Source organism: Streptomyces sp. NBC_00669 (assembly GCF_036226785.1).
GTDB lineage: Bacteria > Actinomycetota > Actinomycetes > Streptomycetales > Streptomycetaceae > Actinacidiphila.
This window is the reverse complement of sequence record NZ_CP109018.1, coordinates 2,109,214-2,339,899: the sequence shown is the minus strand read 5'-3', so window position 1 is coordinate 2,339,899 and position 230,686 is coordinate 2,109,214. Positions and strand designations below refer to the sequence as shown.

Sequence of the window (230,686 nt, the reverse complement as noted above, 5' to 3'; positions counted from 1 at the left end):
CCGAGCCCGTCGTCGCCGCAGGGCAACGGCGCCCCGACCGGGCAGCCGACCGACACCGGCAGCGCCATCGCCGCGGCCCCGCCCGGGAAGGTCACGGTCAAGGTCACCGCCGAGAGCGGCGCCAGCTGGATTCAGGCCACCGACGGCAACGGCAAGCAGCTCTTCCAGGCGTCCCTCAAGGAGGGCCAGTCCAAGACCTGGACCGACGACAAGAAGATCAAGCTCATCGTCGGCAACGCGGGCGCGGTCCAGCTCTTCGTCAACGGCAAGGACCTCGGACCGGCCGGCGGAAAGGGCCAGGTCGTCCGCCTGACGTACACGCCGGGCGACCCGACACAGGGTTAGCCGCGGGCCGCCGGACCGACGGGGGCGGACGGGCGTTCGGCGCACCGCGCGGCGAAGTCGCGAGAAGGCCACCGGGTAGGCTGGTGCCTATGCCCGAACCCCGTACCGTCGCCCTTGTCACGCTCGGCTGCGCCCGCAATGAGGTGGACTCGGAGGAGCTCGCCGGCCGGCTTGCGGCGGACGGCTGGCAGCTCGTCGAGGACGCCGCCGACGCCGACGTGGCCGTGGTGAACACCTGCGGCTTCGTCGAGGCCGCCAAGAAGGACTCGGTGGACGCCCTGCTGGAGGCGAACGACCTCAAGGCGCAGGGCCGCACCCAGGCGGTCGTCGCGGTGGGCTGCATGGCCGAGCGGTACGGCAAGGACCTGGCCGAGGCGCTCCCGGAAGCCGACGGCGTCCTCGGTTTCGACGACTACGCGGACATCTCCGACCGGCTGCGCACCATCCTGGGCGGCGGCATCCACGCCTCCCACACCCCGCGCGACCGGCGCAAGCTGCTCCCGGTCAGCCCGGTGGAGCGGCAGCGCGCGGTCTCCGGGACCGGTACGGGCGCGCGGAGCGGGGCGGTGGCGCTGCCGGGACACGGGCAGGGCGCGGCGGGCGCCGGGGAGGCGGACGAGGGCAGAGGCACCGGAAGCGACAGCGGTGTGGACGGGGGCGCGTCCGGTGCGGCCCGCGCGGCGGCGCACCCGACCGCTGACCCGGACGTGCCCTGGCAGGTGCCCGATCTGCCGGAGGGTGTCGCTCCCGCTTCGGGGCCGCGCGCTCCGCTGCGCCGGCGGCTCGACTCCGGCCCGGTCGCGTCCGTGAAGCTCGCCTCCGGCTGCGACCGCCGCTGCACCTTCTGCGCGATCCCGTCCTTCCGCGGCTCGTTCATCTCCCGGCGCCCCTCCGACGTGCTGGGCGAGACCCGCTGGCTGGCCGGGCAGGGCGTCAAGGAGGTCATGCTCGTCAGCGAGAACAACACCTCCTACGGCAAGGACCTCGGCGACATCCGCCTGCTGGAGACGCTGCTGCCGGAACTGGCCGCCGTCGACGGTGTCGAGCGGGTCCGGATCAGCTACCTCCAGCCCGCCGAGATGCGGCCCGGCCTCATCGACGTCATGACCGGCACCCCGGGTGTCGTGCCGTACTTCGACCTGTCCTTCCAGCACTCCGCGCCGGGGGTGCTGCGCGCCATGCGCCGCTTCGGCGACACCGAGCGGTTCCTCGAACTGCTGCACACGATCCGGTCGAAGGCGCCGGAGGCCGGCGTCCGGTCCAACTTCATCGTCGGCTTCCCCGGTGAGAGCGAGGAGGACCTCGCCGAACTGGAGCGGTTCCTGAGCGAGGCGCGGCTCGACGTCATCGGCGTGTTCGGCTACTCCGACGAGGAGGGCACCGAGGCCGCGTCCTTCGAGCACAAGCTCGACGAGGACGTGGTCGCCGCCCGGCTCGCGCGGGTCTCCCGGCTGGCCGAGGAACTGACCGCGCAGCGCGCGGAGGAGCGGCTCGGCGCCACCCTGCGGGTGCTGGTCGAGGCGTTCGACGAGGAGACCGGCGAGGTCACCGGCCGCGCCGACCACCAGGCGCCGGAGACCGACGGCCAGGTCGTCCTGCTGCCGCCCGGTGGGAACGCGGCGGGCGCGGCGGCCGTTGGGGCATCCGGCGGGGAGTGGCGGCCGGCGCCCGGGACGTTCGTGACCGCGAAGGTGACGGGCACCGAGGGCGTGGACCTGATCGCCGAAGTGCTGCCCGAGCTGGCCGGTGCGGCCGGCGGCCAGGGCGCGGAGTGTTCCGAGGGAGTGGGCAGATGAGCGGAGGCGCCGAGCCCACACCGCCGCCGGTGCGGGCGGCCACCGCGGCGCGTCCGGCCGAGGCCGGCACCGGTGGGGACGGGAGCGGGCGGGGCGGGGCCTCCGGCGGTTCACGGGGTGCTGGTGCTGAGGGTGTTGGCGTCGCGGGTGCGGGTGCCGGTGCCGGTGTCGGTGCTGCGGACGCAGGTGCCGCTGGTGCTGGTGTCGAGAATGCTGGTGGTGCTGGTGGTGCTGGTGGTGCGCACGAAGCCGGTGCGCAGGCCGGCCGGGGCAGCGGCCAGGCCGGGCTCTGGAACGTCGCGAACCTGCTGACGATGACCCGGCTCGTGCTGGTCCCGGGGTTCGTGCTGCTGCTCGTGCACGACGACGGGAACGACCCGGCCTGGCGCTCCTTCGCCTGGGCCGCCTTCGCGATCGCGATGATCACCGACCTCTTCGACGGCGAACTGGCCCGGCGCTACGGCCTCGTCACGGACTTCGGCAAGATCGCCGACCCGATCGCGGACAAGGCGATCATGGGCGCGGCGCTGGTCGGGCTGTCCGCTCTGGGTGACCTGCCGTGGTGGGTCACCGGGGTCATCCTTTTCCGTGAACTCGGCATCACCCTCATGCGCTTCTGGGTGATCCGGCACGGCGTCATCCCCGCGAGCCGCGGCGGCAAACTCAAGACGCTCACGCAGGGCGTCGCGGTCGGCATGTACATCCTGGTGCTGACCGGTCCGCTGGCCAGTATCCGCGCCTGGATCATGGCGGTCGCGGTCGTGCTGACCGTGGCGAGCGGCGTGGACTACGTACGGCAGGCGGTCGTCCTGCGCCGGGCGGGCCTGGCGGCGCAGGCCGCCGATGATGCTCACGACGAGACGGCGACCACTCCGGCGGCGAGCGCTCCCACGGCGACCGCTCAGGGCGCTCAGGGCGCTCGGGGCGGTGCGCGGGTGTCGGTGACGGCGCCCGGGAGCGCGTCCGGGGCGACGCTCGCGGCGACGAGCGGGCCGGGAACGGGGACGAGGGCCGGGGGAGCGCACCGGGCCGAGCCGGCGGATGAGCCCGTGTCGGGGACCGAGACCGCGCCTGGGGCCGAGGCCGACCCCGCACCCGCGTCCGCCCCCGCGCCTGCCGCCGAGCGCGAGCGTCGGCAGGGCGTATGAGCGCGGAGGGGCCGGTGGGGTCGCAGGCTTCGGGGCAGTCCGAGCCCGCCGGGTCCGCGGAACCGGCTGAGTCCGCGCGTGAGGCCCTGCGGCTGCTCGTGGGTCGCGCGGCGACGCTCGCGGTCGCGGAGTCGCTCACAGGCGGCCTGGTGGCCGCTGAACTGGCTGCCGTTCCCGGCGCCTCGCGGGCCTTCCGTGGTTCGGTCACGGCGTACGCGACCGAGCTGAAGCACGAGATCCTTGGTGTCGACGCCGCTCTGCTCGCCGAGCGGGGTGCGGTGGACCCCGATGTGGCGCGCGGGATGGCCGAGGGCGTACGCCACCGGCTCGGCGCGGACTGGGGCGTCGCGACCACCGGCGTCGCCGGCCCCACCCCCCAGGACGGTCAGCCGGTCGGCACGGTCTTCGTCGCCGTCGCCGGCCCGTCGGGCGCCGTGGTCGTCCCGCTGCGGCTCTCCGGGGACCGCGGCACGATCCGCCGGGCGTCGGTGGCGGCTGTCCTGGAACTGCTCACCGCCGAACTGCGGAGGAGTACGGTTGCGGGTCCGGAGTCCACCACGGCCCAGGCCGAAGGACAGCGGAACGGCAAGGGCCGAACGGCCACACGTAACGGTCCCGGTACGACTACCGGCGGCCAAGGATAGGGAAGAAGACGGGGGGAAGTGATGTTTGCAGCCCTGAGTGAACACGTCTTCGCTCCCCGCACGGGCGGTGCCCGAGGCGGTACGGTGGGGCGAGAAGGATGCGGTTTCGCGGTCCGAGGAGGGAGCCACCGATGATCCTGCTCCGTCGCCTGCTTGGTGACGTGCTGCGTCGGCAGCGCCAGCGCCAGGGCCGCACTCTGCGTGAGGTCTCTTCGTCGGCCCGGGTCTCCCTGGGCTATCTCTCGGAGGTCGAGCGGGGGCAGAAAGAGGCGTCCTCCGAACTGCTCTCGGCGATCTGCGACGCCTTGGACGTGCCGATGTCCGAGGTGATGCGCGAGGTCAGCGACGACCTGTCGCTCGCGGAGCTGGCTCAGTCGTCGGCGGCCGAGACTCCGGCCGCGCCGATGAGGCCCCTGCTGGGCGCGGTCACGTCCGTCACCTCCGTCACGGCCGTACCGTCCGCGCCGGACGAACGGATCACCATCAAGGCGCCCAAGAAGTCCGCGGAAGCCGTGGACGTCGTCGCCGCCTGAACCTGCTCGGTACCGCCGCTGGACGCGTGCGTCAGCGGTTGAGCGCACCCGCCGGCCCCGTCCGGGACGAAACCCGTCCCGTGGCGGGGCCGTCGTGTTTCCTGCGGGGCGCACGCGGCGCGTGCCGAGCTGCCGATCGGGGGTGTGCGCGCGGGCGGGTACCGCGGCCGCTGTCTTTTGCCATGTGTGGTGCGCGAGGGCAGGGTAGGCGCAGAAGGTCAGTACGGGATGAATCAGACCCGAACGCGTCGATCCGCGAGGAGACAAGCGCATGTCTGTCGTGAAGAGCCCCCTGGCCGAGCAGGCCCGCAAGACCGTCGGTGAAGCCCTCCAGGGTGCCCTGGTGGATCTGATCGACCTGTCACTGCTGGCCAAGCAGGTGCACTGGAACGTCATCGGCCCCCGGTTCCGGTCCATCCACCTCCAGCTGGACGAGGTCGTGGACAGTGCTCGCGTCGCCTCCGACACTGTCGCCGAGCGTGCCTCCGCGATCAGCGTGACCCCCGACGGCCGCGCCGGCACCGTCGCCAAGACCAGCGGCATCGACACCGTCACCGACGGGTGGGTCAAGGACAGCGAGGTCGTGGAGATCATGGTCGCCGCCCTCGACGCCTGCATCACCCGGATGCGTGAACGCATCCAGACCACCGACAAGCCCGACCCGGTGACCCAGGACATCCTCATCGGCATCACCGCCGACCTGGAGAAGTTCCACTGGATGTTCCAGGCGGAGAACGTCTGAGGCGCCATGCGCGGCCCTCGAAGGACTCCGACGATACGGACCCGGACAACACGGTCCCGGTCCCGGACCCGGACCTGCTCGCGCACGCGTCCCAGGCCCGCTCCGGCGGCGATACCGGCGGCGATACCGGCGGTGCGGGTGGCGGCGCCCATTTCGCCCGGGGCCGCCGGGACGACCCGGGTCCGGGCCCTGGTCCGGGGCCAGAGTGCGGGTGGCGTGCGCGTGGTGCTGGCCCTGGTCGGCGGCGTGCTGTGGTGGCTGGCGGTCCTGCGGTTCGGTCTGCGGCCCGACACCTCGGGCGGTCCGGCCGGCGGCGTGCACGCCGCGATCGTCGCCGGCGGGTGGAGCCTCGGCCTGATCCCCATGCACGCGGTGCCCGCACGGCGGCGGGAGGCGGCGCGGCGCCGCCGGACGAAGGCGACCGCTCCCGTGCCGGCGGGGTCCGGCCTTCCCGGGGATCAGCTTCTGGCCGAGGACGACGCGGGGCCTGGACCTGGGTCTGGAGCTGGCGCCGGACCTCGCTGGCACCGCGGGCACCAGTAGGCCACCCGATCCTGCTGCCGGGTGTCATCGCCGTGCCGGGCCGACCTGACCGCAGTGCCACACCGCAGGCACGGCTGGTGCTCCCGGCCGTACACCCAGTGGGTGCGCCCGCGACGGGTGTCCCCGGTCGTCACATGGCCGGGGCGCGCCTTGTTCGCCTCCAGCAGTCGTCTGGCCAGCGCCACCAGCCGCTCCGGCGCCGGCACCGCCCCGAACGGTGTCCACGGCGTCACCCCGCGCAGAAAGCACAGCTCGGCGACGTAGACGTTCCCGATCCCGGCCAGATTCCGCTGGTCCAGCAACGCTTCCCCGACCGGTCGGTCCGGGTCCGCGGCCAGCCGGGCGAGCGCTTGCTCCGCGTCCCAGTCCGGCCCGAGCAGGTCGGGCCCGAGGTGGCCGACCGCCTCGCCCTCCTCCTCGGTGCGCAGCAACTCCAGCACCGGCAGCCGGTAGCCGACCGCGACCCGCTCACCCGCCGCCAGTACCGCCCGCACCTGGTGCATCGGGCCGCCCCGCCAGCGTTCCCCGGCCCCGTACAGGTGCCACGCCCCGTCCATCCGCAGATGGCTGTGCAGCGTCATGTCGCCTTCGAGCCGCGCCATCAGATGCTTGCCGCGCGGCACCACCGCCAGCACCTGCCGTCCCACCAGGTCCACGGTCGCCAGCTTCGGCACGCGCAGATCCGCCCGCACCAGCGGCTGCCCGGCCAGCGCCGCGTGCAGTCGATGGGCGGTCAGCCAGACCGTGTCTCCTTCGGGCACCCCTCCATGATGGCGCCTGCGCCGTCCCCACCTCGCATCAGCGGTCCTCCCGCAACCGCAGCCCGCGCGGTGTGGCGTGGAACCCCGCGGCCTCCAGCGCCCGGCCCAGCGGAGAGGTCAGCGCCGACTCGCCGTTGGCACGCTCCACCGTGAGGCGGCCCAGCGCTCCTTCCCGGACCGCCAGCGCGAGGGCGTCCGCCGCGGCCCCGACCCGTATCTCGTCCCGTGGCCAGGCCAGCAGGGTCTTGCCACCCCGCTCCACATACAGGGCGAGCTCGCCGTCGGTCAGCACCACCAGGGCGCCCGCCTTCCGCCCGGGTTTGTGGGAGACCCCCTCGGGCTGCTCCGGCCACGGCAGCGCGGCGCCGTACGGATTGGCCGGGTCCGCGGCGGCCAGCACCACCGTGCGGGACCGGTCGGGGCGTTCCTCCTCCCGCTCCCGCGCTGTGCTGAGGGCCCGCAGCCGGTCCACCGCGCCGTCCATCGCGAACTGCGCCGCGCCCAGGCCCTCCACCACGTAGCCGCGTCTGGCCTGCCCGGTCTCCTCGAACGCCGCCAGCACCCGATATGCCGCCGAGAAGCCGCCCGCCACTCCTTCCGCGGCCACCGCGCCCCGGGTGACCACGCCGTGCCGGTCCAGCAGGGTGTGGGTCAGAGCGTGCGCCCGCAGGGTCGGATCTGCTTCGGGTGCGGGCACCAGGGACCAGCGGCCCGCGGTGGTGGGCGGCCCGGTCCGGGAGGCGGTGGCCCGTGGCGACCTGGCGGAGGCGAGCGAGCTGTACCTGCCGCGCGGCACCGAGCGCGGCGCCCGGTGCGCGGTCGCCCCCGCGGTGCGGCCCGAGCCGAGCAGCGCCCTCAGCGGGGCGAGGGTGTCATTGGTCAGCCGCCCCGACCAGGCCAGGTCCCATACCGCGTCGGCGAGTTCCGGATCGCTCGCCGTCAGCCCGGTCGCCCGCACCTGCTCACCGATCTGCCGGAAGAACAGGCCGTACCCGCCGGACAGCGCGCCGAGCACCGCGGTGTGCAACTCCGTCAGCTCCAACGGCTGCGGACCCGGCAGCAGCAAGGGTGCACTTTCGGACAAATACAGTGACACCCATCCGTCCTTGCCGGGCAGGGCCCCCGCTCCGGCCCACAGCACCTCGCCGGAGGCCGTCAACTCGTCCAGCATCGCCGGGGTGTAGCCGCTCACCCGGGACGGCAGCACCAGCTTCTCCAACGCCGACGCGGGAACCGACGCGCCCTGCAACTGCTCAACCGCCCGTGCCAGGCCGTCCATCCCGCGAAGACCATGCGTGCCGACATGCTGCCACTGCGGCAGGAACACCCCGAGCGTGGCCGGCGGCACCGGCTCCAACTCCTGCCGCAGCGCGGCGAGCGAACGGCGCCGAAGCCGCCGCAGAACCGTGGCGTCGCACCACTCCTGACCGGCCCCGCCCGGACGGAACTCGCCCTGCGCCACCCGGCCCGCCGCCGCCAGCCGGTGCAGCGTGCCGTCCGCCACGGCCCCACCCAGACCGAACCGGGCCGCGGCCTCGCCCGTCGTGAACGGGCCATGCGTCCGCGCGTACCTCGCCAGCAGGTCGCCCAGCGGGTCCTTGACCGGCTCGGTGAACGCCACCGGCACGCCCACCGGCAAGGCCGTGCCCAGCGCGTCGCGCAGCCGACCGGCGTCCTCCACCGCGGCCCAGTGCTCCTCCCCGGCGATCCGCACTCTGATCGCCCGCCTGGCCGCCTCCAACTCCGCGGCCCACCCCGCCTCCGCGCCGCGCACCGCCAACTCGGTGCCGGTCAGCGGGCCGAGCACCCGTAGCAGGTCCGCGACCCCCTCCGCGTCCTTGACCCGGCGATCCTCCGTCAGCCACTGCAACTCGCTGTCCAGATCGGCCAGCACGTCGGGATCGAGCAGCTCCCGCAGCTCCGCCTGCCCCAGCAGTTCCGCCAGCAGCCGCGAATCCAGCGACAGCGCGGCCGCCCTGCGTTCGGCCAGCGGCGAGTCGCCCTCGTAGAGGAACTGCGCCACATAGCCGAACAGCAGCGAACGGGCGAAGGGCGACGGCTCCTGCGTGGTCACCTCCACCAACCGGACCCGCCGCGCCTCGATGTCTCCCATCAACTCCACCAGCCCCGGCACGTCGAACACGTCCTGAAGGCACTCCCGGATCGCCTCCAGCACGATCGGGAACGACCCGAACTCCGACGCCACCTGGAGCAGTTGCGACGCCCGCTGCCGCTGCTGCCACAACGGGGTACGCCGGCCGGGACTGCGGCGCGGCAGCAGCAGTGCCCGCGCCGCGCACTCCCGGAAGCGCGACGCGAACAACGCGGACCCTCCCACCTGCTCCGTCACCAACTGCTCGACCTCGCCCTTGTCGAAGGCCACATCGCCCGCCCCCACCGGCGACTGCTCCGGATCGAACTCGGCCCCCTTCGCCACAGGATCGGCGTCCAGCAGGTCGAGCCCCATCAGGTCCGCGTCCGGCAGGCGCAGCACGATCCCGTCGTCGGCGTGCATGGCCTGGGCGTCCAACCCGTAGCGCTCCTGGAGCCGGGCTCCGAGCGCGAGCGCCCACGGAGCGTGCACCTGGGCGCCGAACGGGGAGTGGATGATCACCCGCCAGTCACCCAGCTCGTCCCTGAAGCGCTCCACCACGATGGTGCGGTCATCCGGGATGTGCCCGCACGCCTGCCGCTGCTCGGCGAGGTACGACAGCACGTTGTCGACCGCCCAGGGGTCCAGGCCGGCCGCGGCCAACCGCTCCCGGGCCGCCTCCGCGGGCAGCGCGCCCACTTCCCGCAGCCACCTGCCCAGCGCTCGGCCCAGTTCGAGCGGGCGTCCCAACTGGTCGCCCTTCCAGAACGGCAGCCGCCCGGGTACGCCCGGCGCGGGGGAGACCAGCACCCGGTCGCGGGTGATGTCCTCGATCCGCCACGAGGTGGTGCCCAGCGTGAACACGTCGCCCACCCGGGACTCGTACACCATCTCCTCGTCCAGCTCCCCGACCCGGCCGCCGCCCTTCTTGGGGTCCGCCCCGGCCAGGAAGACCCCGAACAGCCCGCGGTCCGGGATGGTGCCGCCGGAGGTGACCGCCAGCCGCTGTGCTCCCGGCCGGCCGGTGAGAGTGTTGGCCACCCGGTCCCAGACGAGGCGGGGCCGCAGCTCGGCGAACGCGTCCGACGGATAGCGGCCGGCCAGCATGTCCAGCACCGCGGTGTACGCGGAGTGCGGCAGCGCCGCGAAGGGCGCCGCCTGCCGGACCAGGGCGAGCAGTTCGTCCACGTCCCAGGTGTCCAGGGCGGTCATCGCCACGATCTGCTGCGCCAGCACGTCCAGCGGGTTGGACGGCACCCGCAGCGACTCGATGGCCCCTTCCCGCATCCGCTCGGTGACCACCGCGGACTGCACCAGGTCGCCGCGGTACTTCGGGAAGACCACCCCGGTGGACACCGCCCCCACCTGGTGGCCGGCCCGGCCCACCCGCTGCAGCCCCGACGCGACCGATGGCGGCGACTCCACCTGGACCACGAGGTCGACCGCGCCCATGTCGATACCCAGCTCCAGGCTCGACGTGGCGACCACCGCGGGCAGCCGCCCTGCCTTGAGATCCTCCTCCACCAGCGCGCGCTGCTCCTTGGACACCGAGCCGTGGTGCGCGCGGGCCAGCACCGCGGGAGCCCCCTTGGCAGCGCCCGACTGCGCCATGACCTGTGCCGGGGAGTGCGCTTCGGGCAGCGGCTCGCCCTCGGCACGCTCCTGGCCGATCTCGTTGAGCCGGTTGCACAGGCGCTCGGCGAGCCGCCGGGAGTTGGCGAAGACGATCGTGGAGCGGTGCGCCTGCACCAGGTCGGCGATCCGCTCCTCGACGTGCGGCCAGATCGACGGCCGCTGCGCCGGCCCCGCGGCCGGCCCGCTGTGCTCGGCCGCGTCCATCACCGGCGAACCGCCCAGCTCGCCCAGATCCTCCACCGGCACGACCACCGACAGGTCGAACCGCTTCTGGGACGGCGGCTGCACGATCGCCACCCGCCGCTGCGGGGAAAGGAAGCGGGCCACCTCATCCACCGGCCGGACCGTGGCCGACAGCCCGATCCGGCGGGCCGGCCGATCGAGCAGCCGGTCCAGCCGCTCCAGGGAGAGCGCCAGGTGGGCGCCGCGCTTGGTGCCGGCGACCGCGTGCACCTCGTCGAGGATCACCGTCTCGACCCCGCTCAGAGCCTCCCGCGCGGCGGAGGTGAGCATGAGGAAGAGGGACTCGGGCGTGGTGATGAGGATGTCCGGCGGGCGGGTGGCCATCGAGCGCCGCTCCGCCGCGGGCGTGTCACCCGACCGGATACCGACCCGCACCTCCGGCTCCGGCAGCCCCAGCCGCACGGACTCCTGCCGAATCCCCGCCAGCGGGCTGCGCAGATTGCGCTCGACGTCCACCGCGAGCGCCTTCATCGGCGAGACGTACAGCACCCGGCAGCGGCGACGGGCCTCAGCCGGCGGCGGAGTGGCGGCCAGCCGGTCCAGCGCCGCCAGGAACGCGGCCAGCGTCTTGCCCGACCCGGTGGGCGCCACGACCAGCACGTCGGAGTCCGCGGCGATGGCGGACCACGCGCCGGACTGGGCGGCGGTGGGCTCGCGGAAGGCTCCCGTGAACCACGCGCGGGTCGCGGGCGAGAAGGAGTCGAGGCTGTTGTGCGGATCGGACTGAGGACTGGACGGACCGGACGGACTGGACATGACCCCATCCTGCCTCGCCGGACCGACACCGCGCCGACGACCACTCTTCCGGCTGTGGACAACTCCTGGCGCGGTCACGACACAATGTCCCCATGACCGCGCGTGAGCAGGCACGATTCTGGGAGCACCCGGGCCTGCCCGGGGTTGACCTGCTGCGGGCCCGCTACATCCGGCACACCTTTTCCCGCCATGCCCACGACGGCTACGTGATCGCGGCGGTCACCGGCGGGGTGGAGGGCATCGGCCTGCCCGGCGGTGCCGAGCGGGCCGGCGAGGGCGGCGTCGTCCTGATCAACCCGGAGGTCCCGCACTCGGCGTACGCGGGCGCCGCCGGCGGCTGGAGCTACCGGGTCCTGTATCCGCGGACGGACGTCGTGTCGGCCGTCGCCGCCGAGACCCGCGGGCTGCGCGGCACCCCTTTCTTCACCGGCCCGGTCATAGCCGACCCGACCGCGGCCCGCCTGATCGCGGCCGTCCACGAAGCGGCCGAGCAGGACGACGCGCTCGCCGCCGAGACGTTTCTGCGCCTGACCCTCGCCCGGCTGCTGGCGCGCCACAGCGGGGGCATCGCCCGCGGCGGCCGGCCGCGGGCGGCGGCTCCCGGCGCCGCAGCCCATGCCCGCGAACTGCTCGCCGCCCACCTGGCCGACCCGCCCGGTCTCGACGAACTCGCCGCCGCCACGGCCACCAGCCCCTTCGCGTTGCTGCGCGCCTTCAAGGCCGCCTACGGCCTGCCCCCGCACGCGTGGCTCACCGGTGAGCGCGTCCGGGCCGCCCGCCGCCTCCTGGACACCGGCGTCGCTCCGGCCGAAGCCGCGGTCACCGTCGGCTTCACCGACCAGCCGCACCTCAACCGCCACTTCAGCCGGATCGTCGGGGTCCCGCCCGGCGCGTACCAGCGCGAGCGGAAGATCGTACGAGAGCGCTGACCCGCGGCCGCGTCGTTCGGACGGCCGGCGGGCGGCCCGTATCGCCCGGTATCGCCCCGGTATCGCCGCGGGGCCGCCGCCGCAAGAACGTACAAGACCCGCAGGCGGCGGTCTTCCTAGCCTGATCGAGTGAAAACAGCGCAGACGACGGGGCCGGACACCGTGCGGCAGCCGCCACGGCCCCGAGCAGAAGTGGTCCGAGACGCCCTGGGAGTAGGGGTCGCCGTCGGACTGTCCGGATTCGCCTTCGGAGTGACCTCGGCGGGCGCGGGCCTGTCCGTCCTCCAGAGCTGCGTCCTGTCGCTGCTCGTGTTCACCGGGGCCTCGCAGTTCGCGCTGGTGAGTGCGCTCGGTGCGGGAGGAAGTCCGTTCGCGGCGGCGGCCGGGGCGTTCTTCCTGGGCACCCGCAACGCCTTCTACGGTTTGCGGCTCTCGCAACTCCTGCGCCTGCCGGCGTCCGTACGGCCGCTGGCCGCCCAGTGGGTCATCGACGAGACCTCAGCGGTCGCCCTGGCGCAGCGCGAACGGGCCGCCGCCCGGCTCGGCTTCACCGTCACTGGCGCGAGTCTCTACGTGCTGTGGAACCTCACCACGCTGCTGGGAGCCCTGGGCGCGTCGGCGCTCGGTGATCCGGACGCCTGGGGACTGGACGCCGCAGGGCCGGCCGTCTTCCTGGCCCTGCTGGCACCCATGGTGAAGGGACGCACCGAACGGGCGGTGGCCGCGCTCGCCGTCCTGCTCGCGCTGGTCTGCCTGCCCGTGCTGCCCGCCGGGGTGCCGGTGCTGGTCGCGGCGCTGGCGGCGCCCTTGGTGCTGGCCGTAAAGAAGAGGGCCGCGCGATGACCGGGGAGACGGGCACGTGGATCGCCATCGGCGCCACCGCCCTGGGCTGCTACGGAGTGAAACTGCTCGGCCTGTCCGTGCCCGCGGGGCTGCTGGAGCGCCCGCTCGTCAAGCGACTGGCCGCTCTGCTGCCCATCGCCCTGCTCGCCGCCCTGACCGCGCTGCAGACCTTCGGCACCGCTGCCTTGCGCCTGGCGATCGACGCGCGGACCGCGGGGCTGGCGGCAGCGGCCACCGCGCTGCTCCTGCGCGCGCCCTTCCTCGTGGTGGTCGCCGCCGCGGTACTGGTCACCGCAGCGGTACGGGCGATGTAGGCCGTACGAGGGGCGGCCGGCGACCGGGGGATACTGGCACCCATGCGGCTGACGATGTTCTGGGAGCGGATGCGCGCGCAGTTCGGCGAGACCTACGCCGACTCCTTCGCGCGTGACCACGTGATGTCCGAACTGGGCGGCCGTACGGTCGTCCAGGCGCTGGAGGACGGCTGGGAGGCGAAGGACGTCTGGCGGGCGGTCTGCGTGGCCATGGACGTGCCCGCCGCTCGACGCTGACCATCCGTCCGAAGTGCCGCGAATGCCCTGATATCAGGACTTGATCGGAGGTAGGGCCCAGACTTGGCCTGTGGCAGCACGTGACGAGTCTCCCGACCCGGCGCCCGACGCGCCCGGCGACGGATCGCGCCCGTCACGTGCGCGCATGCCGCGCTGGCTGCCTCGCGCGCTCCTCCTCGCGCTCGCCCTCGTCGCCTGCTACCAGTTCGCGCACTGGGCGTTCGACCGGCTGGTCGGACTCCTCGTCAACGTCCTGGTCGCGTTCTTCTGCGCCCTGGCCATCGAGCCCGCGGTGGACTGGATGGCCAGGCGCCGCATCCGCCGGGGCCTGGCCACCGGAATCGTGATGCTCGTGGTGCTGGTCGCCGCCGCCGGCTTCCTGCTGGCCGTCGGCTCCTTGCTCGTCGACCAGATCGGCACCATCGTGCGCAACCTGCCGCAGTACGTCGACGACGTGGTGAAGTGGATCAACCGGACCTTCCACACGCACATCGACACCGGCGGCAAGCTGCATGACAAGGTGCTGCACTCCAACTGGGTGCGCACCTACCTCACCAGTGGTGCCGCCAGCGTGTGGGGCATCTCGGCCACGGTCATCGGCACGATCTTCCAGGTCTTCACGGTGGTGCTGTTCACTTTCTACCTGGCCGCGGACGGGCCCCGGCTGCGCCGCACGCTGTGCTCCATGCTGCCGCCCGCGCACCAGGCGGAAGTCCTGCGGGCCTGGGACATCGCGGTCGCCAAGACCGGCGGCTACCTCTACTCCCGAGCCCTGATGGCCGTGGTCTCAGGGCTCGCCCACTACATCCTGCTCCAGGTGCTCGGTGTTCCCTACGCCCCCGCGCTCGGGGTCTGGGTGGGGCTGGTCTCGCAGTTCATCCCCACCGTCGGCACCTACCTGGCCGGGGCCCTGCCGATCCTCGTCGCGTTCACCGAGGACCCGTGGGACGCGCTGTGGGTGCTGTGCTTCGTCGTGGTCTACCAGCAGTTCGAGAACTACCTGCTCCAACCGCGGATCACCGCGCGTACGGTGGACATCCATCCGGCGGTCGCCTTCGGCTCGGTGATCGCGGGGACGGCGCTGCTCGGCGCGGTCGGCGCGCTCATCGCCATTCCGGCCACCGCCACGCTCCAGGGCTTCTTCACCGCCTATGTAAGGCGCTACGAGGTCACCGACCCGCGGATGTGACCGACCCGGGCGCGCTCGGCGGGTCGCTTGACATGAAAATCGAACATCCATTCATATGGAGAGGGCCCGGCGGATCTCCCGCCGTGGCGGCGCGAACTCCGGCCGGTGCCGGGCGCACACGTCGGCCGGAGTTATCCACAGGTCCCGGACGACGTGCGGGCGCGTTGTCAGTGCCAGGCGCTAGCGTCATGGACGTGAAGCGATCGAACCAGACATCCCGGGTGGAGTCCATGGCAGGAAACGACCGCGAGAAGGCGCTCGACGCCGCGCTCGCGCAGATTGAACGGCAATTCGGCAAGGGCGCCGTCATGCGGCTCGGCGACCGGCCGAACGAGCCCATCGAGGTCATCCCCACCGGGTCGACCGCGCTGGACGTGGCGCTCGGCGTCGGCGGGCTGCCCCGCGGCCGCGTCGTGGAGGTGTACGGCCCGGAGTCCTCCGGCAAGACCACCCTCACCCTGCACGCGGTGGCCAACGCCCAGCGGGCCGGCGGCACGGTGGCCTTCGTGGACGCCGAGCACGCCCTCGACCCCGAGTACGCCAAGGCCCTGGGCGTCGACATCGAGAACCTGCTGCTGTCCCAGCCGGACACCGGCGAGCAGGCGCTGGAGATCGTGGACATGCTGGTCCGCTCCGGCGCCATCGACCTCATCGTGATCGACTCCGTGGCAGCCCTCGTGCCGCGGGCCGAGATCGAGGGCGAGATGGGCGACTCCCACGTGGGCCTCCAGGCCCGACTGATGAGCCAGGCACTGCGGAAGATCACCAGCGCGCTCAACCAGTCGAAGACCACCGCCATCTTCATCAACCAGCTCCGCGAGAAGATCGGTGTGATGTTCGGCTCGCCGGAGACCACCACCGGTGGCCGCGCCCTGAAGTTCTACGCCTCGGTCCGGCTCGACATCCGCCGGATCGAGACCCTCAAGGACGGCACTGACGCGGTCGGCAACCGCACCCGTGTCAAGGTCGTCAAGAACAAGGTCGCGCCGCCCTTCAAGCAGGCCGAGTTCGACATCCTCTACGGCCACGGCATCAGCCGCGAGGGCGGCCTGATCGACATGGGCGTGGAGCACGGCTTCGTCCGCAAGTCGGGTGCCTGGTACACCTACGAGGGCGACCAGCTCGGCCAGGGCAAGGAGAACGTCCGGAACTTCCTGCGGGACAACCCGGACCTCGCGGACGAGATCGAGAAGCGGATCAAGGAGAAGCTCGGCGTCGGCGTGCCGAAGCCCGAGACCCCGGCCGCCCAGCCGGAGGCCGACGCCGCAGGGTCGGCCGCGTCCGCCAAGGCGGAGCCCGCCAAGGCCGATGTCCCCGCTCCGAAGAAGGCGACCAAGGCCACCGCCGCCAAGGTCTGACGCCATGGAGCGCAAGTCCCAGAAGCGCGGCGGCTCTTCCGAGTCGAGGGCCTCGCGAGAGCCGCCGCTCGATCCTGGTGAGCAGGCGCGGGCGCTGTGTCTGCGCCTGCTCACCGGGACCCCCCGCACCCGTCGGCAGCTCGCCGACGCCATGCGCAAGCGCGAGATCCCCGACGACGTCGCCGAGCACGTCCTGGAGCGCTTCGAGGACGTCGGCCTCATCGACGACCAGGCGTTCGCAAACGCCTGGGTGGAGTCACGACACCGCGGCCGCGGCCTCGCCCGCCGCGCCCTCGCCCGCGAGCTTCGCCACCGTGGTGTGGACGCGGAGCTGGTGACCGAGGCCGTCGAACTGCTCGACTCCGAGCAGGAGGAGGAGACCGCCCGCGAGCTGGTCCGGCGCCGGTTGCCGGCCACCCGTGGCCTGGACCGCGACCGGCGGATCAGACGTCTCGCGGGCATGCTCGCCCGCAAGGGATACCCGGAGGGCATGTCCCTGCGAGTGGTCCGCGACGCACTGGCGGCCGAAGGCGCCGACGGCGAGGAAACGGAAGAGGAGCGGTGGGCATGGCAAGGCGAATAGGCGCGGAGCGGTCATAGTCCGCTCGCCGCTCGCCGCTCGCCGCTCGCCGGGTCAGCCGGTGCGCCCGCTGACCTGGTGACCGGCCGCATCGCCCCCCGGACGCCCGTCCGGGCGGTCGGGTCCACCCTCATCGGGGGTGGCGTCGTCGGCCGGGTCGTCCCGGCTGCCCGCCGGTGCCGGCGGACCTCCCCGGGCCAGGTCCGCGTAGGAATACAACTCGGCGGGCCGGCAGCCCACCATCGCCGCCACCAGGTGCCCGTCGGGCCGGACCAGCAGCACCGTGTGCGCGGTCGCCCCCGGATAGGTCTCGGCGACCAGCAGCTCCGCCCCGGTGGGCAGCGCGGCCACCGCTGACGCCAGCCGCGGCATCAGACCGGCCGTCAGCCAGTGCCGCGACTCCCACACCCCGGTCCCGGGCGCGACGAGCACCACCACCAACCCGCGCCCGAGCCGGTCGCGCAGCCGGCTCACCGTGCCGTCCAGCGCGGTGACGTCCACGTCGGCCACCGCTTCGCCCGGCCGCGTGTCGCACTCGGCCGCCAGCGACGACACCCCGCCCGACCTGGCGGAACTCCGAGGCGCGGGTACCGTCAGCGGTGAGCGGCCGTACACCGTGGAGGCAGCCGTGCCGCCGCGCCCGAGATGGCTGTCGGTCAGCAACTCGACCTGGCCGCGGGCCGAGCCGGACAGCAGGCTGTGGCGGACCGTCTGCCAGGCACCGTTCGCCCGCAGCAGCGGAAGTGCCTGGTCGGTGGCGCGCAGCCGGGTGCCGACCGCGCCCCGCCGCTCCGCCTCGTAGCTGTCGAGCAGGAGATCGGAAGCGCCGTCGTGGACGGCGAGTGCCAACTTCCAGGCGAGGTTCTCGGCGTCGCGCAGCCCTTCCTCGACGCTCTGCGCCCCCAGCGCCCCCATCAGGTGCGCCGCGTCCCCCGCGAGGAAGACCCGATCGGCCCGCCAGGCGCGGGCCAGCCGCTGATGGACGGGATAGTCGGCCGAGCCGACCAGCTCGTACGGCACCACCTTGCCGCACCAGGCGGTCAGGGCGGCCCTGAGACGTTCCACCAGCGCGTCGGAGGTGAGTTGGCGGCCGTGCACCGGCAGCAGCCAGTCCATCCGCCACCGTCCGTCCGGCAGCGGGCGGGCGGTGATCTCCTGCCCGGCCGGGGCTCCCGGCGGATCGCGGTGCAGCAGCGCCACACCGGGTTCGGGCAGTTCGGTCCGCACCGTCACCACCGCGTGCCGGTCCACCGCCGTACGGCCGGGGAAACGTACGCCCAGCAGCTTGCGGACCGTGGAGCGCGGACCGTCGCACCCCACCAGGTAACTGCCGCGCCACCAGGTCTCCTCGGCGCCCTTGGTGTGCACGGTGACCCCGCGCGCGTCCTGCTCCACCGCGTCCACCCGGCAGCCGGACACGACACGCACCGAGCTGCGGGACGAAAGGGCCGTCCGCAACCCCTTCTCCAGCAGGTACTGCGCGACATGGACCGGCGCGCCCGCGGGATCGGCGCCGAAGTCCAGCCGTAACACCTCCGTACGCCGGCGCAGCGTGCGCCAGCCCGTCCAGGTCGCGCCGTCGCCGCGCAGTCCGCCGTAGCCGAGGCGTTCCACGAGCGCTGCGGTCGCCGGACCGAGCACGCAGGTGCGCGCCTGCCGCAGCCCCTCGGCTCCGCCGAGCACCTCCGCCTCGTCCAGCAGGATCACGGGCACATCGCGGTGGGCCAGCGCGAGAGCGAGGGTCAGACCCACTGGGCCGGCCCCCGCGACGATCACGGGGTCCACGCAGCGGCCCCCGGAAGAGTTGCGGTCACAAAGCGTATGCAACTCACTGCGCCTGCCCACGTCAAGCGACAGTCGCACGTCGGCGCGGTGCGGGCGGTTCATCGGGCGCACATCGGCCGCGCACGCGACGCACCCGGGGCGCACACCGCGGCACCGGTCCGCCGCCACGGGAATCGCCGCTGCGTGCCTTCCCCGTCCCCGGAGCGTACCGGCTGGGTAACGGTCCGCTGCGGGAGCCGGTAGCCCCTTGACGTGCGGGTCCCGATCGGCGTGGATTCGATCGACAGGTCCATGACCCATTCCGCGGGCGGAGCGGCGAAGTCCGCGCCAACGCGGGTGTTCCGGCGGATGAGGAGGAGGTGACGCATGCGACTGCTGCTGGTGGAGGATGACGACCGGGTCGCCGCCGCCCTCTCCGCTGTGCTCGGAAAGCACGGCTTCGACGTGCGCCACGCCCGTAGCGGCGAGGAGGCGATCCAGGCGCTGCTTCCCGACGGCGGCCCGGAGTACGACTGCGTGCTGCTCGACCTGGGGCTGCCGGACCAGGACGGCTTCGAGGTGTGCAGCCGCATCAGGCGCCGCAGCGCCACTCCGGTGATCATGGTCACGGCTCGCTCCGACGTCAGGTCCCGCATCCATGGTCTCAACCTGGGCGCGGACGACTACGTCGTGAAGCCGTACGACACCGGCGAACTGCTGGCGCGTATCCACGCGGTGGTACGCCGACCGCCGCTGCGACCCGGGGCCGCCCAGAACGCGGGGCCGGCCACACCGCCGAACGGCAGCCCGGTGGTGACCATGCCGGGCGCCGCCGACGGCACCCCGATGTCGCTCGGCCAGGTGGTGATCGAACCGTCCACCCGGCGGGTCACCGTGGACGGCGATCCGGTGGCGCTGACCCGCAAGGAGTTCGACCTGCTCGCCCTCCTCGCCCAGCGGCCCGGGGTGGTCTTCCGCCGGGAGCAGATCATCAGCGAGGTGTGGCGCACCGCCTGGGAGGGAACCGGCCGCACCCTGGAGGTGCATGTGGCCTCGCTGCGTTCCAAGTTGCGCACCCCGGCCATGATCGAGACGGTGCGCGGGGTCGGCTACCGGCTCGTCGTGCCGGCCGGCTGACCGCAGAAGCCGAGGACCGCCGTGCGCTCACGACTCCTGCCGCTGCTCATCGTGCTGATGGCCGGCGTCCTGCTCGCGCTCGGGTTCCCGCTGGCCGCCAGCCAGGCGGCCGCCCAGCAGCAGCGCGTCGTGGTGGACCGTATCGACGACACCACCCGCTTCGCGGCGCTGGCGCAGTTCGTCACGGCTCGCGACGAGAACACGGTCGTCGACCCGGAGGACGACGAGCGGCTGCACACGCTGGTGACCGAACTCGACCGCTACGAGCAGCTCTACGGCATCAGGGCCGGCGTCTTCTACCGGGACCGCACGTCGATGGCCGCGGCGCCGCACAGCTGGCGGGTCCCGTCCAGCGGGGAGTTGTACGACGCGTACGACTCGGCGCTGCTGGGGCGGCGCGTCCACAATCCGGAGCAGGTGTGGCCGTGGCAGCACCGCATGCTCGCCATCGCCTCGCCGATCGTGCGGGACGGCGACGTGGTCGCGGTGGTCGTCACCGACTCGCCCACCGGCGCGCTGCGTTCGCGCATCCTGCACGGCTGGCTGCTGCTCGCGGCCGGAGAGCTCGCGGCGATGGCCATCGCGGTCCTGCTCGCGGTGCGGCTGACCGCCTGGGTGCTGCTGCCGGTCGCGACGCTGGACCGGGTCACGCACGACATCGCCACCGGCCGGATGAAGTCGCGGGTCGGGGCATCCGGGGGACCCCCGGAACTTCGGCGCCTGGTCCGGTCGTTCAACGAGATGGCGGACAACGTCGAGGCCGTGCTGGAGCAGCAGCGCGCCTTCGTCGCCGACGCCTCGCACCAGTTGCGCAATCCGCTGTCCGCCCTGCTGCTGCGGATCGAGCTGCTCGGCCTCGAGCTGCCCGACGGCCATACCGAGGCCGAATCCGTGAAGGAGGAGGGCCACCGACTCGCCCAGGTGCTCGACGACCTCCTCGGCCTCGCCGTCGCGGAGAGCTCGGGCAGCCACCTGGGCGTCACCGACATCGCGGAACTGGCCAGGACCCGCGCCGACGCCTGGCGGCCCAGCGGCGACCGGGAGGGTGTCGCCGTGCACTTCAGCGCGCCCGCGCACGGAGGGGCCACCGCGTGGGCCGACGCGATCGCGCTGTCCAGCGCTCTGGACGCCGTGATCGACAACGCGATCAAGTTCACCCCCGAGGGCAGCGCGGTCACGGTACGGGTGGCGGTCGACAGCGATCAGGTCGCCATCGAGGTGGCCGACAGCGGACCTGGCCTGAACGACGACGAACTCGACCGGATCGGTGACCGGTTCTGGCGCAGTGCCCGCCACCAGAACGTGCACGGCTCGGGGTTGGGTCTGTCGATCGCGCGGGCGCTGCTCAGCCAGGGCGGTGGCAGCATCAGCTTCGGGCGCCGCGAGCCGCACGGCCTGGAGGTGCGGCTGGCGGTGCCGCGCACCGCGCCGGTGACATCGGCACGGCCCGCCGACTGAGGTGGAGCGGACACCCTCGGACCAGCCGGTGGCGCGGGGCTCGTACGGGCGCGCCGGCTACGGCTTCACGGATCGGTAGTAGCGCTCCGCGCCCACGTGCAGGGGCAGCGGGTCGGTGAAGACAGCGGTGCGCAGGTCGACCAGTTGCGCCGCGTGCACCACCTTGCCGATGGAGTCCCTGCTGTCGATCACCGCCTTGGTCAGCCGCTGCACCAGAGCGGCGTCGGCGTGGTCCGTGGTGACCAGCAGGTTCGCCACCGCGATGGTCGCGACGGACTGACCGCCCTGGGCGCGCGGGTACGCGTCCGGCGGCATCATCGCCTGCCGGTAGTACTGCATCTGCGATCCCATGGAGTGCAGCTTGGCCACCAGGTCGCCGAGTTGGACCAGCCGGATACGGTCGGTCGGGTACGCCATCGCGCTCACCGCCGCGGTCGGCAGCCCCCCGGACCAGAAGAACGCGTCGAGCTTGCCGGAGAGCAGCATCGAGGGCGCCTGGTCGATCCCGACCGGCACCGCGGTGACGTCCTTCGCGATGTCGAGGCCCGCGGCCGTCAGCAGCCGCCTGGTGATCAGGTTGACCCCCGATCCGGCCTGTCCGACGCCCACCCGCAGCCCGCGCAGGTCCCGTGCCGACCGCACGGTGGAGTCACGCGGCACGACGAGCTGCATGTAGTCGTCGTAGAGCCGGGCGCACGCCCGCAGGTCCTTCTTGTTCGGACCGCGGTAGGACGCGACCGCGTCGGCCGCGGCGATCGTGAAGTCGGAGCGCCCGTCGGCCACCTGCTCGATGTTCTCCACGGAGCCCTCGGTGTGCTTGAGGTCGACCTTCACACCGGGCAGGGCGGTCCGCAGGTCGCTCTTGAGCAGCACGCCGTACTTCTCGTAGACCCCGCTCTGCACCCCGGTCGCCAGCGAGATCGGCCCCTTCGGGTACGACGGACCGTCCGTCGGCAGCAGCCACCACAGCAGCAGCGCCAGGGCCGAGGCGGCGGCCAGCACGACCTGGAGGGCACGTCGGGTGCCGAGCCGGCTGCCGAGGCGGGTGAGGTCCATGCCCCGCGATCCTGCCAGCCGTGCCGCCGGGAAGGAAGGCGCGGCCGGGACCGGGCGGCCCCGGCCGGCACCCCGTGCGCTGTCGCTGTCCGCCCGGCGGCAAACCGGGTTCGGGTATGTCGTGGGCACCGCCTACCCTGGGGGCATGACCGCGCAGGACACCGCTCTCCAGCGAAGCTACGAGATCCGCACCTACGGGTGCCAGATGAACGTCCACGACTCCGAGCGTCTGGCCGGCCTCCTGGAGGACGCGGGGTATGTGCGGGCGCCGGAGGGCGCCGACGGCGCGGACGTCGTGGTCTTCAACACCTGTGCGGTGCGGGAGAACGCCGACAACCGGCTCTACGGCAATCTCGGCCAGCTCGTGCCGAAGAAGGCCGCGCGCCCTGGCATGCAGATCGCGGTCGGCGGCTGCCTGGCGCAGAAGGACCGCGACACCATCGTCAAGCGCGCCCCCTGGGTCGATGTCGTCTTCGGCACCCACAACATCGGGCAGCTCCCGGTGCTGCTGGAGCGGTCCAGGATCGCGGACGAGGCGCAGGTCGAGATCGTCGAGTCGCTGGAGACGTTCCCCTCCACGCTCCCCTCACGCCGCGAGTCGGCCTACGCGGCCTGGGTCGCGATCTCGGTCGGCTGCAACAACACCTGCACGTTCTGCATCGTGCCCGCGCTGCGCGGCAAGGAGAAGGACCGGCGGCCCGGCGACGTGCTCGCCGAGGTCGAGGCGCTGGTCGCCGAGGGGGTCGTCGAGGTCACCCTGCTCGGTCAGAACGTCAACGCGTACGGCTCCGACATCGGCGACCGCGAGGCGTTCGGCAAGCTGCTGCGGGCCACCGGCGCCGTCGACGGCTTGGAGCGGGTCCGCTTCACCTCCCCGCACCCGCGCGACTTCACCGACGACGTGATCGCCGCCATGGCCGAGACGCCGAACGTGATGCACCAGCTCCACATGCCGCTCCAGTCGGGCTCCGACCGGCTGCTGAAGTCGATGCGCAGGTCGTACCGGCAGGACCGCTACCTCGGCATCATCGAGAAGGTGCGCGCCGCGATGCCGGACGCCGCCATCACCACCGACATCATCGTGGGCTTCCCCGGCGAGACCGAGGAGGACTTCGAGCAGACCCTGGAGGTCGTGCGCCAGGCGCGCTTCGCGCAGGCGTTCACCTTCCAGTACAGCAAGCGGCCCGGCACCCCGGCGGCCGAGATGGACGGCCAGGTCCCCAAGGCGGTCGTGCAGCAGCGCTACGAGCGGCTGGTAGCGCTCCAGGACGAGATCTCCTGGGAGGAGAACAAGAAGCAGGTCGGCCGCACCCTGGAGGTGCTGGTCGCCGAGGGCGAGGGCCGCAAGGACGACGCCACCCACCGGCTGTCCGGCCGTGCCCCCGACAACCGGCTGGTGCACTTCGCGCGGCCGGAGCAGGAGGTCAGGCCCGGCGACATGGCGACCGTCGAGATCACTTACGGAGCCCCGCACCACCTGCTCGCCGAGCGGCCCCCGCTGTCGGTCCGCCGCACTCGCGCCGGTGACGCCTGGGAGCGGCGCCAGGGCGCTGCGGCCGCCAAGCCCGCAGGCGTGATGCTCGGCCTGCCGACGATCGGTGCTCCGGCTCCCTCGCCCGAGGCGGTGCCGGCGGGCGGCTGCGCGCTCGACTGAGGGCCGCGGACGTCGCGGCCGGGAAGATGGGGCGTGCGGGGCCGGCAGGGGCGGTGAAGGGCCGTCGGCGGCCTTCGTGAGTGCCCTGGGCGGCGACCGGGGGCTGCCATCGGGCGGGGACGCGGTCGGCGTGGGCACGCGGCCGTGGCTCGTCAGCGGGGCCGTATCGGCGTCAGACCGGCATCGGATCGGCGTCAGACCCGGGTTGGACCGGCGTCAGATCGGCATCGGATCGGCGCCAGGCCGGCGTCGGGGACCCGGGCCGGTGGGAGGCCGGGCCGGTAGGGTTCCGATCATGCTGGTCGCCGCTGCCGTCTGCCCCTGCCCGCCGCTGCTCGTACCCGAGGTCGCGGCCGGTGCCGCGCCCGAGCTGGACACCCTGCGGGCGGCCTGCGCGGACGCCGTCGGCGTGCTGGCCGCGGCGCGACCGGAACGGCTGGTCGTCGTCGGTCCGGCCCCGCGACCTGGGCGCGAGGTCTTCCCTCCCGGTGCGGTCGGCTCCTTCCGCGGCTACGGCGTCGCGGTCGAGGTGACGCTGGGACAGCCGCGCGCTGGCGAGCCCGCCGAAGAGCGGACCGCGGAGCCGTCCTCCGACCGTGTGGACGCGGCGCCGCCCGCCTCGCCGGTTCCGCTGCCGTCCTCGCTCGCGGTGGCCGCGTGGCTGCTGCGCGGCTGGCAGGCGTCGCCCGTCGAGGGGCTCGGGGTGGGGGAGGAACTGGAGCAGGAGCGGTGCGCGGTGGCCGGGCAGGCCGTCGCCGATGCGGCGCCGCGGGTCGCGCTGCTGGTCATGGGCGACGGCAGTGCGTGCCGTACGGTCAAGGCACCCGGCTATCTGGACGAGCGGGCGGAACCGTTCGACGCCGCCGTGGCCGCGGCGCTCGGCGCGGCCGACACCGCGGCGCTGGAGGGGCTCGACGCGGCCTTGGCCCAGGCGGTCCAGGCGGCGGGGCGGGCGCCGTGGCAGGTGCTGGCGGGAGCGGCACGCGGCGCCGGGCTGGCGGGTGAGCTGCTGTACGACGCGGCGCCGTACGGGGTCGGCTACTTCGTCGCGACCTGGACGTAGCGGGCCCGCCGGGGCGAGCCGTGGGGCCGCCGTGCGGTGCGGACGCGTACGCGCATCGGCCCGGAACGTGGACTGACCGCGGATGGTGGGGTCCGCGGCCGTCCGGCATCAGGGCGCGCGCTCATACGTCCGCGCGCTGGTCACGGCCCGGGGAGGCACCCGGAACCAGGACCGGTTGGGTCGGTGCTCAGGTGGCGTCGCGGCCCTTGTCGCCATAACCCTTCACGGCGTCCTTCGCCTTGCCCACACCCGAGTTGATCTGGTTGCTGTACTTGCCGCCGGTCTTGGAGTCGACGGTCTTGGCCGCCTTGTCGAGGCCCTGCTGGATCTTGTCGCCGTGCTGCTTGGCGAGGTCTGCGGCCTTGTCCTTCGACACGCCGAGCTTGCCCTTGAGCGAGTCCATGAAGCTCATCTGGCACCTTCCCTGGGATTCCCCTCGAAGTGACGGCCAGGGGGACGGCCGGGATGCGCCGACACCGGCGGTGACCAGGTCGCAAAGCACACCAAAGGGCACATGGCGCCCTCCACTTCTCGACCATACCCGTGCTGCCGGCTTTTCGCGCCGCCGACCGCCACGCCCTGTGGACAACCGGTCGGCCGGCGCCTGCGATCATCACTCGATCGGTACGTCACGGCGGAGTTTGGGAGACTTGCAGGGTGAACAAGCGCGTGATCGCCGTCGTCGGGCCCACCGCGGCCGGCAAGTCCGATCTGGGCGTCGCCCTGGCACGGGAGTTGGGCGGTGAGGTGATCAACGCCGACTCCATGCAGCTCTACCGGGGCATGGACATCGGCACCGCCAAACTCACCGACGAGGAGCGGGGCGGCGTGCCGCACCACCTGCTCGACATCTGGGACGTCACGCAGGCCGCCAACGTCGCCGACTACCAGCGACTGGCCCGTGAGGAGATCGACCGGCTGCACGCCGAGGGCAAGGTGCCGATCCTGGTCGGCGGCTCCGGGCTCTACGTCCGCGCGGCCCTCGACGACCTCCGCTTCCCGGGTACCGATCCCGCCGTCCGCGCCCGTCTGGAGGCCGAACTCGACATGCGGGGGCCGGGTGCCCTGCACGCCCGGCTGGCCGCCGTGGACGCCGAGGCCGCTCGGGCGATCCTGCCGAGCAACGGCCGCCGGATCGTGCGCGCGCTGGAGGTGGTCGAGATCACCGGGCAGCCCTTCACCGCGAACCTGCCCGGCCCCGAGTCCGTCTACGACACCGTGCAGATCGGGGTCGCCGTCCCGCGGCCCGAGCTCGACGAGCGGATCGCGCTGCGCGTGGACCGGATGTGGAAGGCCGGACTCGTCGCGGAGGTGCGCGCCTTGGAGGCGGCCGGGCTGCGCGAGGGCCGTACGGCGTCGCGCGCCCTGGGCTACCAGCAGGTGCTCGCCTGGTTCGCCGGCGACTCCACCGAGGAGCACGCGCACGCGGAGACCGTACGCGCCACCAAGCGCTTCGCCCGGCGTCAGGACTCGTGGTTCCGGCGCGACCCGCGTGTGCACTGGCTCACCACCCAGGGAACGGAACTCGCCGGGCAGGCGCTGGCGTTGGCGCGGGATACTCCAAGAAGCGGTCACAGCCTGATCACGTGATTGCATCGGGACGCCTCGGTGTCCCGGAGGCGCCTCCCGCCCGTGTCATCATCGTGCTTCGAGCTACTGTGTCGACGTACGGGAGGGCGCGTGGCGATGGCAGCCGGCCCACGCGACACCCCACCGGGGCGCGACACATCGACGGACTCCGACCGCTCGGCGAGGAGTCGGAACCGGAACCACCGGCAGGGGCAGATTCCGGACTCCCGTCCACCACTGGACTCCCTGGAGTCGTTGAACTCCGTGGACGCTCCGTTCGATCCGGACGCGCTGATCGGTCCGGACGCGCCCGCCGACCCCGAGCCCGGCCCCGATTCCGCAGCCGACGTCGCCGTCGATCCGGACGACCCCGGCGATCCGCTCGCGTCGGTCGCGTCGCTCGACCGGTACGACAACCTGGAACGGCTCGACCGGCTGGAACCGCTCGGCGTGCTGGACGACCTCGACCCGCTCGAGGCCGGGGAGCCGATGCCGTCGATGGCGGACGGCGAGTCCTTCCGCGAGCTGCGGCCGCAGCGACGGCTGCGGATCTGGCAGATCGCGCCGATCGTCGCCCTGGCCGTCGGCGGCTCGCTGATGTTCGCCTTCCCGCTCGCCTTCGAGTCGGGGGACACCGGCCCGGTGGTCGCGATGCTCGGCCTGCTGCTGTGCTGCTGCGCGGCCGGGTGGGGCCTGGCGGCTGCCCGCCGGATCGGCCAGACCTGGCCGGGACTGCCCGCGCGGGGCTCGGGCGAGCGCGCCGACTGGCGCTACGTCGCCGGCTACGCCGCTCTCATCGTGCTGCTGGCGTTGCTCGCCGTCTGGCGGGTCGCCCGGCTGCGCTGACGGCGTGCCGCCAGGTCAGCGCCGTGCGGGCGGCATACCCGGCACCGACGACGGCCGACCACGTACGATCGGACCTGTGACTGACGCGCCCTCCGCCGACGCCCCCATCGCCTTCCTCAAGGGCCACGGCACCGAGAACGACTTCGTGATCGTCCCCGACCCGGACGGCCGGCTCGAACTGTCGGCGGGCGACGTGGCGCGGCTGTGCGACCGGCGGGCGGGCATCGGCGCCGACGGTCTGCTCAGGGTCGTGCGCTCCGCCGCCCATCCGGAGGCGGCCGCACTCGCCGCCGAGGCCGAGTGGTTCATGGACTACCGCAACAGCGACGGCAGCATCGCCGAGATGTGCGGCAATGGCGTACGGGTCTTCGCCCGCTATCTCCAGCGGACCGGACGCGCCGGCGCCGGGGACCTGGACATCGCCACCCGCGCCGGAGTGCGGCATGTCCACATCGGCAAGGACGGCGCGGACGGCACACCGGGCGACGTCACCGTCGCGATGGGGCCCGCCGAACTGCCCGGCGGCGCCGTCAACATCGGTGTCGACGGCCGCACCTGGCCCGCCGTGCACATCAGCATGGGGAACCCGCACGCGGTGGCCTTCGTCGACGACCTGGACGACGCCGGCGACCTGCTGCGCGCACCCGCCGTCAGTCCCGGCTCGGCCTATCCGAACGGCACCAACGTCGAGTTCGTGGTCGACCGCGGCCCCGCTCATGTCGCCATGCGGGTGCACGAGCGCGGCTCGGGAGAGACCCGTTCCTGCGGCACCGGCGCGTGCGCGGTGATGGTCGCCGCCGCCCGCAGGGACGGTCTGGACCCCACTGCCACCGGCCAGCCGGTCACGTACACCGTCGACGTGCCCGGCGGCCGTCTGGTGATCACCGAGCGCGCCGACGGCGAGATCGAGATGACCGGTCCCGCCGTCATCCTCGCCGAAGGCACCATCGACCCCGCCTGGCTCGCCGGCTCCGGGCGCTGACCCGGCGGCCCCCGGCGGTCCCTTTGCGGGCCGCCTTGGCACCGTCGGCGCCGGCTCGCCCCACCCGAACCGGACGTATCAGGTCACCACACCCGTACGCCTTCCCTCGAACGGGTGATGGGGATCACTCTCGGCGAGAGCGTGGCAGCCGCACGTGGTGGGCTCGATAGCATCAATCACCGGCGCGGCCCCACGGGGCGTGGTGAGTTCCCGCAGCCGGTCCACGCTGCCGGGAGGCCCCGATGAGCGCAGACAACGCGGTGAACGCGGTGAACGCGGAGAGCGCGGAGAACGCCGCCGATGTCGTCCGGCGCGGGCTGCGCCGGATTGATCTGCGCCGGATCGACCTCCGCCGTCTGGGCCGGGTGGCGCTCCTGGGGAGCAACGGCCACAGCAGGGGCCGCCTGCCCGGTGCCATCGAGCATCTGATCAAGGTCCACCGCACCCGCCATCCCGAGGCCGGCCGCGAAGAGGTCGAGACCCTGCGCCGCGCCTATGTGCTCGCCGAATCCTCGCACCGGGGGCAGACCCGCAAGAGCGGCGAGCCATACATCACCCACCCGCTCGCGGTCACCCTCATCCTCGCCGAACTCGGCGCCGAGACCACCACATTGACCGCCTCGCTGCTCCACGACACCGTCGAGGACACCGAGGTGACGCTCGATCAGGTCCGGCGGGGTTTCGGCGAGGAGGTCAGCTATCTCGTCGACGGCGTCACCAAGCTGGAGAAGGTCGACTACGGTGCCGCCGCCGAACCCGAGACCTTCCGCAAGATGCTCGTCGCGACCGGCAACGACGTGCGGGTGATGTCGATCAAACTCGCCGACCGGCTGCACAACATGCGCACCCTCGGGGTGATGCGGCCCGAGAAGCAGGCCCGCATCGCCAAGGTCACCCGCGACGTGCTCATCCCGCTCGCCGAACGGCTCGGCGTGCAGGCGCTCAAGAGCGAACTGGAGGACCTGGTCTTCGCCATCCTCCACCCCGAGGAGCACGCCGGCACCCGCGCGATGATCGAAGCGGCCGGGGCGCGGCCCGACCCCCTTTCCGTCGTCGCCGACGACCTGCGCGGTGTGCTGCGTGACGCGGGCATCGCCGCCGAGGTCGGCATCCGACCCCGCCACACCGTGTCCGTGCACCGCCTGATGCTCAAGCGCGGCGTGACCGAACTGGGCGGCTGCGACTTCGGCCGCCTGCTCGTCCTCGTGGACGAGGACGCCGACTGCTACGCCGTGCTGGGCGAGCTGCATACCTGTTTCACCCCCGTCATCGCCGAGTTCAAGGACTTCATCGCCGCTCCCAAGTTCAACCTCTACCAATCGCTTCACACCGCCGTCGCCGACCGGCACGGCCGGATCGCCGAGGTGCTGGTGCGCACCAAGCGGATGCACCGTGTCGCCGAGGCCGGTGTGATCGCCCTCGGCGACCCCTACGCGGCCGAGGCCGCGCAGGGCCCGGAGGCGGCAGGCGCCGCCGGGGACGGCTGGGCGGACCCCGACCCCACCCAGCCGGGCTGGCTCGCCCGGCTGCTGGAGTGGCAGCGCGCCGCCCCGGACCCGGACACCTTCTGGACGGCACTGCGCGACGACCTCGCCCAGGACCGCGAGATCACCGTCTTCACCAGCCAGGACGGCGACCGCTCCGGCACTCTCCGGCTGCCCGCGGGCGCGAGCTGCGTGGACGCCGCCTACGCCGTCCACGGCGAGGCCGGCCACGCCTGCGTCGGCGCGCGGGTCAACGGCAGGCTGGCGCCGCTCGGCACCCGCCTGCGCGACGGCGACGCTCTCCAGCTCCTGATGGACGACACCGCCGCGTCGGCGCGCGAGCCCGAGGGCCCCGACCCCGAATGGCTGGAGCACGCGACCACTCCGGCCGCCCGGATCGCCATCACCGGCTGGCTGGCGCTGCACCCGACCGCGCCCGGCGGGGCCCGGCCGGCCGCCGCGCCCGCCGCCCGTCCGCTGCCGGCGGTCGACAGCACGCCGGACACCGACCCGGTGGCCGTCACCGACCTGCCCGGTGCCGCGGTGCGGCTGGCGCGCTGCTGTACGCCGGTGCCGCCGGACCGCGTGACCGGGTTCGTGATCCGCGGCGGGACCGTCGCGGTGCACCGGGCCGGGTGTCCGGCCGGCTCCCGGATGGCGGCGGCCGGGCGGACCGCCGTGCCCGTCCGATGGCGCGACGGCACCTCCGCAGGGAACTTCCGGGCCACCGTCCTCGCCGAAGCGCTCAGCCGGCCGAGACTGCTCGCCGACCTCACCGAGGTGATCGCCGCCCAGGGGATCGGCATCGTCTCCGCGGCTGTGGAGCCGCCGCAGGAGCATCGCGTCCGGCACACCTACACCGTGGAACTGCCCGCGCCCGAAGCCCTCGCCGGGCTGATGCGGGCCATGAAGTCGGTGCCGGGCGTGTACGACGTCTACCGCGCCCAGCCTGCTGTCGCTGCTGTCCGTAACTGATCACACTGAGTAAACGTGCGGTCGCTTCCCGCTGTTCCCGGATTTCGTCACTCCTGCGGGTGATCCTGTGCGGATTTCGTTCGGAATACGAACTTCTCGCGGAACCGGCCGCCGGTCGGACCGAAAGTCGCGTGACCCTTCCGCCCCGGCGTGCGACCATCGAAGGTAACGGCGCCACCACGGCTGCCGGCCACTGACCGTACGACCGAAGGACCCGATGACCTCCAACGCTTCCTCCTCTTCTTCGAACAACCGCCAGCGCCTCCCGGAGAGCCTTCGGGCCGACGCCCTGATGGAAGAGGACGCGGCCTGGAGCCACGAGATCGACGAGGATCGGGACGGCGACCAGTTCGACCGCTCCGACCGCGCGTCTCTGCGCCGGGTCGTCGGACTCTCCACCGAGCTGGAGGACGTCACCGAGGTCGAGTACCGGCAGCTCCGTCTGGAGCGCGTGGTGCTCGTCGGGGTGTGGACCTCCGGCACCGTCGACGACGCCGACAACTCGCTGGCCGAACTCGCCGCCCTCGCCGAGACCGCGGGCGCCATCGTGCTGGACGGCGTGGTCCAGCGCCGCGACAAGCCGGACCCGGCCACGTACATCGGCTCCGGCAAGGCGCAGGAGCTGCGGGACATCGTCGTCGAGACCGGCGCCGACACCGTGGTCTGCGACGGTGAGCTGAGCCCCGGCCAGCTGATCCACCTCGAGGACGTCGTCAAGGTCAAGGTGGTCGACCGCACCGCGCTGATCCTGGACATCTTCGCCCAGCACGCCAAGTCCCGTGAGGGCAAGGCGCAGGTCTCGCTCGCGCAGATGCAGTACATGCTGCCGAGGCTGCGCGGCTGGGGCCAGTCGCTGTCCCGGCAGATGGGTGGCGGTGGCTCCGGCTCCTCGGGCGGCGGCATGGCCACCCGCGGACCCGGTGAGACCAAGATCGAGACCGACCGGCGGCGCATCCGCGAGAAGATGGCCAAGATGCGCCGGGAGATCGCGGAGATGAAGACCGGCCGCGACCTCAAGCGCCAGGAGCGGCGGCGCCACAAGGTGCCGTCCGTGGCCATCGCCGGCTACACCAACGCGGGCAAGTCCTCGCTGCTCAACCGGCTCACCGGCGCCGGAGTCCTGGTGGAGAACGCCCTGTTCGCCACCCTGGACCCGACGGTCCGGCGCGCCGAGACGCCCAGTGGGCGGCTCTACACGCTCGCCGACACGGTCGGGTTCGTCCGGCACCTGCCGCACCACCTGGTCGAGGCGTTCCGCTCCACCATGGAGGAGGTCGGCGACGCCGACCTGATCGTGCACGTGGTGGACGGCTCGCATCCGGTGCCCGAGGAGCAACTGGCCGCGGTCCGCGAGGTGTTCCGCGATGTCGGCGCACTCCAGGTGCCGGAGATCGTGGTGGTCAACAAGGCTGACGCGGCCGACCCGCTGGTCCTCCAGCGGCTGTTGCGGGCCGAGAAGCACGCCATCGCGGTGTCCGCGCGCAGCGGGCAGGGCATCGACGAGCTTCTGGAGATCATCGACGACGCGCTGCCGCGCCCGCAGGTGGAGGTCGAGGCCCTGGTGCCTTACACCCACGGCGGGTTGGTCTCCCGGGCGCATGCCAACGGCGAGGTGCTCTCCGAGGAGCACACCGGCGAAGGCACGCTGCTGCGGGTGCGGGTGCACGAGGATCTGGCCGCAGAGCTGGCGCCGTTCACCCTCGCCGCCCAGCACTGACCGGAGTTCGACCGGCCACCGGGCCGAGGTCCGCCTCCTGGGCGCACGACAACGGGTAAGGGTCCGCCTCCTGGAGGCGGACCCTTACCCGTCACTGCGCTGTCACCGTCACCCGGCTCAGCTGAACTTCTTGCTCACTCCGTCGTAGAGCTTCTTCGCGTCCGCGCCCAGCCGGGGCCCCGCCAGCCACGTTGCCGTGACCGGGCCGATCGAGGTGTTGCTGACCAGCCCCTGCTTGCCGTCCGGCATCGTGGCGAACCACCCGCCACCGGAGGCACCGCCGGTCATCGTGCAGCCGAGCCGGTACTCCGTCGGTGCCGAGGCGAGCAGCGACAGCCGGCCCGGCTTGCCCTGGCAGGCGTACATCCGCTGGCCGTCGTAAGGCGCCTCCGCCGGGTAGCCCCATGCGCCGATGGTCTTGATCTGCGTCGTCGAGGGAGCGTCGAACCACACCGGCATCGCCGCCCCGACCGTCTCCTGCAGCGACTTGCCGCCGGAGCCCTTCGCGGGCGTCACATGCAGCACCGCGAAGTCGTACGGCGACCCGCCGCCGCCTTCCTCGGAGCCGGAGTCGATCCACTCGTCCGAGGTGCCGGCCCAGTCCGCCCACCACACGCCGTACGGGGCGAGCTTGTCCACGCCCGCGTTCGCCAGCGCGGCCGCGCTCTGACCGGCGTCGTTGTAGTCGGGCACGAAGGCGATGTTGCGGTACCAACCGCCGCTCTTGCCCGCGTGGACGCAGTGCCCGGCCGTCCACACCAGGTTCGACTTGCCCGGGTGCGCCGGATCGTCGACCACCGTGGCCGAGCAGACCATGGGCCCCTTCGGGCTGTCGAAGAAGAGCTTGCCGACCGCCGGCGCGTTGTCGTGGTACGGCGAGCCGACCTTCCTGGCCGCCTCGGGCGCCGGCACCGGGTCGGTCTTCCCCTGGTCGGCGGGCACATCCGCGGGCACCTGCTTGTCGTCCTGATCGGCGCCCTTCATCCGGTCGTTGCTCCACAGACCGTCGATCACCGGGTTGACGAAGTCCTGGGCCTTGCGCAGCCACGACGACTTGTCCCAGTTCTTCCAGCCGCCGTCCTTGTACGCCTGTTCCCACTTCTTCAGGTCGCTGAGGCTCGTGGGCAGTGACGTAGGCAGCTTGGGCAGTGTCTTCCTGGCCGCCGCGGTGGCACTCGGCGACGTCGTCGCCTTGGCGTCGTCGCTCCCGGACGGCCCGCACGCGGTGGCCGCGCCCGCGAGAAGTGCCGCGGCCGCCACGGCGATCAGCGGCCTGCGTATCGATGGCATGGACGTATGTCCCCCTGATTCGTGCGTTCGTGGCTCGTGTGCTGCCTGATTCATGGACGGCACCGGACCTGTGGGCGGTTCCGCGCGGGAAAGTCGGGCGACGGCCCGTGATCGGTCGGTGACCGCGTCGTTAGTACGGATGGGGGACGGACGGAACGCCGAGCAGGAGGAGAGCACACGTGGCGGCCACTTCGAGCGTGCCGGGACAACTCACGGCACCCGCCGAAGACTTCGGTGCGGGGGAGGCGATCTTGCGCAGACAGGCACAGCGCGAGTCCGCGGCGCGCACGTACGCGCGGTCGCTGCCCGTGGTGCCGGTCCGCGCCCGTGGGATGACCATCGAGGGCGCCGACGGCCGTCGCTATCTGGACTGCCTGTCAGGCGCGGGCACGCTGGCGCTCGGCCACAACCACCCGGTGGTCCTGGAGGCGGTCAGGCGGGTGCTGGACTCCGGCGCGCCCCTGCACGTCCTGGATCTCGCCACGCCAGTGAAGGACGACTTCACCACCGCCCTGTTCGAGACGCTGCCACCCGCGCTCGCCGACCACGGCCGCATCCAGTTCTGCGGCCCGGCCGGCACCGACGCGGTCGAGGCGGCCATCAAGCTCGCCCGGATCGCCACCGGCCGGACCGGCCTGCTCGCCTTCTCCGGCGCCTATCACGGCATGACCGCGGCGGCCCTCGCGGCCACCGGCGACACCGAGGCGCGAGCCACCGCCGAGGCGGACGCGCGCGTCACCCGGCTGCCGTATCCGTACGACTACCGCTGCCCGTTCGGGACCGGGGGCGAGCGCGGTGCGGAGCTGTCCGCGCGGCTGACGGCCAGTCTGCTCGACGACCCCAAGGGAGGCGTGCAGCAGCCCGCGGCGATGCTGCTGGAGCCCGTCCAGGGCGAGGGCGGCGTCATCCCGGCCCCGGATTCCTGGCTGCGCCGGATGCGGGAGATCACCGCGGCCCGCGGCATCCCGCTGATCGCCGACGAGGTGCAGACCGGAGTAGGCCGCACCGGTACGTTCTGGGCGGTCGAGCGCAGCGGCATCGTGCCCGACGTGATGGTGCTGTCCAAAGCCATCGGCGGCAGCCTGCCGCTCGCGGTGATCGTCTACCGCGAGGAACTGGACGCCTGGCACCCAGGTGCCCATGCCGGCACCTTCCGCGGCAACCAACTCGCCATGGCTGCGGGCACCGCCACGATCCGCTACGTGGCGCGGAACGCGCTGCACGAGCGGGCCGAGGAGGTCGGGTCCCGCATCCTGCGCCGGCTGCGCGGCCTGGCCGCCCACCACGCCTGCATCGGCGACGTGCGCGGCCGCGGCCTGATGATCGGCGTCGAACTCGTGGACACCGGCGCCGAGCCCGACGACCGCGGGGCGCTGCCTGCCGCGCCGCGTCTCGCCGCCCGCGTCCAGCAGGAGGCCCTGCGGCGCGGTCTGATCATCGAACTGGGTGGTCGGCACTCCAGCGTCGTACGGCTGCTGCCACCGCTGACGATCACCGACGAGCAGGCCGAAGCCGTACTGGACCGGCTCTCCGACGCCGTCGCCGCCGCCGACGTGCCCGACGCCGGCAGCCGTGGCGGCCCCATCGGCGGGCGGGCCAGGGGGATCGACACCCTGCGAGCGGGCGAGGCACAGCCGGCGGGCACCCCGTGAGGGCGACCACCGCACCGCGGGCACGCCGGTGCGCAGGATGCCGATCCCCGCTCCGCTCGGCCGGCCGGCTCCTGACCGCGTCACGACCCGACTGCAACGGTGGGGCGCGGCAGCCGTGCCCCACCGCGTGCCACGCCGAGCCGTCGCCCCGGCGCACGGCGCCGCCGCCCCGAAGCGCACCGACCCACCAAGGCACATCACCCCCGCCCCCGTACAGCACTGCCGCACCGCCGTACCGCCGTACCGACAAGTGAGGCCCCTGGCATGACCGCACCCGTGGACCCCGCCGGCACCGACCGCCATGACACCGCCACCTCCGTGCCGCCCCAGCGGGCACGCACCCCCCGGATCGTGACCGGTCCCGACCCGCTGGCTCGCGAGGAGCCGTATGCCGTGGCCGACGCGGCCGGCACCGAGGCACTGCTGCGCTGCTGGACCCGCGAGAAGGGCCTGGCGCAGCCGGCCGACGGGCTGCTGCGGGTGCCGCTGCCGGCGGCGGGCACCGCGGCCGGTGCGGTCGTCCACCACTGGTCCGCCACCGGCCACCACCGCTTCGGGCCCGTCCGGCTCACCACGGCCGACCAGCGGCCGCTGACCGCGGTCGAACTCGCCGCGCTGCTGGCCCGGGAGAGCGGCGCGGACCCGGCGGAAGGCGCCGACCTGGTCGCAAGGGTGGCGGACTCGGTACGCCGGACCGCCGTCTTCGTCACCGACCGGCGCGAACGCCCCGGCCACGGTGATCCCGAACTGCCGTTCCTCGACTCCGAGCAGGCGCTGATCCTCGGCCACCCGCTGCACCCGACGCCCAAGAGCCGCGACGGCCTGGGCGACGCCGAGTCGGCGGCCTACTCGCCCGAGCTGCGCGGCGCCTTCCCGCTCCACTGGTTCGCGGTAAACCCCTCGCTGCTCGCCACCGATTCGGCGTGGACTGATCGCGGCCGCCTGGTGTCCGCGCCCGACCTGCTCACGGCACTGGCCGGGCCAAGCCCTGTGCTGCCCGCCGGTACCGCGCCGCTGCCGTTGCACCCGTGGCAGGCACGCGAGGTCCGCCATCGGCCCGCCGTACAGGAGCTGTTCGACGCCGGGCTGCTGCACGACCTGGGCACCCTCGGGGACCCGTGGCACCCCACCTCGTCGGTGCGTACGGTCTACCGGTCGGGCGAACAGGTCATGTTGAAGCTGTCGCTGGCCCTGCGCATCACCAACTCCCGCCGGGAGAACCTCCGCAAGGAGCTGCTGCGCGGCACCGAGGTGCACCGGCTGCTGCGCAGCGGGCTGGCCGCCCGCTGGCACGAGACCTATCCCCGGTTCGACATCGTTCGTGACCCCGCCTGGCTGGGCGTGGACGACAGGGACGGCCGCCCGCTGCCGGGTCTTGACGTCGCCCTGCGGCACAACCCGTTCGGGCCCGGCGCGCAGGCGCACTGCGTGGCCGGACTGACCTCCCCGCGGCCCTGGCCGCGACTGCCCGCACCGGCGCTGGTCTCCCGGCTCGCGGTGCTCGTCGGCCGCCTCTCCGAGCGGAGCGGACGGCCGGGGACCGCGGTCGCCACCGAGTGGTTCCTGCGCTACCTCGACGAGGTGGTCCGGCCGGCGCTGTGGCTGGACGGCGAGGCGGGCATCGCGCTCGAGGCGCACCAGCAGAACACCATCGTGCTGCTCGACGCCGACGGCTGGCCGCGCGGCGGCCGCTACCGCGACAACCAGGGCTACTACTTCCGCGAGTCGCACCGCGACGCCCTGGAACGCCAACTGCCCGGCATCGGCGCCCACAGCGACACCTTCGTCGCCGACGAGGTGGCCGACGAGCGCTTCGCCTACTACCTCGGCATCAACAACGTCCTCGGCCTGATCGGCGCCTTCGGGGCGCAGCGGCTCGCCGACGAGGAAGTGCTGCTCGCCGCCTTCCGCCGCTTCCTCGCGGGCGTGGCGGGCGGCTCCAGCCGCCTCCCCGAGCGACTGCTGCACAGCCCGCAACTGCGCTGCAAGGCCAACCTGCTGACCCGGCTGCACGGAATGGACGAACTCGTCGGGCCGGTCGACACCCAGTCCGTGTACGTCACCCTGCCCAACCCGCTGGCCCGCTGAGCGGCGGCACGCACCACCGCCGACCGGCCTCTACGCCCCGCCCGCGCGGCCCTTCCGCGCCCGACCGGGACAGGAAGGAGTTCCGTTGCCATCCGCCGACTCCAGTACCGAGGACACCCTCGACCTGAAACTGCCACCGGAGGTCCTCGCGCTGTTCTCGGACAGCGCCGTGGGGGAGCCGACGGGCGGCGGGGGCGCGGCGGGAGCAGCCGGTGGGGTCGCGGGCGGGCTGCTCGACGGCATCGCGGCCTGGCCGGCCGCCGAAACACCGGCCGGGCCCTTCCGGCTGGTCCCGGTCGTCCCTGACCGGGACCTCGCGGTCCTCACCCGGTGGATGAACGATCCGGCAGTCGCCGAGTTCTGGGAACTGGCCGGCGAGCAGCGGGTCACCGAGGCCCATGTGCGGGCCCAACTCGACGGCGACGGCCGCAGCGTGCCCTGCCTCGGCGTGCTCGACGGCAGTGCGATGAGCTACTGGGAGGTCTATCGCGCCGACCTCGACCCGATCGCTCGCTACTACCCCGCCCGGCCGCACGACACCGGCGTCCATCTGCTCATCGGCGGTGTCGCCGACCGCGCCCGTGGCCTGGGCGGCACGTTGCTGCGCGCGGTCTCCGACCTGGTCCTGGACCACCGCTCCGCCTGCGGCCGGGTGATCGCCGAACCGGACCTGCGCAACACCCCCTCCGTGGCGGCCTTCCTCGCCGCCGGCTTCCGGCTCTCCGCGGAGGTCGACCTGCCGGGGAAGCGCGCCGCCCTGATGATCCGCGACCGAGCCCTGCGTCACCGCGTCTGACACGGTGCCCGACCGCGTCCGGCGGTGTCCGACCGCATCCGATCGCGACCGGACGCCGCCGAGCACGCCCGACCGCGCCGGTCGTGTCCGACCGGCGGCGGCCGCTTCGCAAAGCAGCCCTTCCGTCCCGTCCGCAGGAGCCCACCGTGACGATGCCATCCCCGACCGAGTCCGGCGCCGCGTGGGAGCGCGCGGCCAGGCGGCTGCTCGCCAAGATGCTCGCCGAGTTCGCCTACGAAGACGTGATCGCGCCGCAGCCCGACCCGGCGTCCGGCCCCGACGCGTACCGGGTCGACGTCGCACCCGACGTCACCTACCGCTTCCGCGCGCGCCGCGGCTCGTACGGGAGTTGGTACGTGGACGCGGGCAGCATCACCCCGACCGGCGACCCGCTGCACTTCCTCGAGCACGGCCACGACAGCGTGCTCGGGCTCAGCGGCGACACCACGGGCCACCTGATCAGGGAACTGCTCGCCACGCTGTGCGCCGATGTGCGACTGGACGCCACCGCGCTGCCGGCCGCCGAGCTCGCCGACCTCGGCTACGCCGAACTCGAAGGGCACCAGACCGGCCACCCATGGCTCGTCGCCAACAAGGGCCGTATCGGGTTCTCGGACGCCGACGCGGCGCACTGGGCGCCCGAAGCCCGCAGACGCCACCGACTGCCGTGGATCGCCGTCCACCGCGACCTCGCCGAATACCGGGGCACCGGCACCCTGAACACCTCCGACCCGCTCTACGCCGAGGAACTCGCCCCCGAGACCCTCGACTCCTTCCACCGCACGATCGCCGACCACGACCGCAATCCCGCCGACTACCTGCTGCTGCCCGTCCACCCCTGGCAGTGGGAACAGGTCGTCGCCCCGCTCTTCGCACCCGCGATCGCCGACGGGTCCATCATCCACCTCACCACTGACAACGACCTGCGGCTGCCGCAGCAGTCGATCCGTACGTTCCTCAACACCAGCCGGCCGCACCGCCGCACCGTCAAGCTCCCGCTGTCGGTGCTCAACACCCTGGTCTGGCGCGGCCTGCCCACCGAGCGCACGCTGGCCGCTCCCGCGGTCACCGGCTGGGTGCACACGCTGCGCGACCACGACCGGTTCCTGCGCGACGAGGCCCGGGTGATCCTGCTCGGCGAGGTGGCGTCCGTCACCGTCGCCCATCCGCAATACGACAAGATGCCCGCAGTGCCCTATCAGTACCGCGAACTGCTCGGCTGTATCTGGCGCGAGCCGCTGACCGCGTACCTCGCTCCCGGCGAGCGCGCACGGACGCTTGCCGCACTGCTGCACACCGACCCGGCGGGCCGCGCCTTCACGGCCGAACTCGTCGCCCGATCCGGGCTTTCCCCGCGAGTGTGGCTGCGACACCTCTTCGCCGCGCTTCTCCCTCCTTTGCTGCACTTCCTCTACCGGTACGGCACGGTGTTCTCCCCGCACGGCGAGAACGCGATCGTCGTCTACGACGAGCACGACATCCCGGTGCGGCTGGCGGTGAAGGATTTCGTCGACGACGTGAACGTCTCCGCCCAGCCGCTGCCGGAACACGACACCATGCCGGCGGACGTCCGCGCCGTGCTGCTCACCGAGTCGCCGGAATTCCTCACCCAGTTCATCCACTCGGGCCTGTTCATCGGAGTGTTCCGCTATCTCGCGCCGTTGTGCGAGCAGCAACTCGGCGTTCCCGAAAACGAGTTCTGGGCGCTGGTACGGGAGGAGATCGTGCGCCACCAGGAGCGCTTCCCCGAACTCAAGGAGCGGTTCGCGCTGTTCGACCTCTTCGCCCCGCGGATCGCCCGGCTGTGCCTCAATCGCAACCGTCTGCACCTCGACGGGTACCGCGACCGGGCCAACCGCCCGCACGCCGCCGTGCACGGGACCGTGGCCAATCCGCTCTGCGGGCCCTGAGCGCGCCGCCTGGCGCCGAGACGCCCCGCCGGGCGCCGCTACGATCGGTCCGACGACGGCTGAGCCGACGAACGGCCCGACGGCGGGAGTGGGATGGGCGAGGAAACCGGCGGCGGGGCATGCCCGGAGTGCGGCAGCGGCGGCGCCCACCCCGGGCAACTGGTCTGCCAGGGCTGCTACGTGCCCTTCGCGCTGATGGCACCCGTCCCCGGCGCGGACCGCACGGACGCGGTGGGCCCCACGGACGCCGTGGGGCCCACCGACTCGGGGGAGACCGCGCAGCCGGCCGACGCGAGGCCCGAACCCGACGCGAGGCCCGAACCCGACGCACGCCCGCAACCCGAGCCGCACCCCGACCACACCCGGGTCATCGGCCGCCTCGCGAACACCGAGGCGGGCAGCGCCAGGACCCGCAGGGACGGCCCGTCGCGCGCCCTGCGGCTGAGCTTCCCTGGCGGTCAGGTCGTCGAGGTCGAACCCGGCCGGCAGGTCCGGCTGGGCCGCGAGCGGCGGCTGTGCCCTGCGGTCGGATTCCTCGCCGCCCACGACAACCTGTCCCGCCTGCACGCCACCGTCAGGGTCGAGCCGGACGGTTCCGCCTCCCTCACCGACGAGGGCTCCACGAACGGCACGTACCTGCACGGCTACCGGCTCCCGCCCCACGAACCTGCCGTGCTGAACCCGGGCGACGCCATACGGCTCGCCGCCGACGTCACCGTTCGGGTGCTGGCCTGACCGCCGCGTAGGAGGCCACACACCGGGCGAGCGGATGCTCGGCACCCAGGGCGGCGGCCGTGTCGCCCGCCAGCTCCGCGAGGCGCCTGGCCACCGAGGACGCGCCGTTGAGTCCCTCCAGCACGCGCGCCCGGCCGAAGAGCGCCGCGAAGGACGCCGGCGCCCTCTCCGCGTCATGCCGCGCCAGCTGCTGGAGCGCCTGCCAGTACCGCTGGTCGGCGTCGGCGAACCGGCCGGACATGAGCAGTCCCTCGCCTTCCTCCAGCAACGCCCACACCACATGCCGCGTCCCGCGGTCCAGCGCTGTCGGCGTGTGCGGCACGCGGCCCGGCTGCCGCAACTCCCTCAGCCGCAGCGCCACCTCGCCCGCGGTCGACGGGCGCTCCGCCGGGTCCTTGGCGAGCAGTTCGTGCACCAGGTGCGCGAGGCCGGCCGGCACCTCGGGCCGGCGTCGCTCGATCCGTTCCGGCGTCTCGTGCACGTGCGCGTACGCGTATCCGACGACGTTGCCCGCGGAGAACGGCGGACCCTCGGCGAGGAGCGCGTACAGCACGCAACCGAGGGAGTACAGGTCCGACTGCGCGGTGACCTCCCGGCCGTGCGCCTGCTCGGGCGACAGGTACGGCGGGGAGCCCATGACGGCCTGCGGGTCCGTGTACCGGGTGCGCTGCGGGTCGCGCTGCGCCACCAGACCGAAGTCGCAGATCTTGACGGCGCCGTCGGGCAGCAGCATCAGGTTCTCCGGCTTGATGTCCCGGTGCACCAGGCCGTGCTCGTGGGCGTGCTGCAGGCCCGCGGCGATCTGGGCGCCGTAGGCGAGGACGTCGGCGACCGGGAGGCCGCCGAGGTCCAGCAGCACCTCGCCGAAGTCCCGCCCTGACAGCAGTTCCATCACCAGGAAGGGACGGCCGTCGTGCTCGCCCGCGTCATGGATGGTCGCCACGTTGGGATGGCTGAGCGCGGCGGCGGCGACGGCCTCCCGGCGGAACCGGCCCTCGCGCGCGTTGCGCTCGCCCTCGGCCCACTCGGCGCGCAAGGTCAGCACCTTTACTGCCACCCGGCGTCCCAAACCCAGATCGACGGCCGCGTACACCTGCCCGAAGCCGCCGCCGCCCAACCGCTCCTCCAGCCGGTAGCGGCCGCTGAGCAGCGTCCCGGCCCCGATCCGGTCCGGCGGTACGCCCGTCCCGCCCACTCCGCCTCCGCTCACTCGCGTGCGCCCCTCACTCCTGTGCCGTTCAGTCGCGCCCAGGTGACCCGTGGGCCGGTGATCCGTGTCCCTGTGCCCCGTGCGCCGGTGACTCGTCCGCCATCCGCCACAGGTCAGACGGCAGGCCCACCATCGTCGGGTCCGCGGCCGCGGCGGCCTGCTGCGGTCCGACCGTACCGTCCGTCGCGTCGTCCTCGAACACGAACTGACGGCCGCTGGGCAGCAGTTCCAGGCGCTCGTGCAGCACGATCGCGTCCCCGCGGCGCAACTGCCAGCGCGTGCCGTGGAACAGCGGCAGCAACTCGTCCCCGGTCGGCCGCCGGCGGCGGACGCGGGTGCCGTTGGCACTGCGCTCGTCGACGACGGTCAGCCCGGTCCCGTCGTACTCCAGCAGCACATGCGTGCGGCTGACGGAATCCACCGCCTTGTCGTCGATCCAGGCGCCGAGGGCGACCCCGCCGCCCGCGGGGGCCCGGCCGACTGCGAGCGGCTCGCCGGCCGTCACCATGAAGCGGCCGCGAACCGTGCCGTCCATGACCACCTTCATCTGCGCGCGGCGCGGCCGCGGCCCGGCGTCGGACAGCGGCAGTCCGTGGGTGGGGCACAGCACCCGCTTGCCCCGGCGGCGGGGAAGCGCGGTGCCCGGATGTTCGCCCGCCCCGAACAGCGGGCAGTCCGCTTGCGGGCAGCGCCAGTCCCGGCTGAGCACATCCCGGTGCGCCGACGGTGCCCAGCGCCTGAGCACCCCTGCCTCCAGCAGCAGGCCCTCCTCCTCCTTACGCGAGATCTGCCACTCCGGGGGCACCGGCATGATCCGCGGGCGCACCACCAGCGCCCCGTCGGGGCCGAGCAGCGGGCGCAGGAAGTGGTCCCGGTCGCCCGGAATCCACGGGTAGGCGCGGTGGAAGTCGAGGAAGTTGTCCGCGCTGACCACTTGCAGTTCAAGCGTGTCCGCGAGCTCCAGGATGCGGTCGTCGGCCCTGGGCAGGACCTCCAGCAGCCGGTCGCGGTACCAGCCCGCCAGGCGCTCGCGCTCCTCAGCTGTCAGGCGGCCGTCGGTCAGCAGCGAGCGGTCCGTGATCGGGTAGACCTGCACCGCGGGGTCGTGGGCGAACTCCGCCAGCGCGTCGAGCAGCGCCTCGAAGCGGCTCAGGTCCGCCGCTCTGTCACCGCCGAGGGCTGGTTCGCGGACGACGTTCGCCACGTCGATCACGTATTCCGCGGCCGAGGCATCAAGCGTCAAGCGGCTCTCGCACTGCATATGACCAGAAGCTAGCACCGCCCGACCGAGGCGGTCCCGGGAATGTCCGGCCGGTGACCGGACCGGCCGGACCCGGACCGCGCTGTCGGTGCGGCGCCGTAGGCTGGCCCTCCTATGACTGCCACCACCCCACCCGCCCTCACCGACCTGCTGCACGCCGCCGTCACCGCCGTCGGCGGGGTGGAGCGGGAAGGCCAGGTCGCCATGGCCGAAGCCGTACAGGCCGCCGTGGAAGACCAGTCCCATCTGCTCGTCCAGGCCGGCACCGGCACCGGGAAGTCGCTCGGCTACCTGGTGCCCGCCCTGGCACACGGCGAGCCCGTGGTGGTGGCCACCGCCACCCTCGCCCTCCAGCGGCAGTTGGTGGAGCGGGACCTGCCGCGCACGGTGCAGGCGCTGAAGCCGCTGCTGCGCCGCGAACCGGCGTACGCGATGCTCAAGGGCCGTTCCAACTACCTGTGCCTTCACCGTCTGCACGAAGGCGTGCCGCAGGACGACGAGGACGGCCTCTTCGACCCCTTCGAGGCCGCCGCGCCGACCAGCAAGCTCGGCAAGGACCTGCTGCGGCTGCGTGACTGGGCCGACGAGACCGAGACCGGTGACCGGGACGGACTCAGCCCGGGGGTCTCGGACCGCGCCTGGAGCCAGGTCTCGGTCACCTCCCGGGAGTGCCTGGGCGCCACCAAGTGCGCCTACGGCGCCGAGTGCTTCGCCGAGGCGGCCCGCGAGCGGGCCAAGCTCGCCGAGGTCATCGTGACCAACCACGCACTGCTGGCCATCGACGCCATCGAGGGCGCCCCGGTGCTGCCGAGCCACGAGGTGCTGATCGTCGACGAGGCGCATGAACTGGTCTCACGCGTCACGGGGGTCGCCACCGGCGAGCTGAGCCCCATCGGGGTCAACCGCGCCGTCAAGCGCGCCGCCAAACTGGTCAACGAGAAGGCCGCGGACGCCCTCCTGAGCGCCGGCGAGGGTTTCGAGCGGGTGATGGAGCTGGCCCTGCCCGGGCGGCTGGAGGAGATCCCCGAGGACCTCGCGTACGTACTTGCCGCGCTCCGCGACGCGTGCCGGCTGGTGATCACCGCGCTCGGCGAGACCCGGGACAAGTCCGTGCAGGACGAGGACGTGATCCGCAAGCAGGCCCTGGCCTCCGTCGAGCACGTGCACGAGGTCGCAGAACGCCTGGTGCAGGGCTCGGAGTACGACGTGGTGTGGTGCGAGCGGCACGACCGGTTCGGCGCGTCGCTGCGGGTGGCGCCGCTGAACGTGTCGGGTCTGCTGCGCGAGAAGCTCTTCAACGACCGCTCCGTGGTGCTCACCTCCGCCACCCTCAAGCTGGGCGGCGACTTCAACGGGGTGGCGGCCTCGCTCGGTCTGTCCCCGGAGGGCGTGAAGGCCCCGGAGGGCGAGGAGGAAGTGCCGCCCTGGAAGGGCATCGACGTCGGCTCGCCCTTCGACTACCGCAGGCAGGGAATCCTCTACGTGGCCCGGCACCTCGCCCAGCCGGGCCGGGACTCCGGCCGCGAGGACATGCTCGACGAACTGGCCGAGCTGATCGAGGCGGCCGGCGGACGCACCCTGGGGCTCTTCTCGTCGATGCGCGGCGCCCAGGCGGCCGCGGAGGCGATGCGCGGGCGGCTGGAACACCCGGTGCTGCTCCAGGGCGAGGAGACGCTGGGCGAGCTGATCCGCACCTTCGCCGAGGACGCCGGCACCTGCCTGTTCGGCACGCTGTCCTTGTGGCAGGGAGTGGATGTGCCGGGCGTGAACTGCCAGTTGGTGGTGATGGACCGGATTCCCTTCCCCCGGCCGGACGATCCGCTGATGAGCGCGCGGCAGAAGTCGGTGGAGGAGCACGGCGGAAACGGCTTCATGGCGGTCGCCGCCACCCACGCGGCGCTGCTGATGGCCCAGGGCGCGGGGCGGTTGATCCGCGCCTCCGGCGACCGCGGTGTGGTGGCCGTGCTCGACCCGCGGCTGGCCACCGCGCGCTACGGGGGCTTCCTGCGCTCCTCGATGCCCGAGTTCTGGTACACCAACGACCGCAACCAGGTGCGGAGGTCGCTGGCGGCGATCGATGCAGCGGCGGCGCGGCCGGCAACCGCCGAGACGGTTGAGGCCGAGGCCTGACAGGGCCGTCGCGGCGGTGTACGGGCCCCTGAGCGGCCCGTGGCGCTCGCGGTGGCCCTTCCGGATACACAGATACGGCGAAGGGCCCGGCAGCCCGCCCACAGCGGCCTGCCGGGCCCTGTCCAGCCGGGTCGAGCCCGGCTCCGACAATCGCCGAGCGCCGGGTCAGATCCGGCGCAGGACTGCCACGACCTTGCCGAGGATCGTGGCCTCGTCACCGGGGATCGGCTGGTACGCCGCGTTGTGCGGCAGCAGCCACACGTGGCCGTTGTCCCGCTTGAAGCGCTTCACGGTCGCCTCGCCGTCCAGCATCGCCGCGACGATGTCGCCGTTCTCGGCGACCGGTTGGCGCCGTACGGTCACCCAGTCGCCGTCGCAGATGGCCGCCTCGATCATCGAGTCGCCGACCACCTTGAGCACGAACAGCTCGCCGTCACCGACGAGCTGGCGCGGCAGGGGGAAGACGTCCTCGACGGACTCCTCGGCCAGGATGGGACCGCCGGCCGCGATCCGGCCGACCAGCGGCACGTACGAGGCCGAGGGCTTGCCGGTGGTGTCGGTGGGCTGCGGGTGGCCAGCGTCCGACGCGCGGACCTCGTACGCGCGCGGGCGGTGCGGGTCGCGGCGCAGGAACCCCTTCCGCTCCAGCGCCATGAGCTGGTGGGCGACCGACGAGGTGCTGGACAGGCCGACGGCCTGGCCGATCTCGCGCATGGACGGCGGATATCCGCGGCGCTGCACCGAGTCCCTGATGACCTCGATGACGCGGCGCTGGCGCTCGGTCAGCCCCGAGCTGTCGGCGCGAATTCCCGGGGGCCGTCCGGGGAGGGCGCGCGCCGGCTTCGGGGTGCTGTCTTCGTTCGTCACGTCCAACGGGCCGATTCCGTCCGGGGAGCGGTCATGCTCGGGCAATGTGCCGGTGGCGCTCTCTGCGGTGGTGGTCACGGCGGCCCCTTTCGAGTTGTTCTCCACCGCATGGACTGCGGTCGGCCCGCCTCCGCGTGCGGGCAGTTAGTACAACGGTAGTGGGTTTCGAAAGGTTGCGCCAAACACACGTTCGAGTGAATTAGCGAAAATCCGCTGACGTGATCAAGGTACCGGGTGTATTGATCGAATGGAAGTTCGATTCCCGCATTGCCTCCGGCGTGGCGGTCGAGGCGCCGCCCAGGGCGCCCGCGGAGAGCGCGGACGGGGTGCGCGCATTTCGGTCGGCTCAGTGTCGCACCGGCTCGCGGAGTGCGCCCCGCGGGCCCGCTCCCATACGCTCCGGCATGTCGCGAACGCCCTCCGTGGCCGTCGCGCGGCCACGACACGCGGATCGCACCCCCTGATGCGCGGGCACCAGATCTAGTGGTTGGATAGGGCCCGGCCACCACAAGTTGTGGTTTCCAAGCGGGCCCAGTGGCTTCAAAGCCGCAGCGATCGCCTATGCTTGAGGCTGCTTCCGGGGTTCTGGCAGGACCTCGCGGAAGCATGTTCGTCGTGCGCTCACCGTGGGTGAGGGAGGGAGTGGGAAGACCGTGCACTGCCCCTTCTGCAGACACCCCGACAGCCGCGTCGTCGACAGCCGGACCACCGACGACGGTGCCGCGATCCGTCGCAGGCGCCAGTGCCCCGACTGCGGGCGGCGCTTCACGACCGTCGAGTCGGCCTCGCTGATGGTGATCAAGCGCAGCGGCGTCACCGAGCCCTTCAGCCGCAACAAGGTGATCGCAGGCGTGCGCAAGGCGTGCCAGGGCCGGCCGGTCACCGAGGACGCCCTCGCGCTGCTCGGGCAGCGGGTCGAGGAGGCCGTCCGCGCCACCGGCAGCGCCGAGCTGTCCACCCATGACGTGGGACTGGCCATACTCGGTCCGCTCCAGGAACTCGACCTCGTCGCCTACCTGCGCTTCGCGAGCGTCTACCGGGCCTTCGACTCGCTCGACGACTTCGAGCGGGCCATCACGGAGCTGCGCGAGCAGCTCCCACCCATGACTCCCGGCGGGCTTGACGAGGACCTCGGGGTCCCCGCGTCCGCGGGCACCGACTGACCGGCGTCGGGACACGGATTTGCCGACGCGCGCCCTAGCGCGCCGAGGCGTCAGACAACACATCGTGCTGCGGGAAGAACCGCGCACATCAGGGCGTTTGCCCGTATTGGGAGGCGGAATGACCGAGACGACGAGCGGCCCGGCACGCGGTTCACGCACCAAGGGGTCGAAGGTGAACAAGGGCCTGCGTATCGAGCGCATCCACACCACCCCCGGCGTGCACCCGTACGACGAGGTGGTCTGGGAGCACCGTGACGTCGTCATGACGAACTGGCGCGACGGGTCGATCAACTTCGAGCAGCGCGGTGTGGAGTTCCCTGACTTCTGGTCGGTGAACGCGACCAACATCGTCACGAGCAAGTACTTCCGTGGTGCGGTCGGCAGCCCCAAGCGCGAGAAGAGCCTCAAGCAGCTCATCGACCGGGTCGTGCTCACGTACCGCAAGGCGGGCGAGAAGCACGGCTACTTCGCGGGCCCCGCGGATGCCGAGATCTTCGAGCACGAACTGACGTACGCCCTGCTGCACCAGGTGTTCAGCTTCAACTCGCCGGTGTGGTTCAACGTCGGCACCGCCCAGCCGCAGCAGGTCTCCGCCTGCTTCATCCTGTCGGTCGACGACTCCATGGACTCGATCCTCGACTGGTACAAGGAAGAGGGGATGATCTTCAAGGGCGGCTCGGGCGCCGGCCTGAACCTCTCCCGCATCCGCTCCTCCAAGGAACTGCTCTCCTCCGGCGGCAACGCCTCGGGCCCGGTCTCCTTCATGCGTGGCGCCGACGCGTCCGCGGGCACCATCAAGTCGGGCGGCGCCACCCGCCGCGCCGCCAAGATGGTGGTCCTGGACGTCGACCACCCCGATGTCGAGGCGTTCATCGAGACCAAGGTCAAGGAAGAGCAGAAGATCCGCGCGCTGCGCGACGCGGGCTTCGACATGGACCTGGGCGGGGACGACATCACGTCCGTCCAGTACCAGAACGCGAACAACTCCGTCCGGGTCAACGACGAGTTCATGAAGGCCGTCGAGGGCGGCCGGCAGTTCGGGCTGCGTGCCCGGATGACCGGCGAGGTCATCGAGCAGGTCGACGCCAAGTCGCTGTTCCGCAAGATGGCCGAGGCGGCCTGGGCCTGTGCCGACCCCGGCATCCAGTACGACGACACCATCAACCACTGGCACACGTCGCCGGAGAGCGGCCGCATCACCGCGTCCAACCCGTGCAGCGAGTACATGCACCTGGACAACTCCAGCTGCAACCTCGCCTCGCTCAACCTGATGAAGTTCCTGCGCCACGACGACGAGGGGCACCAGACCTTCGACGCGGCGCGCTTCGCCAAGGTCGTCGAGCTGGTCATCACCGCGATGGACATCTCCATCTGCTTCGCGGACTTCCCGACCGAGAAGATCGGCGAGACCACCCGCGCCTTCCGCCAGCTGGGCATCGGCTACGCGAACCTGGGCGCGCTGCTGATGGCGACCGGCCACGCGTACGACTCGGACGGCGGCCGCTCGCTGGCCGGCGCCATCACCTCCCTGATGACCGGCACGTCCTACAAGCGGTCGGCCGAACTGGCCGCGGTGGTCGGCGCGTACGACGGCTACGCGCGCAACGCGGACGCGCACAACCGCGTCATGAAGCAGCACTCCGACGCCAATGCGACGGCCAAGCGGGTGGACGACCTCGACACCCCGGTGTGGGCGGCGGCCACCGAGTCGTGGCAGGACGTCATCCGACTCGGCGAGAAGAACGGTTTCCGCAACGCCCAGGCTTCGGTGCTCGCCCCCACCGGCACCATCGGCCTGATGATGGACTGCGACACCACGGGCGTGGAGCCCGACCTGGCGCTGGTCAAGTTCAAGAAGCTGGTCGGCGGCGGCTCGATGCAGATCGTGAACAACACGGTCCCCGTGGCACTCAAGCGCCTCGGCTACCAGGAGGAGCAGGTCGAGGCGATCGTCGCCCACATCGCCGAGCACGGCAATGTGATCGACGCGCCCGGCCTGAAGACCGAGCACTACGAGGTCTTCGACTGCGCCATGGGCGACCGGGCGATCTCCGCCATGGGCCACGTCCGGATGATGGCCGCGGCCCAGCCGTTCCTGTCGGGCGCCATCTCCAAGACGGTCAACCTGCCGGAGTCCGCGACCGTCGAGGAGGTCGAGGAGGTCTACTACGAGGGCTGGAAGCTCGGCCTGAAGGCCCTCGCGATCTACCGCGACAACTGCAAGGTCGGCCAGCCGCTGTCGGCGAAGAAGAAGCAGGACACCAAGGTCGACACCGCCGCGGAGGCGCAGGCTCCCGTCCAGGTCGAGAAGGTCGTCGAGTACCGCCCTGTCCGCAAGCGTCTGCCCAAGGGCCGCCCGGGGATCACCACCTCCTTCACCGTCGGTGGCGCCGAGGGCTACATGACGGCCAACTCCTACCCGGACGACGGCCTCGGCGAGGTCTTCCTGAAGATGTCCAAGCAGGGCTCGACCCTCGCGGGCATGATGGACGCCTTCTCGATCGCCGTCTCCGTCGGCATGCAGTACGGAGTCCCGCTGGAGACCTACGTCTCGAAGTTCACCAACATGCGCTTCGAGCCGGCCGGCCTCACCGACGACCCGGACGTGCGGATGGCGCAGTCCATCGTGGACTACATCTTCCGCCGCCTGGCACTGGACTTCCTGCCGTTCGAGACCCGCTCCGCGCTGGGCATCCACTCCGCCGAGGAGCGCCAGCGGCACCTCGACACCGGTTCCTACGAGGCCGGTGAGGACGACGTCGACGTCGAGGGCCTGGCCCAGTCCGCGCCGCGCCACGTGGAGGTCGCCAAGCCGCTGTCGGCGGCCAAGCCGGCGGCCGCGGTCCCGGCGCCCAAGGAGGCCCACAACTCCACCGAACTGCTGGAGATCCAGCTCGGCCTGAATGCCGACGCCCCGCTGTGCTTCTCCTGCGGCACGAAGATGCGGCGCGCCGGGAGCTGCTACCTCTGCGAGGGCTGCGGTTCGACCAGCGGCTGCAGCTGAGCACGCTGATTCCCGGTTGAGACCGGGTGGCTGACCGGCCGGGTGGCGCCGCGTGACGCGGTGCTGCCCGGCCGGTCGCGTTCTTCCCCGGCCCTGGCAGGCGCGTGCCGGTTGCGACGTTCGGGTGAACATCGGGGAGGCGGTGTTTCGCGCGTCAAGGGGGCGAGGGGAATAGCTCCGGAGGAAGGGCGATTGATTCCGGACGAAGATCGATTCGTGCCCGCGGGAGCCGCGCACGTGCAAGGGGGAAGACCATGTCAGGTGTGGACATTCGTTACGTCGGCGGGCCCACGGCGGTCGTGGAGGTCGGAGGGCTGCGCCTGCTCACCGACCCGACATTCGACGAGCCGGGGGAGTACCCGATCGGCGCGCGGGCGCTGGTGAAGACGGCGGGTCCGGGCGTGGCACCGGCCGAGATCGGGCCGCTCGACGCGGTGCTGCTGTCGCACGACCAGCATCCGGACAACCTCGACCGGGCAGGGCGGGCGCTGCTGGCCGAGGTCCCGCTGGTGCTGAGCACGCGATCCGCGCACGACCGGGTGATCGGCCCGGTGCGCGCCCTGGGCAACTGGGAGCACATCGACCTGCCGCGCCCGGACGGAGGCGTGCTGCGGGTCACCGGCGTGCCGGCGCAGCACGGACCGGACGGCAGCGAGAAGCTGGTCGGTGAGGTCACCGGTTTCGTCCTGTCGGGCAGCGGCTTGCCGACGGTCTACATCAGCGGGGACAACGCTTCGCTCGACGTGGTGCGGGCCATCGCCGACCGCTTCGGTCCCTTCGACGTGGCCCTGCTCTTCGCCGGGGCGGCCCGCACCGCGCTGGTGCCGGACGGCACGCTCACCCTCACGAGCGCGCAGGCGGCGGAGGCGGCCGCGATCCTGGACGCCCGGCAGGTGGTGCCGCTGCACTTCGAGCAGTGGGCGCACTTCACACAGGACGGCGCCAGCGTCGAGGCGGAGTTCGCCGCAGCGGGTCTCGCGGACCGCCTGCACCGGTTGGGACCGGGCGCCTCCGTCGCGCTGTGAGCGCTCCCTCGCGGTGCCGGAATGGATCGGGTGAGGTGCCCGACGCCACTACGATGGCGCGGTGTTGGTCAAGTGGATGCGCTGCGGGGTCGTCGATCGACCGGGGTTCGACCGGGGACAGCGCCGATGGGTGGCGCTGCGCCAGCAGCCGGGGTTCCTCGGCCAGGGCGGAGGGTGGAGCCGAGCCCAGCCGGGAGTCGCGCACCTGTTCGGCTTCTGGGACGACCGGCGCTCGTACGACGCCTTCATGGCCGGTCCGCACGACGGCGTCGCCGCCGCGCAGCAGGGCACGTACGAAATGCTCGCGGTGCGGCTGTTCGAGCACCGGCTGGATGTGAAGGTCGGTTTCGAGCCACTCTTCGCCGACACCGATCTGCTCAGAGTCGCGCTGTGCAAGGTGCGGCCGGAGCGCGTCGACCACTTCACGCAGATGCAGGAGCGGGTGTGGAACCCGGCCATGGCCGGGTCGCCCGGGATGCTGCGCGGGGCCTTCGGCCGGGGCGAGACGGACGACTTCCTGGTGCTGTCGATGTGGGACTCCGCCACGGAGCACGGCAAGTACCGGGAAGGGGCCGTGGAGCGGCTGTCCGAGCGTGCCGGGCTGGACGCCGATGTGCTCTCCGTGGCCGGCGACGTGGTGGACGTGGTGCAGGCATGGACGGTCTGAGCGGGGACGCCGATCCGGTCGGCACCGGCCACGGCGTCCGGGCATCCGGTCGGCGCGGCTCGGTGGCGGAAAGGCGTCGTGGTGGCGAGCGCAATAGGCTGGCCGGTATGGGACGCCCTCACCGCATCGTGCTCATCCGGCACGGCGAGTCCCAGGGCAATGAGGACGACAGCATCTACGAAAGGGTGCCCGACCATGCCCTGGAGTTGACCGCCGACGGCCGAAGGCAGGCCGCGACGGCGGGCGCCCGGCTGCGCGCGGTGTTCGGTGGGGAGCGGGTGCAGGCTTTCGTCTCCCCGTACCGGCGGACCTGGCACACCTACGAGGAGTTGGGCCTGGACCCGGCGCTGGCCACGGCGCGTGAGGAGCCCCGGCTGCGGGAGCAGGACTGGGGCAACTGGCAGGACCAGGAGGACATCCAGCGCCAGCGCAAGGCCCGAGACGCCTATGGCCACTTCTTCTACCGGTTCGCGATGGGGGAGAGCGGCGCCGACGTCCACGACCGGGTGGGCGCGTTCCTGGAGACCCTCTACCGCGCCTTCGACAAGCCGGACTTCCCTCCGAACGTGCTGCTGGTCACGCACGGGCTGACGATGCGGCTGTTCTGCATGCGCTGGTTCCACTGGACGGTCGAGGAGTTCGAGACGCTGTCCAACCCGTCCAACGCCGAGACCCGCATGCTGCTGCTGCAGCCCTCCGGCCGCTACATCCTGGACCGGCCGTTCGAGCGGTGGGGGACCCCCGGCCCGCCTGGCGGCGGGTTGCAGTGAGCGCGGGTTCGGTGCCGCACGGCCGAACCCGGCCGACCTCTCCCGCGCGCATGCCTGGTGCCGTGACCGCGCCCCGTCCCCGTTCGCCGCGACCTCACCCGGAGGCCAGCCGCGCCGCTCCGCCCAGGAAGCACGCGAACGCCGCGGCAGCCGCCCAGGTCCGTACGGTGTCCAGCCGCTCCCACCGGCGGATCACCGCCTGCCAGCCGTGCGGCGGTGCGCCGGCGCTCCATGCGAGGACACCCGCGTTGATCGGCACGGTTCCGGCAGAAGGTGGTCACCGTCCAGAGGAGGAGGGCGGCCATTCCCGCGCACTGGAAGCCGAAGCCGCGGCCTCCGGCGTTCCCCACGGTGGCGGCCATGGCGGTCGCGAGCGTCGGGACGTAGACGGCGGGAACCGCGATGCGCAGGCTCCGGATGAGCGCCTGCCGGAGCTCGATGTGCTGCTGGTCGGCCAGCACGGCGAGCGGCCGCCGCACCCCGCAGCGGACCGCGTACTCGGCTCCGGCCAGCAGGCCGGCGAAGAAAATGCTGACGAACGCGACGACGTTCACGGGGCTCCTCTCGACTTCCCTTCCGCCCCGGCACCCGGAAAGCGGGGCGAGCGGTGGAGCATATTTACTGTGACTAGAAAAATACAGTAACAGAAAAATTCTGGACGCCGGACTATCCTGCCGTCATGAGTGCGCGAACGGTGGACTGGGCGGCGCTGCGCGCGTCGCGGCAGGTGGATGCCGCCGGTACCGAGGGTCTGCGCGAGCGCAAGAAGCGGTTGATGCGGCAGCGGCTCTCGGATGTGGCGACCGAGATGTTCGTCGAGCGGGGCTTCGACGCGGTGCGCGTCTCGGAGATCGCCGATGCGTGCGGAGTGTCCGAGAAGACGGTCTTCAACTACTTCCCGACCAAGGAGTCGCTGGTCCTGGACCTGCCGGATGCCACGATGGCCGCGCTGCGCACCGGCCTGGCCGACCCGGGCGTCCCGGTGGTCGAAGCGATGCTGCGCATCCTGGCCGACGAACTCGGCGCCATGACGGCCTGGTTGGACACGCAGGACGACCCGGCGGGGGCCGTCGCCGCGATGGGGCGGTTCGGCGCCCTGATCCGGGCCACGCCGGCACTGCGTGCCCATCAGCGGGACATGACCGACCAGTTGATCGCCGCGGCCGCCCGGACGCTGGCAGCACGCGCCGGCGCCGGTCGGGACGACCCGGAGCCGTGGATCGCCGCGACCGCCCTCCTCGGCCTGTGGCAGGTCCAGCATCGCGCGCTGCGTACGCACATGGACGCCACCCTCACGCCCGAGTCGATCAGGGCGGCGGTCACCGCCGACGTTCGCCGCGCCGCCCGGCTCCTCGACGCCGGGCTGGCCGGATTCCCGCGGACTCCCGACGCGCGGACGACAGACCCGCGGACGGCAGACCCGCGCCCGATCGACCCGCGCCCGATCGACCCGCGGCCGACCGACGAGCAGCCCCGTACGGAGCCTGCCGACGGCCCTGCTTAGGTCGCGTGCCGCGCCGCCACGAGCCGCGGCCCTGCCCGCCGCCCGCCCGCCGTACGTCCGCCGACGGGCGCCGACCCGTACGTTCCCCTGGCGCCGGGCCGGGCGGTCAGTACGATGCGTCAGATGAAAGCGAAGGTTCCGACGCCATGATTCCCGAGCCTGCCCCTGGTCCCGGCCGGGCCGATTCCGCCGCCGCCCCGACCCCTGACTCCGGCCGCCTGGCGCGTGCCACGGCCAGCCTGCGCGGGCTGGCGGTCGGCGACGCACTCGGGTCGCAGTTCTTCGTGCCGGCCAACTACCCCGCCCTCCAGAGCGGCGAGCTGCCGCCGGGCCCGTGGGCGTGGACGGACGACACGGAGATGGCATGTTCGGTCCTGGCGGTGCTCGCGTCGCACGGCCGGATCGATCAGGACGCGCTCGCGTGGTCCTTCGCGGAGCACCATGACTTCGACCGCGGCTACGGTCCCGCCGTGAACCGGATGCTGCGGCTGGTCCGCCAGGAGGGCGCCGACTGGCGCGAACTCGCCGCCGGGCTGTTCAACGGGCAGGGCTCGTGGGGCAACGGGGCGGCGATGCGGATCGCGCCGCTGGGCGCCTGGTACGCGGGCGACCCCGAGCAGGCCACCCACCAGGCCGAGATCTCCGCCTACACCACCCACCAGCACCGGGAGGCCGTGGCCGGCGCGATGGCGGTCGCCGCCGCTGCCGCGCTCGCCGCCGACCCCGCGGGGCCCGACCCGGACGCGCTCCTGGGCACGGTGCTGGACCTGGTGCCGCGCAGCGCCGTGCACGCCGGCATCCGACGGGCCCGCGACATGCTGGACTACGCCGACGTGGCGACCGTCGCAGCGGTGCTCGGCTGCGGCCGCCGCACCAGCGCCCACGACACGGTGCCCTTCACCCTGTGGGCCGCCGCACGCCACCTGGACGACTACGAGCGGGCGTTCTGGACCACCGCGCGGGCCGGCGGCGACGTGGACACCAACTGCGCGATCGTCGGCGGCATCATCGCCGCCCGCCCCGGCGGCGAACCGCCCGCCACCTGGACACGGCGGACCGAACCGCTGCCGGAGTGGGCCGCAGTGGCCTGATCGCGACGCGCGTGCTGTCTCCAACCGGCGGGCACGTGCCGTCCGTTGGTGCCGCCCGGTGCCGCCGATCACCCCTCTACAGGCGGGCCGTTGCCGAGAGGTAGGCTGAGTGCGTCATGCCGTACGTACCGCCCACCCACACCGTCGAGCGTTCGATGCGCGCCACCCTCGGCGTACGCACCGTCGCTGGTGTGGACGAGGTGGGGCGTGGCGCGTGGGCCGGGCCGGTCACGGTGTGCGCGGCGGTCACCGGACTGCGCCGCCCGCCGGAGGGCCTGACCGACTCCAAACTGATCACTCCCAAGCGGCGGACCAAAATGGCCGCTCTCCTCGCCGACTGGGTGACGTCCTACGCGCTCGGCCACGCCTCGCCCGAGGAGATCGACAGCCTCGGCATGACGGCGGCCCTGCGGCTGGCGGCGGGACGCGCCCTGGAGGCGCTGCCCGAGCGGCCGGACGCGGTCATCCTGGACGGCAAGCACAACTACCTGGGCGGACCCTGGCAGGTGCGGACGGTCATCAAGGGCGACCAGTCATGTGTCGCGGTGGCCGCCGCGTCCGTGATCGCCAAGGTGCGGCGCGATGCCGCGATGGCCGAACTCGGCGCGGAATACGCCCCGTTCGCCTTCGGGGACAACGCCGGGTATCCGTCACCCGTGCACCGTGCGGCACTCGAGGAGCTCGGTCCGACCGCGCAGCACCGGCTGTCCTGGTCGTATCTGGACGCGATGCCGCGGTGGCAGCACCTCAAGAAGGTGCGGGACGACGCAGACACAGGGGAACAACTCGGTTTCGATTTCTGATTGGGGAGCCACCCCCCGCTGCGCATTCACAGCTCGTTTGATAGACATCAACTCATGCCTCTCACCCCCGAGGAGCCTCAGATTCACGAGAGCGTCCCGGGTCCCCGCACTGCTCCGGCCGCCGGCCGGAATGCGTCGACCCCCCGTCCAGTCCCCGGCCCGCCGCGACCTGCGGCACCGCGCCCCGCGCCGTCGAGGGAAGCAGCCGCCGCGGGCGTCGGTCCCGGCCGTCCCGGTCCCAACCGGCCCGCGGGCAAGGCCGGACCAGCGGCTCCGGCCGCGCCGCCCGCCGCCGTGCCCGCGCAGCGTTCCACCGACGGCACGTCCGCCCAGATCCAGCTCATCCCCGCTCCGGAGGCAGGCGCGATCGACGCGGCCGACGAAACGGTTGACCTGCTGCTGGACACCGGCCGTGCCCCCGGCGAGATCCTGGTGCTGACCGCCGGCGAGCAGCATCCCTGGGCCGCCCACGAGCTGTCCTTCGGCGAGGCGTCCTACTGGGCCCAGCACGACGCGGCCGACGACGTGTTCTACGCCGACATCCGCGCCACCCGTGCCACCGGCCGCCCGGTCGTGGTCGTCGCGCTCAACGGCGGTGACGACGAGGGGATGTCGCGCGCGCTGGCGGAGGCGCTGGCCCGCGCCGGTGTGCTGCTGATCGTGTGCGGCGACCCGGCCCGGACCAACGGGTTGCTCGGCGCCACCGCCTGACCGAGGGCCTGGGCGGTTCGCGGCACGGCGGCCGGACATCCGGCCGCCGGGCCTGGCCGCCGCGCTGTCGCGACGCGGCCGCCGGTGACCGCGCGGGCTTGCCGCGAAGGCGGTCACCCGGGCTTGTGCCGCGAAGGCGTTCGCCCGGCCGGGCGGTCAGCGCACGGCGGCCTGGCGCCCGGCCAGCGGCGACCCGTTCGGAAGCGGGGCGTGCGCCGGCGGGTTCGTTCGCAGCGCAGTCGCCGAGCGGGCGTTGGGCGTACGGCCGGCGCGGCTCTCGCCGATGACGTTCCACCCGTCGTCGGTGAGGGTGACGTAGGACCCGCAGCGCAGCCCGTGCAGCGTGCAGGCGTCGCGCAGGCCCCACATCCAGGCGCCGTCCTCCGCGGTCCACTCCGGACCGCCGTCCCGGCAGACCATGAGGACCGCGACCCGCACCGGGTGGCGCAGCCGCAGGTCGTGGGGGATGACCCGGCGCAGATGGGAGAGCAGGGCGTTGCGGCGTTCCCAGCCGTCCAGGACTCCGCCGCGACCGGTGAACGAGGCACTGGCCCTGATCCGTCCGTCCGGGTCGTAGACCGCGACCACGGCGGTCGCCGGCGTGGGCAGATGCCTGGCGTGCAGGTCCTTGATGACGTCGCGCGGGCTGGCCAGCATCGGCACTCCGCTGCCGGCCCACTCGGCCGGCTCGACGCTGCGCGACACCCGGGGGGAACCGGCGGACGAGGTCTCAGGAACGAACCCGATGGTCACGGTCCTCCCTTCACGGATGCACCCGTAGACCGGGCGCGGGCGCACGCCGGTCAAGGGGCTCGGAGAGCCGATCGGGAATCCACCGCCAATTCTTCCTCTCGTACTGCCATGCGGCAACGGGCAATTGGTGGCAACGACCGGTATGGCAGTGTCCGCCGGATAGATCCCATCCGGCCGATCGACCCGGTCCGACACCCGCCGGGACCAGCGCGAACGCGGCGGCGGCCCCGGTGCGCGGCGGCGATCTCCCGCTGTCGGGCCCCGGCGGGTCGGTCGGGGCCGGAGCGCGTCGCCGGGGCGTGGGATTGGGACGTTGTCGGTGTTGTGGGGTTGCATGGGGACATGAGCAACCAGGAGCTGCGTGCGGAAGCCGATGCGATCCTTGCCGAGCTGGTGGGCGGCCCGGAGGGTTCGGCGCGGCTGCGGGAGGACCAGTGGCAGGCGGTGGCGGCGCTGGTGGAGGAGCGCCGGCGTGCGCTGGTGGTGCAGCGCACCGGCTGGGGCAAGTCGGCGGTGTACTTCGTCGCCACGGCGCTGCTGCGCCAGCGCGGGTCCGGCCCCACGGTGATCATCTCGCCGCTGCTGGCGCTGATGCGCAACCAGGTCGAGGCGGCCGCGCGCGCCGGCATCCAGGCGCGGACCATCAACTCGGCCAACCCGGAGGAGTGGGAGACGATCTACGCAGAGGTCGAGCGCGGGGAGACGGACGTCCTCCTGGTGAGTCCCGAGCGGCTGAATTCGGTCGACTTCCGTGATCAGGTGCTGCCCAAGCTCGCGGCCACGACCGGTCTGCTGGTGGTCGACGAGGCGCACTGCATCTCCGACTGGGGCCACGACTTCCGCCCCGACTACCGCCGGTTGCGGGCCATGCTCGCCGAGCTGCCGGCGGGCGTGCCGGTACTGGCGACCACCGCGACCGCCAACGCGCGCGTGACCGCGGACGTGGCCGAGCAGTTGGGCACCGGAGGCGGTGAGGCGCTGGTGCTCCGGGGCACGCTCGAACGCGAGAGCCTGCGGCTGGGCGTCGTCCGGCTGCCGGACGCCGCGCACCGGCTGGCCTGGCTCGCCGAGCACCTGGACGAACTGCCGGGCTCGGGAATCATCTACACGCTCACCGTGGCCGCGGCCGAGGAGGCCACCGCGTTCCTGCGGCAGCGGGGCTTCGAGGTGGCGTCGTACACCGGGAAGACGGAGAACGCCGAACGCTTGCAGGCCGAGGTCGACCTGCAGGAGAACCGGGTCAAGGCCCTGGTCGCGACGTCGGCGCTGGGCATGGGCTACGACAAACCCGACCTGGGTTTCGTGGTCCACCTCGGCTCGCCCTCCTCGCCGATCGCCTACTACCAGCAGGTGGGCCGTGCGGGGCGCGGGGTGGCGCACGCCGACGTGCTGCTGCTGCCAGGCAGGGAGGACGAAGCCATCTGGCGCTACTTCGCCGACACCGCCTTCCCGCCGGAGGCGCAGGTCCGGCAGACCCTCGCGGCCCTCGCCGAGGCGGGGCGTCCGCTGTCCGTGCCGGCCCTGGAAGCCGCGGTGGACCTCCGGCGCGGCCGGCTGGAGACGATGCTGAAGGTGCTGGACGTCGACGGCGCGGTCAAGCGGGTGAAGGGCGGCTGGGCGGCGACGGGCGCGGAGTGGGCGTACGACGAGGAGCGCTACGCGTGGGTTGCCCGGCAGCGTTCGGCCGAGCAGCAGGCCATGCGCGACTACGTGAGCACGCCCCGGTGCCGGATGGAGTTCCTGCGCCGGCAGCTGGACGACGAAGGGGCGGTCCCTTGCGGCCGTTGCGACAACTGCGCGGGGGCGTGGGTCGATTCCTCGGTCTCGGCCGGGGCGTTGACGGGGGCGGCGAAGGAACTGGACCGTCCCGGGGTGGAGATCGAACCCCGCCGGATGTGGCCGACGGGGATGGCCGCGCTCGGCATCGACCTCAAGGGGCGCATTCCGGCCAAGGAGCAGTGCTCGGCCGGGCGCGCGCTGGGCAGGCTGTCGGACATCGGCTGGGGCAACCGGCTGCGGCCGTTGCTGGCCGAGGACGCGCCCGACGGACCCGTGCCCGACGAGGTCCTGCGGGCCGCCGTGGCCGTCCTCGCCGACTGGGCCCGCTCTCCCGGCGGCTGGGCGACGGACGCCCCGGACGCTTCCGCCCGGCCGGTCGGGGTCGTCGCTGTCCCGTCGCTGGCCCGCCCGCAACTGGTCGGCTCCCTTGCCGAGGGGATCGCGAACGTCGGCCGCCTCCCCTTCCTGGGCAGCCTGACGTACACCGGGGCGAGCGGGGCGCACGCGGCACGTCGCAGCAACTCCGCCCAGCGGTTGCGGGCGCTGTCCGGCGCGTTCACCGTCTCCGAGGAGCTGGCCGCTGCCCTGGCGAGCGCTCCGGGGGCCGTTCTGCTGGTGGACGACTCCACCGACTCCGGGTGGACCCTCGCGGTCGCTGCGCGCTTGCTGCGCCAGGCGGGCAGCGGTGAGGTGCTTCCGTTGGTCCTCGCTGCGGCAGGATGACCTGGGGGCTGGGGCTGGGGCTGGGGCTGGTGCCGGGTGCCGGGCGTTCGGGATGAGTGCTGGGGGTCGAGCCCTGAGGGCCGGGCGTTGGGCCTGGTACGTGTCCGGTCGTGGGTGCGTCGGGTCCCGCCTGCGTTGTCCACAGCCGAACGGGTGATCTCCCGCGGGAGAGCCGTTCCATGCGTCATCGTCGAGTCATGACACAGAGCGACGAAATTCAGCACGGACAGTCATCGGATGGGCCGATGGAGGTCAAGGTCACGCTGCGCGGCCCGGGCGAACTCGCGGACGCGCTGCCCTATCTGCTCGGCTTCCAACCGACGGACAGCCTGGTCCTCGTGGCACTGCACGGGGAGCACGGCCGCTTCGGCGGGAGGCTGCGGGTGAGCCTGCCGGAGAATCCGGCGGACTGGTCGGTCAGCGCCGGCCATCTCGCCGAGTGCCTGGTGCGAAACAGCACCCGCCGCGGCGGACACCCCGACGCGGTCGTGGTCTTCCTCTGCCAGGACCCGTCCGAGGGCGAGCGGCCGTCGGACGTGATGGAGCGGCTGCGGCCCCTCGCCCAGCGACTGCGGGTCGCCTGCGGGGAGTTGGACGTGCCGGTGGTGGAGGCGCTGTGCGTGTCGGCCGGGCGCTGGTGGTCCTACTGCCTGCCGCACCGCGCACCGTCACCGGCCGAGGGCACCGCTCTTCCGCCGCCGGGCAGCACCGCCATGGCCGCCACTGCCGCATACGCGGGGCTTCCGACTCCCGGCTCGCTGCGGGACATCGAGGCCCGGCTCAGGCCGGCGGCGGTCCGCGACCACCAGCGGGAGATCGCGCTGGACATCGCCTGCGCCGAGGTGCTGCCGCGGATGCTGGCCGACAACCGCGTCGAGGAGACGCGTCGCCGCACACTCGGGCTGGCCCGCGCGGCGCTGGAGCGGCTCCGGGCCGTGCCGCGGCTCGATGACGCGGTCAGGTCCGACGAGCAGGACGACGCTCTGCTGGCCGACGACGAGGCGGCCACCGTGATCCTCGGCCTCCAGGACAAGGCCGCCCGCGACCGCGCCGCGGAGTGGGCGGAGCCCGGGCAGGCGGACGCGGCCGTCCGGTTGTGGCGGGCGCTGGCTCGCCGCTGCGTCGGTCCGTATCAGGAGCACGCGGTCGCGCCGCTCACCCTCACCGGTTGGGTCGCATGGTCGACGGGGGACGAGGCCGAGGCCCGCGTCGCCCTGCGGATGGCGCTCGACCTCGATCCGAACTACACGTTCGCCCGGCTGTTGCACACCTCCGTCAACGAGGGCTTGGACCCTGAGCTGCTGCGGCGCACCCTGCGCCAGGAACGGCGCAAGCGTGTGCTCGGCAGGGCAGCCACCCGCCGCGGGCCGACCGGCGCTGCGGGCCGAGGCCCCGACCCTCGCGCGCCGAGGGACCGCCGTGCCCGGACCCGCCGGTGACCGCCCTCATGACCCGCGTACCGCTCCGGCGCACGGGACGGGTGGACGCCGAGGGGCGCGCACGAGGGCTTCCGCGGGGTGGTGCGTGTGGCGGTCGGGGAATGTGGGACGCCAGGGGCGGTGGCTGGGAATTGACGCCACCTGATCGTCAAGAGAGTCGATCGGGCTGTTTATCGTCAGGGAGACGACTAAGATCGCGTCATGTCGCCCTACGACCCGTCGGCCTTCCCGCCCTTCGCCGTCACCGTCGACCTGGTGGTGCTCACGGTGCGACATCACGCGCTGTGTGCGCTCTCGGTGCGCAGGGGCGAGCCTCCGTTCCAGGGCCGGTGGGCGCTGCCTGGTGGTTTCGTCCGCGACGACGAGGACCTCTCGCAGGCGGCGGCCCGCGAGTTGGCCGAGGAGACGGGGCTGCGCGCCCAGAACGGCGCCCATCTGGAACAGCTCGCCACCTATGGCGATCCGCAGCGCGATCCGAGGATGAGGGTGGTCAGCGTGGCGCACCTCGTGCTCGCGCCGGACCTGCCGGCGCCTCGCGCCGGCGGCGACGCGCGCAGTGCCCGGTGGGCACCGGTCGGCACGCTGCTGGCGGAGAACGGTCAGGACCACCCGGGCGACGCGGCCCCGCTCGCCTTCGACCACGGGCGCATCCTCGCCGACGGGGTCGAACGGGCCCGGTCGAAGATCGAGTACTCCTCGCTGGCCACGGCCTTCTGCCCACCCGAGTTCACCGTCGGGGAGCTGCGGCGGGTGTACGAAGCGGTGTGGGGGGTGGCGCTCGACCCGCGCAACTTCCATCGCAAGGTGACCGGGACGGTCGGCTTCCTCGTGCCGACCGGAGGCACGACGACCCGTCAGGGCGGGCGCCCGGCACAGTTGTTCAGGGCCGGGGGTGCGGCGCTGCTCAATCCGCCGATGCTCCGACCGGAGGTGTAATTTCGGGGCTTTTGTCCGTTTTGTTGGGTATTTCAGCGCTATGGTGTTGGAGTGATCCAGGCCATCGGACTGACCAGCTTGTCCCGTCGCAACACCCCGCCTGCCGTCGCCGACCTGACCTTCGAGGTGCGGGAGGGCGAGGTGACCGGCCTGCTCGGACCGGCCGGCTCGGGCAAGTCCACCGCGCTGCGCCTGCTGCTGGGGGTGCAGCCGGGCCGCGGCGCCACCCTCGTCGACGGTCGCCCGCTGCACGAACTGGCCCGTCCCGCCCACGAGATCGGTGCCGTGCTCGGCGACGTCCCCGGGCACCCCCGCCGCAGTGCCCGCGGCCACCTGCGCATGCTCTGCTCCGCCTATGGACTGCCGCTCGCGCGCGCCGACGAGGTCCTTGAGGCGGTCGGCCTGGACGCGGTGGCGCGCGAGCGGCTCGACACGCACTCGCTCGGCATGGACCGCCGGCTGGGCTTCGCCGTCGCGCTGCTCACCCGTCCGCGCGCCCTGATCCTGGACGACCCCGCCCACGGTCTGCTGCCGCGCGAGGCCGCCTGGGTCCATGAACTGGTGCGCCGGCACGCGGCGGAAGGCGGCGCCGTCCTGCTCGCCGGCCGGGACGCCGGCGCGCTGGCCCGTACGTCCGACCGCGTGCTCGCGCTGGACGGCGGCCGGCTGGTGGCCGATGAGGCCGCGGCGCAGTTCGCGCGCAGCCGGCTGCGTCCTTACGTGGCGGTGCGGTCGCCCTACGCCCAACGGCTGGCCGAACTGCTCAGCGACGACGGCGCCGAGGTGGTCGCCGCGAGCGGCAGCCGTATCGCGGTGTACGGCACGACGTCCGCGGTGGTGGGGGAGACCGCCTACCGGCACGGCATCCTGCTGCACGAGTTGGCCGACACCAGTGCCGACCGGCTCGACCGGGACCGGGCCGAGGCCGATCCGGAGGAGGCGGCCGTGCCGCGGCAGCGGACCGAGGCCCGGCGGTCGCGACGCATCGGGCGCCGTCCTGGCCCGGTCCGCCCGATCGGGTACGAGGCTCGTCGCGCCTTCGGCGTGCGCACGCCCTGGCCCGCGGTGTTCGGCGCGCTGCTGTGCTCGGCGCTCGGCGCGGTGCTGATCGCCCGGACCGGAGTGGCGCACAGCTCGGCCCTGCACATGCTGTCGGGCTGGGCGCCTGAACTACCGCTGCCCGCGGCGGCGATCGGGGCCGGACTGCTCGGCGCGCTCAGCTACGGCCAGGAGTTCCGCTACCCGGCACTCGGGCCAGGCCATGGCCCCGAGCCCCGCAGCCCCCGCCTGCTCGGCGCCAAACTCGTGGTCGGTGCGGTGACGGCGTTGCTGCTCGCCGCGGCGGCCACCGCCGTCGACGTCGCCACCCTCAGGCTGCTCGTCCCCCGCGGTCATGCACCGGACCCGCTCGCCCACCCCGCCGCGCTGGCCGGCTGCGCCGCGCTCGCGGTCGGGTGCTGCTGGGCCGGGGTGCTGGCGGCGGCGGTCTTCCGCACCACCGCGCTAGGAGTGTCCGCGGTGCTCGCGGTGCCGCTGCTCGCCGTACCAGCCGTGCGTGCGCTGCTCGGTGGGCCGCAGGCAAGGGAACTCGGTGACGCCGGCGAGGCGTTGTGGTCGGTGGTGAGCGGCGTGTCCCAGGGTGGCGGGGGCGTGAGCGGCGCGCTGCGCTTCGTCGGCCAACCCCTTTTCCTGGGGCTGGCGTTGTCACTCACCGTGCTGGTCGGCGCTTTCACGGCAAGCGCGTTGCGCGGGCGGCGGCAGGAGCGGCGGTCAACTGCCGTGTCCACCGGAGCAAGTGCGCCGCTCCCTGGCGAGGATGGGTGAATCCTCCAGAAAAAACGTCAATTATCAGGTGATGAGTGCTCACCCTTTCGTGTGCTTTTCAGCAAAGCCCTCAAGGCCGGGTTCGGCATCGCCGACAAAGGATGCGTGAGTACCCTTGCGCATTCCATGATGACCGCGGCCCGTTCCGCCGACTCCGGTATCGCCGGTTCGGGCGAGCTCGATCGCTATCCGTACACCGATGCCCCCGGCACCGAACGCCCCGGGCTCCACGCCTGGGAAGGCGTGGAGCCTGACATGAGCCGGGTCGGCCGCCGCGCCGGAGGCAGCCGCGGCCGTGGTCTGCACGGCCAACTCGTCCAGCAGCTCGGTCAGATGATCGTCTCGGGCGACCTGGGCGCCGATCGCCCGCTGGTCCCCGAGGAGATCGGCCAGCGCTTCGAGGTCTCCCGCACCGTGGTGCGCGAGTCCCTGCGCGTGCTCGAGGCCAAGGGCCTCGTCAGCGCCCGGCCGAACGTCGGCACCCGGGTCCGCCCGGTCAGCGACTGGAACCTGCTCGACCCCGACATCATCGAGTGGCGCGCCTTCGGTCCGCAGCGCGACGACCAGCGCCGCGAACTGCTCGAACTGCGCGCGACCATCGAGCCGGTCGCCGCCCGGCTGGCGGCCGGCCACGGCCGCGAGGACGTCCAGCAGCGGCTGGCGGACATGGCCGAGATCATGGCCCACGCCAGCGCCCAGGGCGACTCGCTCACCTTCAGCCGGGCGGACGCCGAGTTCCACACCCTGGTGCTCCAGGTCGCGGGCAACCGGATGCTGGAGCACCTGTCCGGCATCGTGTCGGCCGCCCTGCACGTCTCCGGCGGCCTGGCCACCGGCTGCGAGCGTCCGGGGGACACCTCGGTCGGCCTGCACCACCGGATCGTGGAGGCGCTGGCCGAAGGTGACGGCGGCACCGCCGAGGCGGCCATGCGCCAGCTGCTGGCCGCGCCGACCGAGCCGGCAGCGGCGCCCGCCGCCGACCACGTGGTCCCGGCGCCCCGCGAGAAGAACTGATCGCCCCGGGAGCCGCCGCGGACCCCGATCCGGGGGTCGGCGGCGGCCCCATGTGTGCGAGATGCCCGGTTCTGGTATGTATCAGTACGTTATGGGGTGTGACTCGGGCCACGTAAGCTTGGCGTAACGCTTGGCGAGGCAGTGCGATGACTTAAGAGGTGGCCGCCGCACACGCAATGTTCAACCGAATATTCGGCGTCAGGACTGATGCCGAGTCGCTGTGCGGTACCACTCAGTCGTTCCCATCGTTCCGAGAGGTTGTTCGTGTCGGCCAGCACATCCCGTACGCTCCCGTCCGAGATCGCCGAATCCGAGTCTCTGATGGCGCTCATCGAGCAGGGTAAGGCCCAGGGCCAGATCGCCGGCGACGATGTGCGTCGGGCGTTCGAAGCGGACCAGATTCCGGCAACCCAGTGGAAGAACGTTCTGCGCAGCCTCAACCAGGTCCTCGACGAGGAGGGTGTGACGCTGATGGTGACCGCCGCAGAGGCGCCCAAGCGCACCCGTAAGAGCGTCGCAGCCAAGAGCCCGGCGAAACGTACTGCCACCAAGACGGTCGCCACCAAGACGGCGGCCCCAGCCAAGAAGACCGTAGCGCCCAAGGCCCCCGCCCCGGAGGCGGTGACCGAGGCCGAGACCACGGTGGAGCCATCGGTGGAGGCGGAGAACCCAGCCAAGAAGGCGCCCGCGAAGAAGACCGCGGCCAAGAAGACGGCTGCCAAGAAGGCCCCGGCGAAGAAGGCGACGACGAAGAAGTCCTCGGGCGACGACGCCGAGACGGACGAGTCGATCGAGGACGCCGCGCCCGGCAAGGGCGGCGAAGAGGATGCCGAGAAGCCGGAGTCCGAGAGCTTCGTGCTCTCCGACGACGACGAGGACGACGCGCCTGCCCAGCAGGTCGCCGTCGCCGGCGCCACCGCCGACCCGGTCAAGGACTACCTGAAGCAGATCGGCAAGGTCCCGCTGCTCAACGCCGAGCAGGAGGTCGAGCTCGCCAAGCGGATCGAGGCCGGTCTGTTCGCCGAGGACAAGCTCGCGGCGGCCGACAAGCTCGCGCCCAAGCTCAAGCGCGAGCTGGAGATCATCGCCGAGGACGGTCGCTGGGCGAAGAACCACCTGCTGGAGGCCAACCTCCGCCTCGTGGTCTCGCTGGCCAAGCGCTACACCGGCCGCGGCATGCTCTTCCTCGACCTGATCCAGGAGGGCAACCTCGGCCTGATCCGTGCGGTCGAGAAGTTCGACTACACCAAGGGCTTCAAGTTCTCCACCTACGCGACCTGGTGGATTCGTCAGGCGATCACCCGTGCCATGGCCGACCAGGCCCGCACCATCCGTATCCCGGTGCACATGGTCGAGGTCATCAACAAGCTGGCCCGCGTCCAGCGCCAGATGCTCCAGGACCTGGGCCGCGAGCCCACCCCGGAGGAACTGGCCAAGGAACTCGACATGACCCCCGAGAAGGTCATCGAGGTCCAGAAGTACGGCCGTGAGCCCATCTCGCTGCACACCCCGCTCGGCGAGGACGGCGACAGTGAGTTCGGTGACCTGATCGAGGACTCCGAGGCGGTCGTGCCCGCCGACGCGGTGAGCTTCACCCTCCTCCAGGAGCAGCTCCACTCGGTCCTGGACACCCTGTCGGAGCGCGAGGCGGGCGTGGTCTCCATGCGCTTCGGCCTCACCGACGGGCAGCCCAAGACGCTGGACGAGATCGGCAAGGTCTACGGAGTGACGCGCGAGCGCATCCGCCAGATCGAGTCGAAGACGATGTCCAAGCTGCGCCACCCGTCGCGGTCCCAGGTCCTGCGGGACTACCTGGACTGACGCCCCCCGACCCGGCCTGCCCCCGGCGCTGAAGCGGCGCCTGGGGCGGCCCTGGGACGGTTGCCTCTGCGGATGCGGCCTCCTGACCTGTCGATGACTCTGGGTATGCAGAGTGATTCACAGGGTCAGGAGGCCGTATGCGTTTCAGTGTCCGTACCGTCATCGCGGCGATAGTCGCGCTGCTGCCGGCTCTGGTAGTGCCGCTGGCGCTGCCCGCCACCCCGGCAGCGGCCCATGAGGTCGTCGTGGGCGGTACCCCGACCACGACCCAGCAGGAGCCCTGGGTGGTGGCCCTGTCCAGCCGCTCCCGCTTCGGCGACGACCGATCCGGCCAGTTCTGCGGCGGCGTGGCCGTCGGGGCCCGCACGGTGGTCACCGCCGCGCACTGCTTCGGCAAGGAGGCGCTGGGCGTGTCCGACTGGCAGCAGTTGCCGGATCTCAGAGTCATCGCGGACCGCACCGACCTGACCGGTGACAGCGGCGAGGAGCTCCGGCTCTCCAAGGTGTGGGTGAACCCGGACTTCGACCAGACCACCAACGCGAACGACGTCGCGGTGATCACGCTGGCGGAGCCGCTGCCCGACGGCGCGGCAATCCCGATGGCCGAACCCTCGGACACGGATTCCTACCGCCCGGGCACCCAGGCCCAGGTCTACGGCTGGGGGGATACCACCGGCAATGGTGACTACGCGTCCGCGCTGCGTACCGCGAACGTCACGGTCTTCGCCGACTCGGTGTGTGAGCAGGCATACCCGGGCGGTAGCGTCGGCAGCTATGTGCCCGCGTCGATGATGTGCGCGGGCGCGCAGCAGGGCGGGCACGACGCATGCCAGGGCGACAGCGGCGGTCCGCTGGTCGTCGCCGGCCGGCTGGTCGGCCTGGTGTCATGGGGGAACGGCTGCGCGATGGCGGACTACCCAGGTGTGTACACGCGGGTGTCCGCGATGGAGGCGCTGATCGCACAGCACATGTGACGCAGCGCGGCGCAGGGAATCGATGGCCCGTCGCGGCGCGCCACACGGACCGTCGGCGAACCGACGGCCCTGGTGGGCGCCCGATGGGTCCGGGGGTGTACCGGTCGGCCTGAGATGTACCGGCTGGGTCTGGGACCTGACGGCGGCCCGGAAAAACCCGCGGGCGGACACCCCCTCAAGGGGTCCGTCCGCCCGCGGCTCCGAACTCGTCGCTGGTCTGAAGGCTCAGCGCTCGTCGTCTCCCGTCGACGCCGGGGTCTCGTTCAGCCGACCGGTCTCGTCCTGTATCTCGGCTGCGATCTTCTTCAGTTCGGGCTCGAACTTGCGGCCATGGTGCGCGCAGAAGAGCAGCTCTCCGCCGCTGATGAGCACGACACGCAGGTAGGCCTGAGCGCCGCAACGGTCGCAGCGGTCGCCCGCTGTCAGCGGACTCGCGGGGGTCAGAACAGTAGTCACGTCGCCTCTTCTCTAGCTCGACGAGCTGTCGTACCAGGGTCAACATCCAACCAGGCCGAAAACGTTCCCGCTGACGGCTTTTTCTCGGAACCGTCCTCGGTGTGACCGGGTGTTACCGATTGGCGGCGAATAGGAGTCAATTGCGGCGGATGTCGGGTGTGGAGCTGTTGTCCGGATCGCCCCCCGGCTGGCAACCGGGTTGTTGGAGAGGACGTGCCCGGAGCCTAAATGGTTCATGCCTCTTTGGGAACGTGACATGTGTATCACTCGCGCGGGTTATCGAACGCCTGCTCGACGAGGACTAGGATGAACCATCCAGATGCCGGGTCGCGGCAGTGTCCACCTGCCCCGCATCGGTACCCTCTCACCGACACGGCTGAATATCTTGACCGAGGAGCTGCCCGCGTGACCGCCGAAACATCCGTGCCGCCCGCCGCGCTGCTGACGGGCGCAGATCGTGACGGTTCCAATTACACCGCGCGGCACCTCCTCGTCCTCGAAGGTCTCGAGGCCGTCCGCAAGCGACCCGGTATGTACATCGGCTCGACCGACAGTCGCGGACTGATGCACTGCGTCTGGGAGATCATCGACAACTCCGTCGACGAGGCGCTGGGCGGCCACGGCGACAGGATCGAGGTCGTGCTGCACTCCGACGGGTCCATCGAGGTGCGTGACAACGGCCGCGGCATCCCGGTCGACGTCGAGCCCAAGACGGGCCTGTCCGGTGTCGAGGTCGTCATGACCAAGCTGCACGCCGGCGGCAAGTTCGGCGGCGGCTCCTACGCCGCCTCCGGTGGTCTGCACGGCGTCGGCGCCTCGGTGGTCAACGCGCTGTCCGCGCGCCTGGACGTCGAAGTGGACCGCGGCGGCCACACCCACAGCATCAGCTTCCGCCGCGGTGTCCCCGGGATCTTCACCGAGTCCGGCCCCGACGCGCCCTTCGAGCCGGCCAGCGGCGTGACCCGCACCAAGAAGATCCCGCGCACCCGCACCGGCACCAGGGTGCGGTACTGGGCCGACCGGCAGATCTTCCTCAAGGACGCCAAGCTCTCCCTGGACAACCTCCACCAGCGCGCCCGGCAGACCGCGTTCCTCGTCCCCGGCCTGACCATCGTGGTGCGCGACGAGCGCGGCATCGAGGAGGACAAGCCGGTCGAGGACGTCTTCCACTACGACGGCGGCATCAGCGAGTTCTGCGAGTACCTCGCCCCCGACAAGCCGATCTGCGACGTGCAGCGGCTGACCGGCAGCGGCACCTTCAAGGAGACCGTCCCCGTACTCGACGACCGCGGGCACATGACCCCCACCGAGGTCACCCGCGAACTCGGTGTCGACATCGCCCTGCGCTGGGGCACCGGTTACGACACCTCGCTCAAGTCGTTCGTGAACATCATCGCGACGCCCAAGGGCGGCACCCATGTGACCGGATTCGAGCGGTCGGTCGCCAAAACGGTCAACGAGGTGCTGCGCGCCACCAAACTGCTGCGCGTCGCCGAGGACGACATCGTCAAGGACGACGCGATGGAGGGGCTGACGGCGGTGGTCACCGTCCGGCTGGCCGAGCCGCAGTTCGAGGGGCAGACCAAGGAGGTGCTGGGCACCTCGGCGGCGAACCGGATCGTGGCCGCCGTGGTGACCAAGGAGCTCAAGGACTTCCTGACCTCCACCCGGCGCGACACCAAGGGCCAGGCCCGGGCCGTCCTGGAGAAGGCCGTCGCCGCGGCCAGGACCCGGATCGCCGCCCGCCAGCACAAGGAGGCGCAGCGCAGGAAGACCGCGCTGGAGACCTCCTCGCTGCCCGCCAAGCTCGCCGACTGCCGCAGCGACAACGTCGAGCGCAGCGAACTGTTCATCGTCGAGGGCGACTCGGCGCTCGGCACCGCCAAGCTGGCGCGCAACTCCGAGTTCCAGGCGCTCCTGCCGATCCGCGGCAAGATCCTCAACGTTCAGAAGTCCTCCGTCTCGGACATGCTCAAGAACGCCGAGTGCGGGGCGATCATCCAGGTGATAGGAGCCGGCTCCGGGCGCACCTTCGACATCGACCAGGCGCGCTACGGCAAGGTGATCTTCCTGGCCGACGCCGATGTCGACGGCGCCCACATCCGCTGCCTGCTGCTGACCCTCTTCCAGCGCTACATGCGCGCCATGGTCGAGGAGGGCCGGGTCTTCTCCGCCGTCCCCCCGCTGCACCGGATCGAGCTCGTCCAGCCCAAGAAGGGGCAGGACAAGTACCTGTACACCTACTCCGACGCAGAACTGCGCCAGACCCTCCAGGACCTCAACCGGCGCAACGTCCGCTACAAGGACAGCATCCAGCGCTACAAGGGCCTCGGTGAGATGGACGCCAATCAGCTGGCCGAGACCACAATGGACCCGCGCCACCGCACCCTGCGCCGGATCAACATCAGCGATCTCGAAGCCGCGGAGCAGGCGTTCGACCTCCTGATGGGCAACGAGGTCGCGCCGCGCAAGGAGTTCATCTCCAGTTCCGCCTCGACCCTGGACCGCGCGCGGATCGACGTCTGACCCGCGGCCGTACGAGCGTCCCGCCATCCGGCACACGCGCCCGCCCGCTCCCCGTCAACGCGGGAGCGGGCGGGCGCGCGTGGTCGCGGCGAACCACTTGGCGGGGCCTGGTTCTCACTTCCGCACGCGGATCTTGGCGCAGGCGTCGGCGATGACGTCGCGATCGTGGCGTAGGACAGGTCCTTGCCCCAGCAGCCGGGGCCCTCGGCGGCTGTTGCCGAGTTTCGCGCCCAGTGCGGTCAGGACGGCGGCGAACTCCGCGTCCGTCCGCGCCTGGGAGGCGCCCAGTTTCAGGAGCATGGCTGTCATCCTGTCCCGCCGGCGCACCCGCGCGGTGAGGCGCGTGCGAGGCCGCGTCGGACCCGCTCGAACGGCTCGGCCGCCGGCTGGGCTCAACCCGGGCCGGCCCGTTCTCCACCCCCGGGTGGAGAACGTTTTTCAACCCACGGCTTGATCCGCTGACCAGTGGATTTCCGTAGATTCGAGGACATAGCCCATCGTCGAATCGCCCTTCGGAGGCAACTGCCATGTCCGGTCTGGTCAACGCGCTGGTGATCCTCGCGGTCATCGGGGTGGTGCTCGCCCGCCAGCTCAGGCCCCGTGCCGTCGCGGGCGGCCGGTGGTGGCTCATGCCCGCTGTTCTGCTCGTGTTGGCGATACGGGACGGAGGCGGCCTGATCGACGGGCAACATGAGCATGCCGCCGTGACCCTGCTCGCCGCGGAGTTGGTGGTCGGTGCCGTGATGGGGATCGTCTGGGCCACGACCACCCAGCTGTGGACCGAGTCCGACGGCCGGGTGATGGCGAAGGGCACCAAGGCGACCCTGGCGGTATGGGTGCTGGGCATAGCCGTGCGCGTGGGGCTCTACGCGGTCGCGTCCGCGGTGGGCGTGCACCAGAGCTCGTCCTCGGTACTGCTCGCGGTCGCCGCGACACTGCTCATACGCAGCGGGGTGCTCTTCTGGCGAGCCCAGAGCCTGGGGCCGTCGTACCGTACGGTCTCATGAGCACCTGGACGTCCTGGCCCTCTCAGGAGGCGTTGTCCCGTGAGATTCGGCCACGGGCCCGGCGCAGGATCGGGCGGGGCATCCGGCTGGTGCTGACGGCCGCCTCGATGTGGGGGATCATCGCCAGAGGCGAACTGAGCCCTTGGGCGACCCTGGGCGCGTGCCTTGGGGTGCTGGTCCTGTACGGGGTGGTGTGGTGCTACTTCCGGACCACGCTGCGGCACCGGCTGTGGCCGGCGCTGGGCATGCTCGCGCTGCTGGTGGCAGGGGGCGCCATCGCGGCGGGCCTGGACGCGACTCTTCCCGCGGTGATGCTGTGGTGTGGCTGCGCGGTGCTGGCGCTGGAGCGGCTGCCGCTGGCCGTGGGGCTTGCGGTGGCGGCGGTCGCGTTGACGGTCTTCGCGCTGTTCGACAGCGGTGACAACTGGCTGGTGACGACGCTGACCGCGCTCGGACTGTCGCTCGCGGGCTACACCGTGCGGTTGGACGCGGAGGCGCGCGGTAACACCCATCGGCTGCTCGTCCAGGAGCGGGCCGCGCGGAAGGCCGAGGCGGAGACGGCGGCGCTCGCCGAGCGGGCCAGGATCGCCCGGGAGATCCATGACGTGCTCGCGCACAGCCTGTCCGCGCAGGCCGTCCACTTGGAGGCCACCCGGCTGCTGGTCGAGCGGGGGGTGGACCGGGAGGTGGTGCTGGAGCGGGTGGTGGCGGCCCGGCGGATGGCGCGGGAAGGGCTGGCCGAGACGAGGCAGGCGCTGTCCGCGCTGCGCGGGGACATGGCGCCGGTGGAGGAGTTCCTGCGGGAACTGGTGGCGTCGGAGGGAGCACGGTTGGAGGTGGACGGGGAGCCGCGGCAACTGCCGGCGGAGGCCGGGCTCGCGGTGCGGAGAGTCGCGCAGGAGGCGATGACGAACGTGCGCAAGCACGCGCCGGGAGCGGAAGTCGTGCTCCGCCTGGAGTACCGGCCGAAGGAGGTGGAGTTGGAGTTCCGCGACTTCGGCGGCCGATCGCCTGTGGATAACTCTTTGGGGGTCTCCGGATCGGGCTACGGTCTTCGAGGGATGCGGGAGCGCGCCGAACTGCTGGGCGGCGCGTTGGACGCCGGACCGGCAGAGGAGGGCTTCGTGGTGCGCTTGCGGGTGCCCGCGTGACGCGGGTGGTGGTCGCGGACGACCAGACGGTGGTGCGCGAAGGAATCGTGATGTTGCTGGGGCTGCTCCCCGGGATCGACGTGGTGGGAGCGGCAGGAGATGGAGAGGAGGCGGTGCGGCTGGTGGCGGAGCAGCGGCCGGACGTGGTGCTGATGGATCTGCGGATGCCCCGCTGCGACGGGGTGGAGGCGACCCGGCGGATTCGGGCGCAGCACCCGGGCACGCAGGTGGTGGTGCTGACGACGTACGCGGACGACGACTCGTTGTTCCCGGCGCTGCGGGCCGGGGCGCGGGGGTATCTGACGAAGGACGCGGGCGGGGAGGAGATCGCCCGGGCCATCGCCGATGTGACGGCGGGCCGGGCGGGGTTGTCGTCGGCGGTGCAGCGCCGGGTGCTGGATGTGCTGGCGCAGGGTGAGCGCGCGGCGGCGGGCCCGGTGCGGCAGGAGGGAGAGGAGTTGCCCGACGGGCTGACGATACGGGAGGCGGAGGTGTTGGCACTGGTGGCGGAGGGGTTGTCCAACGCGGAGATCACCGAGCGGCTGCACGTGAGCATGGCCACCGTAAAGACGCACATCAACAACCTGTTTGCCAAGACCGGGGCACGCGATCGGGCTCAGGCCGTGGGATACGCCTACCGGCACGGGATCACCTGATGGTGTGAAGGTTTCGGCTTGTTGGACCTGGATCTTCCCGCTCTGTCCATGATTGGCCGCACGGCCGACCGGCCGGTGGATCGAGGAGAGTTCGGTGGACGAGCACGGCGGGGGAGACCCGGGGACGCTGGGGGTGGACAGCCCGTGGCGGCAGACCGCGGTGGCACGGCAGTGGCTGCCGGAGCCGGATGCCGGTCCGGGCGCGGACAGAGAACAAGCCGAGGCGCCCGCGGAGGTGCCACGGGCGCCTCGCGAGGACGAGGCGGCGATCCGGGCGGCGGTGTACGTGGAGGTCCAGCGCAGCGCGACGTTCGGGGAAGTGCGGGACAGCTACCGGGGGTTTGCGTTTCCGGCGGTGGCGGCGTTTGTCACCTGGTACCTGGTCTACGTGGTGGCGGCGACCACCGCGCCGGGGCTGATGGCCCGGCGGGTGGCGGGTGAGCTGAATGTGGCGATGGTCGCGGGGCTGGCGCAGTTCGCGACGACTTTCCTCCTGACGTGGGCGTATGCGCGGCACGCGCGGCTGCGGCGGGACCGGGCGGCACTGGACCTCCGGTGGACGTTGGCCACCAGGACCGGGCAGGAGCGGGTGCGGTGACAGGGCAGTTGACGAGTCGGCCGGCGGGACAGCCGACGGGCGTGGCGTTTCTGGCGGACGGGACCGGGGATCACCAGGGGCTGGCGATCGTCCTGTTCACGGTGTTCGTGTCGGTGACGCTGGCGATCACGGCGTGGGCGGGGCGGCGGCGCACCTCGTCGGAGGAGTTCTTCGCCGGCGGGCGGCTGTTCACCCCGGCGGAGAACGGCTTCGCGATCGCCGGGGACTACATGTCGGCGGCGTCGTTCCTCGGCATCTCCGGGCTGATCGCGCTGTTCGGGTACGACGGGCTGCTGTACTCGGTCGGGTTCTTCGTGGCGTGGCTGATCGTGCTGATGCTCGTCGCCGAGCTGGTGCGGAACGTCGGGCGGTACACGCTGGCGGATGTGCTGTCGGCGCGGATGCGGCACCGGCCGGTGCGGATCGCGGCGGGGACGGCGTCGGTGACGGTGTCGATCCTGTACCTGGTGGCGCAGATGGTCGGCGCGGGCAGTCTGGTCGGGCTGCTGCTCGGCGGCACCGGGGCGGCCAGGACCTGGACGGTGATCGGGGTCGGGGCGCTGATGGTGGTCTATGTGTCGTTCGGCGGGATGCGGGCGACCACGTGGATTCAGATCGTGAAGACCGTGCTGCTGATGGGCGGGACGGTGGCGCTGACGGTGATGGTGCTGGTCAAGTTCCATGGAAACGTGGACTGGTTGCTGCGGTCGGCGGTGACGGGCAGCGGGCAGGGTGACGCGTTTCTCGCGCCGGGGCTGAAGTACGGCGCGAGCGGCACGTCGCGGCTGGACTTCATCAGCCTGGGGCTGGCGCTGGTGCTGGGCACGGCCGGGCTGCCGCACATCCTGTCGCGGTTCTACACGGTGCCGACGGCGCGTTCGGCGCGGCGGTCGGTGGTGTGGGCGATCGGGCTGATCGGGGCGTTCTACCTGATGACGATCGTGCTGGGCTTCGGGGCGGCGGCGATGGTCGGTTCGGACACGGTGCGGACGTCGAACGAGGCGGGCAACACGGCGGTGCCGCTGCTCGCGGAGGCGCTGGGCGGCGGATCGGGCACGACCGGCGGCGCGGTGCTGTTCGCGGTGGTGGGGTCGGTGGCGTTCGCGACGATCCTGGCGGTGGTGGCGGGCATCACGCTGGCGTCGTCGGCGTCGGTGGCGCACGACCTGTATGCGACGGTGCGGCGCAGGCCCCGCCATGCGGCCAGGCGGGACGCGGGCAATCCCGGCGGGCACATGGAGGAGGACGAGGTGCGGGTGGCGCGGTTCGCGGCGGTCGGGATCGGTGCGGTGGCGATCGCGCTGAGCCTGCTGGCGCAGGATCAGAACATCGCGTTCCTGGTCGGGTTGGCGTTCGCGGTGGCGGCGTCGGCGAACCTTCCCTCGTTGCTGTACTCGCTGTTCTGGCGGCGGTTCACCACCAAGGGCGCGGTGTGGTCGATCTACGGCGGACTGGTTCCGGCACTGACCTTGGTGGTGCTGTCTCCGGTGACGTCCGGGCAGGCCGACTCGCTCTTCCCCGGGGTGGACTTCCACGTCTTCCCGTTGGAGAACCCGGGGCTGGTCTCGATCCCGCTGGGCTTCTTCGCCGGCTGGCTGGGCACGGTGCTGACCCGGGAGCCCGCGGATGAGGCGGCGTTCGCGGAGACGGAGGTGCGGTCGCTGACGGGAGCGGGCGCGGTGTAGCCGGCCGGAGGGCTGGTGCAGGGTGCCGCGGGGGCCGGCGTCAGCCTCCGGGTACGGCTACGGCGGGGTCGATCGGTTCGACGGATTCGACGTCCATGCGGGCCGGGGTGCCGAGCGCGGCGCCGCAGCTCTCCGGGCGCGGGGGAGTGGCGGCGTGCTGGGCGACCAGGACCCGCCAGGACCGCCCGTCGGTGTGGTGGACGTGTACGGTCCAGGCGGTTCGTGCGTCGGGGTCGGGGCCGGAGCCGGATACGGGTTCCGGCTCGACGGGGTCGGTGCCGCGCACGGTCAGCGCTGCCGCGCGGTCCTCGTCGATCAGGGCGCGGACCGCCAACTCGGCCGCCTGGCCGGGCCGGGACCAGGTGGAGCGGCCGCGGCAGCCTTCGAGGGCGACCCGGCCGGAGTGCGCGGCGCTGAGCGCGTCCTTGGCGGTGGCGGCGTCGAGCCGGCCGTAGGAGTAGCCGTGCGGGAGGACCAGCATGGTCGGGGCGAAGCGGTGGCCACCGAGGTGCGTGGTCTCCCAGACGTCGAGGCCGCCGTCGGTGGCGAGTTCGGCCGCGAGCGGGCGGCCGTGGAGGGCACAACAGCGGTCGCGGGTGCCGTTGGTGCAGATGAGGGCGATGGGTGGGCCGTCGTAGCGGGTGCCGAAGTCGGCGGGGTGGCCGGCGCCGAGGGCCGGGAAGTCCAGGGTGGCCAGTTCTGCGGGATCGGCGAGGGCGGCGGTGCGAATCCATGAGCGGTCGGGCGCGGTGTGGGCGGCGATCACTCGGCGGCGGTGCGGCTGATGGGTGTCGGCGTGCCGGCCAGGGCGGCGGATGAGGCCGAGCCGGACGCCGGTGCCGTCGGCGAGGCGTTCCAGTTCGCGGCCGAGCGCCGGGTCGAGGTGGCTGGACCGAAGGGCCTTGGCTCCCCACGGACCCGGCTGCTCGATCAGCAGCCAGGTCCGTGCGGTCGCCGCGGTGGCGGCCACCGGTTCGGCGAGTTCGATCGAGGCACGCGTGCAGAGGCTCACCCCGCCGAGCCTAGTGCGCCCGGCGGGGCGGACCCGTACGCGTGCCGCCGGACCCGTAGCCGTAGGTCCGCGCCCGCTTCCGTACCCGTACCCGCACCCGCGCCCGCCCGCTTCCGCACCTGCACCCGCTTCCGCACCCGGGCCTCGTGGGGGCCCGGGCGCGGGACTTCCGTCAGGCCGGGCCCGCGATGGACGTGACCGGCTTCGCCAGCGGGACACCGGAGCCGTCGCGGCGCGGGTCCTTCGGCGGGAGCTCGGCGGGTGCGCCCGTCGAGGTGGCCGCGCGGGCGGGGGCGGGGCCGGCCCAGGCGAGCGACAGCCCGCTCTCGCCCCGCAGGAAGCGCTGGCAGCGCACCCCGCCGGTGGCCCGGCCCTTGCGCGGGTACTGGTCGAACGGCGTCAGCTTCGCGGTGCCCTCGCCGGCGCCGTCCAGGGTGCCCTCGGAACGGGCCACGGTGAAGACCACCGCGTCCACGGCCGGGTCCACCGCGGTGAAGGAGATCACCTGGGCGCCGTCCGCGAGCTTGATGCCGGCCATGCCGCCCGCCGGGCGGCCCTGCGGACGCACCTGGGCGGCCGGGTAGCGCAGCAGTTGGGCGTCGTCGGTGATGAAGACCAGATCCTCCTCGCCGGTGCGCAACTCCACCGCGCCGACGATCACGTCGCCCTCCTTGAGGGTGATGACCTCCAGGTCGTCCTTGTTCGACGGGTAGTCCGGCACGACCCGCTTGACCACCCCCTGCGCGGTGCCGAGCGCCAGCCCGGGCGAGGACTCGTCGAGCGTGGTCAGGCACAGCGCCCGTTCCCCGTCGTCGAGCGCGAGGAACTCCGTCAGCGGCGCCCCGCCGGCCAGCGACGGCGGTCCCGCGGTGTCCGGCAGCATCGGCAGGTCGATGACGGTCAGCCGCAGCAGCCGCCCGGTCGAGGTCACCACGCCGAGGTCGGAGCGCGCGGTGGTCGGCACCGCCGACAGGATCACGTCGTGCTTGGCCCGCTTGCCCGAGCCGTCGGTGAGCGGCTCGCCCACCCCGGTGCGGGCCAGCAGCCCGGTCGAGGAGAGCAGCACCCGGCACGGGTCGTCGGCGACCTCGAGCGGCACCGCGGCGGCCGGCGCGCCCGCCGACTCCAGCAGCACGGTGCGCCGTTCGGTGCCGTACTTCTTCGCGACCGCGGCCAGCTCCGCCGACACCAGCTTGCGCAGTTCCGCGTCCGACTCCAGGATGCGGGTCAGCTCGGCGATCTCCTCGTTGAGCCGGTCGCGTTCGGCCTCCAGCTCGATCCGGTCGAAGCGGGTCAGCCGGCGCAGCGGGGTGTCGAGGATGTACTGGGTCTGGATGTCGGACAGGCCGAACCGGTCCATCAGCCGTTCCTTGGCCTGCGCCGCGTTGTCGCTGGACCGGATGATGGAGATGACCTCGTCGATGTCGACGAGCGCCACCAGCAGGCCGTCCACCAGGTGCAGCCGATCGCGGCGCTTGGTGCGCCGGAACTCGCAGCGCCGCCGCACCACCGTGAAGCGGTGGTCGACGTAGACTTCCAGCAGCTCCTTGAGGCCGAGGGTGAGCGGCTGGCCGTCCACCAGGGCCACGTTGTTGATGCCGAAGGAGTCCTCCATCGGCGTCAGCTTGTAGAGCTGTTCGAGCACGGCCTCGGGGTTGAAGCCGTTCTTGATCTCGATGACCAGCCGCAGGCCGTGCTCGCGGTCGGTGAGGTCCTTGACGTCGGCGATGCCCTGGAGCTTCTTCGCGCCGACCATGTCCTTGATCTTGGCGATGACCTTCTCGGGCCCGACGGTGAAGGGCAGTTCGGTGACGACCAGGCCCTTGCGGCGCGGGGTGACGTCCTCCACCGCCACGGTGGCACGGATCTTGAAGGTGCCGCGGCCGGTCTCGTACGCGTCGCGGATGCCGGACAGCCCGATGATCCGGCCGCCGGTGGGCAGGTCGGGACCGGGGACGTGGCGCATCAGCGCGTCGAGGTCCGCGTTCGGGTACCGGATCAGGTGCCGGGCGGCGGCGACGACCTCGCCCAGGTTGTGCGGCGGCATGTTCGTGGCCATGCCGACCGCGATCCCGGACGAGCCGTTGACCAGCAGGTTCGGGTAGGCGGCCGGCAGGACGTCGGGTTCCTGCTCCTGGCCGTCGTAGTTGGGCGCGAAGTCGACGGTGTCCTCGTCGATCGACTCGACCATGAGCTGGGCCGGGCCCGACATGCGCGCCTCGGTGTAGCGCATCGCGGCCGGCATGTCGTCCAGCGAGCCGAAGTTGCCGTGCCCGTCGACCAGCGGCAGGCGCTGCGAGAAGGGCTGCGCCATCCGGACCATCGCGTCGTAGATCGACGCGTCGCCGTGCGGGTGCAGCTTGCCCATCACCTCGCCGACCACACGGGCGCACTTGACGAAGCCGCGCTCGGGGCGCAGGCCCATCTCGTTCATCTGGTAGACGATGCGGCGGTGCACCGGCTTCATGCCGTCACGGGCGTCGGGCAGCGCGCGGGCGTAGATCACCGAGTAGGCGTACTCAAGGTAGGAGCCCTTCATCTCGTCCACGACGTCGATGTCGAGGATGCGCTCCTCGAAGTCGTCGTCCGGGGGCGGGCTCTTCGTCGTGCGGCGGGCCATCTCGGCGGCGCTCCTTTGCCTTGCGTGGTGCCTTCGGGTGCGTTGCGTGTGCCTTGCGTGCTGCTGCGGTGCTGCGGTTCTGCGTCGGTCGTTCTGCGGTCCCGCGGTGCTGCGGTCCTGTGTCTGTCGTGCCGCGGTGCCGCGTGAGTCGTGCCGCGGTCCCGCTTCGGTGCTGCGTCTGTCGTGCCTCGGTCGTGCCTGGGTCGTGCGTCCGTCCTGCGTGTGCCTGCTCGTCAAACGTCCGCCCGCGTGCCTCGCGGTCGTGCACGGGCGGCGGGCGTACGCCGCGATGCGGCGCGGTCCATTGTGGACCGCGGCACCGACAACACCGACCGCGACCCGGCACGAGCGCGTTCCGGGCGGGAACTTCGCGCGGCGCGGGCACGCTTGCCTAGAGTGGCAGCACTCTACGCAGTCACGCAGCAGCGACCGGAAGGACAGCTTGCCCATGGGTCACACGGCCACGCCGGAGGCACACTCCAGCGGCCTGACAGCCACCGAGCACCGCTTGGCGAACGGCCTGCGAGTGGTGCTCTCCGAGGACCACCTCACGCCGGTCGCCGCGGTATGCCTCTGGTACGACGTCGGTTCACGCCATGAGGTCGAGGGCCGCACCGGTCTCGCCCACCTCTTCGAGCACCTGATGTTCCAGGGCTCCGCCAGCGTCAAGGGCAACGGGCACTTCGAACTCGTCCAGGGCGCGGGCGGTTCGCTCAACGGCACCACCAGCTTCGAGCGCACCAACTACTTCGAGACGATGCCCGCCCACCAGCTCGAACTGGCCCTGTGGCTGGAGGCCGACCGCATGGGCAGCCTGCTGACCGCACTGGACCAGGAGAGCCTGGACAACCAGCGGGACGTGGTGAAGAACGAGCGCCGCCAGCGGTACGACAACGTGCCCTACGGCACTGCCTTCGAACGGCTCAGCGCGCTCGCCTTCCCCGACGGCCACCCGTACCACCACACGCCGATCGGCTCGATGGCCGACCTCGACGCGGCCTCCCTGGAGGACGCCCGCGCCTTCTTCCGCACGTACTACGCGCCGGGCAACGCGGTGCTGTCCGTGGTCGGCGACATCGACCCGGAGCAGACCCTCGGCTGGATCGAGCGGTACTTCGGCACCATCCCCGCGCACAACGGCAAGCCCGAGCCGCGCGACGGCTCGCTGCCCGACGTGGTCGGCGAGAACGTCCGGGAGGTGATCGAGGAGGACGTGCCCTCCCGCGCCCTGATGGCGGCCTACCGGCTGCCCCAGGACGGCACCCGTGAGAGTGATGCTGCCGACCTGGCGTTGACGGTGCTGGGCGGCGGCGAGTCCTCCCGGCTGCACAACCGGCTGGTACGGCGGGACCGTTCCGCCGTCACCGCCGGGTTCGGCCTGCTGCGGCTGGCGGGGGCGCCCTCGCTCGGCTGGCTGGACGTCAAGGCGTCCAGCGGTGTCGAGCTGGCCGCCATCGAGGCGGCCGTCGACGAGGAACTGGCCCGTTTCGCCGAACAGGGCCCCACCGCCGAGGAGATGGAGCGGGCGCAGGCCCAGCTGGAGCGCGAGTGGCTGGACCGGCTCGCCACGGTGGCCGGCCGCGCCGACGAACTGTGCCGCTTCGCCGTGCTGTTCGGCGACCCGCAGCTCGCCCTCACCGCGGTGCAGCGGGTGCTGGACGTGACCGCGGAAGAGGTCAAGGCGGTCGCCGCGGCGCGGCTGCGCCCGGACAACCGGGCCGTCCTCGTCTACGAGCCCACCGCGGCCGCCGAGCAGGACGACGACCAGGACGACGACCAGGACGAGCGGAACCAGCAGGACGAGCAGGGAGAAGGTGCCGAGGCATGAGCGACACCGCCGCCACCATGACGTTCCACCCGCAGCCGCAGGCCGGGGAGCCCAAGCCGTGGGCGTTCCCCGCGCCCGAGCGGGGCACCCTGGCCAACGGCCTGACCCTGCTCACCAGCCACCGCCCCGGCCAGCAGGTCGTCGCGGTCGAGGTGCTGCTCGCGGCCCCGCTGGCCGCTGAGCCGAAGGACCTCGACGGCGTGGCCACCATCATGGCCAGGGCGCTGTCGGAGGGCACCGACCAGCACTCCGCCGAGGAGTTCGCCGCCGAGTTGGAGCGCTGCGGCGCGACGCTCGACGCGCACGCCGACCACCCGGGGGTGCGGGTCTCCCTCGAAGTGCCCGCGTCCCGGCTGGACAAGGCGCTGGACCTGCTCGCCGAGGCGCTGCGGGCGCCGGCCTTCCCGGACGACGAGATCAAGCGGCTGGTCGCCAACCGGCTCGACGAGATCCCGCACGAGCTGGCCAACCCCGGCCGCCGGGCCGCGATGGCGCTGTCGAAGGAGCTGTTCCCGGCCGAGGCGCGCAACTCGCGGCCCCGCCAGGGCACCGAGGAGACCGTGCGGCGGATCGACGCGGCCGCCGTGCGCGCCTTCTACGCCGCGCACGTACGGCCGGCCACGGCCACCGCCGTGGTGGTCGGCGACCTGACCGGCATCGACCTGCCCGCGCTGCTGGACGGCACGCTCGGCCGCTGGACCGGCACCAAGGCCGAGCCGCCGGCCCGCGCGGCGATCACCTCCGACGACACCGCCCGGGTGGTGATCGTGGACCGGCCCGGCTCGGTGCAGACCCAGCTGCTGATCGGCCGGACCGGCCCGGACCGGCAGTCCCGGGTGTGGGCGGCGCAGGTGCTGGGCACCTACTGCCTCGGCGGCACCCTCACCTCCCGGCTGGACCGGGTGCTGCGCGAGGAGAAGGGCTACACCTACGGGGTACGCGCCTTCGGCCAGGTGCTGCTCTCCTCCGCCGACGGCACCGGCGCCGCGCTGCTGGCGATCAGCGGCTCGGTCGCCACCGAGGTGACCGGCCCGGCGCTCGCCGACACCTGGCGGGTGATCCGCGAGCTGGGCGAGGGCGGGCTGACCGACGCCGAGCGCGACGTCGCGGTGCAGAACCTCGTCGGGGTGGCGCCGCTGCGCTACGAGACCGCCGCCGCGGTGGCGGGCACGTTCGCCGACCAGGTCGAGCAGGAGCTGCCCGACGACTTCCAGGCCGCGCTGTACGCCCGGCTCACCGAGACCGGCACGGTGGAGGCGACGGCCGCGGTGGTCAACGCCTTCCCGCTCGACCGCCTGGTGGTGGTCCTGGTCGGCGACGCGGCCGCGATCACCGAGCCGGTACGGGAGCTGGGCATCGGCCCGGTGACCGTCGTCTCCTGACCCACCGGCCCCCGGCCCACCGCACCGACCGGAACCCCGGCCCGCCCGCGCGGCGCGCCGGGGTTCCGGCACTCCCGGGCCCGCACGGCGCGTGCCCGTACCGCCGCACCCCGCCGAACCCCTCCGCGCCCCGCCGCACCCCCCCGCTCCTCCGTAACCCCTCGTACGGGCCCCCGCTTCTCCGTTCCGTGGTCCGCGACCGGCTGTCCAAAAACGATCCAAGAATTCAGGGGCTGCTTTCCCGCCCGCACTCGTGCTGGAATAGAGTCGCGACAGAATGAATTCGGGGACGGAACGGAGTTCTTACGATGCGGAAGCGGATGTGAACGGCACGGAGGGCACCGGTCGGCGTATCTCGGCCCAGGTGGTGTGTACGGCGATCCGCGACGACATCGTGGGCGGTTTCTATCCGCCCGGGAGCCGGCTGACCGAGGAGTTGCTCGCGCAGCGCTACGGGGTGTCGCGGGTGCCGGTGCGCGAGGCGCTGCGCACGCTGGAGTCCGAGGGCTTCGTCCGCACCCGCAGGCACGCCGGCGCCTCGGTGGCCGAGCCGACCGAGCAGGAGGCCGCGGACCTGCTGGAGATCCGCGAGCTGCTGGAGCCGCTGGGCGCGGCCCGGGCCGCGCAGCGGAGGGGCGAGTCGCATCTGAAGGTGCTGCGCGGCCTGGTCCGGCTCGGGCAGGAGCGGGCGGTGCAGGGCCAGTTGTCGGACCTGCCGTCGCTCGGCGGCTGGTTCCACGAGACGCTGGCGCAGGCGTCCGGCAGCCCCACGCTGGCCGCGCTGCTGACCCAGCTGCGGCACAAGATCGCCTGGGTGTACGCCGACGACGGCACCGCCCGGGCCGCGCAGGCGTGGGAGGAGCACGCGGCGATCGTGGACGCGGTGGCCCGCGGTGACGCCGAGCGCGCCCGCCGGCTGGCCGCGCTGCACGTGGAGCGGGCCACCGCGGTGAGAACCCTGAAACACTCCGTACACGCGGGGCGCCGCCGCGCTTAACAATCACACCGTATACAAGAACGTGAATTGTTGTTTCGGGTATTCCGGAATAGCGGGGCCGGGCATTCCGTGGGGGCTGTCCGGGTCCGCCGGGTTCCGCTGCGCGGGATTTCCGTACGGTGGTCGGTATTCCCGCGCGGCGGCCGGCGCGCCGCGGGCGTGAAAAGGCGTGCCCGAAAGAGCCGCGGGAAAGGCGTGCGGGTGAGCCGCGTACGGAAGGGCCGCATACGGAAGAGCCGCGTACCGAAGCCGGCGCGGCCGGGGCGGTCCCGGGTCCAGACCGCCCCGGGTGGGTCCCGGGTCGGACGCTCCCAGGCTCAGACGGTCTCGGGCAGCTCTTCCAGACCCTCGGCGACCAGCTTCGCCAGCCGGTCCAGCGCCGCGTCGGCGCCGTCGGCCTGCGAGGCCAGCACGACCTCCTCGCCGCCCTGCGCGCCCAGGCCGAGCACGGCCAGCATGGAGGCGGCGTTGACCGGGTCGCCGCCGGCCTTGGCGATGGTCAGGGGCACTCCGGCGGCCGTCGCCGCGCGGACGAAGATGGACGCGGGACGGGCGTGCAGGCCCTCAGCCCAGCCGACATTGACGTGCCGCTCAGCCATGGTGAAGTCCTTCGGGTCGGTGCGGTCTGCGCAGGTGGTTCCAGTTGTCTAGACCAGTTAAGCACGCCCGCGGTGCTGCTCCCGCACGTCGGCCCGCGCTTGAACGGGTCCCCCCAGACTGCCCCCTGCGCGTCGGCGGCGCGAGCAGACACCCCACGCTGGTGCGGCCGCATACGCTGGGGCCATGAGCGAGCAGCCGTACCCCGTCCACTGGGAGGCTGACGTCGTCCTGCGCGACGGCGGCATCGCCCGCATCCGGCCGATCGGCCCGGAGGACGCCGGACGGCTGGTCGACTTCTACGAGCAGGTCTCCGACGAGTCGAAGTACTACCGGTTCTTCGCGCCCTACCCGCGGCTGTCCGACCGGGACGTGCACCGCTTCACCCACCACGACTACGACGACCGGGTCGGCCTCGCGGCCACCGTCGGGGGCGAGTTCATCGCCACCGTCCGCTACGACCGCACCGACGAGCAGGGCCGGGCCGCCTCCGGGCCGGCCGGCACCCGCGCCGAGGTCGCCTTCCTCGTCCAGGACGCGCACCAGGGCCGCGGCGTCGCCTCCGCGCTGCTCGAACACATCGCGGCGGTCGCCCGCGAACGCGGCATCCTGCACTTCACCGCCGAAGTCCTGCCCGCCAACCGCAAGATGGTGAAGGTCTTCACCGACGCCGGCTACACCCAGCAGCGCAGCTTCACCGACGGCGTGGTCCACCTCGACCTCGACCTCGAACCCACCGTCGAGTCGGTGCGCGTGATGCGGGCCCGCGAGCACCGCGCCGAGGCCCGCTCCGTCCAGCGGCTGCTGCGCCCGGAGTCCGTGGCGGTGGTGGGCACCGGGCGCCGCCCCGGCGGCCTCGGCCGCACGCTGCTGCGCAACATCGCGGCCGGCGGCTTCACCGGCCGGCTCTACGCGGTCAACCACGCCTTCCCCGAAGGCGGCACCGACGTCGGCGGGGTGCCCGGCCACCGCTCGGTGCGGGAGATCGCCGAGGGCGGCGCGAGCGTGGACCTCGCGGTGATCGCGGTGCCCGCCGAACGGGTGCCCGAGGCGGTGGCCGACTGCGGCGCCGCCGCCGTGCGCGGCCTGGTCGTGGTCAGCGCCGGCTACTCCGAGACCGGCCCCGAGGGCAGGGCCCGCCAGCGCGAACTGGTCCGGCAGGCCCGCGCGCACGGCATGCGGGTGATCGGCCCGAACGCCTTCGGGGTGCTCAACACCGCGCCCGACGCCCGGCTGAACGCCTCGCTGTCGCCGGACATGCCGCGCCGCGGCCGGCTCGGGCTGTTCACCCAGTCCGGCTCCATCGGTATCGCGCTGCTGTCCGGGCTGCACCGCCGGGGCCTGGGCCCGTCCACCTTCGTCTCCGCGGGCAACCGCGCCGACGTCTCCGGCAACGACCTGCTGCAGTACTGGCAGGACGACCCGGACACCGACGCCGTGCTGATGTACCTGGAGTCGTTCGGCAACCCGCGCAAGTTCACCCGGCTCGCCCGCCGCACCGCCGTCGACAAGCCCGTGGTCGTGGTGAAGGGCGCCCTGCACTCCGGGGCGGTGCCGGCCGGCCACGAGGTGCCGGTCACCCGCATCCCCGACTCCACCGTGTCCGCGCTCTTCCGCCAGGCCGGCGTGATGCGGGTCGACACGGTCACCGAACTCCTCGACGCCGGGCTCTTCCTGGCCCTCCAGCCGCTGCCGGCCGGCGACCGCGTCGCCGTCCTCGGCAACTCCGAGTCGCTCGGCCTGCTCACCTACGACGCGGCGCTCACCGCCGGGCTGCGCCCCGCCGCCCCGATCGACCTCACCACCGCCGCCGGCCCCGACGACTTCGCCGCCGCGCTGACCGCCGCGCTCGCCGACCCCGGCAGCGACGCGGTGGTGGTCACCGCCATTCCCCGGGTCGGCACCGACCTGCTGACCGCCGATCCGAGCGATCCCAGCGACGGGAGCACCCGCCCCGCCGCGGCCGATCCGGGCGATCCGGGCGATCCGGGCGACCCCGAGGCCGGCGACGACCCGGCGCTGGCCGCCGCCCTGCGCGCGGCCGCCGCCGGCGCGGACAAGCCCGTCGTCGTGGTCCACCTCGCCCTCGACGCCATGGCCGACCGGCTCGGCGCCCCCGCGGAGGGGCCCGGCGCACCCGTCGGCCGTATCCCCGCCTACCGCGCGCCGGACCGGGCGGTCGGCTCGCTCGCCGAGGCCGCCTCCTACGCCGCGTGGCGGGCGAGCGTCGCGGAGCCCGGCCGGGTGCCTGACCTGGACCGGATCGACGAGGCCGGCGCGGCCGAGGACGTTCGCCGGCTGCTGCCGCCGGGGGCGCCCGCGGGAGAGGGCGTCACCCTCGACGACGCCGACACCGCGACGCTGCTCGGCCGCTACGGCATCGAGGTCCGCCGGGCCCGGCCCGCGCCCGACCCGGACACCGCCGCCGAGGCAGCCGCCGCGCTCGGCTACCCGGTGGCGCTGAAGACCACCGCGCCCCACCTGCGCCACCGCGCCGACCTCGGCGGCGTACGGCTCGACCTCGCCGACGAGGGCGACCTGCGGCGGGCGTACGGCGAGCTGACCGCGCGGCTGGGCGGACCGGCAGAACTGCGCCCGGTGGTGCAGGCGATGGCCCCGCGCGGGGTGGACACGGTGGTACGGGCCGGGGTGGACCCGGCGGCCGGGGCGGTGCTCTCCTTCGGCCTGGCCGGCGCGCCCTCGGAACTGCTCGGCGACATAGCGCACCGGCTGGTTCCGGCCACCGATCGGGATGCCGCAGAGCTGGTGCGCTCCATCAAGTCCGCGCCGATGCTCTTCGGCTGGCGTGGCGCCGAACCGGTGGACACCGCCGCGCTGGAGGAACTGCTGCTGCGGGTGTCGATGCTCGCCGACGACCTGCCGGAGGTGGTCGCGGTGGACCTGGAGCCCGTGGTGGTCTCCGCGCACGGCCTGAGCGTGCTGGGCGCCCGGGTGCGGCTGGCCACCCCGCCGGCCCGCACCGACCTGGGCCCGCGCGCGCTCACCTCGTACTGAACGCGGCGGCCGGGCGGACCCGGGCGGAGCGCGGGCGGCGCGCGCGGCGGACCGTGAGCGGCGTGCGGCGGGAACCGGGTCCGCGACCGAGTTCGCGGTCACCTCACGACCCGGGTCGCGATCGCGTTCTGACCGCCCCGGAGCGCGCATAGGATGGACGGCATGGCGAAGACCGGTACGACGACACAGGGCCTGCGCACAGCCATCGAGCGCAGCGGCTACTACCCGGCTCTGGTGGCCGAGGCCGTCGAGGCCGCGGTGGGGCGCGAGCCGGTCACGTCGTACCTGGTCCACCAGGAGACCACCTTCGACGCCAACGAGGTGCGGCGGCATGTGACGGTGCTGGTGCTCACCGACAGCCGGTTCATCGTCAGCCACACCGACGAGCAGGCCGCCGACGACACCTCGCCGAGCCCCTACGCCACCACCTCCACCGAGTCGGTGAAGATCGGCCGGATCTCGTCGGTCGTGGTCAGCCGGGTGGTGGCCAACCCCGAGTCCTACACGCCGGGTGCCCCCGGCACCCCGGGCACCCTGCCGCGCGAGGTCGTGCTGACCATCGGGTGGGGCGCGGTCTCCCGGATCGACCTGGAGCCGGCCGCGTGCGGTGACCCCAACTGCGAGGCCGACCACGGGTACACCGGCTCCTCGACCGTCGACGACCTGTCGCTGCGGGTGAGCGAGGCCGGCGACGGCCCCGACACGGTCCGGCAGGCCCTCGCCTTCGCCCAGGCCCTCTCCGAGGCGACAGCGGCAACGGACTGATGGGCGGACCGCACCCCGGCACGCCGTACCCCGACGCGTACGACCCCGAGCCGCTCGACCCCCGCACCGCCCCGGTCCCCGCCTACGGCACGGGCGCGCTGTGCGACGTGATCCCGGCCGCGCTCGCCGGGTTCGGCATCCCCGGGATGCCCGCCACGGGCCTCGCCCTCGAACCGGCCGACCGGGTCTGCGTGTTCCTGGTGGACGGGCTTGGCTGGGAGCTGATCCTGCGCCACCCCGACGAGGCGCCGTACCTGACGTCGCTGCTGGGCAGCTCGGTCGGCGGCAGCGGGCGCCCGCTCACCGCCGGCTTCCCGTCCACCACCGCGACCTCGCTCGCCTCCGTCGGCACCGGCCTGCCGCCGGGCGCGCACGGCCTGGCCGGGTACACCACGCTCAACCCCGGCACCGGCGAGCTGATGAACCAGCTGCGCTGGCAGCCGTGGACCTCGCCGAACGTCTGGCAGCCGCACCCCACCGTCTTCCGGCTCGCCGAGGCCGCCGGCATCGCCACCTGCCAGGTCTCCTCGCCGACCTTCGCGCAGACCCCGCTGACCAAGGTCGCGCTCTCCGGCGGCACCTTCCACGGCCGGCTGGCCGGCGAGGAGCGGATGGACCTGGCCGCGGACCGGCTCGCCGCCGCCGACCGCGCGCTGGTCTACACGTACTACAGCGAGCTCGACGGGATGGGTCACCGGCACGGCGTCGACTCCGACGCCTGGCGCGGGCAGTTGGCGATGGTCGACCGGCTGGCGCAGCGGCTCGCCGAGCAACTGCCGCCGCGCAGCGCCCTGTACGTCACCGCCGACCACGGCATGATCGACATCCCGTTCGACGAGGAGTCCCGGATCGACTTCGACGAGGACTGGGAACTGCGCGCCGGGGTCGCGGTGCTGGGCGGCGAGGGCCGGGCCCGGCACGTGTACGCGGTGCCCGGTGCGGCGGCCGACGTGCTCGCGGTGTGGCGCGAGGTGCTGGGCGACCGGATGTGGGTGGCGAGCCGCGCGGAGGCGGTCGCCGCGGGCTGGTTCGGGCCCGACCCCGAGCGGCGGGTGCTGGGCCGGATCGGCGACGTGGTGGCCGCGGCCTGCGACGACATGGCGATCGTGGCGAACCGCACCGAGCCGGGGGAGTCGAAGATGATCGGCCTGCACGGCTCCATGACCCCCGTCGAGCAACTGGTGCCGCTGCTCCAAGTACGCTCCTGAAGCGTTCGTCTCCGCCGTTCGTCTCCGCCGTTCGTCTCTGCCGTCCGCCTCCGCCGTCCGTCCCGAAAGGCCGTCGTCCTTCCCATGTCCGAGCTGGTCTTCTTCTCCGGAACGATGGACTGCGGCAAGAGCACCCTCGCGTTGCAGATCATCCACAACCGCACCGCCCGCGGCCTGCAGGCGGTGATCTTCACCCGGGACGACCGGGCCGGCCAGGGCAAGCTCTCCTCCCGGCTCGGCCTGGTCACCGACGCCGTCGAGGTGGCCGACGACATGGACCTGTACGGCCATCTGGTCGGCGTGATCAGCCGCGGCGGCCGGGTGGACTACGCGGTCGTCGACGAGGCGCAGTTCCTCGCCCCCGGGCAGATCGACCAGTTGGCCCGGGTGGTGGACGAACTCGACCTGGACGTCTACGCGTTCGGGATCACCACGGACTTCCGCACCCGGCTCTTCCCGGGCTCGCAGCGGCTGATCGAGCTCGCCGACCGGATCGAGGCGCTCCAGGTCGAGGCGCTGTGCTGGTGCGGCGCCCGCGCCACCCACAACGCCCGCACGATCGGCGGCGTCATGGTGGTCGAGGGCGCCCAGGTGGTGATCGGCGACGTGGACCGCGCGGCGGAGGTCGGCTACGAGGTGCTGTGCCGCCGCCATCACCGGCGGCAGATGACCAGCGCGTCCGCCGCCGCGGGCACCCTGTCGCCTGACGTGCTGCCGGTCAACCACTCCTGACGGCGGCCCGTTCGGACGCCGGGAACGCGCGGACGACAAGGGGGCGGGTCCGGGCGGCCGCCGGCGAGGACGGCCGCCCGGACCCGCTCGCGGCCGGGGCGGTGCCGGTGTCAGGCGTCGGACACCGGCCCGGACCGCGCGACGACGGTACGATCAGCGGTCACCGGCACCGTGATCGCCCGTGCGCCGTCAGGGGGGGGCGGAAAGCGGGGGTCAGGCCCGGCGCAGCCGGACCGTCAGGATCTGGAACGGCCGCAGCTCCAGCGGAAGCCCGCCGTCGGCCACGGCCGGCAACTCCTCCGCCGGGGCCTCCAGCAGGTCCGTGAGGTGCGCCGCCGCCACCGGGAAGTCGGCGCGCAGCGTGCCGCGGGCCGATCCGCCACGCGACTCGTACAGCCGGACCACCACGTCCCCCGACCGGTCGTCCGCGAGCTTCACCGCCTCCACCACGATGTCCGGGTTGTCCACGGCGATCAGCGCGGGGCCGCCCGCGGGCGCCGAACCGGCCGGCCGCAGCGGCAGGTTGAGGGCGTAGCCGGCCGCGATCGCGCCGTCCACGTCGGTGCCGACCACCAGGCCGTAGGCGAAGGAGTGCCGGCCGCGGTCGGCCTGCGGGTCGGGGCTGTGCGGGGAGCGCAGCAGGGACAGCCGCAGCGTGGTGGTGGTGCCGCCGTCCGCGCGGACCTGCCGGGACACGTCGTGGCCGTAGGTCGAGTCGTTGACGACGGCCGCGCCCCAGCCGTGCTCGCCGACGTGCACCCAGCGGTGCGCCCACAGCTCGAACCGGGCCGCGTCCCAGCTGGTGTTCTCGTGGGTGGGCCGGCGCACATGGCCGAACTGGATCTCGGCGCTCTCGTGCTCCGCGTGCACCCGGATCGGCCAGGCCGCCTTGAGCAGGGTGTCCCGCTCCTGCCAGTCGATGTCGGTGTGGACGGTCAACTGGTCGCTGCCCGCGGTCAGTTCGAGGTGCTGCACCAGGTGCGAGGCGCCGAAGGAGCGTGTCACGCGGACCGAGCCGAGCAGCGGGCCGGCCTCGGCGACCTCGACCGCGTCCGCCTGCGTGAGGTCGCGCACGGTGTCGCGGTAGTAGCTGTCGATGTTCCAGGCGCTCCACAGATTCGGGTCGTCCGGGTGGAGTTGGAGCAGGTTGCCCGGCCGGTCCGGGTCGATCGCCTCGCGCGCGGCGCGCTGGTCGTACACCGAGCGGACCAGGCCGCTGCCGTCGATCAGGACCCGCAGCACTCCGTTGTCCAGGGTGATGCCGTCGCCGTCCTGGCGCACCTGGACCGGCGCGGTGCCGGCGGCGGCCACCGCGCGGCCGGCGCCGAGCGCGGGTGCCTCGACCAGCACCGCGCGCCGCCCGTCGGCGAGCGGCTGGCCCTCGTCGGTGGCGCCGGCCGGCACCACCGCGACCTCCCGGCGGGCGTACGGGCCGGCGTTGAAGAACGCCAGGCCGTCGCCGCCGGCCAGCGCGGTGCCGATCAACCCGGCCAGTTCCTCCTGGAGTTGGGCGTGCACCGCCTCGGCCTCCTGGTGCACCCAGGCGATGGAGGAACCCGGCAGGATGTCGTGGAACTGGTGCAGCAGCACCCGCTGCCAGATCGACTCCAGCTCCTGGTACGGATAGGGGGCCCCGGTGCGGACCGACGCGGCGACCGCCCACAGCTCGGCCTCCCGCAGCAGCGCCTCGGCCCGCCGGTTGCCGTGCTTGGTGCGGGCCTGGCTGGTGTAGGTGCCGCGGTGGTTCTCCAGGTACAACTCGCCCCGCCACACCGGCGGTCGGGGGTACTCGGCGCGGGCCGCCGCGAAGAACGCGTTCGGGTCCGCGACCTCGACCTTCACCGAGCCCTCCAGGTCGCGCAGCCGGCGGGCCTTCTCCATCATCTCGCGGGTGGGGCCGCCGCCGCCGTCCCCGAAGCCGAACGGTGCGAGCGACCGGGTCGCCGCGCCCTTGTCGGCGAAGTTGCTCTCCGCGTGGGCGAGTTCGGCGCCGGTCAGGCTCGCGTTGTAGGTGTCGACCGGCGGGAAGTGGGTGAAGATCCGGGTGCCGTCGATGCCCTCCCAGTCGAAGCTGTGGTGCGGCAGCCGGTTGGTCTCGTTCCAGGACAGCTTCTGGGTGAGGAACCACTTCGCGCCCGCGAGCACCGCCAACTGCGGGTAGGCGGCGGTGTACCCGAAGGAGTCCGGCAGCCACACGCCGTCCTGCGCGAGGCCGAACTCCTCGGCGAAGAACCGCCGGCCGAAGACGAGTTGCCGGGCCAGCGCCTCGCCGCCGGGCAGGTTGCCGTCGGCCTCCACCCACATGCCGCCGACCGGCGCCCAGTTGCCGTCGGCCACCGCCTTCTTGATCCGCTCGAAGATCTCCGGACGGCGCTCCTTGATCCACGCGTACTGCTGCGCGGAGGAGCAGGCGAAGACCAGCTCCGGGTACTCCTGCGCGAGCGTGGTCATGTTGGTGAAGGTGCGGGCGCACTTGCGGACCGTCTCGCGGATCGGCCACAGCCAGGCGGAGTCGATGTGCGCGTGGCCGACCGCGGCGATGGTGTGCGCGGAGGCGTGCGCGGGGCGGGCCAGTACGTCGGCGAGCCGGTCCCGGCCGAGCTGCGCGGTGCCGGCCACGTCGGCGACGTCGACCGCGTCCATCGCGTGCTGGAGCGCGCGCAGGATCTCGTGCCGCCGCGAACTGCCCACCGGCAGCTCGCGCATCAGCTCGTCCAGCACCTCCATGTCGTGCGTCAGGTGCCACACCGCGTCCTCGCGCACCGCGATCTCGGCCACCCGCAGCTCGTACAGGTGGTCGGTGCCGGCGGTCTCCTTGGAGCCGAGGTGGGTGCCCCGGCCCGCGGAGCCCACGATCATAGGGTTGGCGGCCAACTCCACCAGCAGGTCCACCGGTTCGCCGCCGGTGGCCGACTCGGCCAGCAGCACGCTGCGGTGGTACGGGTGCAGCCCCTGCAGCGGCGTGCCGGAGGCGTCGTGCACGAAGCCCTCCGCCTGGCCGCCAGGCCCCTTGGTCAGGTCGAAGCCGAGGTCGAAGACGGCCTCCACCCGGCGGCCCGCCCACTCCTGCGGCACCCGGCCGGAGGCCTTCAGCCAGGTCGTCGACCACGGGCCGCCCCAGCTGTCGCCGATCCGCACCGGTTCGTACGCCGCCGCCAGCGCGTCGGCGACCGGCACGGGTTCGCCCGGCACCTGCCAGGCGGCCAGCTCCAGGGTCAGCGGGTGGCTGTAGAGGGCGGGCCGCACCACGTGCGAGAGGAACTTGGTGATCCGCTGTTCGACGATGGGACGGTCGTCATGCACAGGAGTGCTCTTTCTGCTGGGGTATCGGCAGGGAGTCGGTCGTGCAGCGGGGGCGGGCGGCGGCGCCCGCCCCCGTCCGGGCCGGTGGCGGGAGCGGGGCTCAGCCGCGGCGGTGCCGGGCTCGCTCCGCCTCGAACCGCGCGGCCCACTGGGCGGTGCGGTCCAGGTACGCGGTCTGCGCGGACCGGCCGTGCCGCCCGTAGGCGCCCTCGTAGTCGAGGTAGTCGAACGTGCCGGGGGTCTGCGCGGTGGCGGGCTCGATCATGCTGCCCTCGTGCCACTCGTTGAACGACGTGATGCTCACCCAGTCCGGCGGCGCGTCGCCGTTGCCGGAGGACAGGGCGTACGCCCACTCCTGGTCGTAGGTCGCGCCGTCGGCGCGGTCCAGGATCGGGGTGGTGCTGCCGGGCTTCGCGCGGTGGTCGATGTAGCCCGGACCGAGCGACGGCGCCCACACCATGCCGCGTTCGGCGCAGAACGCGGCCACCTCGGTCCAGTCCGGCTCGTTGTGGGTGGCGATCGCGTCGTAGGTGTACGCGCCGCCGAAGTCGCCGATCCGGGTCAGGTCCCAGGTCTGCGCCATCACGATCGCCTGGTCGTCCACCTGGTGCAGTGCCGACCAGTCCACCGTGAGCAGGCTGTTGAAGATGTAGTACGCGGTGCGGTGGCCGTGCTCCGGGTCGCGGTGGAAGGCCGGGTGGTGGCCGTACTTGCCGCTGATGTACCGGATGTCGGCGACCACGGAGTCCGCGTCGCGGCCGTCGTACGGCTCGATGTGCCAGGCGACCTGGAGGCCCTCCTTGGCGGCGGCCTCCAGCACCACCTCGGCCCGCTGGTCCTCGTAACTGCCCTGCCCCCACCAGCTGCTGACCAGCACGCCGGTGCCGGCCTGCCGCAGCCAGCGCATGTGCTGGGCGACCGTGCCGTGCAGGTCGCCGGAGTCGTAGGGGCCTTGCACCGGGTAGTAGTTGGAGCCGATGTCCTCGGGCGGGGTGACGTCGCCCTGCTGCCAGTGCCGCCAGTCGCCGTAGAAGTCCGGGTTGCCGTACCACGGGTAGTAGAAGATGTGGGTGTGCCGGGAGACCGGCCTCGATCCGTGGGCCGCGCCGGGTCCGGGTCGCCCGGCCGGTGCCGGGGTGGCCGCCTGAGCGCTGTGGCCGCTCAGGCCGACCAGCGCGGCGGCGCCGGCGGCGGCGGCACCGGTGAGCAGGGTGCGGCGGGAGGGGGGCGTGAGTTCGGGTGACATCAGCTCTCTCCTTCGGTCGTACGCCAGGTGCGCCGGGGGGTGAACCCCAGCAGATCGGTGCAAGCGGTCGTGTCGAAGAGCGTGGCGTGCCCCGTGACGGCGGAGCGCAGGGGCACACCGGGGTGGTGCGTGGCCATCAGCGCGGCCGAGGGCAGCGCCGAAGTGGTGTCGGGCGCGGTCACGTTGACCACGTGCGCGCCGGTGATGTCGGCTTCCAGGGCGATCCGGATCGCGGTGGCCGCGTCGAGGGTGTGCAGCCAGCCCCACAGGTCGTGCCGCTGCCCGGCCGGGTCGGCGGCGCAGGCGCGGACGAACTCGTCCAGCCGGTCGCCGGCCCCGGTGAAGGGGAAGCGCATGCTCACCACGTCCGTGCCGTGCCGGCGGTGCGCGGTGCGAGCCACCTCCTCCAGCACCACCTTGGACAGCCCGTACGGGTCGCGGACCAGGCTCGGGTGCTGTTCGTCGAGCGGTACGTACGCGGGCGAGGCCGGGACCGGCGACCAGGCCAGGCCGACCGCGGACATGCTGGAGGCGGCCACCACCCGGCGCACCCCGGCCCGGCCGGCCTCTTCCAGGACCCGGTGCGCGGTGTGGCAGTTCTCCGCGAACAGGGCACTCGGGTCGGGCACGTTGGGGTGCGGGATGGCGCCGAGGTGGACCACCGCGTCGACGCCGTCCATCGCCTTGCGCACCAGGTCCGGGTCCTGGAGGTCGCCGGTGTGCACCCGTACCGCGCGGGGCTCGTCGACCGGCAGCAGGTCGGTGAGCACCACGTCGTGGCCGGCGCCGAGGAGTTCCGCGACGGCGTGGCCGCCGATGTGCCCGGCGGCCCCGGTGACGAGGACCAGCATCAGCCCTTCACCGCCCCGACCAGGCCGTTGACGAAGTAGCGCTGGAGGGAGAGGAAGAGCAGCACCACGGGCACGACGACGATCAGGGCGCCGGCCATCATCTCGTTGTAGTGCGGCACGTTCTCCGACGACAGCGTCTGCAGGCCCAGCGGCAGGGTGTAGGAGCTCGGGTTGTTCAGCGAGACCCGGGTGAGCAGGTACTCGTTCCAGGTCGGGATCGCGGTCAGCAGGCCGACGGTGATCAGCGCGGGCCGGGTCAGCGGCAGGTAGATCCGGGTGAAGACGTGGAACTCGTTGGCGCCGTCCACCCGCGCGGACTCCCGCAGTTCCTTCGGCACCGCCGAGAACGCGCCGGTCATCAGCAGGATCGACAGCGGCGCGCCGCCGTTGACGAAGGGCAGCACCAGACCCATGTGCGTGCCGAGCAGGTGGAGCTTGTTCTCCAGCAGCACGATCGGCAGCATCACGGTGACGCCCGGCACGAACAGCAGCGAGATGAAGAGCTTCTGCAGTATGCCGCGGCCGGGGAAGTCCAGCACGGCGAAGGCGTAGCCGGCCGCCGCGTACACCACCAGCGTCAGCACCACGGTCAGCGCGGTGACTTCGAGGCTGTTGACGAAGTACCGGAAGAAGTGGAGCTGGTTCCAGGTGCTGGTCAGGGTGTGGAGGGTCGGCGAGTGCGGGATCAGGTGGCCGCCGCGCACCACCTCGATGTTGTTCTTGAACGCGGCCGAGATCATCCACAGGAAGGGGTAGAGGCTCACCAGCCCGTAGACCGCCAGCAGGACGCCGATGACGACCTTCGCGCTGATCCGGCGGGCCAGCTTGCCGCCGCCGGAGCGGGGTCCGGCAGCGGGCCCGGGCCGGCCGGAACCGTTCTTCGCGGGGGCGGTGTCGTCGGCCGGTCCGAGGGGAATCGTTGTCATGTCCTGCTCCGCAGTACTCGGAGGTTGATCAGGGCGATCACCAGCGCGGCGGCGAACAGCAGCCAGCCGAGCGCACTGGCCAGGCCCAGGGTCGGGTCGAGTTGCATGAGGAAGGCCAGCCGGTACGACTCCAGGCCGAGCACGTTGGTGTGGTCGCCGGGGCCGCCGTTGGTCATCACCAGGAAGGTCTGGAAGCCCTGGAGCGAGTCGCGCAGGTTCAGCAGCACCACGATCAGGGTGATCGGCCGGACCAGCGGCCACACCACCGAGAAGTTGGTGCGCCACCAGCCGGCGCCGTCCAGTTGCGCGGCCTCCAGCACGCTGCGGTCGATGGTCTGCAGCCCGGTGAGGTACATCAGCATCGCCACCGGCACCGCGCCCCACACCGTCACCACGATCATGGTGGGCAGCGCGGTGTGCGGGTTGCCGAGCCAGCCCTGCGGCTGGGCGAGCGAGCCCATGCCGACGCTCTTGAGCAGCGTGTTGATCGCGCCGTCCGGCTGGAGGATGTACTGCCAGGCGAAGAACACCGCGATGCCGCTGGTCACGTAGGGCACGAAGTACACCGAGCGCAGCAGGGTCTGCATCCGGCGGGCGGAGTTGAGCAGCACCGCCAGCGGGAAGGACACCAGGACGGTCAGCACCGGCACCGCGATCATCACGTACAGCGTGTGCACGGCGGCGTGCTGGACCCGGGGCGCGTACCGCGGGTCGGCCCACAGCAGGTCCTTGTAGTTCTGGATGCCGACCCAGGTCCAGTGCGCGGCGAAGCCGTTCCACTGGGCGAAGCTCAGCAGGAAGCCGTAGCCGACGGTGTACAGGCCCATGACCGCGAAGAGCACCACGGCCGGGGCGACGAACAGCCAGCCGGAGAGGGCTTCGTGGCCGCCGCGCCGGCTGCGGCGGCGGGCCTTGGTGGCGGGGCCGGCGCCCGGCCGGGGGTCACCGGGACCCCCGGCCGCGGCTGCCTCCGCCGTCAGTGCGGGACGGGGAGCGGTGGTCACTTCGCCAGCTTCCAGAAGGAGTTGTTGAGCTTCGCCATCGCCTTGCCGGTCGCCTCCACGCTCTTCTGGTGCAGCGGGGTCAGGTCGGCGAGGATCTCGCTGATGGAGTCCTGGTCGTAGCCGGGCGGCCGGAAGCTGGCGTCACTCGGGTCGTAGGTGTTCTCCGGAGTGCCGGTGAAGGTCGCCGTCAGGCCGGCCAGGGTCGGGCCCATCACCTTGGCGGCGTCGGCGCCGAGCTGGGTGGCGGGCACCTCGGTGGCGTCCTTGGCGAACTGCGAGGCGACCGACGGCTGGGAGAGGAACTTCATCCACTTCTCGGCGTTCGCGGTGTGCGAGCTGGTCGAGGTGACGGTCAGCCCGGTCAGCGCCAGCGGGGCGAGCGCGGGCTTGGGCACGGCGCCGTCGGACGGGCCGGGGATGCCGAAGGCCATCACGTCGTCGGGGTTCATGCCGTTCTGCTGGAGGAAGGCCAGCGTGAAGGTGCCGCCGATGTCCCAGGCGGACTTGCCCTGCGCGAACGCCTGGTCGGCGGAGTCGATGTCGAGGATCTGGGTGCCGGGCATCCAGTAGGGCTGCAGCTTGGCGTACTCGCTGAGCGCCTTCTGGCCGTCGGGCGAGGAGAAGTCCTCGGACGCGTTCTGACCCCAGAGCGCCTGGTACTTGGCCTTCCCCAGCTCGGCGAAGGCCAGCGGCTGCATCGTCCAGGTCATGCCGGTCGCCTTGACCTTCAGGCCCAGGCTGACCCCGCCGGTGGTGGGGCTCTTCGTGGTGGTCGCCTTCAGGTCGGCGAGCCACTCCTCGTAGGTGGCCGGGGGCTTGGTGATGCCGGCCGCGGCGAGCACCTTCTTGTTGCCCATCACGATGCCGAAGGTGCCGGAGGTGAAGGGCACGCTGAAGCGCTGGCCCTTCTGGACGCCGTGGTCCTTGGAGTCGGCGGGCAGCGACTCCCGGTAGAACTCGGGGGTGACCGTGCCGGAGCCCTGCACGCCCTTCTGGTACAGGCCGCTCCAGCTCGCGTCGACGTCCTTGGAGATGTCCTTGGCGATGCCGGTGGAGCCCAGCGCGAAGTCCTCGCCGTCGGAGTGCGTCTCCAGCACGTCGGGCAGGTCATGGGTCTTCGCGGCGGCCTGCACCTTGGTGGTGTAGGCGTCGTCCGGGCCGTACGCCTGGATCTTCACGGTGATGCCGGTCTGCTTCTTGAACTCGGCGGCGGCGTTGCGCAGGCCCGCGACGTGGGACTGCTTGAAGGTCCACATCTCCAGGGTCTTGCCGCCCCCGGACGACCCGCCCGACCCGCCGCAGGCGGCGACCGGCGCCAGCGACATGACCGTCACGACAGCCGCTGCGGCGAATCGGGTCCGGCGGTTCTTGGTGCTGCTTCTCGTCACAGATCCTGCAACAGGTCCGACAAATGGTATCCGCATAGCCCCTGCCTAGGGTTCGATCGTTCAGAAGACCGAATGACGTTGGAGTCCCTGAACTTACGGTGGTGTTTGATATAGCGTCAAGGCGTGCGTTGCGATTGGGTGTGCACCCAGGGGCCGTCAGGTGTCGGCGCAGGGGAGCGCGGGGAGCGGAGGATCGGTGGAATCGGTGGCAGCAACAGCGCGCGGGCGCGGGCCCGAACGCAAACCTGAAGAGGTCAAGTCCGCGGCGCGGGTGCTCGAGGTGCTCGAACTGCTCGGCGCCGACGGCGCCCGGATGTCGCTGGCCGAGATGGCCGCCGCGATGGCCGTGCCCAAGAGCAGCCTGCACGCGATCCTGCGCACCATGCAGGCCCGCAGATGGGTGGATCTCGACCCGTCGGGGACCCGCTACAGCCTGGGCCTGAAAGCCCTGTTGACCGGGACTGCGTACCTGGAGGGCGACGACGTCACGAGCCTGGCCGGGCCGGTGCTCGACGCGCTCGCGGAAGAGACCGGCGAGTCCGTCCACCTGGGCAGGCTCGACGGCACGCACGTCGTCTACCTGGCCAAACGCGAGTCCCGGCACGCCTTGCGGATGTACTCCGCAGTCGGCCGCCGGCTGCCGGCGCACGCCACCGGCCTCGGCAAGGCGGTGCTCGCGCAGTACGACCCCGCCGAGGTGCAGCGCCGGCTGGCCTGGCCGCTGGAGCGGTTGACGCCCGACACCGTGGTGGACCCCGACGAACTCCTGGCGCAGCTCGGCGAGGCCAGGCTGCGCGGCTGGGCGATGGACGACGGCGAGAACTCCGTCGACATCCGCTGCGTCGCGGTCGCGCTCGGCAGCGGCCAGGGCGAGGACGCGATCAGCTGCTCGGCGCCCAAGAGCCGGATGGACGACGCGCGGATGGAGGAGATCGCGCAGGCCGTCACCGAGGCGGCGCACTCGCTGAGCACGCTGCTCAAACGGCTCGGCCAGCAGTGAGGACCGGGCCCGGGAGCCGTCCGGGCCCTGATCCGCGGCTCGCGCCGTAACCGCCGCCGTCGCCCCGCCCGGCCCTGCCGGGACCTTCCCGCCCCGGCCCAACCGCCTTGCCGCCGTGGCCCGTTGCGCACCAGCCGGTCCGAGTTTGTCAGACCTCTTGACAAACTCGGACCGGCTTTCATACGTTCGTGAGTCGGTACGGCATTCTGTTATCTGTACGTGCCGTGCGTGACGTCGTCGTCCTCTCCAAGGGATAGCACACGCTGCTGTCCGGAACCGGTCGGCGACGGCTTCGCGCTGACCGAACCGCCTTCCTGCACGTGGGAGTTCGCATGGCTTTGCCTGATGCCGGCCCCGCTCCGCTCGCCCCCGCACCCTGGGTCGACGAGCGCGGTGCCAAGATCCGCATCACGGCCGTCCGCACGTTCCTGACCGCCCCCCACGGCTGTCCTCACCTCATCGTCCGTATCGAGACCAACGACCCGGGCCTGTACGGGCTGGGCTGCGCGAGCGATCCGCAGCGCACCCTCGCGGTGCGCTCGGTGCTCGACGACTACCTCGCCCCGCTGCTGGTCGGCCGGGACCCCGACGACATCGACGACATCCACCGCCTGCTGCTCAACAGCGCCTACTGGCGCGGCGGCTCGATCAACGGCAACGCGCTCGGCGGCATCGACGTCGCGCTGTGGGACCTGAAGGCCAAGCGGCTGGGCGCCCCGCTGTACTCGCTGTTCGGCGGCAAGGTCCGCACCTTCGCCGAGGCGTACACCCACGTCGACGGCCTGGACGCGGCCGAGCTGGCCGACAAGGTGCAGGCCGCCCGCGAGCGCGGCTACCGCCATGTGCGCATCCAGGCCGCGGTGCCCGGCGCCGACACCTACGGCGCGCACGGCGGCGGCACCGACCCGGAGGCGGTACGCACCCGGCGCGCGCCCTGGGACGGCGCCGGCTACCTGCGCTACGTGCCGGAGGTGCTGCGCCAGGTGCGCGAACGCGTCGGCGACGACGTGGAACTCCTGCACGACGTGCACGAGCGGCTCGACCCGCGGCAGGCCAGGGAGTTCCTGCGGCGGGTGGAGGACGCCCGGCTGTACTTCGTGGAGGACCTGCTCGCGCCGGAGGACGCCGGCCACTTCAAGCGGCTGCACGACGTCTCGCCGGTGCCGCTGGCGGTCGGCGAACTGTTCCACGACCCGGCCCAGTTCGCCGACCTGATCGCCGGCGGCGACGGCCCCGACATCGACTTCGCCCGGATCAGGGTGCCCACCCTGGGCGGGCTGACCCCGGCCCGCAAGATCGCCGTGCTGTGCGAACTGCGCGGGGTGCGGCTGGCGCCGCACGGCCCGGCCGACGTCAGCCCGATCGCCCAGGCCGCCACGCTCGCCATGGACATCTCCAGCCACGCCTTCGGCGTGCAGGAGGCCGCGGTCTTCAGGCCGCCCGTCCACGAGGTCTACCCGGGCACCATCACCGCCACCGCCGGCGGCCTGGTGCCCCACGAAACCCCCGGCCACGGCGTCGACTTCGACGAGGCCGCGGCCGCCCGGCACCCCGTGCCGGAACCCTTGGCCCACGACCGGTGGGCCCTGCTGCGCAACACCGATGGGAGCGTGCAACGCCCGTGACCGATCCGAACCGTCCGCACCGCAGGGCCCTGGTGGTCAGAGGCGGCTGGGAGGGCCACTCACCCGTCCAGATCAGCGACCTGTTCGTGCCGTTCCTGAAGGACAGCGGCTTCCAGGTCGACACGGCCGAGTCGCTGGAGGTCTACGCCGACGCCGAGCGGCTGGCCGCCACCGACCTGGTGGTGCAGTGCTGGACCATGGGCGAGATCACCGCCGAGCAGACCAAGGGCCTGGTCGCGGCGGTCCGGGCCGGCACCGGCTTCGCCGGCTGGCACGGCGGGATCGTCGACTCCTTCCGCGGCGACGTCGACTACCACTTCCTGACCGGCGGCCAGTTCCTGCACCACCCGCACGGGTTCGTGGACTACACCGTGCACCTCGTGCCGGAGCGCGCCGACCACCCGCTGCTCGCCGGGCTCGGTGACTTCGCCGTGCACACCGAGCAGTACTGGGTCTCCACCGACCCGGACATCGACGTGCTGGCCACCACCGTCTTCCCGGCCGGCGAGGAACGCGACCACCCGGTCGTGATGCCGACCGTCTGGACCCGGCAGCAGGGCGCCGGCCGGGTCTTCGTCAACGCCATCGGCCACAAGGCCGACGACTTCGACGTGCCCGAGGTGCGGGCACTCACCGAGAGGGGACTGCTGTGGGCGAGCCGCTGAGGGTCGGCATGGTCGGTGCGGGCAAGATCAGCGGCCAGTACCTGGACACCATCGCGAAGCTGGACACGCTGCGGCTGACCGCCGTCACGGACCTGGACGCCGGCCGGGCCGCCGAGGCCGCCGAGCGCTCCGGCGCCCAGGTGGCCGGCAGCGTCGCCGAACTCGTCGCGCGCGACGACGTGGACGCGGTGCTCAACCTGACCATCCCCGCCGTGCACGCCGAGGTCGCGCTCGCCGCGATCGCCGCGGGCAAGCACGTCTACGGCGAGAAGCCGCTGGCCACCACCCGCGAGGAGGCCGCCGCGATCCTGGCCGCCGCGCGGGCGGCGGGGGTCCGGGTCGGCAGCGCGCCCGACACGGTGCTCGGCACCGGCACCCAGACCGCCCGCAAGGCCGTCGACGACGGGCTGATCGGCCGCCCGGTCGCGGCGACCGCGTTCATGACCACCGCCGGCCATGAGGCGTGGCACCCGGACCCGGAGTTCTACTACCGGCCCGGCGGCGGCCCGTTGCTCGACATGGGCCCGTACTACCTGTCCGCGCTGGTGCACCTGCTCGGCCCGGTGGTCAAGGTCACCGGCGCCGCGTCCACGCCGCGCGCCGAACGCGAGATCGGCAGCGGTCCGCGGGCCGGGGAACGCTTCGCGGTCGAGGTGGACACCCACGTCACCGGGGTGCTCGAACACGCCGGCGGGGCGCTGTCCACGCTCGTGATGAGCTTCGACATCCACGCCGCGCACCTGCCGCGGATCGAGGTGCACGGCACCGCAGGGTCGCTGTCGGTGCCCGACCCGAACGGCTTCGACGGACCGGTCGAACTCTTCGCGGCGGGCGGCTCCTGGCAGCCGCTGCCGGTGTCGGCCGGCTACCGGGGCGCCGGGCGTGGCACCGGGCTCGCCGACCTCGCCGACGCGGTCGCGGGCGGCCGCCCGCACCTGGCGTCGGCCGAACTCGCCGAGCACGTCCTGGACGTGATGCTCACCCTGCTGGACTCCGCGCACGCCGGCCAGGCGCTGCCGGTGGCCAGCAGCTGCGAGCGGCCCGCGCCGGTCGCGTAGCGCAGCGGCGGGGCGGCGGGCGCGGCCAGCAGGGACCGCGCCCGCCGCCTTTTGCCGTCCGCATTGTCAGGCGAATTATCTTCCGGATCGGGGTCGCAATGACCTGGAAATAGCCTGACAATTACGTTCTCGCAGGTCACGACCTGCGAGAAGGCTGAATTCGTGAGAGGCGTTGACTTGATAACACACATGGTTTTACATAGCGGGAACCCGCTGGACAGAAAGGCTGCCCATGCATGACCGGATCGCCTCGGGCGAGGAGCGGATAGCCGCGTTCCTCACCGAGAAGCTGCGCCCAGCGCTGTATCCGCAGCGGCTGCCCATGGACATCGGCGCCTGGCACATCCCGGGCGAGCCGGTTCCGGCGGAGGTGGCGCTGCGCGCCGAGTACACCCCGTTCGCGGTCGGCGAGCCCTGGGGCAAGCCCTGGGCCACCACCTGGTTCCGGGTGCACGCCACCGTGCCCGAACGCTGGGCGGGCCGCCGGGTCGAGGCCCTCGTCGACCTCGGCTCCGACCCCGACGGCGGCCGCGCCGAAGGGCTCGTGCACGACGAGCGGGGCCTGCCGCTGCAAGGGCTCCACCCGCACCTGCCGGCCGTGCCGGTGGCGGTCAGCGCGGTCGGCGGCGAGCCGGTGCGCCTGCTGGTCGAGGCCGCCGCCAACCCGCAGATCGAGGGCGGCAGCGGGGCCGGCAGCCGCTACGGCGACCCGGCCACCGCCGGCGACACCCCGCTGTACCGGCTGCGCCGCGCCGACATCGCGGTCCGCGACGAGGACGTCTGGCAGCTGATCCACGACTTCGAGGCGCTGGACGGCCTGATGCGCGCGCTGCCCGACGCGCTGCCCCGCAAGCACGAGATCCGCGCCGCCCTCGAAGCCGCCGTGGACGCGGTCGACCCGCGCGCCGTCGCGCGCACCGCGGGCCGCGCCCGTACGGTGCTCGCCCCGGCGTTGAGCCGGCACGCGCACGACTCCGCGCACACCTTCGCCGCGGTCGGCCACGCGCACATCGACTCCGCCTGGCTGTGGCCGGTGCGCGAGACCGTACGCAAGTGCGCCCGCACCTTCAGCACCATGGCCGCGCTCACCGAGGAGTACCCGGGACTGGTCGTCGCCGCGTCCTCCGCGCAGCACTACGCCTGGATGAAGGAGCACCACCCGCACGTCTTCGAGCGGATACGCAAGGCCGTCGCGGACGGCAACTGGGTGCCGGCCGGCGGCATGTGGGTCGAGGCCGACGCCGAACTTCCCGGCGGGGAGGCGCTGGCCCGCCAGTTCGTGCACGGCCGGCGCTTCTTCCGCGACGAACTCGGCGTCGACGGCGACGGGGTCTGGCTGCCCGACGTCTCCGGCGCCTCCGCCGCCTTCCCGCAGCTCGCCGCGCTGGCCGGGGCCCGCTGGGTGGCCGCCCGCCGACCCGAACCGGGGCTGGCCGCCGCGCCCCCGCACCACACCTTCCGCTGGGAGGGCATCGACGGCACCCGCCTGTTCACCCACCTCGTGCCGGGCGCCGCCGAGGGCACCAGCCTGACCGGGCCCGAACTCACCGGCACCGTCGCGTCCTTCGCCGAACTCGGCGCCGCCGGCAGCTCGCTGCTGCCCTTCGGCCGCGGCGACGGCGGCCCCGACCGGGCCATGCTGGAGCGGGCCCGCCGCTTCGCCGACCTCGAAGGCGCCCCCCGCGTCACGCTGAGCACCCCTGCCGCGTTCTTCCGCGCCGCCGAGCAGGAGTACCCGCAGGCACCGGTCTGGCGCGGCGAACTCGACCTCGCCGCGCACCGCGGCGCGTACACCAGCCAGGCCCGCACCAAGCGCGGCAACCGCCGCAGCGAGGCCCTGCTGCACGAGGCCGAGCTGTGGTCGGCGACCGCCGCCGTACGGCACGGGATTCCCTACCCCTACGCCGAGTTGGAGCGGCTGTGGCGGCAGGTGCTGCTCCAGCAGTGCCACGACATCCTGCCCGGCACGTCCATCGCCTGGGTGCACGAAGAGGCCGAACAGGCCCACCGCGACGTGCAGCGCCGGCTGGAGCGGCTGATCCGGCGGGCGACCGGCGGCCCGGGCACCGACCCGGACGGCACCGGGGTACTCAACTCCGGCCCGCGCGAGCGCCGCGAGGTCGTCGTGCTCGGCCCGGACGCCCGCCCGCTGCCCGGCGGGCAGCAGCTCGCCGACGGCCGCACCGCCGTCCTCGCGCAGGCGCCCGCCCTCGGCGCCGGCCGGGCCGGACTGCCGCTCGGCGACCTGTCGCCGGTCACCGTCGAAGCCCTCGCCGACGGTGGCCACGTCCTGGACAACGGCCTGCTGCGGATCGTGGTGGACCGGGACGGGCTGGTGCGCTCGGCCGTCGAGTCGGGCACCGGCCGGGAGGCCATCGCGCCCGGCGCGGCCGGCAACCTGCTCCAGCTCCACCGCGACGAGCCCGCCGACTGGAGCGCGCTGCGGCTCGACCCGCGCGGCGGGCGCGACCTCGACACCGCCGAGTCGGTCGAACTGCTCGACGCCGGACCGCTGCTGGCCACGGTCCGGGTGGTGCGCGGCACCGGCCGCTCCACCGTCGTCCAGCACCTCGGCCTCGGCGCCGGCAGCTATGCCCTCACCATCGACACCGAGATCGACTGGCGCGAGCAGGACACCATGCTCAAGGCCGCCTGGCCGCTGGACGTGCACGCCGAACACACCAGCGCCGAGACCCAGTTCGGGCACGTCACCCGGCCCACCCACGAGAACACCGGCTCCGACGCGGCCCGCCGCGAGGCCGCCGCCCACCGCTGGCTGCACGTCGGCGAGCACGGCTGGGGCGTGGCGCTGGCCTCCGACGCGACCTACGGCTACGACACCACCCGCCACACCCGGCCCGACGGCGGCACCACCACGGTGGTGCGCAGCACCCTGCTGCGCGCCCCGCACAGCCCCGACCCGCACGCCGACCGGGGAGTCCAGCGCTTCCGGCACACCCTGCGGCCGGGCGCCTCCGTGGCGGACGCGATCACCGAGGGCTACGCGCTCAACCTCCCGCTGCGCACCGGGCCCGACACCCCCGAGCCGGTGGCCGACCTGCCGCTGGTCGCCGTCGACCACCCGGACGTGCTCATCGAGACGGTCAAGCTCGCCGACGACCGCGGCGGCGACGTCGTGGTCCGGCTCTACGAGTCGCGCGGCGGCCGCGCGCGCACCACCCTCACCGCGGGCTTCCCGGTCGCCGCCCTGACGGAGACCGACCTGCTCGAAGCGCCGCTCGCCGCCCTTTCCCCCGCCGACCCGCTCACCTTGCGCCCGTTCCAGATCCTCACCCTCCGCATCACGCCCAAGGACCGGCACCGTGCCTGACGCAACCCCGCCCCCCACGCCCGCCGTTCCGCCGCGCCGCGCCGCTCAGCCGAGACGCGCCACCCGGTGGCGGCGGCCGAGCGGCCCGCCACCGCCCGGCTCGACGTGCGCGGCAACCGCGCCGCCGGCGCACCGCGCCGGCATTCCCGCGGAGGTGCGCCGTGGCTGACCTCGACGTGGTGCAGGAGAGCGGACCGGTGGCGGTGCTGCGCGAGTGGGCTCGCGGCGGCGGCCCCCTGGCGGTGCGGGCGCGGGTGGTGCTGCTCGCGATCGAGGGACTGCGGGACGCCGAGATCGCGCGGCGGCTGGGCGTGTCCCGGCAGACCGTGGGCACCTGGCGGCACCGCTGGCAGAGCGCCGGCCTCGCCGGGCTGGAGCAGCGCCCGCGCACCGGCCGCCCGGCCACCGTGGACGAGGCCGAGGTCGTCGCCCGGGCGCTGCTGGCCCCCGGCGGCTCCGGCGCGAGCCGGGCGATCGCCCGCGAACTGGGCCTGTCGCACGCCACGGTGGCCTCGATCCGGCGGCGCTGGGCGGTGGGCGGCGACATCACCCGCGGCCCGCGGGTCCCCGCCCGCCCGCCGCTGCCCGGCGCCGACATCTGGGTGATGGGCGTCTACGTGGACGACCGCCGCGCGGTCCTGCTGGCCGGTACCCGCCCGGACGTGCCGCCGTCGGCAGCCGTCGCCACGGTGCTCGGCGAGGACGTGCTGTCAGGGCTGGCCGGCGCGATGGACGCGCTCCACCCGGGCGGGTCACCGTCAGGCGGGACACATTCAGGCGGGACGCACCCGGACGGGACGCACCCGGACGGGACACCCGCGGACCCGCACCACCCGGACGGGACGCTCCCGGACGGGCCCCGCACCGGCGCCGACCACGACCCGGAACTCGCCGGCTACCTCGCCGAGGCCACCGCCCACCACCCCGACATCGCCCTGCACGCGGTGACCTTGTGGGACTCCGCCCCCGCCGACTCCGCCTCCGCCGACGCCGTTCCGGCCGGGGCCGCGATCGGCGGGGTGACCTCGCACCGGCTGCCCGCCAACGCCTCCTGGCGCAGCTTCCTGCGCGCCATGGCCGCGCTGGACAGCACCAGCCACCCCGAGTCCTCGCGCCGCGTCTACCTCGACCTGGTCGCGGAACTCGGCCGCGGCGGCACCCCCGTACGGTGGCTGCGCGAGAGCGTCGCCGGCCATCTGCGCAGCAGCGTGGCCGTACCGCCGGCGCAGGCCGCGCCGTCCGCCGCGCCTTCCACCTCCAAAGCGGCGGCCACGGCGGCCCCTTCGAGCGCGGCCGCCCCCGCGGAGCCGATCGCCTCCAGCGGGGTGAACCAGATCGACCTCGGCTCGTTCAACGAGTGCGTGGTGATCGAGTCGGTGCGGCTGTCGGGCACCATCACCCGCGGCGAGATCGCGCACCGCACCGGCCTGACCCAGCAGTCCGTCTCGCGGATCGCCCGTTCGCTGATCGACCGCGGCATCCTCGTGGAGGACGCGCAGCGCCGGGCCACCTCGGGCAAGCCGCGCACCCCGGTCCGGCTGTGCGGCACCGCCGCGCACGCGCTCGGCCTGCACATCGACCCCGAGGTGCTGACCGCCGTGGTGATCGACCTCGACGGCGCGATCGTCTGCACCTGCACCCGGCCGGTCGGCGCGGAGGGCGACCCGACCGAATTCGTCGCGCAGGTCGTCGCGTTGGGGCGCGAGGCGCTGGAGAAGGCGCAGGGCTCGGTGCCGGAGGAGGGCTTCCTCGGCATCGGCGTGGCGGTGCCGGGCCCGGTGGACATCGCCTCCGGTACGGTGCTGGGTCCGCCGCTGCTGTCGGCGTGGAACGACATCCCGCTGCTGTACCTGCTCAAGGACCACTTCCCCTGCCCGGTGATCATCGAGAAGGACTCGCTGGCCGCGGCGGCCGGCGAGCGCTGGATCGGCCGCGACCGCAGGGCCCGCGACTTCGCCTACCTGTACCTCGGCACCGGGGTCGGCTCCGGCCTCTACCTCAACGGCGACCTCTACCGCGGAGTGAGCGCCAACGCGGGGGAGTTCGGCCAGCTGTGCGCGATATCGCTCGGTCGCACCGGTCCCGACGGGCGGCCCGAGATGGTGCCGGAGTGCAACCCGCCCGGTTCCGTACCGGAGTTCGCCGCCCGGCACGGCTTCCCCGCCTCCGGCGCGGCCGCCGGCAGCACCGCGGCGTACCGCGAGGTCGGGCGGGCCGCGGCGGCCGGCGACGCGGCGGCCACCGCCGCGCTGCGGGAGGTGGCCGGCGCGGTCGGCCGCGGCGCCCTGGGCCTGGTCGACCTGCTCGACATCGACCTGATCGTGCTGGGCGGGCCGTTCTTCACCGAGGACACCGCCGGCTTCTACCTCGACGAGATCCACCGGGTGGTCAACGACTTCCCGACCGCGCGCCGGCTGCGACGGGTCGAGGTCGAGCCGTCCGTGCTCAGCGCCGAGGCCGCGGCGGTGGGCGCCGCGTCCACGATCTTCCACGCCACCTTCACCCCGCGGCTGCGCACCCGCGCCCGGGCGTAGGGACGTCCGGCGCCCGGCCGGAAGCCGGCCGTCCGGGCGCGGCGCCCGCCGCCGGGCGGAGCCCGTTCATCGTTGTTTCGTCGTCATCAGTCAAAACAATGCCATCCTGTCCGGTCAGAACTCTTGACTCGACGTCAAACCTGGCAACAAACTGCCGCATTGAGAACGCAAGGCCCGGACTTTCTTCGGACTTGCACCAAAGTTCGTCGCAAGGGTCGTAGCCGGCCCGGGTGTTCCGCTTGATCACGCTTGATGACACTCCCCGGACGACGGAGGCAGGATGGACAAGCGAAGGCGTCGGCGCGCAGGCCTGGCCGCGGTGTGCGCGATGGCGTGCGCGGTGGGGCTGAGTGCCACCTACGGCGGCACCGCCGTGGCACAGGCCCCGCATGCGGCCGCGAGCACGCCGATCTACCTGGACACGCACTACTCCTTCCAGGAGCGGGCCGCCGACCTGGTGTCGCGGATGACGCTCCAGGAGAAGGTGCAGCAGCTCAGCACCAACAGCGGCCCGGCGATACCGCGGCTGGGGGTGCAGCAGTACACGTACTGGAGCGAGGGGCAGCACGGCGTCAACAGCCTCGGCGCCGACCAGAACAACGGCGGGGCGCAGGGCGGGGTCCACTCCACCAGCTTCCCCACCAACTTCGCCTCGTCCATGTCCTGGGACAAGAGCCTGATGTACCAGGAGAGCACCGCGATCTCCGACGAGGCCCGCGGGTTCGTCGACAAGTCGCTCTTCGGCACCGGCCAGAACAACCTCGGCCCGTCGGCGGACGACTACGGTTCGCTGACGTACTGGGCGCCGACGGTCAACCTCGACCGGGACCCGCGCTGGGGCCGCACCGACGAGGCGTTCGGCGAGGACCCGTACTTCGTCGGGCAGATGGCCGGGCAGTTCATCGACGGCTACGAGGGCAACAACCCGGACGGCACCTCGCAGACCGGCTACCTCAAGGTCGCCGCCACCGCCAAGCACTACGCGCTGAACAACGTCGAGGACAACCGCACCGGGATCAGCTCCGACGTCAACGACACGGACCTGCGCGACTACTACACCGCCCAGTTCCGCGACCTGATCGAGGACGCGCACGTCGCCGGCCTGATGACGTCGTACAACGCGATCAACGGCACCCCGTCCACGTCGGACACCTACACCACCAACGAACTCGCCCAGCGCACCTACGGGTTCGACGGCTACATCACCTCCGACTGCGGCGCGGTCGGCACCAACTGGAAGCAGTTCCCCGGCGGCCACGACTGGGCGCCGCCCGGCTGGACCACCGACCACGACGCGAACAACCCGACCTGGACCCAGACCGCCACCGGCAAGACCATGTCCGGCCAGGCCGGCGGCCAGGCGTACTCCCTGCGGGCCGGCACCGACCTGAACTGCACCGGCGACGAGGCCACCACCGCCAACATCGAGCAGGCCATCGAGGCCGGTGCGCTGAGCGAGGGCGTCATCGACAACGCGCTGGTGAAGGTCTTCACCGTCCGCATGGAGACCGGCGAGTTCGACCCGGCCGGCAGCGTGAAGTACACCTCGATCACCAAGGACCAGATCGAGAGCCCGGCCCACCAGGCGCTGGCCACCAAGGTCGCCGACAACTCGCTGGTGCTGCTGAAGAACTCCGCTCCCGCCACCGGCACCAGCCCGCTGCTGCCGGTCGACCCGGCGAAGGCGAAGAAGATCGTCATCCTCGGCGACATGGCGAACACCACCACGCTGGGCCTGTACTCCGGCGAGCCGGACCACACCACCAGCCCGGTGCAGGGCATCACCGACGAGGTGAAGGCCGCCAACCCGGGTGCCGACGTGGTCTTCGACGCGGCCGGCAGCTCCTCGACGGCCACCGCCGCCGCGACCCTCAGCGACCAGACCAAGGCCGACATCCAGTCCGCCGACCTGGTCGTGCTCTTCGTCGGCACCAACAAGGCCAACGCCGACGAGGGCAAGGACCGCACCAACCTCGACATGCCCGGCAACTACGACTCGCTGATCGACCAGACCGCCGCGCTCGGCAACAAGAAGCTGGCGCTGGTCATCCAGTCCGACGGTCCGGTGAAGATCGACGACGAGCAGGGCAAGGTCTCCTCGATCGTCTTCAGCGGCTTCAACGGCCAGTCCCAGGGCGCCGCGCTCGCCGACGTGCTCTTCGGCAAGCAGAACCCCGCCGGGCACCTCAACTTCACCTGGTACAAGGACGACTCGCAGCTCCCGGACAAGTCCGACTACGGCCTGACCCCCGGTGAGACCGGCGGACTCGGCCGCACCTACCAGTACTTCACCGGCACCCCGACCTACCCCTTCGGGTACGGCCTGAGCTACAGCTCCTTCTCCTACACGCACGTCACCGCCGACCACTCGCAGATCACCCCGGACGGCTCGGTGAAGATCGGCGTCGACGTCAAGAACACCGGCAAGACCGCCGGTGCGACGGTCGCCCAGCTCTACGCCGCCACGCCGTTCACGGTCAAGGGCGTCCAGCTGCCGAAGAAGCGGCTGGCCGGCTTCGCCAAGACCGGCGTCCTCCAGCCCGGTCAGAGCCAGCACCTGACGATCTCCGTCAAGGCCGCCGACCTGTCGAGCTGGGACGCGAAGAACTCCCGGCAGACGGTCTACAACGGCCGCTACCAGTTCCAGGTCGCCGCGGACTCCTCGCACGTCGCCGGCACCGCGAACGTGCGGATCAGCGGACGGCTCACCCCGAAGGTGCAGACCGTCACGGTGCAGCCGGAGAACGTCGTCTACAACGCGGGCGACACCTTCAGCCTGACCGGCAAGAACCAGTGGATCAAGGACGACACCGACCACTCCAAGGAGCAGCGCGACACGTCCATCACCGCGGACAACGTGGTGGAGGCGGTCAACAACGACCAGTCGTTCGCGGACCTGAAGCACGCGGGCGTCAGCTACCGCAGCAGTGACCCGAAGGTCGCCACCGTCGACAAGAACGGCACCGTGCACGCGGTCGCCGACGGCGTCGCCACCATCTCCGCGAAGGTCGGCGGGGTCACCGGGTCCGCCCCGATCGTGGTGCGCAACTCGCTGACGCTCCAAGCGGTGCCGATCGCCGCGGCCGGCAGCACGCTGACCGCGACCACCACCTACACCAACGGCAGCGCCGCGGCGGTCAGCGGCATCACCGTCGGGCTCAAGGCGCCCGACGGCTGGACCGCCACCGCCACCACCCCGGCCACCTTCGACCAGGTCGGCCCGGGCCAGAAGGCCACCACCACCTGGTCGGTGAGCATCCCGGCCGGCACCGACCCGGCGTCCTTCACCCTGGACGCCACCGTCGGCACGCCCGGCGGCGACCACACCGCGCAGACACCGGTCACCGTGCCGTACGCCTCGCTGACCGCTGCCTACAACAACATCGGGATCAGCAGCGACGACAACACCAAGGCGGCCAGCTTCGACGGCGGGGGCGCCAGCTACTCCAGCGACGCCCTGGTGGCGGCCGGCTGGACTCCCGGCAAGAGCACCGACCACGACGGGGTGAGCTTCCCGTGGCCCGCCGCCGCGGGCACCGGCGCCCCCGACAACGTGGTGGCCGGCGGCCAGGCGATCGAGATCAGCGGCAGTGGTACCAAGCTCGGCTTCGTCGGTTCGAGCGCCTTCGGCAGCTCGTCCGGCAGCGGCACCATCCTCTACACCGACGGCACCACCCAGACGTACGCGCTGGCACTCGCGGACTGGTGGTCGAAGACCGCCTCCCAGGGCAGCGACATCGCCGCCAGCCTGCCGTACCTCAACAACGGCGGAGGGCAGTCGCAGCAGCCCGTGCACACGTACGCCGCGACGGTGAACCTGCAACCCGGCAAGACCGTGCAGGCCATCACCCTGCCCGACGTGAGCCAGACGGCGACCAACAACCAGTTGGCGATGCACATCTTCTCCGTGGCCATCGGCGGCTGACCCGCCGGCGCGGGGGGCCGGCCGCCCGTCGGGACCGGCCCCCCGCGCATGCCTCGCACACCCGCGTACGCCTGAGGCCGCGCGTGCTCCTTGACGCGCGCGTGCCCCCGCCCGCGTGCCCCCACGCCCTCAAGTCCTCATGTCCCCATGCCCTCATGCCGGCGCCCGCCCCTGGGCGCCCATGGAAGGAACCATGAACAACCAGCATGAACAGCGCAGTTCGGCCCTGGTGCCGACCCGCCGCCAGCTGCTCACCCTCGGTGCCGCCACCGCCGCCGCGGTCGGCCTCCAGCGGATCGGCGCCGCCCAGGCGGCCGCTCCGGGCGACGGCGGTTTCGCCGCGCCCAGGACCGGCGGCGCCCAGGTGCTCCAGTCGCTCAACGGCACCTGGGACTTCCTGCCCGCGGCGGCCGGCGCCGCCTACCCGCCGGCCGACTCCGGCTGGGCCGACATCCCCGTGCCGGCCGAATGGAACATGGCGGCCGGGCCGTTCGCCACCGGTTGGGACGCCTACGACCTCTTCGAGACCCCCGACGACTGGAACACGGTGGACACCGCCTGGTACCGGCGGACCGTCCGCGTACCGGCGGCGGCCAAGGGGCAGCGGATCGTGCTGCGCTTCGAGGCGGTCAACTTCGAGGCGACCGTCTGGTTCAACGGCGCCCAGGTCGCCCACCACCAGGACGGGCTGCTGCCGTTCGAGGCCGACGTCACCGACCACGCGGTCTTCGGCGGCAGCAACACCGTTCACCTGCTGGTGCGTTCACCCGGCTCGGCCCGGCAGTCCGACGGCTACCACTTCCCGGGGGGCTCCTGGTGGGGCCAGGAGGCGGCCGGGATCTGGCAGGACGTGTGGCTGCTGGCCCGCAACCCCGTCTCCACCGCCGACACCGCAATCGTCACGTCGGTCACGGACAAGAAGCTCACCGCCACCACCGTCCTGCGCAACGACTCCGCCGCCGACGCCACCGTCCGGGTGGACCACACCGTGTGGGACGGCGCCCGCCAGGTGCTGCGGCTCAGCCGCCAGGTCACCGTGCCGGCCGGCGGCACCACCGCCGTCGAGGAGTCCGCCGGCTGGAGCAAGCCCCGGCTGTGGAACCCGGCCGACCCGCACCTGTACGAGCTGCGGGTCGACATCCGCGCCTCCGGCACCGGCCCGGTGCTCGACTCGACCACCCAGCGGTTCGGCTTCCGCGAGGTCACCGTCGACGGCCCGGCGCTGCTGCTCAACGGCGAACCGCAACTGCTGCGCGGCGACTCCTGGCACTACATGGGCTCCGTCCAGAACAGCCGCGCCTACGCCGAGATGTGGATGCGGATGGCGATGGCCGCGGGCGTCAACTACATGCGCCTGCACGCCATGCCGTACCCGCCGGTCTACTACGACGTGGCCGACGAACTCGGCATGATGATCGTCGGCGAGTCCGGCATCTACGGCTCCTCGGGCAACTACGCGATGGGCGCCGACGACTTCTGGGCCAACTGCGCCACCCACCTGAAGGACCGGGTGGTCCGCGACCGCAACCACCCCTCGATCATCGCCTGGAGCGCGGAGAACGAGATGCTGGCCGCCTTCGGCCAGAGCTACGTGCCGCAGGTCGCCGCGCTCAAGCCGCCGGTGCTCGCCGAGGACACCAGCCGCCCGGTCTACTTCGAGGGCGACGGCGACCCGCAGGGCGCCGGCGACCTGCGCAGCACCCACTACCCGGTGGAGATCACCACCAAGAACACCACGATCCCCGAGTCCGGCCGGGTGCTGGCCGTCGGCCAGCCGCGCGGCGACGAGTGGGACCGCAAGAAGCCGTTCCTGATCAGCGAGTTCAGCTCGATGTACTACGCCAACCCGTCCGACGTCAGCGCGCTCGGCGGCCCGGCGGCGTACGCGGACCTGGACGGGTTCTGGTCGGCGCACGCGCTGACCGTCCGCGCCCAGATCGAGGGCTTCCGGTACGCGGGCATCACCGCGATCTCGCCGTGGAACACGGTCTGGTACGGCATGCAGCCGCTGCCGTTCGACGGCACGTCGGTGCCGAAGCCCGATCCGAGCGGGTCCGGGCCGCGGCTGAAGCGGGTCGGGCCGTTCGCGGCGACCCTCAACCCCGGCTTCCAGAAGGGCCTGCCCGACTGGCGGCCGAACCCCATCCACGGCTCGGTGGCGCGGGTCTTCCAGCCCGTCGCCGCGCTCGCGCTGGACTACCGCACCCACTACTTCGGCGGCAGCACGCTGGCGAAGGACCTGATGGTCTGCAACGACACCGCCGGAAAGGTGAAGTTGACGGTCGGCTGGACGCTGAGCGGCAAGGGCATCCCGACCGGCAAGGGCTCGGCGAAGGTGACGGTCGCGGCCACCGACCGCGGCAGCGTGACCGCGAAGCTCGCGCTGCCCAAGGTCAAGAAGGCCACCGCGGCCACCTTGCGGATCACCGTCTCGGGCGACGGGACGTTCACCGACGACATCGCGCTGACCTTGTACCCGGCTCCCGCGGGCAAGCTCGGCACCCCGCTCAAGGCGGCGGTGCTGGAGGGGACTTCGGGTGCCGCCACCACCAAGGCGCTGACCGCGCTGGGCGTGACGGCCCGCACCGTCGCCGACTTCGGCACGCTGCCCGACCCCGCCTCCGGCGAGGTGCTGGTGGTCGCCGAGGGCGCCGAACCGGCCGCCGACACCGACGCGGGCAAGAAGGTCACCACGTTCGTCGCCGCCGGCGGCCAGGTGCTGGTGCTGGCGCAGAGCGCGTTCCCGCAGATCCTGCCGTGGCCGCAGTTCAGCACGAGCAGCCCGCAGACCGTCACCCACGTCGCCGCGCCGCACCACCCGGTGCTGGCCGGCATCGGCGCCGACGACCTGCGCTGGTGGCAGACCGCCGACGAGACCGTGGTGTCCACCGTGCTGCTCAAGCCGCGCTTCGGCAGCCTGCTCTCGCTCGCCGACGCCGGGTCCGCGCTGGCCGCCACCGCGCTCGCCGAGACCAGGTTCGGCAAGGGCCGCTACCTGATCTGCCAGTACCCGGTGGTGGCCGCGCAGGCCGCCGAGCCGATCGCCGCCGCGCTGCTGCGCAACCTGCTCGGGTACGTCGCCCGGCCGGCCGCGGCCACCGGGCGGTTCGGGGTGCTCGCCGCCGACGACAAGAGCGCGGCGGCGGTCACCCTCAAGGCCGCCGCGGCCGATCTGACGGTGCTCGGCACGGTCGACGCCGACGCCCTCGCGGCGCTGGACATCCTGCTGGTGGACGCCTCGCCCGGCAACGACGCGCCGCTGGCGTCGCTCAAGGCAGCCGCTGCCGCGGTCACCGCGTGGACCGGCCAGGGCGGCACCCTGTGGATCAGTGGTGCCACCCCGGACACCTGGGCGTCGGTCGCGCCGTTCCTGCCGTCCGGCGCCAAGCTCACCGCCGTGGACGCCGACCACGCGCACGGCGCCGTGACCACCGGAAACTCCGCCCTGACCACCGGCGTCAGCAACGCCGACCTGGACTGGCCGGGTGCGGGCGCGCCCTTGGTGGCGTACACCGTGCAGGCCAAGGGCGGCACCAGCGCGGTGGACACCCGGGCGGTCGCCTGGAGCCTGTTCAGCGCGGGCAACGAGCAGACCAAGTACGGCAAGGCGGCACACAGCACGCTCGGCTTCACCGCCGGCAGCGCGCTGTGGCAGACGGCCGCGGGCCAGGGGTCGGTGATCGTCGACCAGTTGCTGTGGCCGGACAAGAACGCCCTGCCCACGCAGGTCGGCCTGGCCGCGCTGCTGGCCGCGAACGTCGGCACCGCCTTCGCCGCGGGCGCCGGCTCGGGCGAACTGCCCACCGACGGCTGGAAGGGCTTCACCAACCCGGCCGGCGGAACCCCCGCCAACGCCTACGACCGCAACCCCAGCACCCGCTGGACCAGTTCGACGGCCCGCCAGCCCGGCATGTACTACGGCCTCGACCTGGGGGCGTCGCACACCATCGACAAGATCGTGTGGGACGCGTCGGCCTCCAGCGGCGACGTACCCAGCGCCGCCGACCTGCTGGTCTCCACGGACAACTCCACCTGGACCACGGTGCTCAGCCTCGCCGACACCGCTCCGTACACCTCGGGCGGCGTGATGACGCTGAACTTCGACCCGGTGGACGTCCGGTACTTCAAGGTCGTCAACACCAAGGCCGCCGGGAACTACCTGTCCGTGCACGAGATCTACGTGTACACGGCGACGCAGTGACCCGGTGAAGCGGTGAGCCGGCCGGACGGGTCGTGGGGCCCGTCCGGCCGGCTCGGTATCCGCCCTGGCCTACGCGGCCGGGGTCGTGCCGGTGACCGTCGCGGCCGGGCCGGTGCCCGCGCCGGTGACGGCGGCGACGCCGACCGTGTACGGCGTGCCGGGCGTCAGATCGCCGAGCACGCGGAACATCGCGTGCGCCGACGGCTGGGTGACCAGCACGTCCCGGCCGGCCACGTCGACCGTACGGCTGCCCGAGGGGTCGGTGACCGTGATCCGGTAGCCGATGACGGGGGAGTCGCCGACGACAGTCGGGGGCGTCCAGTCCAGGGTCGCGGCGGTGGCCTGGGCCTTCAGCTTGAGTCCGGTCGGAGCCGCGGCCGGCGCGGTGGCGGCCTTCGGGGCCAGCGGCGCCGACGGCAGCGAAGGCGCGCTGTCGCCATGGGAGTTCACCGCCGTGACCGTCACGGTGTAGGGGACACCGTCGGTGAGGCCGGTGAGCCGGACCAGCGCCGTGGCGGCGAAGTCGGCGGCGGAGACGAAGGCGGTCGCAGCCGTGTGCCCGGCGGGGTCCGCGGCCGTCACCCGGTACCCCAGCAGCGCCGAACCGCCGTCCGCCCAGGTGGGGTTGAAGGCGGTGTACAGCGTGCCGGAGGCACCGACGGCCGTCGCGACCCGGGTCGGCGCCACCGGCACCGACACCGGGGCGAACCGCCGTGCGAGGACGCTCCGGTAGGCGGGCTCCAGGCCCGCGTCGGCGACCACGCCGGCGGGGGCGTCGGACGCCGAGGCGATCAGGTGGTTGCCCTGCGTCACCACGCCCTTGTTGCTGCCGTCGGCGTCACCCTGCTCCCACCAGTTGCCGGAGATGAGGGTCGGGTCGTTGTTGTGGAGGGCGTCGCGGTAGTCGACGTGGGTGCTGGCGACGTTGGCGTACGACGCGCCGTAGAGCACGTTCCCCGACACCGTCTCGTAGGTGCAGCCGTTGTCGGTGTAGACGCTCTTGCCGAGGCCGAACTGCGTGTGGATGACGTTGCCGGTGACCTTCTCGCCGGTGGCCATCGAACTGCCGGTCAGGCCCTGGGTGTAGATGCCGCCGCCGTCGTCCAGGCCCTGCATGTAGTCGGTGATGAGGTTGTCGCTGACGGTGTTGTCGTGGCTGTCGTTGGGCGTGGCGGGCGAGCCGATCTTGTCCGGCCAGCCGCCCCAGCCCATCGAGATCCCGGAGTAGCCGACGTGGTCGATCTGGTTGTGGGAGATCAGGTCGTGCTGCGTGTAGCCGTTGACGATGGGCACGCCGCCGGTGAACTCCCTTGGCAGCGCGTAGAGATGGTTGTCCGTCAGCTGGACGTCGCGGGTGACGTCGGCGTCGTCGGTGGGCAGCGCCTGGTCCACGCCGCCGACCTCCACGCCGTTGCCCGAGATGTCGGTGAAGACGCTGCCGCGCACGGTGGTGTGTTGCGTGCCGTCGCCCAACTCCAGTCCGGCCGCGCCGAGATGGACGAACGCGTCGTCGCTGAAGTCGAGGTCGCGGCCGTGGTCGATCGCGACGTTGCCGGGCTCCTTGGTCCAGGCGCCGAACGGGCACTGCCCGCCGGCCTGGAAGCCGCACAGGCCCTCGGTGGCGTAGCCGGTCGGGCCCGAGATGGTGTAGCCGGCCTGGATCTCGGAGAAGCCCTCCGGGGAGGAGGGGGTCAGCCAGGTGGCGTAGGAGAACTGCAGGCCGCGGAAGGCCACGTCGTGCAGGGGCGCGGCGGCGGTGCCCCGCCCGTCGACGAGCTTCTCCAGCGCGGGCGCCTCCACGTCGGCGCGGTGCAGGTCCTCGCCCTTGCGCGGCATGTAGTAGACGGTGTGCGCGGCGCGGTCGAGGTACCACTCGCCCGGGGTGTCCAGGAGTTCCCTGGCGTTCTCCATGTACGTCACGTGAGCGCCGTTGGTGAGCGCGCCGGGGCCCACCATGCTGACGGTGCGGCCGGGGATGTCCGGGAACTCCACCCGCTTGTTGGAGTTGTCCCAGCACGGCTGGACCATGGTGACGGTCGTGCCGGACGCCGAGGCGACGTCGCAGCGCGGCTGCGTCCACTGGCCGAGGCCGTCGCGCACCATGTTCCACAGCGTCTCGCCGCTGGTGTAGACGAACTCGGCGCCGGCGATGTCGGGCCACTTCGCGAGGGTGTCACTGGCGGCGGTGTAGCCGGTGGCGGTCTTGGTGAGGGTGACCGGGACCTGGCCGGCGGCGCGGGTGGCGCGCACACCGTCGACGTACAGCTGCCGGGTGTCGGAGAGCCCGCGGGGTGCCGGGGCGGCCCACAGGCCGCTGTGCCCCGTGACCTGGTGCCAGCCGGTGACCTGCTTGCCGCCGCTGATCACGGCCTTGCCGCTGCCCTGCCAGACCACCTGGTGGCCGCCTGACCCGGAGTCGCGCGAGTCGAGCGTGAGCGGATGGTCCAACCGGTAGGTGCCGTCGGCCAGATGGACGGTCAGATCCGCGGCCAGGTGGTGGTCCCGCTGCCGGACGAGGTCCTGGGCGCGCGCCAGGGTGCGCACGGGGTGGCGCGCGTCGCCCGCGGCGTGGTCGTTGCCGTGGGGCGCGACGTAGACGTCCTGGGAGGGGGGAGCGGCGTCGGCCGCCGGGCCGGTGGCGGCGATGCCGCCGATCGCCACCGCGGTGGCGGCGAGTATCGGCCACAGTCTTCTTCTGAGCACGGTCATCGTCCTTCGGGTCGGGAGCGGGGAGTGCGACGGCGCCTTGTCCGCGCCGCGCGGGGCGATCACGCCGGCAGGCCCCAGCGCGGGGCGGGGGCGTTGGCGGGGACCGGGGCGAGGCCGGTCGAGGGGCGGGTGCCGCGCGGGTGGACCCATGCCTCCTGGCCGCGGGACAGCTCGATCCGCAGGGTGCCGCCGCCGAGGTCGGTGTACGGCAGCGCGCGGCCGGCGCCGTCGCTCACCTCCAGCGGGCCGGCGATGTCGGTGCGCAGCACGCAGGGCGCGCCGGCCTCGCTGCGCAGCCGGGCCCAGCGGGTGGTGCCGCCCTGGCGGGAGGCGCTGAGCAGGAAGGCGCCCTGGGTGCGGAAGTCGTGCAGCGCGACGTCCTTCCAGGTCGAAGGGACCGCCGGGAAGAGCCGGATGACGCCGCCCCAGCTCTGGCAGAGCATGTCGTGCAGGGACTGCGCGGCCGACAGCGGCGTCTCGATGACCGGCCCCGACTCCTTGTAGAGGGTGTTGGGCTGCACGTAGAGCCGCAGCAGGTCGGAGAGGTACCCGGCCGCCGCGTCGCCGTCGAGCATCTGCGCGGAGAAGGAGGCCGCGCCGGTGTAGCTGTAGCCCTGGAGCGCGCCGGTGAAGCTGATCCAGTGGTCGACCGAGGTCCTGATCAGGTCCCGGTTCTCCGGCTGCTCCCAGTTGACGAGGTACAGCGGGTAGACCGACAGCATGTGCGAGTAGTGCCGGTGCGACATCGCGAACGGCTGCCCGGCGCCGATCATGAAGCCGTCGGCGTCGACGGGCGGCGGCACGAGCCGCAGCAGCACCTCGCGCCAGCGCGGCGCCAGCGGGTCGTCGACGCCGAGGGTCTGCGCGGACTCCAGCAGCGTGGTGCAGCCCCAACGGATCAGCGCCAGGTCGAAGTTGGTGTCGGGGGTGTCCACGCCGTACTCCGGCGAGAAGGTCTTCGGCAGGTGCAGCCGGCCGTCGCTGCCGGGCTCCAGGAAGTGCAGGTAGTAGTTTATTGACTTGCGCAGCAGCGGGAAGACGACGTCGCGGAGGATCGACTCGTCCATCGTGTGACGGTAGGAGAGCCACACGTTGTGCAGTGCCCAGGTGAGGTTGCCGATCTCGGGTGTGGGCGGGTCCTGCCCCGGGATGCCGCCGCCGGTGCCGCCGGGGCCGCTGTCCAGGCCGTGGCTGAGGGTGATGTCGTTGGAGCGGGCGATGACCAGGGAGTCGGAGCGGTAGGCGGGCGCGGTCTGCGCCTTGACGTTCTCCCGGAACTCGCTCAACGAGCGGGTCAGCCCGTCCAGTTCGAGGTGGTTGGAGCCGTGGATGAGCCAGTACTCCAGCTGGACGTTGAGGTTCCACCAGGACGCGGGCCACGGCGTCGGCTCCAGCCAGGGACCGGTGGTCGCCATCACCGGGGCGTCGCGGCGCGCGGCCGAGGCGACCTTGTACAGCTGTATCCAGTAGAAGCTCTGCAACCGCGCGTCCGGGACGGACAGGAAGCTCTTGCGGTAGTAGGCGTGCCACCACGCCCGGTGGTCCGCGGTGAGCGCGGACATCGGCAGCGGCGCCGTCTCGCGCACGCTGCGCAGCGCCGCCTGGGTGGCGCCCGTACCGGGGAAGGAGTGCGCGACGGCCGCGTACAGGGTGCGGGCCCGGCCGCGTCGGACCTCCCGCCACGCGGTGACGTGCCGGCCGCCGGAGAGCAGGGACTGCACCGCGGCCCGCTCCGTGCCGTGGTCGCCCACGACGGCGGGCGGGTTGCCGGTGTAGCCGTCGGGCAGCGGCTTGAAGGCGGCCCGCGGGCTGATGGCGTCGGCGGGGTGGAAGGTCCAGACGAGGTCGCGCTCCCCCGTGGACGGTGTCACCTCGACGGCCAGTACCGAACGGGAGTTGTGGACGATCGCCCGCAGCCGCAGCGTGCCCGCGGTGGTGGTGACCGTGCCGGACAGCTCGCTGTTCCACAGGTCGAGCCGCCAGTCGACGGCGGTGACGGTGCCGACCGGCTCCAGCGTGAAGTACCCGATGGGCAGCCGGGCCAGGCCGAAGATGGAGCCGAACTCGGGGCGGTGGTCCTGCACTTCGCTGTGCTGGACGTTGAAGCGGATCGCGTTCGCGCCCGGTTCCGCGTAGATACCGGAGCCCAGGAAGCCGTTGCCGAGGAACGGTCCCTCCTCCCAGGTGGCGGGCATCTTCTGCCAGACCAGGTCGGAGTCGGCGAGGATCTCGTTCCAGGGCCGGTCGCCGTGCGCGTCGACGGACAGTCCCGCGGCGGCGGCCGGACCGGGCGCGTCCGCGGACCCGTTCGCGGTCGCCGGTTCCGCCGCTGCCGCAGTTCCGCTCACCCCGGCGCTCACCCCCGCGCCCACCGCGGCACCCGCCAGCGCACCGCCCAGCACCCTGCGGCGGGACACCCCGCCCTTGTCCTGCATAACGCCTCCTGAGTATCTGAGTGGAGTTCATGTATGCACACACTCATCGGATCTATTCGCAGCGGGACGCTAAGGCGGCGCGGGTTCTACGTCAAGGAGGTGCGCAGAGGTCCTTCCCTACTTGCTTGGTGAGAGGTAGTCATCGGATCAATCTGTTGACGCGTGCACGGCAGGGGTGTATCACCGATCCTGTTCACCACCGTGAACCTGATTCAGTGACCTGAGTCCCGAGGAGCCGCACGATGCGTCTGACGAGTCGTCACCTGATCCCCGCGCTGGCCCTGATCCTGGCGGGCACCGGAACGCTGCTCGCCGCCCCGGCGAGCGGCGCGACGGATGCCGCCGCCCACCCGCCGGCCGCCCACCCGCCGGCCGTCCGCACCGCCGCCGTCCCGCCGATGGGCTGGAGCAGTTGGAGCTTCATCCGCAGCAAGCCCACCGCGCGGAACATCGAGGCGCAGGGCCTGGCCATGCACACCAGCGGCCTTCAGGCGCACGGTTACCGCTACGTCAACATCGACGCCGGCTGGTCGGACCACCTCGACGACTACGGCCGCTGGGCCTGGAACACCACGAGCTTCCCCGACGGCATCCCCGCCGTCGCCTCGTACCTGCACCGCCTCGGCCTGAAGTTCGGCATCTATCTCACGCCGGGCATCCCCAAGGCGGCCGTCGCCGCGAACCTGCCGATCGAGGGCACGCCGTACCACCTCGCCGACATCGCGGACACCACGCAGCCCGGCAACACCCACGACGACTCCTGGCGGATCGACTTCAGCAAGCCGGGCGCGCAGGAGTACGTCCAGGGCTACGCGAACCTCCTCGCGTCCTGGGGCGTGGACTACATCAAGATGGACTTCGTCGGCCCGGGCGGCGGCCTCGTCCCCGGCGACCAGCGGCCCGACATGGCGGCCTGGCACCAGGCGATCCAGCACACCGGCCGCTCGATCGATCTGGAGCTGTCCAACTCGCTCAGCATCGCCGACGCCGACTTCTGGAAGGCCAACAGCAACGGCTGGCGGATCGACGGCGACATCGAGTGCTACCACTGCACGACGGTCGGGCTGACCGACTGGCCGCACGTGCTCAAGCGGTTCACCGACGAACCCGCGTGGGTGCCCTACGGCAGCAGCGGGGGCTGGAACGACCTGGACTCCCTGGAGCTCGGCAACGGCGCCGACGACGGCCTCACGCCCGACGAGCGCCGGACCACGATGACCCTGTGGGCGATCTCCGCCGCGCCGCTGCTGCTCGGCACCGACCTCACCAAGCTCGACCCGGACGACCTCAAGGCGCTGACCAACGACGAGGTGCTCGCGGTGGACCGGGCCGGGCACCCCGCCCGGCCGGTGTCGCAGGCGACGCCGCAGCAGGTGTGGTTCAGCAGGAACGGCGACGGCAGCTACACGGTGGCGCTGTTCAACCTCGCCGACAGCCCCGCGCAGGTCACCGCCGACTGGAGCGACCTGGGAGCCCACGGCCGGCGCGGCCGGGTCCGCGATCTGTGGACGCACCAGAACCTGGGCGTCGAGCAGGGCGGCGTCTCAGCGACCCTGCCCGCCCACGGGTCGCGCCTGCTGAAGGTGTTCGTCGACTGACGGCTGGGTGCGCCTGTCGCCGCCCCCCTGACCAGGACGGCGGCAGGCGCACCGGTACTCGGGTTGCCCGCGGGGTCAGGACGACGAGCTGAACGCCGAGTCGAAGGACGACTCCGGCGGCTCGATCGCGGCCAGCGCCCTGACGTGCGCGAGCGCCTGCGGGGCGCCCAGCAGGCGGTCCATCCCGGCGTCCTCCCACTCCACCGAGATCGGGCCGTCGTAGCCGATGCTGTTGAGCATCCGAAAGACCGGCTCCCACGGCACGTCGCCGTGGCCGGTGGAGACGAAGTCCCAGCCGCGCCGCGGGTCGCCCCACGGCAGGTGCGAACCGAGCCGGCCGTTTCGCCCGTTCAGCTGCTTGACGGACTCCTTGCAGTCCACGTGGTAGATGCGGTCCTTGAAGTCGTAGAGGAAACCGACCGGGTCGAGGTCCTGCCACACGAAGTGGCTCGGGTCGAAGTTCAGCCCGAACGCCGGGCGGTGGCCGATCGCCTCCAGGGTGCGGACCGTGGACCAGTAGTCGTAGGCGATCTCGCTCGGGTGCACCTCGTGGGCGAAGCGCACCCCGACCTCGTCGAAGACGTCGAGGATCGGGTTCCAGCGGTCGGCGAAGTCCTGGTAGCCGCGGTCGATCATCTCCGGCGGGACCGGCGGGAACATCGCCACGGTGTGCCAGATCGACGAACCGGTGAAGCCCACCACGGTCTTGACCCCGAAGGCCGCGGCGGCCCGCGCGGTGTTCTTGATCTCCTCGGCGGCGCGCTGCCGCACGCCCTCGGGCTCGCCGTCGCCCCAGATCCGGGCCGGCAGGATGCCCTTGTGCCGCTCGTCGATCGGGTGGTCGCACACCGCCTGCCCGGTGAGGTGGCAGGAGATCGTCCAGCTGCGCAGCCCGTGCTTCTCCAGGGTGTCGCGCAGCCGCGGCAGGTAGGAGTCGTCGCTCAGCGCCGCCTCCACGTCGAAGTGGTCGCCCCAGCAGGCGATCTCCAGGCCGTCGTAGCCCCACTCGGAGGCGAGCCGGCACACCTCGGTGAACGGCAGGTCGGCGAACTGGCCGGTGAAGAGGGTGACGGGTCGGGCCATGGCGTGGGTCCTCCTGCGGTCGGTCGTGAGGGTCGTGAGGGTGGTGGGAGTCGTGACGTTCGTGAAGCCGGGGCGGGGGCGGCGCGGGTCAGGACGCGACCGGGATGTGCACGCCCAGCGCCGCGGCGCTGGACTCCACGGCCGCCAGCACCCGCTGCACCTGGAGCCCGTCGGCGAACGACGGCCGCGGGTCGGTCCCCTCGGCCACCGCCGTGACGAAGTCCCGCACCTGGTGGGTGAAGGAGTGCTCGTAGCCGATCAGATGGCCCGGCGGCCACCAGGCGGCCATGTACGGGTGGGTCGGCTCGGTCACCAGCAGCTTGCGGAAGCCCGCGGTGGCGGCGTCCTCGGTGCGGTCGTGGAAGGCCAGTTCGTTCATCGACTCGGCGTCGAAGGCGAGGCTGCCCAGCGAGCCGCTGATCTCGATCCGCATCGCGTTCTTGTGCCCGGTGGCGAACCGGGTCGCCTCGAACACGCCGATCGCGCCGCCCTCGAACCGGGCGGTGAACACCGCCGCGTCGTCCACGGTCACCGCGCCGCGCTCGCTGGAGGCGGTGCCGGACAGGCCGCTGGAGCTGGCCGGCAGCGGCCGCTCGGCCACGAACGTCTCCAGCAGCGCGCCCACCGAGGAGATCCGCTGCCCGGTCAGGTACTGCGCCGCGTCGATGCTGTGCGCGCCCAGGTCGCCGAGCGCGCCCGACCCGGCCCGGTCCTTGCGCAGCCGCCAGGCGAGCGGGAACTCCGGGTCCACCAGCCAGTCCTGGAGGTACTGCGCCCGCACCTGGTGGATACGGCCCAGCCGGCCGTCCGCGACGAGCTGCCGGGCCAGCGCCAGCGCGGGCACCCGGCGGTAGTTGAAGGCGACCATGGAGCGCACCCCGGCCGCCCGGGCCTCCTCCGCCGCGACGGCCATCTCCTCGGCCTCCTCGACCGAGTTGGCCAGCGGCTTCTCGCACAGCACGTGCTTGCCCGCGGCGAGCGCCGCCAGCGCGATCTCGGTGTGGCTGTCGCCGGGCGTGCAGATGTCCACGACATCGATGTCCGGACGCGCCACGAGCGCGCGCCAGTCGGTCTCGTAGGACTCCCAGCCGTACCGCTCGGCGGACGCGCGGACGGACTCGGCGTCGCGCCCGCAGACGGCCGCCATCTCGACCCGGCGCGGCAGGTCGAAGAAGCGGCCCGCGGTGCGCCAGGCGTGCGAGTGGGCCGCGCCCATGAAGGCGTGCCCGACCATGCCTACGCGCAAGCCGGGCGCGGGTGCCGCCGCGTCCGTGGGCGGCGGGGGTGTTGACGTCAAGGTGGTTCCTCCTGGCGGCCCGTCTCCATCGTTGTTCTTCCGGCATCGACTGAAACTCAGCGCGCCGGATGGAACAGTTTGCGAGTTTCTGCCTGAACTTTGTCATAAGTCAAGGCTCTTGACGGGAGGAACCCCAAGAAGGCACGGTGCGGTGGACCGCTCGTCCACACCCCTGGGGGTCATGATCGAAACTCCAGTCAACCTGCGCGAGGTAGGAAGGCTACGGGTCCTGGAGGCCCTGCACACCTCCGTGCGCAGCAGTCGTCCGGAACTGGTGCGGGTCACCGGGTTGTCCAGGGCCACGGTTTCGTCGTTGATCGCGGATCTGATCGCGGTGGGCCTGGTGACGGAGGACGAGGGTCCGGAGGAGCCGGAGCCGCGGCGTACCGGGCGCCCCGCGCAGTCGTTGTCGTTGGTGCCGACCGCGGGGTACGCGATCGGTGCGGACATCGGGCACCAGCATGTTCGGGTGATCCTGTGCGACCTGTTCGGGGCGGTGTTGTGGGAGCACTGGGTGGCCAAGGAGGTGGACCGGGCTCCTGAGGAGACGCTGGACCTGGTGGCGGTGCTGGTCGGGCGGGCGTTGCAGGAGACCGGGGTGGGCCGGGAGCGGGTGCTGGGGATCGGTGCGGGGATCGCGTCGCCGGTGGAGAAGGGCAGTGGGGCGCTGGGGGCGGAGGGCATCATGCCCGGGTGGGTGGGGATGCGGCTGACGGACGAGTTGCGGCGGCGGACGTCGTTGCCGGTGCGGGTGACCAACGACGCGAACGCGGGCGCGCTGGCGGAGCGGATGTACGGCGCGGGGCGGCACGCGAGCGACATGGTCTACGTCCGGCTGTCCGCGGGGATCGGCGCGGGCATCGTCAGCAACGGGAAGCTGCTGCTGGGCGCGCGGGGCCTGGCCGGGGAGATCGGGCACCTGCCGCTCACCGCGGACGGCCTGATCTGCCGCTGCGGCAACCGCGGCTGCCTGGAGACCGTCGCCAGCCCCGTCGCCATCGCCCGCCTCCTCTCCGACAGTTGGGGCCAGCACGTCGTCCCCCGCGACCTGCCCGCGCTGATCGAGCAGCGCAACACCGGTGCGCTGCGCGCGGTGCGCGACGCCGGGGACGCGGTCGGCCGCGCGCTGTCCACGCTGGTCACCCTCCTCAACCCCCGCCTGATCGTGGTCGGCGGGGACCTGGCGGGCGCGGGCGAGGACATCCTCGAACCGATGCGGTCCGGGGTGCGGCGGCACACGCTGCCGTCGGCGGTGGAGAGCGTCGAGATCGTCACCGGGGGACTGGGCGACGGCGCGGAGGTCCGCGGCGCCGCGGGCCTGGTCCTGGCCGACGCGCCCCAACTGCTGTCCGCCGCACCGGGCGCACCGCAGGAGGAGCCCGCGTAGCGGCCCGGCCACGCGCCCGCGCTCGCGGCCAGGCGCTGCGGTCAGCCGTGCGCCGCGGTCGGCCGGCCGCGCTGACGCGACCGTGGGTGACCACCCACAATGGGTGCCATGGAACCCATCATCACCGCGGCCGAACTGGCCGCGGCGCCCGCCTCGACTGCCGTGCTCGACGTCCGCTACAAGATGGGCGGCCCGCCCGGGCACGGCGAGTACGCCGCCGGCCACATCCCCGGTGCCCGGTACGTCGACCTGGACACCGCGCTGGCCGGCCCGCCCGGGCCGGGCGGGCGCCACCCGCTGCCCGACACCGAGGTGTTCGGCGCGGCGATGCGCGCGGCGGGGGTCGGCGCGGACACCGACGTGGTGCTCTACGACGACTGGAACGGCTGGGGCCCGGCCCGGGCCTGGTGGCTGCTGCGCTGGGCGGGCCACGAGCGGGTCAGGGTGCTGGACGGCGGGCTGGCGGCGTGGAAGGCCGCGGGGCTGCCGCTGAGCACCGAGGAACCGGCGCCGGGCGACGGGGACTTCGTGCCGCGCCCCGGCGCGCTGCCGGTGCTCGACGCGGCCGGCGCCGCCGAACTGGCCCGCCGCGGGCTGCTGCTGGACGCCCGCGCGGGGGAGCGCTACCGCGGTGAGACCGAGCCGATCGACCCGGTCGCCGGCCACATCCCGGGCGCGGTGAGCGCGCCCACGACGGAGAACGTCACCGCCGACGGCCTCTTCCGCACGCCCGCCGAACTCGCCGCCCGCTTCGCCGCCCTGGGCGCGACGCCCGACGCCGAGGTGGGCGTCTACTGCGGGTCCGGCGTGTCCGCCGCCCACCAGATCCTCGCGCTGGCCGCCGCGGGCGTTCCCGCGGCGCTGTACGTGGGCTCCTGGAGCGAGTGGGGCGCCGACCCGTCCCGGCCGGTGGCGACGGGCGAGCAGCCGGGCTGACCCGCCGCCGGAGACACGCGTAAGGGGCAGCCACCCAAGTGGCTGCCCCTTACGGCCGTCGGCTCCCGGTCAGTGTCCCGATTCCCCTGACGAGGTCGGGCTACTCCTGTCCGCGCGCAGTCGCTACTCCTGCTTCTTGCGGCGGCTGCCGAAGACGATCTCGTCCCAACTGGGCACCGTGGCACGCCGTCCCGGGCGGACGCCGTCCGCCTCGGCCTGGCGGTCGGTGGTGCCCTTCAGGCGGTCGCGGTGGCCGGCCACCGCGCGCGGCATCAGCACGTCGGCGTAGGCGGAGCCCGCACCGGCGCTGGCCGCGGGTGCGGCCTCCTCCGGCTCCTCCTGCGGCACCTCCGCCGCCGGAGCGGCGTCCGGCGGGGCCGGCGGAGCGGGCACGACCATGTCGCCACGGAAGCTCGGCACCGCTTCCAGCAGGCTGGTGAGCGAGTCGCGCTCCTCCGGCTGCTCCTCGGCGCGCGCCTCCCGGTCCTGGCGGTCGGGCCGCTCCGGGCGTTCCGTGCCGGGGCGGTCCAGCGGCCGGTCCCTGGGCAGCCGGGCGATCCGGGGCACGAACGGGAAGCTCGGCTCCTGGCCCTGGGTCTGCGTGGTCTCGCCGATCAGCGCGCGGGCCTCGTCGTCGACCGCCTGCACCAGGCGGCGCGGCGGGTCGTAGGTCCAGCTCGCCGAGTGCGGCTCACCGGCCACCCGGTAGACCAGCAGCACCTCCCAGGTGCCGTCGTCGCGGCGCCAGGAGTCCCACAGCACGGTGTCCTTCTCCGCGCCGCGCAGCAGCAGGCGTTCGGCGACCGCCTCGCCCAACTGCGGCCCGGTGGTCTCGCCCTGGCGGCGGACCGGGGTCTTCCTGGCCCGTTCGGCCATGAAGGCCCGCTCGGCCAGCACCGGCCCCTCGAACCGCCGGACCCGCTCCACCGGGATGCCGCCGAGCTGGGCGACCTCCTCGGCCGAGGCACCGGCACGTATCCGCGCCTGGATGTCCCGGGGCCGCAGATGGCTCTCGACCTCGATCTCGATCTGGCCGAGCCGGGCCCGGTCGTTGCGCACGGCGGCGCGCAGCCGCTCGTCGATCGGGAGGGTGTACTCCGTGCTGTCGGCAGCTTTGAGCACCAGTCGGGTGCCGTCGTTGCTGACGGCCACGACCCGCAGTTCGGGCACGGTTACCTCCCGGGTGGTGCCTGCCGACGTCACGTGCGTCGCTGCTCCCGTTGAACGAGTGTGGCCTGCCCGGGTGCAGCGTGCCACAACCTTGCGGAGTTACCCGGCGTGTCGGGACAAGATGGTGACACGCCGTTATGGGACGGTAGTCGTTTGGCCACCCAGCGTGACCAACTGCGGCACCCCGGGACGAGCGCCCCCCGACTCCCCTCCACGGGTTCCTTGGCGACCGGCCGGGCACCGGAAGCCAGGATTCGTCACGGTACTCCATTCGGGCCACCGCGGGGCGGCTGCCGCGCCGTCGAATGTCGTGCAGGGGGCGGGAGTTGGGTGACCCGGCTCACATCCGGGGGTTCCACGCATCACCCAAAAGGGGACGTAGTCCACGAAGTCGCCGTCGCCTGGCCGCCGACCCGGCGCCCGGCCACCGGCCCCGCCAACGGCCGGCGACCTGGCATCCGGCGGCGAACTCGCGCCCGCCCGACGGCCTTCCCCGGCCGGCAACCTCGCGCCCGGCTACGAACCCAGCACCCGCCGCAGGTAGTCGTTCCCGAACAGCCGCTCGGGGTCGAGCCGGTCGCGCAGCGCGGTGAACTCCTCGAAGCGCGGGTAGGCCGCCCGCAGGTACTCCGCGTCGCGGGTGTGCATCTTGCCCCAGTGCGGCCGCCCGCCCGCCGCCGTCATGATCCGCTCGACCGCGGTGAAGTACTCCTGGTAGCGGCTGCCCCGGTACATGTGCACCGCCACGTAGGCGCTGTCCCGGCCGGACGCCGTGGACAGCGCGATGTCGTCGGCCGGCGCCACCCGCACCTCCACCGGGAAGCTGATCCGCAGGTCGGACCGCTCCACGGTGGCCTTCAACTCCCGCAGCACCTGCACCGCCGCCTCCCGCGGCACCGCGTACTCCATCTCCACGAACCGCACCCGGCGCGGGCTGGTGAAGACCTTGTACGCGATGTCGGTGTACGTCCGGGCGGACAGCGCGCGGCTGGAGAGCTTCGCGATCCCCGGGATCGCCGACGGCGCCACCCTGCCGAGCGCGCACGCGGCCTGGAAGACGCCGTTGGAGAGCAGCTCGTCGTCGATCCAGCCGCGCACCGCGGGCACCGGCGCGGCCGGGCCCGTACTGCGGTTGTTGCGCTTGGTGTTGCAGCCCTCGGTGTGCGGGAACCAGTAGAACTCGAAGTGCTCGTTCTCCGCGACGAGCCGGTCGAAGTCCGCGGTCACCCGGTCGAAGGTCATCGGCTCCTCCCGCGCGGTGAGCAGGAACATCGGCTCCACCGCGAAGGTGAGGGTGCTGACCACGCCGAGCGCGCCCAGCCCGAGCCGGGCGGCGGCGAACACCTCGGGGTTCTGCTCGGCCGAGCAGGTCAGCACCGACCCGTCGGCGGTGACCAGGTCGAGCGCGACGATCTGCGCGGCGATCGAGGCGGAGTCGCGGCCGGTGCCGTGCGTGCCGGTGCTGGTGGCGCCGGCCACCGTCTGCTCCATGATGTCGCCCATGTTCCGCAGCGACAGGCCCGCCGCGGCCAGCGCCGCGTTGAGCTGCCGCAGTTGGACCCCGGCCTCCACGGTGACGGTGCCGGCCGCCGCGTCGATCGACCTGATCGCGGTGAGCCCCTCGGGCCGCACCAGCAGCCCGTCGGTGGCCGCCGCCGCGGTGAAGGAGTGGCCGGAGCCGACCGCCTTCACCCGCAGCCCGTCCGCGGCGGCCTTCCGTATCGCCGCGGCCAGTTCGTCCACGGACGCGGGCGCGGCGACCCGCCCGGGCCGCGCCGAGACGTTGCCCGCCCAGTTACGCCACTCCCTCGCCTTCGCGGGTGCCGTCGTGCTGCTCGTGGCCGTGGGTGCTGCTCCGGTCCGGCTCATCGTGGTCCTGCTCCTCCCGATCCGGTGCCGGCCGCAGCCGGCGATAGCCGAGGAACGCCACCGCCGCCGCGAAGACCGCGGCGAAGGTGCACACCCAGAAGGCGGCCGAGGCACCGTGCGCGTCGATCACCCGACCGGCGAGCGCGGCACCGGCGGCGACGCCGACCGCGAGACCCGTGCTGGTCCACGTGATGCCCTCGGTCAACCGCCCCCGGGGTACCAGCTGTTCGACCAGGCCCATGGCGTTCACCATCGTGGGGGCGATGGTCAGGCCGGAGAAGAACAGCGCCAAGGCCAGGAACCACAGGTTCCCGACCAGTAGTGGCGGGATCATACTCACCGCCATCAGCGCGATGCCCAGCCGGAACCGCCCGGCGATCGTCCCGCGCGGCCGGCTCAGCCCGAACACCAGCCCGGCGACGCACGAACCGAGCGCGTACGTCGCCAGCACCACACTGGCCAGCGCCTTGTGGCCGCGCTCGTCGGCGAACGCGACCGTGACCACCTCCACCGCGCCGAACATCGCGCCGGTGCCGACGAAGACCCCGACCAGCACCGCCAGCCCCGGCGCGGCCAGCACCGACCCGCCGGACTGGTGCGCGTCCGCGTGCGGAACCGGCTCGGTGCCCCGCAGCGCGGTCAGCGCCAGCACCCCGACGGCCAGGAACACCGCCGCCAGCAGCGGCCCGGCCTCGGCGAACCAGCCGGTGCTCAGCCCCACCGACAGGATGGGGCCGACGATGAAGACGATCTCGTCCACCACCGCCTCGACCGAGTAGGCGGTGTGCAGCTTCTCCGGGGTGCCGCGCAGGATCTCCGACCAGCGGGCCCGCACCATGGCGCCGGTGCTCGGGGTGGTCCCGGCGCCCAGCACGCACACGAAGTACGCCCAGTCCGGCGCCCCGGCCCGGACGCACGCCAGCAGCCCGGCCACCGAGACCACGCTCACCGCGCAGACCGGGCGCAGCACCCGCCGCTGTCCGTACCGGTCCACCATGCGGGAGATGCGCGGGCCGCTCACCGCGCCGGACAGCGCCAGCGTCGCCGACAGCGCGCCCGCCAGGCCATACCGCCCGGTCACCTGGGAGACCATCGTCACTATGCCGATGCCCAGCATCGACAAGGGCATCCGGCCGACCAGTCCGGCCAGGCTGAACGCCACCGCTCCCGGGGTCCGGTAGATCGCTCGGTAAGGGCTGGTCACGTGGAGCTCCCCGGCGTCGTCGCCGTCGGCACGGGCAGGACGGATCGGGGTCCCGCGTAAGGAACATGGCTGGCGAGTACAGCTTACGGATCGGGGCAAGTCGTTTTCCGCCGGAGCCGGGCGCCGGGGACGTCGGACCGAAGTGGCAGGATCGGAGCATGCCTGATCAGCGTGACCCGCTCGCCGCGCCGGACCGACCCGCCCGACCGGAGCCGCCGGACGCCGGCCCGTACGACGCCCTGCTGCTGCTCTCCTTCGGCGGACCGGAGGGACCGGACGACGTGGTGCCGTTCCTGGAGAACGTCACCCGGGGTCGCGGCATCCCGCGCGAGCGGCTGAAGGAGGTCGGCAAGCACTACTTCCTGTTCGGCGGGGTCAGCCCGATCAACGCGCAGAACCGCGAGCTGCTGGACGCGCTCCGCAAGGAGTTCGCTGACCACGGCCTGGAACTGCCGGTGTACTGGGGCAACCGGAACTGGGCCCCCTACCTGACGGACGCGCTGCGCGAGATCGCCGACGCCGGGCACCGCCGGGTGCTGGTGCTGGCCACCAGCGCCTACGCCTCCTACTCCGGCTGCCGCCAGTACCGGGAGAACCTGGCCGCCTCGCTCGCGGCGCTCGCCGAGGAGGGCCGCCCCGCGCTGCGGGTCGACAAGCTGCGGCACTACTTCAACCACCCCGGCTTCGTCGGACCGATGACCGACCACACGCTCGCCGCGCTCGCCGAACTGCCCGAGGAGGTGCGCGGCGGCGCCCGCCTGGCCTTCACCACGCACTCCATCCCGACCGCCGCGGCCGACACCTCCGGCCCCGTCGAGGGCCACGGCGACGGCGGCGCGTACGTCGCCCAGCACCTCGACACCGCCCGGCAGGTGGCCGAGCGGGTCCGCGCGGCCACCAGCGTGGACCGCCCGTGGCAGCTCGTCTACCAGTCCCGCAGCGGCGCCCCGCACATCCCCTGGCTGGAGCCGGACATCTGCGACCACCTGGAGCGCGAGCACGCCGACGGCGCCCCCGCGGTGGTCATGGTGCCCATCGGCTTCGTCTCCGACCACATGGAGGTCAAGTACGACCTCGACACCGAGGCGGCGGCCAAGGCCGCGGAACTCGGACTGCCGGTCGCCCGCGCCGCCACGGTGGGCGCCGATCCGCGGTTCGCCGCCGCCGTGCGCGACCTGGTGCTGGAGCGGGCCGCGACCGAGCGCGGTCTGGCCCCGGCCCGCTGCGCGCTCGGCGCGCTGGGCCCGAGCCATGACGTGTGCCCCGCGGGCTGCTGCCCGGCCGCCGGCCGGCAGCCGTCGCGGCCCGCCGCCGCAGGAACCGACTGAGGAGACCGGAACAGATGAGCACACCCGCCAACGGCCCGGCCGGCCCGGACCAGCCGCCCGCCAACGGCCCGGCCGGCCCCGCCGCCACCGGCGAGGACGCCGAACTCCTGGGCATCGCCCTGGAGGCCGCCCGCAGGGCCGGCGCCCTGCTGCGCGACGGCCGCCCCGCCGACCTGGGCGTGGCCGCCACCAAGTCCAGCCCGATCGACGTCGTGACCGAGATGGACATCGCCGCCGAGAAGCTGATCACCGCCTACATCGGGCGGCTGCGCCCCGAGGACGGCTTCCTCGGCGAGGAGGGCGCGAGCAGCGAGGGCACCAGCGGAGTGCGCTGGGTGATCGACCCGCTGGACGGCACCGTGAACTACCTCTACGGCCTGCCCTCCTGGTCGGTGAGCATCGCCGCGGAACGGGACGGCGAGACGGTGGTCGGCGTCGTGGCGGCCCCGATGCGCCGCGAGACCTACCAGGCGGTGCTCGGCGGCGGCGCCTACGTCGAGGGCGTCCGGGCGCGCTGCCGCCCCGCCCCGGACTTCGAGCACGCGCTCGTCGCCACCGGTTTCAGCTACCTGCGCGAGCGCCGGGTCGCGATGGCCGAGGTGATCAAGGGGCTGCTGCCGCAGGTCCGCGACATCCGGCGCGGCGGCTCGGCGGCGATCGACCTGGCCGACGTCGGCTGCGGCCGGCTCGACGCGTACTACGAGCGCGGCCTGAACCCGTGGGACCTCGCCGCCGGGGACCTCTTCGCCCGCGAGGCCGGCGCCCTCACCGGCGGCCGCCCGGGCGAGGCGCCCTCCGGCGAGCTCACCCTGGCCGCGCCGCCCGGCCTCTTCGAACCGCTCCAGCGCCGCCTGGACGAGCTGGGCGCCTGGCACGACTGAACCGGCACCACCCCGGCACCACCGACTCGGCCGGCGGGCCCGCAGCGGGCCGCCGGCCGGCCTCCTCGCGGCATGCGAACGCCCCGGCACCTTCGTGGTGGCCGGGGCGTGCGGCTTTGGGGGCCGGAGGTTCAGGCGACCTTGGGCCGTACGTCCACCCCGTGCTCCGCGGCGAGGCGGCGCAGATCGTCCAGTTCGCCCTCTTCGACATCGGCGAGGAAGTCGTCCCCGGTTTCGCGGGCCCGGCGCAGATCGGACTCCGTGCTGTGTATGCGCTGGAGGATTCCATTCGTGAACGCGTCCATTGTGCGCCCCCTCGTCGTCTCCGTTGACACGCGAGTGTCAAGCCCGCTGTCCTCGCGCGGGAAGCGCGGGACAAGGCGTGGTGGGTGGGTGTAAAGCCGTCCTCCCCACCCCGCCCGAGTCGGAAACCTCACCGACCCGAAGGAAATTCCGGCGGTCCCCGACGTCCCGTTCTCCGGTCCTCGGCGTACCGCCCCTCGGACCACGGGCGCTCCCCTTACCGCCGATTTACGGGGGTCCGGTGCAGGATGGAGGTGGATTCCCACAGCTCACGGAAGGAACAGCGCCTTGCGCGTACTGGTCGTCGAGGACGAGCAACTGCTCGCCGATGCGGTTGCCACCGGCCTGCGCCGCGAAGCCATGGCCGTCGACGTGGTCTACGACGGCGGTGCCGCCCTGGAGCGCATCGGCGTCAACGACTACGACGTGGTGGTGCTCGACCGCGACCTGCCGGTGGTGCACGGCGACGAGGTGTGCCGCCAGGTGGTCAGCCTCGGCCTGCCCATGCGGGTGCTCATGCTCACCGCGGCGGGCGACGTCAGCGACCGGGTCGAGGGCCTGGAGCTGGGCGCCGACGACTACCTGCCCAAGCCCTTCGCCTTCACCGAGCTGACCGCCCGGGTGCGCGCGCTCGGACGCCGTACGACGGCCGCCCTGCCGCCGGTGCTGGAGCGCTCCGGCATCCGGTTGGACCCCAACCGCCGGGAGGCGTTCCGCGACGGCAAGGAGGTCCACCTGGCGCCCAAGGAGTTCGCCGTCCTGGAGGTCCTGATGCGCAGCGAGGGCTCGGTGGTCTCCGCCGAGCAGCTGCTGGAGAAGGCGTGGGACGAGAACACCGACCCGTTCACCAACGTGGTGCGGGTCACCGTGATGACGCTGCGCCGCAAGCTCGGCGAGCCGCCGGTGATCGTCACGGTGCCCGGCTCCGGCTACCGGATCTGACCGCCATGGCCCACCTGTCCTCCCAGAACCCCGCGAGCCCGCCGCCGGCCCGGCCGTCCACCCCTCCGCGCCCCGCCTGGGACCCGCCGCCCGCCGAGTCCCCGCCGCCCTGGCTGCGGCCCACGATCCGGATACGCCTCACCGTGCTCTACGGCGGGATGTTCCTGATCGCCGGCGTCGTGCTGCTGTGGATCATCTACCTGCTGGCCGCCCAGGCCATCAGCAAGGGCTCCCAGCTGCCCTTCCAGATCGCCACGATCAACGTGACCCCGGGCAGCTGCATCACGGTCGACCAGAGCACCACCAGCGAACAGCTCCACCAGATGATCAGCTCCTGCATGCAGCACCAGCGGGACATCGCGCTCAACACGCTGCTCAAGCGCTCGCTGCTGGCCCTCATCGGCCTGGCGGTGGTCGCCTTCGCCTTCGGCTACGTGATGGCCGGACGGGTGCTGGCGCCGCTGGGCCGGATCACCCGCGCCGCCCGCGGGGTGGCCGGTTCGGACCTGACCCGGCGGATCGAGCTGGACGGCCCGGACGACGAGCTGAAGGAGCTGGCCGACACCTTCGACGAGATGCTGGAGCGGCTGGAGCGGTCCTTCACCGCCCAGCGCCGCTTCGTCGCGAACGCCTCGCACGAACTGCGCACCCCGCTGGCGATCAACCGCACCCTGCTGGAGGTGCAGCTCGCCGACCCGGACGCCTCGCCGGACCTCCAGCAGCTCGGCAAGACCCTGCTGTCCACCAACGAGCGCAGCGAGCAGCTCGTGGAGGGCCTGCTGCTGCTCGCCCGCAGCGAGAACGAGATCGTGGACCGCAAGGCCGTCGACCTCGCCGAGGCGGCCTCCAGAGCCCTGGAGCAGACCCGTGGGGAGGCGGAGGCGAAGGGCGTGGCCCTGCGCGAGTCGCTGGCCCCCGCGGTCGTCCAGGGCAACGGAGTGCTGCTGGAGAGGATCGCGCTGAACCTGGTGCAGAACGCCGTGCGCTACAACGTGCCGGCGGACGGCTGGGTCGATGTGACCACCAGCGCGGAGCACGGCCAGGCACTCCTGGTGGTGGCGAACACCGGACCGGTCGTTCCCGCTTACGAGGTGGACAACATGTTCGAACCCTTCCGCCGGCTGCGCACCGAGCGCACCGGCAGCGACAAGGGCGTCGGGCTCGGACTGTCCATCGCCCGCTCGGTCGCCAGAGCGCACGGCGGGGTGATCACCGCCGAGCCGCGCGAGGGAGGCGGCCTGGTCATGCGGGTCGCGATCCCGATGTGAGACCCGGTGAACTCCTGTGACAGGCTGTGAACCGCGTCACGCCCGGCCGAGCCCGACTCGCCGCGCCGACCGGGACGCTGTTCGCTTTGCGAGTAATCGGCACTTCTGGTGCGCTCGGCGCACACCTGTGATCGATTGCACACGGCTCTCTCACAGTGTGTACGCTCGGTGATCGCGGATCGGGGAGAAACGACCGTAAATTCCATGTTTCCGCAGGTCATGATCACGGGAAGTACACGGAGAGGCATCCATGGCGGATGACTTTCGGACCGCCACGGACCATGATCGGCCACCCTTGCACTCACCTCTTCGGGGGCGTCCTCGGGTGTCGATTGAGTAACGGGCCTTGATGTGAGGCAAAATCTCCGCCTCGGGTCGGGCACAAGTCCGGCCTCCCGCGCGTTACGGCGCTGGAGACACCACAGACACCCACAGGGGGAGAGCGAAATGGCTACGGATTACGACACCCCACGCAAGACCGACGATGACGTCAATGAGGACAGCATCGAGGAACTGAAGGCACGGCGGAACGAGAAGTCGACCTCCGCGGTCGACGTCGACGAGTTCGACCAGGCCGAGTCCCTGGAGCTGCCCGGCGCCGACCTCTCCAACGAGGAGCTGTCGGTCCGTGTGCTGCCCCGCCAGGCGGACGAATTCACCTGCATGAGCTGCTTCCTGGTCCACCACAGGAGCCAGCTCGCTGCCGAGAAGAACGGAAACCCCATCTGCCGCGACTGCGCGGCCTGACCGGCCGGCGCCGTGACCGGCTCACCGGATGAGCGTAGGAACGTCGAGCGGGGCCGTGCGGCCTCGCTCGCGGCCGCGACCGCCCGCGGGGTCACCCGGGGCGTCGGCGGCGGTGCCCGCGCGAGCGGGCGGCTGGCCAAGGCCGGCGCAGGGTCCGTCGCCGAGCGGCTGCTGGAGACCGCTCCGCGCATCCCCGTGCGCGATCTCGGCACGCTGCGCGCCCAGTTCCCCGGGCTCGGCCCCGACGAGATCGCGGACCGGCTGATCTCCGCCGCCGTGAAGGGCACCATGACGGTCGGCGCCGGTGTGGGCGCGGCCGCCATGCTGCCGGTCCCGCCCGCCATGCCCACCGAACTGGCCACCGAGACCCTGGGCGTGGCCGCCGTCGAGTACAAACTCATCGCCGAACTGCACGAGGTCTACGGCTTGCGCGTGCCCGGCAACGTCAGGGAGCGCGCCACCGCCTACCTGTGGTCCTGGACCGAGCAGCGCGGTATCGACGCGCTGAAGCTGTCGACCCTCAACGTGGCGCTCGGCACCAGCATGAAGCGGGAGATGCGCCAGCGCCTCCTGCGCCGCAGCCTCAGACACATGCCCGCGCTGACCCCGTTCATGATCGGCGCCGCTGTCGGCGCGGTGATGAACCGGCGCGACACCCGCAAGCTCGCCAAGCGGGTCCGCAAGGACCTGCGCGCGCACCAGTTGCCCTGGCCGCTGCTCGTGGAAAGCTCCGCGACCGCCGGGACCTCCGCGGCCTCAGGGATCGACGGCGACGCCGAGGAGCCCGGCCTGCCCGGCCGCACCCCGCCGCCCGAACTCCCCGGCCCCTCCGGGCTTTAGGCCCCGCGGGCCCGCACGCGGCCCTCCGCGGGCCGAGTCCCCCGCACCGGGCGGGGAAACCCCTAGCTCGCCTGGTCGGCCGTCCTGAGGGCGCCCAGTGCCTCGGCCAGCCGCTGCGGCGAGCGGGTCGACAGGTAGACGTACGGCGTCGGGTCCGCCGGATCGGTCACTTCCACCTTCACCGCGGTCGGCACGTAGGACCGCAGCAGCATGAAGGCCCGCGGGTCCGCCTTGTACGACCGCCAGGCCACCGCCTCCGCCGGGTCCAGCACCAGGGCGTCGCCCAGCGCCTCCAGCGGGATGCGCGCCTTGCCCGCGACCAGCGAACCGGCCACCACGCGGATGCGCGCGGACCCGTAGGAGCTGACCGTCATCATGGCCAGCGCCCCGCCCGCGACCAGGCCGCCGAGCATCGGGAGCAGGCCGAAGGGGAAGAAGACCAGGGCCAGGCCGACGCCCGCGCCGATGGCCATGAACCACCAGGAGCGCGGCACGGTGAGGCGTTCGTCGTAAGGCTGCGAAGCGGGCATGGCATAAGCGTGCCATGCCCGTCTGTGCCCGCGGGGCCGGGTGCGCGGGCGCGGTGGGGGCGCCGTCCTCACGGCTCCCGGGAGAGCCCGGGACCGCGCCCTCGCCTGCTCCGCGTGCGCCCCGCGTGTCCCGGCCGCCGGCTTCGCCGGGGAGCACCGTCCGGCGCCCGTTCGCGGGCGGCACGGTCGGACAGGGGCGCCCACACCTTCGCGCGATAAGGTCTGCGGCGTGAGTGCAGCCACAACACCCCCCAACGCGGGCCGACCGAGCCTGGCGCCGCCGCCCGGTGCCGTCGCGCCCGTACGCCATCCCGAGGCGCCCGCGCCCGGCGAACTGCTCGGCGCGCACTACGACCAGTGCTTCGGCTGCGGCGAATCCCAGCCGTACGGCCTGCGCCTGGCGGCCCGGGCCGGTGAAGGCGTCAGCGTCACCGCGGAGTTCACCGTCCAGCCCGCCCACCAGGGCGCGCCCGGCCTCGCGCACGGCGGGGTGCTGGCCACCGCGCTGGACGAGACGCTGGGCTCGCTGAGCTGGCTGCTGCGGGTCATCGCGGTGACCGGGCGGCTGGAGTCGGACTTCGTCCGGCCGGTCCCGGTCGGGGCGACCCTGCATCTGTCCGCGCGCTGCACCGCGGTGGACGGCCGCAAGATCTACAGCAGCGCCGAGGGCCGGATCGGTGGCCCGGACGGCCCGGTGGCGGTCCGCGCCGACGCCCTGTTCATCGAGGTGAAGATCGACCACTTCACCAGCAACGGCCGCGCCGACGAGATCCAGGCCGCGATGTCCGACCCCGACCAGGTGAAGGTCGCCCGCGCTTTCGAGGTGAACCCATGAGCAGGCCGCCGGTGGACGTGCTGCTGCGCCGGCTCGACGAGTCGGTGCCGGTCCCCGCGTACGCGCATCCCGGCGACGCGGGGGTCGACCTGATCACCACCGAGGCCGCCGAACTGGCGCCCGGCGAGCGGACGGTGCTGCCCACCGGCATCTCCCTCGCGCTGCCGGACGGCTACGCGGCCTTCGTCCACCCCCGCTCCGGCCTTGCCGCGCGGTGCGGGGTGGCGATGGTGAATGCCCCGGGAACGGTCGACGCCGGGTACCGTGGGGAGATCAAGGTGATCGTGGTCAATCTCGACCCGCGCGAGACCGTCAGGTTCGAGCCGGGCGACCGGGTCGCCCAACTGGTCGTCCAGCAGGTCGAGCGGGTCCGCTTCCACGAGGTCGCGGAACTGCCGGGATCTGCCAGGGCCGCGGGGGGCTTCGGCTCCACGGGGGGTCACGCCGCGGTGCAGACACCGTCGGCGGGCACGTCCAGCAACGGATACGCATCGGTCCTCAGCGACCGGGAAGGACAGTGACCGTGTTCCGTCGTCGCAAGGAGCGCGAAGACGCCATCGACGAGCTCGACGAGGCCGAAGGCCCGGAGGACTCGGCCGAGGACACCGCGGAGCCGGACGACTCCGAGGAGTCGTCCGACTACAACCTTCCGCCCGCCCCGCGGCCCGACGGCCCGTGGGACGTGAGCGAGGTCCAGGAGCCCGGCGAGGGCCGGGTGGACCTCGGTGGCCTGTTCGTGCCCGGTGTCGAGGGCATGGAGCTGCGGGTCGAGGTGGCCGGCGAGTCCATCGTCGCCGCGACCGTGGTGCTGCGGGACAGCGCCGTCCAGCTCCAGGCGTTCGCCGCCCCGAAGTCCGAGGGCATCTGGGGCGAGGTGCGCGAGGAGATCGCGTCGGGCATCACCCAGCAGGGCGGCATCGTCGACGAGGTCGAGGGCCCGCTCGGCTGGGAGCTGCGCGCGCAGGTGCCCGTGCAACTGCCCGACGGCACCAACGGGGTGCAGCTCGTGCGCTTCGTCGGCTGCGACGGCCCGCGCTGGTTCCTGCGCGGGGTCATCTCCGGCCAGGGCGCGGTGCAGCCCGCCGCCGCCGGCGTGCTGGAGTCGGTCTTCCGCGACACCGTGGTGCTGCGCGGCGAGGCGCCGATGGCGCCCCGCGACCCGATCGTGCTGAAGCTCCCGAACGACGCGCAGATGGTGCCGGACGGCGCCACGCCCGAGCAGAGCGAGCCGTCGAAGTTCGGTGACGGTATCGACCCGATGCGGCGCGGCCCGGAGATCACCGAGCTGCACTGAGCCGTCGCGGCCCGACCGCCGCCCGCCGTTGCCCGCTCCGGTCGCACAACTTCCTTGCGGGCAGGCGCGGTTCGGTGTTCGCCGCGTCAAGCACCCGCATCCACCCGGTCGTCGGCAGGTTCGACGGCCGGGTCGCTGCGTTCTCGGCCCCGCCCGCGCGGCGCCGCCGCGATCGTTATCCGGCGACCGGCTGGTTTCCGGGTGCCCGCGGCGTACCGTACGGATACGCGACGGCCGGGGATGATGACGGCGCGGCCCGGCACGGCCGGGAGACGGGCCGGCACGGGGGAGGAAGAGACATGAGCGAGCAGTCCGCCGACCAGGCGGGTACGGCGACCGCGATCGCCGAGGGGCCGGACGGCGGTGACATGGTCGTCGTCGAGGACCTGCGCCGCACCTACGGCTCCGGTGACACCGCGGTGGCCGCCCTGCGCGGGGTGTCCTTCCGGGTGCCGCGCGGCGAACTGGTCGCCCTGAAGGGCCGTTCCGGGTCCGGGAAGACCACGATCCTCAACCTGGTGGGCGGCCTGGACAGCCCGGACGGCGGCCGGATCAGCCTGGACGGCACCGACCTCGCCGGGCTCGGCGACGACGACCTGCTGGCGCTGCGCCGGGACCGGATCGGCTTCGTCTTCCAGTCCTTCGGGCTCATCCCGATCCTGACCGCCGCCGAGAACGTCGGCGTGCCGATGCGGCTGCGCAAGGCCCCGGCACGCGAGCGCGAGGAGCGGGTCGAGCTGCTGCTCGCCCTGGTCGGCCTCGCCGACCACGCCGCCCAGCGGCCGGGGGAGATGTCCGGCGGCCAGCAGCAGCGGGTGGCCATCGCCCGCGCGCTCGCCAACCGCCCGGTGCTGCTGATCGCCGACGAGCCGACCGGCCAGCTCGACGCGGACACCGGACTGGCGGTGATGGAGCTGTTGCGCGCGGTGGTGCGCAGCGAGGGCGTGACCGCGCTGGTCGCCACCCACGACACGCAGCTGCTGGCGCTGGCCGACCGGGTGCTGGAGCTGCGGGACGGGCAGATCGTCGACGCGGAGCAGCCGCAGCCGTAGCCGCAGCCGCAGCGGCAGCCGTGGCCAGGGCCGGCCGGGGCAGCAGGGCCAGCCGGGGCATGGGCGGGACGGGCCCCGGCGGGCCCCGGGACGGCCGCTCGCGCCCCTGCGTCGGGCCTCTGGTCCCGCGCGGGCATCCCGGTACCCTTGGCGTTATGAGTGGTGCCATCCGTTCCGACCGACCCGCGGGTCGCTTCCGTCGCATGCTCGACCGCTTGTCCTCCTCCCAGGAGGAACTGCACTCCGAGGAACTGCAACAGGACGCCCTCGCGGTCGGCTGCACACGGATCTGCGACTGCTCCGACCGACAGATCGTGTCCGTGACCGGTACGCTGCGTACGGTCACGCTCCGTCCTCGGGCCGGCGTGCCCGCACTGGAAGCCGAGCTGTTCGACGGTTCGGCCGCACTCGACGTGGTGTGGCTGGGGCGCCGCAGCATCGTCGGCATAGAACCCGGGCGCATGATCATCGCGTCCGGCCGGATCTCCATGAACCGAGGCCGTCCGGTGCTGTTCAACCCCAAGTACGAACTGCGTCCGGTCGGACAGGAGTAACCAGGTGACGTCGATCGACAACACGGATCAGACGGTGGGCGCCGATCCGGCGGCTCCGGACGGCTCCGGCGGGTCCCAGCGGCTCGACGGGGCGGGCGGAGCCGACGGCGGAGCGCAGGGCACCGAGGAGGCGGCCCGCGCGGTCACCGAGGCGGCGCTCTTCGAGGCGTTCGGCGGGGTGCGCGGCATGGTGGAGACCACCGTGCCCGGGCTGGTCTTCGTGGCGATCTACACGGTCAACCACGACCTCAAGAGCTCCGCGATCGCCTCGCTCGCGCTGTCCGTGGTGATGGGCGTGGCCCGGCTGCTCAAGCGCGACACCCTCAAGCACGCCTTCAGCGGCGTGTTCGGTGTCGCCTTCGGCGCGGTCTTCGCGATGATGTCGGGCAACGCGAAGAACTTCTACCTGCCGGGCATGCTCTACACCCTCGGCCTCGCGCTCGCCTACATCGTCACCGCCGCCGCCAAGGTGCCGCTGCTCGGCCTGATCCTCGGGCCGATCTTCAAGGAGAACCTCTCCTGGCGCACCCGCAACCCGGGCCGGCTGCGCGCGTACACCAAGGCGAGCTGGGCGTGGGGGCTGATCCTGCTCGCCAAGTCCGCGATCCTCTTCCCGCTCTACTGGTGGGGGAACGCCACCCAGCTCGGCTGGGTCAAGGTCGCGCTCGGCATCCCGCCGTTCCTGCTGTCGGTCTACCTGACCTGGATCTTCCTGGTGAAGGCGCCGCCGCCGATCGACGTGATCGCGGAGATGGAAGCGGCGGAGAAGGCGGAGAAGGCCGAGAAGGAGCGCCAGGCGTCCGCGTCGTCCTGACCGCCGGCCGTCCTGCCCCTCGGCGACGCGGCCGAGCACCGCACGTGCGCGGGCCCCGACCACCAAAGGTGGCCGGGGCCCCTGCACGTGTCCGCGGGTCTACGCCCGCGGTCCGGTCCCGGCTACTCCTCGGCGGAGCCGTCCTGGACCGACAGCAGGTCCTCCAACTGCTCCTCGCGGTGCGGCGCCGCCACGAACAGCAGCTCGTCGCCGGCCTCCAGGGCGTCGTCCTTGGACGGCGTGAGCACCCGGTTGCCGCGGATGATCGTCACCAGCGAGGTGTCGGTCGGCCACTCCACGTCACCGACCCGGGTGCCGACGAGCGCGGCCTCCTCGGGCAGCGTCAACTCCACGAGGTTCGCGTCACCCTGGCTGAACCGCAGCAGCCGGACCAGGTCGCCGACGCTGACCGCCTCCTCGACCAGCGCCGACATCAGGCGCGGCGTGGAGACCGCGACGTCGACGCCCCAGGACTCGTTGAACAGCCACTCGTTCTTCGGGTTGTTGACGCGCGCGACGACCCGCGGGACGCCGTACTCGGTCTTGGCCAGCAGCGACACGACCAGGTTCACCTTGTCGTCGCCGGTGGCGGCGATCACGACGTTGCAGCGCTGTAGCGCGGCCTCGTCGAGCGAGGTGATCTCGCAGGCGTCGGCGAGCAGCCACTCCGCCTGCGGGACCCGCTCCACCGAGATGGACGTCGGGTTCTTGTCGACCAGCAGCACCTCGTGGCCGTTCTCCAGCAGTTCCCCGGCGATGGAGCGGCCGACCGCGCCGGCCCCGGCGATGGCGACCCTCATGACTGCGCCTCCTCGGGCCCCTTGGCGAACGCGGCCTCGACGTCGGCGACACCGTCGGTGCGCATCATGACGTGCACGAGGTCGCCTTCCTGGAGCACCGTCTGCGAGGTCGGGAGCATGGCCTCGCCGAGCCGGGTGAGGAACGCCACACGGACGCCGGTCTCGTCCTGGAGCCGGCTCACCTTGTGGCCGATCCAGGCGGCGGACGTGTGCACCTCGGCGAGCTGCACCCCGCCGCTGGGGTCGCGCCACAGCGGCTCCGCGCCCGACGGGAGCAGCCGGCGCATCATCTGGTCGGCGGTCCACCGCACGGTGGCCACCGTCGGGATGCCCAGGCGCTGGTAGACCTCGGCGCGCTTGGGGTCGTAGATCCGCGCCGCCACGTTCTCGATGCCGAACATCTCGCGGGCCACCCGGGCCGCGATGATGTTGGAGTTGTCGCCGCTGCTCACGGCCGCGAAGGCACCCGCCTCCTCGATTCCGGCCTCACGCAGCGTGTCCTGGTCGAACCCGACTCCGGTCACCCGGCGCCCGCCGAACCCGGAGCCGAGGCGGCGGAACGCCGTCGGGTCCTGGTCGATCACCGCGACCGTATGACCATGCTGTTCGAGGGAGTGCGCGAGAGCTGAACCCACTCGCCCGCATCCCATAATCACGACGTGCACGACCGTCCTTCCGGCTGCCAACATTTGACGACTGAGTCTGACGACTGCTGAGTCCGACTGATGCGACTAGGACCGTGAAACCAGGAGCCGTCGTCGTAAAAGTTGGTCCAAGACTCTCAGACCGGGGGCCCAAGCTCCACACGCGCGGGGTGGCGTGGAAGTTCCGTGGGAGCGGGGACGCAGGTTCTTCACACTCGGTCCGGTACTCGGGCGCACGGGTGGCATGCCCATCCCTTAACATCGCGGGGTGTCCAAACTGACCGACCTGCCGAAACGGATTCTGATCGGCCGGGCGTTGCGCAGCGACAGGCTGGGCGAGACGCTGCTGCCCAAGCGGCTCGCGCTCCCCGTCTTCGCCTCCGACCCGCTCTCCTCGGTCGCCTACGCGCCCGGTGAGGTGCTGCTGGTCCTTTCGATCGCCGGCATCTCCTCCTACCACTTCAGCCCGTGGATCGCGGTCGCGGTGGTGGTGCTGATGTTCACCGTGGTCGCCTCCTACCGGCAGAACGTGCACGCCTACCCCTCCGGCGGCGGCGACTACGAGGTCGCCACCACCAACCTGGGGCCGAAGGCGGGCCTCACCGTCGCCAGCGCGCTGATGGTCGACTACGTGCTCACCGTCGCGGTGTCGGTCTCGTCCGGCATCGAGAACCTGGGCTCGGCGGTGCCGTTCTTCGTCACCCACAAGGTGCTCGGCGCGGTCGGCATGATCGTGGTGCTGATGCTGATGAACCTGCGCGGGGTACGGGAGTCGGGCACGATCTTCGCGATCCCGACCTACGCCTTCGTCTTCGGCGTCTTCTGCATGATCGCCTGGGGCATCTTCAAGATCGCCACCGGGCACGACATGAACGCGCCGACCGCGCACTACACGATCCACGCCGAGTCACCGGGCATCGGCGGATTCGCCCTGGTCTTCCTGCTGTTGCGGGCCTTCTCCTCCGGATGTGCCGCGCTCACCGGCGTCGAGGCGATCAGCAACGGCGTGCCGGCCTTCCGGAAGCCCAAGTCGAAGAACGCCGCCACCACGCTGGCGGCCATGGGCCTGCTGGCGGTCACGATGTTCTGCGGGATCATCGCGCTGGCGATGAACACCCATGTGCGGATGGCCCAGAACCCGGCCACGGACCTGCTCGACCACGGCAAGCCGCTGGGCAGCCACTACACCCAGGACCCGGTGATCGCGCAGGTCGCCGAGGCGGTCTTCGGGCACAACTCGATCCCGTTCATCTTCCTGGCCGCGGTCACCGCGCTGGTGCTCTTCCTCGCCGCGAACACCGCCTACAACGGCTTCCCGGTGCTCGGCTCGATCCTCGCGCAGGACCGCTACCTGCCCCGGCAGCTGCACACCCGCGGCGACCGGCTCGCCTTCTCCAACGGCATCGTGCTGCTGGCCGGCTTCGCCGCCGTGCTGGTCTACATCTACGGCGCGAACTCCACCCGGCTCATCCAGCTCTACATCGTCGGCGTCTTCGTCTCCTTCACGCTCAGCCAGACCGGCATGGTGCGGCACTGGAACCGCCATCTGCGCACCGAGACCGACCCGGCCAAGCGCCGCCACATGCACCGCTCCCGCGCGATCAACACCTTCGGCGCCTTCCTCACCGGCCTGGTGCTGGTGATCGTGCTGCTCACCAAGTTCACCCACGGCGCCTGGGTGGCGGTGCTCGGCATGGTGGTCTTCTTCGCCACCATGACCGCGATCCGCCGGCACTACACCCGCGTCGCCGAGGAGATCGCCGCCGACGACGAGCCCGGCGACGACTACGTCCGCCCGTCCCGGGTGCACTCCATCGTGCTGGTCTCCAAGCTGCACAAGCCCACCCTGCGCGCCCTGTCCTACGCCAAGTTGATGCGCTCCGACAGCCTCGAAGCCCTCAGCATCAACGTCGACCCCCAGGACACCAAGGCGCTGCAGGCCGAGTGGCAGAGCCACGGCATCGATGTGCCGCTGAAGGTCCTCGACTCGCCCTACCGCGAGATCACCCGCCCGATCATCGACTACGTCAAGGGCCTGCGCCGCGACAGCCCCCGCGACGTGGTCAGCGTCTACATCCCCGAGTACGTCGTCGGCCACTGGTACGAGCACCTGCTGCACAACCAGAGCGCGCTGCGGCTCAAGGGCCGGCTGCTGTTCAGCCCCGGCGTCATGGTGACCTCCGTGCCCTGGCAGCTCGACTCCTCCGAGGTGGCCCGCGCGCGGGCCCGCCGCCGTGCGGACTGGAGCGCGCCCGGTTCCATCCGCCGGGGTCCGGTCGGGCCGCCGCGGTCCGACCACCGCGAGCACACCACCCCAGGCAGCGGGCAGAAGTAGCCCGCGGCCCGACGACGGCCGAGGGTGGTCGGCCCGGGTCCCGCCGCGGGTGGGGCCGGCCCCGGTGGTCGGCTGGGGTCGGTCGGTCGCGGTCGGCCGGTTGGTCGCGGTCGGTTGGTCGGTCGTCGCGGTCCGTCGGCCGTGAGCGGTCAGCGGCGGGTGGGCGCGCACGTAGACTGGGCGGTCGCCGTCCCCCGCCGACCAGACCGGCGATCCGCCTCGCCGTCCACCCCAGGAGCAGCGCCGCCATGCAGACCGATTCCGCCCCCTCGCTGGTCGGCCACGAGTTCGAGGTCGAGGTCGGGCCGGTCGCACACGGCGGCCACTGCGTGGCCCGCACCGAGGCCGGACAGGTGCTCTTCGTCCGGCACGCCCTGCCCGGCGAGCGGGTCGTGGCCCGCGTCACCGAGGGCGATCAGGACTCCCGCTTCCTGCGCGCCGACGCCGTACGCGTCCTGGAGCCCGGCAAGGACCGCGTCGAGCCGCCGTGCCCGTTCTCGGGACCGGGCCGCTGCGGCGGCTGCGACTGGCAGCACGCCACCCCCGGCGCCCAGCGACGGCTCAAGGCCGCCGTACTCACCGAACAGCTCGCCCGGCTGGCCGGCCTCACCCCCGAGGAAGCGGGCTGGGACGGCACCGTCGCGCCCGCGCCCGGCGACAAGGTGAGCCAGGCCGACCTGGACGCCGGCGCCCCCGCCGTGCCCGCCTGGCGCACCCGCGTGCAGTACGCGATCGACGCCGAGGGGCGGGCCGGGCTGCGCAAGCACCGCTCGCACGACGTCGAGGTGATCGACCACTGCCTGATCGCCGCGCGCGGGGTCAGCGAACTCGGCGTCGAGGCCCGCGACTGGCCGCAGATCGCCACCGTCGAGGCGATCGCCGCCACCGGCTCCCACGACCGCCAGGTCGTGCTCACCCCGCGGCCCGGCGGCCGGCTGCCGATTGTCGAACTCGACAAGCCGGTGTCCGTCCAGCGCATCGGCGAGCGGGACCACGCCGTGCACCGGGTGCACGGCCGCCCGTTCGTCCGGGAGCGCGCCGCCGGCCGCACCTGGCGGGTCGGCGACGGCGGTTTCTGGCAGGTGCACCCGAAGGCCGCCGACGTCCTGGTCGAGGCCGTCATGCAGGGCCTGATGCCGCGCAAGGGCGACATGGCGCTCGACCTGTACTGCGGGGTCGGCCTCTTCGCCGGCGCGCTCGCCGAACGTGTCGGGGAGCGCGGCGCGGTGCTCGGCGTCGAGTCCGCCAAGCGCGCGGTCGAGGACGCCCGGCACAACCTCCAGGACCTCGACCGGGTCAGGATCGAGCACGGCAAGGTCGAGCAGGTGCTGCCCCGTACCGGCATCACCGAGGCCGACCTCGTGGTCCTCGACCCGCCACGGGCCGGGGCCGGCCACGCCACGGTCCGGCAGATCGCCTCGCTCGACGCCCGCCGGATCGCCTATGTCGCGTGCGACCCCGCGGCCCTGGCCCGGGACCTGGCGTGGTTCGCCGAGGAGGGCTACCGCCCGTTGCGGCTGCTGGCCTTCGACCTCTTCCCGTTCACCCACCACATGGAGTGCGTGGCGATCCTGGGCCCGGCCGCGAAGAGCTCCTGACCCGCGGGTCGCGCGGGCTCGGACGCCGGGCGAGGCCGGAGCGGCGCGGGGGCGCAGGCACATCAGCCGCGTGTTCCTCAAGCTCGGCCTGCCGCGGAGCGACAGCGGCCACCGCAGGGTGCTCACGATCTCCGTGGTCCTCGCGGCCTCGCGATCTCCGTGGTCCTCGCGGCCTTCGCCTGCCTGAACACGAGATCCCTCACACGAGGGATGAGCGCCGGACCGGCGAGCCGCCCCGTACGGCCGGGGGAGTCCACGGCGCCAACTCCCCTTTGGCTCACGCGTGTTGTGGCGAAGGGTCGGAGTCTCGCAGGGCTTGACGCCGGGCTCGCGCGGGCTCCCGAACCGTGGATCTGCCTGCCGCGCGCGCCGTGTCCGCGCGGAAACCCTTGCTGCCCGGTGCTCTTGACGGGGCACCACCTCACTCGTAGGGTCCCGGACAACCGACATCTGATGTCGTTCATCAGTTATCAGATGTTGTCCGGGAGTTCGCGCTGTTCCGGCGCCGTGCACCTGCCGTCCGTCGATCCAGCACCCCCACCCCCCGAGGAGCCCGCTGTGACCGAAAGATCCCCGCACCTCCGTCCGCCGCGCCGGAAGGAGCGGCCGGCGCGGACCGCGCACCGGAAGGCGTCGCCACAACGGCTGTTGCTGCTGCTGGTCGCCGTACTGGCCGCCCTGGTGGCGCCGTTGGCCACCGCGGCGCCCGGCAGCGCCGCCACCGGAACCCAGTCGGCGGTGGGCAGCCAGGACTGCAACAGCAGCAGAATCCGGTTGGAGCTGCTCAACCCGACCACGTCAGCGACCACGTTCACCGTGACGTGGAGCGGGTACGGCAGCTGGACGCCCTCGGTCGCCGCGGGCGACCGCACCGACCTGTTCTTCACCAAGACCAGCGGTACCGCGTACTCCTTCCACATCACCACCCCGCAGGGCCTGGACACCACGGTGGCCGGCACGCTCGACTGCGGTACGGCCCTGGGGGCGCAGGTCAGCCTGGACTGCCCGCGCAACACGGACGGTTCGCAGCCCGCCACCCATGTGCTGCGGATGACGCTGGTCAACCACTCCGCCGCCGCGCAGGTGTTCACCGTCGCCTGGCCCGGCCGCAGCGGCAGCGCCTGGACCCGGACGCTCGCGGCCGGCGCTTCGGACGCCACGCTGCTGTGGACGGTGCCGAACGGCACGCCGTACTCGTTCACCACGACGACGGCGAGCGGCTTCAGCCGTACCGAGTCGGGCGCCGCGACCTGCGGCCTGGCGGCCGGCACGCCGGGGATGAACGCGCAGACGCTCTTCAGCACGACGACCCCGATCGAGGGGCTCAACCGGCAGTCCGCCGACGGCTCGACGTACGAGACGTACACCGGCACGGCGGCCTCGGTCCGTATCCCCGCGATGGCAGTCACGAACTCCGGCACGGTCCTGGCGATGGCCGACGCCCGGGTGGACGGCAACTCCGACCTCGGCGGCGGCACCAACAACATCCAGACGGTCATGCGGCGCAGCACCGACGGCGGCGCGACCTGGTCCACGCCGAAGGTGGTGCTGCACGCGCCGACCACCAGCGAGGGCTACGGCGACGCGAGCCTGCTGGTCGACCGGACCGCGGGCCCGCACGGCACGGTCTACCTCTTCGACAACTACTCGCCCGCCCCCGGGGTCGGCTACTACGGTTCCGCGGCCGGCTCCAACTCGGCGACCGACACCACCGCCATGCACATCCGCTACATCACCTCGACCGACGACGGTCTGACCTGGAGCGCTCCGGTCGACCTCAACCCGCAGGTGAAAAGCGTGAGTTGGGCGGGCATGTTCGCCTCGTCGGGGCACGGCATCCAGCTGGCGAGCGGCCGCCTGGTGCAGCCGATCGTCTACCGGGAGGGCGGCGCCGACCACGCCGCCGACATCTACTCCGACGACCACGGCGCCACCTGGCACGCCGGCCCCGCGGCCGCGACCGGCGTCAACGAGAGCAAGGTCATCCAGCGCGGCGACGGCAAGGTGGTGCAGAACCTCCGCTCGAACAGCGGCGGCAACCGCTGGTACGCCACCGCCGGCGACGCCTCGCCCGCCGGTGCGACCGACGTGGCCAGTGACTTCGGCCCGGCCTGGAACTCCGGTCTGGTCGACCCGGGTTGCAACGCCGACGAGATCTCCTACCTCAAGCCGACCCAGGTGGGCTCGACCGGGGCCCCGCTCACCACCCCGGTCACGCTGGCGAGCAACAACGCCTCGGCGAGCAGCCGTTCGGAGCTGACCGTGCGGGTCAGCCAGGACGACGGGGCGAGTTGGCCGTACCAGGCCCTGGTCAAGTCCGGGGACGCGGGCTACTCGACGCTCGCCGTCCTGGGCAGCGGCGCCGCCGCCGACCTCTACGAGATCGGCGACACCGGCGGCATCGTCTACTCCGACTTCACCCTCGACTGGGCGAAGCAGGACCACTGACGGCCGCTGCGTGAGCGCTTCCGGCGGCCGGCTCGGCCGGCTCGGCTGACTCGGGAGGTTCGGGAGGTTCGGGAAGTTCCGGAGCGAGAGCACGCGGTTCGGGAGCGGCGGGGCCAGGGCCCAGCCGCTCCCGGACCCACACCAGTTGCCGGGCCCGGTGGAACTCCCCGCCGCCCTCATGCCCGTTGAAGGGGTAGACCGCCAACTCCTTGGGGCCGGCGTACGCGTGGTAGGCCGCTATGCAGGTGGACGGCGGGCAGATCTGGTCCATCATCGCCACCGAGAACAGGGCCGGGGCGGTGGCGCGGGGTGCGAAGTGCAGGCCGTCGAAGTGGTCGAGTTCGGCGAAGAGTTCCTCCGCGCGCTCCCGGTGCAGGGCGAGGTAGGAGGCGATCTCGGTGTACGGCGGCAGGGCGGCGCGTTCGGCGCCGCGCCGGATGTGGCACAGGAAGGGGACGTCGGCCATGACCCCGGCGAGTCCCGGTACCAGGCCCGCCGCGGCCAGCGCGATGCCGCCGCCCTGGCTGAAGCCGGTGATCACGATCCGGTCGGGGTCGATCTCCGGGTGGCTGCGGGCGGCTTCCACGCAGCGGGCCGCGTCGGTGAACAGCCGCCGGTAGTAGTGGTCGTCCAGCCGGCCGGTGCCGCGGGTGAGGAAGCCGGGCACGGGACCGTGCCCGGTGCCGCCGCCGTCGGGGGTCGCGCCGGGCGCCGCCGACCAGCCCTGGCCGCGGGTGTCCATGACCAGGTGGGCGTAGCCGGCCGCGGCCCAGGTCAGGTTCTCGTGCGGCAGTCCGCGGCCGCGCCCGTAGCCGAGGAACTCCACGACGCAGCCGAGCGGTCCGGCCGGGGCGGCGGGCAGCCGCAGCCAGCCGCGGACCGGTTCGCCGTCGTATCCGGTGAAGGTGACATCGCTCACGCGGACCGCGGGCAGTCCGGCGTCGACGGCGTCGAACCGCGGTGGCCGTGCGGCCCGCGCGGCCTCTTCCAGGGTCCGGGTCCAGAACGCGTCGAAGCCGGCGGGCGCGGGCTGCTCGGCGCGGTACTCCAGGCATTCCGCCAGGGTGAGGTCGGTCAGGGGCACGCCGGGCTCCTCGCAGGGGCAGGGTGGGACATCTGATGTCTGATGTCCCTCTCCGGCGGGAATCTAGGCGGAGTCCCCGGCGGCGTCAAGGCGGCGCCCGACCCGGCGGGGTGCGATGACGGCGGTCTCCCGACCTGCGGACCTGTCGCCCTCGCCGCCCTTGCCGCGCTTCCCCGCGCGGCTCCCGGTGCCGGCCGCGGCCCCTGTTCCGGGCGCCGTTCCGGCCGCTGCCCCGGCGCCGTCCTCCCGCGGCCCGGCGGAGCGGGCGTCGGCGATCCGGCGGCGCACCGGCGCGTAGTGGTCGGAGACGGCCGCGGCGAAGGCCGCCGCGTCCCGGGCGCGGGCGGCCTCGACGATCCGGCGGTGGTGGTGCACCGTCTCGACCTCGTCGGCCCGGCTGATCCCGTTCAGGTGCGGGGCGACGATGATGTAGACGTCCCAGAACGCGGCGGAGAGCTGCCCGATCAGCTCGTTGCCCAGCGGGGCGACCAGGAGCGCGTGGAAGGCGCGGTCGGCCTCGACGAAGCCGGTGCCGTCGCCGCTGCCGGACGCCTCCATGTCGTCGACCAGGGTGTCGAGGGTCTCCACCTCGGCGGCGTCGAGCGCGGCCACGATCCGGTCGGCCATGCCGCGCTCGAACAGCTCGCGCATGTCGGCCAGCTCCAGCATGAGCTGCATGTCGTCGTCGCGGTCGAGCAGGCCACGGAACGTGAGGCTCTCCACCAGCGCGGACAGCCCGAGCCGTCCCACGTAGGTGCCGTGGCCCCGGCGGACCTCCACGATGTCGAGGACGTCCAGGGTCTTGACGGCCTCGCGGACGCTGGACCGGCTCGCGTCCAGTGCCTCGCAGAGCTCGTTCTCGGTGGGCAGGAGGTCGCCCGGACGGAGCCCATTGTCCAAGATGTAGCGTTTGATGCCTTCGCTGACCTCGTGCATCAGCAGGCGGCGGCCCCGCCCGTTGCCGGAGTTACGACTTGCGTCCACCCCTTGACCCCTCTCGTCCTGACGACTACGGTCCACCCTACCAGGCATCAGACATCTGATGTCGTATGTTGCGCAGAGTGTTCCCGACGTTCGGCCTACCCTTACCGAAAATCCGTTCGGCAGACACCCCGGCGTCCAGCCTCGTCACCGTCCATTCCTTCCTTGTTCCGGAGGTTCCTGTGTCTTCTCGACGGACACCCGCCAGAGTCGATCGCCGTGCTTTCCTGCGGTATTCCGGTGCGGTCGGCGCGGCGGCCGCCTTCACCGGCACCCTCGCCGCGTGCGGCGGACCCTCCTCGACCACGGACAGCGGCTCCGGTTCCGGCAGCGGAACGGCCGGCAACACGATCACCGCGGGTATCTCGTACGCCCTGTCCACCGGGTTCGACCCGATGACCTCCTCCGGCGCCACCCCGGTCGCGGCCAACTGGCACGTCTTCGAGGGGCTGGTGGACCTCAACCCGGTCACCCTGTCGGCCCGACCGGCGCTGGCCACCGCGATGCCGACCAAGGTCGACGCGACGACGTACCGTGCCACCCTGCGCGAGGGCGCGACCTTCCACGACGGCTCCGCCGTCACCTCGGACGACGTCGTCTTCAGCGTCCAGCGCATCCTGGACCCGAAGAACGCGTCCCTGATGGCGCAGTTCCTGCCGTTCCTCGACTCCGCCCGCGCGGTGGACGCGCACACGGTCGAGTTCAAGCTGAAGTACCCGTTCGCGCTCTTCCCCTCCCGGATATCGGTCGTCAAGGTCGTGCCGAAGAAGATCGTGCAGGCCGACGAGAAGGCGTTCGACGCCAAGCCGGTCGGCTCGGGCCCGTACGCGCTGGTGTCGGCGACCCGTGAGGACAAGATTGTCTTCAGGAAGTACGCCAAGTACAACGGACGTTACCCGGCCAAGGCCGCGACGATGACATGGAACCTGCTCTCCGACGCCTCCGCGCGGGTCAGCGCGATGGAGTCCGGCCGGGTCGAGGCCATCGAGGACGTGCCGTACATCGACATGGCCGGCCTGAAGCGCAAGTCGACCGTCGAGTCGGCCTCGTCCTTCGGCAACCTCTTCCTGATGTTCAACTGCCGGAAGAAGCCGTTCGACGACCCGCGGGTGCGCCAGGCCCTGCACTACGCGCTGGACACCGAGAAGATCATCGCCACCGCGATGTCCGGCCAGGCCACCCCGGCCAGCGGCTACCTCCAGCCCAGCCACCCCGACTACGTCAAGGCCAGTACCGTCTACGGCCACGACCCGGCCAAGGCCAAGGCGCTGCTGAAGGCCGCCGGCGTCAGCGGCCTGAAGGTCACCGTGCTGACCACCGACACCTCCTGGGTGCAGGACATCGCGCCGCTGGTGAAGGAGAGCTGGGACTCGGCCGGCATCAAGACCACCCTGAGCATCGGTCAGTCCTCGGCCCAGTACGCGAAGATCGACACGGGCGACTACGACCTGCTGGTCGCGCCCGGCGACCCGTCGGTGTTCGGCAACGACGTCGACCTGCTCATGCGCTGGTTCTACGTCGGCACCTGGCCCGAGACCCGCTACCACTGGTCGGGCACCGCCAAGGGCAAGCAGGTCGTCTCGCTGCTGGACCAGGCCGCCCGCAGCGACGACGCGAAGGCGCGCGCCGCCCTGTGGTCCCAGGTCACCGACATCGTCGCCGACCAGGTACCGCTCTACCCGATCCTGCACCGCAAGCTGCCCACCGCGTGGAACGGGCACGCCCTGACCGGGTTCAGCCCCGTGCCGACCACGGGCCTGTCGTTCCTCGGTGTGTCCCCGGCCTGAGCCGCCGGGCCGGCGCCTGTCCCGCCAGTCGCCGGCCCCGCACCACCAGTCGTCCAGGACCTACCGCTAGGAACACCCGATGTTCGCTTTCCTCCGGCTCGCGCTGCGCCGCGTGGCGATCATGCCGGCGATGATCCTCGGCATCACCCTGCTGGTCTTCGTCGTGCTCCAGTTCTCTCCCGCGGACCCCGCCTACAACGCGCTGGGGGAGAACTCGACCGCCGCGGCCCGCGCGGCGTTCGCCCAGGCGAACGGGCTCAATGACCCGCTGCCCGTCCGCTACTACCACTTCATCGTGCAACTGCTGCACGGCAACCTCGGCGTGACGGTGCCGCCGAGCCAGCCGGTCGCGCACCGCATCGCCGTCGCGTTCCCGCTCACCTTGCAACTGACGCTGCTGGGGCTGCTGATCGCGATCGTGCTCGCGGTCCTGCTCGGCGTGATCGGCGCGGTGTACCGGGACCGCTGGCCCGACCACGTCTTCCGCGTGGTGTCGATGGCCGGTGTCGCGGTGCCCTCCTTCTGGCTGGGCGTGCTGCTGATCCAGCGGTTCGCCCTGGACAGTTCGTGGTTCCCGACCGGCGGATACGTCAACCCGGGCGACTCCTTCACCGGCTGGCTGCGCTGCATGACGCTGCCGTCGATCTCGCTCGCGGTCCCGGTCGCGGCCTCGCTGGCCCGGCTCATCCGCACCTCGATGGTCACCGAACTCGACCGCGACTACGTGCGCACGGCCACCGGCAACGGCCTGCCACCGACGCTGGTCATCCGCTCCGTGCTGCGCAACGCGCTGGTCACGCCGCTCACCGTGCTGGGCGTCAAGGTCGGCTACCTGCTCAGCGGCGCGGTCGTGATCGAGACGATCTTCGACCTTCCGGGCATGGGCAAGCTCATCCTGGAGGGCGTCACCGGTGGCGACGTCGCCCTGGTGCAGGGCACCGTCCTGACGATCGCGCTCGCCTTCCTGGTCGTCAACGTCGTCGTCGACCTGCTCTACCTGCTGGTCAACCCGCGCATCAGGACGGTGTGAGATGTTCCTGTTCACTGGCCCCCAACGCATCGTGGCCAAACTCTCCCGCCCGGGCATCCGCTTCCGCGCACTGCCCCTGGCCTCGCGGATCTCGCTCGTCGTCCTGCTCGTCGTGGCGCTCGCCGCGGTGTTCGCGTCCTTCATCGCGGACAACCCGCTGACCACCGGCATCCCGGTCCAGGCGCCGAGCGCGCACCACTGGTTCGGCACCGACCGGGTCGGCCGCGACATCTTCGCCCGGGTCGTCTACGGCTCCCGCTACTCCCTGGTCATCGGCCTGGGGTCGACGGCGGTGGCCGTCGTGGTCGGCGCGATCCTCGGCTCGCTGGCCGCCACGTCGCCCAAGTGGGGCGACGAGACGGTCATGCGGGTGCTGGACGTCGTCATGTCCTTCCCGCCGATCGCGCTGGCCGCGGTGCTGGTCACCGTCTTCGGCTCCAGCGTGCCGGTCCTGATCTTCACCATCGCGTTCGTCTACGTGCCCTCGCTCGCCCGGGTGGTGCGCGCCAACGTGCTCGCGCAGTACGGCGAGGACTACGTCGCCGCGGAGAAGGTCATCGGCGCCCGGCGCGCGTACATCGTGCTGCGGCACGTGGCCGTCAACTGCGCCGCGCCCGTCATGGTGTTCGCCACCGTCCTGGTCGCCGAGGCGATCATCTTCGAGGCGAGCCTCTCCTTCATCGGCGCCGGTGTGCAGGACCCCGAGCCGAGTTGGGGCAACGTGCTCTCCTACGGCCGGCAGATCCTGCTCTCCGGCGGCTGGTGGGCCACGTTCTTCCCCGGGCTGGTGCTGCTGATCACCGTGCTGGCGCTGAACATCCTGTCCGAGGGGCTGACCGACGCGTCCGCGTCGCCGGGTGCCGCACGGGTGGAGCCGGTGGCGACGGCGGTGGTCGCGGGGGGCGACGCGTCGCAGGCATCGGTGGAGGTGCCGGCGGAGAAGTCGGCGGAGCCGGTGGGGTCGGTGGCGGGTGTGGCGGGTGCGGCGGGCTCTGCGGGCTCGGCGGGCGGGCCGGCGAAGGGCGGGGCGTCCGAGGCGGGCACCGTACCCGCGGCGAAGGGCGGGGCGTACGACGACCGTGCCGACGTCGAGCGCAGCCTCGTCCTGCTCGCCGAACGCATGACCACCCATCCGCCGGTGATCCGGCCGGTCCCGGCCGACGCCCCCGACCTGCTGACCGTCCGCGACCTGTCGATCCGCTTCCCCGACCGCTACGGCGACGTCCCCGTCGTCGACGGCATCTCGCTGACCGTCCGCGAGGGCGAGACCCTCGGCCTGGTGGGGGAGTCCGGCTGCGGCAAGAGCATCACCAGCCTCGCCGTGATGGGCCTGCTGGCCCGCAATGCCGAGGCGAGCGGAACCATCGAGTACCGCGGCCAGGACCTGCTCGGCCTCGCCCCAAGGCAGCGCCGCGCGCTCGCCGGCAGCGAGATCGCGATGGTGTACCAGGACGCCATGTCCTCGCTCAACCCGTCGGTGCTGGTCGGCCGCCAGTTGCGCCAGCTCACCTCGCGCGGCGGCACCCGTACTCCGGCCGAACTCCTCGAACTGGTCGGGCTGTCCCCCGAGCGCACCCTGCGCAGCTACCCGCACGAGCTGTCCGGCGGACAGCGCCAGCGGGTGCTGATCGCGATGGCGCTGTCCCGCAGCCCCCGGCTGCTCATCGCCGACGAGCCGACCACCGCGCTCGACGTGACCGTGCAGGCGCAGATCGTCGAACTGCTGGTCCGGCTCAGGGACGAGCTCGGCTTCGCGATGATCCTGGTCTCCCACGACCTGGCCCTGGTCAGCGGGCTCGCCCACCGGGTCGCGGTGATGTATGCGGGGCAGGTCGCCGAGACCGGCGACACCCGCGCGCTGCTCACCGACCCCGCCCACCACTACACCCGCGGGCTGCTCGGCTCGGTCACCTCGCTGGAGTCGGGCGCGGCCCGGCTGCACCAGGTGCACGGTGTGGTCCCGGCGCCGCAGTACTTCGGCGCCGGCTGCCGGTTCGCGTCCCGCTGCGAGGCGGCGACGGAACTGTGCCGCACCCAGGCGCCCGGGCTCGGCGGACGGCCTGGCGCGGACGAGGAACCCGGCGGCGAGGCGGGACGGCACGGCTTCGCCTGCCACCACCCGGCCGAACCCGTACTGCTGCAAAGGAGCGGACGATGATCCGGCTCGAAGACGTCCACGTCCGGCACCGGGCCCGGGGCGGCGGCCTGTTCAAGCACGACGCCGTGCACGCGCTCACCGCGGCCGAACTGACCGTGGAGCGCGGTGAGATCGTCGGCCTGGTCGGCGAGTCCGGCTGCGGGAAGTCCACGCTGGCCCGCGTCCTGATCGGACTGCAGCGGCCCACCGAGGGCCGGGTGCTGTTCCGCGGCGAGGACCTGTGGGACATGCCCGCCGCCCGGCGGCGCACCGAGTTCGGGTCGTCGGTCGGGGTGGTCTTCCAGGACGCCTCGACCGCGCTGAACCCGCGCATGCCGGTGGGCCGCATCCTGCGCGACCCGCTGGACGTGCACCGGCGCGGCACGGTCCGCGACCGGGAGCGCCGGGTCGTCGAACTCCTCGACCTGGTCGGGCTGCCCAGCCACACCCTGCACGCGTTGCCCGGCCGGCTCTCCGGCGGGCAGCGCCAGCGCGTGGCCATCGCCAGGGCACTGGCCCTGGGCCCCGAGCTGATTGTCGCCGACGAACCGACCAGCGCCCTGGACGTGTCCGTACGCGCCCAGGTGCTCAACCTGCTGATGGACCTGCGCGCCGAACTCGGCCTCGGCATGGTCTTCATCTCGCACGACATCCAGACCGTCCGGCACCTGTCCGACCGGCTGGCCGTGCTCTACCTCGGCCGCATCGTCGAGGAGGGCCCGGCGGAGCAGGTCTCCAAGAAGCCGGCCCACCCGTACACCGAGTCGCTCTTCTCCGCCACGCCCAGCCTGCTGGAGACCACCGAGCGGATCGTGCTGAACGGTCCCGTCCCCTCAGCCACCCGCCCGCCGAGCGGTTGCCCGTTCCGTACCCGCTGCTGGAAGGCGGACGACGCCTGCGCCGACGTCTTTCCGGCGCCGACCGCGGACGGCTCGCACCGCTGGCACTGCGTACATCCCCAGATCCCCGCACCGGCGGCCACCGCCACGCGGCCCGCTACAAGGAGCAGTTCGTGAAGCCCCGCACCACCCCCTTCTCGGGGGTCATCCCGCCCGTCGTCACCCCGCTCGCCGCTGACGGCACGGTGGACACCGTGTCGTTGGAACGCGTGGTCCGGCACCTCATCGACGGTGGTGTCGACGCGCTGTTCGCGCTGGGCAGCTCGGGCGAGGTCGCCTACCTGACCGACGACCAGCAGGAAATCGTCCTCGACGTGGTGGTCAAGACCGCGGCCGGGCAGGTCCCGGTGCTGGCCGGCGCCATCGAGACCACCACCAACAAGGTGATCGAGCGCGCCAGGAGCGCGACCGCGAAGGGTGTCTCGGCGATCGTCGCGACCGCGCCCTTCTACACCCGCACCCACCCCACCGAGATCGACCGGCACTTCCGGCAGATCGCCGCGGCCTGCGAACTGCCCGTGCTCGCCTACGACATACCGGTGTGCGTGCACAGCAAGCTCTCCCGCGAACTGGTCCGCACCCTCGCGGCCGACGGCGTCCTCGCGGGTGTGAAGGACTCCAGCGGCGACGACGTGTCCTTCCGTCAGCTCGCCCTCGACCTGCGTGACCAGTCCGGCTTCGCGCTGCTCACCGGGCACGAGGTCGTCGTCGACGCGATGCTGCTGGGCGGCGCCGACGGCTCGGTCCCGGGCCTGGGCAACGTCGACCCGCACGGCTACCGGCGGCTGCACGACGCCGCCTCGCGCGGTGACTGGGCCGCCGCCCGGGCCGAACAGGACCGGCTGGCCCGGCTCTTCGAGATCGTCGCCGTGGCCGACCCGGCCTCCGCCTCCGGAACGGCCGCCGGGCTCGGCGCGTTCAAGACCGCGCTCGCCGTCCTCGGGGTGATCTCCGCGAACACCGTCAGCCCGCCGATGCGCCCGCTGACCGCCGAGGAGACCGACCGCATCACCGCCATCCTCGAACAGGCGGGGCTGCGATGACGCTGCTCGCCGGGGTGGACATCGGCGGCACCAAGACGGCCGCCGCCCTGATCACCCCCGAGGGCACGCTGCTGGAACGCACCTCCCTCGCCACCCCCGCCGCCCAGGGCCCCGCCGCCGTCCTCGACGCGGCGGCCCGGGCGGTGGCCCAGCTGGGCCGGCCGGTGGCGGCGGTCGGCGTCGGCAGCGCGGGCGTCATCGACCCGCACACCGGCCGGGTCCGGTCGGCCACCTCCGCACTGCCCGGCTGGGGCGGCACCGACCTGCGCGGGCTGCTCGCCGGCCGGCTCCAGGTCCCCGTCGCGGTGGACAACGACGTCAACGCCCACGCGCTCGGCGAACACTGGCTCGGCCTCGCCGCCGGCCACGCCTGCGTCCTGCTGCTCACCGTCGGCACCGGGGTGGGTGGTTGTCTCCTTGTCGACGGCCGCGTCCACCACGGCGCCGGCGGCGCGGCCGGTGAAGCCGGCCACCTGCCGGTTCCGGCCGCGGCCGGTCTGCCCTGCCCCTGCGGCGGCCACGGCCACGCCGAGGCCGCCGCCTCCGGACCGGCGATGACGGCCGCCTACCGGCAACTCGCCGCCGCACCGGACGCGACCCTTCCGCGGATCAACTCCCTCGCGGAGGAAGGCGATCCGACCGCCCGGACCGTGCTGCGCACCGGCGCCACCGCGCTCGGCGAGGCCATCGGCGGTCTCGTCAACGTCCTCGCCCCCGACCTCGTCATCCTCGGCGGCGGCGTCAGCCGCTCCGGCCCCGTCTGGTGGGACACGCTCCGGGAGACCGTGGCCGCCCACCTGCTACCCGCGGTGGCCGACACCCCGGTGCGCGCGGGCGCGCTCGGCGACGACGCGGCGCTGTACGGTGCCGCGTTCCTCGGGCGGGAGGTGCTGGCATGAGCGGGCACGACCGTCCCGCCCCTGTGCCCGGGAGCGCCGGGAGTGCCGGGAGCGCCGGGAGCGCGGAGGGACCCGGGGGACCCGCAGCCACCGGTGGGGCCGCGGCGACCGCCGGAGCCGGCACCGGGAGCGCCGACCGTACGGGTCCGGCCCGTGCCGGCATCCTGGAACGGCTGCGCGGACGGCTGATCGTCTCCTGCCAGGCGTACCCGGGGGAGCCGCTGCGTGATCCGCTGATCATGCGTCAGATGTCGCTCGCCGTACTGGAAGGCGGTGCGGCCGGCATCCGCGCCCAGGGGCTCGACGACCTGCGCGCCATCCGCGCGGTGACCGACGTCCCGCTGATCGGCCTCTGGAAGGACGGCACTTCAGGGGTCTACATCACCCCGACCGCGCGGCACGCCCGCGAAGTCGCGGCGACCGGGGCGGACATCGTGGCCGTGGACGCGACCTTCCGTCCGCGTCCCGGCGGCGAGACGCTGGAGCAGACCGTCACCGCCGTACACCAGGCCGACCGGCTCCTCATGGCCGATGTCTCCAGCTACGAGGAGGGCATCGAGGCAGCCGCCCTCGGTGCCGATGTGGTCGGCACCACCCTGTCCGGTCACGTCGGCGGAGCTTCCCACCCGCAGGGTCCCGACCTCGACCTCGTCGCCCGGCTTAGCGCGGCGCTCTCCGTCCCGGTGCTGGCCGAGGGTCGTATCCACACTCCCGCGCAGGCCCAAGCCGCCCTGGACGCGGGTGCTTTCGCGGTCGTCGTCGGCACGGCCATCACCCACCCGACCAGCCTCACCCGGTGGTTCGCCGAGGGGATGGGGCAGGCCGGCGGATAGCCCGGTCGACAGCCCGGCGAGCGGTCGGCTCCGCCGGTCCCGCGCCGAGAGGTGCCGCGGGCACTCCGGTCCACCCGGGGTGCCCGCTCACGCACCGCTCAGCTCCAGGAGCTTGACGACCGTGTTCCAGTTGCGCGAGGTCGCGGTCAGACCCAGCCAGCGGTCGGAGAAGCGGGCGGCCAGCTTGGAGTTGCGGATCGAGTCCGGGAAGTGGGCGTAGATCTCCCGCTCACCGGCCCGGAACTCGTCGGGGGCGTAGACGGCCGGGTCCAGGGCCGCCAACTTGTCCCGGGGCGGGGGCCCGGACAAGAAGACGACCACGAACCGCGAGCCGTTCACACCCTCCATCGCGAACGGGTTGGCGTCGACCACGCGTCGCAGGTCCGTCCCCGTCCGGACCAGGCACGCGATGGTCAGCCCCAGCTCGTCGGCGATGCGTTGCTCCAACTCCGCTGCCAGGCGCTGCGGTTCCTCCTCCTTTCCGTGGGTGAAGACGGCGTTGCCGCTTTGCAGGTAGGTGCGCACCGCGGTGCCGCCCATGTCGGTGAGCAGGCCGCGCAGTGTCTCCATGGGGACTCGTGAGTGGCCCCCGACATTGATGCCGCGCAGAAGTGCGACATAGCTGGTGGCGGGCGGGTCCGCGCTGTCTGCGGTGGCCGCGGGGCCCGCGCTCTTCGGTGAACGTGGCGTATTGGTACTGGGTTTCGTCACCTCCGTAAAGGTAGTGGTGGTGGGCCGCGGCGGGCGGGCGCACGCGGGTGCGTAAAGAGGGGTCATGCGTGTGGGGGGGTGCGGCTCGGGCCGGTGGTGATTCGGGCACCGCCGCGATTCGATCCGCTGTAGGTCTGTTTCTCCTGAATCCATGCGGGTTATGCCGGATGTCCCTCTTTCGAGGGACGAAACGTACGCTGGAACGGTTCGGCACGATCGACGGTCATTAACTTCGCGCCCATGAGCAGCAGCCCGCAGCGCCCGATCGTCACCGAACTCCGGCTGTCGGCCTTCAAGTCACATCGCGGCGCCACTTTCCCGCTCGAACCGCTCACACTCCTCGCGGGGGCCAGCGGCACGGGCAAGTCGAGCGTCCTCGAAGGTCTGGCCGTGCTCGGCCGGCTCGCGTCCGGAGCAGATCTGCAGGAGGTGTTCGCGGTGTCCGGCACCGGCCGGTCGTTCGTGCGCGGGGGAGCGGCGGCATGCGTGCCGCAGGGCGCGAGGGCCGATGCGCAGGGGCGGCGCGGCTTCCGGATCGGCTGCACCACCAGTGGGCCGCTCGGCCCGGTCCGCCTCGACCTGGCCGTCCAGGTCGAACCCACCCTGCGGATCGTCGGTGAACGGCTCACCGGCTCGGGCGAGACCCTTCTGACCACCGCTCTGCGTGACCCGACCCGGCCGACCGTGCAGGCCGCCTGGCACACCGCCGGCGCCGTCGCGGTCACCCGCGCGCCCCTTCCCGACGACCGGCTGGCCACGTCGTTGCTGCCGCTGCGGGTCTCCGGGCATACGGAGGGGCAGCGGCTGGTGCTGTCCGCGGCCGAGCAGCTCGTGGTCGCGCTGCGCGGGGTCTTCCCGATCGCGCCGCGGCCGGAGTTGATGCGCGGCCCCGTCCGGGTCGGCGACGGGCGGCTGCGCGGTTCGTGCGACAACCTGTCCGCGGTGCTGGCCAGGACCGAGCACGAGTGCAGCATCCGGCACGGGATGCTGGTCGGCGCGGTACGCGACGTGTGCAGCGGGCCGGTGCGCGGCCTGACCGCGCTGCCCGCGCTGATGGCGGGCGACGGACGGGAGCCGCTGGTCGAGGCGGTGATCGCCGCGGTCGACCGCGGCGCGCTCGGTATGGTCCCGGTCGACCGGCTCGGCGACGGGGAACTGCGTTTTCTGGCGATGGCGTTGGTGCTGCTGACCGGACCCGGGGTGCTGGACGTCGACACCAGTACCGAGCATCTGCCGGCCGGGCAGGTGCTGACCGTGGTGGCCGACGGGCTCGACGTCGGTGTCGACCGGCGGCAGGCCCGGGAACTGCTCCGGCTGGCGGGGATCGCCGCCGCGCGGGGCCACATCAGGTTGCTGTGCACCGTGCAGGACCCGGCGTACGCGGAGGGGATCGACACGGCGGGCGGGGTCGCGCTCACGGTGCTCGGGGCGGGGTCGAAGGTGACGAAGTTGATGAAGAAGAAGGGGAGGGCGGGGGAGGGCGCGGAGCAGAGCGGCGGGGAGAGCGCGGGCGCTGGGGGCGGGGCGGGGTCCGAGGGAGTGGGGGACTCTGCGGGTACGTCAGGTTCCGAGGGCGTGGGGGGCTCTGCGGGTGCGTCAGGCTCCGAGGCTGGGGGAGACGTGGCGGATGCGGCGGAAGTTGGGGGCGTGGCGGACGTGGCCGAGGCGGCGGACGTGGCCGAGGCGGCGGACGTGGCCGAGGCGGCGGACGTGGCGGACCTGACGGGAGCCGCCGGTGTCGGGGACGTGGTGAGCTCTGCTGGTGCGACGGGTTCGGTGGATGCGGAACTCTCAGACGATGGGGTGTCCGCGGCTGGCGCGACCGGCTCGGTTGATGAAGACGGTGTGGCCGGTGCGGTGGATGACGTCGGCGGTGCGGGCGCCGGGAGGGGAGCGGGCGATGCCGAGGACCCGGACCCGGGTGATGAGTCGGCGGTAGGCGGGGCGGAGAGGCCGTGCGCGTCCGGACCGGGTGGAGTCGAACGGCGGGACACGGGCGGGTTCGCGGGGGAGGGAGACGGTGCCTTCGACAGCGCGTCGGCGAGGGCTGAGTCGACGACGGGGCATGCGGTGGCGCGGGACATCTGGGCTGAGGCCGTCGATGACGAGCGAGGACCGGCCCAACCCGCTCCGAGCGGTGCGGTTTCCCCGGATGTCCCCGTGGCGCCGTCGGCGTCCGGAGCCTCTCGTTACGGTGAAGCGCCGTTCGACCAGGCGGGATACGACGACTTCGGGTACGGCGGTCTGGCGTACGACGACTCCGAATTCGACGACTCCGAGTATGAGGCCCCCGACTACCGCGGCTTCGATCGAGCCGACTACGTCTACACCGAATCCGTCGACGACGTGCCCGGGCACGCGGAACCAGCGTGGTTCGATGCCGCGTTCGCGCAGCCGGTGCCGCCCGAGCCCGCACCGGCGGGGCCGCCTGTACAAGCAGGTCCACCTCTACCGACAGGTCCACCCGTACAGTCGGGCCCGCCCTCGGCGGCCGCCGTGCCCGTACCGGCGCCCCGCACCGGCCCCACGCGCTCGCCCGTGCCCCGCACCGGCCCCACACCCGTCCCCGCGCCCACGCCACAAGCGGGCTCCGTGCCGCCCGCCCGTAACGAAACCGGAGCTGCCGGCTCCCACCCCCCTTGTACATGCGCGCACGGTGAACCGCTCCCCGCCGCGGCCGAGGGCGAAGATGAGGTAGACCAGTCCGAGTGACGGACACACACGATCTCGCCGAACTGCAGCAACGCCTCGTGGACTTCGCGGCCGCGCGCCGCTGGGAGCCCTTCCACACCCCGAAGAACCTCGCCGCCGCGCTGAGCGTCGAAGCCTCGGAACTTCTGGAGATCTTCCAGTGGTTGACTCCCGAGCAGTCGGTGGCGGTGATGGGCGGGGACGATGACGCGGACCGGGTACGGGACGAGGTGGCGGACGTACTGGCGTATCTGCTGCAGTTCTGCGCCGTGCTCGACATCGACGTGCTGGCCGCGCTCGCCGCGAAGATCGACCGCAACGAACTGCGGTTTCCCGTGCCCGGACCGGCCGAGGACGGGGTTTCCGGGCACGACCATCCCTCGAAAGAGTGATCGAGTTATCCACAATCGGAGAGTTATCCACAGCTTCGAATCCGCCCCTCGCCGACCGCTTGCGCCGTGTCACTCTGGGTGACATGAGGACGGCGGCACCGAGTCGCCGCGCTGACGCGGAGGGTGCAGAAGATGGATGCGGCACGGCTTGTAGCGGAGGCGGAACGGGCGATGGGCCGCGATCCGCAGCCGGACGACGTCATCGCCGAGGCATGGCAGGCGTATGAGCTGACGGAGGCGATCGGACGGCTGCTGGCGGAGGTGTGGGGGCGAGAGGCGGAGGGTGGCCGACCCGGCGAGCGTGGGGCGGCGCGCGATCCGGGGCGTACGGTGTCGCGGGCCGGGCCCGCGCCGGTGGTCTCGGCCACGCGGGTCGGCCCGCCCCGGGCCGCCCGGTTGAGCACGGTCCGTGAGCCCGCGGGCACACTGCGGGCGCTGCGGGCTCTCCTCGGTGAGATCGGGCTCGCCCTGGTCGAGCTCATCTCCTCCGCCTGCGACGAGAAGACCTACTGGGAGTGCGTCGAAGCGCTGGACGCTGTGGACGAGGCCAAGGACCGAGCGCAAGTGCTGGCGCGCGCCGATTCGGGGTGACGCGGTCGGCCCCGCACCTGATGCAGGATGGAGGAATGGATCTACGTATCTTCACCGAGCCCCAGCAAGGGGCGAGCTACGACACGCTGCTGGCCGTCGCCAAGGCCACCGAGGACCTGGGCTTCGACGCCTTCTTCCGCTCCGACCACTACCTGACGATGGGCGGGGACGGTCTGCCCGGACCCACGGACGCGTGGATCACACTGGCCGGCCTCGCGCGGGAGACCAGCCGGATCAAGCTCGGCACGCTGATGACCGCGGGCACCTTCCGGCTGCCTGGTGTGCTGGCCATCCAGGTGGCGCAGGTCGACCAGATGTCGGGCGGCCGCGTCGAGTTCGGGCTCGGCGCGGGGTGGTTCGAGGCGGAGCACACCGCGTACGGAATCCCCTTCCCGAAGGAGAAGTTCGGGCGGCTGGAGGAGCAGCTGGCCGTCATCACCGGACTGTGGGGGACACCTGCGGGGCAGACCTTCGACTTCGACGGCAAGTTCTACCAGCTCAAGGACTCGCCGGCGTTGGCCAAGCCCGCGCAGCCGTCGCTTCCGGTGATCATCGGCGGGATGGGTGTCAAGCGCACGCCGGAGCTGGCGGCGCGCTATGCGGCGGAGTTCAACGTGCCGTTCGCGTCGGTCGAGGACAGCGGCAAGCAGTTCGAGCGGGTGCGGGAGGCGGCGCGGTCGGCCGGTCGGGCGGCGGACGACATCGTCCTGTCCAACGCTCTGGTCGTCGCGGTCGGCAAGGACGACGCCGAGGTGAGCCGGCGGGCGGCGGCGATCGGCCGGGAGGTGGACGATCTGAAGGCCAACGGGCTGGCCGGATCGCCTGCCGAGGTCGTCGACAAGATCGGGCGGTACGCCGAGACGGGCGCCACGCGGTTCTACCTCCAGGTTCTCGACCTGAAGGATCTGGACCACCTGGAGCTGATCTCCGCGCAGGTCCAGTCGCAGGTCGGGTGACGGCGCGGTGACGCCGCCCGTGCCCGCGGCGGAGCCTGGCCCCGCCCGCGGGCCGGGCGGACCGGCCGCCGGAGAAGAGCGCACCGCAGAAGCAACGCAGAAGGAAGGTGAGGCGATCGGAGAAAGGCCGGTCGTGCCGGACGAAGGGGCGCTGGTACTGGACGGCGGGTTGTCCAACCAGCTTGCGGACCAGGGCTGCGACCTGGCGGACCCGCTGTGGACGGCACGGCTCCTGGCGGACGAGCCCGAGCAGATCCTCGCGGCCCACACCGCATACCTGGAAGCGGGCGCCCAGGTGCTCACCACGGCCAGCTATCAGGCGACGTACGAAGGGTTCGCGCAGCGCGGTGTCGGCCGCGCGGAGGCGGCACGACTCCTGCGCCGCAGCGTCGAGTTGGCCCGGCGGGCGGCAGCGGGCCGGCCCGGGGTGCGGGTGGCGGCGTCGGTCGGACCGTACGGCGCGATGCTGGCGGACGGGAGCGAGTACCGCGGGCGGTACGGGCTGAGCGTGCGGGAGTTGGAGAGGTTCCATCGACCGCGGATGGAGGCGCTGGCGGCGGCGGGGCCGGATGTCCTCGCGTTGGAGACGGTGCCGGATGTCGACGAAGGGGAGGCGATGCTGAGGGCGGCCGAGGGCGCCGGGGTGCCGGTGTGGCTGTCGTACACGATCGAGGGCGGCCGGACACGGGCCGGGCAGCGGTTGGAGGATGCCTTCGCGCTGGTGGCGGGCCGGGACGAGGTGGTCGCGGTGGGCGTCAACTGCTGCGCCCCGGGCGAGGTGACGGATGCGGTGCGGTTGGCCGCGGAAGTCTCGGGCAAGCCGGTGGTGGCCTATCCCAACAGCGGAGAGCAGTGGGACGCCGAAGGGCGGCGCTGGGTGGGGGGGTCGGTGTTCGATCCGGGGCTGGTGACCGGGTGGCGGCAGGCGGGCGCGCGGTTGGTCGGCGGCTGCTGCCGGGTGGGCCCGGCCGGGATCGCCGGTGTCGCGGCGGAGTTGCGGGGCGGCTGAGCCGGCGGGCTGCTTCGGCGGGCGGCGGTGCAGGAAGCGGCCAGGCGGTCCCGGGGCAGGCGGTCCCGGGCAGGCCGTCCCGGGATGGGCGGTCGGGGCAGCAGAGCGCGGGCGGTCGGTAATCCGGTGTCGGCCGGGAGCCCGGCCGTCGATACTCGGATACGTGTTCATGACGATCACTGCCACCGGCAGCACCGAAGTTCCGGCCACTGACCTGGGGTTCTTGCTTCACAAGCATCCGGACAAGGCACAGGCGTTCTCGACGGCGTACGGCGAGGCGCATGTGTTCTACCCCGAGGCGACCGCTGAGTCGACCACCGCTGCGTTGCTGCTGGAGGTGGATTCGCCCGCGCTGGTGCGGCGCGGGAAGGGCCGAGGTCGTGGTGGCGCGCCCGATGCCGCGCTCGCCCAGTATGTGAACGACCGGCCGTATGCCGCGTCGTCGTTGCTGGCGGTGGCGTTGCGGACGGTGTTCTCGAGCGCGCTGCGCGGGGAGTGCCGGACACATCCGGAGCGGGCGGCGGCGCCGATGCCGCTGCGGGTCGAGGTGCCCGTGCTGCCCGCGCGGGGTGGGCCGGAACTGGTGGCGAAGCTGTTCGAGCCGCTGGGATGGCGAGTGGCGGCCGAGCCGATCCCGCTGGACGCGAGGTTCCCGGAGTGGGGCGAGTCGCGGTATGTGGCACTGACGTTGGAAGGGGAGTTGCGGCTGGCCGACGCGTTGCGGCACCTGTATGTGCTGCTGCCGGTGCTGGATGACGCCAAGCACTACTGGGTGTCGGCGGACGAGGTGGACAAGCTGCTGAGGTTCGGCGAGGGGTGGCTGCCGCGGCACCCGGAGCAGAAGTTGATCACCAGCCGCTACCTCTCCCGGCGCTGGTCGCTGACGCGGCAGGCGATGGAGCGGCTGGAGCTGGTGCGGCTGGCCGACGCCGATGACATCGAGGTGGAGGAGATCGACAACGCGGTGGAGCCGGAGGTGCCCGAGGAGGTGGCGGAGCGGCCGGCGCCGCTGGCGGTGCAGCGCAGGGAGGCGATCCTCGCCGAGCTGCGTGGGGCGGGCGCGGCGCGGGTGCTGGACCTGGGCTGCGGGCAGGGGCAGTTGGTGGCGGCGCTGCTGAAGGAGGTGCGGTTCACCGAGATCGTGGGTGTGGACGTGTCGGTGCGGGCGCTGGACATCGCGGCGCGCCGGTTGCGGCTGGACCGGATGGGGGAGCGGCAGGCCGGGCGGGTCGCGCTGCTCCAGGGATCGCTGGCGTACACCGACGCGCGGCTGAAGGGATACGACGCGGCGGTGCTCAGCGAGGTGGTCGAGCACCTGGACCTGCCGCGGCTGCCGGCGCTGGAGTACGCCGTGTTCGGGGCGGCTCGGCCGCGGACGGTGGTCGTGACGACACCGAACGTCGAGTACAACGTGCGGTGGGAGTCGCTGCCGGCCGGGCATGTGCGGCACGCGGACCACCGGTTCGAGTGGACGCGGGCGCAGTTCGGCGCCTGGGCGGACGGGGTGGCGGAGCAGTACGGCTACCAGGTGCGGTTCGTGCCGGTCGGGCCGGACGACCCCGAGGTGGGGGCGCCCACGCAGATGGCCGTCTTCGCTCTCGCCGGGGGCCCCGACGCGGATCACGGCGCCGGGACCGGTGAAGACCGTAGGCAGGGCCGCGAGCAGGACCGTAAGCGGGACCAGGACAACAAGGACGAGAAGGAGGCCGTCGCATGACCGAGCACTGTAGGAACCCGGACACCCCGGACACTCCGGACACCCCGGACGCCCCGCAGATCGAGGAAACACCGGCTTCCGCGGCCGCGCCGGACGCGGTGAAGCCGCCGCGCGAGCTGGCCGTCACCGACCTTTCGCTGGTCGTGCTGATCGGGGCCACCGGTTCGGGCAAGTCCACGTTCGCCGCGCGGCACTTCAAGCCGACCGAGGTGATCTCGTCGGACTTCTGCCGCGGCCTGGTCGGCGACGACGAGAACGACCAGAGCGTGACGCGCGACGCGTTCGACGTGCTGCACTACATCGCGGGCAAGCGGCTCGCGGCGGGGCGCCGCACCGTGATCGACGCGACCAGCGTGCAGATCGAGGCGCGCCGCCAGTTGATCGCGCTGGCCCGCGAGCATGACGTGCTGCCGATCGCGATCGTGCTGGACGTCCCGGAGCGGGTGTGCGCCGATCGCAACGCGACCCGCCCGGACCGCGCCGGGATGCCCCGCCACGTCGTCCAGCGCCACACGCGCGAGCTGCGCCGCTCGCTGCGCGGCCTGGAGCGCGAGGGTTTCCGCAAGGTCCACATCCTGCGCGGCACCGAGGAGGTGGACACCGCGCGGGTGGTCACCGAGCGCCGGTACAACGACCTGACCCACCTCACCGGCCCCTTCGACATCATCGGCGACGTGCACGGATGCAGCTCGGAGCTGGAGACGCTGCTGGCGAAACTCGGTTACCGCGACGGCACCCACCCCGAGGGCCGCACCGCCGTGTTCGTCGGCGACCTGGTCGACCGGGGTCCGGACAGCCCTGGCGTGCTGCGCCGCGTGATGGGCATGGTCGAGGCGGGCACCGCCCTGTGCGTGCCGGGCAACCACGAGAACAAGCTCGGCCGCTACCTCAAGGGCCGCAACGTGCAGCACACCCACGGCCTCGCCGAGACCATCGAGCAGTTCGAGCGGGAGGACGAGCGCGACCCCGGGTTCCGCGCGAAGGTGAAGACCTTCGTCGAGGGCCTGGTCAGCCACTACGTGCTGGACGGGGGCAAGTTGGTGGTCTGCCACGCCGGGCTGCCCGAGAAGTACCACGGCCGCACCTCCGGCCGGGTCCGCTCGCACGCCCTGTACGGCGACACCACCGGCGAGACCGACGAGTTCGGCCTGCCCGTGCGCTACCCGTGGGCCGAGGACTACCGCGGCCGCGCCGCCGTCGTCTACGGCCACACCCCCGTGCCGACCACGTCGTGGATCAACAACACCCTGTGCCTCGACACCGGCGCCGTCTTCGGCGGCCGGATGACCGCGCTGCGCTGGCCGGAGCGGGAGATCGTCGACGTGCCGGCCGAGCAGGTCTGGTACGAGCCGGTGAAGCCGCTGGCCACGCCCGCGCCCGTCGCGAAGGACGGCCGTCCGCTCGACCTCGCCGACGTCGCCGGCCGCCGTACCGTCGAGACCTCCCGGATGGGCCGGCTCGCCGTCCGGGAGGAGAACGCGGCCGCGGCCCTCGAGGTGATGAGCCGCTTCGCGGTCGACCCGCGCCTGCTCGGCTATCTGCCGCCGACCATGTCGCCGTGCGCCACGTCCACCCAGGAGGGGTACCTGGAGCACCCGGCCGAGGCGTTCGCCTCCTACCGGGACGACGGCGTCGCACAGGTCGTCTGCGAGGAGAAGCACATGGGCTCGCGCGCGGTCGCCCTGGTCTGCCGCGACGAGGCCACCGCCAGGGACCGCTTCGGCGTCACCGCCCCCGGGGTCACCGGCGCCGTGCACACCCGCACCGGCCGGCCCTTCTTCGACGACCCGGCCGTCACCGAGGAGGTGCTGGCCCGGCTGCGCGCGGCCGTCACCACCGCCGGCCTGTGGGAGGAGCTGGGCACCGACTGGCTGCTGCTCGACGCCGAGTTGCTGCCGTGGTCGCTGAAGGCGTCCGGTCTGCTGCGCAAGCAGTACGCCGCGGTGGGCGCCGCGTCCGGCGCCGCCTTCCCCGCCGCCCTCGCCGCGCTGGAGGCGGCGGCCAAGCGTGGCACCGACGTCTCCACGCTGCTGTCCCGGCAGGGTGAGCGGGCCGCCGACGCGGCCGCGTTCACCGAGGCGTACCGCCGCTACTGCTGGAGCACCGACGGGCTCGACGGGGTGCGGCTGGCACCGTTCCAGCTGCTCGCCGTCCAGGACCGCAGCCTCGCGGACGTGCCGCACGACCGGCAGCTCGCCCTCATCGACCGCCTGGTCGAGGCCGACACCAGCGGCCTGCTCCAGCCCACCCGCAGTTTGCACGTCGACACCGGCGACGAGCAGTCGGTGGCCGCCGGGGTGCGCTGGTGGCTGGAGATGACCGAGGAGGGCGGCGAGGGCATGGTGGTCAAGCCGCTGGCCGCGCTGGTACGCACCGAGTCCGGCCGACTGGTGCAGCCCGGGGTGAAGTGCCGTGGTCGGGAGTACCTGCGGATCATTTACGGTCCGGAGTACACCCGCCCCGAGCACCTGGCCCGGCTGCGCGGCCGTACGCTCGGCCACAAGCGGTCCCTCGCCCTGCGCGAGTACGCCCTCGGCCTGGAGGCGCTGGACCGGCTCGCCACCGGTGAGCCGCTGTGGCGGGTGCACGAAGCGGTCTTCGCGGTGCTCGCGCTGGAGTCCGAGCCGGTCGACCCGCGGCTGTGAACCCGGGGCGGTGAACCCGCGGCGGTGAACCCGTCCGCCCCCCGTCGGGCCGTACGCGTACGGTGCCGTGCCGCACACCGCGGTACGGCACCGCCCGTCGTACGGCACCGCCCGTGCCCGTAGCCACCCGCACCCACCACCCCCCCCGCACCCACCACGCCCCGGCCCCGGCACACCACCGACCCGGCACAACGGGCGCGCTGCCGTGTTGAGCCGTCCCCGACGTGGGAAGCTCTTCTTCCATGGCTTCCATGGCGGACAACGGCTTCCACGTCGACTCCGAGACCGGGCGGCTGCGCCGCGTCATCCTGCACCGCCCCGATCTCGAACTGAAGCGTCTGACCCCGACCAACAAGGACGCGCTGCTCTTCGACGACCTGCTGTGGGTCCGACGGGCCAGGGCCGAGCACGACGGGTTCGCCGACGTGCTGCGCGACCGCGGCGTGCAGGTCCACCTCTTCGGCGACCTGCTGTGCGAATCGCTTGAGGTGCCGGCGGCGAAGCGGCTCGTCCTGGACCGGGTCTTCGACGAGAAGGAGTACGGCCCGCTGGCCACCGGGCACCTGCGAGCGGCGTTCGACGAGTTGCCGGCCCCGGACCTGACCGAGGCGCTGGTCGGGGGCATGACGAAACGGGAGTTCCTGGAGCGGTTCGCCGAGCCGGTCTCGGTCCGGTTCCACGCCATGGACCTGGACGACTTCCTGCTCAACCCGCTGCCCAACCACCTGTTCACCCGCGACACCTCCGCCTGGGTCTACGACGGGGTGAGCATCAACGCGATGCGCTGGCCGGCCCGGCAGCGCGAGACCGTGCACTTCGAGGCGATCTACCGGCACCACCCGCTCTTCGCCGACGGCGGCTTCCACGTCTGGTCCGAGGGCCAGAACGCGTACCCGTCGACGATCGAGGGCGGCGACGTGCTGGTGATCGGCCGCGGCGCGGTACTGATCGGGATGAGCGAGCGCACCACCCCGCAGGCCGTCGAGATGCTGGCGCGCGGGCTGTTCGAGGCCGGTTCGGCCCGCACCATCGTGGCGCTGGACATGCCGAAGGGGCGGGCGTTCATGCACCTGGACACGGTGATGACCATGGTCGACGGCGACACCTTCACCCAGTACGCGGGCCTGGGGATGCTCCGGTCGTACACCATCGAGCCGGGCGCGGAGGAGGGCGAGCTGAAGGTCACCGACCACGCGCCCGAGCACATGCACCGGGCGATCGCCGCCGCCCTCGGCCTCGACGCGATCACCGTGCTCACCGCCACCCAGGACGTGCACGCCGCCGAACGCGAGCAGTGGGACGACGGCTGCAACGTCCTGGCGGTGGAACCGGGCGTCGTGGTGGCCTACGAGCGGAACGCGACCACCAACACGTTCCTGCGCAAGCGCGGCATCGAGGTGATCGAGATCCCCGGCAGCGAACTGGGCCGGGGCAGGGGAGGGCCGCGCTGCATGACCTGCCCGATCGAGCGCGACGCGGTGTGACCGGCGGCTTACCTCAGGGGGCTGTATAAGAATGCCGATCATCGTATAGGGTTCCAGTATTCGATGACGCCGCACGCTAGGAGTTCCGCATGGCCGTCGACCTCAAGGGCCGGCACTTCCTCAAGGAGCTGGACTTCACTCCGGAGGAGTTCCGCCACCTCGTGGAGCTGGCCGCGGAGCTGAAGGCGGCCAAGAAGGCGGGCGCCGAGGTGCAGCGGCTGCGCGGGCGGAACATCGCGCTGGTCTTCGAGAAGACGTCCACCCGGACCCGCAGCGCCTTCGAGGTCGCCGCCGCCGACCAGGGCGCCGGCACCACCTACCTCGACCCGTCCGGCTCGCAGATCGGCCACAAGGAGTCGATCAAGGACACCGCCCGGGTGCTGGGCCGGATGTTCGACGGCATCCAGTACCGCGGGCACGCCCAGACCGCCATCGAGGAACTGGCCGCGCACGCCGGAGTACCGGTGTGGAACGGCCTCACCGACGAGTGGCACCCCACCCAGATGCTCGCCGACGTCCTCACCATGACCGAGCACAACCCCAAGCCGCTGTCCGAGATCTCCTACGCCTACCTCGGCGACGCCCGCTACAACATGGGCAACTCGCTGCTGGTCACCGGCGCGCTGCTCGGCATGGACGTACGGATCGCCGCGCCCGAGGCGATGTGGCCGCAGGCCGACGTGGTCGCGCAGGCCCGCGGGTTGGCGGCGCGGACCGGGGCGCGGATCACCCTCACCGAGAGCGTCGAGGAGGGCGTCCGGGGCGTCGACCACGTGCACACCGACGTGTGGGTGTCGATGGGCGAGCCCAAGGAGGTCTGGGACGAGCGCATCCGGCTGCTCTCCCCGTACGCCGTCACCGCCGACGTGATGCGGGCCACCGGCAATCCGCAGGCCACCTTCCTGCACTGCCTGCCCGCGCTCCACGACCTCGGCACCACCGTCGGCCGTGAGATCCACGAGCGGCACGGCCTGGACTACCTCGAAGTCTCCGACGAGGTCTTCGAGTCCGAGCGGTCCGTCGTCTTCGACCAGGCCGAGAACCGCATGCACACCATCAAGGCGATCCTGGTCGCCACCCTCGCCTGAGCCCGGCGCCTGCGGGCGCCCGGCCGAACTCGGCTAGGGTACGGACGAGTTCCGGTCCCCGTGACCGGAAGCACGCCGGCCGGCAGGGGGAGGCATGGAGAACGGCGAGAGCGCGCCGACCAGCACCGCGGACAGCGGGAGCGGGCCGGGAGAGGCGCGGTCCGTGCTGACAGCGGTCGTGGTGCACGCCGAGGGCGCGGTGTGCACGCGCCGAGCCTCGGTCGTCCTGCCTACGGCCGTGACCGCGGCTGGGCCGGCGTCCACGGCCGCACCCGAGTCCGTGCCCGGTAGCGACGGTACGGTCCGGGTCCGGATCGGCGGCCTGCCACCGACCTTGAGCGCGGGCTCGCTGCGCGGGAGCGTGGTGTCGGGGCCGCCCGGGCTGCGGGTGGCGGACATCCGCGTCGATGTCGCGGCCACGCTGCGGCGCGGCGAGGAGGCCCCCGGCCTGCGGCTGGACCTGGAGGACGCCGAGGACCGCCTGGCGAGGCTGCGGGACCGGCGCGAGCGGCTGGCGGGCGAGATCGAGGAGGTCGCCGGGTTCCGGGCCGAACCGCCCCAGACCCGGCGCGGCGACCCGCCCCGCTGGGCGCCCGTGGAGTCCATCCTCGCGCTGGCCGGGTTCGTCGACGCGCGGCTGGCCGTGCTGCACACCCGACTGCGCGCCACCGAGGACGAGTTGGAGCAGGCCGAACACGACGCCGACGTCCTCAGGCACCGGCTGAACGAGTCGTCCGGCGCGCTGCTCGCCGACCGGGTGGAGCCGTCCGTGTACGCGGTGGTGACCCTGGTGTCCGACGGCGCGGGCCCGGCCGACGGCACCGTCTTCGTGGACGGTACCGACTCCTCCGACGGTACCGACTCCTCCGATGACGGTACCGGCTCCTCCGACGGCGCCGACCCCTCCGATGACGGTACCGGCTCCTCCGACGGCGCCGACCCCTCCGATGACGCCGCCGACTCCTCCGACGGTACCGGCCCCTCCGATGACGCCGCCGACTCCTCCGCGGCAGCCGAGGTGGAACTGGAGTACCACGTACCCGGCGCCACCTGGGCCCCCGTCTACCAACTGCGCCTGGACGGCGACAGCGGCGCCGGCACCCTGGTGCTGCGCGCCTGCGTCGCCCAGCGGACCGGCGAGGACTGGACCGGCGTACGGCTCGGCCTGTCCACCGCCGACCTGCTGCGCCGCGCCGACCTGCCGGAGCTGCGCAGCCTGCGGATCGGCCGCAGCCAGCAGGAGCCCGCCGGCCCTGGCTGGCGCGAACCCCCGCCCGGCCTCGACGAGTTGTTCACCGGCTACGACACCGCGAAGGCCGCCGAGGACGCGCGCCACCCGCAACTGCCGGCGGCGGGTCACGCATTGGCCTCCGCCCCCGTCGTGCCGCCCGCGCCGGGAGGCGCCCTGACCCTGTCCCCGTCCTTCGGGCCGCTGGGCGAGGGCCACGGCGCGGCGCAGGAGGAGGCCGACTTCGGCTACGGAGGCGCGGCCGAGGTCACCCGCTCGTTCTCCGGGTCCGCGCCGCCCGCGCCGGCGCCCCCGTCCGCACAGCCCCGGCACCGCGCCGCCGCCCGCCGGCCCAAGGTCTCCGCGGACATGGGACCCGCCCCCGGGGCCCCGCCGCTGCCGACCGCACCGCTGCCGGCCCTGGCCCCGCAGCCCGCGCCGCCTGCCCACCTCGCCCCCGCCGCCGAACTCCTCGACTACGCAAGCCTGGTGATGGCCGGCCCGCAGGCGTCCGAGGGCCGCGGCACGTTGCGCACCGCCGGTGAGGGCACGGACGCGGTCGTCACGGAGTACCGCCGCCGGGCCGCGGCCGTGGCGCGCCTGGCCCGCCCCGCGCACGCGGTGGACGTCCGGCTGTCGGCCGGCTCGTTCGACTACCGCTTCGACACCGCGGCACCGGTCGACGTCGAGGCGGACGGCCAGTGGCACACGGTGCCGGTGAGTGAGATCCCGGTCCGCACCGAGTTCGAGTACGTCTGCGTCCCGGCGCAGGACACCGCCGTGTTCGGCACGGTCCTGGTCACGAACACCTCCGCGCACCCGCTGCTCGCCGGCCCCGCCGACGTCATGGTCGACGGCGACTTCGTGCGCACCGCGGCCCTGCCGACCCTCGCCCCGGGGCAGCGGCAGGCGGTCGGCCTCGGGGTGGCCGAAAGCGTCCAGGTGGCGCGGCGGGCCCACATGCGCGAGTCGACCGCCGGGCTGCGCGGCGGCACCACCGTGCTCGACCACACCGTGGAGGTGGAGGTCGCCAACCGGCTGCCGTACCCGGCGCTCGTGGAGGTGCGCGAGCGCATACCGACCTCGGCCGACAAGGACGTCCGCATCGAGGAGCGTCGGGCCGAGCCGCGCTGGACCGACCCCGGTGCGCCACTGGACGGCCAGGAGGGGACCTACGTCGCCGGGGCCCGGGTGTGGCGGGTCACGCTGGAGCCGGGGCGGACCGCGACCCTCACCGGAGGGTTCGAGATCCGGCTGCCGGTGGGGAAGTCGGTCGTCGGCGGAAACCGGAGGAACTGAACCATGTCTGCCGCCCAGCACCCTTCGCCCGCCCAGCACCCTTCGCCCGCCCAGGACCCTTTCCCCGCAACGGACTTCCCGTCCATCCGGAACTCCTCGTTCGCCCGGGAGACCCCGGCCGCCCCGGACTCCGCTCCTGCCGGCGCCGGTGCGGACGCCGCCGCTCAGCGGGACCTGCTCCACCTGCCCATCACCGCGGTGACCTGCCTGGAGGACCGCGCCCAGGTCGAACGCACCGGCACCGTGCCGCTCGTCGCCGGTGTGCAGCGGCTGCGGGTCGGCCCGGTCACGCCGCTCGCCGTCGACCGCTCGCTGCGCGCGGACCTCTCCGCCCGCCCGGCGGACGGCGAACACGCCCCCGCCGCCCGCGTCGTGGACGCTCGCGTGGTCCGCGCGTACACGCCCGCTCCGCCCGGCGAACCCGGCCTCGACGCCTCGCAGTTGCGCCGCGACGTACACGAACTGGAACGGGAGCTGTACGACGCGCGGCAGCTGAAGCAGCGTCAGGAGAACGCGCTCGCCGTGATCGACCAGGCCAGGACCGATCTGCACCGTGACATCGTGCAGGGTGCGGGCGCGGGCTCCGCCGATCCGGAGCGCTGGGCCGACCGGCTGGACCGGGTGGACCAGGAGGCCGAGACCCGCATCGGCGAACTGCACCGGCTGCGCCGCCGGTTGCACGACATCGGCGAGGAACTGGGCGAGGCCCGGGCGGCGTTGGCGGCCACCGAAAGCGAACCGCAGGTGCTGACCGCGCACGTCGAACTCGTCGTGGAGGCGGAGGGCGCTGGCCCGGCGGAGGTCCGTGTCACGCATCTCGTCCCGTGCGCGCTGTGGCGGCCCGCCTACCGGGCGACGCTCGGCGCGGACCGGGACTCCGTGCGGCTGGAGACCGACGCGTTCGTGTGGCAGGCCACCGGCGAGGACTGGCACGGCGTCGCGCTGTCGCTGTCCACCGCGCGGCCCACCCTCGCCGCGAACCCGCCGGCCCTCACCGAGGACGTGCTCACGCTGCGTGAGCGCTCGGCGGAGGAGCGGCGCACCGTGGAGGTGAACCTCCGGGAGGAGGAGATCCGTACGGTCGGCGACGACTCGGCCGGCGACGCGGGCGCACCCGGGACCGGTGCCGCGGGCGGGGGCGGAGCCGGGGCCGCACGTCTGCCGGGGCTCGACGACGGCGGCGCGGTACGTACGCTGGCCGCCCCGCACCCGGTCGACGTCCCCTCCGACGGGCGGCCGCACCGCGTGCACCTGTCCTCCTTCACCGCGCCCTGCCGCGCGGAGCGCACTTGCGCCCCCGAGCTGTCGCCGCTGCTGGTGACGACCGCGCACTTCACCAACGCGGCCGGCCATGTGCTGCTGGCCGGACCGGTGGACCTGGTACGGGGCAGCGGCTTCGTCGGCCGCGGCGAGCTGGCGTTCACCGGCGTCGGCGCCCAGGTCCGGCTGGCGTTCGGCAGCGAGGACACCTTCCGGGTGGTCCGTCAGGTCGAGGAGACCCGCGACACCGCGGGGCTGGCCGCCATCAACCAGCGCACGGTGATCACCCGTCAGGTCCGGCTGTTCGTGTCCCGGCTCGACGCACCGTACGGCGGCGGCGCGCAGGAACTGGTGATCCGCGAGCGTGTCCCGGTCTCGGAGGTCTCGGCGGTCGAGGTACGGGTGCGGGCCGAGTCCTCGTCACCCGCCCCCGACGAGCCCGACGACGAGGGCATCGTCCGCTACGCACTGGCCCTCGGCCCGGGCGAACGGCGCGAGATCACCCTCGTCTACGAGCTCACGGCGTCGAGTTCGGTGACGGGTCTGTAGCGGCCGGCCCGCCGCCGAACCGCCCGGACCCCTTCCCTGCGGCTCCGCCCGCACCCCTTCCGTGCCGTTCCGCACGCACCCGCTCGTCCGTACCCGGTACCCGGTACCCGTACCGTTCCGCACGCACCCGCTCGTCCGTACCCGGTACCCGGTACCCGTCGCCCGTGCCCGCTCGCCGTGCCGAACCGCCCGTACGCGTTCCGCTCGCCCCGATCCCGCCGCACGCCGTCGAGTTGACGTTCAGCGACATGAACTCCATTCCTATACAGGGTCATTGACGGCCCGCCCCGCCCGTGCTATCCAAGTGAACGTCCAAAAGACTAGACCTAGTTCACGTAACTGAACAACGAGCACGGAAGGTTCCCCCCACATGAGAATCCGCTCCAAGCTCCTCGTCGCGGCGACCGCCATGGGCGTCGCCGCGACCCTCGGGCTCCTCGGCACCACCAGCGCGAGCGCCGCGTCCCCCACCAAGGCGCCCGGCGGCAACTTCAACCTGTCGGTCTGGGAGTTGCAGGAGCCCGTCGGCTCCCCGGGCTCGCCGACCACCATCCCGTCCTCCCAGCTCCAGGGCGACGACGGCTTCCAGGACTCGTACTTCTACACCGACACCCGCGACGGCGCGATGACCTTCTGGGCCCCGGAGAAGGGCGTCACCACGCCCAACTCCAACTACGCCCGCTCCGAGTTGCGCGAGATGAACTCCAACGGCAGCGCCGCGGACTGGTCGCTCGGCGGCAGCCACAAGCTCAACGCGACGCTGCGCGTGGTCTCCGTGACGTCGAACGTCTGCGTCGGGCAGATCCACCTCGGCAGCGGCGGGTCGTCCACCAAGCCGCTGATCGAGCTCTACTACCACGCGAACGGCGACATCGTGGCCGGCGTGGAGAACTCGCCGTCCGGCGGCCAGACCACGCACACGGTCGGCCACGTGTCGATCGGCAAGACCTGGAGCTACACGATCGCCGTCTCCGGCGGCGACACCATCGACCTGACGGTCAACGGCAGTACCACGCACTACGCCATCGCGTCGTCCTTCGACGCCTACAAGCAGTACTTCAAGGCCGGTTCCTACAACCAGTCCTCCTCCGACAGCACCACCAACGGAGCCCGCGTCGCCTTCTACGGGCTCACCGTCTCCCACAGCAGCTGAGCCCTGACCCCGCGAACTCCCGCCCCGCCGCGCCGGGTTGACCCGACGCGGCGGGGTTCGCCGCGGATGGCGCCGGTATCGCCCCGACGGAAATCACAAAAGGATAACGGGTCTGGTCCAAACTTGACGACTTGTTCACTCCCGGGCAGGTATCCCTTCGAGGCGCCGTCACCGGGCCTCGACACGCTCCTACGGCCCCCACACGACTGAGGAGAAGCTGTGACGCCTCTGACCCGCCGTACGTTCCTCGGCGCAGCTGCCGGCACATCCCTCGCCGCCGCGCTGCCTGCCGGTATGCAGCAGGCGATGGCCGCGTCGCCGACCGCCGGCACGCTCGACGACGTCGAGCACGTGGTGATCTTCATGCAGGAGAACCGGTCCTTCGACCACTACTTCGGCACGCTCAAGGGCGTGCGCGGATACGCCGACCGCTCGCGCCTGCGCTTCCCGAACAACTCCGACGTCCTCCACCAGACCAGTTCGGGCCCCTCCGGCGGCAACCTGGTGCTGCCCTGGCACCTGGACACCTCGACGACCGACGCGCAGCGGGTGGTCGACCTCGACCACGGCTGGTCCGGCACCCACAGCGCGTGGAACAACGGCCTGTACAACAACTGGGTCCCGGCCAAGAGCGCGTACTCCATGGGGTACTACCAGCGCGCCGACATCCCGTTCCAGTACGCGCTCGCGGAGGCGTTCACCGTCTGCGACCAGTACTTCTGCTCGGTGCAGGGCCCGACCAACCCCAACCGGCTCTACCAGTGGTCCGCCACCATCGACCCGGCGGGGACCAAGGGCGGCCCGGTCACCGACAACTCCGAGAAGGGCTACAGCTGGACGACCTACGCCGAGCGGCTCCAGGCGGCCGGCATCTCCTGGCGGGTCTACCAGCAGCAGGACAACTACGACGACAACCCGCTCGCGTGGTTCAAGAGCTTCCAGCAGGCGGCCACCACGTCCCCGCTGTACGTCAACGGCATGCAGCGCCGTGCCGCCGGCGCCTTCGCCGCGGACGTCGCCGCCGGCACGCTGCCCTCGGTGAGCTGGATCGTCGCCCCGGCCAGCCAGTCGGAGCACCCCGACTACCCGCCGGCCTACGGCGCCGACTACACCTCGCAGTACGTCCTCCAGGCGCTCGCCGCGAACCCGGCGGTGTGGGCGAAGACGGTGGTCTTCCTCAACTTCGACGAGAACGACGGCTTCTTCGACCACGTGGCGCCGCCGGTGCCGCCGTCGGGGACGGCCGACGAGTTCGTCGGCGGCGCGCCGATCGGCCTCGGCCCGCGGGTGCCGATGATCGTCATCTCGCCCTGGAGCCGCGGCGGATACGTCAACTCCCAGGTCGCCGACCACACCTCGCCGCTGCGCTTCCTGGAGAACTGGACGGGCGTGAAGGAGACGAACATCTCCGCGTGGCGCCGGCTGGTCTGCGGCGACCTGATGTCGGCCTTCGACTTCACCACGGCCAACACCTCCTTCCCGTCGCTCCCGGACACCAAGGCGCTCGTCGCCGCCTGCGACGCGGAGAACTCGCTGCCCGACGCCGCGCCGCCGGCCACGCCGGTGGCACCCGTCCAGGAACAGGGCACCCGGCCGGCCCGCCGGATCGACTACTTCTTCGACACCACGTCGTGGACGGACACCTCGACCGGGCGGATCTGGTTCAAGACGGTCGGCACGGGCTCGCTGGGCGCCGCGTTCTCCGCCTACGCCGTCAACCACCGCACCTACGGCAGCTGGCAGTACACGCTGCCCGCGGGCGGGAACATCTCGGACTACTTCAGCGCCCAGACCTACGGCGGCGGGCCGTACGACTTCGACCTGCACGGCCCCGACGGCTACCTGCGCGGCTTCCAGGGCGACGTGCGGACCTGGAGCGACACCACCAAGGGCCACCCGGAGGCGGCGCTGTCGACAGCCCCGGCATCGCCGCGCTCCCTGGTGCTGACCTTGACCAACGGCGGCACCGTCGCCGTGCGGTTCACCGTCGGCGCCAACGGCTACTCCGGAAGCGGCGCCACGTCCGCTTCCGTCCCGGCCGGCGGCTCCAAGACGCTCACCCTCGCACCGGCCTCCGACGGCCAGTACGACTACACCGTGACGGCCGACGTCGGCGACGGCTTCGCCCGGCGCTTCGCGGGCCGCACCTACCCGTAGCACCCCCGACCCGCCCGCGCCTCTCGCCCGGTCCCCGCTCGGAGGCCGGGCGAGCGGCCGGGCGAGCGGCCGGGCCGCGGGGCGGTCGCCTCAGGGGCGCACCGCCGCCACCAGCAGGCAGCCGAACTCGTCCACGCCCAGCATGTCGGACGGCTGGAACAGATCCGGCAGGTTGGTCTGGCCCAGCGCCTCGGGGCGCTCCCCGCCGGCGGCCGGCCGGGACAGTTCCTGGAAGGTGCGCTGCTGGGTGTGCTCGGTGATGTCCAGCAGCCCGCGCAGCCGCAGGCCCGAACGGTGCAGCAGGGCGACGTAGTCGTCGGCGTCGGCGAGGGTCACCATGAAGTTGCGGCAGAACTTCTGGATCGACGGGTGCGGCACCTCCTTGCGCGGCGCCCGCTCGAAGATGTCGGTCAGCACCAGCCGCCCGCCCGGCCGCAGCACCCGGGCCGCCTCGGTGAGCACCTGCTGCCGGTCGGGCATGTGGATGATCGACTCCAGGGCCATCACGGCGTCGAACGAGCCGTCCGCGAAGGGGAGTTTCATGGCGTCGCCGTGCGTGAACACGGCCCGGTCGGCGAGCCCGGCCTCCTCGGCCAGCCGGTTGGCGGTCTTCACCTGCTCCTGGCTGATGCTGATCCCGGTGACCCGGGCCCCCGTCCGCCGCGCCACCCGCAGTCCCGGGCCGCCGACCCCGCAGCCCACGTCGAGGACGCTGGAGGAGTCGTCGACCGCCAGCCGCTCGGTCAGCACGTCGGTGAGCCGGTCGACCGCCTCCTCCAAGGTGGCCTCGGAGTCCGGGGTGTCCCAGAAGCCGATGTGGATGTTGGGGTTGAACGTGCCGTCGTCGAGCGCGGTGAGCGTGAGCCGGTCGTACAGCTTGCCGACGGCCTCGGGGACGGGGGCGGTCGATGCGGAGTCGGTCATGGAAACTTCCTCTCGGTAGCGCGATGGTGACGGGGAGTCAGTCAATCGCAGTCGACGGGTGGGCGGCGAACTCCCGCAGCGGGTTCAGCGCCTCCGCGCCGATCCGGGCGCGCAGTTCGGGCGCGGTGACGCCGAGGCCGGGCGAGGGGGCGAGGCAGAGCACGCCGACCTTGCCGATGTGCCGGTTCAGCTGCACCAGCCGGGTCGCCTCGCCGATCTCGTCGAGCGGGAACACGGAGGACAGCGCCGGTACGACCCCGCCGAGCGTGAACAGGCGGGCGCACTCGACCTGTTCCTGGAGGTTGGCGACATGGCTGCCGATGACGCGCTTGAGCCGCATCCACAGGTAGCGGTTGTCGAACTGGTGCGCGTAGCCGGTGCTGGACCCGCAGGTGACGACCGTGCCACCGCGCTTGACCACGAACACCGAGATACCGAAGGTCGACCGGCCCACGTGCTCGAACACGATGTCGGGGTCCGCGCCCACCGCGTCCCTGATGATCCGCCCGAGCCGTTTGCCCGCCTTGAGCGTCAGCTCGGGGTCACCGCCTTCGTCGTCGCCGACACCGATCTCCCGCCGGTTCACCACCACGTCGCAGCCCAGTTTCCGGGCGGCGGCGGCCTTCTCCTCCGAACCGACCACGCCCACCGCGATCCCGCCGCCGTTCCTGACGAGCTGGACCGCGTACGCGCCGAGCCCGCCGGAGGCGCCCCAGATCAGGACCACGTCGCCCTGCTTCATCCGCGCCCCGCGGTCGCTGACCAGCATGCGATACGCGGTCCCCGCGCACGCCGGGATCGTCGCGGCCTCCTCCCATGTCAGGTGCGGTGGCTTCGGGATGAGCTGGCTGGCGCGCGCGACCGCGTAGTGGGCGAGCCCGCCGTAGTTCGTCTCGTAGCCCCAGGCCAGCTGGTGCTCGCCGAGCATGCCGTCCGCCTGGTTGGCCGGCTCCTGGTCGTCCACCCGGGCCGCGTTCACCAGCACGTGGTCGCCGATCCGCCGGCGCCGCACGCCCGAGCCCATCCGCACCACGACCCCGGCGGCGTCGGAGCCGAGGACGTGGAAGGGCTGGTCGTGCCGGGTCGCCCAGCCGCCCTGCCGGGCGTAGGAGCGCAGGAAGCGGAAGGTGGACACCGGCTCGAACTTCGCCGACCACACGGTGTTGTAGTTGACGGAGCTGGCCATCACGGCGACCAGCACCTCGTCAGGGGCCAGTTCGGGCATCGGCACCTCGCCGACGCGCAGCGTACGGCGGACGTCCTTGTCCTCGGTGTCACCGAAGGTTCCCTCGTCCTCCACGCGCAGGTGCGCGGCGGTGAAGTGCGAGGGCGGTGTGGCGCGTTCCAGGTCGTCGGGGCAGGCCCCGGACAGGACGGAGTCGGTCAACGACATGGTGGTTCACCTCTGTTCGGGGTCGGGGGCAGCCGGCGGGAGCCACCAGTGGTGCGCTCCGGCGAACGCGTAGGTCGGCAGCGGGACACGGCGCACGTCCGGTCCGCCGAAGGCCGCCTCCCGGTCCAGCCGGATACCGGAGACGAACGCGGCGCCCAACTGGCAGGCGAAGGAGGGCGACTGGGCGTCGGGCGCGACCGGCAACGCGATCGTCGCGGGACCCGATCCCGTCGCGCGGCCCGTTCCCGTGGCGTGATCCGTTCGCGCCGGGGAGGGCTCGACCGGCGGTTCGCCACCGCCCGTGAGCCCGGCGAGCGCCGCTTCCAGGGTGCGGTCGCCGCGCAGATGCGCGGCGGCCCAGCCCCCGGCCCGGCCCTCGCCGATCACTGTCGTGGGCCGGACCCCGCAGGCCCGCCACAGGCAGGCGTGTGCCACGACCACGGCGAACCCGGCGAGCGACGCGTCCTCGTCCGTGGCCCGCGCCTCCGCCGTGTCGAGCAGTTCCGTCAGGGAACGTCCGCCCGCGTACGGGGTCAGCGCCTCGTCGAGATCGGCGACGGCGTCCCTGAAGGCGGTCCACTCCCACGGGAGACGGCCGTGGGACGGCAGCGCGGTGGCGGCGGGGCCGGTGCAGACCAGCGCGGTCCGGCCGGTGCGGGCGAGTCCCGACCTGACCCACGGCGACGGCTCCCCGTCGGCCAGCGCCCGAAGCCCCGCCAGGTACTGCCCCCGGTCGGCGCCGACCAGGGCCGCCCGGTGCGCGAACGCGCTCCGCGTGACGGCCAGGGAGTACGCGATGTCCGCGTCGGACCAGCGCGCCGGGTGCGCGTCGAGGTGGGCGAGGAGCTTGTGCGCCTGCCCCCGCAGTGCGGCGGGGTCCTTCGCGGACAGCAGCCACGGCAACGGCCGTACCCGGGCGGGCGCGGGCCGCTCCCACGGCGGACGCGCGGGCCGCTCCAGGACGACGTGCCCGTTGGTGCCTCCCGCGCCGAGCGCCGTCACGGCGGCCCGCTCGGGCCGGCCCGTCCTCGGCCACGGCAGGGCGGTCGGTACGGGTTGCAGCACCCCGGCGGACCGCTCCACCGTCTCCAGCGACGGTACGCAGTTCAAGGTCGCGGGCACGGTGCCGTGCCCGAGCGCGAGCACCGCCTTCATCACGCCCGCCATCCCGGCCGCCGACTGCGGATGGCCCAGGTTGGACTTGATCGAGCCGAACAGCAGCGGCCGCCCCGGCCGCCGCTCCCGGCCGTAGACGGCGAGCATCGCCTCCGCCTCCATCGCGTCGCCCAGCGGGGTGCCCGTGCCGTGCGCCTCGACGTAGTCGACGTCCGTGCCCGGCAGCCCGGCGTCCGCCAACGCGCTCATCATCACCCGCCGTTGCCCCGGGCCGTTGGGCACGGCCAGCCCGTTGCTGATCCCGTTCTGGCCCACCGCCGACCCGCGCACCAGCGCCAGCACGGGATGCCCGAGCCGCTCGGCGTCCGACAGCCGCTCCAGCAGCAGCACGCCCACCCCCTCGGCCCAGTTGCCGCCGTCGGCCCGCGCCGAGAACGGTTTCGTACGACCGTCCCGCGCGAGAGCGCTGAACCTGCTGTGCTCCAGGAACACATCGGGTACGGCCATCACCGTGACGCCCGCCGCGAGCGCGAGCGCGCACTCGCCCGACAGCAGCGAGCGGCGGGCCAGGTGCAGCGCGGACAGGGACGAGGAGCAGGCGGTGTCGACGGTGAGCGCCGGACCGTGCAGGCCCAGGACGTAGGCGATACGCCCCGACGCGGCACTGGGCAGGGTGCCGACGGCCAGATGGTCCGTGCCCTCCTGCGGCCGCTCCCGCCCGCCGCCGCTCCCCGCGTACCCCTGCGGCGTGAGTCCCACGAAGACGCCGGTGGCCGACCCGGCCAGCGTCGACGGATCGATTCCGGCGCTCTCGACGGCCTCCCACGCCGTCTCCAGGAGCAACCGCTGCTGCGGGTCGGTCCCGGCGGCCTCCTCGGGGGTGTAGCCGAAGAACTCCGCGTCGAACGACGCCGCGCCCGGCAGGAAACCGCCCTCCCGCACGCTGCACCGGCCCGAGACGCCCGGTTCCGGGTCGTACAGGTCGGCCACGTCCCAGCCCCGGTCGGTGGGGAACGGCGACAGGCAGTCCCGTTCCTCCACCAGGGCACGCCACAGTTCGTCCGGGGTGTCGATGCCGCCGGGCCAGCGGCAGCCCATGCCGACCACCGCCACCGGATCGTGCCGCCGGGACTGCTCCGCCTTGGCGAGCCGGTCGCTGAGTTCCTCCACCTTCCGGCGCTGCTCCTGGAGCGCGGAGGTGGCCTTGCGCAGATACTCCCGCAGCGTGGTCTCGTCGCTCATCTCGCCTCCTCCGCTCCGTCCGCGCCGTCGGCGTCGATCAGCGCGAACAGTTCGTCGTCCGTCGCGTCGGTCAGCTCCGAGCCGTCCCCGCCCGCCGGCTCCGCTTCGTCCTCGGCGAGCAGGCCGGCGAGGTGCTCTGCCAGCAGCGTGGGTGTCGGGTGGTCGAAGACCACGCTCACCGGCAGCTCCAGACCGGTCTCCGCGACCAGCCGCCGGCGCAGGGCGACCGCCGTCAGCGACTCGAACCCCAGCTCCTGGAAGGCACGGTCGGCCACGATGGGCTCCGGCGAGTCGTGCCCGAGAGCGACGGCCGCGTGCACGCGGACGAGGCTCAGCACCTCGTCGAGCAGGTCGTCCCCGGACAGGCCCGAGAAGCGGTCCCGGGGCGAGCCGTCGCCGGTTTCCACCGAGTCCGGGACCACGGGCGGGGCAGCGGTCGCCGCCACGGTCACGCTTGATTGCAGCCAGTAGCGTTGGTGTTGGAAGGGGTAGGTGGGGAGGGTGGGTTGGGTGGTGGGGGTGGGGAGTTGGGTGGTCCAGGTGGGGGTGGTTCCGGTGGTGTGGGCGTGGGCGAGTGCGGTGGTGAGGTCGGTGGGGGTGGCGTGGTGGCGTCGGAGGGTGTGGTGGGTGGTGAGGTGGGGGGTGGTTTCTTGGATGGCGGGGGTGAGGATGGGGTGGGGGCTGGTTTCGATGGTGGTGTGGTGGCCGGTGGTGGTGAGGTGGGTGAGGGCTTGGTGGAAGAGGACGGGTTGGCGGAGGTTGGTGTACCAGTAGGTGGGGTCGAGTTCGGGTCCGTGGATGGGTTGTCCGGTGACGGTGGAGATCATGGGGATGGTGGCGGGGTGGGGGTGGATGTGGGCGAGGGTGGTGGTGATGTGGTGTTGGTGGGGGTCGACTTGGGGTGAGTGGGAGGCGTAGTCGACGTTGATGCGGCGGACGCGGTAGCCGTGGTTTTGGAGGAGGGTGGTGAGGTGGTTGAGGGCTTGGGGGGTGCCGGTGATGACGGTGGTGGTGGGGGAGTTGTGGGCGGCGATGGTGGCGTTGTGGCCGTGGAGATATTGCTGGATGTGGTGGGCGGGTGCGTTGATGGTGGCCATGCCGCCGTGGCCGGAGAGGTGGCGCATGGCGGTGGAGCGGGTGGTGATGATGTGGGCGGCGTCGTGGAGGGTGAGGATGCCGGCGATGTGGGCGGCGGCGATTTCGCCTTGGGAGTGGCCGATGACGGCGGCGGGTTGGATGCCTGCGGTGGTCCAGAGGTGGGTGAGGGCGATCATCATGGCGAAGAGTGCGGGTTGGACCATGTCGACCCGTTCCAGCCATTCCTGGTCGGGTCCGGTCAGGGCGTCGATGAGGGACCAGCCGGTGAGGGGGTCCAGGGCGGCGGCGGTGGTGTTGAGGGAGTCGCGGAAGGTGGGGTTGTGGGCGTAGAGGGCATGGGCCATGCCGGGCCATTGGGAGCCTTGTCCGGGGAAGACGAAGACGGGTCCGGGGCTGGTGGTGTGGGTGGCGTGGCCGGTGATGAGGTGGGGGGTGGGCCGGTGCTCGGCCAGGGCCCGCAGACCGGTCAGGGCACTGTTCCGGTTGTCGGCGATCACGACGGCCCGGTGGGGGAGTTGGGCGCGGGTGGTGGCGAGTGCGTGGGCGACATCGGGGAGCGGGAGTTCCGGGGTGTGTTCGAGATGGTCGGCCAGGCGTCCGCCGAGGGCGGCGAGGGCTTTCGCGCTCGCCGCGGAGAGGAGCAGGGGCACAGCGGGGGGCGCTTCGTCGGAAGCGGGCGCTGCCACGTCTTCGGGCTCCTCGACGTCTCCGGGTTGTTCGAGGATCACGTGCGCGTTGGTGCCGCTGATCCCGAACGCCGACACGGCCGCCCGCCGGGCCCGGTTCACCTCCGGCCATGCGCGCTGCTGGGTGAGGAGTTCGACGGCGCCGGTGGTCCAGTCGACGTGTGAGGTCGGCCGGGTGGCGTGCAAGCTGCGCGGGAGCACCCCGTGGTGGAGGGCGTGCACCATCTTGATGAGGCCGGCGATCCCGGCGGCGGCCTGCGTGTGGCCGATGTTGGTCTTGACGGAGCCGAGGTACAGGGGGGTGGTGCGCTGCTGCCCGTAGGTGCTGAGGAGGGCTCCCGCTTCGATGGGGTCGCCGAGTGAGGTGCCGGTGCCGTGGGCTTCGACGGCGTCGATGTCGGCCGGGGTGAGGCCGGCGTTGTCGAGTGCGGTGCGGATGAGGCGGGCTTGGGAGCGGCCGTTGGGTGCGGTGAGGCCGTTGGAGGCGCCGTCCTGGTTGACGGCGCTGCCGCGGATGAGGGCGAGGACCGGGTGGTGGTTGCGGCGGGCGTCGGAGAGCCGCTCCACCAGCACCATGCCCACACCCTCGCTCCACGCCGAGCCGTCGGCCGCGTCGTCGAACGCCTTGATCCGGGCGTCGGGGGCCAGGCCCCGTTGGCGGGAGAACTCGATGAAGGACTCGACCGTCGACATGACGGTGGCGCCGCCCGCCACGGCCAGGTCGCACTCGCCGGTGCGCAGCGACTGGACGGCCAGGTGCAGGGCGACCAGCGACGACGAGCACGCGGTGTCGAGGGTCAGCGCCGGACCCTCCAGTCCGAACACGTACGACAGGCGGCCCGAGGCGATGCTTCCCGCGCTGCCGGCGCCGATCATGCCCTCGAAGCCCTCGGGCGCGGGGGTCAACCGGGCGCCGTGGTCGTGGGAGAGGATGCCGATGAAGACGCCGGTGCGGGAGCCGGCCAGGCCGCGCGGGTCGAGCCCGGCGCGTTCGAACGTCTCCCAGGTCGTCTCCAGCAGCAGCCGCTGCTGCGGGTCCATCGCCAGCGCCTCGCGTGGCGCGATCCCGAAGAGGGCGGCGTCGAACCCGGCGGCGTCCTGGAGGAAGCCGCCCTCCTTGACGTAGATGTGGCCGACGGCGTCGGGGTCGGGGTCGTAGAGCTCGTCGATGTCCCAACCGCGGTCGGCGGGCATCGCGGAGATCAGGTCGCGCTCCTCCACGACCGCGCGCCACAGGTCCTCGGGCGAGTCGATGCCGCCGGGGAAGCGGCAGGCCGCCGAGACGATCGCGACGGGCTCCGGCCGGCCGGACTCCAGTTCCAGGAGCCGGGCGCGGGCGCGGTGCAGATCGGCCGTCACCCGTTTCAAGTACTCGATGATCCGCGTGTCTTCCACGGAACGCGTCCCTTTCTGCCGACGGCTCGGAAACTTCCCGGCCGATGTCGCTGGAGGTTCAGAAGCTGCCCATGTCGTCGATGAAGTCGAGGAGTTGGTCGACCGACGCGTCCTTCAGGCCGAGGTCGTCCGCCGGGTCGCCGGCCGCTGCCGGCGCGTCGGCTCCGCTCCACCGGCTCACGAGGGAGTGCAGCCGCATGGTGACCTTGGCCCGCAGCGCCGGATCGGCCGTGTCGGCGCCGAGCAGGGCCAGTTCGAGCCGGTCCAGGTCGGTGAGGACCGGTGGGACGGCCTCGACCGGGATGTCGAAGAGCTGCTCGTCGAGGAAGGCGGCGAGGGCCCGCGGGGTGGGGTGGTCGAAGGCGAGCGTGGCCGGGAGTTTCAGGCCGCTGAGCGCGGAGAGCCGGTTGCGCAGGTCCACCGCGGTCAGCGAGTCCAGGCCCAACTCCCTGAAGGCGCGGCCGTCGTCCACCTGCTCGGCGGGGCCGTGCCCGAGGACGACGGCGACGGTGGTGCAGACGGCGGTGCGCAGGGCGGCGGTGCGTTCGGCGGGGCCGAGCGCTGCCAGCCGTTTCCGCAGACCGGCCTGCTCGGCGGCGCCCGCGCGGCGCCGCCCGGCCCGCACCAGGCCGCGCAGCAGCCAGGGGAGGGTTCCGTCGCCCGCCTGGGCCCGCAGGGTGGGGAAGTCGAAGCGGGCGGCGACCAGGTGGGCGTCGGCGCCGTCGAGGGCCGCGTCCAGCAGGGCCATGCCCTGCTCGGCGGTCAGGCTACGGGTGCCGGAGCGGGCCATCCGGCGGGCCAGGTCCTGCTCGGAGAGCCCGGCGCCCATCTCGGAGCGGTCCTGCCACAGGCCCCAGGAGACGGACAGCCCGGGCAGCCCGGCGGCCCGCCGGTGCTGGGCGAGGGCGTCGAGGAAGGCGTTCGCCGCGCCGTAGTTGGCCTGGCCGGCGCCGCCGAAGGTGCCGGCCATCGAGGAGTACATGACGAACGCGGCCGGATCGGCGTCCCGGGTGAGCCGGTGCAGGTGCCAGGCCGCGTCGGCCTTCGCCCGCAGCACGGTGTCGACATGGTCCTTGGTGAGCGAGCCGAGGGCGCCGTCGGCGAGCACCCCGGCCAGGTGGAACACCCCGGTGAGCGGATGCCGTTCGGGAATCCGCGCCAGCAGCGCGGCCAGGGCGTCAGGGTCGGCCACGTCGCAGGCGGCCACCGTGACCGTGGCACCGGCCGCCGCCAGATCCGCCCGCAGTCGCGCGACGCCCGGTGCGCCGGCGCCCCGGCGGCCGGTGAGCAGCAGATGCCGCGCGCCGCGCCGGGCCACCAGGTGGCGGGCGAGGATGCCGCCGAGGGTGCCGGTGCCGCCGGTGATCAGGACCGTGCCTTCGGGGTCGAGGGCGCGGTGGCCGGCCGCGTCGGCGTCCGCGGTCGCTCGCGCCAACCGCGGAACGCACAAAACCCCTTCGCGCAGGGCCAGTTGGGGTTCACCCGAGCCGAGCGCCGCGGTCAGCACGACCGGCGGGACGGCTGCCGTGTCGCTGTCCAGCAGCACGAAGCGGTCCGGCTGCTCCTGCTGCGCCGAGCGGACCAGGCCCCACAGCGGGGCGTGCGCGAGGTCGTCCGCCGCGCTTCGCGGCTCCTGGTGGTCCGCCACCTTCCGCGGCCCGCGGCCGTCCGCCGCGTTCCCCCGCTCGTCGTCGTCCGCCACCTTCCGCGGCCCGTGCGTGACGCCGTCGCCCGGGGCGCGCCGCGGGCCGGCCGCCACCGCCTGCCGGGTGAGGAAGACCAGCCGCGCCGATGCCCAGCGCTCGTCGGCCGTCCACGCCCGGCACAGCTCCAGCGCCTCCAGCAGCACCCGCCGGTCTCCCGGTTCACCGCCCGCACCGGCCACCACCACCGCGTCCGGCACGGGAGCGCCCGCGTCCACGGCGGTGCCCAGCGCGGCCAGGTCGGCGTAGCGGCGGCCGGCCTCGACCTCGGCCGGCCAGACCGCCTCGCAGCGCTCGCCCAGCACCGCCCAGCGCGTGGCGGTGGCCTCGGCGGGCGGCAGGGGCGTCCAGTCCACGCGGAACAGGGAGTTCTCCGTCCCGGTGTGCGCCGCCGCCGGACCGGCGGCCGCCATCGGCCGTACGGCGACGGACTCCGCGGTCAGCACCGGCTGTCCCGCACCGTCGTACAGGTGGAAGGCGAAGGCGCCGTCGCCGAGCCGCACCACCCGTACCCGCAGCTCGGTGGCGCCCTGGGCGTGCAGCGTGACCCCGCTCCAACTGAACGCGAGCTGCCCGCTGTCGTCGAGGCCGTCCAGGACGACGACGTGCAAGGCGGCGTCCAGGAGCGCCGGGTGGATGCCGTACTGCGGGGCGTTCTTCGCCTCCGGCTGCGGCAGCCGCACCTCGGCGAAGAGCTCGCCGCCGTGGCGCCAGGCGGCGGACAGGCCGCGGAAGGCGGGGCCGTACCCGATGCCGGCGGCGCCGATGCGCTGGTAGGCGTCGTCCGTCGGCAGGGGCTCGGCGTCGCGCGGCGGCCAGCCGGCGAGGGGTTCGGGATCGGCTCCGGCGGGAGCCAGGAAGCCCTCGGCGTGCTGGACCCACGGGGCCTCCTCGTCGGCGTCCGGCCGCGCGTGGACCCGTACCGCGCGCCGTCCGGCACCGTCGGGCGCGTCGACCGTCACCTGCACGACCGCCGCGCCGCCGGCCGGGAACACCAGCGGCTGCTGGAGCGCCAGGTCCTCCACGGTCCCGCAGCCGACCGCGTCACCCGCCCGCACCGCCAGTTCGACGAACGCCGTCCCGGGCAGGATCACCACCCCGCCCACCGCGTGGTCGTCCAGCCAGGGCAGCGAGCGCCGTGCCAGCCGGCCGGTCAGCACCACCCCGCCGTCGGCGAGCGCCACGCTCGCGTCGGCCAGCGGATGCCCGGTGCCGCGCACGCCCGCGCCCACCGGCCCGTGCACCGGCCGCAGCCAGTAGTTCTCGCGCTGGAAGGCGTACGTCGGCAGGTCCACGCGGCGCGCGCCGCCCCCGTCGAACACGGCCGCCGCCCAGTCCACGTCCACGCCGTGCACCCACGCGTCCGCCAGGGCGCGCGCGGTGCGCTCAGGGCCGCCGTCGTCGCGGCGCAAGGTGCCCAGGGCGGCCACCCGCACGTCCTGCGACGCCGCGATGTCGCTGACCCCGCCGAGCAGCAGCGGGTGAGGGCTCATCTCCAGGAACACCCGGTGCCCCCGGTCCAGCAGATGGCGTACGGCCGCCTCGAACTGCACCGGTTCGCGCGCGTTGCGGTACCAGTACGCGGCGGACATCGTCGAGGTGTCCACCACTTCCCCGGTGACGGTCGAGCACAGCGGGACCGTGCCCCGCTGCGGGGCCAACCCGTCCAACACGTCGAGGAGTTCGCCGCGCAGCCGTTCCATCTGCGGGGAGTGGCCCGGCGCGACCGCACCCCGTACCCGGCGCACCTGCGCGCCCTCCGCCTCGGCCACCGCGAGGAACTCCTCCAGGGCCGCCACGTCACCGCTGACCACCACCGACTCCGGGCCGTTGATCACGCCGACGCTCAACTGCCGCTCCCACGGCCGCAGTCGCTCGGCCACCCAGTCGTGCGACTTCGACACTCCGGCCATCGCGCCCAGGCCCACCACGTCCACGATCAGCCGGCTGCGCAACGCCACCACCAAGGCCGCCTCCTTCAGCGACAGCGCGCCCGCCACGTGCGCGGCGGCGATCTCGCCCTGCGAGTGGCCGACGACGGCCGCCGGCCGCACCCCGGCCGCCTGCCAGGTGCGGGCGAGGGAGACCATCACCGCGAACAGCACCGGCTGCACCACGTCCAGCCGCTCCAGCGACGGCGCGTCCGGTGCCCCGGCCATCGCGCCGGTCACCGACCAGCCGACCAGGTCGTCGAAGACCCGCTCGCAGTCGGCGAACGTGTCCCGGAAGACCTCGGACCGCTCCAGCAGCGCCGATGCCATGCCCACCCACTGCGAGCCCTGTCCGGGGAAGACGAACACCGCCTCGGCACCCGTGGGCGCCCCGGTGACGACCTGCGCCGACTCCTCGCCCGCGGCCAGCGCCCGAAGGCCGGCGAGGGCGTCGTCCGGGCCGGACGCGAGCACCACCGCGCGGTGCGCGAGCGCCGTGCGCGTCGTCGCCAGCGACCAGGACACGTCGGCCGGCTCCGGGGCGTCCGCCGTCCCCAGCAGCCCGGCCAGCCGGGCCGCCTGGCCGCGCAGCGCCGCGGGGGTGTGCCCGGACAGCACCAGCGGGGTGACCGGCAGCGCCGGCCGCGGCACGTCCACCACCGGTGCCGGCGGGGCCTGTTCGAGGATCACGTGCGCGTTGGTGCCGCTCGCGCCGAACGCGGAGACCCCCGCCCGGCGCGGCCGGTCCACCGCCGGCCACACCTCGGCCCCGGTCAGCAGCCGCACCGCGCCCCGCGACCAGTCGATCCGCGACGACGGCCGGTCCACGTGCAGCGACCGCGGCAGCAGCCCGTGGCGCAGCGCCATCACCGTCTTGATCACCCCGGCGACACCCGCCGCGCCCTGGGCGTGCCCGATGTTCGACTTGATCGAGCCGAGCCACAACGGCCGGTCCGCGTCCCGGTGCTGGCCGTACGTCGCCATCAGCGCGTGTGCCTCGATGGGGTCGCCGAGCCGGGTGCCGGTGCCGTGGCCCTCGACGGCGTCCACGTCGGCCGGGGCGAGTCCGGCGTCGGCGAGCGCCTCGCGGATGACGCGCTGCTGGGCGGTGCCGTTGGGCGCGGTCAGGCCGTTGGAGGCGCCGTCCTGGTTGATCGCCGTGCCGCGGACGACGGCCAGCACCCGGTGCCCGTCGCGCAGCGCGTCCGGCAGCCGTTCCACCAGCAGCATGCCCACGCCCTCCGACCACATCGTGCCGTCGGCCGCCTCCGCGAACGACTTGCTGCGCGCGTCCGGCGCCATCAGCCCCTGCCCGGAGAACCCCACGAACGCGCCCGGTGTCGCCATCACCGTCGCGGCCCCGGCCAGTGCCAGGTCGCACTCGCCGGTGCGCAGCGCGTGGACCGCCTGGTGCAGCGCGACCAAGGCCGAGGAGCAGGCCGTGTCCACGGTGACCGCCGGGCCCTCGAAGCCGAAGGTGTACGCGATGCGCCCGGTGGCGATGGACCCGCCGATGCCGGTCGCGAAGTACGGCACCAGGTCGTCCGGCATACGGTCGGGGCCGGGCAGGTAGTCGTGTCCGACCAGTCCCGCGAAGACGCCGGTACGGCTGCCGCGCAGCGTGCCCGGGTCCAGGCCGGCCCGCTCCATCGCCTCCCAGGCGGTCTCCAGCAGCAGCCGGTGCTGCGGGTCCATGGCCAGCGCCTCGCGGGGCGAGATACCGAAGAACGCCGGGTCGAACTCGCCCGCGTCGTACAGGAATCCGCTCTCCCGCGCCTCCGTCGACGTCCCCCGGTCGCCGTCGGGGCCGAACAGCTCCTCCAGGTTCCAGCCCCGGTTGTCGGGGAAGGCACCGAGGACGTCGCGTTCGTCGGCGACCACCTGCCACAGGTCCTCGGGGCTCGTCACCCCGCCGGGGAAGCGGCAGCCCATGCCGATGATCGCGATCGGTTCGTCGGACGCCCGGCGGCGGGCCGGGTCCTGGCCGGACACGGGCGCGGGTCCGCCCCGGCGTTCCTGGTCCAGATGGGCGGCGAGCGCCCGCGGGGTGGGATGGTCGAAGACGGCCGACGCGGGCACCGGCAGGCCGGTCGCCGCGCGCAGTTCGGCGCACAGGTCGACCGCGCCGACGGAGGTCACGCCGAGTTCGGAGAAGGGGCGGGTCGCCGCCACGGCGTCCTTCGTCGGGTGCCCGAGGACGGCGGCGGTCGCGGAACGGACGAGGTCCAGCGTCTCCGCCGCAGTCGGCCCGGCCGCGGGTGCGGGAGCGGGGGCGGCGGGTGCGGTGTGGGAGGCGGAGGCGGTGGAAGCGCTGGAACCGCCGAAGGAGCGGCCCGCGGTGATCCAGTACCGCTGGTGGTCGAAGGCGTACGTCGGCAGCGGTGCGCGCCGCGCGCCGCGGTCGGCGAGCACCGCGCTCCAGTCGACGTCCACCCCGGCCGCGTACGCCTGGCCGAGCCCGGTGAGCAGGGACCGCGTCTCGGGGCGGTCCCTGCGCAGGGTCGGGGCGAGGACCGACGCCGACGGGTCGGCGAGGCAGTCCGCCGCCATCGACGCCAGCACCCCGTCGGGGCCGAGTTCGAGGAAGACCCGTCCGCCGTCCGCCTCGGCGGCGCGCACCGCGTCCAGGAAGCGGACCGGTTCGCGCAGGTGCCGTACCCAGTACTCGGGGTCGGTGACCTCGCCGGGCCCGACGAGGGCGCCGGTGAGGGCGGAGACCAGCGGGACGCGCGGTTCGCGGTAGGCCACCTTGGCCGCCACCTCGCGGAACTCCGCCATCGCCGGTTCCATCAGCACCGAGTGGAAGGCGTGACTGACCGTCAGGCTGCGGGTCTTGTGCCCCCGCTCCGCGAGCGCGCGGGCCACGGCCTCGGTCGCCCGCGCCTCGCCCGACAGGACCACGGACCGCGGGCCGTTGACGGCGGCGATACCGACCCCGGGGGCGAGCAGTCCGGCGACCTCGGCCTCGGCCGCCCGTACCGAGATCATCACCCCGCCGCCGGGCAGCCGGTCCATGGCCCGGCCGCGCGCGGCGACCAGCGCGCACGCGTCGGCCAGGGACAGCACCCCGGCCACGTGCGCGGCCGTCAGCTCCCCGACGGAGTGCCCCGCCAGCCGCTTCGGTACCACGCCCCAGGACTCCACCAGCCGGAACAGCGCCGTCTCGACGGCGAACAGGGCGGGCTGGGTGAACACCGTACGGTCCAGGTCGACCTGGCCTCCGGACAGCACCTCGCGCAGGGGGCGTTCGAGCAGCGGGTCGAGGTGCGCGCACACCCCGTCGAGGGCGGCCGCGAACACGGGGAACTCGTCGGCCAACGCCCCTGCCATGCCCGCGTACTGCGCGCCCTGGCCGGTGAACAGCACGGTCAGCGACGGCTGTTCCCGTACCTCGCCGCGTACGACGCCGGCCGCCGGTGTGCCGTCGGCGAGGGCGCCGAGCGCGGCGAGCAGCTCCCCGTGTTCGCGGCCGTCCGCGGTGACGACCACGGCGCGGTGCGGCATGCGGGCCCGGGTGGTGGCGGCCGACCACGCCAGGTCCAGCGGGCGCAGCCCGGGGTGCGCCCGCACGTGGTCGGCCAGCCGGGCCGCCTGGCCGCGCAGGGCGGCGGGGGTGCGGGCGGAGAGCAGCCAGGGCAGGGCGCCGGGGGCGCGGCCGCCGGGCAGCCCGTCGGCGGGCGGGGACGCGGGGGCGTCGGCGCCGCCGTCCAGGGCGTCCACCGGGTCCGCCTCGACCGGGTCGACCGGGTCGGTCGCCTCCAGCACCACGTGCGCGTTCGTGCCGCTGATCCCGAAGGACGACACCGCGGCCCGCCGCGGCCGGTCCGTCCGCGGCCACGGCCGCTCGCCGTGCAGCAGCCGCACGCCGGCCGCACTCCAGTCGACGTGGGTGGTGGGCTGTTCGACGTGCAGGGTGCGGGGCAGCACGCCGTGCCGCAGGGCGAGGACGGTCTTGATGACGCCGGCGACCCCGGCGGCGGCCTGGGTGTGGCCCAGGTTGGACTTGATCGAGCCGAGCCACAGCGGCCGCTCCGCGTCCCGGTCCCGGCCGTAGGTGGCGAGCAGCGCGTCCACCTCGATGGGGTCGCCGAGCCGGGTGCCGGTGCCGTGCGCCTCGACGGCGTCCACGTCGGCCGGGGTCAGGCCCGCGTCCTTCAGCGCCGCCCGGATCACCCGCTGCTGGGCGGTGCCGCTGGGGGCGGTCAGGCCGTTGGAGGCGCCGTCCTGGTTGACGGCCGAGCCGCGTACCACCGCCAGGGCCCGGTGACCGTTGCGGCGGGCGTCCGACAGCCGCTCCACGAGCAGCATGCCCACGCCCTCCGACACGGCGGTGCCGTCCGCCTGTTCCGAGAACGTCTTGCAGCGGCCGTCCGGCGCCAGCCCGCGCTGCCGGGAGAACTCCATCAGCGTCCACGGGGTCGACATCACCGTGGCCCCGCCCGCCAGCGCCAGGTCGCACTCGCCGCCGCGCAGCGCCCGTACCGCCTGGTGCAGCGCGACCAGGGACGCCGAGCAGGCCGTGTCCACGGTGACCGCGGGTCCCTCCAGGCCCAGCGCGTAGGCGAGCCGCCCGGACAGCACGCTCTGCGTGGAACCGGTGCCGAGGTAGCCGGCGAGATCGGCGACGCCGGCCATCATGGGCGGGACGTAGTCCTGACCGTTGGTGCCGACGAACACGCCGGTGCCGCTGCCGCGCAGGGTGCCGGGATCGATCGCGGCGTCCTCCAGCGTCTCCCAGGCGACCTCCAGCAGCAGCCGCTGCTGCGGGTCCATGGCGAGGGCCTCGCGCGGCGAGATCTCGAAGAAGTCCGCGTCGAAGTCGCCCGCGGTGGCGAGGAAGCCGCCCTCGCGGACGTAGGCGGTACCGGGCACGGCCGGGTCCGGGTCGTACAGCGTCTCCAACTGCCAGCCCCGGTCGGCGGGCAGCGGCCCGATCGCGTCCGTGCCCTCGGACAGCAGCCGCCACAGGTCGCCGGGGGAGGCGACGTTCCCGGGGAAGCGGCAGCCCATGCCGACGATGGCGACCGGCTCGGTCCGTTCGGCCTCCAGTCGCGCCACCTGCCTTCTGGTGGCGTCGAGTTCGTTCGCCATCCACTTGAGGGTCTCGACGACCTTGTCGCCGCCGGCCGCCGGGGCGCCGGTGCCGCTGTCGCTGCTCGTCACTGCACGCATCTCCTGTGTTGCCTGGGGCGGCCTCGGCTGAGCCGCGGGCGGCCGGACGGAGGAGTCGGGGGAGGGCCGGCCCTCGGGTGGGAGCCCTTGGGGTGGGGGCCCTTGGGCCTCGGGCCCCTGGGCCGGGGAGCCGCTCACCGGCCGAACCGTTCCTGGATGAGGCCGAGGACCTCCTCGGCGGTCGTCGCCGACGCCAGCGCGTCGCCGTTCTCCGCCGCCGGGGCGTCCGGGAGCCGGGCCAGCAGGGCCCGCAGCCGCCCCGCCACCGCCGCCGAGGAAGGGGCGTCGAGGCGGTCCACGGCCGCTTCCAGCCGGTCCAGCTCGACCTCCACCGGAAGGCTCCCGCCGGACCCGGACCCGGACCCGGACCCGGACCCGGACCCGGACCCGGACCCGGACTCGGTCTCGGCCTCGGACCCGGTCTCGGCCCCTTCATCGGACCCCGGCCCGTCCGCGGACGGTTCGGCGTGGACGGCGAGTTCGGTGAGGACGTGGGCCGCCAGCGCCTCCGGCGTCGGATGGTCGAAGACGACCCCGACCGGCAGCCGCAGCCCGGTCGCCGCGCCGAGCCGGTTGCGGAACTCCACCGCCGTGAGCGAGTCGATGCCCAGTTCGCGGAAGAGCCGGGTGGCCGAGATCTCGCCGGCGTCGGCGTGGCCGAGCACCGCGGCGAGCTGTCGCAGCACCAGGTCCCGCACCAGCGCCGTACGGTCGGCGGCCGCGGTCTTCGCGAGCCGGTCGCGGAAGCCGGAGCCGGACTCCGCCGGGGTGGCCGCCGGCTCCCCGGCGGCGGGCCGGACGGCCCTGCGGTAGCCGGGCAGGCCGAGGAAGAGCCGGGTCGGCCGCACACCCACCGAGCCGGCGTCGAAGCGGTCGAAGTCCACGTCCGCGATGACCAGATGGCCGCTGTCGCCGGCCACCGCCCGCTCCAGCGCGCGCACCGCCCGCCGCGGGTCCATCGACTCCATCGCGAACCGGTGCAGCCGGTGGGCGATCACTTCGCCGCCCTCCAGCCCGCTGTCGCCCGCCCAGTGCCCCCAGCCGACCGACAGCGCGGGCAGGCCGAGCGCCCGGCGGCGCAGCGCGAGCGCGTCGAGGTAGGCGTTGCCGGGGGCGTAGCCGCCCTGTCCTGCGTCCGCCGTGACGCCCGCGAACGAGGAGAACAGCACGAACGCGTCCAGCGGAAGGTCCCGGGTCAGCTCGTCGAGATGGCGGGCCGCCTGTGCCTTCGCCCGCAACGACCGCTGGAGCTGGTCGGCCGTCAGGGACATCAGCAGCGCGTCGTCCACGACCGCCGCCGTATGCACCACGGCGGTCAGCGGGTACTCCGCCGGCACCCGCGCCAGCAGGTCCGCCAGTGCCGTACGGTCGCCGAGGTCGCAGGCCGCGACGGTCACCCGCGTGCCGAGCGCCGTGAGTTCGGCCGCCAGCTCCCGCGCGCCCGGCGCGTCCGGGCCGCGCCGTCCGGTCAGCAGCAGATGGGGCGCCCCGAGGGCGGCCAGGTGCCGGGCCACGTGCCCGCCGAGCGCGCCCGTGCCGCCGGTGACCAGCACCGTTCCGGTGGGTTTCCAGCCCTGCGACCGGTCTTCGGCAGGGGCGGGCACCAGCCGCCGGGTCAGCGCCGCCGACGCCCGGACCGCCACCTCGTCCTCGCCGGTGGCCCCGGACACCACGGCCACCAGCCGGGCCAGCTCGCGCGGCCCCGGTTCCGGGGGCAGGTCGATCACCCCGCCCCACCGCTCGGGATGCTCCTGCCGGGCGGTCGCCCCGAGCCCCCACACCGTGGCCTGCTCCGGCGCCGGCACCGCGTCCGCCGGCTCCGCCCCGACCGCACCTTGGGTGAGCACCCACAGCGGGGCCGGCCAGTCCACGTCGCCGAGCGCCTGGACGACGGCCAGCGTGGCCGCCAACGCCCTTGGCACGGAGTCGTGTTCGGGGTGGGTGCCGTCGAGCAGCCCGGTCAGGGCCAGTACGCCCGCCGGGACCCCGGTCCCGTCCAGCGCCTGCGCCACGGCGGCTCGGCCGGCGTCAGCCGGCAGCTCGCGCCGCGTCACGCGCGCCCCGTGCGCGCCCAGCGCCGTCTCGACCTGCGCGGCCAATGCCCCGGCCGCCGGGGCGTCCGGTACGAGCAGCAGCCAGCTGCCGCTGAGCGTGGGCCGCGGGGCGGTGGCGACCGGCTCCCACACCACCCGGTGCCGCCACCGGTCGAGCGCCGCGTCCTGCCGTGACGTCTCCCGCCAGCCGGCGAGCGCCGGCAGTACGTCCCGCAGCGACGCCGCCTGGCCGTTCACCAGCGAGAGCTCGCCCAGCAGTTCGTCGACGTCCCCGCTCTCGACCGCGTCCCAGAAACGCCGCCCGGCCGCGTCGTCGTCCGGCGCCGGCGCGGGCGCGGCGGCGGGAGAGGCGAAGTAGGCCGACTGGCTCGGTGCGTCCAGCCAGTACCGCTGCCGCTGGAAGGCGTAGGTCGGCAGGTCGACGAAGGACGGCGGAGTCTGCGCGTACACCGCCCGCGGCCAGTCCACCGGCACTCCGGCGACGTACGCGGCGCCCAGGGAGAGCGCGAGCCGGTGCGGGCCGCCTTCGCCCCGGCGCAGCGTGCCCAGCGCGGACGCCGAGGCGCCCGCGTCCTCCGTGGTCTCCTGAAGCCCCGTCAGCAGCACGGGGTGCGGGCTCACTTCGAGGAACACCCGGTGTCCGCGGCCCAGCAACTCCCTTACGGCCGCGTCGAAGCGGACCGGCTCGCGCATGTTGCGGTACCAGTAGCCGGCGTCCATGCCGGAGCCGTCCACCATCGCGCCGGTGACCGTGGAGACGACCGGGATGTCGCCCGCCTTCGGTGTGACGGGGGCCAGTTCGGCCAGCACGCGCTCGCGCACCCTTTCCACCTGGGCCGAGTGCCCGGCGGCGATCGCGCCCTTCACCCGGCGGGCCCGTGCGCCGAGCGCCTCGGCGTCCGCCAGGAACTCCTCCACCGCGGCCGTCTCGCCCGACACCACCACCGACTCCGGCCCGTTGACCGCGGCCACGCTCAGCCGGTCGCCCCAGCGCTCCAGCCGGGCGGCAACCCACTCCTGCGGCCGGGCCACCGACGCCATCGCGCCCAGCCCCGACAGTTCCTCCTGCATGGTCCTGCTGCGCAGGCAGATGATCCGTGCCGCGTCCGGCAGCGACAGCGCGCCCGCGACGCAGGCCGCGGCGACCTCGCCCTGGGAGTGCCCGACGACCGCCGCCGGCAGCACGCCGGCCGCCTGCCAGGTGCGGGCCAGCGCCACCATCACCGCGAACAGCAGCGGCTGGACCACGTCGAGCCGTTGCGGCGAGGGCGCGCCCGGACGGTCGTACAGCACGTCGAGCACCGACCAGTCCACGAACTCGCCCAGCGCCGCGTCGCACTCGGCGAGCGACCGGGCGAACGCCGGTGAGGAGTCGAGGAGTTCGACCGCCATGCCGGGCCACTGCGAGCCCTGGCCGGGGAAGACCAGCACCGGGCCGGCGCCGGGCGCGGCCGTGCCGGTGACCAGGTGGGGGTGCGCTTCCCCGTCGGCCAGGGCCGTGAGCGCGGCCAGCGCGTCGTCCCGGTCGCCGGCGACGACGGCCGCCCGGTGCTCCAGTTCCGTCACCCGCGTGGTCGCCAACTCCCGTCCCAGCGTGTGAATTTCGAGTGCGGAATGGTCGGCGAGGGAGTCGCGCAGCCGTCGGGCCTGACCGCGCAGCCCGGCAGCGGTCGCCGCGGACAGCGGCAGGACGGCGGGGCCGTCGGCGAGAGCCGAGGGGGCGAGCGGGCGTCGCGGGGCCTCTCCTCGCGCCTCCTCCTCCGGCCCGGTGCGGTCCTCCGCGCCGGTTCCCTCCGCCGCCCCCGGCACGAACTGCTCCAGGATCACGTGGGCGTTGGTGCCGCTGATCCCGAAGGCCGATACGGCTGCGCGGCGGGCGCGTTCGACCTCCGGCCATGTGCGTTGCTGGGTGAGGAGTTCGATGGCGCCGGTGGTCCAGTCGACGTGTGAGGTGGGCTGGGTGGCGTGGAGGGTGCGGGGGAGGATGCCGTGGTGGAGGGCGTGCACCATCTTGATGACGCCGGCGATGCCGGCGGCGGCCTGGGTGTGGCCGATGTTGGATTTCAACGAGCCGAGGTAGAGGGGGTGTTCGGCCGGCCGGTGCTGTCCGTAGGTGGCGAGCAGCGCGGTCACCTCGATGGGGTCGCCGAGCGGGGTGCCGGTGCCGTGCCCCTCGACGGCGTCCACGTCGGCCGGGGTCAGCCCGGCGTCGGCGAGCGCCTGCCGGATCACCCGCTGCTGGGCCCGTCCGCTGGGCGCGCTCAGCCCGTTGGAGGCGCCGTCCTGGTTGACGGCCGAGCCGCGGATCACGGCCAGTACCGGATGCCCGTGGCGCCGCGCGTCCGACAGCCGCTCGACGACCAGCGTGCCGATGCCCTCGGAGAAGGCCGAGCCGTCCGCGTCGTCGGCGTACGAGCGGCAGCGCCCGCTCCGGCCGAGCACCTGCTGCCGGCTGAACTCCACGAAGCCGCCCGGCGTCGACATCACCGTCGCCCCGGCCGCCACCGCGAGGTCGCACTCTCCGCCGCGCAGCGCACGCACCGCGAGGTGCAGGGCGACCAGGCCGGCCGAGCAGGCCGTGTCGAGGGTGAGAGTGGGCCCTTCCAGGCCGAAGACGTAGGCGACCCGGCCGGACAGGACGCTGGCGGTGTGCCCGAGCAGCAGGTGGTTGGCGACCCCCGCGGGGGCGTCCTTCACCCCGGCCGCGTAGTCCTGCTCGCCCGCGCCGACGAAGACGCCCGTACTGCTGCCGCGCAGTGATGTCGGCGGGATACCGGCCCGTTCGAAGGACTCCCAGGTCGTCTCCAGCAGCAACCGCTGATGCGGGTCCATGGCCAGCGCCTCGCGCGGCGAGATCCCGAACAGGCCCGGCTCGAATCCGGCGATGTCGTCCAGGAAGCCGCCCTCGCGGGAGTACGACGTCCCGGCCGAGGCCGGGTCCGGGTCGTACACGGCGGCCGGGTCCCAGCCGCGGTCGGTGGGGAAGGCCACGATGGCGTCCCGCTCCTCGACGACCAGCCGCCACAGGTCCTCGGGGCTGACCGTGCCGCCGGGATAGCGGCAGGCCATGCCGATGACGGCGATCGGTTCGTCCGCGGCCGAGGCGGCGGACGGCGCCTGCTCCCGCTCCGCGCCGGTCAGCCGGTCGCGGATCGCGGCGGCCAGGTCGCGCGGGGTGGGGTGGTCGAAGACGACGATGGCGGGCAGGGCGAGCCCGGTCGCCTTGCTGATCCGGTCGCGCACCTCCACCGCGGTCAGCGAGTCCAGGCCGAGGCTCTTGAAGGTCTGCGTGACATCGAGGTCGTGGGCCGTGTCGTGCCCGAGGGCGGCCGCCACCTCGTCCCGCACCAGTGCCAGCACCGTCCGCTCCTGTTCGAGGGGCGGCAGCGCGCCCACGCGGCGCGCGAAGCCACCGGCGTCCGCCCCCGCCTCGCCCTCCGTGGCGGCTTCCGTGTCGCCGTGCGCCGCCGACAGGGCGAACAGCGGGCCGGGCCGCACCGCGGCGAACAGCGCGGTCAGCCGCGGCCAGTCCACATCGGCGACGACCTGGCAGGTGCGATCCGACGCCAGCACCCGTTCCATCGCGTCCAGGGCGTCCGCCGGGGGCAACGGGCGCAGTCCGCTGCGCCGCAGCAGCCCGGCCACCTCGTCGTCCGCCGCCATGCCCGCGCCTTCCCACGGGCCCCACGCGATGGACGTCGCGGGCAGCCCGTCGGCCCGCCGCCGCTGGGCGAGGGCGTCCAGTACCGCGTTGCCGGCGGCGTACGCGGCCTGCCCGGCGCTGCCCCACACCCCGGCGACCGACGAGAACAGCACGAAGGCGTCCAGCTCCAGGCCGGCCTCCCGCGTCAACTCGTCGAGGTGGCAAGCCCCGTCGGCCTTGCCCGCGACCACCGCGGACCACTCCTCGGCCGACAGCCCGGTCACCGGGCGCGCCTCGAAGACACCGGCCGCGTGGAAGACGGCGGTGGGCCGATGACGTGCGATCAGGTCGGCGACCGCGGCGCGGTCCGCGGTGTCGCAGGCGACCACCTCCACCTTCGCACCCAACTCCCGCAGCGCGGCCACGAGATCGGCCGCACCCGGGGCGGCCTCGCCCCGACGGCCGGTGAGGACGAGACGGCCGGCGCCGTTCTCCGCGAGCCACCGGGCCACATGGGCGCCGAGCGCCCCGGTTCCCCCGGTGACCAGGACGGTCCCGCGAGCGCGCCACCGCCGCCCGCGTACGGCGCCGGTACGGTCGGTGTCCGCGCGGGCGGCGCCGGTAAGGGCGGTGTCTGTACGGGCGGTGCCTACACCGGCTGTGTCCGCACCGGCCGTGTCCGTACCGGCTGTGTCCGCACGGGTGGTGTCCGAATGGTCGGTGCCTGTACGGGCGGTGCCTACAGCGGTCGTGTCCGTACCGGTCGTGTTCGCATCGGCGGTGCCTGTACGGGCGGTTTCCGGACTGGCCGATTCCGAGCTGGCCGCTCCAGTACCGGCCGTGACTGTACCGGCGGTGCCTGGATCGGCCGTGTCCGCGCCGGCGATGTCTGGATCGGCCGTGTCCGTACCGGCGGTGCCTGGACCGGCCGTGTCCGTACCGGCGGTGCCTGGACCGGCCGTGTCCGTACCGGCGGTGCCTGGACCGGCCGCATCCGCACCGACGGTGCCTGCACCGGCCGCGTTCGTACCGACGGTGCCTGCACCGGCCGCATCCGCACCGGAGGTGCCCGCACCGGCCGTAGGGGGATTCGTCGGGCGGTCGGGGGCCGGGACGACGCGGCGGCCCCGGACGCGTCCGTCGCGCAGGGCGATCTGGTCCTCCCGGCCGGGGCGGCTGCCCGCGGCGAGCACGGCGCACAGCGCGTCCAGGTCGCGGTCGCCGAAGCCGCCCACGTCCGCCAGGCCGCCCCAGAGGGAGGGGAGTTCGAGCGAGACGACCTGGCCGAGCCCCCACACCGCGGCCTGCGCCACCGTGCGTACCGGGTCCTGGGCTCCGGTGGAGACGGCACCCTCGGTGAGGAACCACCGCGGGGCGTCCGGGCCTTCGGCACCGCCGGCATCGCGGGCCGCCGCCAGCGCGAACAGCCCGGGGTCCGGTGCGAGGGCGGCCGCGACCACGACACCGGCGACGGCACCGTCGTCGGGCGGGCCCACGGCGGTGCCCGTCACGGCCTCGGCGCCGGCCCGTTCCAGCGCGGAGCGCAGAGCCGTCACCCGCGGGTCCGCCGGATCGGTGCCGGCCGGCAGGTCCACCCGCCAACGCCCGTGCAGCCGCGCCCCGTCGACGGTCACCGGCACCCACGCCACCTGGTGAGCGTGGCGGCGCAGCCGGTCCGCGCGGTCGCGGGTGTCCAGCAGCGCGCCCAGCGTCCGTGTCTGCTCCTCGGTGAGGTCGAGCTCTCCCACGAGGGCTCCGAGCGTTCCGAGCGTTCCGAGCGCGTCGGGGGCCGTGGTCCGCGCGGTCGCGGAGAGCCAGAAGCGGCGGTGCCGGAACGGGTAGCCGGGCAGTGCGACGGTCCGGGCGCCGGTGCCCTCGAACGCCCGCGACCAGTCCACCCGCAGGCCCGACAGGTGCAGGGCCGACAGCGCCTCGACGAAGGCCGCCGGCTCGGGCCGGTCGGCGCGCAGCGCCGCGACGACGGTGGGCGAGGCGTCCGCCGGCAGGCTGTCGCGGACGGCCCCGGTGAGCGCGCCGGCGGGCCCCAGCTCCAGGTACGCCGTCGCGCCCGCCGCGTGCAGCGCGCCGACGCCGTCGGCGAAGCGGACCGGCTCGCGGACGTGCCGCACCCAGTAGGAGGGCGAGCACAGTTCGTCCGGGCCGGCCGGCGCGCCGGTCAGGTCGGACACGACGGGTACCGCCGGCGGATGGAAGGACACCCCGGCCAGGACCTCCGCGAAGGCGTCCGCCATCGCGTCCATGTGCGCCGAGTGGAAGGCGTGGTCGACCCGCAGCCGCCGTACCCGCCGCCCCTGCGCGCGGAAGCGCTCCGCCACCTCCTCGACGGCGTCGCGGTCACCGGAGACCACCACGGCGGACGGTCCGTTGACCGCGGCCACGCCCACCCGGTCGCCGTACCCCGCGAGCGCGTGCCGGGTCTCCTCCTCCGTGGCCTCCACGGCGGCCATCGCCCCGTCCGCCGTCACCGCCCGCATCAGCCGTCCGCGCGCCGCCACAAGCGCGCAGGCGTCGGCGAGTGACCACACCCCGGCGACACAGGCCGCCGCGAACCCGCCGATGGAGTGCCCGATCAGCAGGCCGGGCCGCACTCCCCAGTGCTCCAGCAGCCGGTACAGCGCCACCTCGACGGCGAAGAGCGCGGCCTGCGCGTGGTCGGTGCGGTCCAGCAGCTCCGCGTCCGTGCCGAACACGACGTCCCGCAGCGGCTGTTCGAGATGCCGGGCGAAGTGCGCGCACACCTCGTCGAAGGCCGCCGCGAACACCGGCTGGGACGCGTACAGTTCCCGGCCCATGCCGGGGCGCTGGCTGCCCTGGCCGCTGAAGACGACCGCGAGCAGGGCGTCCTCCCGGGCCCGGCCGGTCAGGGTGCCGGCCGTGGAGCGCCCCTCGGCCACCGCCAGCAGCCGCTCGACCGCCTGCTCCCGCCCGCCGGCGACGACCGCGGCACGCCAGGGAAGCGCGCTGCGCGTGGTCGTCAACGAATAGGCGGCGTCCACGAGTTCGGTGCCGGAGCCGACGGTCGCCGCGATCCGCGCGGCCTGCGCCCGCAACGCCTCCCCGTCGGCCGCCGACAGCAGCAACGGGACGGTGGCGGGCGCCGGGCCGCGCTCGGGCGGTCCGGCGGACGGCGGCGCCTGCTCCAGGATGACGTGCGCGTTCGTCCCGCTGATCCCGAAGGACGACACCGCGGCCCGCCGCGGCCGGTCCGTCTCGGGCCAGGCGCGGGTGCGCGCCAGCAACTCCACCGCGCCGGACGCCCAGTCGACGTGCGAGGACGGCTCACCCGCGTGCAGGCTGCGCGGCAGGACGCCCTCGCCCAGCGCCATGACTATCTTGATGATGCCCGCGACACCCGCGGCGGCCTGGGTGTGACCGAGGTTGGACTTCACCGAGCCGAGATAGAGCGGCCGTTCGGCCGGCCGGTCCCGGCCGTACGTCTCCAGCAGGGCCCCCGCTTCGATCGGGTCGCCCAGGACGGTGCCGGTGCCGTGGCCCTCGACGGCGTCCACGTCGGCCGGGGCGAGCCTGGCGTCGGCGAGCGCCTCGCGGATGACGCGCTGCTGGGCGATGCCGCTGGGCGCGGTCAGGCCGTTGGAGGCGCCGTCCTGGTTGACGGCCGAGCCGCGCAGCACGGCCAGCACCCGGTGCCCGTTGCGCAGCGCGTCCGGCAGCCGTTCCACCAGCAGTATGCCCACGCCCTCGGACCAGCCGGTGCCGTCAGCCCCCTCGGCGAACGACTTGCAGCGGCCGTCGCGCGCCAGCCCGCCCTGCCGGGAGAACTCCACGAACGTGTCCGGCGCGACCATCACCGTCACCCCGCCGGCCAGCGCCAGATCGCACTCCCCGCGCCGCAGCGACTGCGCGGCCAGGTGCAGCGCCACCAGCGACGACGAGCACGCGGTGTCCACCGTCAGCGCGGGGCCCTCAAGGCCCAGCGCGTAGGCGATCCGGCCCGAGGCGACACTTCCGGCACCGCCCGTCAGCAGGTACCCCTCCACGCCTTCCGGCACCTCGGTCACGCCGCTGCCGTAGTCGTGGTACATCAGCCCCGCGAACACACCGCCGCGCGAGCCGTGGACGGCCTCCGCCGGGATGCCCGCGTTCTCCAGGGCCTCCCAGGAGACCTCCAGCAGCAGTCGTTGCTGTGGGTCCATGGCCAGCGCCTCGCGTGGCGAGATCCCGAACGGCGCCGGGTCGAAGCCGGCGGCGTCGTCCAGGAACCCGCCGTGCCGGGTGGCGCTGGTGCCGCGCGCGCCGGCCGCGGGGTCGAACAGCGCGGACAGATCCCAGCCGCGGTCCACCGGGAACTCGCCCACCGCGTCCCGCTCCTGGAGCACCAGGCGCCACAGGTCGGCGGGTCCGTCCACCCCGCCCGGGTAGCGGCAGGCCATGCCGATGATCGCCACCGGCTCGCCGTCGTCGCCCGGCACGGCGTTCCGGGCGTTCCGCGCACCCTCGGACACGGCGTCCGCGCCGGCCAGCCGGCCGTCCAGGAACCGGGCCAGCGCGCGGGGGGTGGGATGGTCGAAGACCACCGTGGACGCCAGGGCGAGCCCGGTGGCCGTCGCCAGCCGGTTGCGCACCTCCACCGCCATCAGCGAGTCGAGGCCCAGCTCCCGGAACTCGCTCGCCACGTCCAGCCCGTCACCGCTCGCATGCCCCAGCACCAGCGCCGTCTCGTCACGCACCACGCCCAGCAGCAGCCGCTCCCGCTCGTCGGCCGACAGCCCGGCCAGCCGTTCCTCCAGCCCCGACCGGGACGCCGCCGCCGGCCTCGCCTGCGCGGCCGTCCGCCGTGCGGCACGCGGCACGAGCCGCGACAGCAGCGGCGGTACGGGCCGCCCGGACCGCACCAGCGCCCGCGGGTCGAGCCGGGCGGGCACCAGGGCGGCCGGGCCACCGTCCCGCGCCGCCGCGGCCAGGGCGCCGTCCAGCAGGGCCAGCCCCCGCTGAGCCGGCAGCGGCAGCAGCCCGGCGCGCCGCATCCGGGCCAGGTCCCGCCCGTCCAGCCGCCCGGTCATCCCCGACGGCTGCTCCCACAGGCCCCACGCCAACGACAGTGCGGGCAGCCGGAGTTGCCGCCGGTGGAGGGCCAGGGCATCGAGGAACGCGTTGGCCGCCGCGTAATTGCCCTGCCCCGGGTTGCCGAGCACCCCCGCCACCGACGAGAACAGCACGAAGGCCGACAGGTCGAGTCCGGCGGTCAGCTCGTGCAGGTGCCAGGCGGCGCGGGCCTTCGGCCGCAGCACCGCCGCCACGGCCTCGTCGCTGAGGCCCTCGACGGTCGCGTCCGCCAACACGCCCGCCAGGTGCATCACGGCGCCCAGCGGATGCCCCGACGCCTGGACCTCCGCCACGACGGCGGCCAGCGCCTCCCGGTCCCCGATGTCACAGGCCCGTACGTCGGCGACGGCACCTGACTCCGCCAAGGTGCCGACCAGTTCGGCCGCTCCGGCCGCGTCCGCCCCCGAACGGCTGAGCAGGAGCAGCCGCCGCACCCCGTGCACGGCGACGAGGTGCCGGGCCACGAGCGAGCCCAGGCTTCCCGTGCCGCCGGTCACCAGGACCGTACGGTCGGGGTCGAAGGCGGGCGGGGCATCCGCTTCGGCCCGCGCCGCATCCCCTTCTTCAGGCGCCGCATCCCCTTCGGCACCGGGGTGACGGACGAGGCGCGGCACGTACGCCGTCCCGCCCCGCAGCGCGAACTGCGGCTCGTCCCCGACCGGAACCGATACGACGTCCGTGTCCGCGTCCGCGCCGGTGTCGGCATCGGTGGCCGCGCCGTCGTCCGTGTCGACGAGGACGAACCGCCCGGGGTGCTCGCTCTGCGCCGACCGCACCAGACCCCATACGGCCGCCGCCGCCGGGTCGGTGACCCGGTCACCGTCGTCCACCGCGACCGCGCCCCGGGTCCGCACCACCAACCGGTGGTTCCGCAGACCTGGGTCGGTCACGAAGCGGCGGACGACCGCCAACACGGACAGGACCAGCTCGCAGACCTCCACGGGGGAGCGGCCGACGAGGTCCAGCAGCACGGGAGGAAGGTCGCCGTGCGGGACCTGCGCGGGTGCGGCGTCGAGCGTGGACTCCCCTCTCGGCACGAGGAGTTCGTCGAGCCCGTCGAGCGTGTCGAGCGTGTCGAGTTCGCCGGGCCCGGAGATCCGGGCCGCCCACCCGCCCGCGCCGGACCCGTCCGCCAAGGCGGCCGGCCCAGCCTCCTCCCACCGCACCGCGAACAGTTCCTCGGACCGCGAGGTCGCCCGCAGCGCCTCCACGGCGACCGGCAGCAGCGCCAGCGACGCCACGGACACCACCGGCGCACCGTCGCCGTCCACGGCGGTCAGCTCCACGGACTCCGGCCCCGTACGGCGCAGTAGCACCCGCAGCGCCCGCGCGCCGGAGGCGTGCACACGCACCCCCGACCACGCGAACGGCAGCCGGATGCCCGGCACCCGGGGCAGCAGCCCGGTCGCCGCCACGGCGTGCAGGGCGGCGTCGAGGAGCGCCGGATGCAGCAGGAACCCGTCGGACGCACCCGCCTCCGCTGGCAGTTCGACCTCCGCGAACACCTCGTCCGCGCGGCGCCAGAGGGCACGCACGCCCTGGAACGCGGGGCCGTAGTCGTATCCCTGGGCGGCCAGGTCGTCGTACAGCGTGCTCGTCGGCAGACGGTCGGCACCGGACGGCGGCCAGGAGGCGAGGCCGGAGGACGGGTCACCGACACCGTCGAGGGCTTCCTCGGCCAGCAGACCTTCGGCGTGGAGCGTCCACGCGGCGTCCGAGCCGGCCGGGCCCGGCCGGGAGTGCACGGTCACCGAACGCCGCCCGGCCGCGTCCGGCTCACCCACCGCGGCCTGCACGGTCACCTGACCGGTGAGCGCCAGCGGCGCCCGCACCGTCAACTCCTCGACCGTCCCGCACCCGACCTCGTCGCCGACCCGCATCGCCATCTCCACGAAGGCGGTACCCGGCAGCAGCACCGACCCGGCGACCGCGTGGTCGGCACACCACTCCGGAGACCCCGCGCCCAGCGCACCCGTCAGCACCGCACCACCCGCACCCGCCAGCGGCACGGCCGCGCTCAGCAGCGGGTGGTCGCGCACGGCGACTCCGGGGTGGGAGCCGGCCGGAGAGGTCGTACGCAGCCAGTAGCGTTGGTGTTGGAAGGGGTAGGTGGGGAGGGTGGGTTGGGTGGTGGGGGTGGGGAGTTGGGTGGTCCAGGTGGGGGTGGTTCCGGTGGTGTGGGCGTGGGCGAGTGCGGTGGTGAGGTCGGTGGGGGTGGCGTGGTGGCGTCGGAGGGTGTGGTGGGTGGTGAGGTGGGGGGTGGTTTCTTGGATGGCGGGGGTGAGGATGGGGTGGGGGCTGGTTTCGATGGTGGTGTGGTGGCCGGTGGTGGTGAGGTGGGTGAGGGCTTGGTGGAAGAGGACGGGTTGGCGGAGGTTGGTGTACCAGTAGGTGGGGTCGAGTTCGGGTCCGTGGATGGGTTGTCCGGTGACGGTGGAGATCATGGGGATGGTGGCGGGGTGGGGGTGGATGTGGGCGAGGGTGGTGGTGATGTGGTGTTGGTGGGGGTCGACTTGGGGTGAGTGGGAGGCGTAGTCGACGTTGATGCGGCGCACGCGGTAGCCGTGGTTTTGGAGGAGGGTGGTGAGGTGGTTGAGGGCTTGGGGGGTGCCGGTGATGACGGTGGTGGTGGGGGAGTTGTGGGCGGCGATGGTGGCGTTGTGGCCGTGGAGATATTGCTGGATGTGTTGGGCGGGTGCGTTGATGGTGGCCATGCCGCCGTGGCCGGAGAGGTGGCGCATGGCGGTGGAGCGGGTGGTGATGATGTGGGCGGCGTCGTGGAGGGTGAGGATGCCGGCGATGTGGGCGGCGGCGATTTCGCCTTGGGAGTGGCCGATGACGGCGGCGGGTTGGATGCCTGCGGTGGTCCAGAGGTGGGTGAGGGCGATCATCATGGCGAAGAGCGCGGGTTGGACCATGTCGACCCGTTCCAGCCATGCGTGGTCGGGTCCGGTGAGGGTGTCGATGAGGGACCAGCCGGTGAGGGGGTCCAGGGCGGCGGCGGTGGTGTTCAGGGAGTCGCGGAAGGTGGGGTTGTGGGCGTAGAGGGCATGCGCCATGCCGGGCCACTGCGATCCCTGGCCGGGGAAGACGAAGACGGGTCCGGGGCTGGTGGTGTGGGTGGCGTGGCCGGTGATGAGGTGGGGGGTCGGCCGGTGCTCGGCCAGGGCCCGCAGACCGGTCAGGGCACTGTCCCGGTTGTCGGCGATCACGACGGCCCGGTGGGGGAGTTGGGCCCGGGTGGTGGCCAGTGCGTGGGCGACATCGGGGAGTAGGAGTCCGGGGTCTGACTCCAGCCGCTCCGCGAGCCGCCCGCCCATGGCGGCCAGAGCCTCCGCGCTCGCCGCCGAGAGGAGCAGGGGCAGCCCGGGAGGTGGTTCTTCCGTGCTGGGTTCCTCGGGGTGCCCGGCGGCGGGTTGTTCGGCGTGTTCGGGTTCTGCCGGTTGTTCGAGGATGACGTGGGCGTTGGTGCCGCTGATGCCGAAGGCGGATACGGCTGCGCGGCGGGCGCGTTGGACCTGGGGCCATGTGCGTTGCTGGGTGAGGAGTTCGATGGCGCCGGTGGTCCAGTCGACGTGTGAGGTGGGCTGGGTGGCGTGGAGGGTGCGGGGGAGGATGCCGTGGTGGAGGGCGTGCACCATCTTGATGACGCCGGCGATGCCGGCGGCGGCCTGGGTGTGGCCGATGTTGGATTTCAACGAGCCGAGGTAGAGGGGGTGTTCGGCCGGCCGGTGCTGTCCGTAGGTGGCGAGCAGCGCGGTCACCTCGATGGGGTCGCCGAGCGGGGTGCCGGTGCCGTGGGCTTCGACGGCGTCGATGTCGGCGGGGGTGAGGCCGGCGTTGTCGAGTGCGGTGCGGATGAGGCGGGCTTGGGAGCGGCCGTTGGGTGCGGTGAGGCCGTTGGAGGCGCCGTCCTGGTTGACGGCGCTGCCGCGGATGAGGGCCAGGACGGGGTGGTGGTTGCGGCGGGCGTCGGAGAGCCGCTCCACCAGCACCGCGCCCACACCCTCCGACCAGCCGGTGCCGTCCGCCGACTCGTCGAACGCCTTGCACCGGCCGTCCGCCGACAAGCCGCCCTGCCGGGAGAACTCCAGGAACATGCCCGGCGTCGACATGACGGTGGCGCCGCCCGCCACGGCCAGGTCGCACTCGCCGGCGCGCAGCGACTGCGCGGCCAGGTGCAGGGCGACCAGCGACGACGAGCACGCGGTGTCGACGGTCAGCGCCGGACCCTCCAGGCCGAACACGTACGACAGGCGGCCGGACGCCACGCTCGCCGCGTGCCCGGTGAGCAACAGGCCCTCGCTGCCCTGTGCCGGACCGGGAGTGGTGTAGGTGGCGTAGTCCTGCTCGTTCGTCCCCACGAACACGCCGGTACGGCTGCCGCGCAGCGAACCGGGATCGATGCCCGCGCTCTCGAACATCTCCCACGCGGTCTCCAGGAGGAGCCGCTGATGCGGGTCCATCGCCAGCGCCTCGCGCGGCGCGATCCCGAAGAGGGCGGCGTCGAACCCGGCGATGTCGTCGAGGAATCCGCCCTGGCGGACGTAAGAGGTACCGGGGCTGGCCGGATCGGGGTCGTACAGCTCCTCGGTGTTCCAGCCCCGGTCGGCGGGGAAGTCACCGATGGCGTCCCGCTCCTCGACCAGCAGTCGCCACAGGTCCGCCGGCCCCCGTACGCCTCCGGGGAAGCGGCACGCCATCCCGACGATCACGATCGGCTCGTCGTCCTCCGCCGCCCTGCCGCCGTGGGCGACAGCGGGCAACTCCGAGCCGGGCCGCTCTTCCAGGAACGCGGCGAGTTCGGCCGGACTCGGGTGGTCGTAGGTCGAGTTGACCGGCACCCGGCGGCCCAGCGCCACCGACAACCGCTTGCACAACTCGGTGCCGGCGAACGAGTCGAAGCCGAGATCCTTGAAGGTGACCTCTGGCGGCACGTCAGCCCCGGAGGAGTGCCCGAGCACCCGCGCGCACTCGTTGAGTACGACGTCCAGCACCCGTCCGGCCGTCGGGGGGCCCGACGGGTTCTCGGGTGCCTCCGCCGCTCCCGTTTCGGCTTCCGCTTCCGCTTCCTCGGCGGTCGGGGAAGTCTCGGCGGTCGCGACCGCCGTGACCGGCTTCGGCCAGTAGCGTTGGTGTTGGAAGGGGTAGGTGGGGAGGGTTGTCCGGGTGGTGGGGGTGGGGAGTTGGGTGGTCCAGGTGGGGGTGGTTCCGGTGGTGTGGGCGTGGGCGAGTGCGGTGGTGAGGTCGGTGGGGGTGGCGTGGTGGCGTCGGAGGGTGTGGTGGGTGGTGAGGTGGGGGGTGGTTTCTTGGATGGCGGGGGTGAGGATGGGGTGGGGGCTGGTTTCGATGGTGGTGTGGTGGCCGGTGGTGGTGAGGTGGGTGAGGGCTTGGTGGAAGAGGACGGGTTGGCGGAGGTTGGTGTACCAGTAGGTGGGGTCGAGTTCGGGTCCGTGGATGGGTTGTCCGGTGACGGTGGAGATCATGGGGATGGTGGCGGGGTGGGGGTGGATGTGGGCGAGGGTGGTGGTGATGTGGTGTTGGTGGGGGTCGACTTGGGGTGAGTGGGAGGCGTAGTCGACGTTGATGCGGCGGACGCGGTAGCCGTGGTTTTGGAGGAGGGTGGTGAGGTGGTTGAGGGCTTGGGGGGTGCCGGTGATGACGGTGGTGGTGGGGGAGTTGTGGGCGGCGATGGTGGCGTTGTGGCCGTGGAGATATTGCTGGATGTGTTGGGCGGGTGCGTTGATGGTGGCCATGCCGCCGTGGCCGGAGAGGTGGCGCATGGCGGTGGAGCGGGTGGTGATGATGTGGGCGGCGTCGTGGAGGGTGAGGATGCCGGCGATGTGGGCGGCGGCGATTTCGCCTTGGGAGTGGCCGATGACGGCGGCGGGTTGGATGCCTGCGGTGGTCCAGAGGTGGGTGAGGGCGATCATCATGGCGAAGAGCGCGGGTTGGACCATGTCGACCCGTTCCAGCCATGCGTGGTCGGGTCCGGTGAGGGTGTCGATGAGGGACCAGCCGGTGAGGGGGTCCAGGGCGGCGGCGGTGGTGTTGAGGGAGTCGCGGAAGGTGGGGTTGTGGGCGTAGAGGGAGTGGGCCATGCCGGGCCATTGGGAGCCTTGGCCGGGGAAGACGAAGACGGGTCCGGGGCTGGTGGTGTGGGTGGCGTGGCCGGTGATGAGGTGGGGGGTGGGTCGGTGCTCGGCCAGGGCCCGCAGACCGGTGAGGGCGGTGTTCCGGTTGTCGGCGATCACGACGGCCCGGTGGGGGAGTTGGGCGCGGGTGGTGGCCAGTGCGTGGGCGACATCGGGGAGTAGGAGTCCGGGGTCTGACTCCAGCCGCTCCGCGAGCCGCCCGCCCATGGCGGCCAGAGCCTCCGCGCTCGCCGCCGACACCACCAGCGGTACCGCTCCTGCCAGCTCCGGCACCGCTCCCGCCGGCTCCGGCACCGCCTCCGTCGCCCGCGCCGCCCGCGCCGCCGGCTCCACCGGCTCCACCGGCGAAGCCTCCGTCAGGACCAGGTGCGCGTTCGTACCGCCCACCCCGAACGCCGAAACCCCGGCCACCAGCGCCTGGTCGGGCCGGGGCCAGGAGCCCGTGTCCGTCTGCACCCGCAGCCGAAGACGCTCGAAGGGGATGGCCGGATTCGGCGTCTCGAAGTTGAGGCTGGCCGGAAGCTCGCGGTGATGCAGGGACAGCGCGGCCTTCAGCAGGCCCACCACACCGGCGGCGCCTTCGAGATGGCCGACGTTGGTCTTGGCCGAGCCGACCGCGAGGGGGGCCGTCCGGCCGGGAGCCGTGCCCAGCGCGGCACCGAGCGCGGCGGCCTCGACGGGGTCGCCCACCGGGGTTCCGGTGCCGTGGAGTTCGACGTACTGCACGTCCGCCGCGCGCACGCCCGCGTCGGCGAGCGCGGCGGACACCACCTCCCGCTGGGCCTCGGCGTTCGGTACGGTCAGGCCCTCGCCGCCGCCGTCGTGATTGACGGCGGAGCCGCTGAGCACGCAGTAGACGCGATCCCGGTCGGCCAAGGCGCGGGACAGCGGCTTGAGAACGACCAGGGCGCCGCCCTCGCCCCGCACGAAGCCGTTGGCGCGCGCGTCGAAGGTGTGGCAGCGGCCGTCCGGGGAGAGCGCGCCGAAGCGGTCGACGGCGGTGGTGCTCTCGGGCACCAGGTTCAGGTGCACGCCGCCCGCCAGGGCGAGCTCCGCCTCGCCGCTGCGCAGGGCCGCGGCGGCCAGGTGGACTGCGACCAGTGACGAGGACTGGCCGCAGTCGACCGTCATGCTCGGCCCCCGCAACCCCAGCGAGTAGGAGAGCCGGTTGGCGATCACTCCTCGCTGGACTCCGGTGAACACGTGCCGCGTGAGGCCTTGTGGGCCGCTGCGGCGCAGAAGGGCGGCGTAGTCGTCGGCGATCGCGCCGACGTACACGCCCGCGGGCGTACCGCTGAGGGAGTCGGGGGCGATACCGGCGTCCTCCAGCGCCTCCCAGCCCAGCTCCAGGGTGAGTCGCTGCTGGGGGTCCATGGCCAGCGCCTCGCGGGGCGAGACACCGAAGAAGGCCGCGTCGAAGCCGTCGACGCGGTCCAGGTAGCCGCCGCGGTGCGCCGGACCGCGGCCGGGCGGCGGCTCCGAGATCGCGTCGCGCCCCTCGCGCAGCAACTGCCAGAAGGCGGACGGGTCGGGGGCGCCCGGCAGCCGGCACGCCATGCCGACGACCGCGATCGGCTTGTCCCGCGGGCCCGTGGGGGTGCCGGCACCCGTGTCCGCGTCGTGAACCGCGCCCATGACAGTTGTCCCTTCCGCCGTGCCGCCGAACGAGGAATCACCGGGGAGGACCCGGCGGGTGAGGGGGCCTCAGCCCGCCCCGTGCGGCCTGACCGGCAGCTTCTCCAGGCCGTGGGTGACCGTGCTGAGCCGCCACCGCAACTCGTTCGGGTCGCAGGCGAGGGACAGGTCGGGGAAGCGGTCGAGGAGCATGCCGATGGCGATCTCGGCCTCCAGGCGGGCCAGCGGAGCGCCCATGCAGTAGTGGATGCCGTGCCCGAAGGTCATCTGGCCGCCGATCGGCCGGGTGATGTCGAAGAGTTCGGGCTGGTCGAAGCGGTCGGGGTCGCGGTTGGCGGCCATCAGCGACACCATGACCACCTCGCCGACCGGGATCGTGACGTCGCCGAGCACCACCGGCTCGATCGTGTACCGGAACGTGGCGAGGTTCACCGGGCCGTCGAAGCGCAGGAACTCCTCCACGGCCTGCGGCAGCAGCGCGCGGTCGGCGCGCAGCCTGGCGAGTTCACCGGCGTGGGTGAGGAGGGCGAGCACGCCGTTGCCGATCAGGTTGACCGCCGTCTCCGTGCCGGCCGAGAACATCAGGTAGATCGTGGCGAGCAGTTCGCCCTCGCTGAGCTTGTCGTCCTCGTCGCGGGCCGTGATCAGCGCGCTCAGCAGGTCCTCGCCGGGGTTCTCGCGCTTGACCTGGATCAGCTTCACCAGGTACTCGCGCATCGCCTGGGTGGCCGCCTCGTAGCCCTCCGGCGCGAGGTCGGACAGAACGGTGGCCGCGTACCGGCCGAAGGCGAGCCGTTCGGCCTCCGGCACGCCCAGCAGCGTGCAGAGCAGTTCCATCGGCACCGGATAGGCGAACGCCTCCAGCAGGTCGATCTCCTCCTGCCGGTCCATCTCGTCGAGCAGGTGGGTGGTCAGCGCTTCCAGCATCGGCCGCATGCCCTCGACCCGGCGCGGTGTGAACGCCTTGTTGACCAGCCGGCGCATCCGGGTGTGGTCCGGCGGGTCGCTGGCCAGCATGTGGCCGACGAGTGCCTCGTCGTACTGCTTCGGCGCGTGGCCCTCCTTGGTGTGCTTGGTCATCAGCTCGTTGAGGCCCTTGAAGTCCTTGCTCAGCCGGGCCTCGCTCAGCGCCTGCCGCACCTCGTCGTAACGGGTCACGATCCACACCAGCGAACCGTTCGGCAGCATCACCTTCACGGCGGGTCCGGCCTCGCGGAGCCGCTTCAGCACCTCGTGGGGGGTCTGGACGAAGCTCACGTCCAGTTCCTCGGTCACCTGCATCTCCTGCACGACTGCGCCTTCCTGGCCACGGGACGGTTCCCTGCTCCGGGTCCTGCCGGGTTGATGCGGGGAGCATGACCCGCGCCCCTTGCCGGGCGCTGGCGGCGCACCTTGCGGAACGCTGGCCGGTGCCTTGCGAGACCCTTGCGTCGGCAGGTCGGCAGGTCGGCAGGTCGGGCACGTCGGGCACGTCGGGCACGTCGGAATGTCGGGCACGTCGGAACGCGCCCCCGGCGCACGGCCGTACGCACGCGCACGCTTCCTCGAACCCAACGACACCTTTGTGCCGTCAGGCGTCAACCCGCCCCATCTCGGTCAAAAAAGTCAAAGTTCTGCACCAGACGCAAAACAAGTGCTCTACGATCGCACCAGCATCACTGACGGGGGTTCCGGCAAGCCGTGCACCAGCACGGACACCGGTGCGAGCTGTGAGAACGGATCGGCCGCACCCGAGGAGGTGAACCGCGGCAGAAGGTGCGCAGGGCAGGCTTCCACCGCCCACCCGGACCTTGTGGTCCGGCCGGAAGAATCCGGCCGTGTTCTCGACAGCCCGAGTGGACCACGGCACATGTGCACTGCCCGGACCGGGCGACGCACGATCCACCCCACCTCCCGTGAAGTAAGGATGGGCATGGCTGAACCCTCCGAGCGCGAGACCGTGGACCAGGCGAGCGTGACGACACTGGCGCCGAGAGGGGCCGGGTGGGCACCAGGCCAGACGAAGGAAACCGCCTCCGCCGCCTGGGAGTTGCGTGCCTTCGGATCGCTCACCGCGATGCAGGCCGGGCGGGTGCTGCCCCTGGGCCCCCTGCGCCACCGCGCACTGCTCGGACTGCTGCTCGTGCGCTCGGGCAGCGTCGTCGCCGCCGGGCAGCTCATCGACGAACTCTGGGGCGCCCGACCGCCCCGTCACCCCCTCGCCACGCTCCAGACCTACGTCTCCCACCTGCGCCGCGCTCTCGCCCGGGCCCGGGAGCAAGGCGGCGGCCACGCCCGGCTCAACCACCGCGCCCCCGGCTACGTCCTCGAACTCGATCCCGAACTCGTCGACGTGCACCGCTTCGAGCGGCTCCTCGAACGCGGCCGGCGCTCCGTCGCCGACCGCCGCTTCGACCTCGCCCGCGCCGACCTGACGCACGCGCTCTCCCTCTGGCGCGCCCAGCCGTACCTCGAACTCGTCTCCTACGGCCCCATCACCGACGAGATCGAACGCCTCGGACACCTGCGCCTGACCGCCCTGGAGGCCCAGGCCGACGCGTGCCTCGCCCTCGGCGACGCGGACCACCTGGTCCGGGTGCTCTACCCCGAGGTCCAGCACAACCCCACCCACGAACGCCTGGTCGGCCACCTGATGACCGGCCTGTACCACCTGGGACGCCAGGCGGAGGCCCTGCGCCTGTACGAACAGACCCGCCGCCACCTCGCCGAGGAACTGGGCGTGGACCCTGGCGGCGAACTCCAGCGGGTCCACACGAACATCCTCCACCAGCGCCTCATCCTGCCCGAGCCGCCGGCACGGCCGGTGAGCACGACGGCGGGCGGGGCCGGGGCGTACCGCAGGGGCCCGGCCGAGCCGAACACCGGCCCGGGGCGGCCCCCGGCGGCCACGGCCTTCGCCGCCACCGGGGGCTCGGTGGGACCGGGACGGCCGAGCGCGGCGGACACCGTGGCCACGGTGCACAGCTTCGACGCCGGCAGTGTCACGTTCGCCGGCGGGAACGCCGACGGTGCCACGGGTTTCGGAAGCACCGGGAACCTCGCGGACGCGCCGCCGGCCGGCGCCGGGGCCGTTGGTGCCACCGACGTCATCGCCGTCATGGGAGCGAAAGCCGTCCCCGGCGGTCCCGTGCCGAACGCGCCGGCGGGGCCGGCCGAGGCCGCGGCACACCCGGTACCCGCCGGTCCGGCCCCGGCCGCGGCGCTGCCCCTGCCCCTGGCGCCCCGCACTTCCGTCGCCGGGTTCCGCACGGCATCGCACGGCGTCCCGACCGCCGCGGACCCCGCTCCGCACGCGGCCGCACCCGCTCCCCTCGGCTTGCCCGCCCCCACCGCCTCCGCCCCCAGCACTTCCGCTCCCGGCGTCGCCCGCGCGGCCGGCGGCAAGTTCGTGGGGCGGGAACGCGAGCGCGCCCTGCTCGGCGCCCACATCCAGGACGCGCTGAACGGCAGCAGCCATCTCTACGCCGTGCTGGGCGAGATGGGCGTGGGCAAGACGGAACTGGTCGAGGACGCCACCGCGCACCTCAAAGGCTCGCCGCACGAGGTGGTGTGGGGCTGCTGCAGTTCCGGGGAGGGCATACCTGAGTACTGGGTCTGGTCGCAGATCTTCCGTCAGCTGGCGGTCTCCCGGCCCGAGGCGTTCCGCCGGGCGGAGGCCCGCTTCGGCAGCCTGCTCGCTCCGCTGATGCTCGACCCCGAGGCCGGCCGGCGCTGCCTGACCGCGGAGGAGCCGCCGATCCTGGCCCGCTTCCGTATCCAGGACGCCATGTCCGAGACGCTGCTGGTGCTGGCCGCCGAGGCGCCGCTGGTCGTCGTCCTGGAGGACCTGGACCAGGCCGACGCGCGCTCGTTGGAGCTGCTGGGGCTCCTGCGCACCCGGCTGCACGGCGAACCGCTCGGCGTCGTCGTGATCGCGGAGGACACCGGGGTCGCGGCGGACTTCATGAAGGGCGGCGTGGTCACCGACATCATCAGCGACCCGCGCACCCGCAGCCTGCGGCTGACCGGGCTGTCGAGGGCCGAGACCGCGGATCTCGTGAGCCTGCAGACGGGGGTCAGGGTGCCCGACGACGTGCTGCGGGTCCTGCACGGACGCAGCCGCGGCAACCCGTACTTCCTGCACGAGTTCCTGGCCGGCGTCGGCGACCCGGAGCTGCTGCACCACCGTACGGCGGTGGAGTCGGCACTGGTGGATGTGCCGTTGGGCGTCCGGCAGGCGCTGGGGCGGCGGATCGCCGGGCTGCCCGAGCCGGTGCTGGAGGTGCTGCGCTGCTGCTCGGCACTGGGTGCCGACTTCGACCTGGAACTGGTCCGGCACGCGGTGTCGCCCGGCACGGACCCGGAGTCGGCCATCGAGGCGGCGGCACGCTGCGGGCTGCTGCGGCGGGTGCCGCGGCCGCCGTTCCGGCTCACGTTCCGGGATGCGCTGATCCAGGAGGTGCTGCTCGCCGAGTTGAGCGGCACGGAGCGGACGAGGCTGCGCAAGAGCGGGTGAACTCGTCCCTGCCCCGCACGGAAGAGCCGGCGCCTGCCCCGCGATGAGGAGCCGGTCCCTGCGCCCGCAAGGAAGCCGCAAGCGGTCTGACAAGGCCGCGGCAAGGGGGTGGACGCATGCTCAGGCGATGCATCGGCACGTCAGGCCGTGCCGACTCCCACGGCCCTGCGCGCCGTTCCCCGAGGAGGAGACCCAGGTGACCACCGTGGCCCGGCAGTTCGACACCGCCGACATATCGTCCATCGACTTCTGGTCGCAGCCCCCGGCGGCCTGGGACGACACCTTCCGCGTCCTGCGCGACGAACGCCCGATCTCCTGGCACAAGGCGCCGGAGGGCAGCCTGCTCCCCACGCCCCCGGACGACGGCTTCTGGGCCGTCGTCCGGCACGCCGACATCGTGGCGGTGAGCAGCCGGCCGGACCTCTACATCTCGGGCAAGGGAGTGCAGTTCGAGGAACTGCCCGAGGAGATCCTCCAGGCCACCCAGTCCATCGTCGCCATGGACGCGCCCCGCCACCTGAAGGTGCGCAGCCTGGTCACGTCCGCCTTCAGCCCCGCCCGTATGGAGCAGATGCGCGGCTCGATGGGCGCCGAGGCCGGCCGGATCGTGGCGGACTTCGCGGCTGCCGGCGAGTGCGACTTCGTGGCCAAGGTGTCGATGCCGATGGCCCGTTGGACGATGACGTACATGCTGGGCCTGGACCCCGCGGAGCTGGACCGCTTCACCGAGGCGATCACCGTCATGCTGTCCAGCCGCGACGAGGCGGAGAAGCGCGGGCGGGATCGCGCCGACATCGTCAACGAGGTCGTCGGACTGGTCTCCGGCAAGGCCGTCGCGATGGCCAGGGCCCGCCGGGAGGACCCCCAGGACGACGTGATGACCGACCTGGTGCAGGCCCGCGTCGACGGCGACGGCCTCACCGACGCCGAGATCAGCGCCTTCTTCCTGCTGCTGATCGGCGCCGGTTTCGACACCCCGCGCCAGACCATCAGCCACGCGGGCAAGGCGCTGTCCGACTTCCCCGAGCAACGCGCCTTCCTCGCCGCCGACTTCGACGCCCGCTCGGGCAAGGCGATCGAGGAGCTGCTGCGCTGGTCGACCCCGGTGCTCACGCTGCGGCGCACCGCGGCGCGCGACATCGAGCTGCACGGCCGGCAGATCTGCGAGGGTGACAAAATGGCACTCTTCTACCCATCCGGCAACCGCGACGAGCGCGTCTTCGCCGACCCGAACGTCCTCGACCTCGCCCGCACCCCCAACCGGCACATCAGCTTCGGCGGCGGCGGCCCCCACCACTGCCTGGGCAACGTGCTCGCCCGGATGGAGCTGCGGGTCCTGCTGAAGGAACTGCTGCGCCGCACCCCGGACTTCCACATCGGCGAGCCGGTCCGCATCACCAGCAACTTCGTCAGCGCCATCACCCGGATGCCGGCGGTGGCCCATGGCTGAGCCGGGCCGCAGAGAACTCCTCGGATACGCGATCGCGGGAGCAACCGTGGCAGTGACGTCGTCCGGCACGGCCCAGGCCGCGGAACCGGCCCAGGAACCGATCGTCATCACCCCCGGCGAACCCCGGTACGACGACATGACCAGCGGCTACAACCAGCGCTGGATCGGCGACCCGGAGCAGATCCGGGTCATCCGCTCCACCGCCGAGGCGGTCACCGCCGTCCAGGAACTGGTGGACACCGGCAAGCGCTTCTCGGTGCGCAGCGGCGGCGGCTGTTTCGAGAACTTCGTCTACAACCCGGAGATCGAGGCTGTCCTCGACCTGTCCACCCTCGACGAGGTGGCCTACGACAAGAAGCGCCGCGCCTTCTCCGTCCAGCCCGGCGCGATCCTCCTCAACGTCTACGACACCCTGCTGCACCGCTGGGGCGTCACCCTGCCCGGCGGGCTGTGCTACTCGGTCGGCATGGGCGGCCATGCCTGCGGCGGCGGATACGGGCTGATGTCGCGTCAGTTCGGCCTGGTCGTGGACCACCTGTACGCCGTGGAGGTGGTCGTCGTGGACGCCGGCGGCCGGGCCCGCGCCGTCGTGGCCACCGCCGAACCCGACGACCCGTACCACGACCTGTGGTGGGCGCACACCGGCGGAGGCGGCGGCAACTTCGGCGTGGTCACGCGGTACTGGTTCCGCACCCCCGGCGCGTCCGGCGACGACCCGCGCACGCTGCTGCCCCAGCCGCCCTCGCACGTCCTGCTCAACGTCACGGCCATCCCCTGGACCGCCGTCGACGAGGCCGACTTCGTCCGGCTGCTGCGCAACTACATCGACTGGCTCGGCGCCCACAGCGCCCCCGGAACCCCGGAGACCGGCCTGTCCAGCCTGTTCGGCCTCAACCAGCTCGCCGCCGGCGCCCTGACCCTCATCACCCAGGTCGACGCGACCGTGGCCGGCGCCGAGGACATCCTCGCCGACTACCTCGCCGCGATCGGCGAGGGCACCGCCGAAGGCGTCCGCGCGGCACTGGTCGCCGCACCCACCAAGGCGACCTGGGGCCAGGCCACCCGGTACATCTCCACCTCGAACTACGCGGCCCCGGCCGTACGCGTCAAGGCGAAGTCGGCCTACCTCAAGGGCAACTTCACCACCGGGCAGGCGCAGACCATCCACCGCTACCTGACCAGGACGGACTACAGCAACCCGGGCGCCTCCCTGATCATCTTCCCGTACGGCGGGCAGATCTCCACGGTCGCCTCCGACGCCACCGCCATCCCGCAGCGCGACTCGGTCGTCAAGATGCAGTACCAGGCGTGGTGGACCGACCCGGCCCAGGACGACACCCACCTGGACTGGGTGCGCGGGATGTACAAGGAGGTCTACGCCGCCACCGGCGGGGTGCCCGTGCCCGACGGCACCTGGGACGGCTGCTACATCAACTACGCCGACGCGGACCTCGCCGACCCCGCCCACAACGCCTCCGGCGTGCCCTGGTCGACCTTCTACTACAAGGAGAACTACCCGAGGCTCCAGCGGGTCAAGGCGCGGTGGGACCCCCGCAACCTCTTCCGTCACGTGCTGTCCGTCGAACCGTCCACCAGCCAGTGAGGTACCGATGTCCCTGACCGACGCCGTGCTGACCGACGCCGTGCTGTCCGGAGCCGCCCCGGAGGAGCTCGCCCGCGCCCCGCTGCCCGGCACCTACACCGCGGCGCACCTGCGCGTCGAGGACGAGAACGTCTTCGCGCGGGCGGACAGCGGCGCGGACAAGGATGTCCGCCGTACGCTGCACGTCGGCGAGGTGCCGATGCCCGAACTGGCCCCTGACGAGGTGCTGGTCGCGGTGATGGCCAGTTCCGTCAACTACAACACCGTGTGGTCGGCGAAGTTCGAGCCGGTGTCCACCTTCCGCTTCCTGCGCTCCTACGCCCGGCAGGGCGGCTGGGCGACCCGGCACGACCAGCCCTTCCACGTCCTGGGCTCCGACGCCGCCGGGGTCGTGGTGCGGGTCGGCTCGGGCGTGCGGCGCCGGCGGATCGGCGACCACGTCATCGTCAGCCCCGCCCACGTCGACGACCAGGAGCCGGCCACCCAGACCGACGGCATGCTCAGCGAGGGCCAACTGGCCTGGGGCTTCGAGACGAACTACGGCGGGCTCGCCCACTACGCGGTCGCGCGCGCCAGCCAGCTCATCCCGAAGCCACCGCACCTGACATGGGAGGAGGCCGCCGGCATCCCCGTGTGCGGCGGCACCGCCTACCGGATGCTCGTCAGCGACCGGGGCGCCCGCATGAAGCAGGGCGACGTCGTGCTGATCTGGGGCGCGGCCGGCGGGCTCGGAGCGTACGCGGCCCAACTCGTCAGGAACGGCGGCGGGATCGCGGTGGGCGTGGTCGGCTCCGAGCGGAAGGAGGCCGTCGCCCGCAGGCTCGGCTGCCAGGTGGTGATCAACCGCGAGGAGATCGGCATCGGCCAGGACACCGGTGACGACCCCGAGCAGGCCGTCAAGGCCGGCAAACGGCTCGGCGCGATCATCCGCCGCGAGGTGGGGGAGGACCCGCACATCGCGTTCGAGCACGTCGGACGCGCCACCTTCGGCATCTCCGTGTTCGTCGTCCGGCGTGGCGGCACGGTCGTCACCTGCGGCTCCAGCACCGGCTACCACCACACCTTCGACAACCGCTACCTGTGGATGAAGCTGAAACGGATCATCGGCAGCCACATAGCCAATTTGCAGGAGATGACCGAGTGCGCCCGCCTCTTCGAGCAGGGCCGCATCGCCCCGGTGATCTCCGAGGTGTACCCGCTGGCCGAGGTCGGGGAGGCGACCCGGCGGGTGCAGCTCAACCAGCACATCGGCAAGGTCGGCGTGCTCTGCCTCGCCCCCTCGCCCGGCCTCGGCGTCACCGCGCCCGAACAGCGCGCCCGGATCGGCGAGCACGCCCTCACCCCGCTGCGGTCGTTCACCGCGGCTGCCGCGGGCTGACCCGGTCGCCCGCCACCCGAAGGGACACGAACATGACCACGGACCCGCCGACGGTCGGCATCGGCATCCTCGCGACCGGCTCCTACCTGCCCGAACGGGTGGTCACCAACGCCGATGTCGTCCGGATGGTGCCCGGCACCAGCGAGGAGTGGATCGAAAGGCGGACGAAGATCGTCTCGCGCCGGTTCGCCGCCCCCGACGAGGCGGCCTCCGACCTCGCCGTGCACGCCGCCCGTGCCGCCCTCGACGCGGCCGCCCTCGACCCCGGCGACATCGACTACCTCATCGTCTCCACCACCACCGGCGACGCGCCCATACCGGCCACCGCCACCCTCGTCCAGTACGCGCTCGGCGCCCACCGGGCGGGCTGCTTCGACGTCAACATCGCCTGCTCCGGCTTCGTCACCTCCCTCGCCCTGGCCCGCGCCCTGATCACCCTGCGGCCCGCCGCCAAGGCCCTCGTCATCGGCACCGACGTGTACTCCCGGTTCGTCGACTTCGGCGACCGGGCCACCAGCGTGCTGTTCGGAGACGGCGCCGGAGCCGCCGTGGTCGCCGCCGTCGACGACGGTCCCGGCTTCATCGACCTCGACATGGTCGGCGGCGGCGGCGCCTACGACCTGATCGAGATCCCCGCCGGCGGCAGCCGCCGCCCCGCCTCCGCCGCGACCGTCGCCGACGGCGGCCACGTCCTGCACATGAAGGGCCGCGAGGTCCGCGACTACGTCATGGACAACGTGCCCGGCGTCATCGACGCGCTGCTGGAGCGCTGCGACCACAAGGCGGCCGACATCGACCACTTCGTGCCGCACCAGGCCAACGGCATGATGGTCGCCGAACTCGTCGACGCCTGCGGGCTGTCCGGCGCGGCCACCCACCTGCCGCTGGACCACTCCGGCAACACCGGCAGCGCCTCCGTCGCCATCGCCCTGGACGAGGCCAACCGCTCCGGCGCGCTGCGCCCCGGCGACCTGGTGCTGCTCGCCGGGTTCGGCGCCGGCATGGCGGTGGCCGCCGGCCTGCTGCGCTGGTCGGCGCCCGCGCTGCGGAGCGCGGCATGAGCGCCCGTCGGATAGGCGTGGTCGGCGGCGGCACCATGGGAGCCGGCATCGCCGCCGAGTGCCTGCGGGCCGGCCTCGACGTGCGGGTCCTGGGTTCCGGCGCGGCCTCCGCCGACCGTGCCCGCGGCCGCGTCCTCGGCCTGCTCGACCGGGCGCACGCCAAGGGCCGTATCGACGACGCGGGACGCGCGGACGCCGAGCGCCGCGCGGTGTTCGGCGGCGATCCGGACGCGTTCGCCGACCGGGAGTTCGTCGTCGAGGCGGTGCCGGAGGAGCGGGAGACCAAGCTGCGGCTGTTCGCCCTGCTGGCGAAGACCGTCGAGGACTCCGCGGCGATCCTCGCCTCCACCACCTCCTCCCTGTCCATCACCGACCTGGGCGATGCCAGCGGCCGCCCCGGCGACGTGATCGGCCTGCACTTCTTCAACCCGGTGCCGACCATGCCGCTGGTGGAGGTCATCCGCTCCCCGTACACCACCGACCGCACCGCCGAGCGCGCCGAGGCGCTGGTCACCGGCGTGCTCGGCAAGCAGATCGTGCGCGCCGAGGACCGCAGCGGATTCGTCGTCAACGCGCTGCTGATTCCGTACCTCATGGCCGCCGTGCGCATGTACGAGTCCGGCGTCGCCACGGCCGAGGACATCGACCGCGGCATGACCCTCGGCTGCGGGCACCCCATGGGCCCGCTCACCGTCCTCGACCTGATCGGCCTCGACGTCATCGCCGCCGTGGCGCGCAGCATGGAGAACGGCACCGGAGACCCCCGGCACGCGGTGCCGCCGCTGCTGGACCGGCTGATCGAGGAGGGCCGGTTGGGCCGCAAGACGGGCCGCGGCTTCCACCGCTACGACCGCCCGAGGGCCGCGTGAGCGGCGACCCGCGCGGCAGCCTGTGGGTGCGCCGCTTCCGGCCCCGCCCAAACGCCCCGGTACGCCTGGTCTGCCTTCCGCACGCCGGCGGTTCGGCCAGCTTCTTCGCGGAGCTGCCCGACCTGCTCGGCGAGGAGGTGGAGGTGCTCGCGGTCCAGTACCCGGGCCGCCAGGACCGCCGCGGCGAACCGTTCGCGCCGAGCATGGACGCGCTGGCCCGCGACGTGGTGGCCGCGCTGCTGCCGTGGACGGACCGGCCGCTGGCCGTCTTCGGGCACAGCCTCGGCGCGGTCCTCGGCTTCGAGGTGGCCCGCGGGCTGCGGGCCGCCGGTCGGCCGCCGGCCGCGCTGTTCGTCTCGGGCCGCCGGGCACCCTCCCGGCAGCGGCCCGAACGCGCCCACCTCCTCGACGACGACGGCCTGTTGCGCGAGGTCCGCGCGCTGAGCGGC

Annotated in this window: 148 protein-coding genes and 5 pseudogenes (2 of these 153 running past the window's edge); 110 read left to right on the top strand and 43 right to left on the bottom strand. The window is 73.0% G+C overall.

Annotated features, from left to right (window positions below; genetic code table 11):
• The 6 genes and pseudogenes from OG896_RS09270 to OG896_RS09240 form a co-directional block, all read left to right on the top strand.
• Window positions 1–345: the 3' portion of a helix-turn-helix domain-containing protein gene (locus tag OG896_RS09270; protein WP_329364071.1), read on the top strand. 474 nt of this gene lie to the left of the window's left edge; the window shows 345 of its 819 coding nt (coding positions 475–819); its start codon lies beyond the left edge, outside the window; it ends in the stop codon at window positions 343–345.
• 89 nt (window positions 346–434) lie between these two features.
• Window positions 435–2,141: a 30S ribosomal protein S12 methylthiotransferase RimO gene (gene rimO / locus OG896_RS09265; RefSeq protein ID WP_329364069.1), complete on the top strand. Its 1,707-nt coding sequence runs from the start codon at window positions 435–437 to the stop codon at window positions 2,139–2,141.
• Window positions 2,138–2,983, top strand: a pseudogene (gene pgsA / locus OG896_RS09255) (CDP-diacylglycerol--glycerol-3-phosphate 3-phosphatidyltransferase); the annotation flags it as partial. The gene rimO and the pseudogene pgsA, both read left to right, overlap by 4 nt.
• A 320-nt stretch (window positions 2,984–3,303) precedes the next feature.
• On the top strand, window positions 3,304–3,933 hold the full coding sequence (locus OG896_RS09250) for a CinA family protein (protein WP_443056977.1): 630 nt from the start codon (window positions 3,304–3,306) through the stop codon (window positions 3,931–3,933).
• Window positions 3,934–4,064: 131 nt separating this feature from the next.
• Window positions 4,065–4,466 (top strand): helix-turn-helix domain-containing protein, encoded by a 402-nt coding sequence (locus tag OG896_RS09245; protein ID WP_328470176.1) that lies wholly within the window; start codon window positions 4,065–4,067, stop codon window positions 4,464–4,466.
• A 271-nt stretch (window positions 4,467–4,737) separates the two neighbouring features.
• Window positions 4,738–5,208 (top strand): Dps family protein, encoded by a 471-nt coding sequence (locus OG896_RS09240; protein WP_329364066.1) that lies wholly within the window; start codon window positions 4,738–4,740, stop codon window positions 5,206–5,208.
• A gap of 458 nt (window positions 5,209–5,666) precedes the next feature.
• On the opposite strand, the gene OG896_RS09235 is transcribed toward OG896_RS09240, so the two are convergent.
• Together OG896_RS09235 and OG896_RS09230 are read right to left on the bottom strand one after the other, a co-directional pair.
• Window positions 5,667–6,512, bottom strand: a complete 846-nt coding sequence (locus OG896_RS09235; RefSeq protein ID WP_329364064.1) for a DNA-formamidopyrimidine glycosylase family protein — start codon at window positions 6,510–6,512, stop codon at window positions 5,667–5,669.
• Window positions 6,513–6,549: 37 nt separating this feature from the next.
• Window positions 6,550–11,238 (bottom strand): ATP-dependent helicase, encoded by a 4,689-nt coding sequence (locus OG896_RS09230; RefSeq protein WP_329364062.1) that lies wholly within the window; start codon window positions 11,236–11,238, stop codon window positions 6,550–6,552.
• A gap of 92 nt (window positions 11,239–11,330) precedes the next feature.
• Here OG896_RS09230 and OG896_RS09225 point away from each other — a divergent pair, with 92 nt between their 5' ends.
• The 7 genes and pseudogenes from OG896_RS09225 to recX all read left to right on the top strand — a co-directional run bounded on the left by OG896_RS09225 (window position 11,331) and on the right by recX (window position 16,691).
• Window positions 11,331–12,167 (top strand): AraC family transcriptional regulator, encoded by an 837-nt coding sequence (locus OG896_RS09225; protein ID WP_328470184.1) that lies wholly within the window; start codon window positions 11,331–11,333, stop codon window positions 12,165–12,167.
• A gap of 129 nt (window positions 12,168–12,296) precedes the next feature.
• Window positions 12,297–13,010 (top strand): AzlC family ABC transporter permease, encoded by a 714-nt coding sequence (locus OG896_RS09220; RefSeq protein WP_443056975.1) that lies wholly within the window; start codon window positions 12,297–12,299, stop codon window positions 13,008–13,010.
• Window positions 13,007–13,324, top strand: a complete 318-nt coding sequence (locus OG896_RS09215; protein WP_329364060.1) for an AzlD domain-containing protein — start codon at window positions 13,007–13,009, stop codon at window positions 13,322–13,324. Before OG896_RS09220 ends, OG896_RS09215 begins: the two co-directional genes overlap by 4 nt.
• Before the next feature lie 42 nt (window positions 13,325–13,366).
• Complete coding sequence (locus tag OG896_RS09210) at window positions 13,367–13,561, top strand: DUF3046 domain-containing protein (protein ID WP_328470190.1); 195 nt, start codon at window positions 13,367–13,369, stop codon at window positions 13,559–13,561.
• Between the two features lie 70 nt (window positions 13,562–13,631).
• Window positions 13,632–14,750 carry an AI-2E family transporter gene (locus OG896_RS09205; protein WP_329364058.1) on the top strand — a complete coding sequence of 373 codons (1,119 nt, stop codon included), beginning with the start codon at window positions 13,632–13,634 and terminating at the stop codon, window positions 14,748–14,750.
• Window positions 14,751–14,782: 32 nt separating this feature from the next.
• Window positions 14,783–15,904 (top strand): annotated as a pseudogene (gene recA, locus OG896_RS09200) (recombinase RecA); the annotation flags it as partial.
• Complete coding sequence (recX, locus tag OG896_RS09195; protein WP_402450725.1) at window positions 15,843–16,691, top strand: recombination regulator RecX; 849 nt, start codon at window positions 15,843–15,845, stop codon at window positions 16,689–16,691. The pseudogene recA and the gene recX, both read left to right, overlap by 62 nt.
• A 51-nt stretch (window positions 16,692–16,742) precedes the next feature.
• Here recX and OG896_RS09190 read toward each other — a convergent pair whose 3' ends face one another.
• Window positions 16,743–18,473: an FAD-dependent monooxygenase gene (locus OG896_RS09190; RefSeq protein ID WP_329364056.1), complete on the bottom strand. Its 1,731-nt coding sequence runs from the start codon at window positions 18,471–18,473 to the stop codon at window positions 16,743–16,745.
• A gap of 366 nt (window positions 18,474–18,839) precedes the next feature.
• Here OG896_RS09190 and OG896_RS09185 point away from each other — a divergent pair, with 366 nt between their 5' ends.
• Both OG896_RS09185 and OG896_RS09180 read left to right on the top strand, forming a co-directional pair.
• Complete coding sequence (locus tag OG896_RS09185) at window positions 18,840–19,589, top strand: response regulator transcription factor (RefSeq protein WP_328470197.1); 750 nt, start codon at window positions 18,840–18,842, stop codon at window positions 19,587–19,589.
• Window positions 19,590–19,610: 21 nt separating this feature from the next.
• Window positions 19,611–21,047, top strand: a complete 1,437-nt coding sequence (locus OG896_RS09180; RefSeq protein ID WP_329364054.1) for a sensor histidine kinase — start codon at window positions 19,611–19,613, stop codon at window positions 21,045–21,047.
• Between the two features lie 57 nt (window positions 21,048–21,104).
• Here the strand turns inward: OG896_RS09180 and OG896_RS09175 are convergent, their stop codons facing one another.
• On the bottom strand, window positions 21,105–22,103 hold the full coding sequence (locus OG896_RS09175) for a TAXI family TRAP transporter solute-binding subunit (protein ID WP_329364052.1): 999 nt from the start codon (window positions 22,101–22,103) through the stop codon (window positions 21,105–21,107).
• 145 nt (window positions 22,104–22,248) lie between these two features.
• Between OG896_RS09175 and miaB the strand changes: the two genes are divergently transcribed.
• Window positions 22,249–23,757: a tRNA (N6-isopentenyl adenosine(37)-C2)-methylthiotransferase MiaB gene (gene miaB / locus OG896_RS09170; protein WP_329364050.1), complete on the top strand. Its 1,509-nt coding sequence runs from the start codon at window positions 22,249–22,251 to the stop codon at window positions 23,755–23,757.
• Window positions 23,758–24,052: 295 nt separating this feature from the next.
• On the top strand, window positions 24,053–24,820 hold the full coding sequence (locus OG896_RS09165) for a class III extradiol dioxygenase subunit B-like domain-containing protein (RefSeq protein ID WP_329364048.1): 768 nt from the start codon (window positions 24,053–24,055) through the stop codon (window positions 24,818–24,820).
• 187 nt (window positions 24,821–25,007) lie between these two features.
• Here OG896_RS09165 and OG896_RS09160 read toward each other — a convergent pair whose 3' ends face one another.
• A complete protein-coding gene (locus OG896_RS09160; protein ID WP_329364046.1) occupies window positions 25,008–25,232 on the bottom strand; it encodes an antitoxin in 225 nt (74 codons plus the stop codon).
• Window positions 25,233–25,477: 245 nt separating this feature from the next.
• Here OG896_RS09160 and miaA point away from each other — a divergent pair, with 245 nt between their 5' ends.
• The 5 genes from miaA to hflX all read left to right on the top strand — a co-directional run bounded on the left by miaA (window position 25,478) and on the right by hflX (window position 32,393).
• Window positions 25,478–26,410: a tRNA (adenosine(37)-N6)-dimethylallyltransferase MiaA gene (gene miaA / locus OG896_RS09155; RefSeq protein ID WP_329364044.1), complete on the top strand. Its 933-nt coding sequence runs from the start codon at window positions 25,478–25,480 to the stop codon at window positions 26,408–26,410.
• Between the two features lie 243 nt (window positions 26,411–26,653).
• A complete protein-coding gene (locus tag OG896_RS09150) occupies window positions 26,654–27,235 on the top strand; it encodes a hypothetical protein (protein ID WP_402450711.1) in 582 nt (193 codons plus the stop codon).
• A 76-nt stretch (window positions 27,236–27,311) separates the two neighbouring features.
• Window positions 27,312–28,217, top strand: a complete 906-nt coding sequence (gene dapF, locus OG896_RS09145) for a diaminopimelate epimerase (protein WP_329364042.1) — start codon at window positions 27,312–27,314, stop codon at window positions 28,215–28,217.
• A 242-nt stretch (window positions 28,218–28,459) separates the two neighbouring features.
• Complete coding sequence (locus tag OG896_RS09140; protein ID WP_329364041.1) at window positions 28,460–30,676, top strand: RelA/SpoT family protein; 2,217 nt, start codon at window positions 28,460–28,462, stop codon at window positions 30,674–30,676.
• A gap of 217 nt (window positions 30,677–30,893) precedes the next feature.
• The gene (gene hflX, locus OG896_RS09135; protein ID WP_329364040.1) at window positions 30,894–32,393 is read left to right on the top strand and encodes a GTPase HflX; all 1,500 of its coding nucleotides are present in this window, start codon (window positions 30,894–30,896) and stop codon (window positions 32,391–32,393) included.
• Window positions 32,394–32,510: 117 nt separating this feature from the next.
• Here hflX and OG896_RS09130 read toward each other — a convergent pair whose 3' ends face one another.
• Complete coding sequence (locus tag OG896_RS09130; protein WP_329364038.1) at window positions 32,511–33,683, bottom strand: trypsin-like serine peptidase; 1,173 nt, start codon at window positions 33,681–33,683, stop codon at window positions 32,511–32,513.
• A gap of 179 nt (window positions 33,684–33,862) precedes the next feature.
• Between OG896_RS09130 and OG896_RS09125 the strand changes: the two genes are divergently transcribed.
• The 5 genes from OG896_RS09125 to OG896_RS09105 all read left to right on the top strand — a co-directional run bounded on the left by OG896_RS09125 (window position 33,863) and on the right by OG896_RS09105 (window position 40,864).
• Window positions 33,863–35,335, top strand: coding sequence for a diaminobutyrate--2-oxoglutarate transaminase family protein (locus OG896_RS09125; RefSeq protein WP_443056974.1), 1,473 nt, complete (start codon window positions 33,863–33,865; stop codon window positions 35,333–35,335).
• 264 nt (window positions 35,336–35,599) lie between these two features.
• Window positions 35,600–37,423: an IucA/IucC family protein gene (locus tag OG896_RS09120; protein ID WP_329364035.1), complete on the top strand. Its 1,824-nt coding sequence runs from the start codon at window positions 35,600–35,602 to the stop codon at window positions 37,421–37,423.
• Window positions 37,424–37,508: 85 nt separating this feature from the next.
• Complete coding sequence (locus OG896_RS09115; RefSeq protein ID WP_329364033.1) at window positions 37,509–38,219, top strand: GNAT family N-acetyltransferase; 711 nt, start codon at window positions 37,509–37,511, stop codon at window positions 38,217–38,219.
• Window positions 38,220–38,371: 152 nt separating this feature from the next.
• Window positions 38,372–40,129: an IucA/IucC family protein gene (locus OG896_RS09110; RefSeq protein WP_329373826.1), complete on the top strand. Its 1,758-nt coding sequence runs from the start codon at window positions 38,372–38,374 to the stop codon at window positions 40,127–40,129.
• A gap of 93 nt (window positions 40,130–40,222) precedes the next feature.
• The gene (locus tag OG896_RS09105) at window positions 40,223–40,864 is read left to right on the top strand and encodes an FHA domain-containing protein (RefSeq protein ID WP_329364031.1); all 642 of its coding nucleotides are present in this window, start codon (window positions 40,223–40,225) and stop codon (window positions 40,862–40,864) included.
• Here OG896_RS09105 and OG896_RS09100 read toward each other — a convergent pair.
• A complete protein-coding gene (locus OG896_RS09100) occupies window positions 40,842–42,059 on the bottom strand; it encodes a serine/threonine-protein kinase (protein ID WP_329364029.1) in 1,218 nt (405 codons plus the stop codon). The two genes, OG896_RS09105 and OG896_RS09100, sit on opposite strands and share 23 nt — an antisense overlap.
• A 43-nt stretch (window positions 42,060–42,102) precedes the next feature.
• Window positions 42,103–43,317, bottom strand: coding sequence for an FHA domain-containing protein (locus OG896_RS09095; protein WP_329364027.1), 1,215 nt, complete (start codon window positions 43,315–43,317; stop codon window positions 42,103–42,105).
• A gap of 132 nt (window positions 43,318–43,449) precedes the next feature.
• On the opposite strand from OG896_RS09095, the gene OG896_RS09090 reads away from it, so the two are divergent.
• Window positions 43,450–45,465: an ATP-dependent DNA helicase gene (locus OG896_RS09090; protein ID WP_329364025.1), complete on the top strand. Its 2,016-nt coding sequence runs from the start codon at window positions 43,450–43,452 to the stop codon at window positions 45,463–45,465.
• Between the two features lie 165 nt (window positions 45,466–45,630).
• On the opposite strand, the gene lexA is transcribed toward OG896_RS09090, so the two are convergent.
• Complete coding sequence (gene lexA, locus OG896_RS09085; RefSeq protein ID WP_328470230.1) at window positions 45,631–46,410, bottom strand: transcriptional repressor LexA; 780 nt, start codon at window positions 46,408–46,410, stop codon at window positions 45,631–45,633.
• 575 nt (window positions 46,411–46,985) lie between these two features.
• On the opposite strand from lexA, the gene nrdR reads away from it, so the two are divergent.
• The 5 genes from nrdR (at window position 46,986) to OG896_RS09060 (ending at window position 52,961) form a co-directional block, all read left to right on the top strand.
• Window positions 46,986–47,495, top strand: a complete 510-nt coding sequence (gene nrdR / locus OG896_RS09080; protein ID WP_328470232.1) for a transcriptional regulator NrdR — start codon at window positions 46,986–46,988, stop codon at window positions 47,493–47,495.
• 118 nt (window positions 47,496–47,613) lie between these two features.
• Window positions 47,614–50,499 carry a vitamin B12-dependent ribonucleotide reductase gene (locus OG896_RS09075; protein ID WP_329364024.1) on the top strand — a complete coding sequence of 962 codons (2,886 nt, stop codon included), beginning with the start codon at window positions 47,614–47,616 and terminating at the stop codon, window positions 50,497–50,499.
• 254 nt (window positions 50,500–50,753) lie between these two features.
• The gene (locus OG896_RS09070; RefSeq protein ID WP_329364023.1) at window positions 50,754–51,524 is read left to right on the top strand and encodes an MBL fold metallo-hydrolase; all 771 of its coding nucleotides are present in this window, start codon (window positions 50,754–50,756) and stop codon (window positions 51,522–51,524) included.
• Window positions 51,525–51,585: 61 nt separating this feature from the next.
• Entirely contained in the window at window positions 51,586–52,191 is a 606-nt protein-coding gene (locus tag OG896_RS09065) for a YdbC family protein (RefSeq protein WP_328470238.1), read from the top strand.
• A gap of 107 nt (window positions 52,192–52,298) precedes the next feature.
• A complete protein-coding gene (locus tag OG896_RS09060) occupies window positions 52,299–52,961 on the top strand; it encodes a histidine phosphatase family protein (protein ID WP_329364022.1) in 663 nt (220 codons plus the stop codon).
• A 94-nt stretch (window positions 52,962–53,055) separates the two neighbouring features.
• On the opposite strand, the gene OG896_RS09055 is transcribed toward OG896_RS09060, so the two are convergent.
• Complete coding sequence (locus tag OG896_RS09055; protein WP_329364020.1) at window positions 53,056–53,220, bottom strand: hypothetical protein; 165 nt, start codon at window positions 53,218–53,220, stop codon at window positions 53,056–53,058.
• A 420-nt stretch (window positions 53,221–53,640) separates the two neighbouring features.
• On the opposite strand from OG896_RS09055, the gene OG896_RS09050 reads away from it, so the two are divergent.
• From OG896_RS09050 to OG896_RS09035, 4 genes are all read left to right on the top strand, one after another.
• Window positions 53,641–54,465, top strand: coding sequence for a TetR family transcriptional regulator (locus OG896_RS09050; RefSeq protein ID WP_329364019.1), 825 nt, complete (start codon window positions 53,641–53,643; stop codon window positions 54,463–54,465).
• 146 nt (window positions 54,466–54,611) lie between these two features.
• A complete protein-coding gene (locus tag OG896_RS09045) occupies window positions 54,612–55,556 on the top strand; it encodes an ADP-ribosylglycohydrolase family protein (RefSeq protein WP_329364017.1) in 945 nt (314 codons plus the stop codon).
• A 116-nt stretch (window positions 55,557–55,672) separates the two neighbouring features.
• On the top strand, window positions 55,673–56,359 hold the full coding sequence (locus tag OG896_RS09040; RefSeq protein WP_329364015.1) for a ribonuclease HII: 687 nt from the start codon (window positions 55,673–55,675) through the stop codon (window positions 56,357–56,359).
• A gap of 54 nt (window positions 56,360–56,413) precedes the next feature.
• Window positions 56,414–57,070: a hypothetical protein gene (locus tag OG896_RS09035; RefSeq protein ID WP_329364013.1), complete on the top strand. Its 657-nt coding sequence runs from the start codon at window positions 56,414–56,416 to the stop codon at window positions 57,068–57,070.
• A gap of 156 nt (window positions 57,071–57,226) precedes the next feature.
• On the opposite strand, the gene OG896_RS09030 is transcribed toward OG896_RS09035, so the two are convergent.
• A complete protein-coding gene (locus OG896_RS09030) occupies window positions 57,227–57,823 on the bottom strand; it encodes a hypothetical protein (protein WP_329364011.1) in 597 nt (198 codons plus the stop codon).
• Window positions 57,824–58,165: 342 nt separating this feature from the next.
• On the opposite strand from OG896_RS09030, the gene OG896_RS09025 reads away from it, so the two are divergent.
• From OG896_RS09025 to OG896_RS08995, 7 genes are all read left to right on the top strand, one after another.
• Window positions 58,166–60,325 (top strand): RecQ family ATP-dependent DNA helicase, encoded by a 2,160-nt coding sequence (locus tag OG896_RS09025; RefSeq protein ID WP_329364010.1) that lies wholly within the window; start codon window positions 58,166–58,168, stop codon window positions 60,323–60,325.
• 245 nt (window positions 60,326–60,570) lie between these two features.
• Window positions 60,571–61,764 (top strand): DUF4192 domain-containing protein, encoded by a 1,194-nt coding sequence (locus OG896_RS09020; protein ID WP_329364008.1) that lies wholly within the window; start codon window positions 60,571–60,573, stop codon window positions 61,762–61,764.
• Window positions 61,765–61,965: 201 nt separating this feature from the next.
• Entirely contained in the window at window positions 61,966–62,700 is a 735-nt protein-coding gene (locus tag OG896_RS09015; protein ID WP_328470254.1) for an NUDIX hydrolase, read from the top strand.
• 51 nt (window positions 62,701–62,751) lie between these two features.
• Entirely contained in the window at window positions 62,752–64,524 is a 1,773-nt protein-coding gene (locus tag OG896_RS09010) for an ATP-binding cassette domain-containing protein (protein ID WP_329364005.1), read from the top strand.
• A 51-nt stretch (window positions 64,525–64,575) separates the two neighbouring features.
• Complete coding sequence (locus OG896_RS09005) at window positions 64,576–65,538, top strand: FadR/GntR family transcriptional regulator (protein WP_329364003.1); 963 nt, start codon at window positions 64,576–64,578, stop codon at window positions 65,536–65,538.
• A 264-nt stretch (window positions 65,539–65,802) separates the two neighbouring features.
• Entirely contained in the window at window positions 65,803–67,359 is a 1,557-nt protein-coding gene (locus OG896_RS09000) for an RNA polymerase sigma factor (protein ID WP_329364001.1), read from the top strand.
• A gap of 137 nt (window positions 67,360–67,496) precedes the next feature.
• Complete coding sequence (locus tag OG896_RS08995; protein ID WP_329363998.1) at window positions 67,497–68,333, top strand: S1 family peptidase; 837 nt, start codon at window positions 67,497–67,499, stop codon at window positions 68,331–68,333.
• A gap of 225 nt (window positions 68,334–68,558) precedes the next feature.
• On the opposite strand, the gene OG896_RS08990 is transcribed toward OG896_RS08995, so the two are convergent.
• Window positions 68,559–68,789: a DUF7455 domain-containing protein gene (locus OG896_RS08990; protein ID WP_103884849.1), complete on the bottom strand. Its 231-nt coding sequence runs from the start codon at window positions 68,787–68,789 to the stop codon at window positions 68,559–68,561.
• 405 nt (window positions 68,790–69,194) lie between these two features.
• Here OG896_RS08990 and OG896_RS08985 point away from each other — a divergent pair, with 405 nt between their 5' ends.
• On the top strand, window positions 69,195–71,315 hold the full coding sequence (locus tag OG896_RS08985; RefSeq protein ID WP_329363997.1) for a DNA gyrase/topoisomerase IV subunit B: 2,121 nt from the start codon (window positions 69,195–69,197) through the stop codon (window positions 71,313–71,315).
• Window positions 71,316–71,429: 114 nt separating this feature from the next.
• Here the strand turns inward: OG896_RS08985 and OG896_RS08980 are convergent, their stop codons facing one another.
• Window positions 71,430–71,615, bottom strand: a complete 186-nt coding sequence (locus OG896_RS08980; protein WP_329363995.1) for a hypothetical protein — start codon at window positions 71,613–71,615, stop codon at window positions 71,430–71,432.
• Between the two features lie 227 nt (window positions 71,616–71,842).
• On the opposite strand from OG896_RS08980, the gene OG896_RS08975 reads away from it, so the two are divergent.
• The 5 genes from OG896_RS08975 (at window position 71,843) to OG896_RS08955 (ending at window position 76,412) form a co-directional block, all read left to right on the top strand.
• Window positions 71,843–72,322, top strand: a complete 480-nt coding sequence (locus OG896_RS08975; protein WP_329363993.1) for a DUF1453 domain-containing protein — start codon at window positions 71,843–71,845, stop codon at window positions 72,320–72,322.
• A complete protein-coding gene (locus OG896_RS08970; RefSeq protein WP_329363991.1) occupies window positions 72,319–73,473 on the top strand; it encodes a sensor histidine kinase in 1,155 nt (384 codons plus the stop codon). The genes OG896_RS08975 and OG896_RS08970 overlap by 4 nt, the downstream gene beginning before the upstream one ends.
• The gene (locus tag OG896_RS08965; protein ID WP_329363989.1) at window positions 73,470–74,129 is read left to right on the top strand and encodes a response regulator transcription factor; all 660 of its coding nucleotides are present in this window, start codon (window positions 73,470–73,472) and stop codon (window positions 74,127–74,129) included. Before OG896_RS08970 ends, OG896_RS08965 begins: the two co-directional genes overlap by 4 nt.
• 94 nt (window positions 74,130–74,223) lie before the next feature.
• A complete protein-coding gene (locus OG896_RS08960) occupies window positions 74,224–74,727 on the top strand; it encodes a DUF485 domain-containing protein (protein WP_329363987.1) in 504 nt (167 codons plus the stop codon).
• A gap of 41 nt (window positions 74,728–74,768) precedes the next feature.
• A complete protein-coding gene (locus OG896_RS08955) occupies window positions 74,769–76,412 on the top strand; it encodes a solute symporter family protein (RefSeq protein ID WP_329363985.1) in 1,644 nt (547 codons plus the stop codon).
• A gap of 40 nt (window positions 76,413–76,452) precedes the next feature.
• Here the strand turns inward: OG896_RS08955 and OG896_RS08950 are convergent, their stop codons facing one another.
• On the bottom strand, window positions 76,453–77,424 hold the full coding sequence (locus OG896_RS08950) for a sucrase ferredoxin (RefSeq protein ID WP_329363984.1): 972 nt from the start codon (window positions 77,422–77,424) through the stop codon (window positions 76,453–76,455).
• A 172-nt stretch (window positions 77,425–77,596) separates the two neighbouring features.
• A complete protein-coding gene (locus tag OG896_RS08945; RefSeq protein WP_329363982.1) occupies window positions 77,597–80,044 on the bottom strand; it encodes a DNA gyrase/topoisomerase IV subunit A in 2,448 nt (815 codons plus the stop codon).
• Between the two features lie 448 nt (window positions 80,045–80,492).
• On the opposite strand from OG896_RS08945, the gene OG896_RS08940 reads away from it, so the two are divergent.
• From OG896_RS08940 to OG896_RS08930, 3 genes are all read left to right on the top strand, one after another.
• The gene (locus OG896_RS08940) at window positions 80,493–81,872 is read left to right on the top strand and encodes a M16 family metallopeptidase (RefSeq protein WP_329363980.1); all 1,380 of its coding nucleotides are present in this window, start codon (window positions 80,493–80,495) and stop codon (window positions 81,870–81,872) included.
• Complete coding sequence (locus OG896_RS08935) at window positions 81,869–83,254, top strand: M16 family metallopeptidase (protein ID WP_329363978.1); 1,386 nt, start codon at window positions 81,869–81,871, stop codon at window positions 83,252–83,254. The genes OG896_RS08940 and OG896_RS08935 overlap by 4 nt, the downstream gene beginning before the upstream one ends.
• A gap of 277 nt (window positions 83,255–83,531) precedes the next feature.
• Window positions 83,532–84,251: a GntR family transcriptional regulator gene (locus OG896_RS08930; protein WP_402450648.1), complete on the top strand. Its 720-nt coding sequence runs from the start codon at window positions 83,532–83,534 to the stop codon at window positions 84,249–84,251.
• Between the two features lie 317 nt (window positions 84,252–84,568).
• On the opposite strand, the gene OG896_RS08925 is transcribed toward OG896_RS08930, so the two are convergent.
• Entirely contained in the window at window positions 84,569–84,850 is a 282-nt protein-coding gene (locus OG896_RS08925; protein ID WP_328470289.1) for an HPr family phosphocarrier protein, read from the bottom strand.
• A 184-nt stretch (window positions 84,851–85,034) separates the two neighbouring features.
• Here OG896_RS08925 and OG896_RS08920 point away from each other — a divergent pair, with 184 nt between their 5' ends.
• The 4 genes from OG896_RS08920 to OG896_RS08905 all read left to right on the top strand — a co-directional run bounded on the left by OG896_RS08920 (window position 85,035) and on the right by OG896_RS08905 (window position 90,568).
• On the top strand, window positions 85,035–87,863 hold the full coding sequence (locus OG896_RS08920; protein ID WP_329363974.1) for a bifunctional acetate--CoA ligase family protein/GNAT family N-acetyltransferase: 2,829 nt from the start codon (window positions 85,035–85,037) through the stop codon (window positions 87,861–87,863).
• A 153-nt stretch (window positions 87,864–88,016) separates the two neighbouring features.
• The gene (locus OG896_RS08915; protein ID WP_328470292.1) at window positions 88,017–88,628 is read left to right on the top strand and encodes a DUF5998 family protein; all 612 of its coding nucleotides are present in this window, start codon (window positions 88,017–88,019) and stop codon (window positions 88,626–88,628) included.
• Complete coding sequence (locus tag OG896_RS08910; protein ID WP_329363971.1) at window positions 88,628–89,836, top strand: alkaline phosphatase family protein; 1,209 nt, start codon at window positions 88,628–88,630, stop codon at window positions 89,834–89,836. The genes OG896_RS08915 and OG896_RS08910 overlap by 1 nt, the downstream gene beginning before the upstream one ends.
• A gap of 84 nt (window positions 89,837–89,920) precedes the next feature.
• Window positions 89,921–90,568, top strand: a complete 648-nt coding sequence (locus OG896_RS08905; protein WP_329363969.1) for a thymidine kinase — start codon at window positions 89,921–89,923, stop codon at window positions 90,566–90,568.
• 213 nt (window positions 90,569–90,781) lie between these two features.
• On the opposite strand, the gene OG896_RS08900 is transcribed toward OG896_RS08905, so the two are convergent.
• The 6 genes from OG896_RS08900 to OG896_RS08875 all read right to left on the bottom strand — a co-directional run bounded on the left by OG896_RS08900 (window position 90,782) and on the right by OG896_RS08875 (window position 99,223).
• Window positions 90,782–93,871 (bottom strand): alpha-mannosidase, encoded by a 3,090-nt coding sequence (locus OG896_RS08900; protein WP_329363966.1) that lies wholly within the window; start codon window positions 93,869–93,871, stop codon window positions 90,782–90,784.
• 100 nt (window positions 93,872–93,971) lie between these two features.
• On the bottom strand, window positions 93,972–95,117 hold the full coding sequence (locus OG896_RS08895) for a glycoside hydrolase family 99 protein (RefSeq protein WP_329363964.1): 1,146 nt from the start codon (window positions 95,115–95,117) through the stop codon (window positions 93,972–93,974).
• Complete coding sequence (locus OG896_RS08890) at window positions 95,117–95,968, bottom strand: NAD-dependent epimerase/dehydratase family protein (protein ID WP_329363962.1); 852 nt, start codon at window positions 95,966–95,968, stop codon at window positions 95,117–95,119. Before OG896_RS08890 ends, OG896_RS08895 begins: the two co-directional genes overlap by 1 nt.
• Window positions 95,968–96,894, bottom strand: a complete 927-nt coding sequence (locus tag OG896_RS08885) for a carbohydrate ABC transporter permease (RefSeq protein WP_329363961.1) — start codon at window positions 96,892–96,894, stop codon at window positions 95,968–95,970. The genes OG896_RS08890 and OG896_RS08885 overlap by 1 nt, the downstream gene beginning before the upstream one ends.
• Window positions 96,891–97,898, bottom strand: coding sequence for a carbohydrate ABC transporter permease (locus OG896_RS08880; RefSeq protein ID WP_329363959.1), 1,008 nt, complete (start codon window positions 97,896–97,898; stop codon window positions 96,891–96,893). The genes OG896_RS08885 and OG896_RS08880 overlap by 4 nt, the downstream gene beginning before the upstream one ends.
• Window positions 97,895–99,223, bottom strand: a complete 1,329-nt coding sequence (locus tag OG896_RS08875; protein WP_329363957.1) for an ABC transporter substrate-binding protein — start codon at window positions 99,221–99,223, stop codon at window positions 97,895–97,897. Before OG896_RS08875 ends, OG896_RS08880 begins: the two co-directional genes overlap by 4 nt.
• A gap of 268 nt (window positions 99,224–99,491) precedes the next feature.
• On the opposite strand from OG896_RS08875, the gene OG896_RS08870 reads away from it, so the two are divergent.
• The 8 genes from OG896_RS08870 (at window position 99,492) to OG896_RS08835 (ending at window position 117,625) form a co-directional block, all read left to right on the top strand.
• Window positions 99,492–100,286, top strand: a complete 795-nt coding sequence (locus OG896_RS08870) for an IclR family transcriptional regulator (protein WP_328470311.1) — start codon at window positions 99,492–99,494, stop codon at window positions 100,284–100,286.
• A 332-nt stretch (window positions 100,287–100,618) separates the two neighbouring features.
• Window positions 100,619–101,911: an enolase C-terminal domain-like protein gene (locus tag OG896_RS08865; protein WP_329363955.1), complete on the top strand. Its 1,293-nt coding sequence runs from the start codon at window positions 100,619–100,621 to the stop codon at window positions 101,909–101,911.
• The gene (locus OG896_RS08860) at window positions 101,908–102,576 is read left to right on the top strand and encodes a ThuA domain-containing protein (protein ID WP_328470315.1); all 669 of its coding nucleotides are present in this window, start codon (window positions 101,908–101,910) and stop codon (window positions 102,574–102,576) included. The genes OG896_RS08865 and OG896_RS08860 overlap by 4 nt, the downstream gene beginning before the upstream one ends.
• Window positions 102,561–103,634 carry a Gfo/Idh/MocA family protein gene (locus OG896_RS08855; protein ID WP_329363954.1) on the top strand — a complete coding sequence of 358 codons (1,074 nt, stop codon included), beginning with the start codon at window positions 102,561–102,563 and terminating at the stop codon, window positions 103,632–103,634. Before OG896_RS08860 ends, OG896_RS08855 begins: the two co-directional genes overlap by 16 nt.
• A 232-nt stretch (window positions 103,635–103,866) precedes the next feature.
• Window positions 103,867–106,965 (top strand): alpha-mannosidase, encoded by a 3,099-nt coding sequence (locus OG896_RS08850; RefSeq protein ID WP_329363952.1) that lies wholly within the window; start codon window positions 103,867–103,869, stop codon window positions 106,963–106,965.
• A 161-nt stretch (window positions 106,966–107,126) separates the two neighbouring features.
• On the top strand, window positions 107,127–109,499 hold the full coding sequence (locus tag OG896_RS08845) for an ROK family protein (RefSeq protein ID WP_329363951.1): 2,373 nt from the start codon (window positions 107,127–107,129) through the stop codon (window positions 109,497–109,499).
• A 280-nt stretch (window positions 109,500–109,779) separates the two neighbouring features.
• Complete coding sequence (locus OG896_RS08840) at window positions 109,780–113,424, top strand: glycoside hydrolase family 3 C-terminal domain-containing protein (RefSeq protein WP_329363949.1); 3,645 nt, start codon at window positions 109,780–109,782, stop codon at window positions 113,422–113,424.
• Window positions 113,425–113,617: 193 nt separating this feature from the next.
• Window positions 113,618–117,625, top strand: a complete 4,008-nt coding sequence (locus OG896_RS08835) for a glycoside hydrolase family 2 protein (protein ID WP_329363947.1) — start codon at window positions 113,618–113,620, stop codon at window positions 117,623–117,625.
• Window positions 117,626–117,694: 69 nt separating this feature from the next.
• Here the strand turns inward: OG896_RS08835 and OG896_RS08830 are convergent, their stop codons facing one another.
• Both OG896_RS08830 and OG896_RS08825 read right to left on the bottom strand, forming a co-directional pair.
• A complete protein-coding gene (locus tag OG896_RS08830) occupies window positions 117,695–120,334 on the bottom strand; it encodes a fibronectin type III domain-containing protein (RefSeq protein WP_443056973.1) in 2,640 nt (879 codons plus the stop codon).
• 59 nt (window positions 120,335–120,393) lie between these two features.
• Complete coding sequence (locus tag OG896_RS08825; RefSeq protein WP_329363943.1) at window positions 120,394–122,769, bottom strand: glycosyl hydrolase family 95 catalytic domain-containing protein; 2,376 nt, start codon at window positions 122,767–122,769, stop codon at window positions 120,394–120,396.
• Between the two features lie 242 nt (window positions 122,770–123,011).
• Between OG896_RS08825 and OG896_RS08820 the strand changes: the two genes are divergently transcribed.
• Window positions 123,012–124,367: a glycoside hydrolase family 27 protein gene (locus tag OG896_RS08820; RefSeq protein WP_329363941.1), complete on the top strand. Its 1,356-nt coding sequence runs from the start codon at window positions 123,012–123,014 to the stop codon at window positions 124,365–124,367.
• Window positions 124,368–124,442: 75 nt separating this feature from the next.
• Here the strand turns inward: OG896_RS08820 and OG896_RS08815 are convergent, their stop codons facing one another.
• Window positions 124,443–125,450, bottom strand: coding sequence for a sugar phosphate isomerase/epimerase family protein (locus tag OG896_RS08815; RefSeq protein ID WP_328470333.1), 1,008 nt, complete (start codon window positions 125,448–125,450; stop codon window positions 124,443–124,445).
• 88 nt (window positions 125,451–125,538) lie between these two features.
• Window positions 125,539–126,684, bottom strand: a complete 1,146-nt coding sequence (locus OG896_RS08810) for a Gfo/Idh/MocA family protein (RefSeq protein ID WP_329373824.1) — start codon at window positions 126,682–126,684, stop codon at window positions 125,539–125,541.
• A 244-nt stretch (window positions 126,685–126,928) separates the two neighbouring features.
• On the opposite strand from OG896_RS08810, the gene OG896_RS08805 reads away from it, so the two are divergent.
• Complete coding sequence (locus tag OG896_RS08805) at window positions 126,929–128,134, top strand: ROK family transcriptional regulator (RefSeq protein ID WP_328470335.1); 1,206 nt, start codon at window positions 126,929–126,931, stop codon at window positions 128,132–128,134.
• Between the two features lie 108 nt (window positions 128,135–128,242).
• Window positions 128,243–129,070, top strand: a complete 828-nt coding sequence (locus OG896_RS08800) for a sulfurtransferase (protein WP_329363939.1) — start codon at window positions 128,243–128,245, stop codon at window positions 129,068–129,070.
• Window positions 129,071–129,193: 123 nt separating this feature from the next.
• On the opposite strand, the gene sepH is transcribed toward OG896_RS08800, so the two are convergent.
• The 3 genes from sepH to OG896_RS08785 all read right to left on the bottom strand — a co-directional run bounded on the left by sepH (window position 129,194) and on the right by OG896_RS08785 (window position 133,313).
• A complete protein-coding gene (sepH, locus tag OG896_RS08795) occupies window positions 129,194–130,240 on the bottom strand; it encodes a septation protein SepH (RefSeq protein WP_329363937.1) in 1,047 nt (348 codons plus the stop codon).
• 516 nt (window positions 130,241–130,756) lie between these two features.
• Entirely contained in the window at window positions 130,757–132,109 is a 1,353-nt protein-coding gene (locus OG896_RS08790; RefSeq protein ID WP_329363936.1) for a D-arabinono-1,4-lactone oxidase, read from the bottom strand.
• The gene (locus OG896_RS08785) at window positions 132,036–133,313 is read right to left on the bottom strand and encodes an MFS transporter (protein WP_329363935.1); all 1,278 of its coding nucleotides are present in this window, start codon (window positions 133,311–133,313) and stop codon (window positions 132,036–132,038) included. Before OG896_RS08785 ends, OG896_RS08790 begins: the two co-directional genes overlap by 74 nt.
• Window positions 133,314–133,471: 158 nt before the next feature.
• On the opposite strand from OG896_RS08785, the gene OG896_RS08780 reads away from it, so the two are divergent.
• Together OG896_RS08780 and OG896_RS08775 are read left to right on the top strand one after the other, a co-directional pair.
• Window positions 133,472–134,641, top strand: a complete 1,170-nt coding sequence (locus OG896_RS08780) for a ferrochelatase (protein ID WP_329363934.1) — start codon at window positions 133,472–133,474, stop codon at window positions 134,639–134,641.
• Between the two features lie 14 nt (window positions 134,642–134,655).
• Window positions 134,656–135,522 carry an inositol monophosphatase family protein gene (locus OG896_RS08775; protein WP_329363933.1) on the top strand — a complete coding sequence of 289 codons (867 nt, stop codon included), beginning with the start codon at window positions 134,656–134,658 and terminating at the stop codon, window positions 135,520–135,522.
• Between the two features lie 131 nt (window positions 135,523–135,653).
• Here OG896_RS08775 and OG896_RS08770 read toward each other — a convergent pair whose 3' ends face one another.
• Window positions 135,654–135,827, bottom strand: a complete 174-nt coding sequence (locus OG896_RS08770) for a hypothetical protein (protein ID WP_328470349.1) — start codon at window positions 135,825–135,827, stop codon at window positions 135,654–135,656.
• Between the two features lie 286 nt (window positions 135,828–136,113).
• Between OG896_RS08770 and OG896_RS08765 the strand changes: the two genes are divergently transcribed.
• The 4 genes from OG896_RS08765 (at window position 136,114) to OG896_RS08750 (ending at window position 139,622) form a co-directional block, all read left to right on the top strand.
• Window positions 136,114–136,767: a response regulator transcription factor gene (locus tag OG896_RS08765; RefSeq protein ID WP_328470351.1), complete on the top strand. Its 654-nt coding sequence runs from the start codon at window positions 136,114–136,116 to the stop codon at window positions 136,765–136,767.
• Between the two features lie 5 nt (window positions 136,768–136,772).
• Window positions 136,773–138,035 (top strand): sensor histidine kinase, encoded by a 1,263-nt coding sequence (locus tag OG896_RS08760; protein WP_329363932.1) that lies wholly within the window; start codon window positions 136,773–136,775, stop codon window positions 138,033–138,035.
• Between the two features lie 447 nt (window positions 138,036–138,482).
• Window positions 138,483–138,782 carry a DUF4193 domain-containing protein gene (locus tag OG896_RS08755; RefSeq protein WP_103884889.1) on the top strand — a complete coding sequence of 100 codons (300 nt, stop codon included), beginning with the start codon at window positions 138,483–138,485 and terminating at the stop codon, window positions 138,780–138,782.
• A 12-nt stretch (window positions 138,783–138,794) separates the two neighbouring features.
• Window positions 138,795–139,622, top strand: a complete 828-nt coding sequence (locus OG896_RS08750; protein WP_329363930.1) for a hypothetical protein — start codon at window positions 138,795–138,797, stop codon at window positions 139,620–139,622.
• Window positions 139,623–139,684: 62 nt separating this feature from the next.
• Here OG896_RS08750 and OG896_RS08745 read toward each other — a convergent pair whose 3' ends face one another.
• Window positions 139,685–140,152 (bottom strand): DUF3093 domain-containing protein, encoded by a 468-nt coding sequence (locus OG896_RS08745; protein WP_329363928.1) that lies wholly within the window; start codon window positions 140,150–140,152, stop codon window positions 139,685–139,687.
• 229 nt (window positions 140,153–140,381) lie between these two features.
• Here OG896_RS08745 and OG896_RS08740 point away from each other — a divergent pair, with 229 nt between their 5' ends.
• The 6 genes from OG896_RS08740 (at window position 140,382) to OG896_RS08715 (ending at window position 144,701) form a co-directional block, all read left to right on the top strand.
• Entirely contained in the window at window positions 140,382–140,987 is a 606-nt protein-coding gene (locus OG896_RS08740; RefSeq protein WP_328470359.1) for a PaaI family thioesterase, read from the top strand.
• A complete protein-coding gene (dut, locus tag OG896_RS08735; protein WP_329363926.1) occupies window positions 140,984–141,508 on the top strand; it encodes a dUTP diphosphatase in 525 nt (174 codons plus the stop codon). Before OG896_RS08740 ends, dut begins: the two co-directional genes overlap by 4 nt.
• A gap of 2 nt (window positions 141,509–141,510) precedes the next feature.
• A complete protein-coding gene (locus tag OG896_RS08730) occupies window positions 141,511–142,281 on the top strand; it encodes a DUF3710 domain-containing protein (RefSeq protein ID WP_329363925.1) in 771 nt (256 codons plus the stop codon).
• 299 nt (window positions 142,282–142,580) lie between these two features.
• Window positions 142,581–143,333 carry an ABC transporter ATP-binding protein gene (locus tag OG896_RS08725; RefSeq protein ID WP_329363924.1) on the top strand — a complete coding sequence of 251 codons (753 nt, stop codon included), beginning with the start codon at window positions 142,581–142,583 and terminating at the stop codon, window positions 143,331–143,333.
• A 155-nt stretch (window positions 143,334–143,488) separates the two neighbouring features.
• Window positions 143,489–143,887, top strand: coding sequence for an OB-fold nucleic acid binding domain-containing protein (locus tag OG896_RS08720; RefSeq protein ID WP_328470367.1), 399 nt, complete (start codon window positions 143,489–143,491; stop codon window positions 143,885–143,887).
• A 4-nt stretch (window positions 143,888–143,891) separates the two neighbouring features.
• A complete protein-coding gene (locus tag OG896_RS08715) occupies window positions 143,892–144,701 on the top strand; it encodes a DUF3159 domain-containing protein (RefSeq protein WP_329363922.1) in 810 nt (269 codons plus the stop codon).
• Between the two features lie 122 nt (window positions 144,702–144,823).
• On the opposite strand, the gene OG896_RS08710 is transcribed toward OG896_RS08715, so the two are convergent.
• Together OG896_RS08710 and OG896_RS08705 are read right to left on the bottom strand one after the other, a co-directional pair.
• A complete protein-coding gene (locus OG896_RS08710; RefSeq protein ID WP_329363920.1) occupies window positions 144,824–145,501 on the bottom strand; it encodes a potassium channel family protein in 678 nt (225 codons plus the stop codon).
• Window positions 145,498–146,166 (bottom strand): potassium channel family protein, encoded by a 669-nt coding sequence (locus tag OG896_RS08705; protein ID WP_329363918.1) that lies wholly within the window; start codon window positions 146,164–146,166, stop codon window positions 145,498–145,500. Before OG896_RS08705 ends, OG896_RS08710 begins: the two co-directional genes overlap by 4 nt.
• A gap of 247 nt (window positions 146,167–146,413) precedes the next feature.
• On the opposite strand from OG896_RS08705, the gene OG896_RS08700 reads away from it, so the two are divergent.
• The 3 genes from OG896_RS08700 to OG896_RS08690 all read left to right on the top strand — a co-directional run bounded on the left by OG896_RS08700 (window position 146,414) and on the right by OG896_RS08690 (window position 152,526).
• Window positions 146,414–148,480, top strand: a complete 2,067-nt coding sequence (locus OG896_RS08700; RefSeq protein ID WP_329363916.1) for an APC family permease — start codon at window positions 146,414–146,416, stop codon at window positions 148,478–148,480.
• 248 nt (window positions 148,481–148,728) lie between these two features.
• Window positions 148,729–150,078: a class I SAM-dependent RNA methyltransferase gene (locus OG896_RS08695; RefSeq protein ID WP_329363915.1), complete on the top strand. Its 1,350-nt coding sequence runs from the start codon at window positions 148,729–148,731 to the stop codon at window positions 150,076–150,078.
• Window positions 150,079–150,636: 558 nt separating this feature from the next.
• Window positions 150,637–152,526, top strand: coding sequence for an exo-alpha-sialidase (locus OG896_RS08690; protein ID WP_329363913.1), 1,890 nt, complete (start codon window positions 150,637–150,639; stop codon window positions 152,524–152,526).
• Here the strand turns inward: OG896_RS08690 and OG896_RS08685 are convergent.
• Entirely contained in the window at window positions 152,495–153,610 is a 1,116-nt protein-coding gene (locus tag OG896_RS08685; RefSeq protein ID WP_329363911.1) for an acetylxylan esterase, read from the bottom strand. The two genes, OG896_RS08690 and OG896_RS08685, sit on opposite strands and share 32 nt — an antisense overlap.
• A gap of 252 nt (window positions 153,611–153,862) precedes the next feature.
• Window positions 153,863–154,546 (bottom strand): annotated as a pseudogene (locus OG896_RS08680) (FadR/GntR family transcriptional regulator); the annotation flags it as partial.
• A 227-nt stretch (window positions 154,547–154,773) separates the two neighbouring features.
• On the opposite strand from OG896_RS08680, the gene OG896_RS08675 reads away from it, so the two are divergent.
• The 7 genes from OG896_RS08675 (at window position 154,774) to OG896_RS08645 (ending at window position 163,219) form a co-directional block, all read left to right on the top strand.
• Entirely contained in the window at window positions 154,774–156,378 is a 1,605-nt protein-coding gene (locus OG896_RS08675; RefSeq protein ID WP_329363909.1) for an ABC transporter substrate-binding protein, read from the top strand.
• 79 nt (window positions 156,379–156,457) lie between these two features.
• On the top strand, window positions 156,458–157,408 hold the full coding sequence (locus OG896_RS08670) for an ABC transporter permease (RefSeq protein ID WP_328470385.1): 951 nt from the start codon (window positions 156,458–156,460) through the stop codon (window positions 157,406–157,408).
• Window position 157,409: 1 nt separating this feature from the next.
• Window positions 157,410–159,566 carry a dipeptide/oligopeptide/nickel ABC transporter permease/ATP-binding protein gene (locus tag OG896_RS08665; protein WP_329363908.1) on the top strand — a complete coding sequence of 719 codons (2,157 nt, stop codon included), beginning with the start codon at window positions 157,410–157,412 and terminating at the stop codon, window positions 159,564–159,566.
• Window positions 159,563–160,561: an ABC transporter ATP-binding protein gene (locus OG896_RS08660; protein WP_328470389.1), complete on the top strand. Its 999-nt coding sequence runs from the start codon at window positions 159,563–159,565 to the stop codon at window positions 160,559–160,561. The genes OG896_RS08665 and OG896_RS08660 overlap by 4 nt, the downstream gene beginning before the upstream one ends.
• The gene (locus tag OG896_RS08655) at window positions 160,558–161,487 is read left to right on the top strand and encodes a dihydrodipicolinate synthase family protein (RefSeq protein ID WP_329363906.1); all 930 of its coding nucleotides are present in this window, start codon (window positions 160,558–160,560) and stop codon (window positions 161,485–161,487) included. The genes OG896_RS08660 and OG896_RS08655 overlap by 4 nt, the downstream gene beginning before the upstream one ends.
• Window positions 161,484–162,386, top strand: a complete 903-nt coding sequence (locus OG896_RS08650) for an ROK family protein (protein WP_329363904.1) — start codon at window positions 161,484–161,486, stop codon at window positions 162,384–162,386. Before OG896_RS08655 ends, OG896_RS08650 begins: the two co-directional genes overlap by 4 nt.
• 23 nt (window positions 162,387–162,409) lie before the next feature.
• The gene (locus tag OG896_RS08645; protein ID WP_443057239.1) at window positions 162,410–163,219 is read left to right on the top strand and encodes an N-acetylmannosamine-6-phosphate 2-epimerase; all 810 of its coding nucleotides are present in this window, start codon (window positions 162,410–162,412) and stop codon (window positions 163,217–163,219) included.
• Between the two features lie 87 nt (window positions 163,220–163,306).
• On the opposite strand, the gene OG896_RS08640 is transcribed toward OG896_RS08645, so the two are convergent.
• On the bottom strand, window positions 163,307–163,996 hold the full coding sequence (locus OG896_RS08640; protein ID WP_329363901.1) for a DUF1697 domain-containing protein: 690 nt from the start codon (window positions 163,994–163,996) through the stop codon (window positions 163,307–163,309).
• 174 nt (window positions 163,997–164,170) lie between these two features.
• On the opposite strand from OG896_RS08640, the pseudogene OG896_RS08635 reads away from it, so the two are divergent.
• From OG896_RS08635 to OG896_RS08575, 13 genes and pseudogenes are all read left to right on the top strand, one after another.
• Window positions 164,171–165,325: pseudogene (locus tag OG896_RS08635) on the top strand (AAA family ATPase); the annotation flags it as partial.
• 1,313 nt (window positions 165,326–166,638) lie between these two features.
• Window positions 166,639–167,013 carry a nucleotide pyrophosphohydrolase gene (locus OG896_RS08630; protein WP_329363899.1) on the top strand — a complete coding sequence of 125 codons (375 nt, stop codon included), beginning with the start codon at window positions 166,639–166,641 and terminating at the stop codon, window positions 167,011–167,013.
• A gap of 132 nt (window positions 167,014–167,145) precedes the next feature.
• Window positions 167,146–167,604 (top strand): DUF6099 family protein, encoded by a 459-nt coding sequence (locus OG896_RS08625; RefSeq protein ID WP_329363898.1) that lies wholly within the window; start codon window positions 167,146–167,148, stop codon window positions 167,602–167,604.
• Window positions 167,605–167,639: 35 nt separating this feature from the next.
• On the top strand, window positions 167,640–168,560 hold the full coding sequence (locus OG896_RS08620; RefSeq protein WP_328470401.1) for an LLM class F420-dependent oxidoreductase: 921 nt from the start codon (window positions 167,640–167,642) through the stop codon (window positions 168,558–168,560).
• A gap of 133 nt (window positions 168,561–168,693) precedes the next feature.
• Window positions 168,694–169,569 (top strand): homocysteine S-methyltransferase, encoded by an 876-nt coding sequence (gene mmuM, locus OG896_RS08615; RefSeq protein WP_329363896.1) that lies wholly within the window; start codon window positions 168,694–168,696, stop codon window positions 169,567–169,569.
• Between the two features lie 163 nt (window positions 169,570–169,732).
• The gene (locus OG896_RS08610; RefSeq protein ID WP_329363895.1) at window positions 169,733–171,286 is read left to right on the top strand and encodes a 3' terminal RNA ribose 2'-O-methyltransferase Hen1; all 1,554 of its coding nucleotides are present in this window, start codon (window positions 169,733–169,735) and stop codon (window positions 171,284–171,286) included.
• On the top strand, window positions 171,283–173,931 hold the full coding sequence (locus tag OG896_RS08605) for a polynucleotide kinase-phosphatase (protein ID WP_329363893.1): 2,649 nt from the start codon (window positions 171,283–171,285) through the stop codon (window positions 173,929–173,931). The genes OG896_RS08610 and OG896_RS08605 overlap by 4 nt, the downstream gene beginning before the upstream one ends.
• A gap of 242 nt (window positions 173,932–174,173) precedes the next feature.
• Complete coding sequence (locus OG896_RS08600; protein ID WP_329363891.1) at window positions 174,174–175,415, top strand: arginine deiminase; 1,242 nt, start codon at window positions 174,174–174,176, stop codon at window positions 175,413–175,415.
• An 89-nt stretch (window positions 175,416–175,504) separates the two neighbouring features.
• Window positions 175,505–176,503 carry an ornithine carbamoyltransferase gene (gene argF / locus OG896_RS08595; RefSeq protein WP_329363889.1) on the top strand — a complete coding sequence of 333 codons (999 nt, stop codon included), beginning with the start codon at window positions 175,505–175,507 and terminating at the stop codon, window positions 176,501–176,503.
• A gap of 94 nt (window positions 176,504–176,597) precedes the next feature.
• Window positions 176,598–179,030, top strand: a complete 2,433-nt coding sequence (locus OG896_RS08590) for a DUF4139 domain-containing protein (RefSeq protein WP_329363887.1) — start codon at window positions 176,598–176,600, stop codon at window positions 179,028–179,030.
• 3 nt (window positions 179,031–179,033) lie between these two features.
• On the top strand, window positions 179,034–180,839 hold the full coding sequence (locus OG896_RS08585) for a mucoidy inhibitor MuiA family protein (protein ID WP_329363886.1): 1,806 nt from the start codon (window positions 179,034–179,036) through the stop codon (window positions 180,837–180,839).
• Window positions 180,840–181,209: 370 nt separating this feature from the next.
• Entirely contained in the window at window positions 181,210–181,992 is a 783-nt protein-coding gene (locus tag OG896_RS08580) for a polysaccharide lyase family 7 protein (RefSeq protein ID WP_402448553.1), read from the top strand.
• A gap of 219 nt (window positions 181,993–182,211) precedes the next feature.
• A complete protein-coding gene (locus tag OG896_RS08575; protein ID WP_329363884.1) occupies window positions 182,212–184,149 on the top strand; it encodes a phosphocholine-specific phospholipase C in 1,938 nt (645 codons plus the stop codon).
• 90 nt (window positions 184,150–184,239) lie between these two features.
• On the opposite strand, the gene OG896_RS08570 is transcribed toward OG896_RS08575, so the two are convergent.
• From OG896_RS08570 to OG896_RS08540, 7 genes and pseudogenes are all read right to left on the bottom strand, one after another.
• On the bottom strand, window positions 184,240–185,073 hold the full coding sequence (locus tag OG896_RS08570) for an SAM-dependent methyltransferase (protein ID WP_329363882.1): 834 nt from the start codon (window positions 185,071–185,073) through the stop codon (window positions 184,240–184,242).
• Between the two features lie 37 nt (window positions 185,074–185,110).
• Window positions 185,111–186,466, bottom strand: a complete 1,356-nt coding sequence (gene ccrA / locus OG896_RS08565) for a crotonyl-CoA carboxylase/reductase (protein ID WP_329363880.1) — start codon at window positions 186,464–186,466, stop codon at window positions 185,111–185,113.
• 6 nt (window positions 186,467–186,472) lie between these two features.
• On the bottom strand, window positions 186,473–188,824 hold the full coding sequence (locus OG896_RS08560; RefSeq protein WP_329363878.1) for a type I polyketide synthase: 2,352 nt from the start codon (window positions 188,822–188,824) through the stop codon (window positions 186,473–186,475).
• Window positions 188,821–191,961 (bottom strand): annotated as a pseudogene (locus tag OG896_RS08555) (type I polyketide synthase); the annotation flags it as partial. The gene OG896_RS08560 and the pseudogene OG896_RS08555, both read right to left, overlap by 4 nt.
• Before the next feature lie 100 nt (window positions 191,962–192,061).
• A complete protein-coding gene (locus OG896_RS08550) occupies window positions 192,062–200,800 on the bottom strand; it encodes a type I polyketide synthase (RefSeq protein ID WP_329363875.1) in 8,739 nt (2,912 codons plus the stop codon).
• Window positions 200,801–200,943: 143 nt separating this feature from the next.
• A complete protein-coding gene (locus tag OG896_RS08545; RefSeq protein ID WP_329363873.1) occupies window positions 200,944–219,381 on the bottom strand; it encodes a type I polyketide synthase in 18,438 nt (6,145 codons plus the stop codon).
• A gap of 69 nt (window positions 219,382–219,450) precedes the next feature.
• Window positions 219,451–220,662, bottom strand: a complete 1,212-nt coding sequence (locus tag OG896_RS08540) for a cytochrome P450 family protein (RefSeq protein WP_329373821.1) — start codon at window positions 220,660–220,662, stop codon at window positions 219,451–219,453.
• Window positions 220,663–221,293: 631 nt separating this feature from the next.
• Here OG896_RS08540 and OG896_RS08535 point away from each other — a divergent pair.
• The 7 genes from OG896_RS08535 to OG896_RS08505 all read left to right on the top strand — a co-directional run.
• A complete protein-coding gene (locus OG896_RS08535) occupies window positions 221,294–223,876 on the top strand; it encodes a BTAD domain-containing putative transcriptional regulator (protein WP_329363871.1) in 2,583 nt (860 codons plus the stop codon).
• Between the two features lie 196 nt (window positions 223,877–224,072).
• Window positions 224,073–225,326 (top strand): cytochrome P450, encoded by a 1,254-nt coding sequence (locus OG896_RS08530; protein WP_329363870.1) that lies wholly within the window; start codon window positions 224,073–224,075, stop codon window positions 225,324–225,326.
• Window positions 225,327–225,372: 46 nt separating this feature from the next.
• Entirely contained in the window at window positions 225,373–226,929 is a 1,557-nt protein-coding gene (locus tag OG896_RS08525) for an FAD-binding oxidoreductase (protein WP_329363869.1), read from the top strand.
• A gap of 7 nt (window positions 226,930–226,936) precedes the next feature.
• The gene (ccrA, locus tag OG896_RS08520) at window positions 226,937–228,307 is read left to right on the top strand and encodes a crotonyl-CoA carboxylase/reductase (protein ID WP_329363868.1); all 1,371 of its coding nucleotides are present in this window, start codon (window positions 226,937–226,939) and stop codon (window positions 228,305–228,307) included.
• A 32-nt stretch (window positions 228,308–228,339) separates the two neighbouring features.
• A complete protein-coding gene (locus OG896_RS08515; RefSeq protein ID WP_329363866.1) occupies window positions 228,340–229,368 on the top strand; it encodes a 3-oxoacyl-ACP synthase III family protein in 1,029 nt (342 codons plus the stop codon).
• Window positions 229,365–230,237, top strand: a complete 873-nt coding sequence (locus OG896_RS08510) for a 3-hydroxybutyryl-CoA dehydrogenase (RefSeq protein WP_329363864.1) — start codon at window positions 229,365–229,367, stop codon at window positions 230,235–230,237. The genes OG896_RS08515 and OG896_RS08510 overlap by 4 nt, the downstream gene beginning before the upstream one ends.
• Window positions 230,234–230,686, top strand: partial view of a thioesterase II family protein gene (locus tag OG896_RS08505; protein ID WP_329363862.1) — the 5' portion only. 300 nt of this gene lie beyond the right edge of the window; the window shows 453 of its 753 coding nt (coding positions 1–453); the start codon lies at window positions 230,234–230,236; its stop codon lies off the right edge, out of view. The genes OG896_RS08510 and OG896_RS08505 overlap by 4 nt, the downstream gene beginning before the upstream one ends.

Bases quoted from the DNA above. Each gene is read 5' to 3' on its own strand.
- rimO (WP_329364069.1), top strand. From the start codon at position 435: ATGCCCGAACCCCGTACCGTCGCCCTTGTCACGCTCGGCTGCGCCCGC.
- OG896_RS09245 (WP_328470176.1), top strand. From the start codon at position 4,065: ATGATCCTGCTCCGTCGCCTGCTTGGTGACGTGCTGCGTCGGCAGCGC.
- OG896_RS09240 (WP_329364066.1), top strand. From the start codon at position 4,738: ATGTCTGTCGTGAAGAGCCCCCTGGCCGAGCAGGCCCGCAAGACCGTC.
- OG896_RS09230 (WP_329364062.1), bottom strand. From the start codon at position 11,238: ATGTCCAGTCCGTCCGGTCCGTCCAGTCCTCAGTCCGATCCGCACAAC.
- OG896_RS09225 (WP_328470184.1), top strand. From the start codon at position 11,331: ATGACCGCGCGTGAGCAGGCACGATTCTGGGAGCACCCGGGCCTGCCC.
- OG896_RS09215 (WP_329364060.1), top strand. From the start codon at position 13,007: ATGACCGGGGAGACGGGCACGTGGATCGCCATCGGCGCCACCGCCCTG.
- OG896_RS09210 (WP_328470190.1), top strand. From the start codon at position 13,367: ATGCGGCTGACGATGTTCTGGGAGCGGATGCGCGCGCAGTTCGGCGAG.
- OG896_RS09185 (WP_328470197.1), top strand. From the start codon at position 18,840: ATGCGACTGCTGCTGGTGGAGGATGACGACCGGGTCGCCGCCGCCCTC.
- OG896_RS09175 (WP_329364052.1), bottom strand. From the start codon at position 22,103: ATGGACCTCACCCGCCTCGGCAGCCGGCTCGGCACCCGACGTGCCCTC.
- miaB (WP_329364050.1), top strand. From the start codon at position 22,249: ATGACCGCGCAGGACACCGCTCTCCAGCGAAGCTACGAGATCCGCACC.
- OG896_RS09165 (WP_329364048.1), top strand. From the start codon at position 24,053: ATGCTGGTCGCCGCTGCCGTCTGCCCCTGCCCGCCGCTGCTCGTACCC.
- OG896_RS09160 (WP_329364046.1), bottom strand. From the start codon at position 25,232: ATGAGCTTCATGGACTCGCTCAAGGGCAAGCTCGGCGTGTCGAAGGAC.
- OG896_RS09140 (WP_329364041.1), top strand. From the start codon at position 28,460: ATGAGCGCAGACAACGCGGTGAACGCGGTGAACGCGGAGAGCGCGGAG.
- hflX (WP_329364040.1), top strand. From the start codon at position 30,894: ATGACCTCCAACGCTTCCTCCTCTTCTTCGAACAACCGCCAGCGCCTC.
- OG896_RS09130 (WP_329364038.1), bottom strand. From the start codon at position 33,683: ATGCCATCGATACGCAGGCCGCTGATCGCCGTGGCGGCCGCGGCACTT.
- OG896_RS09120 (WP_329364035.1), top strand. From the start codon at position 35,600: ATGACCGCACCCGTGGACCCCGCCGGCACCGACCGCCATGACACCGCC.
- OG896_RS09110 (WP_329373826.1), top strand. From the start codon at position 38,372: ATGCCATCCCCGACCGAGTCCGGCGCCGCGTGGGAGCGCGCGGCCAGG.
- OG896_RS09105 (WP_329364031.1), top strand. From the start codon at position 40,223: ATGGGCGAGGAAACCGGCGGCGGGGCATGCCCGGAGTGCGGCAGCGGC.
- OG896_RS09090 (WP_329364025.1), top strand. From the start codon at position 43,450: ATGACTGCCACCACCCCACCCGCCCTCACCGACCTGCTGCACGCCGCC.
- OG896_RS09075 (WP_329364024.1), top strand. From the start codon at position 47,614: ATGACCGAGACGACGAGCGGCCCGGCACGCGGTTCACGCACCAAGGGG.
- OG896_RS09070 (WP_329364023.1), top strand. From the start codon at position 50,754: ATGTCAGGTGTGGACATTCGTTACGTCGGCGGGCCCACGGCGGTCGTG.
- OG896_RS09060 (WP_329364022.1), top strand. From the start codon at position 52,299: ATGGGACGCCCTCACCGCATCGTGCTCATCCGGCACGGCGAGTCCCAG.
- OG896_RS09050 (WP_329364019.1), top strand. From the start codon at position 53,641: ATGAGTGCGCGAACGGTGGACTGGGCGGCGCTGCGCGCGTCGCGGCAG.
- OG896_RS09045 (WP_329364017.1), top strand. From the start codon at position 54,612: ATGATTCCCGAGCCTGCCCCTGGTCCCGGCCGGGCCGATTCCGCCGCC.
- OG896_RS09040 (WP_329364015.1), top strand. From the start codon at position 55,673: ATGCCGTACGTACCGCCCACCCACACCGTCGAGCGTTCGATGCGCGCC.
- OG896_RS09035 (WP_329364013.1), top strand. From the start codon at position 56,414: ATGCCTCTCACCCCCGAGGAGCCTCAGATTCACGAGAGCGTCCCGGGT.
- OG896_RS09025 (WP_329364010.1), top strand. From the start codon at position 58,166: ATGAGCAACCAGGAGCTGCGTGCGGAAGCCGATGCGATCCTTGCCGAG.
- OG896_RS09020 (WP_329364008.1), top strand. From the start codon at position 60,571: ATGGAGGTCAAGGTCACGCTGCGCGGCCCGGGCGAACTCGCGGACGCG.
- OG896_RS09015 (WP_328470254.1), top strand. From the start codon at position 61,966: ATGTCGCCCTACGACCCGTCGGCCTTCCCGCCCTTCGCCGTCACCGTC.
- OG896_RS08995 (WP_329363998.1), top strand. From the start codon at position 67,497: ATGCGTTTCAGTGTCCGTACCGTCATCGCGGCGATAGTCGCGCTGCTG.
- OG896_RS08980 (WP_329363995.1), bottom strand. From the start codon at position 71,615: ATGCTCCTGAAACTGGGCGCCTCCCAGGCGCGGACGGACGCGGAGTTC.
- OG896_RS08975 (WP_329363993.1), top strand. From the start codon at position 71,843: ATGTCCGGTCTGGTCAACGCGCTGGTGATCCTCGCGGTCATCGGGGTG.
- OG896_RS08970 (WP_329363991.1), top strand. From the start codon at position 72,319: ATGAGCACCTGGACGTCCTGGCCCTCTCAGGAGGCGTTGTCCCGTGAG.
- OG896_RS08945 (WP_329363982.1), bottom strand. From the start codon at position 80,044: ATGGCCCGCCGCACGACGAAGAGCCCGCCCCCGGACGACGACTTCGAG.
- OG896_RS08940 (WP_329363980.1), top strand. From the start codon at position 80,493: ATGGGTCACACGGCCACGCCGGAGGCACACTCCAGCGGCCTGACAGCC.
- OG896_RS08935 (WP_329363978.1), top strand. From the start codon at position 81,869: ATGAGCGACACCGCCGCCACCATGACGTTCCACCCGCAGCCGCAGGCC.
- OG896_RS08930 (WP_402450648.1), top strand. From the start codon at position 83,532: ATGAATTCGGGGACGGAACGGAGTTCTTACGATGCGGAAGCGGATGTG.
- OG896_RS08925 (WP_328470289.1), bottom strand. From the start codon at position 84,850: ATGGCTGAGCGGCACGTCAATGTCGGCTGGGCTGAGGGCCTGCACGCC.
- OG896_RS08920 (WP_329363974.1), top strand. From the start codon at position 85,035: ATGAGCGAGCAGCCGTACCCCGTCCACTGGGAGGCTGACGTCGTCCTG.
- OG896_RS08915 (WP_328470292.1), top strand. From the start codon at position 88,017: ATGGACGGCATGGCGAAGACCGGTACGACGACACAGGGCCTGCGCACA.
- OG896_RS08910 (WP_329363971.1), top strand. From the start codon at position 88,628: ATGGGCGGACCGCACCCCGGCACGCCGTACCCCGACGCGTACGACCCC.
- OG896_RS08905 (WP_329363969.1), top strand. From the start codon at position 89,921: ATGTCCGAGCTGGTCTTCTTCTCCGGAACGATGGACTGCGGCAAGAGC.
- OG896_RS08895 (WP_329363964.1), bottom strand. From the start codon at position 95,117: ATGTCACCCGAACTCACGCCCCCCTCCCGCCGCACCCTGCTCACCGGT.
- OG896_RS08890 (WP_329363962.1), bottom strand. From the start codon at position 95,968: ATGCTGGTCCTCGTCACCGGGGCCGCCGGGCACATCGGCGGCCACGCC.
- OG896_RS08885 (WP_329363961.1), bottom strand. From the start codon at position 96,894: ATGACAACGATTCCCCTCGGACCGGCCGACGACACCGCCCCCGCGAAG.
- OG896_RS08875 (WP_329363957.1), bottom strand. From the start codon at position 99,223: ATGTCGCTGGCGCCGGTCGCCGCCTGCGGCGGGTCGGGCGGGTCGTCC.
- OG896_RS08865 (WP_329363955.1), top strand. From the start codon at position 100,619: ATGGCTTTGCCTGATGCCGGCCCCGCTCCGCTCGCCCCCGCACCCTGG.
- OG896_RS08850 (WP_329363952.1), top strand. From the start codon at position 103,867: ATGCATGACCGGATCGCCTCGGGCGAGGAGCGGATAGCCGCGTTCCTC.
- OG896_RS08840 (WP_329363949.1), top strand. From the start codon at position 109,780: ATGGACAAGCGAAGGCGTCGGCGCGCAGGCCTGGCCGCGGTGTGCGCG.
- OG896_RS08835 (WP_329363947.1), top strand. From the start codon at position 113,618: ATGAACAACCAGCATGAACAGCGCAGTTCGGCCCTGGTGCCGACCCGC.
- OG896_RS08830 (WP_443056973.1), bottom strand. From the start codon at position 120,334: ATGACCGTGCTCAGAAGAAGACTGTGGCCGATACTCGCCGCCACCGCG.
- OG896_RS08825 (WP_329363943.1), bottom strand. From the start codon at position 122,769: ATGCAGGACAAGGGCGGGGTGTCCCGCCGCAGGGTGCTGGGCGGTGCG.
- OG896_RS08820 (WP_329363941.1), top strand. From the start codon at position 123,012: ATGCGTCTGACGAGTCGTCACCTGATCCCCGCGCTGGCCCTGATCCTG.
- OG896_RS08815 (WP_328470333.1), bottom strand. From the start codon at position 125,450: ATGGCCCGACCCGTCACCCTCTTCACCGGCCAGTTCGCCGACCTGCCG.
- OG896_RS08810 (WP_329373824.1), bottom strand. From the start codon at position 126,684: ATGGTCGGGCACGCCTTCATGGGCGCGGCCCACTCGCACGCCTGGCGC.
- OG896_RS08805 (WP_328470335.1), top strand. From the start codon at position 126,929: ATGATCGAAACTCCAGTCAACCTGCGCGAGGTAGGAAGGCTACGGGTC.
- OG896_RS08800 (WP_329363939.1), top strand. From the start codon at position 128,243: ATGGAACCCATCATCACCGCGGCCGAACTGGCCGCGGCGCCCGCCTCG.
- OG896_RS08790 (WP_329363936.1), bottom strand. From the start codon at position 132,109: ATGAGCCGGACCGGAGCAGCACCCACGGCCACGAGCAGCACGACGGCA.
- OG896_RS08780 (WP_329363934.1), top strand. From the start codon at position 133,472: ATGCCTGATCAGCGTGACCCGCTCGCCGCGCCGGACCGACCCGCCCGA.
- OG896_RS08775 (WP_329363933.1), top strand. From the start codon at position 134,656: ATGAGCACACCCGCCAACGGCCCGGCCGGCCCGGACCAGCCGCCCGCC.
- OG896_RS08770 (WP_328470349.1), bottom strand. From the start codon at position 135,827: ATGGACGCGTTCACGAATGGAATCCTCCAGCGCATACACAGCACGGAG.
- OG896_RS08760 (WP_329363932.1), top strand. From the start codon at position 136,773: ATGGCCCACCTGTCCTCCCAGAACCCCGCGAGCCCGCCGCCGGCCCGG.
- OG896_RS08755 (WP_103884889.1), top strand. From the start codon at position 138,483: ATGGCTACGGATTACGACACCCCACGCAAGACCGACGATGACGTCAAT.
- OG896_RS08745 (WP_329363928.1), bottom strand. From the start codon at position 140,152: ATGCCCGCTTCGCAGCCTTACGACGAACGCCTCACCGTGCCGCGCTCC.
- dut (WP_329363926.1), top strand. From the start codon at position 140,984: ATGAGCAGGCCGCCGGTGGACGTGCTGCTGCGCCGGCTCGACGAGTCG.
- OG896_RS08725 (WP_329363924.1), top strand. From the start codon at position 142,581: ATGAGCGAGCAGTCCGCCGACCAGGCGGGTACGGCGACCGCGATCGCC.
- OG896_RS08720 (WP_328470367.1), top strand. From the start codon at position 143,489: ATGAGTGGTGCCATCCGTTCCGACCGACCCGCGGGTCGCTTCCGTCGC.
- OG896_RS08710 (WP_329363920.1), bottom strand. From the start codon at position 145,501: ATGAGGGTCGCCATCGCCGGGGCCGGCGCGGTCGGCCGCTCCATCGCC.
- OG896_RS08695 (WP_329363915.1), top strand. From the start codon at position 148,729: ATGCAGACCGATTCCGCCCCCTCGCTGGTCGGCCACGAGTTCGAGGTC.
- OG896_RS08670 (WP_328470385.1), top strand. From the start codon at position 156,458: ATGTTCGCTTTCCTCCGGCTCGCGCTGCGCCGCGTGGCGATCATGCCG.
- OG896_RS08665 (WP_329363908.1), top strand. From the start codon at position 157,410: ATGTTCCTGTTCACTGGCCCCCAACGCATCGTGGCCAAACTCTCCCGC.
- OG896_RS08660 (WP_328470389.1), top strand. From the start codon at position 159,563: ATGATCCGGCTCGAAGACGTCCACGTCCGGCACCGGGCCCGGGGCGGC.
- OG896_RS08650 (WP_329363904.1), top strand. From the start codon at position 161,484: ATGACGCTGCTCGCCGGGGTGGACATCGGCGGCACCAAGACGGCCGCC.
- OG896_RS08640 (WP_329363901.1), bottom strand. From the start codon at position 163,996: ATGACCCCTCTTTACGCACCCGCGTGCGCCCGCCCGCCGCGGCCCACC.
- OG896_RS08625 (WP_329363898.1), top strand. From the start codon at position 167,146: ATGGATGCGGCACGGCTTGTAGCGGAGGCGGAACGGGCGATGGGCCGC.
- OG896_RS08620 (WP_328470401.1), top strand. From the start codon at position 167,640: ATGGATCTACGTATCTTCACCGAGCCCCAGCAAGGGGCGAGCTACGAC.
- OG896_RS08605 (WP_329363893.1), top strand. From the start codon at position 171,283: ATGACCGAGCACTGTAGGAACCCGGACACCCCGGACACTCCGGACACC.
- OG896_RS08600 (WP_329363891.1), top strand. From the start codon at position 174,174: ATGGCTTCCATGGCGGACAACGGCTTCCACGTCGACTCCGAGACCGGG.
- argF (WP_329363889.1), top strand. From the start codon at position 175,505: ATGGCCGTCGACCTCAAGGGCCGGCACTTCCTCAAGGAGCTGGACTTC.
- OG896_RS08590 (WP_329363887.1), top strand. From the start codon at position 176,598: ATGGAGAACGGCGAGAGCGCGCCGACCAGCACCGCGGACAGCGGGAGC.
- OG896_RS08585 (WP_329363886.1), top strand. From the start codon at position 179,034: ATGTCTGCCGCCCAGCACCCTTCGCCCGCCCAGCACCCTTCGCCCGCC.
- OG896_RS08580 (WP_402448553.1), top strand. From the start codon at position 181,210: ATGAGAATCCGCTCCAAGCTCCTCGTCGCGGCGACCGCCATGGGCGTC.
- OG896_RS08570 (WP_329363882.1), bottom strand. From the start codon at position 185,073: ATGACCGACTCCGCATCGACCGCCCCCGTCCCCGAGGCCGTCGGCAAG.
- ccrA (WP_329363880.1), bottom strand. From the start codon at position 186,466: ATGTCGTTGACCGACTCCGTCCTGTCCGGGGCCTGCCCCGACGACCTG.
- OG896_RS08560 (WP_329363878.1), bottom strand. From the start codon at position 188,824: ATGAGCGACGAGACCACGCTGCGGGAGTATCTGCGCAAGGCCACCTCC.
- OG896_RS08545 (WP_329363873.1), bottom strand. From the start codon at position 219,381: ATGGGCGCGGTTCACGACGCGGACACGGGTGCCGGCACCCCCACGGGC.
- OG896_RS08540 (WP_329373821.1), bottom strand. From the start codon at position 220,662: ATGCAGGTGACCGAGGAACTGGACGTGAGCTTCGTCCAGACCCCCCAC.
- OG896_RS08535 (WP_329363871.1), top strand. From the start codon at position 221,294: ATGGCTGAACCCTCCGAGCGCGAGACCGTGGACCAGGCGAGCGTGACG.
- ccrA (WP_329363868.1), top strand. From the start codon at position 226,937: ATGTCCCTGACCGACGCCGTGCTGACCGACGCCGTGCTGTCCGGAGCC.
- OG896_RS08515 (WP_329363866.1), top strand. From the start codon at position 228,340: ATGACCACGGACCCGCCGACGGTCGGCATCGGCATCCTCGCGACCGGC.
- OG896_RS08510 (WP_329363864.1), top strand. From the start codon at position 229,365: ATGAGCGCCCGTCGGATAGGCGTGGTCGGCGGCGGCACCATGGGAGCC.